The following is a 230,686-nucleotide window of genomic DNA, read 5'->3' as shown; positions in this document are numbered from 1 at the left end:
TGACGGCCGGGGCGCTGGCACGGCCCCGACGCACGGGACGACGGCGCTGGTCACGGTGGACGCCGGGGCGACCCGAGGTCCGCTCAACAACCCGGCCTTCTACCACAACCAGGCCGGTCCGTCCACGCTGCTGGGACCGGGGGACCTCCGGCTCGTGGAGGACCTGCGGCCGACCCTGACCCGGGTCTGGTCGGCACCCGCCGCCTACCACGACCCGGCCACCGACCGGTACGACTACGACCCGGTCGCCCCGCAGGGCGGCGGCGGCACCATGTACGGCTATCTGGACCAGGTGAGCGGCTACTCGGGTGTGATGATGCTGAACGTCGACCAGTGCCGGCAGGAGCTGATGACCACGGCCGAACCGCAGCGGTGCCGGGACGTGCTGAAGAACGGCATCCGGCACTACAAGCAGCGCTACCCGGGCCTGCGCTACGTGGAGATCTTCAACGAACCGGACCGCCCCTGGAAGACCCGGCCGGACGAGCCCCGGGCGATGCCGGCGGCCGAGTACTACGACTGGTACCGCCTCGGTTACCGGATCGTCAACGAGGTGAACGCCGAACTGCGGCCGGAGCACCCGCTGCGCGTCGGCGGGCCGGTCACGCACACGTTCAACGAGAAGTACCTCCGGGAGTTCCTCGACCTCTACCGGGACGACACCGACCCGACCAAGCGGCTCGACTTCATCTCGTACCACCAGTACCAACGGCGCGACGACGTGGCTGCCGTCGCCGGCGAGAAGGGCGCCGTCCAGCGCTGGCTACGTGAGCGGGGCCTGGACGAGAGGATCCCGACGTTCGTCACCGAGTACGGCGTCTTCCCGGGCGGCAACGCCGGCCCCTCGTTCGCCGAGGACCTGCTCACCCACGCGGCGGCCATGGCCGCCCTCGGCTACTTCTACGTCGAGGGCGGCACGGACATGCCGATGCACTGGGTGTTCGACCACAGCAGCAACGACCGGAAGTCGATGTTCGTCGACGGTACGGACGGCGCGGTGTACCCGTACTACAACCTGGTCCGGATGCAGCGGATGCTGAAGAAGGTCCGGGTTCCCGCCGGTTCGGACGCGCTCACCCCGGCCGGTCTCGGCGTCAACGCCCTGGCGACCCGGGACGCGTCCGGGGTGGCCGTGCTCGCCACCAACTACCAGTGGACGAACCGGGTCACGCACGGCGTCACCATCAACGTCGGCAACCTGCCGGCGGAGTTCGCCGACCGGCGCATCCGGGTCGAGCGGTACCTGGTGGACGCGGTGACCAGCAATTACACGCACGACCCGGCGACGTCGTCGCTCCAGAGAGTGGAGCGGTACACCCTGGACCCGGCCGACACGGTCGGTGTCACCTTCGACCTGACGCCGAACGCGATGTCCCTGCTCGTGCTCACCCCGGTGGACTGACCGCGTCGTTCCGTCCGGTCGGGCCGTTCGCCTACCGGCCCGCCGGGCGGTTGGCCCGCCGGACGACCAGCAGCACCACGACCAGCACCACCAGGGCCGCCACGACCAGCAGCCCGATCACGACCGGGACGAGCGGACCGAGGGCGACGCCGCCGGTCCCGTCCGCCTCCGCCTCCTCCGTCTCCTCGGTCGCCGGAACCGCGCCCAGCGGATTCGCGTCGACCGGGGGCACTTCGGCGGTCAGCGCCCGGACCAGGTCGAGCCGACCGAAGCCGTACCGGTCGTCCCGGCCGGGTGGTCCGGCGTCCCGGGCGGTGGAGACCAGCCGGTTGACCACGTCCGCCGCGCTCGCCTCGGGGTAGCGGGCCCGGATCAGCGCCGCCGCCCCGGCCACCAGCGGTGCCGCCGCGCTCGTGCCGTCCACCGTGACGTAGCCGCCCTCGGTCAGGTCCGACCACCGGCCGGCGGTGGTCGAGACGTCCACCCCGGGGGCGGTGACGGCGATCTGCTCGCCCCGGGTCCCGCCCGACCACGGCTCGCCGTCCCGGTCGGTCGCGCCCACCGCGATCACCCCGGGCAGTCGCGCCGGATAGAGCACCCCGGCGTCACCCTGCTCGGCGTTGCCCGCCGCGGCGACCACCACGACGTCCTTCGACTGCGCGTACCGCACCGCCTCGTCGAGGGCGGGGCTGGTCGTGGGGCCGCCGTTGGAGATGTTGACGACCTTCGCGCCGTGGTCGACCGCGTACCGGATGCCCTCCGGCAGGTTGCTGCCGGCGAAGGTGTTCGTCGCGACGGTCACCGGCAGGATCCTCGCCCCCGGGGCGATGCCCAGGGCGCGACCGCTGCCGCCGCCCCGGGCGGCGATCAGCCCGGCCACCCCGGTTCCGTGGTTGCGCTCGTCGACCTTGCCCCTGTCGTCCCGGCCGATCAGGCGCCGGCCGTCGAGGATCCGGCCGGCCAGGTCGGGGTGCTCCGCGTACACCCCGGTGTCGACCACCGCGACGATGACGCCCTCCCCGGTGGAGATCCGGTGCGCCTCGGTGACCCGCAGCGCCTCCAGGTGCCACTGCCGATCCAGCGGCGGCACCGCGGCCACGGCGGGCACGGGCGTCCCGACGGCGGTCAGCGCGAGCCCGGCCGCGACGGCCAGAACGCTCCGGCGCAGGGCCGGCAGCCGCGCACTCATTCGTCTCTCCCCACGGGTCGGCACGCCTGGTCGCCGGTGACCCTATCGGACGGTCGCCGGCGGGGCCCGTCCCGACGCGTACCCCGGCCGCCCGGCCGCCCGGACCGGGTGCCACCTCGGTAACCTGGGTCCCGTGCACGGACGTTCCGGGAACCGCCGCCCGCTCCGGGTGGGTGCCGCGCGACGACCGGCCCGGTGGCGGGCGGTGTTCTGCGGTGCCGTGGTCGCGCTGCTGGCGACCTTCGTCGTACCCCCGGCTCCGGGTCGTGCCGCGCCGCGGTGCGGGCCCTCCGGTGAGCCCGCGCCCACGGCGACGCCGTGGCCGCTGCGTCGGTTGGAGCCGTCGGCCGCCTGGCGGTTGACCCGTGGCGGCGGTGTCATCGTCGCCGTCATCGACTCGGGGGTCTCGGCCACCCATCCCGCCCTGGCGGGGCAGGTCCGCGCCGGACGCGACTTCAGCGGCCTGCCGCAGCGCGACGGGCAGTGCGACCTGGCCGGTCACGGGACCATGGTGGCGGGCATCATCGCCGGCCGGGCGGAGGCCGGGACGCCGTTCACCGGCATCGCGCCGGCCGCCCGGATCCTGCCGATCCGCGTGCTGCCGGACACCCGGCGCACCAACGACGAGAGCCTGCCCGGCCAGATCGCCCAGGCCATCCGGTACGCGGTCGACAACAACGCCAAGGTCATCAACCTCTCGTTGGAGACCCTGCCCCGGCCCGAGCTGGCTGCCGCCATCGAGTACGCCCTGGAGAACCGGGTCGTGGTGGTCGCCGCCGCCGGCAACCAGCAGCAGCAACGGGACCAGCCCGCCTATCCGGCCGGCTACCCCGGGGTGATCGCCGTCGCCGGCATCGACGAGCAGGGGGGCCACGTCGGCACCTCGATCAGCGGCGACTACGTCGACATCGCCGCGCCCGGACACCACATCGTCGCCCCGGCACCGGGCGGCGACGGTTGGCTCACCGAGCCCGAAGGGGGCACCAGCTTCGCGGCGGCGTACGTCTCCGGGGTGGCCGCGCTGATCTGCGCGATGTACCCCGAACTCAGCCCGGCGCAGGTCGCCAACCGGTTGACCCGCACCGCGGACGCCCCGCCCGAGGGACGCAACGAACAGGTCGGGTACGGAGTGGTCAACCCGTACCGGGCGGTCAGCACCCTGCTCGGCACGCGCAGCGACCCGCCGGCGGGGGCGATGGCCGAACCGGTGCCCGTGCCCGACCCGTGGAGCCGGGAACGGGTCGTGGCGATCTGGGCCGCTGCGATCGGCGTGCTTCTCGCCATCGTCCTGCTGGTGTCCCGGCCGGTCGTGCGCCGGGGGCGGCAGCGGGGTTGGCGGCCCGGCCGGCGGCGGCTCGACGCCCCGGACGACTCCGGCCCCGCGCCGACGACGGTCTGATCCCGCACCGGCCCCACGCCACCGGCCCACCCCGTGGCTTCCGGAGCGCGCCCCGCTCTGCCGCCCGCTGCTACCGCCGGGGTGTTTGCAGGGGACCCCTGCTCCGCAAAAAGCGGTAACAGGGGACCCCTGCTACCACCTCAGCGGAGGATGCCCGGCAGGCTGTCGCCGTCCGCGCCCCAGATGTCCTCGTCCTCGTCGAGCCAGGTGCTCCGGCTGGTCTCGTCCTCCCCGTAGCCGGCTCCGGCACCAGCGCCGACCAGGCCACCCCGGCCGCCGACCGCGCCCCGCGCCCCGGCAGCCGCCGCGCCGGCACCCCGGTTGCCACCGGCACCCCGGCCACCCGCGCCACCGGCTCCGCCGAGCATGCCGGGCGCCATGCCCGCTCCCAGGCGACCGCCCGCACCGAGCTTTCCGCCGCCCCGGCCGGCACCGGCGGCACCGCCACCCATCATCGGCGGCATCATCGTCGCGACGGGACGGCCGAGCGCACCGCCGCCGGGAACCGATCCCGAGCCGCCGAGACCACCGCCGCTGCCCAGTCCGGACGTGCTGGGCAGACCTCCGGTACCGGTTGTGGTCGTCGGGCCGGCACTGGCCAGCCCGGATCCGTACTGGTCGTCGTCGAGGCCGGGCGGGGTGTCGTCGAAGCCGGGCGTGGTGGTGTCGGGCAGGTCGGTGCCGGGATCCCGCCCGAGGTCCGGGTCGGGCGTGGACGGCAGGTCGGGGTTGGTCGTCGACGGGAGATCCGTCGTGCCGGGCAGCCCGCCGGTGCCGGGGCCGCCGGGCAGCGACGGCACCGAGCCCGCGCCGCCCCCGCTGCCGCCGGTCTCCAGGTTCGGGGTCTCCAGGTTGGGGTTCTGCTGTGTCGGCAGCGCGCTCGTCTCGCCCGGCATGGTGCTGGCCTGGCCCTGGTACTGGTTGTTGACCCGTTCGTAGACCTGGGCGGCCTCGTCGGTCCGGTCGTTGAGCCAGTCGGCCAGCCCGGCGATCGGGTCCAGCAGGCCGAGGAAGTCCGGGGCCACCTTCGCCTCGAAGAAGCCGACGCCGATGGTGAGGTGCCCGTTACGGGCCTCCAGCACGTCGTTGACGCACGAGGCCGGGATCGGGAAGTCGGCCTGCGCCGCGCTCAGCCGGTCCGCGGCGGCGTTCAGGGAGTGGACGATCCCGTCGCCCTCCTCGGCGTCGTCGATCAGTCGTCCGGTGGACTTGGCGATCTCGTCGACGTGCGTCTTGAACGCGTCGTACGCCGGTCCCTTCCAGACCGTCCCCAGATCCGTGGCGTTCTTCTCCAGGCTCTCCTTGACGCTGCGCAGGTTCTTCAGCAGTTCCGTCCACCCGAGGGCGGCACTGGCCACGTCGCCGGGCCGGCCGTCGATGACGACCTGCTGGCACATCTCTTCCCAACTGACACCCATCAGGCCGCTCCCGCCTAGCTCTCGCCGCCGGAGGCGGCGTCCGCGAAGATCTGTCTGATCTGCTCGGCGGTCATCTCGTTGGCCCGCTCCGCCGTCTGGTAGTTCTCCTTGACCTTCTGCAGCACCTCGACCGCGTCCTCCAGCCGGGTGGCCAGGTCGAGCACGCCCGACTCGGTGCCGGTGTAGAGGTTGGAGTGCTTCTGGGTCAGCCGGCCCGCCCAGGTGAAACCCCCCAGCGGGCTCTTCTGGACTCCGCTCACGCCCGAGGGCATGCCGGCGGTGGCGGCCGCCCCCGCGCCACCCATCAGGTCCTGGATGTCGGCCATGCCGTGATAGAGCCGGCGCAGGTAGGAGGCGTGCGCGCTGAGCCAGCTGATCGCGCCGTCCAGCGTGGACGCGTCCCACTCGGTCTTGACGCCGGCCTCGTTCGGACCGGCTACCAGGTCCGACGGCGTCTGGGCGCGATTGACGTTGTCCATGCCGAAACCGTTGATGCTGACCGGAAGGGTCGGCGACAGCGGGAGGCGCGGCGTCTCGACCTCGATCTGATCCGGCTGCGAAGTTCTGTCAGTCATCCGTGTCCTCCCCGTTGGCTGTGGTGTCGTCCCGCTCGGCGGCGGACCCTACCGGTCCGTGTCGGCGCGGGGTGGTGCGGCCGGGGCCGGTGGCACCGGACCGGCGCCCGGCTGGGCCGCTCCGGTCACCGGCGCGGCGCGCGGGTGGGTGGTGGGCGCCGGCGGGTGTCCCGGCCACTGGCCGGGTGGTGGCTGTGCCGGGTACTGGCCGGTCGGTGGGTGCCACGCCGGGCCGGGCGGCGGGGAACCGGCGGGCGGCCAACCGCCGGGAGGCGGGGGAGCGGGCGGACCGGCGGGTGGCCGACGTCGTGCGGACCGGCGGGCCAGCACGATGAGGACGATCACGCCGACGACCACCGCCAGGCAGAAGCCGACCTGGAGGGCCGCACCGGCCTTGTTCGTCACGCTGAACCCGTAGATGCCCTGCTCGGCCCGCTGGTCGGCGGGTTCCTCCGCCGGGTCGGCCGCCGACGCCTGGGCCACCAGCGGGTTGGCGCGCACCGTCGGCACCGTGCCGCTGAGCGCGGCCACCGGGTTCACCGCACCGAAGCCGTACTGGTCGTCCCGGCCCGACCGGCCCTCGTCGTCGGCGGTCCGGATCAGCCGGTTGACCACGTTGGCCGCGTCGAGGTCGGGGTAGCGGGACCGCACCAGCGCGGCCACCCCGGAGACGATCGCGGCGGAGTCGCTGGTACCGCTGGTCAGGCCGTAGCCGTTCTTCGACACCGCGTACGGGCGGGAGCTGATGATCCGTTCCTGCGGAGCGGCCAGCACGATCTCCGGGCCGCGCACCGAGCCGGCGAAGGAACCGCCCTTCTCGGCCAGCCCGGAGACCGCGACGACGCCGGGGATGTTGGCCGGTGACGTGACGGCCGTGTCGCCCTGCTCCCGGTTGCCGGCCGAGGCGACCACGACGACGTCCTTCTCCAGGGCGTACCGGATCGCGTCGAGTTCGGCGCGGTCGGGTCGACCGGGGGTGCCGAGCGACAGGTTGACGACGTCCGCCCCGTTGTCCACCGCCCAGCGGATCGCTGTGGTCAACTCGCCCGGGTCGAAGCGCGCTCCGACGGACACCGGCAGGATCTTCGCCGCCGGGGCGATGCCCAGGAGCCGGTCGGTTCCTCCGCCACGGCCGGCGATCAGACCCGCCATGCCCGTGCCGTGTCCGATCCGGTTGGCGTCCCGGCGACCGTCGGTGGCGGCGTCGCCGCCGATCCCGTGTCCCGGCAGGACCTGACCGCGCAGGTCCGGGTGGGAGGCGTCCACTCCGCCGTCGACCACCGCGACGGTGACGCCGCTGCCCTTGCTGAGCTTGTGCGCCTGGGGGATCCGCAGGGTGTCCAGATACCACTGGTATCCGCGGACGGTCTCGGCGCGGGCCGGTCCGGGAGTGCCCAGCAGGCCGGTGCCGGTGGCGACCAGTACGGCCAGCAGGGCCGCCGCGGACCGTCGGCCCGCGTGGAAGCCGTCTCTCCTACGCATCGTTCTCCCCGGACGCCGACCACTCGACACAGTGCGGCTCCGGCCGGTCAGACCGGACCGGAGCCGCGCTGGCGATCGTCTCAGTGCCACATCTTCGAGTTGCTCATCTCGGTGGTCACGTAGTTCTCGCGGGCGATGCCCACCGCCCCGCCGATGTCGTTCAGGATCTTGTTGATGTCCCGCACCGCGGTGTCCCACTGGGCCTGGTGCTGCTCGTACGCGGTCCGGTCCTCACCGTCCCACTGGAGCTTGCTGAGCATCTGCCGGAGCGTGTCCAGCTTCTCGTCGATGGTCCGCGAGATGGTCTGCATCTGCGCGTTGCTGGCCTCGAGGACCGCGTAGTCAACCTTGATCGTCACGATGTACCTCTCTGCGGTCGCCGGGTCACGGGTTCAGGGCAGCGTGGAACTTGTCCAGCATCTGCTGCTGCTCTTCGTCGTTCACCTGGTGCGTGGTGCCCGACTTGTCGAGCAGGTCGGCGATGCTGTCCATCGCCGTCAGCAGCTTGCTGGTGTCCTCGTTCCACCGCTGCATGAGCTGCTGGAAACCCGTGGACGCCCCGCCCTTCCAGGCGATGGCCAGGTCGTCGACAACGTTCCACAGCTTCTTCAGCTCACCGTCGACCTCGCTGCGCGTGGAGCGCACGTCACTCGCGGCGGTATGCAGGGTCGCAGCTTCGACCTCGAACGCCATGTCACACCCTTCCGTCTTCTGTGGCGGCTTGACGCGCCGCGCCTCCCCCCGCGGCAGAGCGGTCACACCCCACCGACGGACACTTCCGCCAGACCGTAACCCACGGAGTCCACCGGGTGTAGCCCGGAATGGGCTGTTCACGACGGGATGGGAGCCGGGTGGGTCGCTCGGTGACCGCGCCCGGACCGTCCGTGTCGATCCGGCTCGCGGGCCGGGGCCCGGCCACCGTGGGCAGGTCGCACGGGACGGCACCGACGAGCGTCTTTGCTACAGTTCGGCCCGTGTCGCCCGTAGGACGTCGACGAAGGAGCGATCCCGGATGACCAGCAAGCACATCTCGTCCGAAGCGATCGAGGCGATCCGGGAACACCTGCGGAGGAACGCCCTGTCCGGTCCGAACGGGATCGACGCGATCAAGGCGAAGCTCGCCGACACCGAGATCGGTTTCCCGTACTTCGGGGTGGTCGGCACTCCGCTCGCCGTGGCGTACGGCGACACCCGGGAGAAGGCCACCACGGCGCTCAACGAGATCCGCGAGACGATCGAGGACTACCTCGACGAGCTGGCCACGGCGCGGGACACCTGGATCAGGGCCGAGAACGCGAACACCGTGGTGACCAAGTAGCGAGACTGGAAGCGGGGACCGAACAATGGTGAGCCTCGGCAATGCCCTGATTTTCGCGGCCGTGAAGACGGTGGTCGAGGCGAACGCGAAGATCGCCAAAACCGCCCTGATCGCGGTGGCCGCGGTGGGGACGATGGCGGCGAACCCGCCGGACATGTCGGACGCGGCGACGGCCTGGAAAGAGATCGCCAACGATCTGGGCACCTTCGCCACGCACCTGGACAACGCGCTCGGTGCGGGCGACGACTGGTCCGCCGACGACAAGGACGCCTTCGCCGCCTCGTTCACCAACTTCAAGGGTGAGATCGAGCAGTTCCGCACGTCCGTCGGCGACATCGCCGGCACCCTCGAACTCGTCGCCAACGCGTACACGGTGGCGTTCGTGGCGTTGATCGCCTTCGCCGGGGCCACCCTGGTGATCCTGATCGGCCTGGTGGTGCTGCTGTTCATCCCGCACACGAGCGCGTTCGCCCGGGTCGCGATCGAGATGATCGGGGTGGCGCTGACCGCGATCTCCACCAAGGTCGCCCTCCTGCTCGGCGGCCTGGCCACGGCGGCCACCGCCCTGGTGGCCGCCGTGGTCTACGGCTGGGTCAACATGAACTCCCGGAGCGCGAGCATTCCCGCCGCCCCGGACATCGAGCAGATTCGCATCGACTACGAGGCCCCCCGCACCTTCGAGGTCAGCGGCGGCTGACCGCCCGGGTGACCTTCCGCCCGCGACGACGACACGGGAGAACCGAGAATGAACACCCCCAACGTGGAGGACCTCGAGCGCGTGCTGCGTGACAGCGAGCGCCGCATGCAGCAGCTCTCCGAGGTGGAGACGATGCTCGCCGAGGTCACCAGCCGGTACGACACCGAGGACGGGATGGTCTCCGTCGAGCTGGGCGCGGACGGCCTGCTCCGCCAGCTCGAGATCAACTCTCGGGCGATGCGGCTGGACTCCTTCACCCTCGCCGAGCTGATCACCGAGGCGTTCAACGGCGCGCAGCGGGGTGTGCAGGAGGCGGTCGCCAAGGCCATGTCCGAATCGCTCGGCACCGCCAACCTGGGTGACGTGCTCGGCGAGGCGCAGGACATCCGCAAGAACATGGACGGCATGCTGGAATCGGTGTCGCGTGCGGTCAACGACGCGATCGTGCAGACCAGCCGGTTCACCAACCGGCGCTGACCAGCGGGGAGGGCGGAGCGGTGGGCGACCTGCTGCTGATCGCGTTGTGGGTCATCGTCTGGCTGACGTTGATCGGGCTGGCGGTGGCCTGGTGGCGCCGAAAGCCGAAGTCGAAGGGGCCGGGGCGCGGGTAGCCCCGCACGGGACGACCTGACCCGGCGTCGGGTCGACCGGATCGACGCGTCGGGCGGGTCCACCGGTGACGGTGGGCCCGCCCGACGTCGTCACGGCTCGCACCAGGCGGTCTGGATCAGCTGCTGGCCGTCACGCCGGCGCACCAGCGTGCCCCGGCCCGGCGGCTGCGGGCTCGGGCGCAGCGTCCCGAAGACCGCGCCCTCCTCCCGGTTGCCGGACATCAGCAGGCCCGGCGAGTCCAGCTCCCGCAGGCGTTGCAGGACCGGCTCGTAGAGGGCCCGCGCGACACCGCCGGCCCGCCGGGTGACGATCAGGTGCAGGCCGATGTCGCGGGCCTGTGGCAGCAGCTCGTGCAGCGCGCTCAGCGGATTGTTGCCGCCGGAGGCGACCAGGTCGTAGTCGTCGACCAGGATGTAGAGGTCCGGTCCCTTCCACCAGCTCCGGTCGCGCAACTGGGCGGTGGTGACGTCGGCTCCGGGCAGCCGGTTCTGCAGGGCGCTGCGGATGGAGGCCAGCCCCTGGCTGAACACCTGGTTGGACGGGGCGAACTCGAGCAGGTGGTCGCCCTCGACGGCGCCGAGCAGACCCCGGCGGTAGTCGGCGATCACCAGCCGGGCCTCGGCCGGGGTGTACCGCTCGACGATGCCCCGGGCGATCAGCCGTAGCAGGTTCGTCTTGCCGCACTCGACGTCGCCGAAGACGGTCAGGTGCGGTTCGCCGGCCAGGTCCAGGTAGACCGGGGCCAGCGCCGACTCGTTGACGCCGATCGGCACGCCGGGCGCGGAGCGGTCCACGACCCGGGCCAGTTCGGTCATCGGCAGCTTGCGGGGGAGCAGACGGACCTTCGGCGCGGGCGCTCCCGGCCAGGCCGCCGCCACCTGCTCGGCCAGGGCGGCCGACGCCTCGGTCAGGTCCTCGATGGCGTTGTCACCGTCGATCCGGGACACCGCGGCGAGGAACTGGAGCTTGGTGGGGGTCAACCCACGGCCGGGGGACTTCGGCGGCACGTTGACCGCCGCCCGCCGGTCGATCTCGGACTCGGTCGGGTCACCGAGCCGCAGCTCCAGCTTGGTGCCGAGCAGGTCCCGCATGTTGATGCGGATCTCCGCCCAGCGGGCCGCGGTGAGCACCACGTGGACGCCGAACCCGAGGCCCCGGCCGGCGAGGTTGGTGATGGTCTGCTCCAGCTCCTCGTACTCCTGGCGCAGCGTGTGCCACCCGTCGACGACCAGGAAGACGTCGCCGAACGGGTCGTCGGCGAACTCGCCGGCCGCGCGGCGGCGCCGGTACCCGGCCACCGAGTCGATGCCGTGCTGGGCGAACCGGGCCTCGCGCTCGTCGATGACGGTGACCACCTCGGCGACCGTCCGGCGGACCGCCTCGGTGTCCCGGCGTCGCGCCACGCCCGCCATGTGCGGCAGCCGTTCCAGGCTGCGCAGCGCCCCGCCGCCGAAGTCGAGGCAGAAGAACTGCACCTCGCGCGGGGTGTGGCTGAGCGCCAGCGACGCCAGCATCGACCGCAGCATGGTGCTCTTGCCGCTCAGCGGCGCACCCACGATCACCACGTTGCCGCCCGAGCCGGCCAGCTCCACCATCATCGCGTCCCGGCGCTGCTCGTACGGCCGGTCGACGACACCCACCGGCACGGTGAGCTGCCCGCGTCCGGCCCATCCGGGCACCGTCAGGCCGAACCTCGGGTCGACGGTGAGCGTGCCGTACAGCTCGCCCAGGCTGGGCGGTGCTCCCAGCGGCGGCAGCCACACCTGGTGCGCCGGGGTGCCCTTCCCCCGGAGCTGCTCCGTGATCACGTCGAGCATCGTGGTCACCTTGCCGGACTCCGCCGGCTCCTCCGGCGCGGTGGCCTCCACCGGGGTCTCGACCCGCTGGACCGGCACGAAGTCCACCCCGTACGGCACGATGCTGCGCTGGAGGGCGGCCTGCGAGGTGGCGCTGCGGCGGCCCGGGGCGCGGTACGGGCCGGACACGTAGGCGGCCCGGAACCGCAGCATGGTGGCGGTGTCCGACTTCAGGTAACCGTGACCGGGCGCGCTGGGCAGCTCGTAGGCGTCGGGCACGCCGAGCACGATCCGGCTCTCCACCGCCGAGAAGGTCCGCAGACCGATCCGGTACGACAGGTGCGTGTCCAGGCCGCGCAGCTTCCCCTCCTCCAGCCGCTGGCTGGCCAGGAGCAGGTGGACGCCGAGCGAGCGGCCGAGCCGGCCGATCATCACGAACAGGTCGATGAAGTCCGGCTTGGCGGCGAGCAGTTCGCTGAACTCGTCGCAGATGATCATCAGGCTGGGCATCGGCTCCAGCGGTTCGCCGGCGGCGCGGGCCTTCTCGTACTCGTACCGGGAGATGTAGTTGCCGGCGGCGCGCAGCACCTCCTGCCGCCGGTTCATCTCACCGGCGAGCGCGTCGCGCATCCGGTCGACCAGCGTCAACTCGTCGGCCAGGTTGGTGATCACGGCGCTGGTGTGCGGCAGGACGTCCAGGGAGGCGAAGGTGGCGCCGCCCTTGAAGTCGACCAGGACGAAGTTGAGCTCCTCCGACGAGTGGGTGACCGCCAGGCCGGCGACCACCGTCCGCAGCAGCTCGCTCTTGCCGGAACCGGTCGCGCCGATGACCAGGCCGTGCGGGCCCATGCCCTCGTGCGCCGACTCCTTGAAGTCGATCTCCACCACGTTGCCCTCGGGGCCCACCCCGAGCGGGATGCGCAGCCGTTCGCGGTGGGCGCGGGGACGCCACGTCTCCCGGACGTCCACCGCGGCGGCGTCCCCGATCCCCAGCAGGTCGGGCAGCTCCATGCTGCGGGACAGGGGCTCCTCGCTGACCGTCTGCCGGGACAGCCGGTAGGGCGCGATCTGCCGGGCCAACCCCTCCGCGGCGACGGCACCGAGCTGGTCCGGGCGGCCCAGCCGCGAAGTGGACTTCCCCTGGAGCAGGTCCAACGCGGAACCGTCGGTGACGTCCAGGCAGATCAGCCAGCGGCCGACGTCCCGGGGCACCGCACCGGAGAGGTCGACGACGGTGGTGCCGAGCAGCCCCATCCCGATGAGCTGGCAGGTCGGCGGGACCTCGCCCCCGTCCAGGACGACCACGACGTGCGGCCCGTTGGTGAACGGCTTCGCCTCCCGGGTGTACCTCGGGCGGCTGGACAGCTCGTTGGTCAGGGCCTGCTCCGCCTCGGCGAGGCTGGTGAAGACCAGCCGGCGCGGGCCGGCCGCGTCGGCCCGGCCGGGGTGCTGTGCGTGCGGCAGCCACTTGACCCAGTCCCAGGTCGGGTGCCGGTCGGGCGCCGCGACCACGGCCAGGACCAGATCGTCGGGGGCGTGGAACGTCGCCAGCTGGCCCAGCACCGCCCGGGTCAGCCCGAGCACCGCCTCGCGCTCGCCGCGCAACGCCACCCGGCTGAACGACCGCACCGACAGTGCGGTGGGCAGGTCCGGCACGGTGGAGTGGGTACGGACGAACCGGCGCAGCGCGATCGCGCTCATCGGCTCCAGGTCCTCCACCGGCTTGGTCTCCGGCGGCACGATCTGTACCGCCAGCCGCTGCGGCCCGGTGGCGATCCGGGCCTCGCCGAAGTCGTCCTCGGTGACCCGGCGCTCCCACAGCCGGCGCGACGCCGCGATCGACCAGAGGGCGTCCGGCTCCGGGTGCCGCCACCGCATCGCGGACCGCTGCTGCTCCGCCGCGCGCCGGGTCTTCCGGCGCACCTGGGTGAGATACCGCATGTAGTCGCGCCGCTCGGCGTTCAACTCGGCCTTGTCGTTGCCGCCGTTGCTCATCGAGCCGAGGAACATGCCGAGCATCGAGACGCCGAACAGGCCACCGGCGATCCAGGTCATCGTGCCGCCGGAGCGGCCGGCGTAGAGGAACGCCATCGCGCCCACGCCGCAGAGCATCGGCAGGATCATCAGCAGCTGGCCCAACCCGCGGGGCATCTGCTCCGGCAGCTCCGGTGGGGACTCCAGGAGCACCTCACCGCGCGGCAGGGTCGGGCCGGCCTGTCGCGGAGGGCGTCGGAAGACCACCGTGCTCACGTCGTAACTCCCCCGATCGCGCATGACGTCCGGCTACCCGGGACGGGACACGTCAGGTGGCATCGTACGTGCCGGTCTTCGTAGGTAATCTCCCCTGGGCATGGTGCGGGCCGGCGGCGACGTCCGGTCACCGCCGGTGACGAGCGAGTGCGAGGAGGCCCTGGTGACGATGACGGGGACCGGCGAACTGAGCCGGGTCACCATCGTGGCGCCGAGAACCCGGATGGATCTCGCCCTACCGTCCGACGTACCCCTGGCCGATCTGCTGCCCACCCTGCTCCGGTACGCCGGGGAGGATCTCGCCGACCAGGGCGTGGCACACGGCGGCTGGACCCTGGCCCGGCTGGGCGGGCAACCGCTCGACGGCGGCCGGACGGCGGGTCAGCTCGGGGTGCGCGACGGGGAGGTGCTGTACTTCAACCCCCGCGACGCGGCGACCCCGGAGGTCGTCTTCGACGACGTGGTCGACGCGGTGGCGACCGCCACCAACCGGCGGCCGGGCGGCTGGCAGCTCGCCGCCACCCGGCGGTTCTCCGTGGTCTTCGCCTCGGTGGCGCTGCTCGGCGGCGCGGCCGTGGCGCTTTTCGCCGGGCCACCGCAGCTTCCCGGCGCGTTGGTCGCCCTGGTGGTCGCGATCGCCGCCCTGGTGACCGCGGCCGTGCTCTCCCGGGCGGTGGGGGACAGCTGGACGGGCTCGGCACTGGCCCTGGTGAGCCTGGTGTACGCCGCTGTCGGCGGGCTGCTGCTGCTCGGCGGTGACCGGGGGCTGACCGACCTCGGCCCTCCGCACGTGCTGCTGGCCGCCACCGCCCTGCTCGTCTTCGGTGCGGTGGCCGCGCTGGCGGTGGGGGACCGCGCGCCGCTGTTCCTCGGCGCGACGGTGGTCGGGGCCGCCCTCGGGCTCGCCGCTACGGTCTGTCTCGCCTTCGGGGTGGACGACGCCGCGTCCGCCGCGCTGGTGGCCACGCTCGCGTTCGCGGTGCTGCCCGCGTTGCCGATGACGGCCTACCGGCTGGCCCGGCTGCCCGTCCCGTCCATCCCGACCGGCCCGGAGGACCTCAAGTCCGACGACGAGACGTTCGACAGCCGCCAGCTGCTCTCGCTCAGCGACCGGGCGGACCAGTTCCTCACCGGTCTGCTGTGGACGGTGTCGATCGTGGTCCTGGGCGGCGAGGTGGTCCTCGCCGTCGACGGCCGGCTGCCGGCGATCCTGCTCTGCGCGGTGCTGGCCGTGCTCTCCCTGCTGCGCGCCCGGCCGCTCGCCAGTCGGGCGCAACGGATCCCGGTGCTGGTCGCCGGTTCCGTCGGCCTGGCGCTGGCGACGGCGGCGACCTTCACCGGGCTGTCGACGCTGCTGCGCCTCGGTGTGTTGCTCGGCGCTCTGGTGCTGGTGGCGGTGGTCAGCCTGGTCTACGGGCTGGCCGTGGCCGGCAAGCACATCTCCCCGGTGTGGGGGCGGGTACTCGACATCCTGGAGATCCTGCTGATCGTCGCGGTGGTGCCCCTGGCCGCGTGGGTCTGCGGCCTCTACGGCTGGATCGTCAACATCAACCCCTGACCAGCGCGGCGCTGCCGGTCGCGGTGTCTCCCACGGCGACCGGCGCGCACGCGTAGGCCGCCGGCCCGTGCCGGCCGTCGAGCCGACGGGGGACGAACGAGTGCCGCCGGGACACGTCCAGGACCACCTTCATCAGGTCGGCGGCGCGGCTGTCCGGGGCGGCGACGCGGAGCAGCGGGGCGGAGACCCGGCCACCCGGAGCGACCGTCACGGCCAGGGTGTGCGACATCACCGGGATGGCGGTCACCGCGTCGGCGAGCGCGCCGACCGGGGCCTCCGTCCGGCTGTGCAGCTCCAGGCACTGCTGCGTCCAGCCCCGGCCCGCCAGGCCCGTCCAGTTCTCCACCTGCGAATCGGGTGACACGTCGAGCCCGGCCGCGGTGAGCAGGGCCGCCGCCAGGTCGTCCGGGTCGAGCATCCGGTACGCCAGGCCCGCGCCGGTGAGCGCCTTGCCGAGCCGGCCGGCCGCCGCCGCCATGGTCCGGCGGACACCGTCGATGCCGCCACCCCGGTTGGCCGCCTCGGTGCGGGCGTCCGCGACCCGGAGGCGGGCGGCCACCCAGACGTCCCGACGGTAGGCGGCCTGTCCACCCGGGTTCGGATACCAGACCAGGCTGCGCGCGACGAGCTGGGTGGAGGAGGCCGGTCCGGTGGTTCCGGCCAGCACCCGCAGCACCCGGTCGATCGCCGCCCCGGACAGCGGGCCGGTCGACCCGTCGGGGAGGGTGACCGCGCAGGCGACGAACCAGCCCTGGTCGTCCTGTCCCAGACCCAGCCGGTTGCCCCGGTCCTCGAACCCGGTGACGGTCAGGTCCGGGGCCAGCGCGGACAGACGTGGGTCGGCCGTCGCCGGGGACAGCGCGGCCCGCCGGGCGGCCTGGCCACGTCGCCGGAGCCGACGGCGCAGGGTCAGGTCCTCGTACCACCAGCGGCCACCCCGCCGGGCGAAGGTCGCCAGCACCACGACGAGCACCAGCAGGGCGACGACACCGGTCACCCAGACCGGCCCGTCCGACACCGCGCCCACGGTCAGCACGCCGACCTCCAGGACGACGAGCTGGCCGACGGCCACCGGACCGAGCCGACCACGACCGGGCCGGTCGACCCGTGCGCCGGCCGGCGCGGCCACCTCGCGACGGCGGGCCGTCTCTACCTGGGTCATCGCTGTGTCTCCTCCTCTGGATCGCCGGTCGCCCCGACGTCCGCCGGCGGTCGGCGGACGGCGAATGCCGTCGTCGGTGGGGGGCCCTTATCGTAGAGACGCCCCGGAACGGCCGTCGGACCTGCTCGTCCGGGAGACCCCACCCCCGCCGGAGGTAGCGCATGCGGACCCGCCGTGACCAGGTTCAGGCGTACCGGTTCGTCACCCGCCGCATCGTCTCAGCCCTGCTGTCGGGCGATCCGGAGACGACCGACCTGCCGATGCGGCGGCTGGGCCTGGCGGTCTTCGGCAGCGCCATGGTCGCGGCGATCGTGCTCGCCGGCGCGGGCGTGTACGGCCTGCTCACCAAGGGTGGCGCCCCGCTCGAGCCGAACACCCTGGTGATCGAGAAGGAGACCGGGGCGACCTACGTCTTCGTCGACGGGCGGCTGTACCCGACGCTGAACTACGCGTCGGCCCGGCTGATCCTCGGCGAGGAGAGCCCGCAGGCCCGGTCGATGTCCCAGGCGTCCATCCGGGAACGGCCCCGGGGCCGGACGGTCGGCATCGTCGGTGCCCCCGACGACCTGCCGAACCGTTCGTCGCTGGTCGGCCTGCCCTGGTCGGTCTGCAACACGCCGGACCCGGCCGATCCGCGTCAGTCGACCACCCGGCTGGTCGTCAACCAGCAGCTCTCCGGCGGTGCACCCCTCGACGACCAGGCGATCCTGGTCTCCGTCGGTGGTCAGCGCTACCTGCTGTCCCGGAACACCCGGATGCAGATCCTCGGCGGCGACGCGGCGATCGCCGCGCTGAAGATGGCCTCGGTCCGGCCGATCGAGGTCGGCCAGCAGCTCATCAACGCGGTGCCGGCCGGGCCCCGGTTGAAGGAGCCGTTCATCGCCGGGGACAAGGAGCGCAGCGAGTTGCAGGTCGGCAACGGGCCGTCCTGGGTCGGCCAGATCTTCCGCGCCGCCGACCAGCACTACGTGCTGACCCGCGACGGCCTGGTGTCGATCGGCGAGATCACCGCGCTGCTGCTGCGCCGCGACGGGGGCGGGGTGAAGGACATCACCCCGGAACAGGCCGGCCGGGTGCTCAGCGACCAGCGCCTGGAGGACGAGGGCGTGCCGCAGAAGCTGCCCGAACTGCGGCAGGTGGGGCAGGGCCGGGCGTCCGTCTGCGCGACGTACCGCGCGGGTTCGGCGGGCGGGCCGCCCACCACGACGATCGAGGTGTTCGACCGTACGCCGCCCGAGCTGTCGCCGTCCGCGCCCGGCTCGATCGAGGTACGCCAGGGCGGGCGGGACGCCGTCCGGACGGCGGAGCGGGTGGTCGTGCCCGGTGGCAAGGGCGCCCTGGTGCAGGCGATGCCCGGGGCCGGCGAGGGCGGGCAGGGTGCAACGGCCTCCACCGTCTACCTGATCACCTCCCAGGGGATCCGCTACCCCCTCGGCACCCGCTCCGGCGACGCGGCGGCGGCCCTCGGCTACGGCGGGGTGACCCCGCTCGCCGTCCCGGCCTCGTTGCTGGCGCTGATTCCCACCGGGCCGACCCTGGAACGCGACGCGGCCCGCGACTACTTCGACCCCGGTAGGCCCTCGGCCAGCCGGTCCGGTCAGCCCACGCCGTCCGGATCCCCGTCGCCGCAGCGGACCGACGGGTCGACGGGGGACGACGGTCCGGGGGAGACCGGACCCAGCGGTTCCGCCGACACCACCACCGGCTCGTCCCCGTCTCCGGGCGGCGAGCCGGGCGACGGTTGACGCAGGCAGCCCGGCCGGACGGGCGGGTCGCCCGACTTGCCTTGGTCAACTACGCTGAGGCCCGCGACGAGTGCCACGACGACCACGGGGATGCCGCATGGGTACGAAGACCAGCGTCGACGTACTGTCTCTGGAGGATTTCCACCGGCGACTGGCCGGCCGGATCACCGAGGCTGACCAACTGCTCAGGAAGCTGAACACCGAACTGCAGTGCCGGCCGCCCGCGCTCGGCTCGTTCGCCGACGCGGTCAGCAGCACGCGGCAGTACACCGACCTGCACACCCGCTACGTCGACCGCGTCCAACGACTCCGGCGGTCCCTGTTGGCGACCCAGGAGGCGACCCAGAAGATCCTCGACAACTACCGCACGACCGAGGCGCGGAACAAGGCCAACGCCGCCGACATCGCCCGGGTCCTCGGTAGTGTCGACGACCCGCTCGGTCCGGAGGAGACTCCCCGTGTCTGACGAGTACGTACAGCGCTACCAGCCGGTCAGCCACGAGCAGCTCTACCAGGGCGTGCAGGCCGGTGACGCCGAGCAGATCGACACCCTCGCCACGGCGTGGAGTTCGATGAAGGACACGGTCGACGGGCTCGGCCGTGCTCTCCGGGAGGACCTCGACGCCCTCGACCGGACGTGGACCGGTGACGCCGGTGACGAGTTCCAGCGCCGGGTCGGCCTCGTGGTCCAGTACTCGACCAGCCTGGCCACCGGCATGGGTTCGGTCCACGAGGGGCTGTCGCTGATGTCGGGGCCGCTGCGGGCGGCCCAGCGGCAGGCCGAGAGCCCGGACGAGACCGACGACCACGACAAGACGGTCAGCGGTGCCGCGAAGGGCGCGCTCCTCGGGCCGGTCGGCGCGGTCATCGGCGGGATCGCCGGGCACCAGCAGGACCAGGAGGAGAAGGAGAAGGCACACCAGCGGATGGTGAAGGTGGTGGCCGAACTGGCCGCCAGCTACGACCTCTCCACCTTCGACCGCTGGAGCCCGCCGGCTCCGCCGCCGGTGGACACCCCCGGCGGGGTGGACGACACCTCGAACACTCCCCGCAGCGGGCCGGGCGCGACCACGCCGGCCAGTGCCCCGGGCACCGGCTCCCCCGGGCACACCGGCACCAGCCGGGCTGACAGCTCACGCCCGGTCGGGCACGCCGACTTCGACGACCGCGATCCGACGCGGGACCCGGACTCCGGCCTCGCCGCGCCGACCGGCCCGGGGTCGGGCACCTCGCTGGCCGGGGCCGGCCCCTCCCTCGGCACCGGAGCCCTGCTCACCGGCTGGGCCGCCGGAGCGGGTGGCATGGTGGCCAGCGCGGCGGGCGGCACCCGGACCTCCGGTGCGGGCACCGGTCCGTCGTGGGGCTCCTCGACCGCGCTGCCGGCCGGTGGCGTGCTCGGTACCGCAGCCCTGGCGGCCGGTGCCAGCGGCGCCGGCTCCGCCCCGATGCCCCGTCCTGCCGGTGGCACCGGACTGGAGAGCCGGGCCGCAGTCGGTGGGGGCGGTCGGCTGGGCGCGGCGGGCAACCGTCCCGGCGCGGTCGGGTCGATGCGTCCCGGTGTGCTCGGTGGCGCGCCCATGTCGGGCGGGGACGACGACGAGTCGGCCACCCGCAGCACCTGGTTGACCGAGGACGACATGGACTGGCACGCCGGGTCCGGCAACACCCCGCCGGTCCTCGGGCTGAACGGCAACTGAGACCGTAACGGCGGAGGCTCGACCACCGGCACGTCCGGCGGGTCGGTCTCCGCCGTGGCATGTCCGGCCGGGTCGAGCTCGCCGTGGTCCGTCCCGCCGACTGTCGATGCGGTGGGAACGGGCTGCTCCGCCGTCGCCCGGAAGCGCCGGTTGACCCTACTGTGCATCACACAGTAGTGTGCAGCGCGTGGACACCACCCAGCTCCTGAAGGGCGTTCTGGATCTCGCGGTCCTCGCCGTTCTCCGTGAGGAGGACGGCTACGGCTACGACATCCTGCGCCGGCTGCGTGCCGCCGGGCTGGAGGAGGTCGGGGACGCCTCGGTCTACGGCACGCTGCGGCGGCTCTTCGCCGCCGGCCTGCTGACCGCGTACGTCGTGCCGAGTGAGTCCGGTCCGCACCGGAAGTACTACTCGCTCAACGCGGCCGGGCGGGACCAGCTGCGCCGCTCCGGCAAGCTCTGGCGTTCGTTCGCCACCACCATGGACGCACTGCTCGACGATCGGGGGACGGCGGCATGACCGTCATGGAGCAGGAGATCACGGCGTATGTCGAACGGGTCCGGGCCGCGTTGGCCGACCTGCCCCCGGCCCAGCGGGACGAGTTGACCGAGGACCTGTCGGAGCACCTCGCCGAGGTGGCCGCCGAGAGTGGAGGTTCGCTGGTCGACCGGCTCGGTGAGCCCGAGGCGTACGCGGCGGAGCTTCGGGCCGCCGCCGGTGCCCCGGTGCGCACCGGACCGAACCTGGACCAGCGGGTCGCCGGCCTCGTGGTGGGGGTCCGCACCCGGCTGCGCACCCTCGACGTCCGGCTCGGCCCGCCGCTCGGGTACGCCACCGCCTCGGAGTACCTGCGGCTGCTCCGTCCCGCCTGGTGGCTGGTCCGGGCCTATCTCGCCGCGATGCTGGTGACCGCGGTGAGCACCGGTGGCACCTTCGGGGTGCTGCCCAGCCTCGGCGGTAGCCACCTGGCCGGCCTGGTTCTCCTGGCCGCCTGCGTGGTCGGCTCGCTCTGGCTCGGCCGCAACGCGGACCGGCTCGCCCGGTGGCCGCGCCGGCTCGTGCTCGTCGGGTCGCTGGGGCTGGCCTTCTTCGGGCTCGTCGGGGCCGCCACCGTCGACGGTCGGGCCCGATGGGGCGGCTACCAGGGCTACGACTCGGTGTCGGTGAACGACCAGTACTCCCACATCCGGGACGTCTTCGTCTACGACAGCGAGGGACGCCTGGTGCGGGACGTCCGCCTCTTCGACCAGGATGGCACCCCGATCCGACTCGGCTGGCCGGACTACTGCCGGACGCCGGGCCCCGAGCAGGTCGACGAGTCGATCCGCCGGACGTACCCGTACTGCCCGGAGCAGGCCCCGTTCCAGTTCCGTACGGATCCGACGTCGGCCCCGACGCCCGGTGGCCCGACCACGACGCCGGACGCCACGCCGTCCGACCCGACAGGGCCGGACGCCACGCCGAGCGAGCCGGCCAACAACGCCACGCCGAGCGGTACGGGCACACCGGACGCCCCGACGGGTCCCGGCGACGGGCCGGCCCCGGCTCCGACGGAGTCCGGTCCAGCCCGGTGATCCGCTAGGTCCGTGGAGCCGACCGGCCAACCGGTCGCCGGCTCCACGAGGGACGGAGGTCACGTTCCGGGGGACAGCGGGAGCGGTGCCACGTGGTTACCGTTCTTCCGCTGTCGATCTTCCTGGAAGGACCGCCCGTGACCGAGCAGGCCGTGCCCCCCGCGCCGACCGAGGACGAGAGCGCCGGAGGAGGGCCGACCGCCACCCCGGCCGGCGCCACCCCGGTCGACGGCGCTCATCCGGCCGACAACGCCACCCCGGTCGATGACGGGCCGGACCCGGCCGGCGACGAGCCCGAGCCCGGGACGGGTGACGACGACGCCGAGCCGGGTGGGCGGGGGTGGCACCCGCTGCTGCGGGTGCTGGTCACGCTCGGGGTGGTGGCCGTGCTGGTGGGCGCGCTCGTGGCGGCCGGGCTGCGGTACGACGTCGCGGGCCGCCTGCTCACCCCGGACCGGACCGCCGAAGCCCGGGTGGGGGACTGCCTGGCCCCGCTGCCCGACGTCGCCGAGAGCGGGCAGCGCCGGACCGCCGAGGCGCGGGTGGTCGCCTGCTCCTCCCCGGACGCCGCGTACGACGTGGTCGGGCGGGTCGACGGGCAGAACGAGGAACAGGTGCGCGACGGCCGCCAGTGCGAGCCGTTCGTCGCCGAGGGCGGCACCTACTACACCTACAGCAGCATCCCGCCCGGTGGCACCGGATACCTGCTCTGCCTGGTGCCCCGGGGCTGAGCCCCCGAACCCGTTGGAACGCGGTTGAACAGGAGGTGAATCCCACTCTGCTGGCGTCTTCCCCGGCCGGTCGGCGCGTGACACGCTACCCGCACGTAACCACGCGACCAGCCAACGATGACTGACCGCCAGGAGGATGCCCGATGGGCGAGATGGTGAGCTACCGCCACGACGGTACGACGCGCGAGGGGTATCTCGCGATACCCTCCGGCAGTGCGGGCAGCCCGGCGGTCATCGTCATCCAGGAGCGGTGGGGTCTCGTCCCGCACATCACCTCGGTCGCCGACCGGTTCGCCGAGGCCGGTTTCGTGGCGTTCGTGCCCGACCTCTACCACGGTGCCTCGACCGAGGACGCGGACGAGGCGAAGCGACTGATGACGGCGCTGCGGATGGACGACGCGGCAGCCGACATCGCCGCCGCCGCCGACCACCTCGCCGGTCGACCCGAGGTCACCGGTGGGATCGGCTGCGCCGGCTTCTGCGCCGGTGGCAGCCTGGCGCTCTGGTCGGCGACCATCTCCGACCGGATCGTCGCGACCGCCGGCTTCTACCCGATACTGCCCTGGGAGAAGATGCGCCCCGAGTGGTCCGACTACGCCGGCAAGGCGGCCGTCATCCACTGCGCCGAGGCGGACGGCACCTCCGCCGCCGAGGGGGTGCAGACCGCCCGCCGGGCGATCGAGTCCGCCGGTGGCACCTGTGTCCTCCACGACTACCCGGGCACCGCGCACTCGTTCTTCAACGACGACCGGCCGGAGGTCTTCGACCAGCGGGCCGCCGCCAGCGCCTGGGCCCGTACCCTCGAACTCTTCCGGAGCCGGCTTGGCTGAGCCCCGTACCGCCGACGAGGTGGCCGCCCGCGCCCGGCGGGCGGCCGACCTGCCCGACCTCGACGGAGCGGTCAGCGGGTGCTTCGCCTGCCCGCGCCTGGTCGCCTGGCGCGAGGAGGTGGCCCGGACGAAACGGGCGGCCTTCCGGCACCAGGAGTACTGGGGCCGTCCGGTGCCCGGCTTCGGGGTTCCCGACGCCCCCATCGCCATCCTCGGGCTCGCCCCCGCCGCGCACGGCGGCAACCGCACCGGGCGGATCTTCACCGGGGACCGCTCCGGGGACGTCCTCTTCGCCGCGCTGCACCGTGCCGGCTTGGCCAACCAGCCCACCAGCGTCGCCCGTGACGACGGGCTGACCCTGCGGGCGACCCGGATCTTCTCGGCGGTGCGGTGCGCGCCCCCGGACAACAAGCCCACCCCCGGTGAGCGGGACACCTGCGCGCCGTGGCTGCACCGCGAGCTCGAACTGATCCGCCCCACGCTGCGCGTCGTGGTGGCGCTGGGAGCGTTCGCCTGGGCCGCCTGGTGGCCGGCGCTACGCGCGGTGTACGGCGTCCGGCCGCCCAGCCCGCGACCGGTGTTCGGCCATGGGGCACACTGGTCCGGCACAGCCGTACCGGAAGTGCTGGGCTGCTACCACGTCAGCCAGCAGAACACCTTCACCGGACGGCTCACACCACGGATGCTGGACGAGGTGTTCATCCGGGCGAAGCAGGTGGCCGGGGTGGACTGACACTGCGCGGGGCGGTGAGGATGGACTTCAGCGTGCTGCGCAGATGGTGGCCGGTCCTGGCCGTGGCCGCCCTGCTCGCCGTCACCGCGATCGCCGCCACGCACTCCGCGCTCGGCGCGACCCGTATCCCACCGGCTGCGGAGAACGTCCCGTTCATCCCGGAGTACCCGGAGACACAGCCCTCCCCGTCGTTCCCGGTCGAGCCCCGGGAGGCGGCCCGCGAGACCGCCGCACGCATCCCCGGCTGGGTCACCACCACTGCGGTCGTGCTGCTGGGGCTGGCCGCCCTGCTCGCCCTCGGCTACGCGCTCTGGACGGTGGTCCGGGGCGCGCTGCGCCGGACCAACCGGCGTGGACTGCCCGCCACCCGGCCCCGCCCGTCGGCCGAGGGGACCGCCCGGGACGTGGTCGCCGCGCTCGACGCCGGCCTGATCGAGCTGGACGACCGGTCCAGCGACCCGCGCATTGTGGTGATCGCCTGCTGGGTGCGGCTGGAGGAGGCCGCCGCCACCGCCGGCGTGTCCCGGCGGGCCGGTGACACCCCGACCGACCTGGTCACCCGGCTGTTGCGCGGGGACACCGACAGCGGCGTCCCGGCGATCGTCAGCGCCGACGTGCTGGCCGAGTTCGCCCACGTCTACCGGGCCGCCCGGTACGCCACCAGCACGGTCGACGAGCGGATGCGCGACCAGGCCCGCGCGGCGCTGCGGCGGATCCGGGCCGAGTTGACCGTCTTCGCCGACGAGGTGCCGACGTGAGCGAGTCGCCCCCGCGCGGCGGCGCGAGCATCGACGACCTGCTCCGGTTCGAGGAGGAACCGGCCGGCCGGCCGGAGCGGCGCCGGGGCGGCTGGCTGCGCTGGCTGCTGCGTACCGTGCTGGTCACCGGTGCGGCCACGGCGGTGCTGGTCGCCGTGCTCAGAGCGATCGGCTTCACCGTCTCGCTGCCGGTGCTGGTGGCCGGGGTGCTCGCCCTCCTCGGCGTCCGGACGGTCACCGGCCGGCTCGCCCCGCCGCCGTCGTCGCGCCGGAACGCACCGGTGACCGGCGCGGACGAACCACCGCCCGCCGGGGACGCGCTGCGGGCCGCCGTCGACGGCTGGGCCCTGCCGCTGGAGTGGGCGACCAGCGAGCCGGAACGGTTCACCCGGGTCGTCCTGCCCCGGATCACCGAGCTGGTCGACGAACGACTGCGGCAACGACACGGCGTGACCCGCGACGCCGACCCGGTCCGCGCCCGTGCCCTGCTGGGCGAGCGGCTCTGGACGTTCCTCGCCGCGCCCGGCCGCCGCCCCCCGTCGCCGCGCGACCTCGCGGCGATCGTCGCCGAACTGGAGAAGATCTGATGAACGACGTGGACCGGAACGTCACTCCCGCCGAGGCCGGCCGGTTGGCCCGCGAGGTGCTCGACGCGGTGGGCTCGGTCGTGGTCGGCAAGCGCGACGCGTTGGAGCTGGTCCTCGCCGGGATCCTGGCCGGCGGGCACGTGCTGCTGGAGGACCTGCCGGGGTTGGGCAAGACGCTCACCGCGCGCTCCTTCGCGCAGGCCCTCGGCCTGGACTTCCGGCGGTTGCAGTTCACCCCCGACCTGCTGCCCGCCGACGTCACCGGCTCCTTCCTCTACGACCAGCGCAGCGGCGACTTCACCTTCCGGGCCGGTCCGCTCTTCACCAACCTGCTCCTCGCCGACGAGATCAACCGGACGCCGCCGAAGACCCAGTCGGCGCTGCTCGAGGCGATGCAGGAGAAGCAGGTCTCGGTGGAGGGCGTCACCTACCGGCTGGACGAGCCGTTCCACGTGCTCGCCACCGCCAACCCGATCGAGTACGAGGGCACCTACCCGCTGCCCGAGGCGCAGCTCGACCGGTTCCTGCTCCGGGTCTCCTTCGGCTACCCGGAGCGCGAGGAGGAGTGGGAGGTGCTGCGCCGGCGGATGGCCCGCCGCCGCGAGGAGGCGGAGATCAAGCCGGTCGTCGACGCGGCCACCCTGCGCGGCATGCAGGCCGCGCTGGAGGACGTGGCGGTCGAGGACTCCGTCGGCCGGTACATCGTCGAGCTGGCCGCGGCCACCCGGGACCACCCGTCCGTGCTGGTCGGCGCGTCGCCGCGCGGATCGCTGGCGTTGCTGCTGCTGGCTCGGGCCCGGGCCGCGTTCGGTGGCCGGGACTACGTGGTGCCGGAGGACGTCAAGGACGTCGCCGTGCCGGCGCTGGCGCACCGGATCACGCTGCGCCCGGAGATGTGGCTGCGCCGGGTCGACCCGGCGTTCGTGGTGGGCGAGGTCCTCGACGCCACCCCGGTGCCGGCCAGCGGCGCACTGCCCAGCTACGCCGCCGGTCGGGGCGGACGTTGACCGGTACGCCCGCCGGGTCGTCCCCGGATCCGCAGCCGTCCGCCTGGGTGCCCACCCGGGCGCTCGGCCGGGCCGTGCTGCTCACCGGGTTGCTGCTGGTGGCCGGGGTGGTGCTCGGCCGGGTCGACCTGGTGGTGCTGGCCGCCCCGTTCGCGCTCGGCACCGCGTACGCTCTGCGCCGCCGGCCGGCCGCCCCGCCGCAGGTGTGGCCGGGGGCGGCCGAGGGGCACCTCGTCGAGGGCGGCGACCTCGCCGCGACGGTGACCGTGGGCAATCCCGACCGGGTCGGCTACGACCTGGCGGTGGTTCGGACCCGGGTGTCGCCGTGGCTGCGTGTCGAGCGGGCCGGGTTCGACGCGGACGTGCCGCGCCAGGGGCCCGCCGACCGCCCGTTCGTCACCTTCGTTCCGGCCGGTGAGGCGGTCGACCTGACGCTCGCCGGCACCGCGCTGCGGTGGGGCCGGCACCCGGTCGGCCCGGCCGGCGCGCGGGCCGCCACCGCCGACGGGCTGCTGGTCTCCCGGGTGGTCGTCGCCGAACCGGCCCGGCTGACGGTGTACCCGAAGACCGAGCCGTTCGAGGCGGTCGAGGCGATGCCCCGGGCCGCCGGCCTGGTCGGCGCGCACCACTCCCGCCGCCCCGGCGAAGGTGGTGAGCTGGCCGGGGTGCGCGTCTTCACGCCCGGCGACCGGCTCCGCCGGATCGACTGGCGGGTCTCGCTCCGGGCGAAGCAGCTGCACGTCGCGGCGACCCTCTCCGACCGGGACGCCGAGGTGGTGCTCCTGCTCGACGTGCTCGCCGAGGCGGGACGCTCCGGCGGGATCAACGGCACCGCCTCGGTGCTGGACACCACGGTCCGGGCCGCCGCTGCGATCGGCGAGCACTACCTGCACCGGGGTGACCGGGTGTCGATGCTGGAGTTCGGCCCGACCGCCCGACGACTGCGTCCGGCCACCGGTCGCCGGCAGTACCTCACGGTGCTGGAGTGGCTGCTCGACGTGCGTGCCGAGGCCTGGCCGGACGAGGCGGACGACCAGGTCTTCGGCCCGCAACTGCTCTCCTCGGACGCGCTCGTGGTGGTGCTCACGCCGCTGTTGCAGGAGCGGTCCGCGCAGATGCTCGCCCAGCTCGCCCGCTCCGGTCGGTTCGTGGTGGCGGTGGACACCCTCCCCGCCGACCTGCCTCCGCCGTCCGGCGGGCGACGGGACTGGGCCGAGGTGGCGTTCCGACTCTGGCGACTGGACCGGGACGTGATGGTCGAGCAGTTGCGCGAGCACGGCGTACCGGTGGTGCGCTGGGCCGGTGCGGGCAGCCTGGACCAGGTGCTCCGGGACGTGGCCCGCCTCGCCACCGCCCCCCGGGCCGGTGCCCGGTGAGCGCGAGAAACGTAGCGGAGCGGAGTCCCGCAGTCGCGAGCGAAAGGCGGCTCCGGTGAGCGCGAGGAATGCAGCGGAGCGGAGTCCCGCAGTCGCGAGCGAAAGGCGGCTCCGGTGAGACAGGTCGTCGAACGGGTGCGTGGCGCGCGAAACGCGGCCCGCCGGGCCACCCTGGTGCCGTTCCTGGTCCGGGTCGGGGTGTTCCTCACCGTGCTGCTCGGCTTCACGGTGGCGTTTCCGGTCGACATATGGTTCGGCGACGCCCTGCCGGCGCTGCTGGTGACCGCGTTGCTGCCCGCGCTCGGGCCGCGCCGGTTCTGGCCGACCTTCGCCGCCCTGGTCACCGTCGCCGGCTGGCTCCACGGCACGTTCGACCAGGGGGAGCGGATCGCCCTGTGGCGGCTGTTGCTGCTGGCCGTCCTGCTCTACCTGGGGCACAACCTCTGCGCCCTGGCCGCGCTGCTGCCGTACGACGCGGTGGTCGACCCGGCGCTGGTGGTCCGCTGGCTGGCCCGGACGGCCGGGGTGCTCCTCGCCGCCGGGGTCGTCGGGGTGCTGCTGCTGACCGTCGCAGGTGCCGGCGGAGACCGGGGAATGCTGCCGGTGACGATCGGCGGACTCACCGTCGCGGTCGTGGTGACGGCGTTGCTGGGGTGGCTCCTGCGCCGCCGGTGAAACCTGCCGACACGAAGGTCATGCAGGTCACAGGGCGGGTGCTGCGTCACAGAGAAGGGGCGCGAACGGGATTACCCGGGCCGGTCGGGGAAAGATAGAAGACGTGAATCCGAAGCGGATCCTTGTGGTAGGCGCCGGCCACGTCGGGCTGTACGCGGCCCTGCGCCTCTCGAAGAAGCTCAGCTCCCGTGAGGCCGAGGTCATCGTCGTCGACCCCCAGCCGCACATGACCTACCAGCCCTTCCTTCCGGAAGCGGCGGCCGGCAACATCTCGCCCCGGCACAGTGTGGTGCCGCTGCGGCGGGAGTTGCGTAGGTGCACCGTCGTCGCGGGTGCGGTGACGCGGATCGAGCACTCCCGTAAGACCGCCACGGTCCAGCCGATCACCGGTCCGGTCCGGGAGATCCGGTACGACCACGTGGTCATCGCTCCCGGCTCGGTCTCCCGGACCCTGCCCATTCCCGGCCTGCACGAGCACGGGATCGGCTTCAAGACCATCGGTGAGGCCATCTACCTGCGTAACCACGTGCTCGACCGGTTGGACGTGGCGGCGGCCACCACCGATCCGGACGTGCGCCGTCGCGCGCTGACCTTCGTCTTCGTCGGCGGCGGCTACGCCGGCATCGAGGCGCTCGCCGAGATGGAGGACATGGCCCGGGACGCGCTGAAGTACTACCCGGAGCTGACCCCCGAGGACATGCGCTGGGTGCTGGTCGAGGCGACCCAGCGGGTGCTGCCCGAGGTCGACCGGGACATGGGCGCCTACACGGTGCAGCAGCTGCTCAAGCGGAACATGGACATCCGTCTGGACACCCGCCTGGAGTCCTGCGTCGACGGGGTGGTCACACTCTCCGACGGCGACAGCTTCCCCTCGGACACGATCGTCTGGACGGCCGGCGTGAAGCCGTCGCCGCTGCTGGATGCCACCGACTTCCCCCGCGACGAGCGGCGTCGGGTCACCTGCCTGCCCACCCTCCAGGTGGTCGACTCCGACCGGGTCGTCGACGGTGCCTGGTCGGCCGGTGACTGCTCGGCGGTGCCCGACCTGACCGGCCCGCCCGGGGCGTACTGCTCGCCGAGCGCCCAGCACGCGGTGCGGCAGGCCGCCCGGATGGCCGACAACATCGCCGCGGTGATCCGGGGTGGGGAACCGGTCAACTACCGGCACAAGCACGCGGGCAGCGTGGCCAGTCTCGGCCTGCACAAGGGCGTCGCCCAGGTGTACGGCATCAAGATGACCGGCTGGCCGGCGTGGTTCATGCACCGGACGTACCACATGAGCCGGATCCCCTCGTTCAACCGCAAGGTGCGCGTGGTGGTCGACTGGACGCTGGCGTTCTTCCTCCGCCGGGAGGTCGTCGCGCTCGGCCAGTTGCACGACCCGCGCGAGGAGTTCTCCGAGGCGTCCCAGCCCGTGGGCGCCCCCCGCGCCTGAGGTGGTAGCAGGGGTCCCCTGTTACCGCTTTTCGCCCTGCAGGGGGCCCTTGCTACCAACCAACCCGGCCAGCGCGGCGGCCGTGGGTGCGCTGACGACGACGCGACGCGGCGCAATGAGCGGTCAGGGACGCCAGATCCAGGCGTCGGCGACCCGGGTCGCCGGTCCGTAGAGCTGTTCCAGCGTGCCGCGCAGGCTCTCGGCGTGCCGCTCGTCGGCGGCGAGCACCACGCAGGACGCGTTCCAGAACTCGGCGTCCCGGGCCGCCTGCCGGCGCTGCCCCTCGCTGACCAGGGGCTGCTCGCCGTGTCGGGCCACCTCCGCCAGCAGCGCCGACGTGGGCTGCTTGTAGGTGCCCATCGCCGCCGTGCCGTCGCGTCCGTACGGCCCGATGAAAAAGCCCTCGGGCAGGGCGAACGCCGCGTCCGCCGCCACCGCCCAGCGCATCGGCCAGGGGTCCTTGGGCGTGGGCGCGGGCACCGGCACCAGCACTCCGCCCGGACGTACGCAGTCGCGCCAGTGCCCGGCGGTGATGAACTCCGGCACCGGCGGCCGGTCCTCGGTGGCCAGCGGGGCGGGTGCCGCCGGCAGCATCGCCGCCACGACGGCGGCCGGGACGACCACCCGCCACCGGCCCCCGCCGCGCCACGCCCGGTCGACGGCGAGCACGAGCACCGTGGCCAGCAGCGGGAGCACCGCCAGTGCGAAGCGCATCGGCAGCGCGCCGTCCACCACGGGCACGTCGAGCAGGAACCGGAAGGGCCCCGGGACATTGGTCCGCGCCCCGTCGACCACCACGTTCGGGCCGAGCGCCAGGGCACCCATCACCAGCGTGCCGACCACGCAGGCGACCACCAGCGGCTGGCGACGCAGCCAGACCGCGCCGGCCGCGCCGACCAGCAGCAGCGGCCAGCCGAGGAAGGTGTTGTACTCGGCGGGACCGGTGGTGAGCCGGGCCGCCGTGTCGTCGCCGGCCAGCGAGAGCGGCGAGAACGTCCACCAGCTCGTCAGGTCGGCCGAGAAGTAGTACGGGCTGAACATCCCGTCGGCCACGCCCTGCGGCCCGGCGAACTGGAACCAGAGCGGGTAGGCGAGCACGACCAGGGCGAGCCCGGTGGCGAGCAGCATGCCTGCCGCGAAGGCCGGGAACGCCCGCCGGGCGAGTCGCCGGTCGACGACGGCGTAGGCGACGGCCATCACCGCCAGGGTGAGCGCGGCGAGGAACAGCACCTCCTCACCGACGAAGACCTGGGCGGTCACCACGACGGCCAGTCCCACGGCTGAGGTGACCAGCCGCCGGTCCGCTCCGCGGCCACCGGCCCGCCCGGTCGGCGTTCGCCCGACGCGGCCGTCCCGGTCCCGCCCGGTCCTGTCGGCCCGGGAGGGACGGTCGGCGGCCCGTAGCATGCGGACCACCAGCCAGATGATCACCGGCACCAGCCACTGCGCGGTCATGTGCAGGTGGCTGTTGGTCTGTGACACGATGCCCGGCCCGAAGCCGCAGAGGCCGGCACCGAGCGCGGCGGCCAGCCGGCCGGCACCGAGCAGCCGGACGTAGAGCGCGTACCACGCGATCGCGGTGCCGGCCAGGTTGAGCGCGGCGAGCAGGGCGAACGTGGTCGGCGCGCCGAAGAGCAAAGTGACCGGGGCGAAGAGCACCCCGAGCGCGATGACCGTGGTGTTGGCCATCAGGTTGACCCCGTCGGGGGCGTTGAGCCGGTCGGTGAGCAGGCTGAAGTCACCGAGCAGCGCGCGCGAGTCGACGGCCAGGAACCACTCGTAGAGGGTCTGGTCCTCCGGATTGAGCGCCAGCACCCGACCGGACGGGTTCGGCCAGAGCCCGTGGGTGAGCACCCCGGCGAGGACCAGGAAGCCCAGACCGGCCAGCAGATCCACCCGGTTCCGGCGGGCCGCGGCGACGAGCCGGGCCCGCCGGGAGCCGGGCACCGCCGGGACGTCCGGGGTGGCGTCCCGGTCGGGCCCGGCGTCCTGATCGGCACAGGCTGCGCTGCTCACGGCCTCGACCATAGTGCCGAGGTGGTATCGGGGTACGCCGGGTTCGGCGAGACCGGTTACCGTGACACTGCACCGCCGCGTGTCGACGCGCCGGTGGTCACCCGCCCGGGTGGTGGAACGGCAGACACGGCCGCCTTAAAAGCGGCTGCCGCAAGGCGTGCGGGTTCGACCCCCGCCCCGGGCACCAGACTCTCAGCTTCCCTTCAGCTTGGTGATCACCAAGAGGTCGGCCCGGCGGTTTACCCTGGATAGGCACGTTCACCGTGCATCGACCCCCTGAGGGAGGCTGAAAGTGAAGACCTCGAACCCGGTGCTCGCCCGGCTCGGCCAGGCGGCTGAGCGGGAGCGGGCGGCCGGGTACGCCCCGACCGGGCCGCATGGGCAGCCCGGTTACCCCCAGCAGTACCCGGGTGCGGGCTACCCGGCGGCCCCCGGTTACCCGGCCGCACCGCCCACCGTGACGCCGATGTCGCTCGACGACGTCGTGGTCAAGACCGTCATGCTCCTCGGCATCCTCGCCGCCTCCGCTGCGGCGGCCTGGGTGCTCGTGCCCGACGCCCTGGTCGGTGTCGCCTGGATCGGCGCCGCCATCGTCGGCCTCGCGCTCGGCATGGTCATCTCGTTCTCCCGGATGGCCAACCCGGCGCTCGTCATCACCTACGCGGTCGTCGAGGGCGTCTTCGTCGGCATGGTGAGCAAGGCCTTCGAGTCGCTCTACGACGGCATCGTGCTCCAGGCCACCACCGCCACCTTCGGCGTGTTCTTCCTGATGGCCGTGCTCTACAAGGCGCGCGTCATCCGGGCCACGCCGAAGTTCGTGCGCGGCATGATCGCCGTGATGGTCGGCCTCTTCGCGGTGATGCTGATCAACCTGGTGCTGGCGCTGTTCGGCGTCAACACCGGCCTGCGGGACGGCAGCCCGCTGGCTATCGGCTTCAGCCTGGTCTGCATCGTGGTGGCGTCGCTCAGCTTCATCCTGAGCTTCCACGAGGTGGAGGAGGGCGTCCGGATGGGGCTGCCCCAGCGCTACTCCTGGGTGGCCGCCTTCGGCATCCTGGTCAGCCTGGTCTGGCTCTACATCGAGATCCTGCGCCTGCTGAGCTACTTCCAGGGCGACGACTGAGCAATCAGTCAGCAGTCGACCGACCGGTGCGCCCGCCCCCACCTCCGGGGGCGGGCGCCCGTCGTCGCGGGGCGCGGCCACCGTCCCCGGTCGCATCCGACCGGCCGGCCGAACCCGGAAGGGCCGACCGCGTCCGTGGCGTGTGACGCGACCGTAGACTCCCACCGGTGAGCAGCGTGCGGGCCGGGGCGTACCCGGCGGAACAGGCCGGTGTCCGGTGAACCCGGCGGCCGACGACCCGGCCTCCGCCAGCGAACTGGACCGGGCGGTGGAGCAGTTGGTCCGGCAGGTCGGGCACTGGCAGTCGCCGCGTTGGGCGGCGCTGGCCGACGGCAACGTCTCCCGTGCCGACCTGGTGCACCGGCTCGTGCAGGAGGTCGCCAACCTGGCGGCCGACGCGGAGGGCCAGCCGCGACGCACCGTTCCCCGGCTGGACAACGACCTGGCCCTGCCCGACCAGCTCCGGGTGGTCGCCGCCGACCTGGTCGCCGCAGCCCCTGCGCCCGAGGTGCTGGCCCGGGCCGCCGCCGAGGTGACGGCGACCCGAACCGCCCTCTGACCGATCCCTCAGCGGGCCGCCATCGCAGGCCAGGGCTGGTGCCACTGCCGGGCCTCGATGTCGTACAGGCGTCAGGAGAGACGTTCGAGGACCATCGCCATGCCCTGGCCGCCGCCGACGCACATGGTCTCCAAGCCGATCGACCGGTCGTGCCACTGGAGGGCGTTGAGCAGGGTGCCGGTGATCCGGGCCCCGGTCATGCCGAACGGGTGGCCGACGGCGATCGCGCCGCCCATCACGTTCAGCTTCTCCAGTGGGATGCCGAGCTGCCGGTACGAGGGGATCACCTGGGCGGCGAACGCCTCGTTGATCTCCACCAGGTCGACGTCGTCGATGGTCATGCCGGCCCGGTCGAGCGCCTGCCGGCTCGCCTCGACCGGGCCGAGGCCCATGATCTCCGGGGAGAGGGCGGTGACGCCGGTGGAGACGATCCGGGCCAGCGGGGTGATGCCCAGGTCCCGGGCCCGCTGGGCGCTCATGATCACCACGGCGGCGGCCCCGTCGTTGAGCGGGCAGCAGTTGCCGGCGGTGATCCGACCGTCCGGACGGAACACCGGCTTCAACCCGGCCACGCCCTCCAGGGTCACCCCGGGACGTGGGCCGTCGTCGGTGCTGACCACCGTGCCGTCCGGGGTGGTGACCGGGGTGATCTCCCGGGCCCAGAAGCCATCGGCGATCGCCTTCTCGGCGAGGTTCTGGCTGCGGACGCCGAACTCGTCCATGTCGGCGCGGCTCACGTCGTACGCCTGGGCCAGGTTCTCCGCGGTCTGCCCCATGGCGAGGTAGATGTCGGGCAGTTCGCCGGCCTCGCGCGGGTCGGTCCAGACCTCCGCGCCGCCGGCCGCCCGGCGGGCCGACCGCTCCTGGGCCGCCGCGAAGCGCGGGTTCTCCCAACCACCGCCGACCAGCGCCTGCGCCTCCGGCGGCAGGGCGTCGGAGCTACCCCGGGCGTACCGGGAGACGCACTCGACCCCGGCGGAGACGAACACGTCCCCCTCGCCGGCCCGGATCGCGTGCATCGCCATCCGGGTGGTCTGGAGCGACGAGGCGCAGTACCGGGTCAGCGTCGCGCCGGGCACGGTGTCCAGCCCGAGCAGCGTGGCCACCACCCGGGCCATGTTGAAGCCCTGCTCGCCCCCGGGCAGGCCGCAGCCCAGGTGAAGGTCGTCGATCTCGGTCGGGTCGAGCTGGGGGACCTTGTCCAGCGCGGCCCGGACGATGGTCGCCGCGAGGTCGTCCGGGCGGACGTCGCGGAGGGAACCCTTGTGCGCCCGGCCGATGGGGGAGCGGGCGGTGGCGACGATGACGGCGTCGCGGGACGACTCAGTCGGCATGAACCAACGTTAACCCGTCGGTAACTTGTGGTGGAAGTGGGCCGGCGTGACGGCGGTCGCCCGTACGTGCGGTCAGTGGCCCGGGGCGACGAGGTCACCCGGCCGTCCGGTCAGCGGGACGAGGCGACGGCCGCGGCGGCGGCCACCGCCGGGAGCAGCGCGTGCGCCCAGACCCGGTAGCCGTCGGCGGAGGGGTGGTACCCGTCGTGGCAGAGCGTCCCGGCGTCGGCCCGGAAGACCGCCCCGGTCTCGGTGGCGAGATCCACCACCGTGCCCCCGGCCTCCAGCACCGCCACGGTCTGCGCCCGCGCGGTGCGTCGTCCGGACCAGCCGATCACCTGGCGCAGCGGCGGGGCGACGGCCCGGACCGCGCCGAGGTCGGGGCAGGTGCCGACCACGACCTCCACCCCGGCGTCGCACAGCCGGCGGACCGCACCGCCGAGGTACGCCGCCGCGTCGGACGGCCGGCGCAGGGTCGTCGCGTCGTTCGCCCCGATCAGGATCACCGCCACGTCCGGGCGGCTCCCGAGCAGGGCCCGGGCCACCTGGGTGGCCAGGTCGGTGGAGCGGGACCCGGAGACCCCGACGCTGGACAGGTGCACGCGTCGGCCGGCCGGCCCCTCGGCGAGCAGGTGGCCCAGCTGGCCGCCGACCGTCTCGCCGAACTGCTGCACGCCGACCCCGAGGGCGGCCGAGTCACCGAGCAGGACCAGCCGCAGCGGGGGCGCGTCCGCCCGCCCGACCGTCGCCCGCAGGGCGAGACCGAGTTCCGGTTCGGCGTAACGGCGGGTGCGGGCGACGAAGGCCTCCCCGGCGAGGACCGCCGCGCCGCCGACCGTGCCGGCCAGCAGGGAGAGGGCCGCGACCCGGCCCATACGGGCCGCCAGTTCGGTGCGGGTGTTCCGCTCGCTCATGCTCGTCCCTCCACTGCTGTCTGCGTGCCCCCGGCCGGTCGGACCGCGTCGCCTGTCTCCGGCCTCCCCGCCGGTCGGGGCACGTCGCCGGTCTCCGGCCCGCCGGGCGCGGGGACCGCGTCGGTGGCGCGGTGCGGCACCGGCTCGCCCGCGTGCGCGGGAAGCGCACCGACCGCGACGAAGGCCCGCCGCCGCAGTTGCGCCCAACGCCCCGCCGGGCCCCGGTCGTGCCCGCTGACCTGGGTGCCGCTGACCTCGGTGCCCGGGTGCCGGGCGGCCTCCTGCGCCGCCTGCGGCAGCGACCGTACGCCCTCGCCCCGGGCCAGCGCCGGCCGACGCTCCGGACCCGTGCCGAGCGCCGAGAGGACCGTCGGCAGCAGCACGGACGCGGCGACCGCATACCCCTCGGCCGACGGGTGGAACCGGTCCCAGGCGAACATCCGGCCCGGCTCGGCTGCGAACCGGGGGCCGAGCAGGTCGCCGAGGGAGACCGTCCAGCCGCCGGCCTCGACCACCCCGACCGTCTGGGCGGCGGCGAGCTGCCGACCCCAGCGGCGGGCCAGCCAGCGCAGCGGTGGCTGGATCGGCTGGATCGCCCCGAGGTCGGGACAGGTGCCGACGACCACCTCCGCGCCGGCCGCGCGCAGGTCGCGGACCGCGTCGGTGAGGTAGCGCACGGCCACGGCCGGCGGGGTGCGGTTGGTGACGTCGTTGCCGCCGACCAGGATGACCGCGATGTCCGGCTGCTGCTCCAGGGCGGCCTCGACCTGCGGTCGCAGCCCCGCCGAGAGGCTGCCGACGACGGCGAACCGGTGCAACCGCACCGGCCGGTGCAGCCGGCGGGACAGGCCGGTGGCGAGCAGCGCGCCGAGGGTCTCCCGGCGCCGGTGCACGCCGTAGCCGGCGGCGGAGGAGTCGCCGAGGAGCACCATGGTCAACGGGGGACCGGACAGCTTGGGGCCGTAGACGCCGTCGCAGCGGGGTGGGGGCGCCTCGGCCATCGGGATCGTCCGGCGGGCCTGCTTGGCCTGGCCGAGGAGGACGCCGGTCGTGGTGGCGAAGGCCGCCGCCGTGGCACCCGCGCCGATCGCCGTGTAGCGGGCGACCTGCCGGGCGCGTCGCCAGCGTGCACCGGCCGACACGACGGATCCAGTCACCTCCTCCATGAGCCGACAGTACCGCGCGGGAGCGACACGTCGCTGTCCCCGCGATGGCGCTCCGGTGCCTGGCGGCGGGACATTCTGGGTACGTCATCCATCGATCGCCGGCCGTCCGGGTCGGCCGGCCGCGCGGCACCGGCGGCGGTTGCGCCGGCCCGGCACGCTGGTCGAGGAGAGAGGGGCACTGACATGGCGAGGACGTTGAAGCGGAGTGCGGCGTTCGCCGCGTTGGCCCGGGCACTGATGGCCGGGGCGCGGGGTGGTCCGTCCCTGGGCGCCCGGGTGGCGGCGCTGCCCCGGATGATCAAGGCCAGCGCGCGCGGCGAGTACGACGGCGGCCTCCGGCTGGCCCTGATGACGGCGGCGGCGGCGTACGTCGTCTCCCCGGTCGACCTGGTGCCGGAGATGTTCCTGGCCGTTCTCGGCCTGGTCGACGACGCGGTGATGGTCACCTGGCTGGCCGGCAGCGTGCTCGCCGAGACGGAGCGGTTCCTGGAGTGGGAGGCGCGTCGCGCGTCCGTCATCCCTGGGAGTGTCCTGTCCTGACGCCACGTACCCTGGGCGTCGACCAACCGTCGCCCGGCGCCGCTGCCGGCACCGGAGGAGAAGGGCACAACGAGGTGCAGTACTACGACAACGTCGTCGAGCTGATCGGCAACACCCCGCTGGTGAGGCTCCGCAACGTCACCGCCGGCATCCAGGCCACCGTGTTGGCGAAGGTGGAGTACCTCAACCCCGGCGGGTCGGTGAAGGACCGGATCGCGCTGCGGATGGTGGAGGACGCCGAGGCCGCCGGGATCCTGAAGCCGGGCGGCACCATCGTCGAGCCGACCAGCGGCAACACCGGCGTCGGACTGGCTCTGGTGGCGCAGCTCAAGGGCTACAAGTGCGTCTTCGTCTGCCCGGACAAGGTCAGCCAGGACAAGCAGGACGTGCTGCGGGCGTACGGGGCCGAGGTGGTGGTCTGTCCGACGGCGGTCGCCCCGGAGGACCCCCGCTCCTACTACAACGTCTCCGACCGGTTGGCCCGGGAGATCCCGGGCGCCTGGAAGCCCAACCAGTACAGCAACCCGGCGAACCCGCGCTCGCACTACGAGACCACCGGCCCGGAGCTCTGGGAGCAGACCGGCGGTGGGCTGACCCACTTCGTGGCCGGGGTGGGCACCGGCGGCACCATCTCCGGCATCGGGCGTTACCTCAAGGAGGCGTCCGACGGTCGGGTGAAGGTGATCGGCGCGGACCCGGAGGGCTCGGTCTACTCCGGCGGCACCGGCCGGCCGTACCTGGTCGAGGGGGTCGGCGAGGACTTCTGGCCGGAGACGTACGACAAGTCCGTGGCCGACCAGATCATCGAGGTCTCCGACAAGGCATCCTTCGAGATGACCCGGCGGCTGGCCCGGGAGGAGGGGCTGCTCGTCGGCGGCTCCTGCGGCATGGCCGTGGTGGCCGCTCTGGAGGTGGCCCGTGCCGCCGGTCCGGACGACGTGGTCGTGGTGCTCCTGCCGGACAGCGGCAAGGGCTACCTGTCGAAGATCTTCAACGACACCTGGATGGCCCGGTACGGCTTCCTGACGGCCGGCGGTGACGAGCCGACCGTGGCCGACGCGCTCGCCGCCAAGCCGGGCGGCCTGCCCGAGCTGGTGCACGTGCACCCCACCGAGACGGTCCGGGACGCGATCGACTACATGCGTGAGTACGGCGTCTCGCAGTTGCCGGTGCTCAAGGCCGAGCCGCCGGTGGTGACCGGAGAGGTGGCCGGCTCGATCGCCGAGCGGGATCTGCTCGACGCCCTCTTCACCGGCCAGGCCCACCTGCACGACACCATCGAGCGGCACATGGGCGAGCCGCTGCCGATGGTCGGCGGTGGGCAGCCGGTCAGCGAGGCGGTGGCCCTGCTGGAGAAGTCCGACGCCGCGCTGGTGCTGATCGACGGCAAGCCCAAGGGCGTGCTCACCCGGCAGGACCTGCTGGCCCACCTCGGCGGCCGCTGAGCAAGGCAATCGGCCTGTCCCGGGTCGGTGGCGAACCGACGCTTCGCCACCGACCCGGGACAGGAACAGCTTCAAGCCGCAGCATCTTCCGGCCCCGGCGTGGGCGCCGTCACCGATCGCTCACCACTGGCCGTCACCATGAGTGACATGCAGTCGGGGGCTTTCCATCTCCCGATGCGTCCTTTGCTCTGCACCCATCTACGCGACAGGCGCCCTCGGTGGGCGGCGGCACCAGCACTGAAAACCTCTTGCAATCCCTGCTCAGTGGGGTTGGTGCGGATTGGGGTGCGAAGCAAAGGGAAGGGTGCGGGTATAAGTTGCTCGGCATCTGGTCACTCGACGTGCAGGATGATCGTCATCCGGACCGTGAACACGTACCGTAATGATTGTTGGGTGGTGGACGTGGGAGTGCGGAGGTTCGGAGTCTTGGTATCGGCCGAGGCTGGTCAGCACTCGGCAGGCACCCTGGTTCCGCTCGACGGGGGCAGCGACCTGGCGAACCGAGGGATCGGGAGCCCCTGGAGTCCCTGCTCCGAGCCTGATGATGGTCAGAGGGGACGGGCGTAGCGGAGTTGACGGGTGACGACGGGGCCGAAGTGCTCATCGCGTTCCCGGCCCTCCGGAGCCCAGCCGCCGCGCTCGTAGAAGCGGCGGGCGTGGACGTTGCCGGCGAGCACCCAGAGGGTGGCCCGGGTCCGTCCCCACGACCGCATGGTGTGCAGCGCGTCGTCCATCAACGCCCGGCCGGTGCCCCGGCCCTGCTCGGCCGGGTCCAGGTGGATGGCGCGGAGCATCGCCGCGTGCGGGTCGACCACGCCGTCCAGCTCGTCCGGGCCGACGTAGGTGAAGCCGACCAGCCGGCCGTCCCGCTCGGCGACGGTCATCAGGTGGTCGTCGCGCTCGTACGACCAGCGCTCGACCCAGTACCGCCCCATTCCCTCGGGCGTCGGGGTGGCCAGCGCCTCCGGGGGCAGGAACGACGAGTAGGCGGCGACCCGGGAACGCTGGTGCAGGCTGCCGACCGCCATCAGGTCGTCGGCGACGGCGTGGCGGAGAGTGGGTGTCACCCGGGCGAGGGTACCCGCCGGGGCGGCACCGCGATCGTGGCCAGGTCCTCGGCGACCACGAGGTCACCGGTGAAGTGCTCGCGGGCCTCGGCGGCGAACCGGGCCGGGTCGGCGTACCGCTGGGAGAAGTGGGTGAGCACGAGCCGGCGTACCCCGGACTCGGCCGCGACCCGGGCGGCCTGGGCGGCGGTGAGGTGCCCGACCTCGGCGGCGAGCGCCGTCTCCGAGTCGAGGAAGGTCGACTCGATCACCAGCAGGTCGGCCCGCTCGGCGAGCGCGTACACCGCGTCGCAGAGCCCGGTGTCCATCACGAAGGCGAAGCGCTGCCCCGGCCGGGGCTCGCTCACCTCGTCGCGGCGCACGCGGCGTCCGCCGACGTCCAGGTGACCGACGCGGAGCAGCTCCCCGACGGCCGGGCCACCGATGCCGTACGCGGCCAGCCGCTCCGGGAGCATCCGGCAGCCGTCCGGTTCGACCAGTTGGTAGCCGTACGTCTCGATCGGGTGGCGCAGTCGGCGGGCGGTCAGGGTGTGGCCGCCGCGCAGGGCGATCCGCTGCCCGTCTGCGTCGACCGGCTCGGGTCGCAGCTCGGCGGTCTCGTGGAAGCTGGTGGCGTGCCGCAGCCGGGCGAAGTACTCCGCGCCGCCGGCCGGGAAGTGCACCGCCACCGGGTGCGGCACCCGGTCCAGGGAGAGGCGCTGGATGATGCCGGGAAGCCCGAGGCTGTGGTCGCCGTGGAAGTGGGTGACGCAGATCCGGGTCAGGTCGGTGGCGGTGACCGTGGTGTGCAGGAGCTGACGCTGGCTCCCCTCGCCCGGGTCGAAGAGGATCACCTCGTCGTCCCAGCGCAGCACGTACCCGTTGTGGTTGCGCTGCCGGGTCGGCGTCTGACTGGCGGTGCCGAGCACCGTCAGCTCACGCATCGACACGGCGTACACCCTCCGTACAGGGGTCGACCCCCGGGGCGTCCGCGCTGACGCACGGGCCGGCTGGACTGGGCCGGCACCCCGGGGGTCGGGTGGCTGTTCTGGATTCGCCGCACCGCTGCCACACGGTCTCGACGATCTTCTGTGCCCGCCCCGGAGGACGGACGGTCGACTGTCAAGGACAGCGGCTAGCGGACAGCCACCTCACGAGTCCGATAACTACACAAAGCTTCGGATCACCTCCCTTCACGTGTACCGCCACGCTATCCACTTCCCGACTCCGGCGGCAACGGTTTTACGTCACCTGCTGCCGGCGCAGGTCAGGACGGGTCCGAGGCGTGCCGGTCGGTGGGCTCGGCGATGCCGATCGGGCCTTCCCGTGGCCCCTCCTCGGACGCCGGCTGCACCGCCAGCGACGGGAAGTCGGCCAGGTCGCCCTCGGGCTCGGCGTCCCACTCGGGGAAGACCAGGTCGCTCTGGAGGTAGAGGCAGAGCAGTTGGGTCAGGTGGCGCAGCCCGTCCAGGTGGGTGCGCTCGTGACCGTGGGTGGCGTCCACCCCGAAGCCGAGCAGCGCCACCCGGGCGTGCGCGCCGGCCTCGACCGCCGCCGCCACGTCCGAGCGGTAGTAGTCGAAGACGTCCCGGACCAGGTCGACGTCGTGCTCGCCGGCGATCGAGGCGAGGTTGCGGGTCAGGTGGTAGTCGAACGGGCCCACCCCGTCCCCCATCGCCAGGGTCGCCGCGTTCTCGCGTGACTGCTGCCCCGGGGCGACCACCGCCGCGTCGACCGAGACGATCTCGGCCACGTCCGGGTCGAGGCCGTGGCTGGCCCCGTGCCCGATCTCCTCGGTGACGGTGACCAGCAGGTGCGCGGTGACCCGGGGCTGGACGCCCGCGTCGACGATCGCCTTGAACGCGGTCAGCACCGCCGCCACCCCGGCCTTGTCGTCCAGGTGGCGGGACTTGACGAAGCCGCTCGGGGTGATCGTCGGGTTGGGCAGGAACGCCACGAAGTCGCCCGCGTCGATGCCGAGCGCACGCAGCCCGGCGATGTCCTCCACCGGCTCGTCGACCCGGACCTCCACCTGCTCCCAGCCGACGCCCTGGAGGTCGACCCCCTCGTTGTAGCGGTGACCGCTGGCCTTCAACGGCAGCACCTGGCCGGTGATCACCCGGTCCAGGTCGTCGGTGAAGATCCGCACGTGCGCGCCCTCGGCGAAGCGGGCGCTGTGCGTGCCGATCGACTTCAGCTCCAGCCGGCCGTTCTCCTTCAGCCGCTTCACCATCCCGCCGATGGTGTCGGTGTGCACCACGATCGCCCGGTCCGCGCCGGTGGCCCGGGGGCCGGGCAGGTAGGCGCTCAGCGCCCCGCGCCGGGTCAGCGTGGAGGAGATGCCGAGGGCGGAGAGCCGCTCGCCCACGTACTGCTGCACGTGGTCGGTACGCCCCGACGGGCTGGGGATCTCCAGGAGTTCCAGCAGCACCTGCCGCAGGTAGTCCAGGTCGAGCGGAAGCGGGACGGGACGACGTTCGGTCATGCCGTCGAGGATGCCGTACCCGCCGGGGACCAGAGCCGGTGCGGTGCCCGGGTGCCCGGGAACAGCAGGTCCACGAAGCGCTCGGCGGTCGGCTGGGGCTCGTGGTTGGCCAGGCCGGGCCGCTCGTTCGCCTCGATGAAGACGTGCTCCGGCTGGTCCGGCGCGGTGACCAGCAGGTCCAGCCCGGTGACCGGGATGTCCAGCGCCCGGCTGGCCGCCACGCACGCCTCGGCGATCTCCGGGTGCAGCTCCCCGGTCACGTCGTGGATGGTGCCGCCGGTGTGCAGGTTGGCGGTGCGCCGGACGGCGAGCACGGTGCCCTCCGGGAGCACGTCGTGCATGCCGTACCCGGCCTCGGCGACCACCTCGCGGGTCATCTCGTCGATCGGGATGCGGGACTCGCCACCGGTGGCGGCGGCCCGGCGGCGGCTCTGCCGCTCGATCAGCTCGGTGACGTCGTGCACCCCGTCGCCGGTGATCGAGGCGGGCCGCCGGACGGCCGCCGCGACCACCTCGTGGTCGATCACGACCACCCGCAGGTCCTCGCCGGCGTGCAGCTCCTCGACCAGCACCTCCGGGCAGTACCGGCGGGCCAGCTCGACGGCGGTCCGCAGCGCCTCCGGGGTCCGTACCCCGACGGTGATGCCGTTGCCCTGCTCGCCCCGGGCCGGCTTGACCACCACCGCGCCGAGCTCTGCCAGGAACGCCTCGTCCGCGGCGTCGCCGGTGGCCGTCCGGCCGCGCGGCACGGCGAGCCCCGCCTCGGTGAGGATCCGCCGGGTCACCCGCTTGTCGTCGCACCGGCTCATCGCGACCGCCGAGGTCAGCTCGGAGAGCGACTCGCGGGTCAGGATGGTCCGCCCGCCGGTGGTCAGCCGCAGCTCACCCCAGGCCGGGTCGGTGACCTCCACCCGGATGCCCCGGCGCATCGCCTCGTCAGCGATGATCCGGGCGTACGGGTTCAGCTCGTCGTAGCCGGCCGGCAGGGCGGGCAGGAACAGCCGCTCGTTGATCGGGTTCTTCCGCTTCACGCAGAGCGTGGCGGTGCGGTAGAAGCCCAGCCGCTCGTACAGCCGGATCGCCCCGACGTTCTCCGCCAGCACGGACAGGTCGACGAAGGCGCGGCCCCGGTCGGTGAGCCGGGCGGCCAGCTCGGTCAGGAGCGCCTGACCGGTGCCGGGCGGGGCGTGGTTGAAGTCCACGGTCAGGCACCACAGGCTCGCGCCGTTGTCCGGGTCGTCGAAGACCTCGACGTGGTCCACTCCGGTGATGGTGCCGACGATCTCCCCGGTGGCCGACTCGGCGACCAGGTGCAGGAAGGACGGGGTTGCGGCGTTGGCCACCAGCACGTCCACCGGGGCGGTGACCATCCCGTTGCTGGCGTAGATCCGGTTCACCGCGTCGGCGTCCGCCGCGTCGCGGAGCTGACGGATACGCAGCCCCGGCAGGTCCGCGCCGGTGTCGCCGGACGCCTCGCCGCCGATCGGGCCCGGCCCGGGGGCCGCCTCCGGGCTCAACGGCAGCCGGTAGGTCAGCGACGGGTCGATGAACAGCTCGTCGTGCAGCCGGGACACCAGCACGTGCGGATCGCGCAGGTAGATGCAGATGTCCCGGGAGCCGGCGGCCTCCGAGCGGAGCACGTCGGCGACGGCGGCCGGGTCGCGGAACGTCTGGCCGAAGACCAGCCGACCCCAGCCGCAGTCGAGCAGCACGTCGGTCCGGCCGGCCCGGTTCGACGCCTCCGGGTCGGTCGACCGGCCGCCGGGCTCGCCGGGGGCGACCGGGTCGCCGCCCGGTCCGACCCGCTCCCGTTTCCGGGCCATCCGGGCCCGCTGCCCCTCGGTCAGGGCCGTCCCGGTCGCCAGGGTGTCGGTCACGGTCAGTCGATTCCGTGGCTCTGGAGCCACATTTCCAGAAGTCCGAGCTGCCACAGCTTGTTTCCGTTCAGCGGGGTGAGTTCGGCGTTCGGGTCGGTGAGGAGGGCGTCGACGTAGTCGGCGCGGAACAGGTCGCGACGGCGGGCCTCGGGGGCGTGCAGGGCGTCGCGTACCCGGTCGAGGACCTTGCCCTCCAGATGGGTGAGGCCGGGCACCGGGAAGTAGCCCTTCGGACGGTCGATGACCTCCCAGGGCAGTACCCGGCGGCCGATCTCCTTGAGCACGCCCTTGCCGCCCTGGGCGAGCTTCAGCTCCGGCGGGCAGGACGCGGCGAGTTCCACGAACTCGTGGTCGAGGAAGGGGACGCGGGCCTCCAGGCCGTGCGCCATCGTCATGTTGTCGACCCGCTTCACCGGGTCGTCGGTGAGCATGATCTGGGTGTCGATCCGCAGGCCCGCGTCGACCGCGGTCTCCGCGCCCGCCCGGCCCAGGTGCGCGGCCACGAACTCCCGTGCCGGGTCGCCGTCGGGCAGCCGGTCCGGGTTGAGCACGCGGGCCAGGCCGGCCGCGTCCCGGTCGAAGAACGCCTTGGCGTACGTGTCGACGGCGTGCGCCCGGTCGACGCCGGCCAGCGGCGGGTACCAGTGGTAGCCGCCGAGGATCTCGTCCGCGCCCTGCCCGGACTGGACCACCTTGACGTGCCGGGCGACCGTCTCGCTGAGCAGGTAGAACGCCACACAGTCGTGGCTGACCATCGGCTCGCTCATCGCCGCGACCGCCGATTCCAGCGGCGGGACGAGATCACCGGTGGCGACCCGGATCTGGTGGTGGTCGGTGTCGAAGGTCTTCGCCACCAGGTCGGAGTAGCGGAACTCGTCGCCCTCGCGACCGCCGACCGCCTCGAAGCCGATGGAGAAGGTGGCCAGGCCGCGCTGGCCCTGCTCGGCGAGGAGCGCCACCACCAGGCTGGAGTCCAGGCCACCGGAGAGGAGCACCCCCACCGGCACGTCGGCGACCATGCGCCGCCTGACGGCGGTGGTGAGCGACTCCCGCAGGGCGTCCTGCCAGTCCCGCTCGGACCAGTCGGCCCGGTCCGGGTGACGGGTGAACGACGGGTCCCAGTAGACCCGCTCAGTGACCCGGCCGTCCGGCTCGTACACCCGGACGGTGGCCGGGGGCAGCTTGGCCACGCCGCGCAGGATGGTCCGGGGCGGCGGCACGATGCTGTGGAAGCTCAGGTAGTGCGCGAGCGCGACCGGGTCGACCGTGGTGTCGATCCCGCCGCCGGCCAGCAGGGCGGGCAGGGTGCTGGCGAACCGCACCCGGTCGGGGGTCTCGGCCAGGTAGAGCGGCTTGATGCCGAGCCGGTCCCGGGCCAGCACCAGGCGGCCGGTGGCCCGCTCGGTGATCGCCACGGCGAACATGCCGACCAGGTGGTCGACGAAGTCGTCACCCCACTCGGCGTACGCCTTGAGCACCACCTCGGTGTCGCCGGAGGAGAAGAAGACGTGCCCCTTCGCCTGGAGTTCGGCGCGCAGCTCCCGATAGTTGTAGATGCAGCCGTTGAAGACGCCGGTGAGCCCGGCAGCCGGGTCGACCAGCGGCTGCCCGCTCGCGGCGGAGAGGTCGATGATTTTCAGACGCCGGTGACCCAGGGCGACCGGTCCCTGTGACCAGACGCCGCTGTCGTCGGGGCCCCGGTCGTGCATGGTCGCCGCCATCCGCTCCACCGCCGCGACGTCGGCTCGTGAACCGTCCCGACGGAGCTCCCCAGCCAGTCCGCACATGCCAACGAATGCTGCCAGAGGATGGTGCACTTCGCCTGTTGAGCTGATGGCTGGCAGGGTGGTGGGTTGCTATAATGCGCAACCTTTGGCGAGTTGAAGTGGATCATCGGCGCTTCCGTGTCCGTCAGGCGCGGAGTGACCCTTTTGCGAGTGCGGCTCGCTGTGAGGAACCTCCCAGCATCGGGCCGCCCCTTCGGCTGGCCCGGCCCGGCCGCGCGCCGTGGACGTCCCCGGGGGCAACCGGCCCGGGTGGTCGTAGGCGAGGGGCGACGTGGACTCCGCGACGTGGACTCCGCGACGTGGACTCCGCGACGTGGACTCCGCGACGTGGACCGCGCTGCGCCCTGTGGAGCTGCCCGCACCGACGGGGCAGCTCCACAGGTGGCCTACCTGGCGTTGCTCGGCGCGACCACCGCCGTCGTCCCGCCCGCGCTCAGCCGGCCGTACGGGCCACGCCGACCGGGCAGCTCATCCCGTTCGGGCCGTGGTTGCAGTAGCCGTTCGGGTTCTTGGTCGGGGCGAGGTACTGCTGGTGGTAGTCCTCGGCGAAGTAGTACTCGCCGAGCGGGGCGATCTCGGTGGTGATCTCGGCCCGGCGGGCCTGGGCCACGATCGGGGCGAAGGCGTCCCGCGACGACGTCGCGGCAGCGGCCTGCTCGTCGCTGGTGGTGTAGATGGTCGACCGGTACTGGGTGCCGACGTCGTTGCCCTGGCGCATGCCCTGGGTCGGGTCGTGGTTCTCCCAGAAGACCTTGAGCAGGTCCTCGTAGGCGATCGTCGACGGGTCGTAGACCACCTCGACCACCTCGGCGTGCCCGGTACGCCCGGAGCAGACCTCCTCGTACGTCGGGTTCGGGGTGTAGCCGCCCGCGTAGCCGACGGAGGTGGTGATCACGCCGGGGAGACCCCAGAACAGGCGCTCCGCGCCCCAGAAGCAGCCCATCCCGAAGACGGCCACCTGCGCGCCCGGCGGGAACGGGCCCTTCAGCGGGGTGCCGAGCACCTCGTGCCGGTCGCTGACCGGCATCGCGATCGGTCGGCCGGGCAGGGCCTGGTCGGGCGTGATCATTTCGGCCTTCATGCGGCGCAGGAACACGATGACTCCTCTCGTATCTGTCTATCCTGCAACGCCGGCGGGTCCCCCGTCCTTACCCGTCCACCCGAAGATCAGGCCCCCGGCCCCGGCCTTTCCACGTCGATTGTGGTGGGGTAGGGCCCCCTGGCGGGCCGATTGCTGCCAGGATCTCCTGCGATGGACATCAGGGAGATGAAACCGGGCAGGGACGAGACGGTGGCGCGGGCGCTGCTCCGGATACAGCGGGCCGCGTACGCGGTGGAGGCGGCGCTGATCGGCGACGACCGCATCCCCGTGCTCCACGAGAGCCTCGACGACCTGCGGGCCGCGTCGCTGCACTGGCTCGGGGCCGTCGTCGCCGAGGGCGAGCCGCCCGTCGTGCCAGCAGAGGCGGTTCCCGCCCGACCGTACGAGGCCGGTCGGCTGGTCGGCGCGCTGGCCTGGACCGAGGACGCGACGACGGTGGACATCGACCGGCTCGTGGTCGACCCGGTCGCGCACCGACGGGGCATCGGCCGGGCGCTGGTCGACGCGGTGCTGACCCGGGCCGGTGATCGTACGGTGCTCGTCGCCACCGGCCGGGCCAACCGGCCGGCGCGGGCGCTCTACGAGTCGTTCGGCTTCACCACGCTCGGCGACGCCGAGCCTGTCCCCGGCCTCTGGATCACCCGCTACACCCGCCCGGGGGCGGACGGGAGGGCGGCGGCCACCCGCCCGGCGTAGGAGCGCGCCTCGTCGTCGTCGGCGTAGCGCGTCCGTGGCCAGAAGAAGCCGCGCAGCCCGTCCCCCTTCGTCCGGGGCACCACGTGGGTGTGCAGGTGCGGCACCGACTGGGAGACCTTGTTGTTCATCGCCACGAAGCTGCCACCCGCGTCCAGCCCGGTCTCGACCGCCAGGGCGACCCGGCGGACCAGTCCGAAATAGCCGGCGAGGGACTCCGGCGGCAGGTCGGCCAGGGTGACCAGGTGGGTCCGGGGCACCACCAGCACGTGCCCCTTGAACACCGGTCGGGTGTCCAGGAACGCCATCCCGTCCGCCTCGTCGGTCACCCGGAACGAGGGCACTCCACCCGCCACGATCCCGCAGAACACACATGCCGCCACCGGCCCAAGGCTAGTTCGGCGTACGGGTGCACCCGTGGACGTGACCGGCTCGGTCGGGTCGTCCCGGTCGGTCCCGGTGGAGGGACTAGCGTCTGGGGAATGAGTCACGGCTTCGAGACGCTCGCGATCCACGCCGGCCAGGACCCGGAGGCCCGCACCGGCGCGGTGATCCCACCGATCTACCAGACCAGCACCTACGCCCAGGACGCCGTCGGCGCGCCCCGGCTGGGTTACGAGTACAGCCGGTCCGGCAACCCGACCCGGGACGCCCTCCAGGAGTGCCTCGCCGCGCTCGAGGGCGGTCCGGTCGGGCTCGCCTTCGCCAGCGGCCTGGCCGCCGAGGACACCCTGCTGCGTACCGTCTGCAAGCCGGGTGACCACGTGGTCATCCCGGACGACGCGTACGGCGGCACGTACCGGCTCTTCGCGAAGGTCGCCGAGCGCTGGGGGCTGGCGTACACCCCGGCGAAGGTCTCCGACCCGGACGCCGTGCGGGCGGCGATCCGCCCCGGCAGCACCCGGATCGTCTGGGTGGAGACGCCGACCAACCCGCTGCTCGGCATCGCCGACATCGCCGCCCTGGCCGGTGTCGCGCACGACGCCGGGGCGCTGCTGGTGGTCGACAACACCTTCGCCTCGCCGTACCTCCAGCAGCCGATCGCGCACGGCGCGGACGTGGTGGTGCACTCCACCACCAAGTACGTCGGCGGCCACTCCGACGTGGTCGGTGGCGCCCTCGTCGTCGCCGACCGGGAACTCGGCGAGCAGCTGCGCTACCACCAGAACGCGATGGGCGCGATCAACGGCCCGTTCGACGCCTGGCTGACCCTGCGCGGCATCAAGACCCTCGGCGTCCGGATGGACCGGCACTGCGACAACGCCGAGCGGATCGCCGCCTACCTGGACGGGCACGCCAAGGTGGCCGAGGTGATCTACCCCGGCCTGCCGTCGCACCCGGGACACGAGGTGGCTGCCAAGCAGATGCGCCGGTTCGGTGGGATGATCTCCTTCCGCGCCACCGGCGGTGAGGAGCACGCGGTCGAGATCTGCAACCGGGCCAAGCTGTTCGTGCTCGCCGAGTCCCTCGGCGGGGTGGAGTCCCTGATCGAGCACCCGGGTCGGATGACACACGCGAGCGCTGCCGGCTCGCCGCTTGAAGTTCCCGGCGATCTCGTGCGACTGTCTGTCGGCATCGAGACGGTCGACGACCTGCTCGCCGATCTGGAGCAGGCGCTGGGCTGACCGCTGGCTGGGGAGGGTGGCCGTGCAGGACATCATGCCGACCTGGGTCGGGGCGACCGCGAAGCAGATCGCCCGGGGCGTACGCCGGGGGGACGTCTCGGCGACCCAGGTGGTGGCCGACCACCTCGACCACGTCGCCCGCGCCGACGCCGACCTCGCCGCGTTCCGCACGGTACGCGGCGGGGAGGCGATCACCGAGGCGGAGAAGGTCGACGAGCAGGAGGACCTGGCCAACCTCCCGCTGGCCGGGGTGCCGGTCGCGGTGAAGGAGAACACCCCGGTCGCCGGCCTGCCCACCTGGCGCGGCTCGGCCGCCGTGCGTACCCCGGTGGCCGAGGGCGACCACGAGGTGGTCCGTCGGCTGCGCGGCGCGGGCGCGGTCATCCTCGGTGTCACCCGGATGCCGGAACTCGGGTTGTGGGCGGTGACCGACGACGAGACGGCGGTCACCCGCAACCCGTGGGACCCGGCCCGCACCCCGGGTGGATCGTCCGGGGGCGCCGCCGCGGCGGTGGCCGCGGGGCTGGTGCCGATCGCGCACGCCAACGACGGCCTCGGCTCGATCCGCATTCCGGCGGCCTGCTGCGGCCTGGTCGGGCTCAAGCCCGGCCGGGGCGTGGTGCCCTGGCAGCTCGGCGAGGAGGGCTGGTTCGGCCTGGCCGAGCACGGCATGCTGACCACCACGGTCGCGGACGCGGCGGTGGGTTTCCAGGTGCTCGCCGGACGTCCCCAGGAGAAGCTGGTGCCGCCGCAGCGGCTGCGGGTGGGTGTGTCGCTCCGCTCGCCGGTGCGCGGCATCGCCGCCGACGAGCCCAACCGGGACGCGGTGGCCGCCGCCGGCCGGCTGCTCGCCGCCGCCGGGCACGACACCGTGCCGGCCGACCCGGTGTATCCGACCGCACTCGGTCTCAAGGGCATCGCGACCTGGTTCGCCGCCGCCTCCGCCGATGTCCGCGCCGGCGGGGTGGAGCGCCGGCACCTCCAGCGGCGCAGCCGGCGGCACGTCGCCCTGGGGGAGTGGGCGCAGCGACGGGGCTACGTCCGCCAGGCCGACCGGGACGCCTGGCGCGAACGGTCGATCGGTTTCTTCGCCGACCACTCGGTCGACCTGCTGCTCACCCCGGCGCTGGCCAGCGCGCCACCGGCCGCGCAGAGCTGGTCGGGCCGGTCCTGGCGGTCGAACATGAGCACCAGCATCCGGTACGCCCCGTTCGCCGCGCCGTGGAACATCGCCGGACTGCCGGCGCTGGTGGTGCCGGTGGGTCGGCGTCCCGACGGGCTGCCGGTGGCGGTGCAACTGGTCGGCCCACCCGGGTCGGAGCTGCTGCTGCTCGGCGTGGCGGGCCAGTTCGAGATGCAGGCCCCGTGGGCGCGGCACGCCCCCGGGTACCCGCGCGTCGGAACAGGGTCGCCCGCCCCCGCATGATCGTCTAGTGTGGGCCGGCCCAGACACAACTGCACAGTGAGGACGACCGGCCATGCGGTGTGCGACCTGCGACGGCGAGACCTCGCCCCGGGCGAGTGACTGCTCGACCTGCGGTACGCCGGTCGGCGCCCCGCCGGTGAATCCCGAGGTGCCGATCCGGTCGGTACGCGGGATCGGCCTGGCCGCCTCGGTGGCGGTCGCCGCCACCACACTGTGCTACCTGCTGGTGTCCCTCACCACGCTGGTCGGCCGGTCGATGGCCGAGCGGGCCGCGCGCACCGAGGACCAGGACATGCTGCTGGTCGCCGGGTTCGTCGCGTTGGCCGCGAGCATCCCCTACCTGATCGCGTACCTGACCGCCGTGGTGCTGGTCATCGTCTGGACCTACCGGGTACGGATGAACCTGGACGCCTTCCCCGGCTCGGCGCCCGGCCTCGGCGCGGGCTGGGCGATCGGCGGTTGGCTGGTGCCGCTGGTCAACCTCGTCATGCCGTACCGGGTGGTCGCCGATGTCACCCGGGCCAGCGTGTGGCGTCCGGGCACCGGCCGACTGGTCGGCGTCTGGTGGGCGGCCTGGCTGGTCTTTCTGGTCTCCGAGTGGTGGACGGAGCGGGCCTCGGAGCGGGAGTTCGAGCAGCTGCCGGCGTACCCGACCATCCGGCGGGAGTTCCTCGACTACGCCGACCAGTACTCGGCGGCACTGAACCGGAGCATCCTGCCGATGGTGGCCTGTGCCGTCGCCGGAGCCACCCTGGTCGTGGTGATCCGGCGAGTCTCGGCCGCGCAGCAGGCCCGGATCGACCGGGGAGGCCCGGCCGGCCCGTTGGCCCCGGGGACGGTCGTGCCGTATCCGGTCACTCCCGGCACCACCGTGCCGTCCCCGATGACCTCACCAGGGGCAGATGGCACCATCAGGGCATGACGGAGCTGGTCGGCCTCGCCGACGTCCAGGCAGCGCGGGAACTGTTGGCCGGGATCACCCGGGCCACCCCGCTGGAGCCCTCCCGCCCGCTCACCGCCGCGCTGGGCGGGCCCATCTGGCTCAAGTGCGAGCACCTGCAACGCGCCGGGTCGTACAAGGTACGGGGGGCGTACGTGCGGATCGCCCGGCTCAGCGCGGCGGAGCGGGCCCGGGGCGTGGTCGCCGCCAGCGCCGGCAACCACGCGCAGGGCGTGGCCCTCGCCGCCGGCCTGCTCGGCACCACCGCCACCGTCTTCATGCCGGTGAACGCGCCACTGCCCAAGGTCGCGGCCACCAAGGGGTACGGCGCACAGGTGCAGCTCGTCGGCGCGACCGTGGACGAGTCCCTGGTGGCGGCGCAGACCTTCGCCGAACGGACCGGGGCGGTCTTCATCCACCCCTTCGACCACCCGGACGTGATCGCCGGGCAGGGCACGGTGGCGCTGGAGATCCTGGAGCAGTACCCGGAGGTGCGGACCATCGTCACCGGGGTCGGCGGGGGTGGCCTGGTCTCCGGGATCGCCGTGGTGGTCCGGGCGCTCCGCCCGGACGTGCGGGTGGTCGGGGTGCAGGCCGCCGAGGCGGCGGCCTTCCCGCCCTCGCTGGCGGCCGGCGAGCCGGTACGCCTGCCGGCGTACAGCACCATCGCCGACGGCATCGCGGTCGGCCGTCCCGGTGACCTCACCTTCACCCACGTGCACAAGCTCGTCGACGAGGTGGTCACGGTGGGCGAGGAGGACATCTCCCGGGCGCTGCTGATGCTGCTGGAGCGGAACAAGCAGGTGGTGGAGCCGGCCGGCGCGGTCGGGGTGGCGGCGCTGCTCGCCGGTGCCGTCGAGGTGGGCTCACCGACGGTGGCGGTGCTCTCCGGCGGGAACATCGACCCACTGCTGATGCTGCGGGTGATCGAGCACGGCCTCGCCGCCGCCGGGCGCTTCCTGCGGATCACCGTCCGGTGCGTGGACCGCCCCGGGCAGCTCGCGTCCCTGCTGACCGAGATCGCCGAGCACCGGGCCAACGTGGTGGACGTGGTGCACCAGCGGGTCCACCCGCACCTGCGCCTCGGTGAGGTGGAGGTGGCGCTCTCGGTGGAGACCCGGGGGCCCGAGCACTCCGACATGCTGATCAGCGCGCTCCGCGCCAGCGGTTACCAGGTCTTCGCCGCCCCGGAGGCGTGACGCGGGTCTTCGCCGCCCCCGGAGGCGTGACGCGCCGCCGGCACGGTGATCACCGGGGGCGACTGGCCGCTCGGGCCACCCGCCCCCGGTGCACGACGTGGGGAAGATCCGGGCCGGCTCAGCCGGTGAAGGGCTCGAAGGAGACGACAGTCACCTTGATGTCGGCGCCGCTGGGCGCGGTGTAGGTGACGGCCTGTCCGGCGCGCGCGCCCAGGATGGCCTGCCCGAGGGCGGACTCCGGGCTGTAGACGGTCAGGTCGGTGGTGGACGCGATCTCCCGCGAGCCGAGCAGGAAGGTCTCGCTGTCGTCGGCGTCGTCGTCGAAGTAGATCGTGACGACCATGCCGGGGGTCACCACGTCGGCGCTGGGTGCCTCACCGACCTGGGCGGTGCGCAGGAACTCCTGGAGGTAGCGGATGCGCCCCTCCTGCTTGCCCTGCTCCTCGCGGGCGGCATGGTAGCCACCGTTCTCCCGCAGGTCGCCCTCCTCGCGCCGGGCGTTGATCTCCGCAGCCATCGCCGGGCGGTTGGCGATCAGCTCGTCGAGTTCGGCCTTCAGGCGGTCGTACGCGTCCTGGGACAGCCAGGTGGCGGGCGCCTCGTTGCCAGTGGTGGACACAGGCGTTCTCCTCGATTGTGCGTGGCTGGCTGACAGGTGAACTACCAAGTTACCAGTGCCACACCCGGCTCCGGGACGGCGAATACCGCCGGTGACCGGCCAATGCCTCTGCGTGGAGGAGTTTTCGCAGCTCAGGCCGGCGGCCGGCAGCGGACGACCTCGCCGATGAACGGCTCGGCGGAGGTGGCCAGCCGGTGCCGGGTGGTGATGCTCCGCTCGTCGCCCGGGGCGGTCACCGTCACCTCCTCGCGGGACACCTCCGCGCCGGCGACGTCCCGGGCCCGCAGCAGGCACACCGCCGACCCGCCGGGCGGTACGGTGACCTGGAACTCCACCACCACCTGCGTGTCGGTGATGTCGGTGTAGGTGATCACCTGGGCGTCGTAGGTCGGGTCGCCGTACTGCTGGTAGAGGCGGAACGTGACCAGTCCGGAGAAGGCGAGCGCGACGGCCAGCAGCGCTCCGGTCAGCCACGGGCGACGCCGGCCGGGATCCCGGCGCCGGCCGTACCGACCGGGTGGGAATACCGGTGCACCCGGTGTAGTTGTGGCGTGCGTCTCGGTCACCGGCGGGTATCTCCTGGCGTCGTCGTCACAGGCTTCGGGAAGAATGGACCTGGTCCATCCTCTCAGCCCGTCCACGGTGTGATGTCGGCAGGTCAGCGCCCATACTGACAGGTCGGCAGCCGGTTCGCCGGGGCTGATGGAGATATCGGCAGCTCACCCGCCCGACCCGTGGGGTCCGGCCGGGTACAGACGAGGAGTGCGGCTTTGGCAGAGCAACTGCGTCTCATGGCCGTCCACGCCCATCCCGACGACGAGTCGAGCAAGGGCGCCGCGACCACGGCCAAGTACGTCGCCGAGGGGGTGGACGTACTGATCGTGACGTGTACCGGCGGGGAACGCGGCAGCGTGTTGAACCCCAAGCTGGACCGGCCGGAGGTCTGGAACAACATCGGCGAGATCCGGCGGGCCGAGATGGACGCCGCCCGGGCCATCCTCGGTGTCGAGCAGGCCTGGCTCGGTTTCGTCGACTCGGGGTTGCCCGAGGGCGACCCGTTGCCGCCGTTGCCGGAGGGGTGCTTCGCCCTCCAGGACGTCGAGGTGGCGGCCGGCGCGCTGGTCCGGCTGATGCGCGAGTTCAAGCCGCACGTGGTGACCACGTACGACGAGGACGGCGGGTATCCGCACCCCGACCACATCATGTGCCACAAGATCAGCGTCGCGGCCTTCGAGGCGGCCGGCGACCCGGAGCGCTACCCGGACCTCGGCGACCCGTGGCAGCCGTTGAAGCTCTACTACGACATGGGCTTCTCCAAGAGCAAGGTCACCGCCCTGCACGAGGCGATGATCTCCGCCGGCCTGGAGTCCCCGTACGCGCAGTGGCTGGAGCGTTGGGAGGACCGGGAGGACAAGGGCCCCCGGGTCACCACCCGGGTGGAGTGCGGGGAGTACTTCCCGGTCCGCGACGACGCCCTGCGCGCCCACGCCACCCAGGTCGACCCGGACGGCTTCTGGTTCCACGTGCCGATGGAGCTGCAACGGCGCGCCTGGCCGACCGAGGACTTCGAGCTGGCCCGCTCGCTGGTCGACAGCCCACTGCCCGAGTCGGACCTCTTCGCCGGGGTGCGGGAGAGGGCCCATGCCTGCTGACCACCCGTGGGGCTACCCTGGTCGTAGTCCGCAGACCGGAGGAAACCCATGCTGACCGCCGCGCAGGTGCTCGCCCAGAACAACTTCGGGGACACCCGTACCGGTGGCCTCGCCGGCCCGATGGGCCTGTTCCTCATCCTGGTCCTCGGCACGGCCACCGTGCTGCTGATCCGCAACATGAACGCCCGGCTGCGCCGCCTGCCGGACCGCTTCCCGAGCCAGGGCCCGTCGCCGGACGCCATGAAGAGCGAGCGCGTAGTCGTTGATCCGACAGATCGGTCGACGTCACCGTAAAAACCCGACGAACGCTCGGTCCGGGTGCCAGCAGCGCCGTAAGTCGTTCGTCCGGGCATGATCCGGGTCGAACCAGGGCGTCACCCCCTGTTGCGGTCCCCCGGTTTGGCTTAGCCTTCCGCCGGGGGACCATCCGCCCCCGAGCCGTGCGCGGAAGGGGGCGCCAGTGACCAGCACAGCACCGGCTGCCCGCCGACGGGCCGGACAACAGCCGCCCGGAGGCACGTCGTGACCTCCGATCCGGGCCACCGGGCACCGGACCGGCTCGGTCTCCGCGACGTCCCGATCCGGGCCCGCCTGCTCGTCGGTGGGCTCCTGCTGGCTGCGCTGAGCGCCGCCGTGGTCGGGTTCGCCGTCCCCGTCCGGCTCGCCCCGGACGATGCGCTGCCCCCGTGGGCCCGGTTCGGCATCGCCGTCGCGGTGTTCGGCACCGCCCAGCTGGCCCGGCTCCGGTTCCGCGCCGTCGCCGGGATGGTCAGCATCACCTGGGGCGAGGCAGCTCTGATCGTCTCCCTGTACCTGGCCCCGGCCGGATGGCTCCCGGCAGCCGCGCTGGTCGGCACAGCGCTCACCTGGGGGCTGCTGTCGCTGCTGGCCGACCGCCGATCCATCGTGGACCTGGTGCGGATAGTGGCCACGGCCACCACCGCGACCGCCGCCGCCGTGGTGGTCACCACCGCCCTCGGGGAGCCGTTCCTCGCCCCGCCCACCCCGGCCCTCGCTCTCGCCCTGCTCGCCGGTGCGGCCACCTACCTGCTGACCAGCGTCGCGTTCAGCATGCTCGCCCTCACGCTGCGGCACGGCACCACGGTCGCGCCGCCGCTGCTCGCGGCGCTCCGGGGCAAACTGCTGATGTTCGTCGGCAACGTCGTGGTCGGACTGCTGGTCATCGCGCTGATCCGTCTCGACCCGCGCTGGCTGCTGCTCCTGCCGCCGCCGTGCTGGCTGCTCCAGCAGACCTACCGGCACCGGCTGCGCGCCGAGGAGGAACGCCGTACCTGGCGGATGTTCGCCGAGACCACCGGGACGCTCAACCAGCTCGACGAGCGCGGCGTGGCCACTGCTGCGGTCACCGGTGCGCTCGCCCTCTTCCGGGCCGAGCTGGTCGACGTCCACGTGGCCCGCAGCGACGGCGGCTGGCGGCGGTACCGGGGCGACGTCGGCGGCCAGGTGACCGAGCGCGAGTGCGACCCGCCGGAGCCCGCCCCGGCCACCGGACACGAGCTGGCCCGCACCCTCGCCGTCGGCACGACCCGCGTCGGCGAGCTGCGGATCAGCTTCGCCGGCTCGACCGGCCCGAGCGACTCCGAACAGGACGCCTTCACCGCCTTCGCCGACGCGCTGGCCGCCGCGCTGCACGACGCGGCGACCCACCGGGAGTTGCGCCGGGTCACCGCGCGGTCGTCGTACGACGCGGTGCACGACCCGCTCACCGGACTGGTCAACCGGGCGGCCCTGCTCGCGCGGGGGGACGAGACGCTGCGGCAGCTCGCACACGGCCACCCGGTGGCGTTGCTGCTGCTGGACGTCAACCACTTCAAGGAGGTCAACGACACCCTCGGGCACGGCGCCGGCGACGACCTGCTGCGACTGACCGCGAACCGGCTGGGTGCCCTGGTCCGCCCCGGTGACCTGCTCGGCCGGCTCGGCGGCGACGAGTTCGCGCTGCTGACGACCGCCCTGCCGGTGGTCGACCACGGCAGCGCCCCGATGGCGTCCGCGCTGCGCCGGGCCCGGGACATCGTGGAGCGCCTCGCCGCGCCGGCCGAGGTGGCCGGGGTGCGGATGTCGACCGAGGTGTCGGTCGGGGTGGTGGTGGCCGGCGCCGGCACCGCCGACCTGGCCGAGCTGCTGCGCCGGGCCGACATCGCGATGTACCAGGCGAAGAAGGGCGGCGGCAGCGTCGCCCCGTACGACAGCTCCCGGGACGGGGCCAGCACCGACCAGCTGACCCTGCTGGCCGAACTGCGGGAGGCCCTGGCCGTCGACGACCAGCTCCAACTCGCCCTGCAACCGGCGGTCGACCTGGCCACCGGCGCGCCGACCGGGGTGGAGGCGCTGGTCCGCTGGCTGCACCCGCGCCGGGGCCTGCTCACCCCCGCCGACTTCATCGGCCCGGTCGAGCACAGCGAACAGCTCGGCGCCTTCACCCGGTACGTGCTGGACAAGGCCCTGGCCATCGCCGCCGGCTGGGCCCGGGACGGGCTGGACGTGCCGATCTCGGTGAACATCTCGGCGCGCAGCCTGCTCGACCCCCGCCTGCCGGCCGAGATCGCCGAGGCGCTGCGCCGGCACGACGTCCCGCCGCGCCGGCTCGTGCTGGAGATCACCGAGACGGTGGTGATGAGCGAGCTGGAGGTCGTCGACGAGGTCCTCGGCGCGCTCCGCGCGATGGGCGTGCAGATCGCCGTGGACGACTTCGGCACCGGTTTCTCCTCGCTGACCTTCCTGACCCGGGTGCCGGTGGACGAGGTGAAGGTCGACCGTTCCTTCGTGATCCGGATGGCCGACTCGCCGGAGGCGGCGGCGATCGTCCGGACCACCGTCGGTCTCGCCCACGAGTTGGGGCTGCGGGTCGTCGCCGAGGGGGTGGAGACCGCCGAGCAGCGGATCGCCCTGGCCGAGCTGGGCTGCACCGCCGCCCAGGGCTACCACTTCTTCAAGCCGATGTCCGCCGACAAGATCTCCGCGGTGCTCGGCTCGCTGCTGGACTCGGCCACCGCGAACGTCTTCCCGCTCCGCGCCGACGGGGCCTCCTGACCGCCGGGGCGTCCTGAGGGACGGGGAGTCGACGCCGCGTCCGACCCGTCGTCGCGTCAGCAGGCGCGGTCGCGGCCTGTCCGCCGGCTGACCCGACGACGAGCGCTCCGCTCGGTCTCGACGTCAGCCGCGGTCGAGGACGTCGTCGACCACCTCGGGGATGGCGGCCCAGTCGGCAGAGGTGACGCTGGCGTGCTCGGCGGCCAGCTCGGCCACCCGGGCGCGGGCGGCGACCGGGTCGGTGTCGCCCACGGCGGGCGGGACGTTCTGCGCGTCGGTCATGACCAACAGGTAGTGGTTGGTGTGGTACCAGGCGGTGTCGATCCCGCCGGTGACGTACGCGGTGGCGTCCCCGTCGAAGACGACGAACCAGGGGCGCAGGGCGGTGTCGGCGTACCGGGTGCGGGGGTCCCCGGCCTGGGCCTTGTGCACGGCGGGGAACGCCTGGGCGTTGGCCAGGGTGCCGGCGGCGGCCAGCGCGTTCAGGTGGCGGGCGTACTCGACGTCGGTCCAGAGGCTGTCGGTCGGGTTGCCCTGCTCCACCGTGCCGGGGATCAGGTGGACGATCACCCGGCCGGCGAGCTGCTGCCGCGTCGGCCAGGCATCGGCGCGGGCGGCGGCGTCGAGTGAGGCGTGCCCGCCGCGCAGCTCCGCCGGGCGGTAGACCCGGTTGCCCAGTCGGGCGGCCAGCACCGCGTCGAGCTGTGCCGGCCCCTGGCCGGTACGGGCGCTGAACCCCGTCTTCAGCTCCAGCTTGATGTGCAGCGGGCCGGCGTCCGGGTGGGCGGCCAGCCAGAGCCGGATGTTGTCCAGGCAGTGTTCGAGGTTCTTGTTCCGGGTGCCGGTGTAGAGCTGGTCGGCGCTGGTCGCGGCGACGCAGTTGTTGTCGTTGCCGAGCGGGTTGGAGTGGCTGACCCGCCACTGCTTCGTGATGATGTCCGGCCAGACGTCCAGCTCGATCATGCCGGGCCGGGCGTCGAGCGCCTGGGCGAGGTAGGTGTACGTGGCGCGCTCGTACGCGTTGTGCGTGCCGACCGTGGTGCTGGCCGAGATCCGGGTGGTCGGGCCGGCGGCGGTGGCGGGGGAGCCGGTGACGAGCAGGGCCACGACCAGGGCGGCCGAGGTGAGCACCGGCCAGGGACGGGATCCGCGCATGCGTGCCTCCTGGGGGAGAGAGCCGACGACGACCGCCGGGCATGCACTGATGAAAGTCGATGAATGTCGTCGAGGGAAGGCCCCCGGTGGGTCGGGGTGCGGTCTACTGTCGGCCGGTGCCCGGACGCAGCATCGCCGGATGGAGCATGGTCGCGTCGCCCCGCCGGTACAGCGCCGCCGGACGTCCCGTCGGCGGGTTCCGGCGCTTTCCGGTCGGCACCACGAAGCCGCTCACCCCGGTGACCTTGCGGTGGAAGTTGCGCGGGTCGAGGCGCACCTGCCAGACGGCCTCGTAGACGGCGCGCAACTCGCCGATGGTGAACGTCTCACCGCAGAAGGCGGTGGCGAGCGGGGAGTACTCCAGTTTGGCGCGGGCCCGTTCGAGGGCGTCCCGCAGGATGGTGTCGTGGTCGAAGGCGAGCCAGCCGTGACCCAGCCGGTCGAGGTCGACCGGCTCCCAGCGGGCCCGCGCCGCGTCGGTGCCCGCCACCGGCACCGGCAGGTCCGGGGCGATGGCGAGGTAGGCGACCGAGGCGACCGGGTAGCGCGGGTCCCGCCCCGGCGTGGCGTAGGTGCGGACCTGCTCCAGGTGGAGGCTGCGACCGTCCAGTCCGGTCTCCTCGGACAACTCCCGGACCGCGGTGTCGTCGAGGTCCTCACCGGCCCGGACGAACCCGCCGGGCAGCGCGGCGCGGCCCTCGAACGGCGCTTTTCCTCGCTCGATCAGCAGGACCGCCATCCGGCCGTCACGGATCGTGAGGATCGCCAGATCGACGGCGATGCGGAAGACGGTCGGCTGGTCGGACACATCGGAAGGGTATCGGGCGCGTCGTCTCCGACTCGGACCATCCCGATCAGGTGAGTTTCCGCTCATGGCGGGTCTGGCCGCCGGCCCAGATCCGGTCGAACTCCCGCACGAAGTGCCGGTGCCAGAGAGGATCCCGATCGGCACGTAGGGTGATCGTTGCTTCATGTCCGTCCGGGCGGTGCGAATAGATGTCGATGGCGATCTGGCCGGTCGGGTCCTCCGGGTCGACCAGCATCATGCCGAATGCGGGCACGAACCGGAGCAGCCGCACCTCCAGCCGCCCGGTGCCGGTGTTCTGGGCGGCCAGGTAGTCCAGCAGGTCGATGGTGGGCCGGATGCGGTTCCTGAAGATCTCGCCCCCGCCCGAGGTCTCCAGTCCGTTGCGGCGGGCAGCCTCGTCGGCGGCGGGGCCCACCGGGTCGATGAGCGCGACCCGCACCGTCGCGCCCATCGCCAACTGCTGCCGCAATTCGTCCAGGTGGTTACGGATCGTTCGGTTCAGGGTCACCCCGACGAGCCGGACGTCCCGGGCACCGGTCAGTCCGACCGCCGCGCCCGGGACGGCGACGGCGAGCAACCGGTCCACCGAGTCGGGTGCCTCCGCGCGCAGGCTGCCGACGACCGTCCGGAGGCTGGACTCGATGCGTCGCATCCGTCGGCGGGCGGTGAGCAGGTCGAACGTGATGACGCCGAGTACGGCAAGGGTGGCCGCGGCGACCACCTCCGGGCTGGTCACGTTGAGGAGATTGAGCGCGCCGACGACCAACGCCGCCCCGGAGACGAGGTAGGCCTCCAGGTGCCGGTCGGTCAGCGTGTGCAGCAGCGCCTGGCGGGGACGCCCCGTGGTCGTTCCGGTGCGGCGTCGGGCGTCGGCGTGGGTCACCGCTCGTCTTCGATCAGGCACAGGTGAGGCAGGAGTCGTTCCATGACCAGCGCGGCGTGCCGGGCCGCCAGTTCGTGGTCGGCGTGTCCCCTGTGCCGGTCGGCCCGGTCCGAGATGCCCCGCACGGTCATCCAGCCGCGCAGGCCGTTGTCCTCGTCGATCTCCTCGTAGAACGCCTGGGCCAACCCGGCCGCCTCGGTCTCCACGGCCAGGGTCTTCTCGTGCGTCTCCACCAGCCATGACCGGATGGCCGAGCCGGAGTCGGTCACCACCGCGTTGCCGGAGCCGATCGGCCCCCGGTGGATGCGGAACTCCCGCCCCGCCTCCGGGCGGACCACGGTGCCGTGCCGGACCAGGAAGTCGCTGACCCGGTGCCGCAGCACCGGCGCCGTGGCCTGGATCCGGCCCCGGCACCGGGGACCCTCGGCGGTCTCCCGCCGGTTGTCGTACCAGATCACCTCGTCGGAGAGGACCACGTCGCCGACCGCCAGGTCCGCGCGGACGCCACCGGCGATGCCGACCAGCAGGACGAGTGGTGGCCGGAAGTAGCGGCGCAGCTGTTGGTAGGCGAGCGCGGCGGAGTGCGTACCGGGTTCGAGGGTCTGGGTGGCCACGACGCGGACCGGTCCGCCCTCGGCGGCGAAGGTGGCCCGGTGTACGGCGGCGCCCCCGCGCATCCGCTCGGTCCGGTGGTCCGGGGCCCGTCGGAGCACCTCCACGACCGCGGCCATCTCTTCCCGCAGGACGGTGAGGATGCCGACGTCCGCCGACCGGCCGGCCTGGTCCCACGTCTCCCGACGGAACGGTCCGGTCCGTGTGGAGTCGCGCCCGTTGTGCTGGACGGCGGTCACGTTGCCGCCGACCGAGACGGTGCCCCCGCTCACCGTCATGCCCGTGTTGTACGACGGGTGCGCGTTCATCGGTGTCCTCCTCGTCGAACTGTCCGATGTTGGTCTGGGTGCTGGTCACGTCGCCCTGCACGATCAGCGACCCGCCGGAGACGACCGCCCCCGCGTTGAGCAGGGTCATCGCCTGCCGGTACTCGCTGGCGGGCCTGGAGGCAGTGCCAGAGCACCAGGGGCAGGTCGAAGCCGTGGGACGGAGCGACCAACCGCTGACGCTGGTGGTACACCTGGTTCAGGTATGCGCGCCGGAAGCCGTCATCGAGGTATGCGCCGGCGCAGAGGTGCCGCGTCGCGGTGGACGAGGGCCGTGGGCCGGACGGTGCGACCCGGGGAGGTGGCGCCGCACTCGGTGGTACGGGACTTCTCATGACATCCGTTCTCGCTGGTTCGGATCGGTCCACTGTGGACTGCTGTAAGAGGAGGCGTCGGCCGGGACCGTGATGTGACATCACCCCGTTTACGTCACTCTGACGATAACTGGACGATACAAAGCCCCGGCCATTTATGTCAATCAGACGACAAGTGGTGTGGTGGTTCCTGGAGGACCGGGATGTCGCCGTACCGGTGGCTGGTTATGGTCGTGCGGTGAACCGACTCGCCGAAGCCACCAGTCCGTACCTCCTCCAGCACGCCGACAACCCGGTCGACTGGTGGCCCTGGTGCGACGAGGCGTTCGCCGAGGCGAAACGGCGGGACGTGCCGGTGCTCGTCTCGGTCGGCTACTCGGCCTGCCACTGGTGCCACGTCATGGCGCACGAGTCCTTCGAGGACGAGGCCGTCGGCCGCCTGCTCAACGAGGGCTTCGTAGCGATCAAGGTGGATCGCGAGGAGCGCCCGGACGTCGACGCGGTCTACATGACCGCCACCCAGGCGATGACCGGGCAGGGTGGCTGGCCGATGACCGTCTTCACCACCCCGGACGGCACCCCGTTCTTCTGCGGCACCTACTTCCCCAAGCCCAACTTCCTCCGGCTGCTGGAGTCGGTCGGCACCGCCTGGCGGGAGCAGCGGGACGCCGTACTCCGGCAGGGGGCCGCGGTGGTCGAGGCGATCGGCGGCGCACAGGCCGTGGGTGGCCCCACCACCCCGCTCACCGCCGACCTGCTCGACGCCGCCGCCGACCAGCTCGCCGGGGAGTACGACGCGGTGAACGGCGGCTTCGGTGGCGCGCCGAAGTTCCCGCCGCACATGAACCTGCTCGCCCTGCTGCGGCACCACCAGCGCACCGGCACCCGGCAGTCGCTGGAGATCGTCCGGCACACCTGCGAGGCGATGGCCCGGGGCGGCATCTACGACCAGCTCGCTGGTGGATTCGCCCGGTACTCGGTGGACGGGCACTGGACGGTGCCGCACTTCGAGAAGATGCTCTACGACAACGCCCTGCTGCTGCGGGCGTACACCCAGCTCTGGCGACTCACCGACGACCCGCTGGCCGCCCGGGTGGCCCGGGACGTCGCCCGGTTCCTCGCCGACGAGCTGCACCGGCCCGGCGGAGGCTTCGCCTCCGCCCTCGACGCGGACACCGAGGGCGTCGAGGGGCTCACCTACGCCTGGACCCCGGCCCAGCTCGTCGAGGCACTCGGCGAGGAGGACGGCCGCTTCGCCGCCGACCTGTTCGGCGTCACCGAGTCCGGCACCTATGAACACGGGAAGAGCGTGCTGCGGCTGGCCCGGGACGTCGACGACGCCGACCCGGCGGTACGCGCCCGGTGGCAGGACGTCGTCCGCCGGCTGCTCGCCGCCCGGGACACCCGCCCCCAGCCGGCCCGCGACGACAAGGTGGTGGCCGCCTGGAACGGCCTGGCGATCACCGCGATCGCGGAGTTCGTCCGCCTGGTCGAGACCCGGGGCGCCACCGGCGAGGACGGGGCGGACAACCTGCTGGAGGGCGTCACCATCGTCGCCGACGGCGCGATGCGGGACGCGGCCGAGCACCTCGCCGGCGTGCACCTCGTCGACGGCCGGCTGCGCCGGGTCTCCCGCGACGGCGTGGTCGGCGAACCGGCCGGCGTGCTGGAGGACTACGGCTGTGTGGCCGAGGCGTTCTGCGCGATGCACCAGCTCACCGGTGAGGGACGCTGGTTGGCGCTGGCCGGGCAGCTGCTGGACACCGCGCTGGCCCGGTTCGCCGCGCCCGGCGCCGGCTTCTACGACACCGCCGACGACGCCGAGCGCCTGGTCACCCGACCGGCCGACCCGACCGACAACGCCACCCCGTCCGGCCGCTCGGCGATCGTCGCGGCGCTGGTCAGCTACGCGGCCCTGACCGGGCTGCCCCGCTACCGGGAGGCCGCCGAGGCCGCGCTCGCCACGGTCGCCCCGCTCGTCGGCCGGCACGCCCGGTTCACCGGGTACGCGGCCGCCGCCGGCGAGGCGTTGCTCTCCGGGCCGTACGAGATCGCCGTGGTCACCGACGACCCGGCCGGGGACCCGCTGGTCGCCGCCGCGTACCGGCACGCCCCGCCCGGCGCGGTGCTCGTCGCCGGCCGACCGGACCAGCCCGGCGTGCCGCTGCTCGCCGACCGGCCGATGGTCGACGGCCGCCCCACCGCGTACGTCTGCCGGGGTTTCGTCTGCCGACGTCCGGTAACCACCGTCGACGACCTCGTCGCCCAGCTCACCTGAAACTGCGCCGCCCCCGCCCCACTCGGTAGCTCCGCACCCGGCTGAGGTGGTAGCAGGGGACCCTTGTTACCGCTTTTTGCGTAGCAGGGGTCCCCTGCAAACTCCAGACCAGGCGGTGAGTGCCGGCATCTCCGGCGGCCCGGATAGGCTGGGCGCCGCTATGGACTCCCGTACCGGTCTCCCCGTTGTCGGCATGGTGGGCGGTGGCCAACTGGCCCGGATGACCCACCAGGCCGCGATCGCCCTCGGCCAGTCACTGCGTGTGCTCGCCCTCAGCCCCGACGACGGCGCGGCACTGGTCGCCGCCGACGTGCAGTACGGCGACCACACCGACCTGGCGGCGCTGCGCACCTTCGCCAAGGACTGCGACGTGGTCACCTTCGACCACGAGCACGTGCCGAGCGAGCACATCCGCACCCTGGCCGCCGAGGGAGTGAAGCTCTACCCACCGGCCGACGCGTTGGTCCACGCCCAGGACAAGCAGGTCATGCGGGAACGGCTCACCGCACTGGGCGCGCCGGTGCCCGCCTGGCAGCCGGTCACCGTCCCGGACGACCTGGTCGCCTTCGGTACGCGGACCGGCTGGCCGGTGGTCCTCAAGGCGGCCCGGGGCGGCTACGACGGCCGGGGCGTCTGGATGGTCGACGACCCGGACCAGGCCGCCGAGCTGGCCGGCACGCTGCTCGCCAGTGGCACCCCGCTGATCGTCGAGGAGCGGGTTCAGCTGCGCCGCGAGCTGGCCGTGCAGGTGGCCCGTTCGCCGTTCGGGCAGGTCGCGGTCTATCCCGTGGTCGAGACGGTGCAGCGCGACGGCATCTGCGTCGAGGTGCTGGCCCCCGCACCCGACCTGCCGGAGGAGGTGGCCCTCGCCGCCGGGCAGCTCGCGATCGACCTGGCCACCGCCCTGGGCGTGGTCGGTCTGCTCGCCGTGGAGCTGTTCGAGACCCCGGCCGGGCTGGTGGTCAACGAGCTGGCCATGCGGCCGCACAACTCCGGGCACTGGACCATCGAGGGGGCCCGGACCTCGCAGTTCGAGCAGCACCTGCGGGCGGTTCTCGACTACCCGATGGGGGACACCTCGCTCACCGCCCCGGTCGTGGTGATGGCGAACGTGCTCGGCGGCGAGCCCGGTGGCATGAGCATCGACGAGCGGCTGCACCACCTCTTCGCCGCCGAGCCCGGTGCGAAGGTGCACCTCTACGGCAAGCAGGTCCGACCGGGCCGGAAGATCGGGCACGTCACGGTGCTCGGTGACGACCTCGACGACGTACGGGCGCGGGCCGCACGGGCCGCCCGCTGGCTGCGCGAGGGCCACGCGTGACCGTGGACGTCGGTTCTGACAGCTGTGGACGAAGGGACGGTGCGGTGCGCACGGTTGGGCTGATCATGGGCAGTGACTCGGACTGGCCGACCATGCGGGCCGCCGCCGAGGCGCTCGACGAGTTCGACGTGGCGTACGAGGTGGGCGTGGTCTCCGCGCACCGGACCCCGGTCAAGATGATCGAGTACGCCCGCTCCGCCGCCGACCGCGGCCTGAAGGTGGTCATCGCGGGTGCCGGCGGTGCCGCCCACCTGCCCGGCATGGTCGCCTCCGCCACGCCGCTTCCGGTGATCGGGGTGCCGGTGCCGTTGAAGCACCTGGACGGCATGGACTCCCTGCTCTCCATCGTGCAGATGCCGGCCGGCGTGCCGGTGGCCACCGTGTCCATCGGCGGCGCACGCAACGCCGGCCTGCTCGCCGTCCGTATCCTCGCCGCCGCCGACCCGGCCCTGCGGGAGCGGATGACGGCGTACCAGGCGGGGCTGGAGCAGTTGGTCGCCGAGAAGGAAGCCGCACTCCGCGCCTCGCTGGCCTGAGCGCCCCCGGCCACGGCGCTGCCGAAACCCCTCCACCAACGCTGCCAGACGTGGTGGCAGGGGTCCCCTGTTGCTCAAAACGCGGTAACAGGGGTCCCCTGCTACCACCCAGGGCGGGGGCGGCGGGGTCAGCGCATGCCGCGGAGGGCGGTCTGGAGGCGGTCCTGGGCGCGGCGGCGTCGCTCGTTGCTCGCGCCCAGCACGAGCAGCACCAGGCCGACCAGGAGCAGCGCCAGCCAGGGCCCGAAACTGAACAGCGCGTGCAGCGCGGCGAACGTGGTGACCCCCGCCCCGACGATCACCGGGGCCTGCTGCTGGGTCATCGAACCCCAGACCAGCACGGCCACCGCGCCGAGCAGCAGGAGCACCTGCCGGAGCATGCTGGATTCGGTGGCCAGCACGATCGCCAGGGTGGGCACGAACGCGGCCACCAGCGCCGGCCCGTACGCCACCCAGCTGCTCAGATCCGGCCGCTCCCGTAGCTCCATCACGCCGACCAGCAGGGCGAGCGCCGCGAACGGCAGAGTGTAGGCCTCGGGGAGCGCCACGTCGGCGACCCGCATCAGGATCCACCAGGCGACGATCTCGCAGCCGACCACCGACCAGAACAGGATGCGTCGTTCGGTGGGGCGGCGACCCGGCCGGGTGGCGGCCACCCCGAGCACCGCACCCCAGCCGGCCAGCAGGGCGGCGATGTGCCGTGGCGAGTCGAAGGCCAGGGCCAGCGCGATCAGGGCGGCCGCGTACCCGCTCCACTCCACCGTGGCCGCCTCGCGATGCGCCTCCGGCCGGCGCAGCCGGGGCAGCCGGGCGGCGAACACCTGGAGCGCCGCGCCGACCGCCAGCACCCCGAACGCGGACCAGACCGGGGCGAGCCCGGCGACCAGGCCGATGGTGAGCACCAGCAACTGGGCCATCAGCGAGGCGAACAGCCAGCCGAGGATGCGGGCGCGTTCGGTCCTGCCGAACAGCGCCGCGATCGTACCGACCGCGACCGCCCCGGCGAGGGTGAAGACGGTGAGGTCCCTGGTGGCGAGGCTGCCGGCCAGTCCCGCCCCGCCCCCGGCGAGCCCGATGCCGAAGGTCAGGATCCGGGTCCAGCGCAGCGACCGGGCCCGCTCGACCCCGGGCGGCGGCGGGGTCAGCGCCAGCCCGAGCATCGCCAGGGTGAACACCGCCAGCGCGGCCAGGGTGGTCTGCGGCCAGCCCCGGCCGAGCGCGATCGGGGCGATGAGCACGGTGACCGCGAGTCCGGGCAGCACCACCGGGACCGCCCGGAAGTACTGCCCGCCGCTGAACGCGGTAGCGGCGAGCGCCGCGCAGATGGTGAGCAGCAGGGCGGTCAGCACGTGGGTCGGGTCGGCCGCCCCGACTGGTGGGGTGAACAGCTGGGGCGGTGGGCCTTCCCAGATCCGCGACAGCGTCGCGTACGGCTCGACCAACGCGACCACCAGGGCCGGCGCGATCGAGGCCACGGCGAGCGCGACCGGCAGCGCGGCGGCGGCGAGGGCGCCGGCGGCCGGGCTGACCCGCCACCGCCGGTCCGCGAGCCGGTCCGGCATCCGGCGCAGCGCCCCGTCGACCAGAACCGCCCAGCGGCCGACCGGCTGGGCCGAGGTGGCCGGGGGCACGGTGGCGGCCCGGACCAGCTCGGCGAGGACCCCGAGCAGGGCCGCCGCCGCCGCGAAGACCCCGACCGGCAGGCTGGTGGGGATCGCGGCGAGCGCGCTGACCGTGGCCCCGGCGGCGACGCCGAGGCTCGCGTACGGCAGGTACTGCGGGACCCGCCGCCGGAGGGCGGCGACCGCCGCCAGGCCGAGGCTGGACGCGGCGAGCGCGGCGGTGAGCAGCACCTCGGGGCCGTGCCCGGCCTCGGCGGCCAGTGCGGCCACCACGCCGGGGAGGGCGATCAGGGCCGCCGCCGTGCCGAGGCCACCCATGGTGACCAGGTGCGGCGGCATGCCGTCGATTTCGACCCGCTCGGTCTGCCGGGCGGCGAACATCCGGGCCAGCCCGGCGACCGTCGCTCCGACCAGCACCACGATGCTCAGCGCCAGCGCCGTGGTCCAGGGCCGGACCAGCCCCGCGCCGACTCCGTGCAGCGCCACCAGCGCGGCCACGGTGGCCCGGGAGAGCGCGGCCCGGGGGTCGGTCGCCGCGACGGCGGCCATCCCGAAGACGGTGGCGACCGTGCCGCCGACCAGCACCGGCGACCACCAGGGCAGGTCGAACGCGGCGGGCGCGCCGATGGTGGCCAGCACCGCCGCCGTGCCGGAGACGTCGTGCTTCCACGGATCGGGCAGGAGGATCGCGGCGGCGACGCCGAGCAGGATCAGCGCGACCGGGGCCTGCGCGGTGGTGCCGCCGGTGGGCGCGGCCGGCCAGCCGGTCAGGTCGCCCGCCCAGATCGGTCCGGGCACCGCGACCACCCCGAACCCGCCGCGCAGCGCCATCCAGCCGGCCAGCGCGCCGACGATCGCTCCGGCGACCGCCATGCCCAGCACCGGGCCCCGTCGCCACTCGTCGGGCAGCGTCCGGGCGGCGACCGCGACCAGCAGCACCAGCGCCGCCGCGACCACCAGTTGCGCACCGGGGGCGAGCACCGCCGCGATCCGCAGCAGGGTGGCGACGAGCGCGGCGGTGGCCGCCGCCGCGGCGAAGTCGGAGCCGTCGAGGGCGAAGTCGGCCCGACCCCGGGCGTCGATGGCGGGCGCGAGGAAGAGCAGCAGCGCGGCGACCAGCAGCAGTGCCGCGACCCACGCGTCGGCGGAGGTGGCACCGGGGGCGGCGAAGGCCGCCGCGGCGACGACCAGTGCCCCGAGGCCGGCCCCCATCGCCAACGGTGGGCTGATCTCCCGCTGTGACACCTGGACGATCGCCGAGTAGCCGAGCGTGACGCAGACAGCCAGGAAGCTGGAGGCGAGGATCGGGACGGTGAGCTCCCGCAGGGCGGCCGGGGTGAGCACCGGGCCGGTGGGGGTCAGCGCGGCGACGAAGGCGGCCACCGCTCCGGGCAGGGCGAACGCCGCGCCGCCGGCCGCCCAGGCGGTGAGGGTGTCCGCTGCCGCCGCCGAGGCGACCCGCACCCGGGGGGCGAGGGTCACCAACACCCCGCCCGCGAAGAGGGTGAGCAGCACGGCGGCGGTGAGCGCCGGCCGGGCCAGCGACGCGCCGGCACCGACCAGCCCGACCGCGGCGGCGGCGACGACGTGTGCCCGGGCGGCCCGGGTGGTGCGGGCGGAGAGCCCGACCAGACCGAGACCGATGGCGGTGAGCACCGGCGGCCACGGGGCGAGCATCCAGCTCAGCCCGAACGAGGCCGGCACGGCCAGCGCGGTCACCGCCGCGCCGGTCACCGCGAACTCCCGCCGGATCTCCGTCGGCAGCGCGAGCACCGCCGCGACGGTGAGCAGCAGCGCGCTGACCGCGAGCTGCCAGCCGGCCGGTCCGGCGGCTGCGGCGAGCATCGCCGGGTAGCGGTCGAGGTCGGCGGCCCAGGCGGGCAGCGCCGCGCGGACCGGGGCGATCCCGGCGTACAGCGCGCCGGACCCGACGAACAGGCCGGTGACGGTGAGCGCCACCGCCGAGGCGAGCTGCGGCCCGCGCCGGATCCGGTCCGGTACGGCCCGGACGGCGACGCTGGTCAGCGCGATCACGAGGGAGACCAGCAGCACCACCTGGCCGGGCAGGGCGACCGCCGCGACCCGGCCCAGCGCTCCGATCACGGCGAGGGTGGCGATCCCGGCCCCCAGGTCGGGCAGCGGCGGGCGGCGTACCGCCATCGTCCCGACCAGCGTCACCCCGGCGGCCAGCAGGAGCACGACCGCCGCGCCGAGGACGGCGGGCAGGGTGTCCGCGCGCAGCAGCGCGGTGACCGCGTACGCCAGGGCGAGGGCGAGCGCCACGGCGTGCAGCGCCCAGGCCAGCTCCGCCAGCCAGGGCACCGGTCGGGCCGGGGCCACCGACCGGACACCGCCCCGGTCGGGCCGGGTGGCCGTCGGGTCGCTGAAGACCTCGTCGGCCTCCTCCGGTGCGCCCTCCGGCCGGACCGCCCTCCGGTGGTCCCGGTCGGGAGCGGGCGGCGGGGTGACCGGACGTTCGGTGGTCAGCGGGGAACGGGCCAGCCAGAGGTCGATCGCGGCGACCACGGTGAAGACCAGCGCCCAGCCGGTGGCGCCCCGCACCAGACCGGACACGAGCAGCGGCAGCACCGGCTGCACGGCGAGCACGGCGGCGAACCGGGGCACCCGCAGTCCCGTCCAGCGGGCGTAGCCGTAGCCGACCCCGGCGGTGACCGCGAAGATCAGACCGGCGAAGACCGTGCCGGGGACCGCGCCCGAGTCGGACGGCCCCACGGCGTAGAGCGCGTATCCGTCCAGCGGCACCAGGATCAACCCGACCGCGGCGATCGTCTCGGCCGTGGACACCAGCCCCCGGCGCGCTACCACGGGCGCGGTGAACAGCATCAGCGCGGTCGCGGCGAGGAGGATGAGCAGCCGGGCCAGCGCGTCCATCGAGGACGTCGCCACCCCCGCGAAGACCACCGCGGCGACACCGATCAGCAGCGCGCCCAGGCCGAGCGGGATGTTCTGCACCTCCCGCGAGGAGGCCTCCGGCGGGTGCTCCGGGTCGTCCGCGTCGAGCCAGGTGGCGGTGGTCGTCGTCGGCGGCTCGTCCGGGGGACGGTTGCCCTGGCGGGGCACCCGGGGCGGGGCGTCGCCGGGGGCACCGGGCGGGGCGCCGGTGGCGGCGTTGGTGGAGGTGTCGGCCGGGGTGCCGGGGGGCCGGCGCGGGGCGCGGCGGCGCAGCAGCACCCGGCGGGTCTTGGTGGCCTGTTTCAGCTTCTCCTCGCCGGCGTGCGCGAGGATGTCCCGCTGGAAGAGCGCCGCCTGCATCTTCTGGGCGATCTGTCGCTGCTCGCGGGCGATCTCGGCGTCCCGCGCCTTCATCTCCGCGATGGACCGTTCGACCTCGGCGATGTGGGCGGCCCACTGTGGCTGCTCGGCCCCGCACACCGGACAGCGGCGCGCGGGCTTGATCTCCCGACCACACGACGAGCACTGGAAGCTAGCCACGAACAACTCCTCCGCCCGGTCGCCCCGCACTGTGGAATCCCACTGTGGCAGCATGCCCAAACCCGGCACGGATTTCGATAGTTGCCGCCGCGTCGTGGCGAGAAAAGTCGCGGACAGACGCGGAACCGGTCGCGGAGAGTGCTCCACGACCGGTTCCGGTCACGTGTGCGGCGGGGGTCCGCCCGGTCAGCCGGTCAGGGCCGACCCATGCCCCGGTACTCCCAGCCGGCCTGGACCCAGAGGGTCGAGTCCAGGCAGTTGCGGCCGTCGACCACCCGGCGCTGGGCGACGAGTTCGCCGAGGACGACCGGGTCGGCGTTGCGGAAGTCCGCCCACTCGGTGAGGACGCAGACCAGGTCGGCCCCGGTCACGGCGTCGTTGATGCTCGGCTCGTAGTTCAGCTCGGGCATCGCCCGCCGGGCGTTCTCCATGCCCTGCGGGTCGTAGACACGCACGTCCGCGCCGGCCTTGCCGAGCAGCGCGGCGACGGCGAGCGCCGGGGCGTCCCGGACGTCGTCGGTGTTGGGCTTGAAGGTGGCCCCGAGCACCGCGATCCGGGTGCCCATGAGGTCCGGACCGGCCGGACCGTACCGGCGGCCGAGCAGGTCGGCGGCGAGTTGCAGCACCCGGCTGCGGCGGCGCAGGTTGATCAGGTCGACCTCGTGCAGGAAGCGCAGCGCCTCGCCGGCCCCCAGCTCCTGGGCCCGCGCCTGGAAGGCGCGGATGTCCTTGGGCAGGCACGCGCCGCCGAAGCCGAGCCCGGCCTGGAGGAAGCGGTTGCCGATCCGGGGGTCGTACCCGATGGCCCGGGCGAGCTGGGTGACGTCGCCGCCGGCGACCTCGCAGACCTCGGCCATCGCGTTGATGAAGGAGATCTTGGTGGCGAGGAAGGCGTTCGCGGCGACCTTGACCAGCTCGGCGGTGGCGAAGTCGGTGACCACCAGCGGCACCTCGCGGTCCTCGGTGGCGGCCAGGTCGAAGACGCCCTTGTGGGCGGCGTAGAGCATGCCGTTGGCCCACTCGCTCTTCACCCCGACCACGATCCGGTTGGGACGCAGCACGTCGTCGACGGCGAAGCCCTCTTGGAGGAACTCGGGGCTCCACGCCACCTCGACGCCCAGGTCGGGGGAGCTGTGCTTGCCGACCAGCTGCTCGACCCACTCGGCCGTGCCGACCGGCACGGTCGACTTGCCGACGATCAGTGCCTTGCGGGTGAGGTGCTGGGCCAGGCTGCTGACCGACGCCTCGACGTAGGTGAGGTCGGCGCCGAGGCCGTCGGCGCGCTGCGGGGTGCCCACGCAGATGAAGTGCACGTCACCGAACTCGGCGGTCTCGGCGATGTCGGTGCTGAACCGCAGCCGCCCGGCGGCCAGGTTCCGCTTGAGCAGCTCGTCCAGGCCGGGCTCGTGGATCGGCACCTCGCCCGCGTTCAGCTTGGCGATCTTGTCCACGTCGACGTCGTAGCCGAGGACCTCGTAGCCGAGCTCGGCATAACAGATCGCGTACGTCGCACCGAGGTAGCCGGTGCCGAGAAAGGTGACCCGGGGCCGGGGCGCGCCGGAGGGGGGAGTCACCGCCGGGATGGCCGGCATCGGCTGGGTGTTCGGGTACGGGATCGTCACGCCTGTCTTCTCCGCTCGCGCTGGCGGCGCTTCGTCGCGTCGCAATCGGCTGCGGCGCCTGGCCGGGCACCGAGTGACAATTTTGTCGTCTTCATGGTCCGCTGGCTCTGTGGGGGCCGTCGAGGCAGGAGCCTACGCGCCGGTAGGCATGACCTGAACCCTGGTCGCTATCCTCAGTCTGCGTGGTCCGTGGCCCACGAAGCCACGGTCTGCGCATGATAGCGGCGAAGGGGAGAGGCCAACATGCCCGCAGAGCAGTCGTTCGACGTCTACCGGTTGCCCGAGGACCACGAGGCGGTCCGGGAGGCGGTCCGGGAGGTCTGTGCGGCGAAGGTCGCCCCGCACGCCGCGGAGGCCGACGAGACCGGCGAGTTCCCGAAGGCGTCCTACGACGCCCTGCGGGCCGCCGACTTCCACGCCCCGCACATTCCGACCGAGTACGGTGGCGCCGGCGCGGACGCGCTGGCCACGGCCATCGTGATCGAGGAGGTGGCCCGGGCCTGCGCCTCGTCCTCGCTGATCCCGGCGGTCAACAAGCTGGGCACGATGCCGCTGTTGCTGGCCGGCTCCGAGGAGCTCAAGCGCCGCTACCTGACCCCGGTCGCCGCCGGGGAGGCGATGTTCTCGTACTGCCTCTCCGAGCCGGAGGCGGGCAGCGACGCGGCCTCGATGACCACCCGCGCGGTACGTGACGGGGATCACTGGGTGCTCAACGGGGTCAAGCGGTGGATCACCAACGCGGGCGTCTCGGAGTACTACACGGTATTCGCCGTGACCGATCCCACAGCCCGGTCCAGGGGGATCTCCGCCTTCGTGGTGGAGAAGTCCGACCCCGGGGTCAGCTTCGGCGCCCCGGAGAAGAAGCTCGGCATCAAGGGCTCGCCCACCCGCGAGGTCTACTTCGACCAGGTGCGCATCCCGGCCGACCGGATGATCGGCGCGGAGGGCAGCGGCTTCGCGACGGCCATGCGGACCCTGGACCACACCCGGGTCACCATCGCCGCCCAGGCGCTCGGTATCGCGCAGGGCGCGCTCGACTACGCCAAGGGCTACGTCCGGGAGCGCAAGCAGTTCGGCAAGCCGGTGGCGGAGTTCCAGGGCATCCAGTTCATGGTCGCCGACATGGGCATGAAGCTGGAGGCCGCCCGGCAGCTCACCTACGCCGCGGCCGGCAAGTCCGAGCGCGGTGACGCCGACCTGACCTACTTCGGCGCGGCGGCGAAGTGCTTCGCCTCCGACGTCGCCATGGAGGTGACCACCGACGCGGTGCAGCTGCTCGGCGGCTACGGCTACACCCGGGACTACCCGGTCGAGCGGATGATGCGGGACGCCAAGATCACCCAGATCTACGAGGGCACCAACCAGGTGCAGCGCATCGTCATGGCCCGTCAGCTCCTACGCGACTGACCCGCCGCACCGGACCGGTCGCTGCGTGGACGACCGGTCCGGCCGCCGTGCGGGGGTAGCCGGTCCGGCCGCCGTGCGGGTCGACCGGGCGACCCGGCCGTCCCCGCCCGCTCCCGGGCCTGGGGCAGCACCGGTGGGGTCGCCGCCGTCCGGGGACGGTCGGTCGCCACCCGGTGCAGCTGTTCCACCAGCAGTCGGCCGTGCGGGGTGAGCCGGTCGCCGGCGAGCAGCAGCTCGGCGACCTCCCGGCAGGCGGCCCGGGTCCGGCGGAACTCCGTCCGTGCCCGGAGCAGCCCGTCCGGCCGCGACTCGTGGTGCTGCTGGCGACGCCAGAACCGGGCCACGCAGACGTGCGCGTACAGCCCCTGGAGCAGCGCCGGCAACGGACGCGGCCCGACCCGCCAGGGGACCGCGAGCCGGACGTCGTCGCCGGGCCGCAGGAGCGGGAAGAGGTTCTCCAGTGCGGCGAGCTTGTTGTGGGCCAGCTCGTGCACCAGGGTCGCCGCCGTGGTCGCGGCGTCCCCGCTGCCGGAGAGGGCGACGCAGCCCACCCCGGCCGGGAACGTCCCACTGATCAGTGCCGCCCCGACCTCCGCCGGCACGCCGGTGCCGGTCAGCTCGGCCGCCCCGGGCGACAGCGGCATGACCATGGAGATCGCGGCGGCCAGTTCGTCGGCGTACCCCCGGTGGCGGCTGGCGAGCAGCCGCCAGCCCGGGGCGAGCGCCGTCCGCCACCGGGACGCCTCGTCCGGGCGTACCGGGGTGGCCGGGCGGGAGAGCGACCAGAGGTCGTCCAGCCGCAGCTCCATGCGCCCACCGGCGTGAAGCCGGGGCACCGGCCACCAGCCCGCGCCGGGACGCGGCGGCACGCCGTCGACGGTCACGCCGTGCGCCGTGACGGTCAGCGTGACGCTCGCCGGGCCGTCCGGGTCGAGCCGGACGTGACCGGCCATGGGCAGTGGGAACGCCGACCCGGGCGGTGTCGGAAACCCGACGGTGGCCGGCAGTCCGGCGCACCGGGCCGCCGCCGCGGCCACCGGCGCGAGCATGGCCGGCCACGCGCCGGCCCGCAGATCGTCGACCGCGAGGCCCCCATGCCCCCGGTCCGTCCGCTCCAGCCGGGTGAGGGTCTCCGCCGCCCACACGCTCACACTCGGGTACGTCAGCACCCGCCGGACCGCGCCGGGGTCGGTCCGGCGGAGTTCGCCGAGCAGCCGCCAGGCCTGCCGGACGGCGTCGGTGTGCGGGTGGTCGAGATCGGCGCACCGCTCCACGACTTCACGCAGAGTCAACAGGTTCCGGCTGTACTGGGCGGCCAGCAGGGCCCGGACGGCGGACCGCCCGCCGCCGCCCCGGGCCAGCGCCAGGAACGTTCCGGGAGGCATCGCGTGCCGGTCGGCTCGCCCCGACGACCGTTCCGGGTCACGCACGGTTCCCCCGAGATGACTGCTGAATATCGATGAACGCTACGATAGGTTACTGGCGGAGCGCTGGCTGTGCTGCTTACGGTGCGGTTCTCAATAGATCGAAGGTGGGGCAAAGCATGCCGGAAAGGATGAGCAGTCATGACCGCCCCCTGATATCTGATCTTCTCAATGCTGAGGAACTGGACCCGTCGGATCTCGACGCGCTGCCCCGGGAACTCCTGCGGCAGTCGTTGCGGCGACTCATCGACGAGACCGGTGAGCCCCGTGGGCACTTCCTGTGGTTCCCCAACCAGACCAGCGACCCGGGCGTCGCGCCGGCCAGCGGGCGGAGGCGAGCGGAGGTCGACCGAATGGAGAGGGATGGACATGACGGGTGACCGCCGTCCAGACGGGCCGGAGCCGCGATGACCGGACCGGGGTCGTCCCGGTCGGACCGCGGTCCGACCGGCACCAGCGTGGTGGCCTTCCTGGCGCCGACCAGCCGGACCGGGCGTACCAACCTGGTCAGCAACCTGGCCTGGATCCTGGCGCGGGCCGGACGCCGGGTGCTCGTCGTCGACGCCGGTCGGGGCACCGTACGGGTGCACGAGCACCTGCGCATGTTCCACACCGACGAGTGGCCGGTCGCCGACCAGCTTCCGCCGGAACTCGCCCGGTCGCTCTTCCCCGCCTCGGTGGGGGTCGCCCGGCAGTTCGCCGAACAGCCCGTCCTGCGCCGGTACGCTGCCCCGCCCGGCCGGCTCGACGTGGTCCGGATGCCCGACTCCGCCCCGTGGCCGCCCCCCGAGGAACTCGGCGACACCTCCTTCACCGAGCTGCGCCGGCAACTGCGCCGCACCGAGTACGACGTCGTCCTCCTCGACCCGGTCGACACCGATCCGACGGTGGACCGCTGGGCGGCGGTGCTCTGCGAGACGGTGGTGATCTGCTTCCCGTACCGCTATCCCCGGCTGCCCGAGGTGGCGGCGCTGGCCCGGCGGGTGCACCGGGCCGCGCCCGCCGGGGTCCGGTTGGTCGGTGTGGCGACCGCCGTGGACGAGCCCGACCCGACCCGTGCCGCGCAGCGGCGGGACGCCATCCGGCGGGGTCTGGGCACCGTGCTCGACGAGCCGTCCGGATCGCTCGAGATGCCCCTGGTGGAGGTGCCCGGGAGCCCGACCGGGCAGACGCTCGCCCCGCTGCTGGAGGAGTCACCCCACCGGGACCGGGTGCTCGCCGCCCACGGCGACCTGCTGCGGCTGGTCACCGACGGTGCGGTCGGCACCGCCCGCCCCGAGCCGGAGTCGTTGCGCACCCGCTACCGGTACGGCCTGGGCCGGCAGGCCGCCGACGACCAGAGCGAGGTCCACCTGGCTTATCCGGCGCGCCAGCGGCCCTGGGCGGACTGGCTCCGCGCCGAACTGGCGGCGGTGGGCGTCCGGGCCCGGCCGTGGCCGCCGGACGACGAGAGTCGGCGTCCCACCGCCCGGACGACCGTGCTGACGGTGGTCCCGGCGGACGACTCGGAGGAACAGTGGCTCGCCGGTGTGCTCGGCGCGGTCCGCGCCGAGCCGGAGGCCGAACTGCTGGTCGCCCGGACCGGCCCGGCCGCCGACGACGCCCTGCCGCACGACGACGTCCGGGTGGTCGACCTGACCGGGTGCACCGAGGAGCTGGCCCGCGAACGGCTGCGCGGCACGCTCGGGCTCGCCGGGATCCGTCCGGTGCCGGTCGAAGGGTCCTGGCGGCCGGGCTTCCCCGGCGACCGGGAGGAACCGCCCCGGGAGTTCCAGCTGCCGTCCCGGCCCCGACTCTTCGTCGGCCGTGACCGGGACCTGGCCGAGCTGCGCGACCTGCTGCTGGCCGGCCCTCCCGGGCGGCCGGTCGTGGTGACCGGACCGGCCGCCGTGGGCAAGACCAGCCTCGTCGGCGAGTACGCCCACCGCTTCCGTTGGGACTACGACCTGATCGTCTGGATCACCGCGGGCGGGGTGCACGACGTCCGGGCCGCGCTGACCGAGCTCGCCGCCGAACTGGGCGTCGAGCCCCGGGGCAACCCGGTCCAGGAGGTGCTGCACGAGCTGGGCCGGCGCAGCGGGCAGTGGCTGGTCGTCTACGACGGGGCGGGGGACGAGGAACTGTCCGACCTGCTGCCGAGCGGCTCCGGCCACGTCGTGGTGACCCGCCGGTCCGACGCCGCCCTGCCGCCGGGCGCGGTGACCGTCACCGTGGGTGACCTCGTCGAGGCCGACGCCGTACGTCTGCTCACCGCGCGGGTGCGCGGGCTCTCCCGGGTGCCGGCGACGGCGGTGGTGGAGGCCGTCGGAGCGTCTCCGCTCGACCTGCGGCTCGCCTCGGGCCTGCTCGGGCAGGCCGGCATCCTGCTCAGCTCGGCACACGCGGTCGCCGACTCCCGTGGCGCCGACACCGCGGTGCCCGCCTTCTGCGCGGCGGTCGCCGAACCGGCCGGGGAACCCGCCGCCGCCCGGATCGTTCGCGTCGCGACGGCCCTGATGCGGGAGGACTTCAGTGGCCGGGTCGCGGTGGTGGTGGCGCAGATGTGCGCCTTCGCCTCCCCGCTGGGGCTCTCCCTGTCGATCCTCGGGTCGCGGTCGATGCGGGCGCAGGTCGCGCGCGGGCTCTCCGAGGCCGACGGGGCGATGCTGTGCGCCGACGGCTGGGAGATGGACCGGGCGTTGGCGGCGGGAGTCCGGTTCCGGCTGCTGGAGGTCGCGTGGGGGCGGGGCGGTGTGGTGCGGATGCATCCGGCCGTGCAGGCCATCGTCCTGGCCGGCATGTCCGACCGGGAGCGCGAGACACGGCGCGGGCAGTTCCTGCGCGGCCTGGCCGAGGCGGCGCCCCGGACGATCGCCGCCGACTCACCGGTGCGCCGCGAACTGCACCGGCACCTGATCAGCTCCGGCGCGCTCGACGTGGACGGTCCCGACGAGGTGCGGCGGTGGCTGGTCGAACAGCTCGAACACCTCATCGCCCGGGGCGGCGGCGAGGCCCCGGACGCGCTGCGCCGGTGGCGTCCGGCGCTGGACCGGTGGCTGGCCCGGCACGGCTGGCGCGACCGGTTCACCCTCCGCCTGGCCACCCGGCTGGCCGACGTCACCCGGTCGCTCGGTCGCGGCGGGGAGGCGCTGGAACTGAGCCGGACGGCACTGCGCGAGGGGACGGCCCTGTTCGGCCCCGACCACCCCTGGGTCCTGGTGACCCGCCGGGGTCTCGCCGGTGACCTGCGCGGCCTGGGGCAGTTCCGGGCCGCTCTGGTCGAGGACCAGGCCACCTGGCGCGGTTTCCGGGACCAGTTCGGCAACGACCACCCGGAGACGCTGATCGCGGCGCACAACCTGGCCAACTCGTTCCACCTCGCCGGGCGGACCGACGAGGCGCTGCGGGTCGCGGAACGGGCCCGGGAGCGCCGGTCGCGGCTCTTCGGCGGGCACAACGCCGACACCCTGTGGCTGGTCAGCGACATCGGCAGCTTCCGACGCGAGCTGGGCGACCTGGAGGAGGCCCGCCGCCTGCTCGCCGAGGCGTACCGGCGGCGGGGCGGCCGTGGTCGCGGCGACGAGGACACCCTCCTGCTGCGGATCCTGCGCAACCTCGCGGTCACCGAGCGGCGGCGCGGCCAGCCCGACAGGGCCAGGGAGCTCAACGGCCGGGCGTACCTCGCGCTGCGGCGGCTGGTCGGGGAGCAGAATCCGCTGACCCGGTCCTGCCGGCTCAGCCTCGCCGTCGACTACCACCTGGCCGGGGACGGCGAGTACGCGACACGGCTGGTCGAGGAGAGCCTCGCCGGGTACGAACACGACCTCGGCCCCGAGCACCCGTTCGCGCACATCTGCCGCAGCCTGCGCGCGGTCGTGCTGCACGCTCGGGGACGGCTCGACGAGGCGGTCGCCGACGCGGAGAAGGCGGCGGCCGGGCTCACCGCCACGCTCGGCGAACCGCACCCGTGGGCGATCGGCGCGCTGGTCAACCAGGCCGTCGTGGTCGCCGCGGCCGGTCGGGCCACGGCGGCCGAGGAGCTGCTGCGGACCGCCGTCGAGCAGGGGCGGGACTTCCTCGGACCGGACCACCCGTGCCTGCGTACCGCCCGCCGGGCGCTGGCGGCGGTGGTCAGCGCCGACGGAGTCACCGACCAGGGCCGCGAGGGTCGGGTGTCCTTCGACTTCGTCGACATGGAGGTTCCGGAGACATGAGCGGGCAGACGCCGGCCGACGCGACGGCCACCGGAACCACCCCACCGGCGGATCGTCCGGCCCCGTCGGGGGCGGCACCTGACGCCCCCGGCCGGGACGCGCCCCGGCGGCGGGTCAGCGTCACGCTCGGCACCCACCTCGGTGACCGGCGACCGCCGGCCCTCGGGTGGTGCGAGGAGCTGATCGACGAGGTGGGCAGCATCTCCCACCTGGCCCGCTACCGCACCGGCACCTGCGACTTCGCCCTCGACGCGTGGGAGCCGGCCGGTCCGCACGGCCCGCTCGGCCTGACCGCCGACGAGCGGCAGCTCATCGGCCGGGACGTGGTGCACGTGATGACCGACCTGGACGACCAGCTCCGACCGGCGTGCAGCGGTGACCTCGTCCGGCTGCTGCTGCACACCGACCGGGGTGCCCTGTTCAGCCTCTCGGTGCTGCGGGAGCAGTTCCTGGTGGCGCTGGGCTGGTCCAGCGGCACGCCCGACCAGCTGCCGCCGCAGGACCCGGCCGTCCGGGCCGCCGACATCGAACTGGCCGGGCTGGCCAACCGGCTGCGTGAGGCGGTCAGCCAGCAACCCACCGACTACGGCGGCTGGCTCGGGCTGAACGAGCGGGCGCTCAGCTCCGGCATCCGGGACATCCGGCCGAGTTCCGGCCCGCCCGCGACGCCGGTGACCCCGGCCCCGACGGAGACGCCGCCGGATCCCCGGCCGCCAGGCTTCGCACGACCGGCACCCCGGCTCGGGGCGGGCCGGTCCACGTCGTCGTCCGCCGCGACCTGCCGCCGCCACCTGAGCGTCGAGGATCTGCACTACGTGGCCGTCTGCCGGGCCGGCCGGGTGGAGACCACCGAGGACATCCTGGACGACCCCCGGCTGACCCGCTTCTTCGACGACGTCACCCCGCGCGGGCGCCGGCACTTCTACGCCCTGCTCGGGCAGCGCATCGACGTCCACCTGCGCACCCTGGTCCGGGCCACCCACCTGGCCCTCGGTTCCCGGGTCCGGCGGCTGGTGCTCGACGTCGAGCAGGGCGCCCTGTTCTGTTACCCGGTCGGACTGGACCGTTACCTGCTCGCGGTCACCCTGGACCAGCACCTGGTCTGGGCGGCCGACGACAAGGCCGCCCAACTCGCTCGCCAACTCGGCGGGTGAGGAGAGTGCCGCTGCGGCAGGCCGGGCCGCCCCGGGAAACGCGCCCGGGGCGGCGGTTCGCCAGGTCGCGGTTCCGGCGTCGGTGGCAACCGCCCCGACCCGCCGCCGACCGGCCCGGACGCGGGGCCGGGCTGCGCGAGGCCGTCCTGCCGTCGCTGTCGCGGACCGGCACGTTCGTCCTGGTGGCGGCGCTCGGCTGGCTGCTCGCCGAGAACCGGGACTGGGTCGGGACGTACCGCTCGGACACGTACCTCACGCTCGCCGGGACGCTGCTCGCCGTCGGCCTCTACGCCAGCACGTACGGCATCGACCTGGGTGCCGCCCGCCGGAACGTCCGGCTGGTCGTGCTCGCCATCAGCGGCGGCGTGGTGGTCAAGGCCGCACTGATCTCGGCGGTGATGTACCTCGCCTTCCGGGAGCCGGCGTACCTCGTGCTCGGCGTCGCGGTGGCCCAGATCGACCCCGTCTCGTTCGCCGCCGCCCGGCTCCAGTCCCGGATGTCCGCGCAGGCCAAGACGATCCTCTCCGCGTGGGCGTCGTTCGACGACCCGATCACCGTCCTGCTGACCGTGTACGCCGCCGCCTGGGTCTGGCCGCTGGTGCCCGCCGATCCGGCGGCGGCCTCCGCGCCCCCGCACACCGGGTTCGAGTCGTTCGGGCTCTCCCTGGCGCAGAACCTGGCCCTGGCGGCGGTGGCCGCGCTCGCCTGGTGGGGCACCGAGCGGCTGCGCCGGTGGGTACCGGGCCGGCTGGTGACCGCCCTCCAGATCGTGGTGTTGGCCGGACTCGCCGTCGTCGCGGTCGGGCAGTTCCTGATGCTGGCCCTCGCCGTGGCCGGGCTGTTCTACCGGCCGCCCCTCGGGGTCGTGCTGGACCGGCTCACCCAGGGGGCGTTCCTGGCCGCCAGCTTCGCGCTGGGGTTGGTCCTGGTCGGCGGGATCAGCCCGCTGGCCGGTGTGGTGCTGGGTCTCGCGGCGGTCGGCGCGCACGCCGTGGTGGCCCTGGCGATCGGCTGGCGGCTGCCCCGTTCCGACCGCGTCGACGTGCTGCTCGGCCAGCAGAACGGGATCACCGCGATCATCCTCGCGCTGGTGCTGGAGCGGCAGTTCGTCGGCACGGTGGCGGCGGTCGCCCCGGCCATCCTCACCATCAACGTGCTGCACGCCCTCACCAACGGGCTGCGTGAGGCGTACCGGAGACCGGGGCCGGCGGTCGACCTGGCGGCACCGCCGCTCAGCCCTCGACGGGGGTGAGCGCGACCAGCAGCTCCGACCGGACCCGGGAGCTGAAGTCGCCGAGGAGGTCCTCCGCCTCCTGCTGCTGGCGGCCGGGCACGGTGTAACCCACCATCCCCTGGAGGCTGCGCAGCTGGTAGAGGGGGAGATACTCGTAGACGACGTCGAAGATCCGACAGATCGTGTCGAGCCGCTCCCGGTGCCGCGCGGTCAGTCCGCTGCCCGCGGGCTGGTCGATTGAGCTGTGCCACTCGACCACGGCGTGCCCGAACGCCTCGATCAGCGAGGTCAGCAGGGCGGTGACCCCGGTGGCGGCGTGCACCTCCGAAGTCCGCATCCGGGCCCGTACCGACTGCCGTGCCCCGCGCCCGCCCTCGTCCTCCTGGAAGGCCCGGCGCAGCAGTTCCCGGGCCGGGGTGAGCAGGTCGACCGCGGAGAAGGCGGCGTCGAAGAGGGTGACCACCGGCGCGGGCAGGGTGGCGACGACGGCGACGTGCCCGCGCCGTTCGCCACCGGCGGTGGAGAGCCCACGCTGGATGTCGTGCAGCTCCCGGTAGATCGCGGCGAGCTGCTGGTCGTTGCGTCCCCGCAGCTCCTCCAACGAGCCGGTCAGCACGGTCAGCAGATGCTGGGTGGCCGACTGCCGCCGGTCGAGTCGGGTCAGGTGCGGCGCGACCGCCGCGAGCGGACCGTCCTGGGGATACCGCTCCTCCAGCCGGGTCGTCATCGCCTTGAACTCCAGCGCGAACTGGTCGGTGAAGGACCGGGGATGGTAGGTCAACGGTTCCCGGCCGACCGCCTCCCGCAGCCGCTGGCGGTACCGGGCCGGGGGCGGCTCCAGCGCGACCAGCAGCAGCTCGCAGTCGCGGTGCGCGCGGATCGACCGGCACCGGCGTTCGACCGCGGCGATGTCGGTGTCGTCGAGCAGCGGTTCGGAGAGCAGGATCGCGCAGCCCACGTCGTTCGAGGTGACCGGCACCCAGTAGTCCACCCGACTGTCCGCGCCGCTGTCCAGGAAATGGTCGGGGACGTACGTGTCGTACCCGGCGCCGACCAGGACCTGGCGGATCTCGGCGCGGACGTTCTGCGCGTTGCCGGCGTCGTAGATCTCCCGTGCGGTCTGCCGGACCATCGGGGGCGTGACCAGCGCCCGCTGGTCGTGGGCCCGCCGCCAGAGCCGGTGGCAGAGGGAGATCACCTGCCGTGGCACCCCGTTGGTCAGGTCGACGACCTGCGCGATCGTCTGCTCGGTGAACGGCTCCAGCCGGCCGCCCTGTCGGGTCAGGACGTAGTCCTGCACCTCGGCAGCGGTCAACGCGGACATCGTGATGTGCTCGGTGATCCGGTCGCGCACGTCCCGCCGCAGGGAGCCGAGCAGGTCGGGCAGCCCGGCCAGGATCAGGAAGGTGTTGGAGGCGGCGAAGACCCGCAGCATCTCCTTGAACGCGTCGATCGCCTCGTCGGCCCGCAGGCCGGCGGCGGTGAGCAGCTGGTCCAGCTCGTCGATCACCACCACGAACGGGTGGTCGCCGTGCCCGATCAGCAGGGCGAAGACGCCCATCGCCTGGAGCGCGGTGGTCTCGCTGCTGGTGATCGCCTCGGTGATGCCCCGCTCGCGGAGCACGTCCGAGGGGGACGCGCCGCCGAACCACTCCCAGACCGCGTCCTCGAAACCACCCCGCAGCAGCAGGGTGAGCGCCTGGCTGAACTCGGCGTTGTCGGTGACCTCCCGGAGCCGTTCCCGCAGCTGTCGCAGGAACGCGCTCTCCATCAGCCCGAACATCTCCACCAGCGCGACCGGGTCGATCGCCCCGGCGCGCAGCTGATCGGCCACCGGCGCGGTCGCCGAGGAGACGCGCAGCTCGTCGGCGAGGATCTCGGCGTACAGGCTGCGGACCCGTTCGTGGACCAGCTCCCGCCGTCCGGCCAGCTTGTCGGCGAAGGCCCGGTAGAGCGAGACGAACGTGTCCGGCGGGGCGTTCAGGTGCACCGACTGCACCGCCCCGCCGAGGCTGGTGGCGGCGTGCCGGATCAGGTACGCCGCGAGGTGCGTCTTGCCGGTGCCGTAGTCGCCGACGATCGCCAGCACCTGCCCCGACGGGGTCTGCGGACGGGCCCGGACGGCGGTGAGGTAGGAGTCCATCGCGTTGACGGCCCGCCGGACGGCGACTGTCGGGATGGTGACCGAGGTCGATCCTGCGTCCGCGATCTGGGCGACGGCGCTCGACGGGTAAGGATTCACCTCACCGCTCAGGTCCAGGTGGTCGAAGGCGTCCATCAGCGCGGATTCTCCAGGAGACTCACGGCGATACTCAGAAAATGTTGACTGATGTGCTGGTAGGTCACCTCGTCCGGTCGGTCAGCTTGTACGCGTAGTTTCTCGTACATGCCGTAGAGTAGCCGCTGCACCTCACCGATGGACACATGTCGACGGAACGTCGTGTAGTCGTCGAGGGCTTTCGGGGCCACCCGGGGCAGCTCCCCCTCGGGCACCGCGCCGAGACGTTGTTCGGCGAAGCGGGCCGCGTCGTGTTCCCGCAGCCCACCCACCTCCAGGAAGACCGGCGGGGCGTGGCCGGCCTGGTCGAGCCGCTGGCGGCGCTCGTCCGGCAGTTGGTACGACGTCTCGCCGAAGAACACGATCCGCGCCCGGGCGTCGGTGGCGTAGGTGACCAGCTCCTCGGTCAGGTCCGCCGAACGGGGCAGCAGCACGATCAGCACCAGGTCCATCGGAAGGCAGCTGGCCAGGTTGAAGTACGCGTCGTCCGGTTGCTCACGCATCTGGTGGGCCAGTTCGGAGGTGAACAGCTGCCGCTGGAACACCGTGTCCACCAGGGCCTTGCACACCTTGGCGCGCCGCTCGGCCATCGGCTCGTTCTCCCGGGCCTGCCGGGTCACGTCCACGACCTCGCCCCGCAGACCGACGGTGGACAACTGCTCCCGCAGCCAGTGCGCGCAACGGTTGATCAGGGCGGTCTTGCCGCATCCCCGGTCGCCGGTCACCACCACGAGGCGCCCGGTGTCGACCAGGTACGACGGGTCGTGGAACTCCTCCCGGCAGTGCGTGAAGGCCGCCTCGGTGTTGTCCACCGGCACGTAGAGCGAGAGGTGCCCGTCGTTGCGGACCGGGTTGAGCGGGTCCACGTCCCGCATCAGTCCCGGCACCGCGAACGGGTTGGTCGGCACCTTCTCGGTCGGCTCGTGCCGGGAGCTGATCACCCCGGTCATCGCCGGCCCGCCGAGGTCCGCGTCCGGAACAGGCCCGGCTCCTGCATCGCCTCTGCCACCTGTGCCACCTCCGCCTCCAGCCGGCCCAGGGCCACCCGCGTCTCGGCGACCCAGCCGGGCCGTTCCTGCGGGGGCCGGGCGTTCCACCGGGCCGCCATTCCCGCGCCGAGCGGCTCCCGGTCCAGCGTCTCGCCCAGTACGCGCGGCAGCGACCAGTCACGGTACGCCGCCGCCACCGCCCGGAGCCGGGTCGCCAACTCCAGATGCCGGTCCTGCACCTCGCCGTCGTCCGGCGCCATCCCGGGGCGTCGCTGTTCCAGCTCGCGCACCAGGCGCTCGACCGCCGCCCGGTAGGCGCGGGCCGCGGTCCGCAACGCCTCCGCCTCGACCCGCCGGGCGTCCGCCACGGCCGACCGCCGGCTGAACCAGGCGGCCAGCGCGGCGCTGACCACGGCGAGCAGCAGCCCGGGGGCGAAGCCGGACCACGGGGACGAACCACCGCCCGACGGCCGCTGCTCCGCGCCGATCAGCGCCCGGCAGGTCCGGGCGAAGTCCGCCGGGCGCTCGCCGCGCCACCGCTCCGCGCCGCCACTTCCGCCCGACCAGGCCAGCCGCTCGACGGTCGACTCCGGGCGGACCACCCCGAGCGCGTGAGCGGCCTGGACCAGGGCGGGACGCCGGTCGGCGGCCAGACACCAGACGGCGGCGGCATCGTCGACGGTGCCGGCCCGGTGCCGCCGGTACGCCCAGACACCGGCGACCACCACGGCGACCAGGGCGAAGGCCACCGCGACGGCCACGGCGCGTCGACCGATGACGGATGGCACTCGCATAGCGGCTGACTGTAGTGAATTGTGGCCGGTCGGGGTACTGCCCGCCCGGCCGGAGATCCGGCCACGCCGCCGCCCAGCGGTTCAGCCGTCCGTCCACCAGGGACGGTCAGCCGGACCGGTCCGGCTGACGTCGTCCCCGATGTGGCGGCGGCGTCGGTCAGGTCGTCCCGCTGTCGTCCCGCCTCAGTCGGCGTCGTCCCGCTGGGCCGCCCGCGGTGGCTGGGACCACGGGGACGCGCCGGCGGTACGCCGGGGCAGCGGCTCGGTGGGCGTCTCGTCCGGGTAGCCGAGGCTGAGCGGGGCGGTGTCCCGGTCGTCCGAGCGGGTCGGGTTGCCGAAGTCGGTCAACGCGAAGGTCGGCTCCTCCGTCCCCGGTCCGGTCGCCGGGACGGGGGTGGGGGCGGGCCTCGGCCAGCGCCGCCAACGCTGCCCGCTGAACACGGCCACCAGCAGTGCGACGCCGATCAGGAAGAGCGTGCCGTTGCGCACCGGCAGCAGCAGCGGCAGCGGGTCGCCGAACACCTTCCAACCGTCCGGAAGTCGGTCGCGTACGTCGAACGGCGCGACGAGCATGCCCACGTACGGGGCGACCAGCAGCAGGCCGGCGACGAGTGGCCCGAGCGGCGAGACGCGCAGCATGCCGACCAGCCCGAACAGGAGGCCGGCGACACCGAGGTACACCGCCGGCTCGATCAGGTTCGCCGTGTTGAACGTACCCAACTCCACCCAGCGGTCGATCGTGCGGCCTGACCCGTCCTGACCGAGGGCGACCAGCACCCAGGTGACCGGTGCCACCACCAGACCGGCGAGGAAGCTCCAGAGATGTCGCATCCGCGCACCGTACCGTCTTCGTCATGACCGAGCACCCCACCGCCGCGCCCCCGGGCAAGGCGACCTCGTACTCCCGGGTCACCCTGAGCCGCATCATGACCGCCGTGGACGTCAACCTCTACGGCACCGTCCACGGCGGTGTCCTGATGAAGTTCGTCGACGACGTGGCCGGGGCGGCGGCGGCCCGGCACAGCGGCGGCACGGCGGTCACCGCCGCGATCGACGAGATCGTCTTCGCCGAACCGGTCCGGGTGGGCGACCTGGTGCACGCCCATGCCCAGGTCAACTGGACCGGACACAGCTCGATGGAGGTGGGCGTCCGGGTCGTCGCCGAACGGTGGGACTCGGCGGAGGACGAGCCGGTCCCCGTCGCCACCGCCTACCTGGTCTTCGTCGCGGTCGACGTGGGTGGCGCGCCGCGTCCGGTCCGCCCGGTGCTGCCCGAGACCCCGGAGGACGAACGCCGGTTCCGGGAGGCGGAGATCCGCCGGGCGCACCGGCTGGCCCGCCGCCGCGCCATCCAGGCCCACCGGGCCGGCTGACCACCGGCTGGCCCGTCGCCGCGCCATCCAGGCCCATCGGGCCGGCTGACCACCGCCGAGGGCTGTGGGAGCGTCCGGCTCGCGCGGGACCTGGCCGGGGCGAACACCGTCCGGGATCCCGCGCGGCGGCCCCTCAGCCCCGGTTCGGTTCGAGTCGCCCGCCCGACCCGAGCCGCGCGCCGCTCTCCGGGACGTGTGCGGGAGACCACGGTTGGTTCGCCGGTCCGCTGTCGGCCCAGGTGGCGGGCGACGACGGACCGCGGTGGGCGGGGACGCCGGCCGGGTCGGCTCCGGGTCGGTCCGCGCCGGTGGTCGGAGCGGCCGTCATCCGGGCCAGCAGCACCGGTAGCCCGATCACCGGCACCAGCCAGAGCGCGACGTACAACCGGTCGCCCTGCGAGGAGACGGGGTGGGCGGCCTGGGTGGCCAGGCCGGTGGCGGCCACCCCGAGGGTCACCCAGGCCATCGCCCGGTCCCGGCGGAACAGCGCCCAGGCACCCAGGGCCAGCCCGAGCAGGAGCCACGGGGTACGCAACTCCGTCTGGAACCAGCGCGGCCAGAAGGCCAGGTTGAGGTCGATCAGCCGATGCCAGGGGTCGGGGACGTCCGGCCGGGTGAAATGGTCGGTGAAGGTGTCCTGGAGGGTCTCGTTCGCGCCGGACAGGCGCAGGACCTTGGCCATGACCATGATGCCGGCGGCCGCGAGGGCACCGATCCCCACCAGCGCCCAGGTGCCGGCGTGCCGGACCGACCGGACGGTGACCAGGGCGAGCAGCCCGGCGGCGGCGAGACTCGCCGCGATCAGAAGGAAGGTGGAGAAACGGATCGCGATACCGGCCGCCAGTGCGGCGGTCAGCAGCGCCGCACCGGCCACCAACCGTCGGCGTAACAGCCAGTTGGCCCCGAGCAGCGTCGCCATGGTGAAGGCCAGCACCGCTCCCTCGGTGAGCGGGTACGAGCCCCACCAGCCGATCGGCGAGCCGTAGTAGAGCACCTGACCGGCGATCGCCAGCCCGGGCGGGACCCCCAGCTCGCGCAGCAGGCGGACGGTGATCAGCCCGCCCAGCGCGGTGAAGAGCACGGAGGTGGTGGCCAGTCCGAGATTCACCCCGAACAGCGCCACCAGCGGAGCGACGAGCGCCGCGTACCCCTTCCGGTCGGCGAAGATCGCCTCGTACCGGGGGGTGTTCGGGGTCAGGCCGTCCGGGTACTTCCCGACGCACTCGCGGGTCGCCTCGGCGATCCGGGGCGGGTCGTTCATGGTCATCGGGTCGACCGCCGCCCGGCGTGCGTTCCAGCGGGCCTGCTCGCCACAGAACGCGGTGAGCGCCTTGCGCTGTGCCTCCGCCGGTGAGTCACCGAGGAGGATCAGGCTGGCCTGGGCGTACCGATAGGAGTCGTTGACCGGGTTGACCGCGGGCTTGAAGACCATCCAGAGGCCGAGGAACGCCAGGGCGACGAGAACCGGCACCAGCCAGCCGCGCCGTTCCCCGATGCGGCCCCGACTCGACTCCGATGCCATACGGACTCCCTCCTGCGCCGGTGTCGTCCGGCGTTCGTGACCCGGCGGATCGTACCGGCCGGGTGACGGCCCGCCGTCCACCTGGGACGCTCGGACGCCGTCAGCCCACATGTCGGACAGCCGGGAAGTATGGACCGGCCACGCCCCGTCCGCGACACTCGGTACGGACAATGACGTCGCGGGGTAGGGCAAGATGGCGTCAGGGCCCATGTCACGGTGTCGTGCGGGCGGCAGGGAGGTTGCGCAGTGGGTGACGTGCTCTGGACGCCGCCGGCGGACGTGCTCGAGCGGTCGCGGATCGGTGACTACCTGCGCTGGCTGCGGGCGCACCGGGGGTTGGAGTTCACCGACTACGCCGAGCTGTGGCAGTGGTCGGTCACCGACCTGTCGGCGTTCTGGGGCTCGGTCTGGGACTACTTCCAGGTGATCGCCCACGCTCCGGCCACCGATGTGTTGGCCGACGCCACCATGCCGGGGGCACGGTGGTTCCCCGGCGCCACCCTCAACTACGCCGAGCACGTGCTGCGGATGCCCGGCCTGGCCGACGACGACCCGGTCGTGATCGCGCACGGGCAGACCCGCGCCCCGGAGACGCTGACCGCCGCCGACCTGCGCGAGCAGGTCCGCCGGGTGGCGGCCGGGCTGCGCCGGCTCGGCGTCGGCACCGGCGACCGGGTGGCCGCGTACGCCCCGAACATCCCCGAGACGTTCGTGCTGATGCTCGCCACCACCAGCCTCGGCGCGGTCTTCTCCTCCTGCGCGCCCGAGTTCGGCACCCGCAGCGTCACCGACCGCTGGCAGCAGATCGAGCCGACGGTGCTGGTCGCCGTGGACGGCTACCGGTACGGCGACAAGCCGGTCGACCGGCGGGGTGAGGTGGCCGCCATCCGGGCCGCCCTGCCGTCGCTGCGGCACACCGTCGCGATCCCGTACCTCGACCCGGCCGGTCCGCCACCGGAGGGGGCGATCGGCTGGGCCGAGCTGGCCGCCGACACCGACGAGCCGCTGACCTTCACCCCGGTGGCCTTCGACCATCCGCTGTACGTGCTCTACTCCTCCGGCACCACCGGTCTGCCCAAACCGATCGTGCACGGCCACGGCGGCATCCTGCTGGAACACCTCAAGATGCTCGCCCTGCACCACGACCTCGGTCCGGGCGACCGGTTCTTCTGGTTCACCACCACCGGCTGGATGATGTGGAACTTCCTCGTCTCCGGTCCGGCGGTCGGCGCGACGATCGTGCTCTTCGACGGCAACCCGGGTCACCCGGATCTCGGCGCGCTGTGGCGGCTGGCCGCCGAGACCGGCATGACGTACCTCGGCACCTCGCCGCCGTTCCTGCTGGCCTGCCGCAAGGCCGGTCTGGTGCCGAAGGAGATCGCCGACCTCTCCGCGCTGCGCGGGCTCGGCTCCACCGGCGCGCCGCTGCCCCCCGAGGGCTTCACCTGGGTGTACGAGGCCGTCGGCGACACCTTCCAACTCCAGTCGCTCTCCGGCGGCACGGACGTCTGCACCGGCTTCGTCGGTGGCGTGCCGCTGCTGCCGGTGCACGCGGGGGAGATCGCCTGCCGCGCGCTGGGCACGAAGGTCGAGGCACGGTCGGCCGACGGCACCCCGGTCATCGGCGAGCTGGGCGAGCTGGTCATCACCGCGCCGATGCCGAGCATGCCGGTCGGGTTCTGGAACGACCCGGACGGCCGGCGCTACCGGGAGGCGTACTTCGACTTCTACCCGGGCGTGTGGCGGCACGGCGACTGGATCACCGTCAACTCCCGGGGCGGTTGTGTGATCACCGGCCGCTCGGACGCCACCCTCAACCGGGGCGGGGTCCGGCTCGGCACCGCCGAGTTCTACTCCGTGGTCGAGGGGCTGGACGAGGTCGTCGACTCGGTGGTGGTGCACCTGGAGGACGCCGACGGCGGCCCCGGCGAGCTGCTGCTCTTCGTGGTGCTCGCCGAGGGGCTGGAGCTGGACGACACCCTGCGCAAGAAGGTCGCCCGCGAGCTGCGGACCGCGCTCTCGCCCCGGCACGTGCCCGACGAGATCCACCAGGTGCGGGCGGTGCCGCGCACCCTGTCGGCCAAGAAGCTGGAGGTGCCGGTCAAGAAGATCCTCACCGGTACGCCGGTGGACTCCGCCGCCGCCAAGGGGGCCCTGGCGAACCCGGAGTCGCTGACCGCGTTCGCCGCGTTCGCCCAGCGCCGCGCGAGCGACGAGGACGCGGCCGTCGGCTGAGTCAGCCCGACGCGCTGTTGGACCGTTCCGCCGATAACCCGGTGTCCCGCTGAGCCGACACCGCGAGATCGCCAAACTCGCCGCCGCTGATACTTGTCGCTGCGGTCAGGCCTGGGTCAGGCCGATGGTGGTGGCGAGGCGGGTGACGTCGGCCGGGGTGGGGCCGGCACGCAGGACAGCGGTGAGCGCGGTGTGGGCAGCGGGTCGGAGTCGGATCTCGGCGGGGGCGCGCTCGACCTTGTCGATCCAGCTCTTGGATCGGCCGATCCGGTCGGCGAGGACCTGTTGGCTCATGCCCCGGCGTACCCGCAACTGTGCTACCCGCCGCCCGATCGGCAGCTCCCGGTGACCGTCCTGGCGGCCCTGCGCGCTCACCGCCGGACCGCCCGGCGCAGAACCTCTGTGGAGTGCCCGCAGCGCGGGCACCACCGGGACTTGACCCGGAACGTGAAGAGTCCGATCAGGAACCCCAGCACCAACGCGCCGAGCACCATCAACGAGACCCCGAGCACGTGCTTCGGGCCAGATCCGGGAAGCGAGTGTCACCTGTGGCAGTTGCGAGGTTCGGCGTGCGGTCGCTGTCGGGTGCGACCTGCGAGAGAGACGCATAGCGCACTCGGGCGTGGATGTCGGGTTGCGGGCGCGCGGCAGTACTCTGCTGCATGGGGCCACTCCTGCATGAAGTTGGTTCCGTGGGCCCTCGCGCTGACCTGCTCTCGCCAAAGAATCCGGTCGGCGCGGGGGCTTTTCCTTGCAGGACTAACCATGATGGATTGTCTGCAGACAATCAAGCACTCTGCTGTCACTTCTTCTTTGGGTTGTCTTCCTTCCCGGCCGGCAGGACGTACACCAGCTCGTACGCCTCGGCGTCGAGCACCATCACCGACACCTCGACACAGCGGTCGCCCGCATAGGTGTACCTCGTGATCTCGAAGATCAAGCTGCCTTCCCGGCGGAGACCCAGCCCTTCCTGGCCCTCCACCCCGTCGATCTCCTCGGGCGTGGGCGCGCGGCTGATGACCCGCTCCACGAACTGCGTCGGCCCGAAACCCTGCTCGGCAAGTCGGGCGAACGTGCCGCCGGGTCCGGTGTCCGTGTGCTCGATGCGCGTGCCACGGGTCAGGTCTGTCGGAAGATAAGCGGTGGCGAGCTGGACCGAGCGTCGATTCCGTACGTACCGCCGATACCTTGACAACACCACCTCGCCAGGCCGCACCCCGAGAGCGTCGGCTACCTGCGGCGGCGGCACGACATCGCCCACCGTGACATCTACCACCTGTGGTGGATTCTCGGTGTCGTGCGCCTGGATCGACAGCCCACGCCCCCACTGCTCCTGCGACAACCGGCCTGGCGAGGTTCGAGGGATGCGGCCCGCCCGCACGTAGCTGCCGGAGCCCCGGCGCGACTCGATCAGTCCTTCGGCGCGCAGGCGGTCGATCGCCTTCTCCGCGACACCGCGTGCCACGCCCTCTTCGCTGGCGGCGAACTCCCGAAGCGTGGGCAGTTTCGCGCCGGCCCCGTAGCCTTCGACGCCCTCCCTGATCCTGCGCCTGAGTTCGGCGGCGAAGGTTTCGGCGCTGTGCTTCGTCTTCGGGTCGCTCGCGTCGTCCATCGGATCTCCAACTGTCGCCTGACGGAAGGCTACTTGCGGCCTGGTCGCGACACCGTCGCCCACGGCGGGAACCGTGAATGGCCGACCTGTGGCCCGAAAGCGTCCCGGCGTCAGGCCAGGGAGCGGGTGACCTTCTCCGACGCCGCGCGGGAGTCGAGGCGGGTCGGGTCGAGGTTGCCGCAGAGCACCACGCTCGCCCCCACGCTCAGCGGGGCGAGCAGCCAGTCCACCGGGTCCGGGTGCCGGGCCGCGTCGACCAGCACGCGGTCACCGGGGGCGAGGCCGAGTTCGCCGGCGCGTTTCGCCGCGCGGGCCACCAGGTCGGCACCTCCGCCCGGGTACGGGGAGAAGTGGTCCCCATGGACGCGGACCTCGACCACGTAGTCGGCGAAGCCGGCCGGCACCTCGCGCAGCGGGAGGGCGAACGGGGCGAGCGCCAGCGCGTAGCGTTCCCCGGCCGACCAGGCGTCCGCCTCGGGCACCCGGTCGGCGGCGGCGAACAGCACGTCCACCGGCCCCGGCCCCTCGGCCACCGTCAATCCGGCCGACCAGCAGCCGAGCAGCACGGCGGCGGTCTGCCAGTGCGGGGGGAGCAACACGCCGGCGGCGCTTCCGGGACCGGCGGCCACGTCGTCGACGAGCAGGTTGGCGGTCTTCGCCACCCAGTTCGCCAATGTCGCGCCGGAGAGTTCGGTGCGCTCACCGGTGGCGTCGTCGTACCAGGTCAGCAGGGGGCGGGTCGGGTCGGCCGCGATCGCGTCGGCGAAGACCCGGGGAATGTCGTCGGCCACGGGCGAACGATACGCCGAGCGTCGTGCCCACTCGATGCCAACTCGAGACAGGTCGAGGGTCGGGTCGCCGTCACCGCACCAGGCGGCGGGCGGCGTAGGCTTGCACCGAGTGTTGTTTGCCACAGAAGCGCCAAGTGTTCTTCCCCACAAAGGAGTTGCCCCGTGACCGCCGGTCGCCCGCCCCGCGTGCTTATCGACGCCACGAGTGTCCCCGCTGATCGTGGGGGCGTCGGAAGATACGTCGATGGCCTGCTCGGCGCCCTCGGCAAGGTCACCGGCTCGGGTGTCGACCTGGCCGTGGTGAGCCTCCGCACCGACCAGGAGCGTTACGCCCGGATGCTGCCCGGTGCCGAGGTCATCCCCGCCCCGGCCGCCGTGGCCCACCGGCCGGCCCGGCTCGCCTGGGAGCAGACCGGCCTGCCGCTGCTGGCCCAGCAGGTCGGCGCGCAGGTGCTGCACTCGCCCTTCTACACCTGCCCGCTGCGGGCCGGCTGCCCGGTCACGGTGACCCTGCACGACGCCACGTTCTTCACCGAGCCGGAGCACTACGACAAGTCCCGGCGCACCTTCTTCCGCAGCGCGATCAAGACGTCGCTGCGGCGCGCCAGCCGGGTGATCGTGCCGAGCAAGGCGACCCGCGACGAGCTGATCCGCCTCCTCGACGCCGACCCGACCCGGATCGACGTGGCGTACCACGGTGTCGACCACTCGGCCTTCCACGCCCCGAGCGACGAGGAGAAGGCCCGCGTCCGCGCCCGGCTCGGCCTCGGCTCCAGCAGCTACGTCGCCTTCCTCGGGGCCAAGGAGCCGCGCAAGAACGTCCCCAACCTGATCCGGGGCTGGGTCCGCGCGGTAGCCGACCGGACCGACCCGCCGGCCCTGGTGGTGGCCGGCGGCCAGGGACACGACGACGACATCGACCGCGCGGTGGCCGAGGCCCCGGCGCACCTGCGCCTGCTCCGCCCCGGCTATCTGCGCTACGCCGACCTGCCCGGCTTCCTCGGCGGGGCGCTGGTCGCCGCCTACCCGTCGTACGGCGAGGGGTTCGGTCTGCCGATCCTGGAGGCGATGGCCTGCGCCGCCCCGGTGCTGACCACGCCCCGGCTCTCCCTGCCCGAGGTGGGCGGCGACGCGGTCGCCTACACCAGCGAGGACCCGGACCAGATCGCCACCGACCTGGCCGCCCTGCTCGACGACGAGTCCCGCCGGCTGGCGTTGGCGAAGGCCGGTTTCGACCGCGCCAAGGAGTTCACCTGGGAGTCCAGCGCCGAGGTGCACATCGCGGCGTGGAGCCGGGCCCGGTCCTGACCGGTCCGTCCGGCCCAGTGACGCGTCCGCGCGGGTGCGTCCGGTGGAACGGACCGGTGAGCCCGGGACGGGAGGCCGCCGGTGCGGCAGGCGTCCGTCCCGTGCTGGTTCGGGCATGATGTGCTGATGCTCTACGCCGTCATTCCGGCGGGAGGCAGCGGCACGAGGTTGTGGCCGCTGTCCCGTGCCGGGCATCCCAAGTTTCTCCACCCGCTCACCGGCTCCACCCGGTCGCTGCTCCAGGCCACCGTGGACCGTCTCGCGCCGCTCACCACACCCGAGCGGACCCTCGTGGTCACCGGGGCGGCGCACGTCGCGGCGGTGGCCCGGCAGCTCACCGGCCTGCCGGAGGAGAACATCCTGGTGGAGCCCTCGCCCCGGGACTCGTGCGCGGCCATCGCGCTCGCCGCCGCCGTGATCGCGGAACGCGACCCGGACGCGGTGATGGGATCGTTCGCGGCGGACCACCTGATCGGGCAGCCGGACCGCTGGGCGGACACGGTCCGCGAGGCGGTCCGTGGCGCGGAGCGGGGCCTGCTCATGACGGTCGGGATCACCCCCACCCGGGCGGAGACCGGCTACGGCTACCTGGAGACCGGCGACCCGGTCGACGGCGGGCCGCTGCGCCCGGTCGCCGAGTTCAAGGAGAAGCCGGAGGCCACGGTCGCCGAGGCGTACCTCCGTTCCGGCCGGCACCTGTGGAACGCGAGCATGTTCGTCTGGCGGGTGGACGTCTTCCTCGCCGAGCTGGCCCGGCAGCAGCCCGCGCTGCACGCCGGGATCACCGCCATCGCCGCCGCCTGGGGCACCCCCGAGCAGGACGACGTGCTCGGCACGGTCTGGCCGACCCTGCCGAAGATCTCCGTCGACTACGCGGTGATGGAGGGCGCGGCCACCGCTGGACGGGTCGCCACCGTTCCCGGCGACTTCGGCTGGAACGACGTCGGCGACTTCCACACCCTCGGCGAGGTGCTTCCGGCCGACGGTCGTGGCAACGTGGTGCTCGGCGGCGAGACCAAGCCCGGAGTGCTGTTGCACGACACCGATGACCTGGTGGTGGTCGCCCAGTCCGGTCGGCTGGTCGCCGCGCTCGGCGTCCGGGACCTGATCGTGGTGGACACCCACGACGCGGTGCTGGTCTGCCCCCGCGACCGGGCCCAGGACGTCAAGAAGCTCGTCGACGAACTCAAGGAGCGGGGCGAAGAAGGCCACGTCTGAGTACGGCCAGCCCCGGTTCGAGCAGCTGGTCGACCCCGCTGAGCCGGGGGGTGGGCAACCGGTCCGGCGGGAACCAGCCCAGCGCCTCGGACTCGTCGCTGACCTGCTCCACCGCGCCGGGCGGGGCGACGACCGCGAACCGGACGTCGTGGTGGAACGAGCCGCCCTGGCAGGGCACCGGGTGGATGTCCACGTCGATCGGGACGGGGTCGATCCGCAGGCCGGCGATGCCGGACTCCTCGGTCGCCTCGCGCAGGGCGGCACCGGCCAGCGTCCGGTCGGTCGGCTCGCAGTGGCCGCCGAGCTGTACCCACTGCTTGAACTTGCCGTGCAGGCAGAACAGCAGCCGCTCGCCGGTGGCGTCGACGATCAGCACGCTCGCGGTGACGTGGCCGGGGCGGTGCGCCCGGGTCACCGCCACCGGCCCGGCGGCGAGCAGCGCCAGCGTACGGTCGCGGGCCTCGGCGGCGGCGGGGCTGGTCGGTTCCCAGCGGGTCAGCACGGCGACGGCGTCGGCGTGCAGGGCGGCGGTGTCGGCAGGGGCGTCGGACATCCGGACACTCTACGAGCACCCGGTCTCTACCCTGGCCGGGTGACACTTGAGCTGCTGGAATTCGTCGTCGCCGGCAACGAGGCGAGCGATCTGCTGCCCGTCCGCTCCGCCGCGCTGCTGCGCCGGTACGGGGCGCGCCGAGGCTTCTGGACCGTGCTGGACGAGGGGCCGGTGGAGGAGTGCCTGGCCCTGCTGCTCGAACGGGAGGACGGCGAGTGGACCGCCGAGCACGTGCGCGCCGACGCCGGGGTGGAGAACCGCCGCACCGAGGGCGGTGAGGCCCTGGCCCACCACGACGGCTGGGTCTACGTCTTCGGCTCGCACTTCGGCTCCAAGGGCGGACCGCTGCGTCCCCGCCGGGCCTTCGTCGCCCGGTTCCGCGAGGACGACGCGGCGGCCGACGGCCCGGTGCCGGTGCGGGTGGTCCGCAACTCGTTCCGGCTGCACCGGGTGCTCAACGACGCGCTCGCCGTCGCCGACCTGGCGACCCTTCCGCCGGGGGAGCAGGTCCGAAACCGTTTCATCGTGGAGACCCTGGCCCGGGGCACCTCCCGGGAGAAGCGTTGGGTGAGCCGGCTGGCCGAGGGGGACCTGCCGCTCAACGTCGAGGGCGCCGCCTTCACCCCGACCGGCTCCGTCCTGCTCGGCCTGCGCTTCCCGGTCACCAGCGACGGCGAACCGATCCTGGTCGAGGTGACCGGGGTGGCGGAGATGTTCGCCGAGCCCCGGGCCTGGCCCCGGGCCGTGCGGGCGTACGCGCTGACCGGGGTGACCCCGCCCGGGGTGCTCACCGGCTTCCGGGCCGTCGCCCCGACCGACGACGGCGGCTACACGGCGATCATCGGCTCCATCGACGCGCTCGGCAAGGGCTCCGTGCTGCTCGACGAACACCCGCACGGCGGTGAGGTGACCTCCCGGCACGTCCGGTTCCGGCTGCCGGTGGAGCCGACCCACCTGGTGCCCGGCGAACTCGTCGCCGACCTCGCCCCGTTCCACCACGTGGAGGGGATCGCCGAGACGGACGGCCGGTGCTTCTACGTCACCGACGAGGACCATCGGGTGGCGCTCTGGCTGCGTGGGTGAACCGCCGGACCCGACCGATCGCGCTGCCCGATGTGCCCGGCCTGGCCGACCGGTGGGGACGGGACGATGATCGGGACGACGGCGGGGCGGCTGCCCGACGGCGTCGCGGCGCGGGGCGTTCCGCCGGTGGTGGCTGCCCGACCGCGCCACGCGGTTGAAGGGCCGGGCGACGTTTCTGCGGACGCGATCGGCCGCAGACCCTCGTGCCGTCGCCCGGCCAGCCACCAGCATGCCGAAGCGGCCACCGGACGTCGATGCCTTTCAGCTCACACTTAAAAGCCGAGATCACGGCCGGTACAGTGCAGACGGTCGCCGGTCGGCAAGCGCTGTCCGGCGCCCACGGGAGCGCTCCGATGCTGACAATCCACTTCTCCCGCGAGGACGTCCTCCGCACCCGGGTGGCACCCTCGGCGGACCCGCTGTGGGAACTGGTCCTCAGCCTGCACCTGTTGCAGCAGCGCCAGGCCGACCCGCTGGTCAACGGCTGGCGACGCGCCGTCGCCGCGCGGCTGCGCCAGGAACAGGACGTCGACCGGCTGCGCCTGCTGCTCACCCTCAACCCGCCGAAGGGCTACTTCCCCGACTTCCTCACCCCGTACCAGAGCGTGGACGGTTTCGAGGCCGGGCTGGACGCGGTCCGGGCCACCTCGCCGGAACTGCTCCGGCGGGACCTCGCCACGCTGGCCGGCGGACGGGAGCTGCCCGCCCGGGCCGCCGCCCTGGCCCGGGGCGAGCCGGAGGCGCTGCACCACCTCGCCGACTCGTTGCAGCGGTACCGGTCGGTGGCGCTGCGCCCGTACTGGAGTCGGATCCAGGCCGCCGTGGAGGCGGACCGTACGCGGCGGGCCCGGGCCATGCTCGACGGCGGCGCGGAGGGGCTGCTGGAGAGCCTGCGGCCGACGATGCGCTGGGAGTCCGGGATTCTGGAGATCCCCGACTACCCGGTGAGCCGAGAGCTGCACCTCGACGGGCGCGGGCTGCTGCTCGTGCCCTCCTTCTTCTGCGCCCGGACCCCGGTGGCCCTGCTCGACCCGACCCGGCCGCCGGTGCTGGTCTACCCGGTGGACCGGCTCGGCGCGCTCGTCCCGGCCGCCGGGCCGGCCGGCGGCGACGACCGGACGGCGCTCGCCGCGCTGCTCGGTCGGACCCGGGCGGCAGTGCTGGAGGCCAGCGAGGACGGGCTCACCACCAGTGAGGTGGCCCGCCGGCTGGACATCTCGCCGGCGGCGGTCAGTCAGCACACCACCGTGCTGCGCAACGCCGGCCTGCTGGTCAGCCACCGGGACCGCAACACCGTCCTGCACACGCTGACGCCGCTCGGCCGCGCCGTCCTCGACGGCTGATCCGCAGAGCCGGGTTGTTGGGGTAGCAGGGGCGGGCGGGCGGCGGCTGCTACCGCCGCTGCGGGAGGGCTCAGATCGCCAGGGCGGCGCTGGCGGTGCTGCCCGCCGGGGGCGGCAACAGCAGCGACGGCACCCCGTGGGCGGCCAGCGCGGCCCGCAGCCGCTGCGTGTCGGCGCCGAACCGCACCAGTTCCGGCTGGCTGACCGGCGTGGGGGCCTCGCCGAGGACCAGTCCGGTCGCCGTCGCCGGCCAGCCGGGGACGGCCGCCGTCAGCACCGCGCGGGACTCCTCGTCGGTGACCAGGGTGAAGACCGTGCCGGACGCGACCGTGCCGGCCACCGCGTCGATCGCCCGGCCCACCGCGGCCGGGTCGGCCGGCTCCGGGCCGGGGCCGCCGTCGTCGAGCGTGGCGGCGGCGAGCATCCCGGCGACCTTCGCCTCGGCGGTACCGAGCGCGAAGAGGTCCTGCTCCGCGTCCCGGACCAGCACCCGCGCGCCCGGCCCGTCCGCCGCGCCGCCGCCGGTGAGGTAGCCGCGTACCACCGCCACCGGCACCTGGTCGCACTTGCCCTTGATCAGCTCACCCGCACCGGCCAGCTCGTCCACGACCGCCATCTGGGTGACGTGCAGTTCGTTGCCGTACGGGTCGATCTCGCCCCGGTGGTCGCGGATGGCGGGCAGCCCGGCGACACCGAGCGCCACGTCGGTCAGGCCGTTGCGCCAGGGTCGGCCCATGGTGTCGCTGACGATCACCGCGACGTCCACGTCGTACCGCTCCCGCAGGGCCGCGCGCAGCGCCCGGGCCGAGGCGTCCGGATCCTCGGGAAGCAGCACCAGCCGGGTCTTCTCCACGTTGGACGCGTCGATCCCCGCCGAGGCCATCACGAAACCGTGGTGCGTCTGCACGATCCGGGTGGTGCCCCGGGTCGCCACCACCCGGGCGGTCTCGGCGGCGAGCACCTCGTCCCGGGCGGCGAGCCGTTCCGGCCCGTCCGCCGGCACGTCCACCAGCCGCCCCTCCGCCTTCGACACGATCTTGCTGGTCACCACCAGTACGTCACCGTCGCGCAGCCACGGGGCGGCGGTCGCGATCAGGGCGGCCAGGTCGTCGCCGCGGGCCACGTCGCCGATACCGAGCACCGGCAGGATCTCCAACCTCATGACAGCTCCACCGCGGCCCGGACCATGCCGGCTGTCGCCGCCTCGTCGGTCATCCACAACGGCACCGCCCGGACGGTCACCTCCGGCACGGCCGCCCCCTCGTCCTCCGGGGCCACCAGCCAGCCGTCGAGCAGCCCGCCCGCCCCCCGCCCGCCGTAGAGGCGGCCCACCCCGGCGGCGCTGCACTCCACGTCGAGCACGGCCAGGCACCGGTCGGCCATCCCGCGCACCGGTGCGCCACCGATGATCGGGGAGACCCCGACCACCCGGCCGGGAGCGTCGGCGACCGCCTCCCGCAACCCCGGCACGGCGAGGATCGGCGCGATGCTCACCACCGGGTTGCTCGGCGCGACCAGCACCACGTCGGCCGCGCCGAGCGCGTCGAGGACACCGGGTGCCGGCTTGGCGCTCTCCGCGCCGACGAAGACGAACCGGTGGGTGGGCACCTCGGCGCGGTGGCGAACCCACCACTCCTGGAAGTGGATCGCCCGTTGGCCGCCGTCGAGGTCGACCACCGCGTGGGTCTCCAGGCGGTCGTCGGTCGCCGGCAGCAGGCGTACGCCCGGCTGCCAGCGGGTGGCCAGTGCCGTGGTGACGGCGGAGAGCGGGTACCCGCCATTGATCATGTTGGTGCGGACCAGGTGGGTGGCGATGTCCCGGTCACCCAGGCCGAACCAGGTCGGCTCCGCCCCGTACGCGGCGAGTTCCGTCTTCACCGTCCAGGTCTCGTCGGCCCGCCCCCAGCCGCGCTGGGCGTCCGCGCCCCCGCCGAGCGTGTAGAGCACGCTGTCCAGATCCGGGCAGATCTTGAGTCCGTGCAGGTAGAGGTCGTCGCCGACGTTGACCACGGCGGTCACCTCGGCGCCCACCTCACGGGCGTACGCCCGGACGCCGAGCAGGAATCGGGCACCCCCGATGCCACCGGCCAGAACCACGATGCGCATGTCGACCATCCTCGCGCACGTGGCGTCCCCGTTCGGGCATGGTCCGGAGAGACTAGGCTCACGTCGCACCTGTCCGACATCGCCCGAAGAGGGGGAGCCCCTTGACCAGCCCCGCCGAGCCCGCGTCGACTCCCGACGCGCCGCAGGCCGCCCAGCACACCAAACCACTCCGGGAGCTCGTCGCTCTCGTGCTCCTCGGCGCCAACGCGGTGCTGCTCTTCGTCGGGTTGATCCGGCTGCTGGTGCCGATGTCCGAGTACAGCACCCTGACCGGCCGGGCGGTGAGCGTCGTCCACACCTTCCTCGGTGTCGAGGCGATCGTCCTGCCGGTGCTGGCGTTCCTGCTCGCCACGCACGTCCAGCCGGCGGTGCCGAAGGCCAAGCAGATCACCCAGATCGCCCTGGTCGAGTACGCGGTGAGCGCCGTGCTCGGCGTGCTGGCCTTCCTGATCGGCGTGATCGGCCAGCTCGCCGAGGGCGAGGTCGGCAACGCCTTCCTGCTCCTGCTGACCTCGGTCGCACTCCTGGCCGTCCTCGCGGTCGCCGCGGTCGTGGTGCACAAGGTGTGGCGGGCGCAGTACCACGTTCCCAAGCCGAAGCCGCAGCCGGGCGTGTACGGGCAGCCCCAGCCGGGCTGGCCGCAGCAACAGCAGCAGCAGGGCTACCCGGGCTACCCGGCCCAGCCCGGCCAGTACGGCGCGCAGCCCGGCTACCCGGCCCCGCCGTACGGCCAGCCGAACCCGCAGTCCGCTCCGCCGTACGCCGGCGCACCGCAGTCGGCTCCGCCGTTCGGCGCGCCGCCGCAGTCCGCGCCGCCGTTCGGTGCCCCGCCGCAGTCGGCGCCGCCGTTCGGTCAGCCGGGTACCCCGTCGCCCTTCGGCACGGCGGCCCCGTCCACCCCGTCGTACGGTGCCCCGGCGGGCGGCACGCCGTCCGCGCCCCCCTTCGGGCAGCCGCCGTCGGCCGACCCGACGCAGGCGATCCCGCGCCAGTTCACCGAGTCCACCCCGACCCCGGCCAGCGGTGACGGCAGCGACCGTACCCAGGTCGTCTCGTCGGACGCCGACGGCGACCGTACCCAGGTCGTCTCGTCGGACGCCGACGGCGACCGTACCCAGGTCGTCTCGTCGGACGCCGACGGCGACCGCACCCAGGCCGTTCCGCGCGACCCCGGTTCCGAGGCGCGCTGACCTCCGGTCCATCCCGTACCCCAGCCGCCGTTCCGGCTCTGTCCGGGGCCGGTCGACGTCCCACCGGACCTCGACCGGCCCCGGACTCGTCTCTCCGGTGTTCCGTCCGCCTGCCGGATCGACCGGTGTGACCTGGCGGGGAGGACGGCGCGGCCGGGGGAGCGGGCCGAATAGGGTTGTGGGATGCGGGAGAACACCGAGGCGGGGGCGACTGTCGGGGCGGACACGGCGGACGCGGTGACCGGGGCGGGCGTGCACCGTGCCCTGCGCCGTGCGGCAACCGGCCGGGCGCTGGACACCGACGAGGCCGTCGCGCTGCTGACCGCCCGGGGCGACGCACTGACGGAGCTGTTCGCCGTCGCCGCCGGGATCCGCGACGCCGGGCTGCGCGAGGCCGGCCGTCCCGGTGTGATCACCTTCTCCAAGAAGGTCTTCGTCCCGCTGACCCGGCTCTGTCGGGACCGCTGCCACTACTGCACCTTCGCCACCGTGCCGCACCGCCTCCCGGCGGCCTTCCTCGACCGGGACGAGGTGCTGGCGATCGCCCGCGAGGGTGCGGCACAGGGCTGCAAGGAGGCCCTGTTCACCCTCGGTGACCGCCCCGAGGAGCGGTGGCCGGCGGCCCGACGGTGGCTGGACGAACGCGGCTACGACTCCACCCTGGACTACCTGCGCGCCTGCGCGGTCGCGGTGCTGGAGGAGACCGGGCTGCTGCCGCACCTCAACCCGGGTGTGCTCACCTGGTCGGAGCTGCAACGGCTCAAGCCGGTCGCGCCCAGCATGGGCATGATGCTGGAGACCACCGCCACCCGGCTCTGGTCCGAGCCCGGTGGCCCGCACTTCGGGTCACCGGACAAGGAACCGGCGGTGCGGCTGCGGGTGCTCGACGACGCCGGGCGGGTCGGGGTCCCGTTCACCACCGGCATCCTGATCGGCATCGGCGAGACCCTCGCCGAGCGGGTGGACGCGCTCTTCGCGATCCGCCGGGCGCAGCGCGAGTACGGCCACCTCCAGGAGGTGATCGTGCAGAACTTCCGCGCCAAGCCGGACACCGCGATGCGGGGCATGCCCGACGCGGAGCTGCACGACCTCGCCGCCACGGTGGCGGTGGCCCGGGTGCTGCTCGGCCCGAAGGCCCGGATCCAGGCCCCGCCGAACCTCATCGCCGGCGAGTACGGCCTGCTGCTGCGCGCCGGCATCGACGACTGGGGCGGGGTCTCCCCGGTGACCCCGGACCACGTCAACCCGGAGCGCCCCTGGCCGCAGCTCGACGAGTTGGCCAAGCACACCGCCGCCGCCGGGTTCACGCTGCGCGAGCGGCTGACGGTCTACCCGGAGTACGTCCGGGCCGGTGACCCGTGGCTGGACCCCCGTCTGACGCCGCACGTCACCGCCCTCGCCGACCCGGAGACCGGGCTCGCCGTCGAGGCGGCCCGTCCGGTGGGTCGGCCGTGGCAGGAACCGGAGGAGGCGAACGGCGGACGGATCGACCTGCACGCCACCATCGACACCACCGGCCGGACCGCCGACCGGCGGGGCGACTTCGACAGCGTCTACGGCGACTGGGAGCAGGTCGCCACCCGGGTCACCGCAGCGGCCACCGCCGGGGGCGGGGACGCGGATCTGCGTACCGGACTGCGGTTGGCCGCCGACGACCCGGCGGCGCTGCTCGATCCCCGGCACGCCGACGCGGCGCTCGCGCTCTTCTCCGCCGACGGCGCGGCCCTGGACGCGCTCTGCCGGCTCGCCGACGACGTGCGCCGCGACACCGTCGGCGACGACGTCACCTACGTGGTCAACCGCAACATCAACTTCAGCAACGTCTGCTACGTGGGCTGCCGGTTCTGCGCCTTCGCCCAGCGCGAGCGGGACGCCGACGCGTACCGCCTCTCCGTCGAGCAGGTGGCCGACCGGGCCGAACAGGCGTGGGCGGCCGGCGCGACCGAGGTCTGCATGCAGGGCGGCATCGACCCGAAGCTGCCGGTGACCGCGTACGCGGACCTGGTCCGGGCGATCAAGCGGCGGGTGCCCGGGATGCACGTGCACGCCTTCTCCCCGATGGAGGTCGTCACCGCCTCGGCGAAGGCCGGCGTGTCCATCCGGGAGTGGTTGGGACAGTTGCGCGAGGCCGGCCTGGACACCATTCCGGGCACCGCCGCCGAGATCCTCGACGACGAGGTGCGCTGGGTGCTCACCAAGGGCAAGCTGCCCACCGCCGCCTGGGTCGAGGTGGTGACCACCGCCCACGAGCTGGGCATCCGGTCCAGCTCCACGATGATGTACGGCCACGTCGACCACCCGGCGCACTGGCTGGCCCACTTCCGGGTGCTGGCCGGGGTGCAGGACCGCACCGGCGGGTTCACCGAGTTCGTGGCGCTGCCGTTCGTGCACACCAACGCGCCGATCTACCTGGCCGGCATCGCCCGTCCCGGGCCGACCCGGCGGGAGAACCGGGTGGTGCACGCGATGGCCCGGTTGCTGTTGCACGGTCGGATCGACAACATTCAGTGCTCCTGGGTGAAGCTCGGTGACGAGGGCACGGTGGCGATGTTGCGGGGCGGCTGCAACGACCTGGGCGGCACGTTGATGGAGGAGACCATCTCCCGGATGGCCGGGTCCGGCAACGGGTCGGCGCGTACCGAGGAACAGTTGCGCGCCATCGCCGCCGGGGCGGGTCGTCCGGCCCGGCGGCGGACCACGGCCTACGGCCAGCCGTCCTGACTGGTGAACCGCTCCTGGCCAGTGACGGTTACGCCGTCGGCGGGGCGGGTAGGACGGGTGGGTGACTCGTCGTCCCCGTTCCCCGGCGGCGGTCCGTACCGTTTGGTGGGACGAAATGGAGCGATCGGTCAGGTTTTCCCGGCCGCCATCGATATCGATCCAGCTACCATGAGCAGGGAAAGTTCGCTTTCGCGTGCAGTCCGACGGGCGGTGGCCGGCACCTCCTGTCCACATGGTGGACGGAGCCTTGGTGCTGCCCGGGGCTCGACGGGCGGTGCCGGGGAAGTCGCGTTAACCTGTGCCCCACCAAGATCGCTGATCTTGGCGAGGGCTCTCCGGCCGTCCCCGACGGCGGCCTGGTCCGGGTCGGACGGTGGAGCGCCACGGGAGAAATCTCGACCAACTCGCCGGAGAGGGCGTTACTCCTCAGGGGTCTGAATCGATAGGGCAGGTTGCGGGGTCGGGCGGCCCGGATGGCCGTCCGGAGCGTGTCGGGAGGACGACTCCATTATCAAGTCCGGCTTGACGGCGCACGTATTACACGCGTGTAATTTGAATGGGGTTGTCTACACGGAACGCAGCAAATCGGTACCGGAGGGACAAACGCGCCTTTCCGCGTGGGGGTTGCAGCGGCGATGACGCCGGTGCGCGACAAGGAGGCATCTGATGGACGGCCAGCTTGAGGTGGCCGACCTGCTCGGAAACGCGCCGGAGTGGCAGGAGCGGGCGCTCTGCTCGCAGACCGATCCGGAGGCGTTCTTCCCCGAGAAGGGCGGCTCGACCCGCGAGGCGAAGCGGATCTGTTCCCGATGCGAGGTCAAGACAGAGTGCCTGGAGTACGCACTCGGTCACGACGAGCGGTTCGGGATCTGGGGTGGCCTCTCCGAGCGGGAGCGCCGCAAGCTCAAGCGGCGGGTGGCCTGACGTTCCCGGTGCCGGGCGGTGGGGGCCGCCCGGTCCGGGCCCCCGACGGGGCCTCGGGCCGGGCCACTCAGGCCAACTCGTCGGGATCGACCCCGAGCAGATTCGCGACCTGCTCGATGATGACATCGTGGACCAGGTCGGCGAGATCCTCCCGGTCCATCGCGCGGAACTCCAGTGGGCGCCGGTAGAGCACGATCCGCGGCGGGATCTCCTGCCGGCCCGGACGTCCCGGTAACAGCCGGGCGAGGGGCACCTCCCCGTCCTCCAGCACGTCCGAGTCGTAGACGTTGAGATCCGGGGGCACGTCCTCGACGGCGAACTCGACCCCGGCCAGTTCCTTGGCGAACCGGCGCTCCAACGTCTCCACGGTGTCCAGCACCAGGTCGTCGAAGACCTCCGCCTTCGTCCGGGCCAGCGGCACGGTCGCCGGCACCAGCCGCCCGCGCAGACCCCGGCCGTGCCGGTCGCGGTGCACCCGCCGGCCGGAGCCGGGGCGGCGGTGTTCCGGACTGGTCATGGGGCAAGGGTAGTCCCCATCCCCGCTGGCCTGCCGCTCCGGCACTCCCGGGAGCGCCGGCCCGGGTGTGTCGCGCCCGTTCTGCGATGAACTCTCCCGCCGTCGGTGCCGCCGGCGGCCGAATTGTGATCTCGGTGACGGGCGTGTCGCACCGTGAACCAGTGCGGCGAACCCGGTAATGGAGATACCCTGCCGCACGTGAGGTCATCACGGCGCTGCTCCAGAAACGGCTGCCCCCGGCAAGCGGTCGCCACATTGACCTATGTCTACAACGAGTCGACCGCCGTCGTCGGTCCGCTCGCGGCCTTTGCCGAGCCGCACACGTACGACCTCTGCGAACCGCACGCGCGGAACCTCACCGCGCCCCGGGGCTGGGACGTCGTCCGGCACGAGGGCGAGTTCGAGCCGCCCCCGCCCACCACCGACGACCTGGTGGCCCTTGCCGAGGCGGTCCGCGAGGCCGCGCGCCCCGCGCCCCGCCCACCGCAGGAGCACTCGCACCAGGACCAGCCCCAGACGCCCCAGACCGGTCGCCGGGGCCACCTGCGCGTCATCCCTCCCACCCACTGATCCACCCCCGCTCTCTCTTCCACCGGCGCGGTCCGAGGGGGCCCGGGCGCGGGCGGCCGGAGGTGCTCACCGTCCCCTCGCCTTTCGTCGAGGCGGTCTTGCGGCGACCGTCCCGGCGGGGGCGGCTACCTGGGGTTCGGATCCTTTGGAGCTGCCCCGTCTGTGCTACCACGCCCGTCTGCCCTACCACGCGGATGACGGGCTGGTCGGGTGACGGGCTGGCGGGTGGTGCCGAGTGCGACGGGCCGGCGCATGGTCCGGGAGTCGGTAGCGCAGACGGGGCAGCTCCAAAGGGCCCGCACGAGGTGGTGTCGCCGGGTGTGTCCACCGCTCGTCGAGGAGTGGGTGGGGCCAGAGCGAGGGCAGAGGGACACCGTCCGGCGGGGCGTGTCACGCGCTCAGGCCGGTCGGCGACGCGCTCCAGGCTGCCGGCGCACCCGCTGGCGTACCCCGAGGGTTTTGCATGCCATTATCGTTCGACCCATCGCCCGGCCCCTCCGCCGGCGCGCCCCTCGCCCCTCGCCGACGACGACCCCCAGGAGCCGTCACATGCGTAGTCACCCCCGGACGGTCTCCCGGCGTGGCCTGCTCTCCGGTGCGCTCGGCTCGGCCGCACTGCTCGTCGGGGGCGGTGCCCTCGCCGGCTGCGGCACCGAGGCGGCCCAGCAGACCGAGGAGGGCTGTGCCAGCGAGGACCGCTCCGCCAGCGAGAAGAAGCTGAGCTTCTCCAACTGGCCGCAGTACCTGGACGTCGACTCCGCCGACGAGTCGAAGCGGCCGACCCTGGACGCGTTCCAGGCCGAGACCGGGATCCAGGTCACCTACACCGAGGACATCAACGACAACAACGAGTTCTTCGGCAAGGTGCGCAACCAGCTCGCCGGCTGCCAGAGCATCGACCGGGACCTCATCGTGCTGACCGACTGGATGGCCGCCCGGATGATCCGGCTCGGCTGGATCCAGAAGCTCGACCCGGCGCGGCTGCCCAACGTCCAGGCGAACCTGCTGCCGTCGCTGAAGGGGCGTTCGTTCGACCCGGAGAACCGGATCGCCGTGCCGTGGCAGACCGGCCTCGCCGGTCTGGCGTACAACGGCAGCGTCACCGGGGAGATCCGCACCGTCGACGAGCTGCTGACCCGCCCCGACCTCAAGGGCAGGGTCACCGCGCTCAGCGAGATGCGCGACACGATCGGACTGCTGCTCCAGGCCAAGGGGCACGACCCGGCCGACTTCACCGAGGCGCAGTTCGACGACGCCCTCGCCACGCTCAAGCGCGCGGTGGAGAGCGGGCAGATCCGCCGTTTCACCGGCAACGACTACGCCCCGGAACTGGCCCGGGGCGACATCGCCGCCTGCATCGGCTGGTCCGGCGACATCATCCAGCTCGGCTTCGAGAACGAGAAGATCAAGTTCGTGGTGCCGGACTCCGGCGCCATCCTCTACTCCGACGACCTGCTGGTGCCGAACCGGGCCACCCACCGGGCCAACGCCGAAGCACTGATCGACTACTACTACCAGCCGGCAATCGCCGCGAAGCTCGCCGCGCACGTCAACTACATCTGTCCGGTGCAGGGCGCGCAGGCCGAGATGGAGAAGATCGATCCGGAACTGGCCGCCAACCCGCTGATCTTCCCGGACGACGCGATGCTCGCGAAGTCCACGGTCTTCATGGCGCTCAGCGAGGAGCAGGAGAGGACGTACGAGTCGAAGTTCCAGCAGGTCATCGGGGCGTGATGGCCACCCAGACACCCGCCGGTGACCTGAGGCTGGTCGACCTGACCAAGCGGTTTGGTGCCGTCACCGCCGTCGACGGCCTCACCCTCACCGTCCCGCAGGGCTCCTTCTTCGCCCTGCTCGGGGCGTCCGGTTCCGGCAAGACCACCACCCTGCGCATGGTCGCCGGGCTGGAGGAGCCGACCGCCGGACAGGTCCTCCTCGGCGAGGAGGACATCACCCGGCTGCGACCGTACCGCCGGCCGGTCAACACCGTCTTCCAGAGCTACGCCCTCTTCCCGCACCTCGACGTCGCCGAGAACGTCGCCTTCGGCCTGCGCCGACGGGGCATCCGCCAGGTCCGCCCCCAGGTCGAGCGGATGCTCGCCCTGGTGCAGCTCGCCGGGTACGAGCGACGTCGCCCCGCGGAACTCTCCGGCGGGCAGCAGCAACGGGTCGCGCTGGCCCGCGCCCTGGTCAACCAACCCCAGGTGCTCCTGCTCGACGAGCCCCTCGGCGCGCTCGACCTGAAGCTGCGCCGGCAGATGCAGAGCGAACTGAAGCGGATCCAGACCGAGGTCGGCACCACCTTCGTCCACGTCACCCACGACCAGGAGGAGGCCATGACGATGGCCGACACGGTCGCGGTGATGGACGCCGGGCGGATCGAACAGATCGGTGCCCCCGCCGACCTCTACGAGTTCCCCGCCACCGTGTTCGTGGCGAACTTCCTCGGCCAGTCCAACCTGCTCGCCGCCGAGGCCGCCGGGCCCACCCGGGGCGAGGTCGCGGTCACCGCGTACGGCACGCGCCTCACCGTGCCCGTCGCCCGCGCCCGCGTCGACCGGGGGCCGGTCCACCTCGGGGTACGCCCGGAGAAACTGCGCCTCGCCCCCGCCGTCGAGCAGGTCCCCGCCGGGCACCAGCACCTCGCCGGGGTGGTCGGCGACGCCGCCTACGTCGGGGTGAGCACCCAGTACCTGGTCCGCACCGGTGCGGGAGTCGACCTGTCGGTGTTCTCGGCCAACAACGGCACCGACGGGCGGTACCCCGTCGGCGCGTCCGTGGTGGCGTACTGGCGACCGGAGCACGCCTTCCTGCTGCCCCGCACCACCGGTCGGGCCGACCGGTGCAGCCCGTCGCTCGACGAGCCGGTGACGGTGGCCCCGTGACCGGATCACCCCACCGGACCGGAACCCGCCGGGTCCTGGCGTGACCGCGTTCGTCCACCTGCCGGGCAGGGGCGGACCGGCCACCGGGACCACCTCGGCCCGTCCGACCCGCCCCGGGCGGCACCGGCTGCTGCCGTACCTGCTCCTGCTGCCGGGGGCGGCCTGGCTGACCGTCTTCTTCGTCGTGCCGCTGGGCCAGCTCGCCGCCGCCAGCCTCTACGACCCCACCGGCTCGCTCGCCACCGGGTACGCGATGACCTGGGCGTTCGGCAACTATCCGGACGCGGTAATGGCGTACTGGCCGCAGTTCGGGCGCTCGTTCCTCTACGCCGGTGCCGCCCTGGTGCTGGCGCTGCTGCTCGGCTACCCGCTGGCCTACGCGATCGCCCGGAAGGCGGGACGCTGGCGCAACGTCCTGCTGGTGTGCGTGGTCGCCCCGATGTTCACCAGCTTCCTGGTCCGTACGCTGGCCTGGAAGACCATCCTGTCGGACAACGGTGCCCTGGTCGGCCTGCTGCGCGACGTCGGTCTCCTCGGCGCCGACGGGCGGCTGCTGGCCACGCCGTTCGCGGTGGTGCTCGGGCTGACGTACAACTTCCTGCCCTTCCTGGTGCTGCCGCTGTACGCCAGCCTGGAGCGGCTCGACCCGCGGCTGCTGGAGGCGGCGGGCGACCTGTACGCCGGCCCGGTGCAGACGTTCCGCCGGGTCGTGCTGCCGCTGTCCCTGCCCGGCCTGACCGCCGGGACGCTGCTCTTCTTCATCCCGGCCAGCGGCGACTACATCAACGCCGAGCTGCTCGGCACGCCGAACGAATACATGATCGGCAACGTGATCGACTCGGCGTTCCTGGTCCGGCTGGACTACCCGCAGGGTGCCGCGCTGTCCTTCCTGCTGATGGCGGCCGTCCTCGCGGTGGTCTTCGGCTACCTGCGCCGGGACGGGGAAACATGGTGAGTCGGGTGCTGCGGTGGCTGGCCGACCGCTGGGTGGTCGGGGTGGCCCTGCTCGTCCTCGGCTACCTGCTCCTGCCGGTCGCCGTGGTGGCCGCGCTGTCGTTCAACCGGCCGGCGAGCCGCCTCTCCTACGACTTCCAGGAGTTCACCCTCGACAACTGGCGCAACCCGTGCGCGAGCGTCGAGATGTGCGACGCGGTGGTCCGCAGCGTGCAGATCGGTTTCCTCGCCACGGTGGCCGCCACCGCCCTCGGCACGCTGATGGCGTTCGCCCTGGCCCGGCACCAGTTCCGGGGCCGGGCCACGGTCGACGTGCTGATCTTCCTGCCGATGGCCACGCCCGAGCTGGTCATGGGCACGTCGCTGCTGGCTCTCTTCGTCTCCGCCGGGGTGCCCCAGGGCTTCTGGACCGTCGTCGTCGCCCACGTCATGTTCTGTCTGTCGTTCGTGGTGGTGACGGTCAAGGCGCGGCTGGCCGGCATGGACCGGCGGCTGGAGGAGGCCGCGATGGACCTCTACGCCAGCGAGTGGCAGACCTTCCGGCGGGTCACCCTGCCGTTGGCGCTGCCCGGGATCGTCGCCGCCGCGCTGCTGGCCTTCTCCCTCTCCTTCGACGACTTCATCGTCACCAACTTCAACGCCGGCACCACGGTCACCTTCCCGATGTACGTCTGGGGTGCCGCCCAGCGGGGCATCCCGCCGCAGGTCAACGTGGTCGGTACCGCCATGTTCGCGATCGCTCTGCTCCTCGTGCTGTCCACCACCGTCCGCTCGTCCCGATCCGTAGGCCGCCCGCTCTCCGGCTAGTCGCCGGTTGGTAGCAGGGGTCCCCTGCCGGTTGGCCATTGCCACCGCGTGCGATGCGATCGAAACTTCCTTCATGACGTCTTCTCGGTCGTCCCGTCGCGAGGGCGCCGACCGGCCGCGTCCGGCCGGCGGCGGCTCCGGTGGCCGGACCACGGTGGCGCTCCTCGCCGGGATGCTCACCTTCGTGCTCGCCTGCGGCGCGGAGCTGACGGTGGTCGGCGCACTGCTCGGCATCCGTCCCGGCGGGTCACCGGCGGCACAGGGACCGCACGCGGAGTGGGCCGACCCGGACACGCTGCCGGCCGCGCCGGCCACCGGGAGCCCGTCCCCGCCCGGGAATGTGGAGACGAAGCAGGTCACCGAGACGGCGCGCGTCCCCTACCCGGTGCAGATCGTGGACGATCCGGCCCTGCCCGAGGGGCAGCAGCGGGTCCGCATCCGGGGGGTCGCCGGGGTGAAGACCCTGACCTACGAGGTGATCCACGTCGACGGCAAGCCGACCGACAAGCGGCTGCTCCGCTCGGCGGTCACCCGGGCCCCGGTCACCCAGGTCGTGGCGGTCGGGACGGCCACCACGGCGGCGTGCGACCCGAACTACAGCGGCTGCGTGCCGGTCGCCGAGGACGTCGACTGCGCCGGGCGGGGTGACGGCCCGGCGTGGATCGCCGGCACCGTCAAGGTGACCGGTTCCGACGTCTACCGCCTCGACCGCAACCACAACGGCGTCGGCTGCGACGAGAAGAACTGACGCGCCCGAGGAGCGTCAGGCGGCCAGGTCGGAGCGGATGAGGAAGCGGACGCCCTCCGGGGCCTCCAGCGAGAATCCACTGCCCCGGCCGGGCACCACGTCCACGGTCAACGTGGTGTGCCGCCACAGCTCCCACTGGCTCACCGACATCCAGAACTCGACCGGCTCCGGGACCCCCTCGACCTCCAGTGCCGCGAGCCGGACGTCCGACGCCCCGGTCCGGAACTCGCCGGCCGGGAAGCACATCGGCGCGCTGCCGTCGCAGCAGCCGCCGGACTGGTGGAACATCAGCGGCCCGTGTTGCCCCCGCAGCGACCGGATCAGCTCGGCCGCGGCGGGGGTCAGGGAGACGGGTGCCGCGGTGGTGCCCGGCGGGCCGGGCACCACCGGGTCGGGAGCACCGGGCATCAGAAGAAACCGAGCTTCTTGGTGGAGTAGCTGACCAGCAGGTTCTTGGTCTGCTGGTAGTGCTCCAGCATCATCTTGTGGTTCTCCCGGCCGATGCCGGACTGCTTGTACCCGCCGAACGCGGCGTGCGCCGGGTACGCGTGGTAGCAGTTCGTCCAGACCCGACCGGCCTGGATGGCCCGGCCCGCCCGGTACGCGGTGTTCATGTCCCGGGTCCAGACGCCGGCGCCCAGCCCGTACAGGGTGTCGTTGGCGATCTTCACCGCGTCGGCCAGGTCGGCGAAGGAGGCCACCGAGACCACCGGGCCGAAGATCTCCTCCTGGAAGATCCGCATCGAGTTGTCGCCCTCGAAGACGGTCGGCTGCACGTAGTACCCGCCGGACAGCTCGCCGCCCAGATCGGCGCGCTCACCGCCGGTGAGCACCTTCGCGCCCTCCTTCCGGCCGATGTCCAGGTACGACAGGATCTTCTCCAACTGGTCGTTGGACGCCTGCGCCCCGATCATCGTCTCGGTGTCCAACGGGTGCCCCTGCCGGACGGCCTTCGTCCGCTCCACGGCGGCGGGCAGGAAGTCGGCGTAGTGTCCCTGCTGGATCAGCGCCCGCGACGGGCAGGTGCACACCTCGCCCTGGTTCAGGGCGAACATGGTGAACCCTTCCAGCGCCTTGTCGAAGAAGTCGTCGTTCGCCGCGCTGACGTCGTCGAAGAAGATGTTCGGGCTCTTGCCGCCCAGCTCCAGGGTGACCGGCTTGATGTTCTCGCTGGCGTACTGCATGATCAGCCGCCCGGTGGTGGTCTCCCCGGTGAACGCCACCTTCGCCACCCGGGGCGAGGACGCCAGCGGCTTGCCCGCCTCCACGCCGAAGCCGTTGACGATGTTCACCACGCCGGGCGGCAGCAGGTCGGCCACCAGCGAGAGCCAGTAGTGGATCGACGCGGGCGTCTGCTCGGCCGGCTTGAGCACCACCGCGTTCCCGGCGGCCAGCGCCGGGGCGAGCTTCCAGGTCGCCATGAGCAGCGGGAAGTTCCACGGGATGATCTGCCCGACCACGCCGAGCGGCTCGTGGAAGTGGTATGCCACCGTGTCGTCGTCCAGTTCGCCGAGCGAACCCTCCTGCGCCCGGATCGCCCCGGCGAAGTACCGGAAGTGGTCGATCGCGAGCGGGATGTCCGCGGCCAGGGTCTCGCGTACCGGCTTGCCGTTCTCCCAGGTCTCGGCGACCGCCAGGTCCTCCAGGTGCTCCTGCATCCGGTCGGCGATCCGGTTCAGCAGCAGGGCCCGCTCGGCCACCGGGGTGCGCCCCCAGGCGTCGGCCGCGCCGTGTGCCGCGTCGAGCGCCTTCTCGACGTCCTCGGCGGTGCCCCGTGCCACCTCGCAGAACGTCTGCCCGGTCACCGGCGTCGGGTTCTCGAAGTACCGGCCGCCGTGCGGCTTGACGTACTCGCCACCGATGAAGTGGTCGTACCGGGACTGCCAGTGCGTCGGCGCGTCGTAGCGCGTCATGGATACCTCCGCCGTCCGAGGATGTGACGGCGGCCACGCTAGTTGCCGGGACGTTGCAACGACGTTGCGCGCGTGAGTCCGTACTCCCGCATGAGCTGGTGGATCCGGGCCGCCGCGAGCGGCCGGCGGGGCGCGCCCGGCGGCAACGCCCGCGCCAGCGCCTGCCAGGCGGCCAGGTCGTCGGTGCCGGCGGGTGTCGCGGTCCAGGCCGCGAGCAGCGCCGGGTCGCCGCCGGCCAGCACCGCCGCCCGCACCTGACCGTCGACCAGCCGGCGCAGTCGCACCACCCCCGGCGCGTCCGAGCCGGGCAGCAGACTTCCCGGGTACGCGTCGAGCGCGCCCGCCACCTCACCGCGTTCGAGCAGCTCCGCGACGGTACGGAAGTCCGCCCGAACGGTCCCGCGCAGGCGGTACGGGCGGGAGTCGAGCAGCTCCGGGCCGAGGATGCGGCGCAGCCGGGACAACTCGGCGCGCAGGGTGACCGGGTGCAGCCGGTCGTCGCCGTAGAGGTCCAGACCGAGCTGCTCCCCGGTCCGCCCCTCAGGATGCTGGAGCAGCAGCACGAGCAGTTCACTGTGCCGGCGACCGAGCCGGATCCGTCGCCCGGCGACCCGCAGTTCCGCCTCGTCCCGGCCGAGCGCGGTTACCGTGACCGCGTCCGGCTCGACCGGCCCAGCCTGCCCCAGCGGCCCGGCCAGCCACGCCTCGGCCGCCCGCGCGGTGGCCCGGACCAGCGCCAGACTCTGCGGGTTCGCCAGGTGGTCGCCGCCGGTGATGTCGACCGCGCCGAGCAGCCGCCCGGTCGCCGGGTCGTGGATCGGCGCGGCGGCGCAGGTCCAGGGCTGCACCGGCCGGCTGAAGTGTTCGGTGGCGAAGATCTGCACGCTGTGGTCGACCGCGAGGGCGGTGCCCGGGGCGTTGGTGCCGGCGTGCGTCTCGTCCCACCGCGCGCCGGGCACGAAGTTCATCCGTTCCGCCCGCCGCAGCACCCCCGGATGCCCCTCCACCCAGAGCAGCCGCCCGTACGCGTCGCAGACCGCCATCAGGTGCGCTCCGTCGGTGGCGATCCCGCCCAGCAGGTCCCGGAAGAGCGGCAGCACCCGGGCCAGCGGGTGGGCCGCCCGATAGCTCTCCAGGTCGCCGCCGGTCAGCTCGACCGGCGGGGTGCCCTCCGGGTCGAGCAGCGCGTGCGCCGAGCGCCGCCACGAACTCGCCACCACGTCGCGCACACCGCTCACGACGTCCCGGGCGCCGCTGCGCCCGGCGTCGGTGGACCCGGTCAGGAACGCCTCGTGGGCGGCACCGACCTGTGCGATCCGTTCGTCCGGATCGACACCGAATTCCAGGGCGAGCCACGGGTCAGCCACGGCGACCTCCTTGCCCCCATCGTGACCCAGCTCACCGCCGGTCGCCAAGGGTGGCGGCTCCGGTTCCGGGGGCGGGCCGGTGGGACGGCCGGCGGTCCGGTGGCCGGATCACGCGAACCGGGGACGAGCTGGGGCGTCCGGGGGCGTCCGGGACCGTCCGGGGCGACCTCGCCTGGCGGACGCTGTGGAGCTGCCCCATCCATAGGACCACGTTTCCGGGTCTCCCCCGGTAGCCATTGTGGACGAACGGCCGGGCGGCGTCGGCGGCCGGCTGGTCGGGTACGGCGTCCGGTGATCGCCAGCCCGGCGAGCCGCGTCGGGCCCGGCCTGATCGGCGTCGACGGCCGACAGCACGGCGGTTACCCGGTGCGCCGTCGCCGACGACACTCGTCGCTGTGACGCAGCAACCCCCGCCCCCACCGCATCAACCGCCACCCGGGTATGGACCGCCGCCGCCCCGCCACACCTTCCCACCCGGCATGGTTCCGGCGATCGCCGCCGGTCCGAGCTGGTTCAACCGACTCACCGCACGGCAGCGCACCGGACTGCTCGTCAGTGGCGGGGCGCTGACGCTCGTCCTGCTCTGCTGTGGCGGTCTCACGGTCATCGGCGCGACGGCCGAGCCGCCGCCGCAGGAGTCCCGGCCCGCCGCAGCCGCCGGTGCCGAGGAACCGTCGGCCCACGCGGAGCCCACGGTGGCGTCCCCGCCGGCCACGCCGTCGCTCTCGCCGTCAGCCACCCCGTCGCTTCCGCCGTCCCCCTCGCCGTCGCCCTCCCCGATGGTCGAGGTGCGGACGGACACCGCGGCGGAGAAGATTCCGCACGGTACGCGGACGGTGAAGGACCCCTCCCTCGCCAAGGGGAAGCGGTTGGTCCGTACCCGGGGAGTCGACGGGGTGCGGACCCTGACCTACCAGGTCACCGTCACCGACGGGGTGCAGACCGGGCGGAAGCTTGTGCGGTCGGCGGTGACCCGGAAGCCGGTCACCGAGGTCGTCGTGGTCGGCACGAAGTCTGCCCGGCGGTGCGACCCCAACTACAGCGGCTGCGTGCCGATCGCCAGCGACGTCGACTGCGCGGGCGGCAGCGGCAACGGCCCGGCCTACGTGAGCGGCCCGGTCCGCGTCATCGGCAGCGACATCTACGACCTGGACCGCGACAACGACGGCTACGGCTGCGACGACTGAGGTGGTAGGAGGGGACCCCTGCAGGTGATTTCTGCCCTGCAGGGGCCCTTCCTACCACCCGACGGGAGGTGCGGGGCGGGCTAGAGGTTCAGGGTCCAGCTGTTCAGGTAGCCGACGTCCCCGCTGGCGGCGTCCTGGACCCGCAGGGTCCAGGTGCCGTTACGGGTCTCCGAGGACAGGTTGACGGTGTAGATCTGGTTGATGTTGTCGGCGGAGCCACCGCTGCGGTTGTGCAGGGTGTACGTGCTGCCGTCCGGGGCGACCAGCCGGACCACCAGGTCACCGATGTAGGTGTGCACGATGTTGACCGCTACCGTGCTGGTCGCCGAGGCGGTGCCGGTGCAACCGGAGACCGCGACGGTGCTGGACACGGTGGTGTGGTCGCGGATGGTCACGTCGGTGCTGTTGGTCCGCGAGCAGCCGGTGGGCGGCGGGGTGGTGCCACCGTCACCGACGTAGAGCAGCTTGTTCGGCGAGCCGGTGCCCGGGCTGGTCACCACGTTGCTGGTGGCGTCGTTGACCAGCTTGTCGCGGACCTGCTGCGGGGTGAAGGTCGGGTTGGCGGCGAGTACGAGCGCGGCGGCGCCGACCACGTGCGGGGTCGCCATCGAGGTGCCGCTGATGCTGTTCGTGGCGGTGTTGCTGGTGTGCCAGGCCGACGTGATCGAGCTGCCCGGGGCGAAGATGTCCAGGCAGGTGCCGATGTTGGAGTAGCTCGCGCGGGCGTCGTTGGACTGGGTCGCGCCCACGGTGATACCGGCGGGGGTGCTGGCCGGCGAGCTGTTGCAGGCGTTCGCGCCGTAGTCGTTGCCGGCGGCGAGGCCGTAGGTGACGCCGTCGGCGATCGAGCGGGCCACCGCGTCGTTGGTGGCCTGGTCGAAGCCGCCGCCGAGGCTCATGTTGGCGACCGCCTTCTCACCGGCGGCGTGGTTGCCGGTGACCCAGTCGACACCTGCGATGACCCCGGCGTTGGTGCCGCTGCCCTGGCAGTCCAGCACCCGGACGCCGACCAGGGTGACGCCCTTGGCCACGCCGTACGCGGTGCCGCCGACCGTACCGGCGACGTGCGTGCCGTGGCCGTTGCAGTCGTCGGCGGTGCCGCCGTCGACCGAGTCGAACCCGGAGACCGCCCGGCCGCCGAAGTCGCTGTGCGAGAACCGGATGCCGGTGTCGATGATGTACGCCTTCACGCCCGCGCCGTTGTTCGCGTACGTGAACGAGTTGTTGAGCGGAAGGGCACGCTGGTCGACCCGGTCCAGGCCCCAGGAGGGGGTGGGGGTCTGCGTGGCGGAGATCCGTACGGTGTGGTTCTGCTGGACGTAGCTGACCGACGGGTCGGCGGCGAGCCGCTTGGCCGCCGTCTCCGACATCCGGGCCTCGAAGCCGCGCAGCGCGTTGGAGTACGTCCGGCCGACCGCGCCGCCGTGCTTGCCGGCCAGGCCGCGGGCCCGGGTACCGACCTCCGGCCGCCCGACCGCCGTGTCCTTGAACACCACGATGTACGAGTTGTCGACGGCGGTCGCGCCGCCGGCGAGCAGGATCTGCCCCTCGGCGGGAGCTGCGGTCGCCGGGGTGCCGACCGATACGGCGGCGGTGGCGGCGGCTGCGGCCACGGCGAGACGCCAGCGGCGTCCTGTGGCAGGGGAGTCTGTCATCCCTCTGTTGTCCTTCCGTTCAACCGCGTGCCGGGACACGCAGATCGATCAAGGCTGATCAAGTGACGGGGATCGTATGGCATCGATGGCCCTATAGAGAGATGTGTTGATCTATTCGTGATCATGCGAGGGCGGTTTGCTGTCGCAATCCGGGGTAGATCAGACTCCTCGTCACCAGCCGTCAGTGGGCGGATACGCGCCGGTGGTGGGGCGTGGTCGCAGCCCCGGCCGCTCGTCGTGCTCTACGCTCGCGGCGTGGAGCCACGTGCCTTCTTCGTCGCCGGTCGTCCCGTCCACGGCGAGGGCGAGCTGACCGTCCACCACCCGTACGACGGACGGCCGGTGGGGCGTACCACGCACGCCACGCCGGAGCAGGTCGAAACGGCCGTCGCGGCAGCCGCCAGGATCGCCGCGGAGGCCGCGGCCCTGCCCGCGCACGTACGCGCGGCGGCCCTCGACCACGTCTCGCGCCGACTCGCCGAACGGGCCGAGGAGATCGCCCGCCTGATCACCGCCGAGAACGGCAAGCCGGTCAAGTGGGCCCGCGCCGAGGTCAGCCGGGCCGTCTCCACCTTCCGCTGGGCCGCCGAGGAGGCGCGACGCTTCAGCGGGGAACTGCAACGCCTCGACACCGACCCGGCCGCCGCCGGGCGGATCGCGCTGGTCCGACGGGTGCCCCGTGGCCCCGTGCTGGGGATCACGCCGTTCAACTTCCCGCTCAACCTGGTCGCCCACAAGGTCGCTCCGGCACTCGCCGTCGGTGCGCCGATCGTGGTCAAGCCGGCCCCCGCCACGCCCCTGTCCGCGCTGCTGCTCGGCGAGATCCTCGCCGAGACGAAACTGCCCGAGGGGATGTTCTCGGTGCTGCCGCTGCCCAACGAGCGCGCCGTCGACCTGGTCGCCGACCCTCGGCTGCCGGTGGTGTCGTTCACCGGCTCCGGGCCGGTCGGTGCGACGATCCGACGGGCCGTCCCGGAGAAGCACGTCACCCTGGAACTGGGCGGCAACGCGGCGGCGGTGATCTGCGAGGACTGGAACACCGACGAGGACCTCACCTTCGCCGCGCACCGGATCGCCACCTTCGCCAACTACCAGGCCGGCCAGTCCTGCATCGCCGTGCAGCGGGTCTACGTGCACGAATGGCTCTACGACGCGTTCCTGCCCCGACTGGTCGCCGCCGTCGAGGAACTACGGACGGGAGACCCCGCCGACGACCACACCGACGTCGGCCCGCTGATCTCGTCCGACGCGGCGGCCCGGGTCGAGGCGTGGGTGGACGAGGCGGTCGTCGCCGGGGCCACCATCGAGGTCGGCGGCCGGCGGGACGGCGCCAACTACCCGCCCACCGTGCTGACCGGGGTACGGGCCGACGCGCGGGTCAGCACCGAGGAGGTGTTCGGGCCGGTGCTGGTGGTCGCCCGCGTCGAGCACGACCGGGCCGCGTTCGCCGCCGTCAACGACTCCGCGTACGGGCTCCAGGCCGGCGTCTTCACCCACCGCCTCGACGTCGCCTTCGCCGCACACCGGGCCCTCGAGGTCGGCGGCGTGATCGTCGGCGACGTGCCGGCGTACCGGGCCGACCAGATGCCGTACGGCGGGGTGAAGGGCAGCGGCGTGGGACGCGAGGGCGTCCGCAGCGCCATGGACGACTACACCGAATCTCGGGTGCTGGTGCTCACCGGGGTGCAGCTCTGAGCTGCTGAGGTGCTCGCTCGGTCAGGTGAGGTGGTGGCGGGTTAGGTGGTAGCAGGGGACCCTTGTTACCGCTTTATGAGTAGGAGGGGGCCCCTGCTACCACTTCAGGGCGTTCACCAGGTGCCGTCGTCGCGTACCCGGGCGGGGGCACGGCCGAGCAGGAGGGTGGTCAGGGCGGCGTCGATGTCCGCGCCGAGGAACCACTGGCCGGCCTGGTCGAGAGCGAAGATCCGCCCGAGTTCGTCGACGGCGAGGATGCTCTCCGGTGGGCGTTCCGCGCCGATCGGAAAGAGCCGCATGCCCAGCACCGATCCGAAATCCGCCAAGGTGGCAGCACTGTGCGCCCCGCGTAGCGGATTCGTGCTGAAGTGACTGATCCACACCTGTTCGCCGGGGCCTCTTCTCTTCGACAGCAGGGCCGGAAAGGCAGTCAACGTCGCCTCAGCGGCCGGGAAGACCGTGTGCCTGTGCCCCACTCCGGTGACGTCGAGCGTTTCCCTGATCGCGCCCGCTGCCAGCGCCTCGTTGACCGTCGAATTGTCCCTCCAGCCCGCACTGGCCAGGGCGCTGCCTACCTCGGGCGGGAACCGGTAGGGGTCGGGGACGGGTTGGGGCTCGGGCCGCCACTCGCTGACTCCCCAGACCGTGTCGTACCAGGGAAGCAGCCGCATCCGGGACAGGGCGGTGGCGCACGAGTCGCAGACCTCGTCCGCCGGCCCGCCGGCCGGGTCGCCTGGTTCGCGTACCCGGAAGACCTCCAGGCGGGCGCTGTTGAGCAGTGCCAGGTACTCCGGGAAATCCAGGGGGTCCAGTCCTTCGGTCTCCCGCCGGTGGTCCTGGTCGTGCAGGGCGTCGGAGATGACGATCAGCTCGGCGTGACGGTCGACGCCGCGCACGAGTCGTCCGGTGGGGACGCTGTCCAGGTAGCCCTGGACCAGGGGGTGATGGTTCAGGACGAGGTCGCCCTTCGCTCCCCGGGCGAAGTAGGTGCGGCCACCGACGGTGAGGTGCGCCGTGGTCCCGGGGGTGGACGACCGGTGTAGTTCGCGTAGCAGTTGGGCGGCGGGGTCGACGGTGCGTGGTGCGGTCCGGTCGGGTCGACGCTGCCGGTACGTCTGCGCGATGACGTCCGCCGGAACTCGCGGCCAGTGGGAGACCTCCCCGGTCTCCCGGTCGATGACGGTGTTCGGCAGGTCACCCGGGCGCATCGGCAGGTCACGCGGCACCGAGTACCAGATCACGTATCCGAGGTCGAACTCCTCGACCAGCGGGGTGCATTCGTGCCCGAGGCGCTGTGACTCCCGGTCTGCCCAGATGCTGGCGAGTTGCTCGGCCTGTTGACGGTCGATCACGCAGTGAAGTTACCCGACCCCACGGATCGGTGACGGACCGGTATGGTCTGGCCTACCCAAGGTGACGGGAGGCGGCATTGGCGGGAAACGCGGACCGGGACGCCAACCGTGCGTTGCGAGCGCGGTTCGACGAGGTACACGGCCAGTACCAGCAGTTGCGGTCCGGGTTGGACGAACTCCAGGTTCGGCTGGCGGAACTACGGATCACGGAACGCTCCGACGACGGCCAGGTGACAGCCACCGTCGACGCCCGCGGGCAACTGCTCTCAGTGGAACTGCACCCGTCGGTCTACCAGGCCCGTGACGCCCAGGCGCTCGGCCGGAAGATCACCGCTACGGTCCAGAAGGCCACCGCCGCCGCGACCGCGTCGACGCAGGAACTGGTCGCCGGCTACCTACCCGCCGGCTCCGGGGCACCGGACTTCCTCCGCTCGGGCGACTTCGGCTCTCTGCTCCGGCGGGCAGACGCGGTCATGAACCACGACGGTGACCGACGTGGCTGACGGGCGACTCTGGCTCGACCCGGAGCGTGCCCGGCGCGGCGGCACGGATCTCTCACTCGCCGGCCGGGCGGTCCGCGCGAAACGTGACGACCTCGGCGCGCGGATCGCGGCGGGAAGCGCGCAGCGGCCCTGGGGCCGGGACGACATCGGCACCGCATTCGAGAAGACCTACCGGGGGTTGGAGGCGACCATCCTGCGAGCCTGGGACGGACTCGGCCGGCACGTCGAGGGAGTCGGCGCGGACGTGGTCCGCTCGGTCGACGCCAACGTCGAGACCGACACCGGCAACGCCGGCCGCCTGAACCGGGTACGCAACCAGCCCCGGCCCGATGTTCCCTGATCGGTCAGGAGCGTCGGTGTGACCGTACTGCCGAGTCCGATCCCGCACCCTCTCGACTTCTGTCCCTGGCAGCTGCCGGGCTGGGTCTACGAGGCGCTCGACTGGGTGGTCGGCGTCGAGTGGCCGGAGGGCAGCGAGCGGGCGGTCTGGGACCTCGCCGACGAGTGGTACGCCGTAGCCGCCGTGCTGGCTGGCCCGCGCGACGACGCCGTCACCGCTGCCGGGGAGGTGCTCAGCGGATACGGGGCGGTGGGAGCGGTCGCGAATGCCTTCGACACCGCCTGGCGGAAGGTGGCCGAGGGGGACGAAGCGCCCCTACCGTTGCTGCTCGCGGTCAGCACCGACCTCGGGCGCCTCGTCGAGGAGTGCGGCTGTGACATCGAGGGTGCCAAGCTCGAGGTCTGGATCGAGCTGGGCATCCTGGTGGTCGAACTGCTCGCCATGACGGTGGCGGTCGTCCTCACCGCCGGTGCCGCCTCGCCGGCCGCAGCCGCCGCGATCACCGCAACCCGGTTCGTGGTGCAGCAGATCTTCCGGAAACTGATCGCGCAACTCGCCCGGAAGACTCTCAAGAAGGGGATGCAGGAGGCCACCGAACGGGCCGCGAAGCAGGTCTCCAGGGACGGTCTACGCGGGCTGGGGCGCGACGCGTTGCGGGGCGGCCTGCTGGAAGCCGCCCAGGAGGGTGGCGTCAACCTCGCCATCCAGGGCTACCAGAACTCCACCGGCCGGCGGGATGGCGTAAACCTGGCCGACCTCGGAACATCCGCCCTCGGCGGACTCGCCGGCGGTGCCGCCGCCCCGCTGGCCGGGCTGGGTAGGCACGCCAGCAGCCGAGGTGGGCAGTTCGCCGAGCACCTTGGCCGTGAGATGGGTGGCGAGATCATCGCCGAGCAGGCGGCCAGCCTGGCGACCGGAGGTGGCTTCACCAGCCTGGAAGACGCCGCCCGCGCTGCTGCGTCCGGGGCCACCGGTTCGGTGGTCAGCCAGGGCGACGCGGCGCTCCAGGCGCGACTTGACGCCCGTACGGCCACACTGACCGGTACGTCCCTTTCCGTGCTCGACGACAGCACACCGGCCGTGCTGCCCCTCCCCGCAGCCGACTCGGTTCCGTCGCCGGTTCCCACCCAACGGACGGCCGCCGAACTTGGCGACACCGCGACGAGCGCGCCCTCACCCAGGACATCCGACCCGGATCCGGTGCAGCCACCGGCAGATGACATGAGTGGTTCCGCCGAGGTGGGTGGTTCTGCGAATGCACGTGGCTCGGCCGAGGCGAGCGGTTCCGGCGGGGCGGACGGACAATCCGGCCGCCGGGCCGAGGCTGTCTTTCCGGTGGATCCCGCACCGGTAACCGCCGCTACGAATCCGCTGTCGACCGCCGTCCCGCCCCTGGCACCTGTCCCGGTCGCCGCGACGCCGAGTCTGTCGTCCGTCCCGGTGGATCCGGTGCTGGCTGCGTCCTCGGTCACTGCGCCCGCGATCGACCTGGCGGCCACGACAACCTTGGCCGCAACGACGGGGCCGACCGTCACCAGCGCACCGCCACCGACCGTGGCCAACGCGGGCTCGGTCGGCATGCACAACGGTGCCCCCACCGTCGTGGTGTCCGGCCCCGCACCTGTGGTCACGCCGGCCCTGGTAGCGACCGCCGAAGTCGCCCCGCCCGTCGCCACCATGACCAGACCGGCCACGGCGTCGATGCCCGGTTCTGGAATGTCGACAACCACGCCGAACCCGTCCGTGACCACCGGGCCGGCATCAACCGTGCCGGCCGGGAAACGGGAACGGCAGGAACCTCCCGTGCTCGACCTCTCCCTGCTGGAGGCGCTGGCTCCGGAGACGTCCCAGCCCAAACCGCCAGATCCGCCCACTCCCGCCCCGGAGCCCACGCCCCAGCAGACGACGGAGCCTGCCTTCAGGAGCCGCCAGTGGTACGAGATGAGGTGGGCGGCGGATCGGGAGGCACTCGAACGGCGTCGCTACCGCGGCTACTACGAAGCCCAACGCGCCTGGTTCGAGGACCGGCGACGGGAAAGGGTGGTGGTCGGCCTCCGTGCTGACGGAGAGCACCATCTGGACGCCGCGCGATGGCTGATCGAGCAATCTCGTGAGCTGGACAGGTCCGGGAAGCGCCAGGCCGCAGATGGACTGCTGGTAGAGGCGAGAGAGCGGGAACGTCTCAGCTACCAGAAGCAGGATCTTGCTGAGGAGGTGCGGGAAGGCTTGGTTCTGCCGGAAGTCACCTTCGTCGACGACGACACGGACTTCTGGCGGATCAACGACGACGTGGCGCAGTTGGCGACCGGCGGGGTCGAGACGGGTGAGCGGTCGGTACTCACCGGAAGCGATGACCCGCCGCCGACCGACCAGACCCGGCCGTACGGGGAACGCGGCGGACTGCGTCCGCCGCTGGCGCTACACCAGACGGACCTGGAACGGCAGATGCCGCGCGATGCCGGCGGAAGCGTGACCCGGACGGCCGATCCTCGACGGGGTCGATGGTTCTCGCTGGTCAACGACGGCGGGCCGAGCGCCGATGCGACCCGGGGCATCAACTGCCTCGACTGCACGCTGTCCCTGTACGAGACGTGGGTGCACGGCCGCCCACGGGTCTCCGCGCCGCGTACGTTCGACGGCTACTTCGAGGGTGACGTCAACCGGCCGATCGACGGCGAGTGGGGCGGACCGGGACGGGTGGAGCAGGCCACCGGCGGTGTCTACCAGCGGGTGACCCCGTCGACCGAGGGCCTGTCGCCGGCCGCTGCCCGGCAGCAGGTGATGCAGGGATATGCCGACCTGCACGGGCAACTACTTTCGGGTGGCCACGGCAGCTTCGCCTTTCTCGTGAACACCTGGGAGGGCGGCGGCGCGCACGCGTGGGTCGCCCTGAACCAGAACGGCACGGTGCTGTACCTCGACCCGCAGATCGGCACCGTGTCGGACCGTCCGCCGTACTTTCACCGTGGTGTGGCGCATCCGGGGAACGTTGCCGGACTCGACGCACTGGTGGTCGGGCCGGATGGCAGACCGATGCCCCTGCACGGTCGCGAGGTGGGCGACTTCAGCGAGCAGCGGCCACTGTCTGTCAGGACCGACCAGAACACCACGGAAGCCCCCGCACCGCACCTGGCGCGGACGCCGTTCACCGCAGCTCCAGGGCAGTTGCCGGTCGCGCCCGATGGTTCTGGCGCAAACGTCGATCCCCTGAAGCCGGAGCCGGAGCCGGAGCCGGAGCCAGAGCCAGAGCCAGAGGCGGTGCGTGCGGCACATGACCGCGCGCGTGAGGAACGGATCCTTGCTGGCATCCCTGCGTCCACGGTCATCGCATCGGCCAAGGATCTCGACGCGGTGTTCACGGCCGGGGTCAGCCCTGCGGAACTGGCCGTCGCGGCAGATGCGGCCGCCCTTGGGAGACTCCTCCCACGCCTTGACGAGCAGGCCGCCCAGGAGCTGACGAGGCTCCTGGCCGAACCCCGCGTGCAGCGGATGCTCCAGGACGCGTGGCGGACCCCACCGAAGGGCGAGCCGCTGTTGGCCGAGACGCTGGTCCGGCAACTGGCACAGCGGCCGGATCTCGTCAGCATGATTCTCGCGACACCGGAGCTGATGGCTTCGCTCACGGCCCGTCCGGTAACCCTGCACCACCTCGCCAGCTATCAGCAGGCCATCGACGTGCTCGGTTCCGTGCTCGACGACATCGCGGATCGAGGTGCGACGGCCGTAGCTTCCGCTCAGGTTTCGGCGCCGCAGGCGACACCACTGACCGCCGAACAACTGGAGACCAGTACCTCGATCAAGACTCCGGAAGGGGAGGTTCGACAGCCTGGATTCGACACGCGCAGACAAGGCGAAGTCGACTATCGGAAGCAGTATCTGGATGACTTGTACGCAGCTGCGGAGCAAGCTCAGCAGGACGTGGCTGCGTTGGCTCTCCGGCTTGCCGGCGAAGGGACGAAAAGAGCGGGGAGAGCCGGCTGGCGCAAGCGGCCCAAGGACCGTCGGCGGGCAGAGGACAAGGTCGCGAAGTATGGCGGGGAAGCGTCGAGATTGCTGGACCTCGCCGCAGCAAAGGTGGAATTCGATTCACTTGACCAGATCTATGTTGCTCTGCGGCGATTGCGTTACGAGTCTGACATCCGGATTGTTGATTTCGTCGACCGGTTCCGGGATCCTCAGGATAGTGGATACCGGGACATTCAACTCCGGTTGCGTATGCCCAACGGTCACATCGCGGAGTTTCGACTCCACCTTGCGGCGTTGGACGCGGTTGCTGAATGGGAACATTCGCTCTTTGAGGTGCGAAGAGACCTCGATGCGCTAGCAGGGGAGGAGGCGCGAGAGCTGTCGACCGTGGAGAAGGCAATCCGGGACAGTATCCTGCGGCGGGAGCAGCAGCTATTCTGGGGGGCGCTTTTGGAGGCTGTGAAGGGAAGTGAGATGTGAACGTCGCGCCAGGGTTGGTCCTGCCGGGCTACTACCGCTATTACGGTACCCCTGTCAAGATGGTCGAGACGCCTGGTGGCGGCATGTGTGCTTGGCGGCTATCCAATGGTCACGGGGGGTGGATAAGGGCTAACGATATCATTGATGAGATTTTGTTCGCCCGTGCGGGGGAGATTAGCAAGCTCTCATCCGAAGATTTCGTTCAGGCGGTTGAGCGCTACCGGGCTCACTATTTATCCGGGCGAGGGCCCATTTTCGCTCTGTATGAAACCGTCAAGGCGATCACCGAAGTTGAGGAGCGAGAGAATCGCTATCTGAATGACCGCGAGCGGGCTCTGGTCAGGGGGATCCGCCGAAAGACCTTTGTTATGTTCGAGGAGCAACTTCAACAGCAGGGTGACCCGGGTGCTGACCCGGGCATTGGGAAGCCGTGAACCGATCTGGCCGATCGTCACGCTGACCCCGCCCCTGCGCTGTGGGTGAGTGACGACCACTACACGATGGCGTGTCCATAGCCGCTCGCCAACGAACTGAGATCTGGTTCGCCGAACTGCTCCATCAGATCTGCGAAGCGATCCACCTTGTCCCTGCCGAACTGTCGAACGCCGGACACGTAGGTGGCGGCGGAGATGAATGTCGGCGGGGTCGTCTTGCTGTGGAACTTGTCGGCGTACATCACCAGCCGCTCCTCGTCGGACTCGGCCAGGTAGTCGTTGACCGGAAGTGGAAGCCGTTGCCGGACCACGTCTTCGCGGCTCAACCCCATGCCGGTATGGCAGGAGCAGAACCGGCATAAGCTCTCCTGAAATCCGAGATCCCGCAGGAGTTCGTGTCCCAACAATCCGTGTCGGACGTAGTCTCTCTGCTCAAGCTTGCCGGACGAGTCATACAGGCGATAGACGCCGATGTCGTGGACCAGGCTCCCGGCGCGGACGAGCTCGACGTCGAGGTCGTGCTTCCGGCTGGCAAGCAGTTGCTCGGCCAACTCGCAAACAATCCGGCAATGGGTGTAGACGAGGTCGAAAGCGTCGAGGGTGGGTGCGAACCGTTTGTGTAGGGCGCGGATCTGTCTGTCGGTGGGAATCCGCATACCAGATCCGATGATGCCGATCCTCATCGGAGTGAGGTTATCCCCGGGCACCGCGCCGTCGCCAGTCCCGGGCGATCGGTCGCGCCGACCTGCGCGCCGCGTACTCGGACGTGGGGCGATTTCCGGCCAGACCGCTCGTGCCCTCTTCGAACAGTCCCGATACGGTGGGACGGTGGGATGATCACGGGTTCGCCGGGAACGGGTACGGACCCGACAGCGGGAAGCCGGCGGGGCCGGACAGGGCCGAAGACCCGGACACCAGGTGGCCGGCGACGGTGGCGGAGGCGCTGCGCGTACAGGATCGGTTGCGACCGTTGGTCGATCTGGTCGGACCGGGTCCCGCCGCGCCCGCGACGGTGGCCGGCCTGGACGTCGCCTACGCCGAGGGTGGTGACCGGCTCGCGGCGGCCGTCACGGTGTTGGACTCGCGGACGCTGCGGGTCGTCGACTCTGCGGTGGCCGTCGGCCGGCCGGCGTTCGACTACGTGCCCGGCCTGTTCGCCTTCCGGGAGTTGCCGGCCCTGCTGGACGCGCTGGACCGGCTCACGAACCGACCGGATCTGCTGGTCTGCGACGGGCACGGGTTGGCGCACCCACGTCGGTTCGGACTCGCCTGCCACCTCGGCGTGCTCACCGGCCTGCCGGCGATCGGGGTGGGGAAGACCCCGCTGGTGGGCACGTGGGAGCCACCCGCCGAACGCCGGGGTGCATGGTCGCCGCTGGTGGACGGTACGGAGGTCGTGGGCCGGGTGCTGCGTACCCAGGACGGGGTGAAGCCGGTCTTCGTCTCCGTCGGACACCGGATGGGGCTGGAGAACGCCTGCGCCCGGGTGCTCGCACTCGCCCCGCGCTACCGCCTGCCGGAGACCACCCGCACGGCGGACCAGCTCTGCCGTTCGGCGCTCGCCGGTCGGAGCTGACCATCCCCTGAGGCGGGACGAAGGAACCGACGCCAGGAGGAAGGAACCGACGCCAGGACGAAGGAACCGACGCCAGGACGATGAACCGAGCCCAGGACGAAGAACCGAGGCCGGGAGCGGAACCGACGCCGGGAAACGGAGCCGGGGCGGGACGAAGGAACCGGAGGTGGTCGATGCCGTGGGCGGATCGGCCGCCGGTAGTAGCCTGACGGCCGGACCCCAACCGGGGAGGAACGGCGAGGTGATCATGACGGTACGTCGGAGAGCGGCGCGCCTGGCGGTGGTCTGCGCGCTGCTGGGTGGCGTGGTGGCCGTCGGTGCGACGCCCGCGCTGGCCGACGACGACTCGGTCCGGGCGCGTGTCTCCAGCAGCTTCACCGCCGGTGGTTCGGCCGGATCGGTCTCGGTCGAGGTGCGTAAGCGCAGCGGGGGATGCGTCCTGCTCCGTACCGGGCTGCGCCTGAGGTTGGAGGGGGTGCGGGCCGACCAGGTCGAGGTGCACGTCTCCGCCGGCGGCCAGTGGTGGCCGGTCCCGGTCTCGGGAGGCGGCCTGCTGGTTACCGAGCGGACGTCGCCGGTCAACCCGACTCTCTGCAAGGGCAAGAGCATCACGGTGCGGTACCGGGTGGCCTTCCTGCCCGGCGCGCCTGCCGGCAAGCTCACCGTGGCGGGGGAGGCGACCACCGCGGGCGGCCAGATGATCGGCCGTGGGGCCGACACCTCCCAGGTCCGGGCGGGCCGGAACGCCACCCCGAGCCCGAAGCCGACGAAGAGCCCGACCCCGAGCCCGACCCCGAGCCCGGTGGAGACCGGACCGCCGACCGAGGATCCGACGGCGGAGTCGACGCTCGCCGCGGTGAGCGGGGGCGGCGGCCGGGCCGCCGACGAGAGCGGATCGGGCGGCGGGTTCTCCCCGGTGATGGTCCTGGGCGGGGCCCTGGTGGCGGTCGGGCTCGGTCTGATCTTCCTACTGTTCCGCCGGTCCCGCGCGGACCGACGGGACGTGGGCGGATCGGCGTCCACGCCGCTGCCGGGCAACCCGGGCGGCACCACCTACCGTTCCGGCGGCCAGCCCGGCCCGGCGACGGCGGCCGGCGCCGGCTACTTCGGCGGTCCGCCAACCGCCACCGGCTATCCCGGCGGGGCGGCCCACCTCGACGACCCGACCGGCTATCCGGTCCCGCCGGCCGGCCCGACGCGGGGCACGGTCTACCCGGCGTCGCCCCGGGGCACCGAACAGCCACCGTCGGGCACGGTCTACCCGGCGTCGCCCCGGGGCACCGAACAGCCACCGTCGGGCACGGTCTACCCGGCGTCGCCGCCGGGACAGTGGTACGGGCCGGCCGGCCCGGTGTACCCGGCACCGAGATCCGGACAGCCGGGCACGTCACCACCCCCGGAGTCCACCGGTGGTGGTGACTCGACGGCCATCATGCCTCGCCTACCCGAGTAGCCGCCGCACCCTCCGATACGCTCAGTGGCGTTGACGAGCCGTGGCAAGGGAGCGAATCCGGTGTCTGATCTGTCCCAGATCGTGAAGGCGTACGACGTCCGAGGGACGGTGCCGGACCAGTGGGACGAACGGGCCGCCGAAGCCCTCGGCGCCGCCTTCACGCACCTGCTGAACACCACCGGGGAGCCCGGGGACCAGGTGGTGGTGGGGCACGACATGCGGGCCACCTCGCCCGCTCTGGCCGCCGCCTTCGCCGCCGGCGTGCGCGCCGAGGGCCGCTCGGTGGTCGAGATCGGCCTCGCCTCCACCGACATGCTCTACTACGCCTCCGGTGCGCTCGGGCTGCCCGGGGCGATGTTCACCGCCAGTCACAACCCGGCGCAGTACAACGGCATCAAGATGTGCCGGGCCGGCGCGCGGCCGATCGGTCAGGACACCGGCCTGGCCGAGATCCGCGACCACGCCCAGGCCCTGCTGGACAAGGGTGAGTCCGCCCCGGCGGGGCAGCCGACCGCCCCGGCCGCGCAGCGCGACCTGCGTCCGGAGTACGCCGCCCACCTGCGCGGCCTGGTCGACCTCTCCGGGATCCGGCCGCTGAAGGTGGTGGTCGACAGCGGCAACGGGATGGGCGGCCACACGGTGCCCAGCGTGCTCGGCGACGCCGTCCTGCCGGCCCTGCCGCTGGAGATCGTCCCGCTCTACTTCGAGCTGGACGGCAGCTTCCCCAACCACGAGGCGAACCCGCTGGACCCGGCGAACCTGGTCGACCTCCAGCGCGCGGTCGTCGCGCACGGCGCGGACGTCGGGCTGGCCTTCGACGGCGACGCGGACCGCTGCTTCGCGGTGGACGAGCGGGGCGCGCCGGTCTCCCCGTCCGCGATCACCGCCTTGGTGGCCGCCCGTGAGCTGGCCAAGCACCCCGGCTCGACGATCATCCACGGCCTGATCACCTCCCGCGCGGTGCCCGAGATCGTCCGGGAGCACGGCGGCAATCCGGTGGTGGCCCGGGTCGGCCACTCCTTCATCAAGGCGGAGATGGCCCGCACCAACGCGGTCTTCGGCGGCGAGCACTCCGCCCATTACTACTTCCGGGACTTCTGGTTCGCCGACACCGGCATGCTCGCCGCCATGCACCTGCTGGCCGCGCTCGGCGAGCAGGAGCGTCCCCTCTCCGAGCTGGCCGCCGGGTACGAGCGCTACGTCGCCTCCGGCGAGATCAACTCGACCGTCGCCGACCAGGCCGCGAAGGTCGCCGAGGTGCGGGCCGCCTACCCGGAGGCGGAGGTGGACACGATGGACGGGCTCACCCTGCGCTTCCCCGACGGGTCCTGGTTCAACCTGCGCGCCTCGAACACCGAGCCGCTGCTGCGGCTCAACGTCGAGGCAGCCACCCGGGATCGGATGGCCGCACTCCGTGACGAGGTGCTCGACCGGGTTCGCCGATAGGATCGCGTGCGCCGGTCGGCGAGACCGACCGGTGAGACCACACACGTGGAAGGAGCCGCACCGTGGCCCTGGATCCGCAGTTGCTGGAGATCCTCGCCTGTCCGGACACGCATCACGCCCCACTCGACTACGACCCGCAGGCGCAGACACTGACCTGCACCGAGTGCCACCGGATCTTCGAGGTGCGGGACGACGTGCCCGTGCTGCTGCTGGACGAGGCCCGCCCGGGGCGGCAGTCGTGATCGAGGGTACGGCCGGAGTCAGCGGCCACCGCGTGGCCGACGAGGCGCTGCTGGACAACCCGGACGCGCTCGCCGAAAAGGACCCGGGCGGGATGCTCCGGCACATCGCCTCCGCCGGGGCCCAGGTGCGGGAGACGGCAGCCCTGGCCGCCGAGGCCAACCTCCAGCTGCTCGCCGACGAGGGACGACCGCGGGCGGTGGTGATCGCGGGCATCGGCACCGCCGGGCGTACCGGGGACGTGCTGGCCACGGTGGCCGGGCCGCGCTGCCCGGTGCCGGTGATCCCGCACCGCAGCGCCGGGGTGCCCGGCTGGGTCGGCGCGGCGGACGTGGTGATCGCGGTCAGCGCCTCGGGTCGCAGCCCGGAGGCGCTCGGCGCGGCCGAGGCCGCCCACCGCCGGGGTGCCCGGCTGGTCGCCGTCGGCGCACCGGACTCCCAGCTCCAGTCGGTGGCCGAACGCGCCCGGGCCCCGTTCATCCCGGTGCCGCGCCGGGCTCCGGCCCGGGCCAGCCTCTGGGCGCTCACCGTGCCGGTCCTGCTCGCCGCCCGTACGCTCGGCCTGGTGAAGGTGAACGAGGCCGACCTGGCCGAGACGGCCGCCCGGCTCGACGCCGACGCGGACCGGTGCCGCCCCACCGCCGAGTCCTTCGTCAACCCGGCGAAGTCGCTGGCGCTCGGGCTGGCCGGTTCGATCCCGATCGTCTGGGGTTCGTCGCCGCTGGCCACCGTGGCGGCCCGCCGCTTCGGTGACACGCTCTCGGCGAACGCCCGCTACCCGGTGGTGGCCGGGGCGCTCGGTGAGGCGGGCCGGGGCCGGGTGGGTCTGCTCGACGGGGTCTTCGGTGGGCTGGTCGAGTCGGCGCGGGACATCTTCGCCGACTCGGACGACACCGCCGACGGCACCCGGCTGCGGGTGGTGCTGCTGCGCGACGGCGGGCTCAACGCCGACGACGACTCCGACGAGCCGCTCGCGGTCGAGGAGCGCCGGGCCGACGCGGTGCAGACCCTCGCCGAGCGGCGCGGCGTGCGCTGCGACGTGGTGACCGCCGAGGGTGGGTCCGCGTTGGAGCGGCTCGCCTCCCTGGTCGCCGTGCCGGACTTCGCCTCGATCTATCTCGCGCTGGCGCACGGTCTGGACCCGATGGCGGTTCCCGCCGTTTCCGAGATGAAGGAGCTGGCCAACCCGTGAGCGAGGCGACCCCCCGGCTCGGCACACCCGTGCCGCATCCCCCGACACCGGACGGAGCGGTGGCGTGAGCGCCGGCGGCAGCACCCGGGCCATCGTGGCCGCGCTGCTGGCCAACGTCGGCATCGCCGTCACCAAGTTCGTCGCGTTCCTGCTGACCGGCTCGTCGTCGATGCTGGCCGAGTCGATCCACTCGGTCGCCGACTCCGGCAACCAGGGGCTGCTGCTGCTCGGCGGTCGCCGGGCCAGGCGGCAGGCCACCCCGCAACACCCCTTCGGCTACGGCCGGGAGCGCTACGTCTACGCGTTCATCGTGTCGATCGTGCTGTTCAGCGTCGGTGGCCTCTTCGCGCTCTACGAGGCGTACCACAAGTGGCACGACCCGCACGGGATCGAAAGCTGGCAGTGGGTGCCGGTGACCGTGCTGGTGGCGGCGATCATCATGGAGTCCTTCTCCTTCCGCACCGCGATCGTGGAGTCCAACCACGTCCGGGGCAAGGCCTCCTGGGTGCAGTTTGTCCGCCGGGCGAAGGCCCCGGAGTTGCCGGTGGTGCTCCTGGAGGACCTCGGCGCGCTGGTCGGCCTGGTCCTCGCGCTGATCGGGGTCAGCATGACCCTGATCACCGGCAACGGCGAGTGGGACGCCGCCGGGACCGCGGCGATCGGCGTCCTGCTGGTGGCCATCGCGGTGGTGCTGGCGATCGAGACCAAGAGCCTGCTGCTCGGTGAGGGCGCCGAGGCCGACGACGTGGCCCGGATCGAGCGGGCCATCACCGACGGGCCCGAGGTGGAGCGGATCATCCACATGAAGACCCTCTACCTCGGCCCGGAGGAGCTGCTGGTGGCGGCGAAGATCGGCGTACCGGCCTGGGAGACCGCCGCCGAACTGGCTGACGGCATCAACGCCGTGGAGGCCCGGATCCGCGCGGCGCTGCCCGTCGCCCGGGTGATCTACCTCGAGCCGGACATCTACTCGGCCGCCCGGGCGCGGGCCGGCGGCAACGGTGCGGCGGAAACCGCCGTGACGGCTGGCGACGGCGCTGCGACGCCCGGCACGGGGGCGGCCGACGGACAGTCCGGGCACTGACGATGGAGCAGTTGTACGGACCGATCCGGGACTACGCGTGGGGGTCCCGGTCGGCCATCGCCGAACTCCAGGGGCGTCCGGTGCCCAGCGACGGGCCGGAGGCGGAACTGTGGCTGGGCGCCCACCCGGGCGCTCCGGCGACCGTGGACCGGGACGGCGCGCGGGTGAGCCTGCTCGACCTGCTCGCCGCCGATCCCTCCCGCTGGCTCGGCGGGGAGGTGCTGGACCGGTTCGGTCCCCGGCTGCCCTTCCTGCTCAAGGTGCTGGCGGCCGAGGCGCCGCTGAGCCTCCAGGTCCATCCGGACGCCGAGCAGGCGCAAACCGGGTACGCCGCCGACTGCGCCCGCGTCGACGGGCACCGTAACTACGTCGACCCGTACCACAAGCCGGAGCTGCTGGTGGCGCTCACGCCGTTCGAGGCGCTCTGCGGCTTCCGCGACCCGGCCGTCTCGGCGGCGGCGCTCGCCGGGTTCGGCGTGCCCGCGTTGGCGCCGGTGGTGGCCGCCCTGGACGACGGCGCGTCGGGGCTGCGGGAGGCGGTCCGGCTGCTGCTCGACTGGCCGGTGGCCCAGCGGGCCAAGCTGGTCGGCGCGGTGGTGGCGGCACCGGTCGGCGGCCCGGACGCAGCGCTGGTCCGCGAGCTGGCCGCCCGGTACCCGGACGATCCCGGCGTGCTGGTGGCGCTGCTGCTGCACCGCGTGCGCCTGGCGCCGGGCGAGGCCATCTGGATGCCGGCCGGCAACCTCCACGCCTACCTGCGGGGCACCGGCGTGGAGTTGATGGCGGCCAGCGACAACGTGCTGCGCTGCGGGCTCACCCCGAAGCACGTCGATCCGGTGGAGTTGCTGCGGATCCTCCGGTTCGACGTCCTCGACGATCCGGTGGTGGCCGCCCGGCCGGTCGTACCGGGTGTGGTGACCTGGCCGGTACCGGTCGACGACTTCGTGCTCTACCGGATCGCCGGGACGGCGGGGTCCACGGCGGTGCCGCTGCCGGTGCCCGGTCCCCGGGTGGTCCTCTGCGTGGCGGGGACGGTCACCGTGGGCGACGACGCGGGTAGCGTCACGTTGCGGTGCGGCGAGGCGGCGATCGGCGCTGCCGGTGCCGGTCCGCTGGTCGTCGGGGGGCCTGGCGATGCGTTCGTCGCCGCCGCTGGCCTGCGCTGACGTTGCTCCGAGGAGCCGATCGGGGACAGATGGCGAACAGGGTCGAACAGGGCGCAACACGCATGCCGGATATTCCGGAAATGCTTGACGTGCCGGGCTGGTGATGTGAACCTGTGAGTACGCACCGTTATCGCGACGCAGGTCTGAGAAGCGGGCGGGGAACCAAACCGGGGGGATGCGCGGGGCGGCCGATGCTGGACGGATTCTCTGTCTGTGCTCGACCGCCCCGCGCGCTGTCTCGCGTAAGGTGGATAGCCGCCCAAGAATCTCGTTCCGACAGGAGCTCTCATGACCAGCACCCTCCCGGCGTCCAGCAGTGCGCCGTCCGAGGCCCGGCCGCGCACCGTTGCCGAGGGCGACTTCAAGGTGGCGGATCTGTCGCTCGCCGAGTTCGGGCGTAAGGAGATCCGGCTCGCCGAGCACGAGATGCCCGGCCTGATGGCGATCCGTCGCGAGTTCGCCGAGGCGCAGCCGCTGCGCGGCGCGCGGATCACCGGCTCGCTGCATATGACCATCCAGACGGCGGTGCTGATCGAGACCCTGGTCGCGCTGGGCGCGGAGGTGCGCTGGGCGTCGTGCAACATCTTCTCCACCCAGGACCACGCCGCGGCGGCCATCGTCGTCGGCCCCGAGGGCACCCCGGAGGCCCCGGCCGGCGTTCCGGTGTACGCCTGGAAGGGCGAGACCCTGGAGGAGTACTGGTGGTGCACCGAGCAGGTGCTCGCCTGGCCCGACGGCCAGGGGCCGAACATGATCCTCGACGACGGCGGTGACGCCACGCTGCTCGTCCACAAGGGTGCCGAGTTCGAGAAGGCCGGCGTGGTGCCGCCGGTGGAGTCCGCCGACTCCGAGGAGTTCGCGGTCATCCTGGGCGTGCTGCACCGCTCGCTCGCCGAGGACGGCCAGCGCTGGACCCGGATCGCCGCCGGCATCAAGGGCGTGACCGAGGAGACCACCACCGGCGTGCACCGCCTCTACGAGATGCACCGGGACGGCAAGCTCCTCTTCCCGGCCATCAACGTCAACGACTCGGTGACCAAGAGCAAGTTCGACAACAAGTACGGCTGCCGGCACTCGCTCATCGACGGCATCAACCGGGCCACCGACGTGCTGATCGGCGGCAAGATGGCGGTCGTGCTCGGCTACGGCGACGTGGGCAAGGGCTGCGCCGAGTCGCTGCGCGGCCAGGGCGCCCGGGTCGTGGTGACCGAGGTCGACCCGATCTGCGCCCTTCAGGCGGCGATGGACGGCTACCAGGTCGCCACCCTCGAGGACGTGGTGGAGCAGGCGGACATCTTCATCACCGCCACCGGCTGCTTCGACGTGATCACCAACGAGCACATGGCCCGGATGAAGCACCAGGCCATCGTCGGCAACATCGGTCACTTCGACAACGAGATCGACATGGCCGGCCTGGCCCGGCGCTCGGACGTCACCCGGGAGAACATCAAGCCGCAGGTCGACGTCTGGCGGTTCGACGACGGCCACGCGATCATCGTGCTCTCCGAGGGCCGGCTGCTGAACCTGGGCAACGCCACCGGGCACCCGAGTTTCGTCATGTCGAACTCGTTCGCCAACCAGACCATCGCGCAGATCGAGCTCTACACCAAGACCGAGCAGTACCCGGTCGGCGTCTACGTCCTGCCGAAGCACCTCGACGAGAAGGTCGCCCGGCTGCACCTGGACGCGCTCGGCGCGAAGCTGAGCACCCTCACCAAGGAGCAGGCCGCGTACCTCGGCATCTCCCCGGAGGGCCCGTTCAAGCCGGAGCACTACCGCTACTGAGCACCGACGCGACCGGGCCGGCTGTGCCTAGCCGGCCCGGTCCGGCGTATCCGCCCGACGGCCCCGGGCCGTGCCCGGCGGCGGCTGAGCCGGCCCGGCTGCCGCCGGCTCAGCTTCCGTCGCGCCGCACCGCCGCCCGGATCCAGGTCCAGACGCACCACACCAGCCAGCCCACCGAGACGGCCGCTGCGAGCGCGCGCAACCGCAGCGCGCTGAGCAGCAGGACGACGGCCAGCACGGCCAGCCACGGGCCGAAGACACGCATGCCGGTCCCTCCTGTCGCACCGGCCCTGCCGGTGGTGGATCCCGGCACCGACTTCTAGGGGTGGCGGGCCCTGCTGATCGCGGGTGTTCTGTGGCAAGCTTGCCGGCGCGGACCTCGCGCCGGTGACACCGATCCCACGATGACGAACGGGGATGGAATATTAATCCCATGAGAGCACGGGTACTGGTGGTCGACGACGACCCTGCGCTGGCCGAGATGCTCGGCATCGTGCTGCGCAACGAGGGGTTCCAGCCCTCCTTCGTCGCCGACGGGGAGCGCGCACTGGCCGCCTTCCGGGAGAACCGGCCCGACATCGTCCTGCTCGACCTGATGTTGCCCGGGATGAGCGGCATCGACGTGGCCCGTGCGATCCGGGGTGAGTCGGGCGTGCCGATCGTCATGCTGACCGCCAAGAGCGACACGGTCGACGTCGTGCTCGGGCTGGAGTCCGGGGCGGACGACTACGTGGTCAAGCCGTTCAAGCCCAAGGAGCTGGTGGCCCGGATGCGGGCCCGGCTGCGTCGGGGCGAGGACGCCGCGCCGGAGATGCTGACCATCGGACCGCCGGACAACCAGATCACCATCGACGTGCCGGCGCACACGGTCAGCCGCAACGGCGACGAGGTCAAGCTCACCCCGCTGGAGTTCGACCTGCTGGTCGCGCTGGCCCGCAAGCCGCGCCAGGTGTTCACCCGCGAGGTCCTGTTGGAGCAGGTCTGGGGATATCGGCACGCGGCCGACACGCGGCTGGTGAACGTACACGTGCAGCGGCTGCGCGCCAAGATCGAGCCGGACCCGGAGCGGCCGGAAATCATCCTGACCGTGCGGGGCGTGGGCTACAAGGCGGGTACGGGATAACCTGGGGACCACTGTGCGTGACTCCCCGACCTTCGTCGATCCGGCTTCCCGGGCCCACCGGTTCTCTGCCGCGTGGGCCTTCTGGCACGCCCTGCTCGGCTGGTCCGGCCGGCTCACCGCCGGGGTACGGCAGACCTGGCGGCGCTCCCTCCAGGTGCGTGTGGTGACCATCACACTGGTCGCCTCCAGCCTGCTGGTCGGTGGGTTCGCGTACCTGATCGCCGACAAGATCACCGGCATCCTGCTGGAGAACGCGCAGACCGACGTGCTGCTGCGGCTCACGAGCGGGCGGGAGTACTCCGAGAAGCAGTTCCGGGTGTTCAGCCAGCCGCAGGAGGCGAAGCTCCAGGAGACCCTGGACGGCACGGTCAACTACCTGGCCGGCGGGGGCGACCCGGCGCAGACCGGCGGGGTGGTGGTCGCCATCACCGCCGACCAGTACTCCGGCGTGCTGAAGTCGCGCACCTCGCTGGACGTGGACGTCCGGCCCCTGGTCAGCGCGGAGCTGCGGGCCGCGGTCGCGGACGGCCAGGTCGCCCACCAGATCCGCACCGGGCAGCTCACCGGCGAACGGACCACCTACCTGGTGTACGGCTCACCCGTGCCGACCCGCTTCGGCCAGGTCGAGCTGTACTACTTCGTACCGCTGACCCGGCAGGCCGAGACGGCCGGTGACGCGCGGGCCACCGTGGTCGCCACCGGGATGGCGCTGGTGCTCCTGCTCGGGCTGCTGGCCGCCCTGGTGACCCGGCTGGTGGTCAGCCCGGTCCGGGCGGCGGCCCGGACCGCCCAGCGTCTCTCCGCCGGCCTGCTCGACCAGCGGATGACCGTCAACGGCGAGGACGACCTCGCCCTGCTCGCCGCCTCGTTCAACCAGATGGCGACCAACCTCCAGCGGCAGATCCTGCGGCTGGAGGAGATGTCCCGTATCCAGCGCCGGTTCACCTCCGACGTCTCGCACGAGCTGCGGACCCCGTTGACCACGGTCCGGATGGCCGCCGACCTGATCTTCGCGGAGCGGGACGACTTCGACCCGGCGGTGGCCCGCAGCGCCGAGCTGCTCCAGGCCGAGCTGGACCGGTTCGAGGAACTCCTCACCGACCTGCTGGAGATCAGCCGATTCGACGCCGGGTTCGCGATGCTCGACGCCGAGCCGACCGACCTGGTGCCGGTGGTGCAGCGGGTGGCCGACCGGCTCGGCAGCCTCGCCGAGCGGGTCGGGGTGCCGCTGGAGCTGGACGTCCCGGCCAGTCCGGTGATCGCCGAGGTGGATCCGCGTCGGGTCGAGCGGGTGCTGCGCAACCTGGTCGGCAACGCGGTCGAGCACGGCGAGGGACGGCCGGTCCGGATCACCCTCGGCGTGGACGAGACCGCCGTGGCGGTGACCGTGCGCGACCACGGGGTGGGGCTGAAGCCGGGGGAGGAGAAGCTGGTGTTCAACCGGTTCTGGCGGGCCGACCCGTCCCGCGCCCGGCAGACCGGGGGGACCGGCCTCGGTCTCTCCATCAGCCTGGAGGACGCCCGGCTGCACGGCGGCTGGCTGGAGGCGTGGGGGGCACCGGGGCAGGGGGCCCAGTTCCGGCTCACCCTGCCCGCCCGCGCGGGGGACCGGTTGACCACCTCGCCGCTGCGACTGGTGCCCGCCGACGCCACGCTGCCCTTCGGTGGCCCGCGCGACGGGGAACTACTGGCGATCGGTCCCGGGCCCGGCGGGGCACTGGCCATCGGCCCGGCGGGAGACGGCGAGCGGGCCGAGGTCGGCCCGTGAACCGGCGGGTGGCGGCGGCACTGCTCACCGCCGCGCTGGTGGTCGTCGGGCCGACCGGCTGCGGCATCCCCCGGTTCTCCGAGGTGCGGGTGGACGGCCCGGGCCCGGTCGGGGAGGCCGGATCGGTCAACGGCCGCAACCGCGAGCCACCGCCGCGCGGTGCCAGCGGCAGCGACTCCGCCGCGTTCATCCGGAACCTCCTCGCCGCCCCGGCCGGTGAGCCGAACCGGGCGTACGACCGGGTGTTGCAGTTCATCGCGCCGGAGGACCGGAACCGGCTCCAGGCGAAGCAGGGCAGCGACTTCGCGGTGAACGTGGTCCGGCTGCTCGACGACCCGGTGACCACGGTGAACCCGCAGGGCACCACCGGCGAGGAGGCCACCTTCTCGGTCCGGGTCACCGTGCAGCAGGTCGGGCTGCTGCGGGCCAACGGCACGCTCGCGCCGCCGGTGGCGACCGAGTCGCAGTACCAGTTCGACCTGCGGGCCGCCGCGCCGGCCGGTTCCGGCGACGAGGACGCCGGCTACTACGTCGTGGACCCGCCGAGCACGCTGCTCCTCAGCGACGAGGCGCTCCGTGAGTACTACCGGCCCTCGACGATCTACTTTTGGAACTCCGACCAGACCCGGCTCGTCCCGGACCAGCGGTACCTCCCCCTCGCGGTGCCCCGGGAGCGCCGGGTCACCGAGGCGGTCGGCTGGCTCACCGACGGCCCGTCGGAGTGGCTGACCCCCACCGTGACCCGGCTGCCCGACGGCGCCCAACTGATCAACAACGCCACCGAGACCGACGGTCGGTGGGAGATCGACATCGCCATGTCGGGCGAGGACGGGACCAAGCTCGACCGGCTCGTCACCCAGCTCGCCTGGTCGCTACCGGACGTCGACGGCCCGCTGGAGTTGAAGGTGCGCAACCAGACCCGCCGGCAGATCCCCAGCGCCGCCGAGCATCGGCTCACCCACCCGGTGTACCAGGTCCGGCAGGACCCGCAGCGGTTCTGCGTGTACGAGGGGGAGGTGCGTCCGCTGGCGTTCCTCGGCGAGGTCAGCAGCACCGACCCGATTGCCCCGGCGGACAACCGCAACGTCGTCTCCGCCGGGCTCAGCCGGGCCGGGGAGCAGATCCTCGCCGCGCTCGTGGTGACCGACGGCCGACGTCAGCGGCTCGCGGTGGGCGGCGGGACGGCTCCGGTAGGGGTCACCGCCCGCAGCGCCGCGACGTACGCCTCGATCGGTCGGCCGGTGTGGCTGAAGACCCCGGACGTCCGGGCCGCGCACGGGCTGGTGGTCGCCGACGGCAGACTGCACCGCTTCGACACCAACGCCCAGCTCACCCCGGTGCCGCTGATCGTGCCCGGTCCGGTCACCGCGGTCGCCGCCGCGCTGGACGGGCACCGGATCGCCCTGGTCGTCGACGGCCGGCTGTACGTGGCGGCGGTGAGTGTGGACGGCGGCGGGGTCACCGTCGGACCGACCCGGCAGGTGCCCACCTCGCTGACCGCGCTCACCGCGGTGGACTGGGCCAGGGAGTCCCGGCTGGTCCTGGCCGGTGCGCAGGGCCAGCCGGCGGTCTTCGAGATCGGCGTTGACGGGGCCGGCGCCGAGGTCGCGCTCCGGACCGACCTGGGCGCGAAGGTGACCCACCTGGTGGCCTACCCGGACAACCGGGTCGCCCCGTTCACCCGTAGCCCGGTGATGTACGAGGCGAACCGGGTCACCTGGGCCGGGCCGCCGCTCACCCAGGTGCTGCGGGAACAGGTCCAGGTGGCCGGCCCGGCCGGGGCCGACGCCCGGCCGGGCAGCCCGACCGCCCCGTTCTTCCTCTACTGATCCGCATGCCGGACGGCCTCTGGGCGGATCTCGCCGACCTGGTGCTGCCGGTGGAGTGTGCGGGCTGCCGGACCCGGCGGACCCCGTTGCGGCACGGCTTCTGCGCCGACTGCGTCGCCACGCTGGGCGCGCTGCGGCCCGCTCCGGTACGCCCCGATCCCGTCCCCGCCGGCCTGCCACCCTGCGTCGCCCTCGGCCCGTACGACGGGGTGCTGCGGGAGGCGCTGCTGGCGTACAAGGAACGGGGTCGGCACGGCCTCGCCCGGCCGCTGGGCGGGTTGTTGGCCGAGGTGGTGGCGGCGGCGGTCGGCGAGGTCCGGCCGGTGCTGCTGGTGCCGGTGCCGGACACGGCCGCGGCGGCGCGTGCCCGCTACGGCGACCACCTCGGACGGCTGGCCCGGCACGCCGCGGCCCGGCTGCGGGCGGCGGGCTGGCCGGTGCGGGTGCGGCGGCCGGTGCGGGCCCTGCCCCGACCGGACTCGGTGGGGCTGGACAGCGCCGGCCGGGCGGCGGCAGCGGCCTCGGCGTTTCGGCTGAGGGCGTGGCCACCGGTCGGTCCGGTCGGGTCGGGCGGCACGGTGGTGGTGCTCGACGACATCCTCACCACCGGGGCCACCCTGGCGGCGGTGGGCCGGACGCTCGGTGCGGCCGGACTGCCGCCGGCGGTCGCGGCGGTCCTCGCGGCCACCCGGAAACGCCGATCGTAGTCACTCTCCGTCGTTCCGTTTCACCCCTTGGTGACCGAGCTGTGAAATTCTCTGGTCCGCCATGACAACCGGGGGTGACTGGTTCGCGAGGAGGAGTTAGCGTTTCGGTGTCGGGGGTAGGAGGGGTCCCATCCACCGCTCCCGGCGTGGAAGGAGGCGTAGCCGTACCAACCGGTCGACGCCGCAGGGATGCCCCCAGGGTCGGCCGGATCCAGATCGAAGACCATCCGATCAAGGGAGGTCACGTGGACATCGTGGTCAAGGGCCGTAACGTCGAAGTGCCGGACCATTACCGGGTGCACGTAGCAGAGAAACTTACCAAGATCGAGCGTTACGACCACAAGCTCATCCGGGTCGACGTTGAGTTGTTCCACGAGCGCAACCCGCGCCAGGCGGACCACTGCCAGCGCGTCGAGATCACCTGCGTGTCGCGCGGGCCGGTGATGCGGGCGGAAGCCTGCACCGACGACTTCTACAGCGCGCTCGACGCCGCCATCGCCAAGTTGGACACCCGGCTCCGTCGGGCGGCCGACCGCCGCCGTGTCCACCGGGGACGGCACGCACCGATCTCCGTCGCCGCCGCCACGGCCGGCCTGCCGGTCGCGGACCTCGGTGAGCCCACGTTCTCCACCGGCGCGTCCGGCACAGCCACCGCGGTCGCCGAACGGGACGAGGAGCCCGACGACCAGCCCTGGCACATCGCACGGGAGAAGGTGCACCCCGCCCAGCCGATGACCGTCGACGACGCCCTGTTCCAGATGGAACTCGTCGGCCACGACTTCTACCTGTTCCACAACAAGGAGTCCGGCCGGCCCTGCGTGGTCTACCGCCGTCACGCCTACGACTACGGTCTCATCTCCCTGGACATCTGAGTCCACACCCGCGGGGTGGGGGTCGCCCACCGGCGACCCCCACCCCGCCCCCTCTCCGCGTCGACCACGAGGCCGGCGGCGATCGTCGATCCGCCGTCACGGTCGACGGAGGGAGGGGCGGGGCGGGATCAGGAGAGGTCGCCGGGGAGGAGCGCGTAGATCACGGAGTCGACGCGGGTGCCGTCGGGGCCGGGGAGCCGACCACGCTGGATGCCCTCCCGACGGAACCCGGCCTTCTCCAGCACCCGTTGCGGCGCCACGTTCTCCGGCCGGCAGCCGGCCCACAGCCGGGCGACGCCCACCGTGCCGAACGCCCAGTCGACCAGCAGCCGTACCCCCCGGGTGAGCAGGCCACGACCCCGCCACTCGGGCAGCATGCTCGCGCCGAGCATGGCCTGACCGGTGCGCGGTTCGTCGTACCGCAGGGCGAGGCCGCCGCCCGCCTCCCCGCTGGCCACGTCGACCACGACCAGGTCCGCTACGGTGCCGACCAGCCAGTTGCTCGCCGCCACCCGGCAGCGCCGGTCGACCTCCCAGCGGGGCGGGGGTTCCGGCGGCACCCGGTTGGCGACCACCTCGGGCCGGGTGTGCAACCGGTACATCAGGTCCACGTCGTCCGGGCCGGTCGGGCGCAGCGCGACCACGCCGTCGGTCAGCCCGCCGGGCGGCAGGTCCGGCAGGAGCCGGGGCGTCGGGCCGGGCGGGTCGTCGGCGAGGCGCACCCAGGCGATCAGGTCGGACCGGCCGCCGCCGCGCTGCGCGGCGGCGGCCCGGCGTACCCCCTCGTGCCGGTAGCCGGCGGCCAGCGCGACCCGCTGGCTCGCGGCGTTCTCCTCCTCGGTGAGCAGTTCCAGCCGGACCAGGCCGGTGGCGAAGGCGTGCCCGGTCAGCGCCCGGGTCGCGGCGGTGGCCACGCCCCGGCCCCGGGCCCACGGCGCCACCCAGTACCCGATCTCCCCCTGCCGGCGCATCGGCACCAGCCGGTCGACGCCCACCGCGCCGAGGAGCCGGTCGGAGTCCGGATCGGTGACGGCGTACGCCGTCCCACCGCCGGCTGCGGCGGCCGGGGCGCTCTCGGTGATCCAGCGGCGGGCGTCCGCCTCGGTGTACGGGCTGGGCAGCCCGCCGAGGAAGCGCCGGATGAGCGGATCGTTGCAGGCGGCCACCAGGTCGGCTACGTCGGTGTCCCGGTACGGCCGCAGCCGCACCCCGTCGCCCTCGATCACCCGTGGTTCCATCTCGTCTCCCGTTCGGTCTCGGATCGGGGCCGCTGTCCGGCCCGGCCCCGGCGGGCGGTGGGGCCGGCGACGTGCCCGGCGGCGCGCCTCACCGTCCGGCCTGGTCGTCGGCGAGCAGCGCGCCCAGCCAGGCGTCGGCGCGCGTGCCGCGGTACGCGATCCCCGCCCGGGAGGTGCCCTCCATCCGGAAGCCGGCCTTCTCGGCGGCCCGGCGTGAGGCGGTGTTGCCGACGTTGGCCCGCCACTCGACCCGGGCCAGCCCGAGGGTGGCGAACCCCCAGGTGGACACCGCCGCCAGGGCGGCCGGCAGGTAGCCCCGGCCGCGCGCGTGCGGCGCGGTCAGGAAGCCGACGTCGGCCAGCCCCGGATCCACCGGGGAGATGCGCAGGTCGACGTTGGCCACGTACGCGTCGTCGGGGTCCGCGACGGTGAAGCAGGCGGCCCGCCCGTCGGCCCAGGTCGACCGGTGGTAGGCGAGGTACGCCTCGGCGTCCGAGCGCTGGTACGGGTCGGGCACGCTGGTCCAGCGGACGGTCTCCGGGTCCCGGCAGGTGGTGACGAGGGCGTCCAGGTCCCGCTCGTCCATCGCGCGCAGCCGCAGCTCGACCGCGCCGACGGTGGCGAACAGCTCGGGGTGCGGCCGGCCGAAGACCGCCGCGTGGCGGGCCGCCAGGGTGCCCGGCCCGGCCGGTCCGGAGGCGCCGGGCTCGGGCACCTCGCCGGGCAGCAGCGAGCCGATCCAGCCGTCCTCGGGGCCCTCGGGCGGTGGCGCGGCCAGCCGGAGCCGACCCTCGATGCGGAAGCCGGCGCGCAGTGCGGCGAGTCGGGAGGCGTGGTTGCCCAGCCCGGCCTGCCAGACGATCCGGCGCAGTTCCAGCCGGTCGAAGGCCCACCGGGCCACCGCCCGGGTCGCCCGCGCGGCGAGGTTGCGCCCCCGGGCCCACGGGGCGGTCCAGTAGCCGATCTCACCGGATCGCAGCCCGCGGTCGATGCTGACCAGGCCGCAGGAGCCGAGCAGCTCGCCGCTGCCGGCGTCGCAGACGGCGAAGGTCGCCGAGGTGCCGTCGGCCCAGCCCCGGGGGGCGAGGTCGGTCACGAAACCCGTGGCGTGCTCCGGCAGGTACGGTCGGGGTACCGTGGTCCAGCGCTGGATGTCCGGGTCCTGGCAGGCCCGGTGCACGTCGTCGGCGTCGGCGGGCCGCCATGGGCGTAGCAGCAGGCCGTCCTCGATGATCTCCACAGGCTCCACGGAGCCATCGTGCCCGACCGTTCGCGCTGGGCGTAACCGCATATCCCCGTGCCACGGTCGTGACGCGCGTCTTATGTCGGTTTCCGTGGACCTCACGTACGCCACCAGTGACCATTGGGCCGATGGAGCGCCTACGATGGTTCGAGACTGTCTAGGGGAGCGTTGATCCGTGTCGATTCTGGAAAAGGTCCTTCGCGCCGGCGAGGGTCGCATGGTGCGCCGGTTGAAGGCCATCGCCGCCGCCGTCAGCTCGATCGAGGACGAGTACGTCAACCTCACCGACGACGAGCTGCGCGGCATGACCGACCACTTCAAGGAGCGGATCGCCGACGGGGAGTCCCTCGACGACCTGTTGCCCGAGGCGTTCGCCGTGTGTCGGGAGGCGGCGGCCCGGGTGCTCGGTCAGCGGCCGTACGACGTCCAGGTCATGGGTGGGGCGGCGCTGCACTTCGGCAACATCGCCGAGATGAAGACCGGTGAGGGCAAGACCCTGACCTCGGTCATGCCGGTCTACCTCAACGCCCTGTCCGGCAAGGGCGTGCACGTGGTCACCGTCAACGACTACCTGGCCCAGCGCGACGCCGAGTGGATGGGGCGGGTACACGAGTTCCTCGGCCTCACCGTCGGCGTGGTCCTGCCGAACCGGCCGGCGTCCGAGCACCGGGCCGCGTACGAGTGCGACATCACCTACGGCACCAACAACGAGTTCGGCTTCGACTACCTGCGCGACAACATGGCCTGGTCCCGCGACGACCTGGTCCAGCGCGGCCACAACTTCGCGGTGGTCGACGAGGTCGACTCGATCCTGATCGACGAGGCCCGGACCCCGCTGATCATCTCGGGTCCGGCCGAGCACTCCGCCCGGTGGTACCAGGAGTTCGCCACGGTGGTGGCCCGCCTCCAGGCCGGCAAGGACGGCGAGGGCGACTACGAGGTCGACTACGCCAAGCGCACCATCGCGGTCACCGAGCGTGGCGTGGCCAAGGTCGAGGACCGGCTCGGCATCGACAACCTGTACGAGTCGGTGAACACCCCGCTGGTCGGCTACCTCAACAACGCGATCAAGGCCAAGGAGCTCTACAAGCGCGACAAGGACTACATCGTCAACGACGGTGAGGTCATGATCGTCGACGAGTTCACCGGCCGTATCCTGCACGGCCGCCGGTACAACGAGGGCATGCACCAGGCGATCGAGGCCAAGGAGGGGGTGGAGATCAAGCAGGAGAACCAGACCCTGGCCACCATCACCCTCCAGAACTACTTCCGCCTCTACAACCGGCTCTCCGGCATGACCGGTACGGCGCAGACCGAGGCGGGCGAGTTCAACAAGGTCTACAAGGTCGGCGTCGTGAGCATCCCGACGCACCGGCCGATGGTCCGCCAGGACCGCCCCGACGTGATCTACAAGACCGAGAAGGCCAAGTTCAACGCGGTGGTGGAGGACATCGCCGAGCGGCACGTGGCCGGTCAGCCGGTGCTGGTCGGCACGGTCTCGGTGGAGAACTCGGAGATCCTCTCCACGCTGCTGCGGCGGCGCGGCATCCCGCACGCGGTGCTGAACGCGAAGTTCCACGCCCGGGAGGCGGAGATCGTCGCCCAGGCCGGCCGGAAGGGCGCGGTCACCGTCGCCACCAACATGGCCGGCCGTGGCACGGACATCCTGCTCGGCGGCAACCCCGAGTTCCTCGCCGCCTCCGAGCTGCGTCAGCGTGGCCTCGACCCGGCCGAGGAGCCGGAGGAGTACGCCAAGGCGCTGGAGGAGATCCTGCCCAAGTGGAAGCAGGCCTGCGAGGCGGAGGCCGAGGAGGTCGGCGCCGCCGGTGGCCTGTACGTGCTGGGCACCGAGCGGCACGAGTCCCGCCGGATCGACGACCAGCTGCGCGGCCGGTCCGGCCGGCAGGGCGACCCGGGTGAGTCGCGCTTCTACCTCTCGCTCCAGGACGAGCTGATGAAGCGGTTCCGGGCCGGTGCGGTCGAGGCGGTGATGGAGCGCTTCAACATCCCCGAGGACGTGCCCATCGAGTCGAAGATGGTCACCCGCCAGATCAAGAGCGCCCAGGCGCAGATCGAGGGCCAGAACGCCGAGATCCGCAAGAACGTCCTCAAGTACGACGAGGTCATGAACAAGCAGCGGCAGGTGGTCTACGCCGAGCGGCTGCGCGTGCTCAACGGGGAGGACCTCTCCGACCAGGTGCGCAACATGATCGACGACGTCGTCGGGGCGTACGTCGTGGGGGCCACCAGCGACGGGTACGCCGAGGACTGGGACCTCGAACAGCTCTGGACGAACCTCAAGCAGCTCTACCCGGTCGGCGTGACCATCGAGGAGCTGGAGGAGGAGGTCGGCGGCTCGCGGGCCAGCATCGACCAGGACTTCCTGGTCAGCCGGCTCAAGGAGGACGCGAACGCCGCGTACGACCGCCGTGAGGAGTCCCTCGGCGAGGAGGCGGTACGCCAGCTGGAGCGGATGGTCCTGCTCCAGGTGATCGACCGCAAGTGGCGTGAGCACCTCTACGAGATGGACTACCTCCAGGAGGGCATCAGCCTGCGGGCGTACGCCCAGCGCGACCCGGTGGTGGAGTACCAGCGCGAGGGCTTCGACATGTTCGCCACCATGATGGACGGCATCAAGGAGGAGACGGTCGGCTTCCTCTACAACCTGGATGTCCAGGTCGAGGAGCCCACGCCGGAGCCGGAGCAGGTCCAGCTGCTGGAGAAGCCGGTCGAGATCCGGGCCAAGGGTCTCAACCGGGCCCCGCAGCAGCAGGGCCTCCAGTACTCCGCGCCGACCATCGACGGGGAGGCCGGCGCGGGTGCGGTCGCCGTGGAACGGCCGGAGGAGCAGCCCGCCGAGCCGCCGCGCCAGTCCGCCCCGGCGCTCGGCGTCGGTGGATCCGCTCCCCAGCGGCCCACGCCGTCCCGTCCGTCGGCCGGCCTGCGTGGCCCCGCAGCCCCGACCCCGAGTGCCCGGCGGGCGCCCACCGGCCAGGCCGAGGGGGGCAACGGCCCGTCCCGGAACGCGCCCTGCCCGTGCGGCTCCGGCCGGAAGTACAAGCGCTGCCACGGCGCGCCCAACGGCGGCAACTGACCGACGAACACGACCGACGAGGGGCGTCCACCGTACGCGGTGGGCGCCCCTCGCGGCGTTCTCCGGGGTTGGACCGGGGCTGGACTGCGGTGCACACTCCGCGCCGGTTGCGGCTTACGCATCGGGCCGGCTGCGGTGCACACTCCGCGCCGGTTGCGGCTCACGCTCCCGGGTGCGGACCGGGGGAGCGGGGACGACTCAGAGGATCTGGAGGACGACGCAGATCCAGCCCGGCCCACGACGCTCCAGGCGTAACGCCATCGCCCAGCTCCGTCCGTTCGGGGCGGCGAGCACCGCGGCGGCCTCGATCGCGGCCGGCTGCGGCTGGCACACCCGGAGGCGGCGTAGCCGCACCATGGGGCGGGTGGCGCGTCGCCGCACCGGCCCGAGCCGGGAGGTAGCCAGGGCGAGCTGTTCCAGCACGGCGGCCGTGCGCAGCGGGTCGGTGAGTGGTCGGAGTTGGCCGGGCGGCCGGTAGCCGTTGACGACCTCCAGGCAGGTGCCGACGAACCGGTGCGCCGCCCGGGTGGCCTCCGGGGTGGCGGTGGCGGGCGGCCCGACGGCGGGAGCGGCCGGTCGGGGCGGGCGCGGCGCGGTGGGACGGCGGGTGGCTCGCCCGACGGGCCGCCCCCGGCCGGGGCGGCCGGCGTCGACCAGGTCGAGGGCGAGCTGGGCGGCGGACGGACGGGGCCAGAGATCGGCGAGCTGATCGTCGGCGAACGGCGGGTCGAGGGGCGGCGCGGGTCGCAACCGGACCGGGGGACGTGGTGGCACCGGACTGCGGGAGTCGACCATCAGATCCCCTTCATTCCTTCGTTTGCCTACGTTTGCCTCCGACAGCCTCCATCTTCAGACATGGAACGGCTCCGGTCAATGTCCGTCGGTGATCGGACGGCTACTCGGTGGCGTCGCGTTCGGTGAGCGGATTGGCCCGTACCCACTCGGCGGTCTCGGCGTACTTGCGCTGGATGTACTCCTCCAGCCCGGCGCGTTCCACCCGCCACTGCCCCCGCCCGCCGATCTTGATAGCGGGCAGCTCGCCGCTGCGGACCATGTGGTAGACCTGCGAGTCGGTGACGTTGAGCTCGGCCGCCACGTCGGACAGCAGCAGGAACCTCGGTTCCATGTCAGACCCCTCGCGTTGCCGGCGTTTGCCTCAGTTTGCCACCGGTGGGCCCCAGGGCGCACCGGGCCGGGCGGGGATGCCTTTCCGCCGGTCGTGCCGGGTGTACTACGGTCACGGCGTCCGGCACGGCCGGCGTCCCGGCCGGAGGACCGGCCGGCCTCGAGCGGGGAGACCAGCGTGACCGACGACCTTGTCCGGGCGTACGTGCCGGCGACCGTACCGATGCTGACCCGGCTGCGCGACGAGGGCCTGCCGGCCGGTGCGGTGCACGCGGTCACGCCCGGCCTGCGCGAGTGGTACGCCGAGGGTGACGAGGAGGAGCTGGAGTACGTCGCCTTCACCCGGGCCGCCCAGGACGCGCTGCGACTGCTGCACGACGACCCGTCCGCGCCCCGTCGACGCGCGGTGGTCTCGGTGGACGTGCCGGCCGGGGCGCTGGGTCGGCCCGACGGCGAACTCGGCTCCAGTGTCGTCCACCTGTCCCGGCCGGTCCCGTTGGAGGCGGTCGCCGCCCTGCACGTCGACGGTGCGGAGGCGACCGCGGACGTGACCGCCGCCGTGGCGGTCGTCGACCGGGCACTCGCCGGTGACGAGGACGCCCAGTTCACGGTCGACGGGGTGGAGGACCACGAACTGGAGTGGTACGACCCCTCCGAGCTGGACCTGCTGCTCCGTACCGTCTCCTGAGCGCGGGGCGGTCCTCGGGCCGTCGGCGGTCGCTCAGCCGTCGGCCGGCTCGTCCTCGTCCTCGTCGTTGGCGGGGGTCGGGCCGAGCGTGCGGCCGAAGGCGATCATCGCGGTGAGCGCACCGACGAAGAGCACCCAGATGCCGTTGTCGAGCCGGGAGGTGCCCAGGGTGGTCTGGGCCACCGCGTCCGCCTCGCTGAGCGCCGCGGCCAGGTCGAGCAGTGAGCGCCCGCCGATCCGGAGGACCACCTCGGTGAGCAGCAGCAGCAGACCCGGCCCGGCCCCGGCCACCAGGTACGCCGGCCACCGGTCGGCCGGCGCTTCCGGGTCCCGCCGCAGTGCCCGGCGCCGGGCCAGGTGGAGGTAGCCGAAGGCGACCACACCGGCCACCAGTCCGGCGAGCAGGGACTCGGTGCGGGAGACCCACCGGGCCGCCCCGACCATGGCCTCCTGGGTGCCGCCACCGCCGTAGAGCTCGAACAGCGGATCGCGGACCCGGCTGAACGCGACCACGAAGACCAGGACCGTGAGGGTGGCGGCGACCATGGCCCCGACCACCCGGGCGTTGCGGGCGCCGGCCAGCGCGCCACCGACGACGGCGGCTGCGGCGGTGGTGCCGGCGATCACGTTCGTGGTCGCGTTGTCGGCGTAGAAGAGGTTGATCGTCACGGCGGTGAGCAGCCCGACGAGCAGGCCGACCCCGGTGGCCGTGACGAAGCGGAGGGTGGCCCGGTCGACACCCCGGCGGGCCAGCAGGTTGGTCCCCGCGAGCGCCATCCCACCGCCGGCGACCAGGGCCGCCGAGATCACCCCGGGCAGCGCGTACGCGGAGAGGCTGACCGCCGTGACACCGGCCTGCGCGGACGTGATCGCGGCCCGGGTGGACCACAGCATGGCGGCCAGCCAGCCGAGTGCGAGCAGCGCGAGGAGGGCAGCCGCCGGCGAACCCGCTGGGACGGTGGTCTCCCCGGCCGACGGGCCGTCGACCGGCTGGTCCGGGTCCGCGGCCGTCGAGCTGCCGGGCTGCTGGGTCATCGTCTCCCCTTCGACGCGAACGCGCGCCAGCGACCCACCTCCGACGGGTACGGGCACGGTCTCCGACGGGTACGGGAAGGTGGCGAGCGGGTCACCGGCTCCCCAGGGTACGCGCCCGCCCGCCCGGCCGGCCCGGGTGTGAGCAGGGGTCCCCTGTTACCGCTTTTTGCCGAGCAGGGGACCCCTGCACCCACCTCATCCGGGTGGGACGTGGCCGGCTAGGTGGGTGGGGTCGGTCGTGGGAGAATCGCGGCAGGTCCCGTCGCCGCGATCCGGTGAAGCGTCACGCCCGGTGGCCGGCCGTCCGGTCGGTGGCTGCGGGTCCGGTTTCGCCACCGCCGTCGAGATCGCCAGGAGCTGTGATGGACGCCGTGTTCTCCGTACCCGAACCGCGTAACGAGCCGGTACGCGCCTACGAGCCGGGCAGTGCCGATCGGGAGCGGCTCCAGCGGCGTCTCGCCGAACTGGCCGCCGAGCGGCTTGACCTGACCATGACCGTCGCCGGTGAGCAGCGGATGGCCGGCGGCGAGCGGATCGACGTGGTGCAGCCGCACCGGCACGCGCACGTGCTCGGGGTCACCGCGCACGCCGACCACGCGGACGCGCGGGCGGCGGTCAAGGCGGCCCTGGACGCGGCTCCGATGTGGCGGGCGCTGCCGTTCGAGGAGCGGGCGGCGATCTTCCTGCGCGCGGCCGAGCTGCTCGCCGGCCCGTGGCGGGACACGCTCAACGCCGCCACCATGCTCGGCCAGTCGAAGACGGTGGTCCAGGCCGAGATCGACTCGGCCTGCGAGTTCGTGGACTTCCTCAGGTTCAACGTGCACTTCGCGCGGAGGTTGCTGGCGGAGCAGCCGATGTCGTCGCCCGGGGTGTGGAACCGGTTCGACCACCGCCCGCTGGAGGGCTTCGTCTACGCGATCACTCCGTTCAACTTCACCGCGATCGCCGGCAACCTGCCCTCGGCCCCGGCGCTGCTCGGCAACACCGTGGTCTGGAAGCCCGCGCCGACCCAGCAGTTCGCGGCGCACTTCACCATGCGCCTGTTCGAGGCGGCCGGGCTGCCGCCCGGTGTGATCAACATGGTCACCGGTCGGGGCGAGGAGGTCTCCGAGGTGGTCCTCGCCGACCCCGACCTGGCCGGCATCCACTTCACCGGCTCGACCAAGGTGTTCCAGCACCTCTGGCGGACCGTCGGGGACAACATCGCCCGGTACCGGGGCTACCCCCGGCTGGTCGGCGAGACCGGCGGCAAGGACTTCGTGGTGGCGCATCCCAGCGCCGACGGGGACGCGCTGCACACCGCCCTGATCCGGGGCGCCTACGAGTACCAGGGGCAGAAGTGCTCGGCGGCGTCGCGGGCGTACGTTCCCCGGTCCATCTGGGAGGGCGGACTGCGGGACCGGCTGGCCGCCACCGCCGAGTCGCTGACCTACGGCGACGTGACCGACCTCGCCAACTTCGGTGGTGCGGTGATCGACGCGAAGGCGTTCGACCGGCACGCCGCCGCGTTGGAGCTGATCTCCTCTGACGACAGTTGCCGGGTGCTGGCCGGCGGCACCGCCGACGACTCGGAGGGTTGGTTCGTCCGGCCGACCCTGTTCGAGTGCACCGACGGCACGCACGAGACGTTCACCACCGAGTACTTCGGGCCGATCCTCGGCGTGCACGTCTTCGACGACGCCCGCTTCGACGACGTGGTCGCCCAGGCCGAGTCGGTGGCCCCGTACGCGCTGACCGGGTCCATCTTCGCGACGGACCGCCGGGTGGTGGAGGCGGTCGCGGAGCGGATGCGGTACGCGGCCGGCAACTTCTACGTCAACGACAAGCCGACCGGCGCGGTGGTCGGGCAGCAGCCGTTCGGAGGTGCCCGGGCCAGCGGCACCAACGACAAGGCCGGCTCCTGGCACAACCTGGTCCGCTGGATGTCACCACGCACCATCAAGGAGACCTTCGTCCCACCGACGGATCACACCTACCCGCACATGGGCTGAGGTCGTCCGGGCGCCTCGCGTCCGATCGTGTCGTCCCGACGGGCCCCGTTCCGCCGTCCATCGGCGGGGCGGGGCCCGTCGGCATGCCGTCGGACTGACCCGCCGTGGTGGAATCTAGACGAAAACGGACATGGGGTCAGGCGTTTCATGTACCCTGCGTAATCAAATGATCATATAGGTAGGCGTCCTCCAGGCTCCCCAATGTATCGATCATCCTCAATGGACTGTCGTCCTCCGACAGTGCACATAGGAAGTCACGGGGTGTGCTGATTGCGCCAAATCCTGGACGCCGGGTCAGCAAAGTGGCAGCGTAATGGGCATGGCGGATTCCGGAATCAATCCCACAGCGGCGGCCCTGCTCGGGCTGCTCCATGAGGGTCCCATGACAGGCGGTCAACTGATGGCCGCCGCCGAGCGCCGGCTGGCGCCCTACTGGTCGATGACCCGCAGTCAGGTCTACCGAGAGTTGCCGGTCCTGGCCGAGCGCGGACTCGTACGGATGGGTAAGCCCGGTCCACGCTCCAGCCAGCCGTACGCGATCACCCCGTCCGGGAAGCGGACGTTCTCCCGCTGGCTGGCGGAGGGGCCGGGCAAGGACACCATCCGCAACCCGGTCGCGTTGCGGATCGCCTTCGGCGAACTGCACTCGGCGACCCAGCTGCGCAACCTCTACACCTCGGCGAACGAATACCACACCGAGGCGCTGGCGCACGTCCGTGAGCAGGTGCGCAACGCCAAGAAGGAGGGCGCCTCCTTCGACGCGAGCGCCCTGGAGTTCGCGGTCGCCTACCACAAGGCCGCCCTGACCTGGCTGAAGAACGCCCCGGTCCCCGGCTGAGCGCCGATCCGCCGCCGGGCCCGCCCGCGGACCGTGGAGTCGTACCAGCCCGCTGACCACCCGCACGACGCCACCAGGCACCCCGGACCGGGGGCCGGCGACGCCCGCCGGGCCCCTCGCCCGGAAGCTTTCCGCTCCGACGGCGGGCCTCGCCGGCCCGCCGCCCGCTTCCGCCGGTACGCTTGGCTGTCGTGACCGCTGCCGATTACGCCGAACAGCTCAAGGAACTCGACGCGACCCTGCGCAACATCGAGGCCGTCCTCAACCTCGACCGGCTGCACGAGGACAAGGCCCGGCTCGAGCAGGCGGCCTCCGCGCCGGACCTGTGGGACGACCAGGCCCGCGCCCAGCAGGTGACCTCGCAGCTGTCGTACGTCAACGGCGAGATCAGCAAGCTGGGCAGCCTGCGGTCCCGGCTCGACGACGCCCGCGTCCTGCTGGAGCTGGCCGAGGCCGAGTCGGACTCCAGCGTGCTCACCGAGGTGGAGACCGAGATCGCCGGGCTGGGCAAGGCCATCCAGGAGATGGAGGTGCGCACCCTGCTCTCCGGGGAGTACGACTCCCGGGAGGCGCTGGTGGCGATCCGGGCCGGGGCCGGCGGCGTGGACGCGGCGGACTTCGCCGAGATGCTGCTGCGGATGTATCTGCGCTGGGCCGAGCGGCACGGCTACCCGACCGAGGTCTACGAGACCTCGTACGCCGAGGAGGCCGGGTTGAAGTCGGCGACCTTCGCGGTGAAGGTCCCGTACGCGTTCGGCACCCTCAGCGTCGAGTCCGGCACCCACCGGCTGGTCCGGATCAGCCCCTTCGACAACCAGGGGCGGCGGCAGACCAGCTTCGCCGGGGTCGAGGTGCTGCCGGTGGTGGAGCAGACCGACCACATCGACATCCCCGAGAACGAGATGCGCATCGACGTCTACCGGTCCTCCGGGCCGGGCGGCCAGAGCGTCAACACCACCGACTCGGCGGTCCGGATCACCCACATCCCGACCGGCATCGTGGTCACCTGCCAGAACGAGAAGTCCCAGCTCCAGAACAAGGCGTCCGCGATGCGGGTGCTCCAGGCCCGGCTGTTGGAGCGCAAGCGTCAGGAAGAGCAGGCCAAGATGGAGGGGCTCAAGACCGACGCGGCCGGCTCGTGGGGTGACCAGATGCGCTCGTACGTCCTGCACCCGTACCAGATGGTGAAGGATCTGCGTACCGAGCACGAGACGGGCAACCCGACCTCGGTCTTCGACGGTGAGCTGGACGCCTTCATCGAGGCGGGGGTCCGGTGGCGGAAGCAGCAGCAGCTCGCCGCTGACGGTGCGTGATCGACTCCGGGCGCAGCGCGTTGATCGATTGTCGCGTAACCTACTAAATCGATGACTCCACACGCGTCGGCGGGGCGTGGGGGACGCCCCGCCCGTCACACGGCGTAGACTCCCTCTCCGTGATTCAGCTTGAGCAAGTGACGAAGACGTACCCGAAGGCGTCCCGCCCGTCGCTCGACAACGTGTCGGTCTCGATCGAGAAGGGCGAGTTCGTCTTCTTCATCGGCCCTTCCGGCTCCGGCAAGTCCACCATCATCAAGCTCCTGCTGCACGAGGTCAGCCCGAACAAGGGGCGGGTCATCGTGAACAGCAAGGACGTCACGTCGATGCGGTCCTGGAAGCGTCCCCAGTTCCGGCGCTCCATCGGCTGCGTGTTCCAGGACTTCCGGCTGCTGCCCAACCGCACCGCGTACGAGAACGTGGCGTTCGCCCTCGAGGTGATCGGCAAGACCAAGGCGGTCGCCCGCCGGGTCGTGCCCGAGGTGCTGGAACTCGTCGGCCTCGGTGGCAAGGAGCACCGGTACCCGCACGAGCTCTCCGGTGGTGAGCAGCAGCGGGTGGCGGTGGCCCGGGCGTTCGTGAACCGGCCGCTGATCCTGCTGGCGGACGAGCCGACCGGAAACCTCGACCCGGACACCTCCATCGAGATCATGCGCCTGCTGGACCGGATCAACCGCACCGGCACCACGGTCGTGATGGTCACGCACGACTCCAACATCGTCAACCAGATGCGTCGCCGGGTCGTCGAGATCGAGAGCGGACGCATCGTGCGGGACCAGGCCCGCGGCGTCTACGGCTGAGCCTGCCCGGCCCGCCGCCCCCGCGGCGGGCCTGCGGCTCGCCGCCCCCGGAACGGGGCCCTGCGGCCCGATCTGACGACGAACACTTGCCGGAGACCCGGAGGAATGCCCGATGCGCGTTAAATACGTCCTGTCCGAGGTGCTGGTCGGACTGTGGCGCAACGTGACCATGACCATCGCCATGATCATCACGATGGCGGTGTCCCTGACCATGCTCGGTGCCAGCGGTCTGATGTACCGCCAGGTCTCCGACATGAAGGAGCTCTACTACGAGAACATCGAGGTGTCGATCTTCCTCAAGACCGACGTCCCCGCCGAGGCGCGGGACTCGCTGCGCGTCAAGCTGGACGGCGACCCGCTGGTCGAGGAGGTCGTCTACGTCAACAAGGACGAGGCGTACCAGCGCTTCCAGCAGATGTTCCAGGACGCGCCGGACCTGGTCGGGGCCGTCCAGGCGGACGTGCTGCCCGAGTCGTTCCGGCTCAAGCTGACCAATCCGCAGGAGTACCGGTCGATCTACGACCAGTACAAGGACGACGCGGCGGTCGACGAGATCGTCGACCAGAGTGCGCTGCTCGACAAGATCTTCAACATCCTGACCGCGATCCAGAACATCGCGCTCGCCGCCGCCGCCGTGATGGCGATCGCGGCCCTCCTCCTGGTGGCCAACACCATCCAGGTCGCCGCGTACAGCAAGCGGCGTGAGGTCGCGGTCATGAAACTGGTCGGTGCCTCCAACTGGTTCATCCAGGCGCCGTTCGTGCTGGAGGCCGTGGTCGCCGGTCTGATCGGTTCACTGCTCGGCCTGCTCGCCCTGGTCGGCGCCAAACAGTTCCTGTTCGACGGGTCGTTGCAGTCCCTCCAGGGCCTGCTCTCCCCGGTCAGCTGGGGCGACATCCTGATCATGTTCCCGCTGATGGCGGGCGTGGGCGGTCTGGTCAGCGCGGTCACCGCCTGGGTCACGCTCCGCTTCTACCTGCGGGTCTAGTTACCTCTGCGGGTCATCTCCGGGCGATGAGGACCCTCCGGCACCGGGAACAAATGGTGCCGGGGGGTCCTTTCCGTTCAGGTAGCATGGGCGGGCTGTCCGCCGGGTCGATCACGAAAGGGGTGTGGCCGATGCCACGGGAGAAGGGGCGGAAGGTCGTCGCCTCCAACCGCCGGGCGCGGCACGACTACAGCATCCTCGACACCTACGAGGCGGGCATGGCGCTGACCGGCACGGAGGTGAAGTCGCTGCGCGCGGGGCGGGCGTCCCTGGTGGACGCGTTCGCTCAGGAGCGTGACGGGGAGCTCTTCCTGCACGGCATGCACATCCCGGAGTACGTCCAGGGCACGTGGACCAACCACGAGCCCCGGCGGACCCGGAAGCTGCTGCTCAAGCGCCTGGAGATCGACCGGCTGATCGGCAAGAGCCGGGAGGGCGGGCTGACCATGGTGCCGTTGCAGGTCTACTTCTCCGACGGCTGGGCCAAGGTCGAGATCGGGCTGGCCAAGGGTAAGAAGGCCTACGACAAGCGCCAGGACCTGGCCAAGCGGGACGCGGACCGGGAGATCAACCGGGCGATGGGTCGGCGAGGTAAGGGAATGGCTGAGTGATTCGTCCCGTTTGTCCGCCATGGTCGGCTGCAGCCGGTCGCGGGGTGGGGCTCGGGATGAAACCCGTTGCGGGAGGCGTTAGGCTTGGTGGAGCTGCCGACAGGGGCAGCCACTCGAGGGGGTGACTGGTTTCGACTTCGTGCGTGGCGTCAGGGGAAGCGAGCCGAGGAAGCCGACGTCGTCTCGTGAATCGGTCGTCGGAAACCAATAAGCGCCAAGAACAATCGCGCTGACTTCGCTCTCGCCGCCTGAGGCGAGTAGTGAGTCTGTCGGCCTGGGAGCGCCTTCGACCCAGTTAGCCGGCATCAGCTAGGAGGCTGGCCAATCGGACCCGGTCGCGGGGTCCGTGCGGCGAGATTAATCAGCGACTGGGCCCGTCACACCGACTCGCTCGCGTGATCGGAGGGGCCGAGTAGAGGCACAGCGAGCTGCGCTCGGAGAAGCCCTGACAAGGCGGCGAAGGACCCGGGTTCGATTCCCGGCACCTCCACCGACACCGTGATGCGCCCCGGTCCCACCAGTGGACCGGGGCGCATCGCCGTCTGCGGGGAGTCGTCGGCACATCGCGGTCGGTGGGAACCGGAGACGCGTCGGCGTACGTCGAACCGGCATGCGTCGACGAGTGACTCTGCTGCTGGGCCTGCCGATCATGCTGGCCCTGACCGGCTGCGCCCAGAACGGGGCCACGCCGGCCGAACCGGAGGACCGCTGGGAGTCGTTCCAGCGGCGGGCCGCCGAGGTGGCCGAGGCGTGGCAGCCCGGCCCCGCCTGGACGACCAGCTACATCCCGTTGGAGAGCCCCACCGTCCTCGCCGGTGATCCGAAGTTCTCCCCGGAGACCGAGCAGGCCTTCCAGGCCGGCTGGTACCGGGAGCAGGTCGCGATTCCCACGACCCGCCCGGCGGAGGGCACCGTCCGGTTCCCGGACGGCACGCTCGACGTGCCACTGCTCAGCGCCGCCGAGGCGTACCGGCAGATCGACCTGGGGGACCCGCCGCCGTGCGAGGGCCGACCGAAGGTTCCCGGACCGACGGTCGAGCCGGGCCCGGACGGGCCGGTCGCCGGCACCTCCACGGTGGTGTCCTGCGCGCCGCTGACCGTCACCGGGGTCAAGCTCGGCACCGCCGAGCTGCGCACCAGCCGGGGCGAGGCCACCGTGCCGGCCTGGCTGTTCACCGTCGAGGAACTTGCCGTACCGGTCGCCCGGGTGGCCGTGGCGCCCAGCGCGATCACCGCCGTGCCGGCGGGCGCCGGTCCGAGCGGACCGCCGGCCCCCGAACTGGCCGCCGCCCAGAACGTCGTCTCCGTCGAGGGTGCCGAGCTGACCTGGCGGGTCGGCGTGGGCGCCTGCGACACCGGCATCGAGCCGCTGGTCGCCGAGTTCGACGACGTGGTGGTGGTCGGGGCCGGAGTGGTCCGGAGCACCGGGGTCTGCACGGACCAGTTAAAGCTGGAGCCGGTCAGCGCGACGCTCAAGGCGCCGCTGGGCACCCGCACGGTGCTGGACGTGGTGGGTGGGGCGCCGGTGTCGTTGCTCGGCGGGTGACTGCCCGTCCCCCGGCGGGGCGGCGGCGACGGGAACCGGCGCGGGCCGCCCCTCGGGAGGGGACGTTCAGAGCAGCGGCGGCACCTCGGTGTCGATCGGCACCGGGACGACCGTGGGCCGGTCTGCGCGCAGCCCGGCGGCGAGGGCCGCGGCGATCTCGTCCGGGGTGCCGGCCACCGCCGTGGCGCAGCCGTAGCCGCCCGCGATCGCGGTGACGTCCAGCCCGGGCAGTTCCAGTCCGGGCACGCCGGGGGTCCGCTTGTGCTCGGCGAACGCCTTGAGGATGGCGTACTGCCGGTTGACCGGGACCAGTACGACCAGCGGCAGGCCCAGCTGGGCGGCGGTCCACAGGGCCTGCACCGAGTAGTGGAACGAGCCGTCCCCGATCACCGCCACCACCGGCCGGCCGCGTCCGGTGTCCCGTTCGGCCAGCGCGATGCCCACCGCGGCGGGCAACCCGAAGCCCAACCCGCCACTGGCCATGGTGAAGTACGACGCCGGGCGGCGGATCCGCAGGTGCCGGCGCAGCGCGGCCAGGTTGGACGGTGACTCCTGCACGAGCACCCCGTCGGCGGGCCAGAGACCGCCCAGCGTGGCGAAGAACGCATCCGCGCTCAGCGGTATCCCGGTCTCCGGGGACGGCGGATCCGGGCGGGGCGGTGGCGGCGTCCGTGGCGCCGGGGGCAGCAGGTCGTGCAGCGCCTCGGCGGTGAGCCGGGCGTCGCCGAGCAGGCTGTCCCCGACCGGGGCGCGGGCCGCCTCCCCGGGATCGTCGGTGACGTGCAGCAGCCGGGCTCCCGGCGGTAGGTGGTCGCCCGGGACGTGCGGGTAGTAACGGAACACCGGCGCACCGACGACCAGCACCGTGTCGTGACCGCGCAGCCGTTCGGCGAGCGGGCCGATGGCGAACGGGAGGACTCCCCGGAACTGGGGGTGGTCCTCGGGGAAGACGGCCCGTTCCGGGGCCGGGGCGGACCAGACCGGGCAGCCGAGCCGCTCGGCCAGGGCGACCGCCGCCGGCCAGCCGTCCGCGCGGTCCACGGCCGCGCCGAGCACCAGCACCGGATCGCGGCTGCCGGCCAGGATCCCGGCGAACTCCCGTAGCCGGTCGGGGTCGGGGGCGAAGCGGGTCGCCACCGTACGCACCTGCGGTGGCGGGTCCGCCGGCTGGTGCCAGTCGTCCAGCGGCAGGGAGAGGTAGACCGGTCCGGCCGGCGGCTGCACCGCCGTGGCGTACGCCCGCATCAGCGCCGCCGGGATGTCCTGCGGGCGGGCCGGTTCGTGACTCCACTTGACGTACGGGTGGGGTAGTTCGGAGGCCCGGGGGCTGGCCAGGCGCGGCTCGGTCAGCAGCATCTGGCGGGTCTGCTGGCCGGCGGTGACGACCAGCGGGGTGCGGTTGTGCCAGGCGGTGACCAGGTTGCCCATGCCGTTGCCGGTGCCCGGCGCGGTGTGCAGGTTGACGTGCGCGGGCCGGCGGGTGGCCTGGGCGTACCCGTCGGCCATCGCCACCGCCGAGGCCTCCTGGAGGGCGTGCACGTACCGGAAGTCCGCCGGGAAGTCCTGGAGGAAGGGTTGCTCGGTGGAGCCGGGGTTGCCGAAGACGGTGGTCATGCCGAGGGCGCGGAGCAGTTCGTAGCTGGTGTCGCGGACCGTCGCCATCGGTCGGCCTCCGTGCCCTCGTCCGGTGGTCGGGGCAGCCTGCGGGCTGCCCCGACCGAACGAATCTAACCAGCACGGGAGGGGATGATTCCGACAATCCGTCAACGACCCCCTGGGGGGCGACCCGCGTCAGGGCAGCGGGAAGGGCAGCTTGATGCCGTCCAGCGCGGAGGCGCAGGTGCACTCCCGCTCGGCGGGGAGGGCGGCGACCGCGTCCAGCAGGATGTCCCGCAGCCGGTCGGTGTTCTCGCCGAAGACCCGGAACACCTCCTCGTGGGTCACCGCATGGCCGCCCTCCACCCCGGCGTCCAGGTCGGTGACCAGGGCGATGGAGGTGTAGCAGAGCGCCAGCTCGCGGGCGAGGACGGCCTCCGGGTGCCCGGTCATGTTGACCACCGAGCCACCGATCGCGGTGAACCAGCGGGACTCGGCGCGGGTGGAGAAGCGCGGCCCCTCGACCACCACCACCGTGCCGCCGTCGACCGCCGACACCCCCCGCCCAGCCGCCGCGTCCAGCAGCGTGCGGCGGCCGGCGGGGCAGTACGGGTCGGCGAAGGAGACGTGCACCGCGCCCCGGTCGTAGTAGGTCTGCGTCCGGCCGCTGGTCCGGTCGATCAGCTGGTCCGGCACCACGAAGGTGCCCGGACCCAGCTCCGGGCGCAGCCCGCCGACCGCGCAGGGCGCCAGCACCCGGCGTACCCCCAGGGAACGCAACGCCCACAGGTTGGCCCGGTAGGGGATCAGGTGCGGCGGATGCCGGTGGTCACGTCCGTGCCGGGGCAGGAAGGCCACCGGCCGACCGGCCACCTCGGCGACGGTGATCGCGTCCGACGGCGGCCCGTACGGGGTCTCCACCCGGTGTTCCACTGCGTTGTCGAGGAGGGCGTAGAGGCCCGATCCGCCGATGACCGCAATCTCCGCCGTAGGATCCATCGATTCTCCCCAAACTCGTTCCACTACCGGCCGGTCAGACCTTAGCCACCGTGCAAGGTGCAGGCTATGGTGCCAGGCATGGCGTTGAGAACACGGACGCTCCCGGTGCACCGGGTCGACCCGGTGCACTCGGCGACGTCCTGGCAGGAGGTTCCGCAGGTGGCGTGACCGCGTCGCGGCATGGTTAGGGGATGGGCGGTATGCAGGGAGAGGGACAGGCGATCGGCGGTCGTTCGATGGCGTCGATGACCGGGCAGTTGCTGGTCGCGACCCCGGCTCTGAAGGATCCCAACTTCGACCGCACCGTCGTGCTGCTGGTCGCGCACGAGCCCGGCGGGGCGCTGGGTGTGGTGCTCAACCGGGCCACCGAGGTGCCCGTCTCCGACGTGCTCGGCGACTGGAGCGGGTTGGCCCGGGATCCGGCGGTGCTCTTCGAGGGCGGCCCGGTGCAACCCGACTCGGCGATCTGCCTGGCCCGGATGCGCCACCCGGTCCGCCGGCTCAAGGGTTTCCACCAGGTGCTCGGCGCGGTGGGCACGATCGACCTCTCCGTCGACCCGGAGCGGATGCGGGAGAACGTCTCCGGCATCCGCGTCTTCGCCGGCTACTCGGGGTGGGGTGCCGGGCAGTTGGAGCAGGAGATCGAGGAGGGCTCCTGGCTCGTCCTGGACGCCCTGCCCGGCGACGCCTTCGTCGACCGTCCCGACGACCTGTGGCCGATGGTGCTGCGCCGGCAGGGCGGGATGATGGCGGCCGTAGCCCACTTCCCGCCGGACGTGTCGCTCAACTGACCTTCTGGGTGACCCCCCGCGAGATGACCATGCGCGCCGGTGTGTGTATAGTTTCGTCCGTGCCCGGGCGACCGGGGACACCGGCAAGGGGCCGTGGCGCAGCTGGTAGCGCACCACACTGGCAGTGTGGGGGTCAGGGGTTCGAGTCCCCTCGGCTCCACCCTTGTGAAACGCCCTGGTACGGGACCGAATCCCGAACCAGGGCGTTCGTTGCGTCTGGCCTGCTAACGCTGCGTTGTGCCAGATCCGTGCCAGATCAAGCGTTGATCGTGTCTCTTGCCTCCTCGATCAGAGCGTCAAGGGCAGCGGCGATGGCGTGATCCCGGTCACGGGTCGCGTGTTGGTAGATCATCGCGGCGCGGGTGCTCGAATGCCCGATCCTCGCCATCAGCTCTTTGAGCGTCGCGCCACTCTGCGCGGACCATGTGCTGCCGGTATGGCGCAGCAGTGTCGACGTGGCATTAGGCGGTAGCAGTGGAGATGATTTCCGCACGAGGGCGGGGCGTCGACACGGCAGATCTTCCAGCCACCGTCGATGCCCCGCTCTTTTGTTGCCTGGAAGCGCCATTCGTGCTTACTTCCCTTAATGAAGGTTACGCGACCTGTAGACGGGTCGACCTGCGTAAACCGGAAGGAAATGAGCGCAGATACTTCGCCGTCTGACCCGAGCGACTTCCAATCGGCAGATTCAAGTTTGATGTCCGTGTCCACTCTGGCAAGTTCGGCGCGTAGAGCGCGTGCCTCCGTTAAAAGTTCCGTCCGCGACCGCAGACGGCGACCCCCATCGGGACGGGGCGATGCGACGGTGGTCGGGAATGGCCGTGACGTACAATCGCGGTGAGGGCGAAGCGCTAGGCCGAGATTCCGGCACCGGTGTGAGGGAGGGGGCAGGATGTTCGGTTTCAAGAAGAAGCTCGACGATCTGATGGCGCAGCTCAGGCCCGACCTGAGTCGGGAATCGCTCGGCGTCGGGCCCGACTTCCCGGGCGTCGCCCCGAACCCGCTCCTGAGCAGTGATGCACGGAAGCGCAATGCGGAATTGCGTACGGGGGCGCTTGCGCTCGGCGTTCTCGTCGACTGGCGGGAGGTCAGCAGCGACGGCAGTCCACGCGTGGTCCTGATGTTCGACGTGGAGACCGCCGACGGCATCTCGTTCCGCGGTATCGCAGACGAAGACCTCACGATCACCGAGCTCTCCCGACTCGCCCCAGGACAGACGTTGCCCGTGCGCTACCGGCCGGCTGTCATGGACCACTACGTCGCCCTTGCCCGGGACGCGGACCCCGCCCATGTGCAGCAGCTCTCTGACGAGATCGCGAGCCGCAAGCGGACCTGACCCGAAGCCATTGGCCGGATCCCTAGCTCGTCAGCGCCGTCAAACACGGCCAGGGGGTACGCGTTCGCGGCAGCAACCGGCGTGGCCTCTCCCTGGTCCGCTGCGACGGTCTTGACGGCGGCCCATCCGACGGGCACGGCGAGGCAGCCCGTACCGCCCACCCCCTGGACCGCCGTGCCCCAGGCGATCGGTGACCTTCCGGCGGACCCGTCCTTCGTCACCTCCACCAGCCACGGCATCGTGGTGTGGGCCGACGGCCGGCCGAGGATGCTCTCGCCGGGGCGGCACTTCGGCCTGACCCTGCGCGGCGGGCGGCTCTACGCGTTCCAGATCACCGGCCGGCACGGCCGGATCGTCTCCCTGCCCCTCGGCCCCGACCACGTTCACCCTCCTCGGCCGGGTGGTCTTCCCCCGTTCCTCGATCCGGGACATCCGGCTCCTGGCAGGTGACCGGGGGCTGAGCAACCACGGCCGGTCTTGAGGCGGTACTCGATGAGTGCGTCGTGCGGGGGCCGGGAGGACACGGTTCCGGAGGGTGTTCACGCACGACCCGGTGACGCCGGTCTGGCCGCCGCACGTCGGGCCGTCGGGCTCCTGCCCGCCGCACCACGTCCGACGACATCGGGACGCCCTTTCCCTGGTCGGCCGTTTAGGTTAGCCTTGCCTAACGGAGGTGGATCATGGGATTCGCGGCGGAACTGCGGGAGCGCACCAGGCCGGACCATCGGGTGGCGCAGCATCTCGGGTACTTCGACGCCCTGCTCGGCGGCCAGCTGGACCGGGGCGGCTACGCGGCCCTGCCCGAACAGCTCTTCTTCGTCTACCAGACGCTGGAGGAGGCTGCGGAGGTCATGCGGACCGACGCGGTCGCCGGCCCCTTCGTCGTCGACGAACTGCACCGGGTCCCGGCGCTCGCGGCCGACCTGGAGTTCCTGCACGGCCCGGACTGGGCCGCGCGGATCACCCCGGGAGCGGCGACCCTGGAGTACCAGGCCCGGCTGCGGGAGATCGCCTTCACCTGGCCGGCGGGCTACGTCGCGCACCACTACACCCGGTACCTCGGTGACCTCTCCGGCGGGCAGGTCATGCTGCGCGCGGTGCAGCGGTCGTTCGGGCTCGCCGAGGACGGCGTCCGGTTCTTCCTCTTCCCCGGCATCGAGGCGCGGGCCTTCAAGGAGCGCTACCGGAACCTGCTCGACGAGGTGCCCTGGGACGAGGTGGAGCGGCAGCGCTTCCTGGACGAGGTCTCGCTGGCCTACCGGCTGAACACCGCGATGCTGACCGAGCTGGGCCGGTCCGTGCTGCCGGGGGCCGTCGCGTGACGACCTTCGGGCCGGAGGTGGTCGCCGCCGTGGCCCGGCACATGAACGACGACCACGCCGACGACTGCCGGCTGATCTGTCAGGGCCTCGGCGACCAGCCCCGGGCCACCGAAGCGCGGATGTCCGGGATGGACGACGAGGCGATGGAGTTCGTCGCCACGGTCGACGGCGCGCCGGTGCCGGTCCGGATCCCGTTCCGTACCCGGCTCACCGAACGGCGCCAGATCCGCGCCGAGGCGGCCCGGATGTACCGGGAGGCGTGCGAGAAGCTGGGGATCACGCCCCGCGCCGACGCCTCCTGAGGCCACCGCCCCGCCCCGCCACCGCACCGAACACCGCCAGACCGGCCCGTCTACGGCGGGGCGTGCCGTCGAGCTTCTCGGTCGGGTTCCCTCGCCGTCGTGGCGCGATCAGGACGGACGGGGCGCCGGCTCGTCGGCCGGACGCTTCGGCAGCACCAGCGGCGTACCGGTGCGCGGGTGCGGCAGGACCTCGATCTCGTGCCGGTACACCGTGCTGAGCGACTCCGGGACGAGCACCTCGGCCGGCGGCCCGTCGGCGACCAGTCGACCCCCGGCGAGCAACGCGATCCGGTCCGCGTACGCGGCGGCGAGCCCCAGGTCGTGCAGCACGACCACCACCGTGTCGCCGCTGCGGGCCCGGTCCCTGGCCAGCGTGAGGACCAGTTCCTGGTGGTGCAGGTCGAGCGCGGCGGTCGGCTCGTCGAGCAGGAGCATCGGGGTCCGCTGGGCGAGCACCCGGGCCAGCGCCACCCGGGCCTGCTCGCCGCCGGAGAGAGCCGAGAAGACCCGCCCCGGGAAGGACTCCACCCCGGTCAGCCGCATCGCCTCCGCGACGGCCTCGTCGTCCTCCCCGGCGCGTGGCGTACCGGTCCACGGTGCGCGGCCCATCGCCACCATCTCGGCGACCGTGAACGGGAACGACAGGGTGGACCGCTGCGGCAGCATCGCCCGGCGGCGCGCCAGCTCGATCGGTGTCCAGGCGGGCAGCGGCGCGCCGTCGAACTCGATCGCGCCGGCGCTGACCGGCAGGTCTCCGCAGATCGCGCCGAGCAGGGTGCTCTTGCCGGCGCCGTTCGGCCCGACCAGCGCGAGCAGTTCGCCTGCGCGGATGTCGATGTCCACGCCGGAGAGGACGTCCCTCGCCCCGCGCCGCACGTCCAGGCCACGCACCCGCATGTGGACGCCACCGCGCTCGGGCCGCGCCGGGGGACGGAAGCGCCGGCTCATCCCCAGCCTCCCGCCCTGGCCCGGGTGCGGCGCAGCAGCCAGAAGAAGCACGGCCCGCCGACCACGGCGGTGAGCACCCCGAGCGGCAGTTCCTGGTAGTCGACCAGGGTCCGGGCGGCGAGGTCACTGGCCACCACGACGATCGCGCCGCCGAGCGCGCTGGCCGGCAGCAGCACCCGGTGCCCCGGGCCGGCGACCATCCGTACCAGGTGCGGCACCACCAGGCCGACGAAGGAGATGACGCCGGTGAAGGCGACGGCCGCCGCGCCGAGCAGGGCGGTGACCCCGATCATGCCCACCCGCAGCCGTTCGACGTCGACGCCGAGGTGCCGGGCCGGCCGGTCACCGAGGGCGAGCAGGTCCAGCCGGCGGGCGGTGGCGACGGCGATCGCGATGCCGACGGCGGCACACGGTGCGGTGATTCCCACGTTCGCCCAGTTGGCCTGGGCCAGGCTGCCGAGCTGCCAGAAGGCGATCGCCCGGACGGCGTCCGCGTCGCCGAAGAACATCAGCAGACCGATCAGCGCCCCGGCCACGGCGTTGACCGCGATGCCGGTCAGCACCAGGGTGACCACCTCGGTCCGTCCGTCGGTCCGGGACATCGCGTACACCAGCGCGGTGGCGGCGAGGCCGCCGAGGAACGCCGCCCCGGCGACGGTCCACCCGCCGAGAACGGAGAGCCCGGTGACGATGGCGGTGGCCGCGCCGACGGCCGCGCCGGAGGAGACGCCGATGACGCCCGGCTCGGCGAGCGGGTTGCAGAACACGCCCTGCATCAGCGCACCCGCGCAGCCGAGCGACGCCCCGACGATCACGGCGAGCACCACGCGGGGGAACCGGACGACCCAGAGCGCGTCCTCGCCGTGGGCGACGCTGGGCAGCGGGCCGACGTCGAGGCCGATGCGGTGCAGGATCGAGCCGAGCACCTCGGCCGGGGGCACCCGGACCTGTCCGGTGCCGGCGGCGACGAGGCAGAGCAGGACGAGCGTGCCGCCGAGTCCGACGAGCAGGGCCGCACGCCTCATCGGCACGGTCCGTGGACGGCCGCGGCCAGTGCCTGGATGGCCCGACCGGTGCGGGCCCCGAAGGTGAGCAGCAGCCCGTCGTCCATGTCCACGATCCGGCGGTTCTTGCCGGCCGGTGTCTGCCCGATCCCGGGCAGGGCGAGCAGCCCGTCCACGCCCTTGACCGACGCCAGCCCCTCGGACATCACCAGGACCACGTCCGGGGCCGCGTTGATCAGTCCCTCGCTGGTCAGCGGACGGAACTTGGTGAGTCCGATCTCGGTGCCGGCGTCGACCGCGCCGATGGCCCTGATCATCTCGTCCGATCCGGCGCCCCGGCCGCCCATCAGGTACACGCCGGCGGTGCCGCGCACGTACAGGAAGGCGATCCGCAGCGGGTCGGCGGTCTCCGGGGCTGCGCGCCGGGCGGCGACGATCTCCGCGTCGACCCGGGCGACCAGACGTTCGCCGGACTCCGGCACGCCGAGGGCCGCCGCGACCGCCCGGATGTGCGCCGGTACGGCGGCGAGGGTCTGCTCGTCGTCGACCAGCACCACCGCGATGCCGGAGCGGCGAAGCTGCTTGAGCGCCTCGGGCGGGCCGATGCTCTCGTCGGCCAGCACGAGGGTGGGGGCCAGCCGGAGGATCGCCTCGGTGGAGAGGTCGTGCCCGGTGGGGGTGACCACCGGCAGGTGGGCGGCGGCGGGGAAGGTGGTCGAGGTGTCCCGGCCCACCACCCGGTCACCGAGGCCGAGGCTGAACACGATCTCGGCGATCGAGCCGTAGAGGTTCACCGGCAGGATCCGGCTGGCATTGGTGACGGTGACCCTGGTCCCGTCGGCCGATTCGACGGTGACCGGCAGGGCGCTGCCCGGGTCGGGGCCGACCGGGTCGACGTCGGTGTCGGTGACCACGGCGGTGGTGGGGCCGCAGCTGGCGGCCGGTGTGGCGGTCGGGGTGCCGCCCGGACCGCAGGCGGTCACCGTGCCACCGAGCAGGACCAGGGCGGCGAGCAGGAGGACCGGTCGTCTCACGACCGCTCCCGGCGACGGTTGCGGACGCGCACCGCAGCGAGCGCGACGAGCAGGACGGCGAGACCGGCCGTCACGACGGTCCACCACCGGCCGGTGCCGGCGCTCTCGGTGACCTGGGTGGCGGCCGGGTCCGTTCCGCCGGCGGTCGCGCCGGGGCCGCCGGCCCCGCCGCCGTCGGCCGGCGCGGCGGCCCCGGCGGAGGCGGTCACCCCGGCGGTGCCGCCGGTCGGCTGGGCCGTGGCGGGTACGCCCCCGGTCGGCCGGGCGGCGGGTGCGCCGCCGGTGGGGGCGGGGGCAGCCGGGGGTGCGGCGGTGGTCCTCGTCGGGGCGGCCGCGGCGCCGGCGAAGGTGACCGGTATCCGGACGTCCTGGCTGCGGTCGGAACCCCGGGTGTGGTCGTTGCGGGTGGACACCACGCACCGGCGGACGGTGCAGTCCACGTCGCCGATCTTCGGGGAGACGCGGAGCTGGACCCGGAAGGTGCCGCCCGATCCGTACGGGACGGCGAGTCCCTCGCCGTAGGAGGGCGGGTTGGAGGAGATCCAGTGCGACAGGCCGGAGGTGCCGCCCATGTCGGCGCCCCCGCCGCAGGGCGAGGGGGCCGTGCCACTGCCGTTGTCGACGCAGAACGCGACGTAGATGCCCTTGGTGCTGTCGTACCCCGAACCGGAGATGGTCACGGTGGTGCCACCCCGGGGCAGGTCGGCGGTGCGGCTGACGGACAGTCGCTGACCGTTCGGTCCGTTGCCGACCGTGTCGGCGTGGGCCGGAGCGGCGGTGAACACACCCGTCGCGACCACGGCGGTGCCGACCAGTGCCGTCACCAGGCGGGCAGTCATCGTGACCTCCTCTTATTTAGGTTAGGCTAACCTAAGAAGATCTTGCGGTCGGCGCAAGAGGGTGTTCAGTGGATTCTCCGATCAGTTAGGTGAGGCTAACCTAAGTCGACCCTCCCCTGAAAGAGAGGAACACCCGATGCCCGTACTCCGGACCGGCGGCCCGTTCCGCCGGTCGATTCCCTGGGCGGCGGCGGCCGTGCTCGGCGCCGCCGCGTCGCTGAGCGTCGTCGGCACCGCCGTGGCGGCACCCGTCGACGTCAGCGGGGGAAGCCTCGACTGGGGCTTCAAGAGTTCGTTCCGCAGCTACGTCTCGACCGGCAACGGCAACCCGCCGATCGCCGTCGAGGACGGGGCCACCCGCAACACCGACGGCACGTTCCGGTTCGCCGCCACCGGCGGGACGTACGACGCCGCGAGCGGCGCGACCACCGTCCGCTACGGCGGGACGGTCGTCTTCTCGTACCCGGCGCACTTCTTCACCATCACGCTGGCCAACCCCACGGTGCAGGTGGACGCGGCCGGCGGCTCCCTGCGCGCCGACGTCGACCTGGAGGTCAGCGGGGGCGGCTTCGAGCCGGTCAGCCTGGACCAGGCCGAGATCGCCACCCTCGGCACCTCCGGTGTCGCCCCGGTCGTCTCCGGCGACACGGTGAACTGGAGCAACCTGACCACCACGATGACCGCCACCGGCGCGACCGCCTTCAACGGCTTCTTCGCCGCCGGCACGGTCCTCGATCCGCTGTCGTTCGGCTTCGGCACCGGCAGCGGCGGTGGACCGGCCACCCCCTCGGTCACCGTGACCCCGTCGGCGGCGGTCGATCCGGCCGGCGCGACGCTGACCGTGACCGGCTCGGGCTTCGACGCCGACGCCAACGGCGGTGTCGGCTTCTACGTCGCCTTCGGACCGAAGAACGCCGAGTTCTGGACGAACGCCCGCCCCTACAAGCCGGTCAAGTGGGTGCACAAGGCGGCGTCCTCCTCCGGCGGGCAGGCCAAACTGAACGCTGACGGCACCTTCAGCACCACGCTGGACGTGCTGCCGACGTACACCGACGGGAACGGGGACGCGGTCGACTGCACGGCGACCCAGTGCTACGTGCTGACCTTCGCCGCGCACGGCTCCGCCGACCGGAGCCAGGACACCGCCACCCCGATCACCTTCGCGGGCTCCGGCGGGCCGGGCGGCGGCGGTGCGGACCAGGAGATCACCACGCAGGTGCTCCAGACCGGGCCGCTGACCCTGACCTCGGCCGGTGCGTCGGTGGCGCTCTCCGCCGCCGCCCCGGGCGCGGTGGCCGGCGGTGCGCTCAACGCCGTCACGGTCAGCGACCTGCGGGGCAGCAACGCCGGCTGGAACGTCGTCGGGCAGGTGGAGGACTTCACCGGCACCCCCGGCGGGGTCATCGCCGCCGACAACCTCGGCTGGACGCCGAGCGCGTCGGTGGTCACCGACGGCCTGGTCGGTGCGGCCGGAACGGTCACCCCGGGCGGCCGCGCGGTGCCGGGCGCCGGCACCGGGCTGGGCGGCGCGCGCACGCTCTGCGGCGCGGCGGCCGGAGCCAGCGCGGGCACCTTCCAGTGCGGCGCGGCGCTCGACCTCGGCGTGCCGGCATCCACCGCGCCCGGTGACTACACCGCCACCCTCACCCTGACCCTGTCCTGACGAGCGGAAGGGCACCTTGTTGTGCGACCGACGATGACGAGGTGCCCTCACCCGCACCTGACGACCACCGGCCGCCGTGCCGGTGCCGTACCCAACGTGGTCGCGGCGCTCGCCGCGATCGTCACCGTGCTGGCCGGTGGACCGGCCGCCGCCGTCGCCGCCCCACCCCGGGCGGCCCTGCACGCGGCCCCGGCTCCCGCCACGCCGGTCCCGGCCGCCCCGTCCGGCGCCGCCGACGGCTTCACCTGGGCGGTCCAGCCGTCCAGCGCGTCCGGCCCCACCGGACGCGCCTACTTCGTGTACGACGCCGCGCCCGGCCGACGGATCGAGGACCGGGTCGCGATCACCAACCTGAGCCGCACCCCGATGACGTTCGCGGTCTACGGGGCCGACGCGTTCACCACCGGCGACGGTGGCTTCGCCCTGCAACCCGCCAGCCGGCCGGCGACCGACGTCGGCTCGTGGGTGACCATCGCCGAACGGACCTACCGGATACCCGCCGGGAAACGCGTGGTCGTGCCGTTCCAGGTGACCGTGCCGGCCAACGCCAGTCCCGGGGACCACGCCGGCGGCATCGTCGTCTCGGCCGCCGGAGTGCGGGCCGACGCCGCCGGCCGGACCGTCACCGTCGACCGCCGGGTGGCCGCCCGGATCTACCTCCGGGTGGCCGGTGCGGTCCGTCCCGCGCTGGAGGTCGAGGCCCTTCGGATCGCGTACGACAACCCGGTCAACCCGTTCGGCACCGGCCCGGTCGTGGTCAGCTACCGGCTGCGGAACACCGGCAACGTCCGGCTCACCGGCAGCGGGCAGGTGCACGTCGCCGCCCCGTTCGGCTGGCGGCTCGCCGGGACCGAGCCGGTCGCCGTGCCCGAACTGCTGCCCGGGGCCGCCTTCGTGGTGACCGAGCAGATCAACGGCATCGTCCCGACCGGCCGGCTGAGCGTCCGGGTCGCCGTGGATCCGGCCACCGTGGACGGTCCGCTGCCGACGCTGAGCCGTACCGCCTCGACCTGGGCGATGCCCTGGGTCTGGGTGGCGGTGCTGCTGGCCGGGGTGGCGTGGCTGATCGTCACGCGGCTACGCACCCGTCGGCGTGCCCGCGCGGCCGGCGCCGGGACCGCACCTGCCGAGGCCGGGCCCACGCCTGCCGCCGCCGCGACCACGTCGGCCGGATGAGGCTCCCGCGCCGAACCGCCGCCCTGGCCGTCGGGATGTTCATGGCCGTGGCGCCGGCCGGCGGGGCGGTCCCGAACCCGGTCGCGGCAGCCGTGTGGGTCGTCGCGGCGGCCCCCGCCCCGGCGGCCACCCCGGCGGCGCCGACGGTGACGCTGGACCGGGCCGAGGTACGACCGGGCGGCCGGGTGCTCGTCCGGCTCACGGGCTGGCCGGCCGGCACCGTGGTGATCGAGGTGTGCGGCACCGTGCCGACCGGGTGCGCGGTCGACTCGTCGGTGCAGACCCACCTCTCCGGCACCGGCCTCGGCGGTGCCGCGTTGACCGCCGCCGTACCGCCCGGTGGTTGCCCCTGCCAGGTGCGGGTGACCACGCTGGACCGCCGGCTCACCGCCGCCGCGCCGCTGGCGCTGACCGGTGCCCCGGGTGCCCGGCCCGCTCCCGCCGGGGAGCACCGGGCCACCACCCCGCCGGTGGTCACCGCCGTGGCGATCGAGCGTGATCCGGGCTGGTGGAGCCGGCTCGGCGGGCCGGCCCGGATCACGCTGGTGGTGCGGCTGCGCAACGACGGCACCGCGCCCGCCGCCGTCACCCTGTCGGTGACCGTGGGGCGGGGCGACGACCCGAGCGGCTTCGTCCCACCCCCGACCGTGCCCGATCTCGCGGTGGGGGAGGAGCGTGCGGTACGCGTCCCGGTGTCCCTGCCGGCCCTGGCCCTCGGGACCTGGACCATCGAGGGCCGGGTGGTCACCGCCGGGGTGGCGGCCCCGTTCCGGGCCTCCGTCGAGAGCCGGCCGTGGGGACCGACCGCGCTGCTCGGCGTCGCCGTCGTCGTTCTGCTGGCGGTGGAGTTGCGCCGACGTCGTCCCCGGACCGGCCCCGCTCGGCGGCCGGCTCCGGGGCAGCGGGACCGGCCACCGCGATGAGGGCCAGGGACCGACGGAGCCCACCGCGACGTTGCCGCGCGGGTGTTGCCCGGTGAGGCAGTCCGGACTGCCCGGAAGACCGCCAACCGTGCGTGTCGGCGTGGGCACCCGTGCGCCAGGGTGAGCGCGTCGACTGTCGCCGAGTGAGAAGAGCGGTCATGACCTGGCGAGAGACCTACTGGCACGACGCTGCCTCCGACCCCGCGTACTTCGCCGCCGTGGAGTTCGCCACCGTCCTCGACGGTGACTACGGCACGCGGATGTTCGGCAGGTGGGTCGACGAGCGGCACCCGGCGGACTCCCGGGAGTTCATCCGGGCCGTGGAGTACCTGCTGGTGACCAACCACCACGGCGACAACGTCACGGAGACGATGGAGACCTTCCACCGGCGGGTCGCCCGGCCGTGGGAGGACCGCGCGATGCTCACCGCGCTGGAGCGCACCTCCGCCCAGTTCGGGAACGTGCCCGTCCAGGTCCGCGACGACAGCGAGGTGGCGGTGCTGGCCGACGCGCTGACGGCCGACCCGGACACCTTCCGGAAGTGGCGGGAGGAACTCCAGGAGTCGTCGGTCGCGGTGCTGCGCGACGGCGGGGTGCTGGACGCCTTCCTCGACGACTGCCTGCACCTCGCCCACGAGGCGAAGACGTACCAGGCGGAGCAGGAGCAGGGCAAGGGCAAGGAACGGGTGGACGACGACCCGGACTTCCCGGGGGGCGGGACGGACGAGTCCTCGTACGACGAGTACCCGGACGAGCCGGACGACTCCTCGGCGGACGAGGAGGGCATGGTCACCGTCGTCCGCAGGCGCGGCGTGCAGTTCAGCGAGCCGGACGAGGTCGCCGGGCAGCGCTACCCCTGGCTGTCCCACTCGTTCCGGCTCGGGGTCGCCTTCACCATCAATCCCGAGGCCAACGCGTTCCTGCCCGGGCAGATGAGCTGGGACGAGGCGCAGGCACACCTGGGCAGCTGGGGGGTGGACCTGGGTGAGTTCGTCGAGCACATGGACGAGGCGATGGCGTCCCGTCCGGTGAAGGCCTACCGGGACGAGCGGATCACGATCAACGTGATGGGTACGTCCGTGCACGTGGAGGTCACCATCGACTCGGCGCTGAACGCGCACAACACCGGGATCATCGCCACCCTCGACACCGACGGCGCGTACACCCACTACGTCCAGTACAAGGACCTGGTGATGTTCTACGTCGACGAGAACGACATGAACACCCCGATCTACAACGTGCTGAAGACCTTCGGCGACCTGTGGGTCGGTGGCGACGCGGAGAGCTACGTGGTGCGGCACGGCAAGGGTCGCAAGGCGCACTTCACCGTCACTCCGGTCAAGGCGAGCCACCAGGGCAGCCTGGTGGCCGTGGTCCGTCGGTGCTCGGACGGCATGACGGTGCGGGTGTTGGACTGACCCCGACGCGGGGCCGGTCGACGCGGGACCCGGGTGCGGTCGGTGCTGCCCGCAGGGGCAGGGAGGACTGCACCAAGGTCTGTCCGGCCATCCGCTGCGCGGCACCGGCCGGACGGACTTTACTGCCCGGCATGGCCACTTTCGCCTCCCGTCCGCTGCGGACCGCGTCGGCGTTGGCCGTCGTGGGCCTCCTGGTGGCCAGCGCCGCCCCACCGGCCGGGTACGCCGCGCTGCTGGCGGCACCGACCAGCGGCGGCGGCGCGGAGTTCCGGATCAGCGTCGCCGACGCCCCTGTCCCGCCGACCACCCCCCTCCCGCCGACCGGCGGGACGGACGGCACGACGATCGGGCTGACCCCGGGCGGCGCGGCGACGCTCACCCGTACGGTGACCACCACCACCGTGCCGCCCCGTCCGGACGTGGTGCTGCTCGCCGACACCACCGGCAGCATGGGCCTGGCGCTGGCGGACGTGAAGGCCAACGCCCGCCGGATCGTCGGGGACATCAGCGCCGTGCAGCCGGACGCCCGGTTCGCGGTCACCGAGTACCGGGACGCGACCGACGAGTACGCCTTCCGGGTCAACCAAGACCTCACCGGCGACCCGGCCGCCGTGCAGGAGGCGGTGAACACCTGGACCGCGGCCGGCGGCGGGGACACCCCGGAGGCGAACCTCCACGCGTTGTCCCGGATCGCCAGCGGCGCGGTCGGCTTCCGCGCCGAGAGCAGCCCGATCGTGGTGATCTTCGGGGACGCCCCGTCACACGACCCGGTTCTCGGCGACGACCTCGCCGGGACGGTAGCCGCGCTGACCGCCCGGGGCGTCCGGGTGGTGGCGGTCGACGTCACCGCCTCCCCGCTGTCCAGCCTCGACCAGACGGGGCAGTTCACCGAGATCACCGCCCGCACCGGCGGGGTACTGCTGAAGGCGGCCAGCGCCGGCGAGGTCTCCACCGCGATCCTCACCGGCATCCGGGCCATCCAGGCCACCGTCGCCGCCCGGATCTCCGACTGCGACCCGCAGCTCACCGCCGACGTGACACCCGCCGAACGGACCGTCGACAGCGGCGACAGCGTCGACTTCGTCCTCGCCGTCCGGGTCGACCCGAAGGCCCGCAACGGCGAGTACGCCTGCCGGGCCGAGTTCACCGTGGACGGCATCCTCCAGGAGGGACCGGACCGGCTGGTGGTGCAGGTCACCGGGGCCGCCCCGGACGTGCCCGTGCTGCACTCCGACACCACCCTGCTCGACCTGGGCGAGGCGTCCCTCGGTGTCGCCACGCCGACCCGTCGGGTGACCCTCAGCAACACCGGCGACTACCCGCTCCGCGTGGCCGCCACGCTCGCGCCGGCTGCGTCGGGGACGGCTTCGTTGCTGGTCGCGTCCGCCACGCTGCCGGACGTCTTCACCGTCGCCGCGAACACCTGCAACCCGGTGCTCGCCGTCGGCGAGTCCTGCACCCTGGACGTCGGCGCGACGCCCCGGACCGTCGGGGTCGCCAAGGCGGTGCTCACCCTGGCCAGCTCGACCGACACCGGCGGGCAGGCGACGCAGGCGCTTACCGTCCAGGTCGCCGGCCGTAGCCCGAGTTTCCAGTTCAACCCGGGCGTGGGGCGACCCGGCCAGGTCGTCACCGGTCTCGGGCGGGACTTCCCGCCGGGCCAGCCGGTGACGGTGACCTGGGCCGGCGGCACCGGCGCGGTGACCGTGGTCGCCGACGCGGCCGGCCGGTTCGCCGTACCGATGGTGGTCTTCGCCGACGCGCCGGCCGGCCCTCGGACGGCGGTCGCGTCGGTGCCGGCGGTCGGTACGGTGACCAGCGGGGCGTTCCTGGTGCAGTCCCCGACGGCCCAGCCGGGCGTCTTCACCCGCCGCCGCTGACGACACGGTTGATGGCCGTGTCGTCGCAGGTAGAGTGCGCGGCATGCGAGAACCTCAGCCGGACGGGGAAACCTGGCGCCTCTTTCTGGGCCGAGAACTCGTGGGCGAGATTCGGGGGTGCGGGTTCTACGACATGTTCTGGACGGACGGCGAATTCCATCCGTTCGGCTCGTTCGAGCATGAACTGCGTGACTTCTTCATCGACGCTGTCGACGGCTTGAGAACCGGGGATTTCGAACGCGCGGCTCTTGCATCGAAACACATCCTGGAAAGCGTGACCCTGACAGATCCTCACGGAACGCCGGTGCAACTGTTCAATCTCATCATCGAGGGGAACCGAGCGCGCTTCCGACTCAGGGAATGAGCGGCCGACCCCGGACGGGCCGAACGAGTCCGCCGTCACGCCGGCACCTGGCCACCCGGCGTCGACCAACGTCACGGTGGCGCCCGCCCGGGCGGTGTGATAGGCCACCGACGCGCCGACAATGCCAGCTCCGACGACGACTACGTGCCTACCCGCCGGTCCGCTCAACACGTTGACGACCTTACTGTCCGCAGCGGCTCCGGCCGTGCGGATGGGTCGACGCCCGCTGACCGACGACTGCCGTAAACGGGATTAAGACGAGGAACGCTAGCTCGATCTCAGCCCGAGCGCGCTGTGTTCGATGAGGCCTGCAGGAACGTCGGTGCGCCCGGTCTTCTGCATCGTCAGCTCGACCATCTCGGCGCGCAGGTCCACGGCAGGCTCACCGAGCACGATCGCGCTGAGCACAAGCTCGACCATCACCCGGTCATATCGATCGGAGCTGCGACGGTAACGCGACGGGTCAGACTCCACCGTCCCCGCCGAGATACACCAACCACCGCCGTCGACAGGCGAAAACGATGCTTCGAAGATCCCGTTGCCGGTCCAGCTGCGATGCAGGAACGCGACCTGGCCCTCAACGAACACCATCCACTTCTCGTCCATGTCCCAAGCCTCGTAGCCGAGCTTGATCCGTTCCCACTGCTCGTCGGACCACGTGCGAGTCGGCAGTTCGGCCATCGGCACCGGTGCCACGATCGGCATGACGTGCCGCAACGACGCCCGGGTTGCCAGCGACGGTTCGATCATCAGCAGATCCTACGGGCGCGACGGCTGACCTCGGCTGTCTACGTTGGATGCCATGAGCGACAGGGACAAGGCCGTGGGGCTTTGGAATGAGCGCCTGGCAGGTCTGACACCGGGATGGCCCACGCCGCTGGGTGGGTGGCCATCGTGGGTCTGGGATGCGCCCTACGACGGCACCTGCCATCCACCGTCCCGCCCGGTTTCCCCGGTGAGTGCGGGTGCGAATTGCCAGCGGTATGCCTACTCGGTCCTGGCGTTGTTCGATCTATACGTGCCGCCGTTGCGTTCCAGTGAACTCTGGTCGGCCGTCGAACCGGAGCCTGTCACCCCGGACTCGATCAGGCCCCTCGACCTGGTCCTCTTCAACTCTACTCAGGACCCGTATGGCGCTCATGTGGGAGTGGCTATGTCGCAGGACGAGATATTGCACCTCTATAAAGAGGTCGGGCGCCCTGCGATCTGGCCCTTGTCTTCGTTCGAGCGTAGGGAGCGTTACAAGACCTTTCTCGGCGGTCGGCGGGTAAGCGTCCGGCCGGAGTAGGTATGAGATTTGGTCTACCCACTGCGGCTGCCTACCGGGGAGGCTGGAGGTGCGGCAGTCTGCTGGGGCGCAGATGGGGTACAAGACACCGTCAGACGTCGACAAGTCGCTGGTAGCGGTGAGAGGCAGCAGCGCCGCCTGGGCGGGCGACCCGGCTGCCGAGCAGGTCGCCCGAATCGCTTTGGCCGAGTTGGATCCGCGCGGTGACGGTGGCGACCGGCCACGACGGTCCGCGTCCGCTCGCCTCAGGTAGTTGGGCGGGTGCTGGCCGTCACTCTCGGATAGCTTTCGGGTACGGTCCGAAGTGGCGGCCTGTCGGAGTAGCGGCCGGCGGTGCTGCCGACCGCATCTTCACCTGGGAGCATCCGTCGTGTCTGCCTCTTCGCGGTTTGCCGTACGTCTGCGCGCGCTGCTCAAGGAACGAGGTATCACGTACCGGGCACTCGCCGCCCGCACCTACTACGGCAAGAGCTACCTCCACGACCTGGCGCACGGACGCAAGCCACCCACGGCGGATGCTGCCCAGGCGCTGGACGCGGCTCTGGACGCCGGAGGTGAACTGGCCGCTCTCGCGTGTATCCATGACGACGGGCGATGGATGCTCGACTGCGGCACGCGCTGGCGGCACCGCGACGCCGAGCACCTTGCCGACCTGCTCGTCACCACGGTCCCGACTCCGGACAACGCTGCCGAGTTGGCGCATCAGTGGCTGATCGCGGAACCTCCGCAGCGTTACGAGCTGAGCGCCGGCCGGCGGGTGGGAGCCGAGACGGTGGATCGCGTCGAGCGTCGGGTGCGGCAGCTCCGTCGTCTGGATGATCACGTCGGCGGCGCCGAGACGTATGCGATGGTCGCGGTCGAGCTGGACGCGTCCGCCGGCCTGCTCCGTGAGGGCACGCATTCCGAGGTGGTCGGCCGTCGACTGCTGGCCGTAGTCGCGGACCTGTGTCAGCTTGCCGGATTCGTCGCAGAGGATGCTGGCCAGGCTGGGGACGCGCGCCGGTACTACCTGGTTGGCATGCGGGCCGCGCATGCGGCCGGAGACGCGGCCAGCGCGGCCAACTGCCTCAGCACGCTGAGCTATCTCGAGGCGAGTATCGGAGACCGACGCGAGGCGGTCACCCTGGCTCGGTCTGCGTACGCGGGTGGCCGGCAGGCCGCCGAGGCCACCGGGCGGGCGTTGCTGCTGGAACGGGTCGCGTGGGCGCATGCCCGGGTCGGCGAGGCGGACCTGGCCGAGCGGGCATTGGGCGTGGTGGAGAAGGTGTACCCGACCCGTGACCCGGACGCTGTTCCACCGTGGGCGTACTGGCTGACTCCCGACGAGGTGGAAATCATGACGGGCCGGGTGTGGACGGAGTTGCGCCGGCCGCTGTGGTCGGTGCCGATCCTGGAACGGGTGACCGCCCGCTACGGCCACGAGGTGCCCCGGGAGACGTCGCTGTATCTCACGTGGCTCGCCGAAGGTCTGGTTCAGGCAGGGGAGGTCGAGCAGGCGGCCGGGGCGGCTGGGCGAGCACTGGAGATGGCTCGGCGGGCGCAGTCGCACCGAGCGGTCCGGCGAGTGGCTGAGCTGGGTCGGATCCTGTCCGAGGCTGCTCCGGACGTGGCGGCAGTGAACGAGTTCCTGGACCGGGCCGCTGACCTGTCCGCCGTCGGTCGCGGGCGGCTCGGCGGACAGTAGCGGACGGCGTCCGCCTGGATCACTTAGCCGAGTCGTCACAGGCTGTGTTCGGGGCGCGACACGTACGGACCATCCGGTACCGCTACGGCTGCAACTTGCGCGCCCCGGTTGGGGCGTGGCGGCATCGGCCTTTGCAGGAGCAGGGTCGCCGCGCCCCTTCCCAAGGGAGGCGGGAATGAGCGACGACGCTCCGAACCACAGCAGAGGCGAACGGATCCAGCAGGCGGAACGGGAAGCGGCAAAGCAGCGGCTTCTCGCGCAGACCGAGACGGATCGAATACCGGTGGAGGAGATCACCCGGGCGGTGCCGGATCGGCGGTGGCGTCGTGGACAGGACTGAGCTGTTGCCGGTCGGTCGGCGGGTGGCGTACTGGCGGGGGCGGCGGAAGCTGTCGCAGCAGGTGTTCGCCGATCGGCTGGGCAAGTCGAAGAGCTGGGTGGACAAGGTCGAGCGCGGTGTCCGTTCGCTCGACAAGGTGTCGACCCTTCAGGACATCGCCGCCGTCCTGCGCATCGACACGGCAGTGTTGCTGGGCCGGGACGCCCAGCCCGCAGAGGGGACCGAGCGGACCGCAGATGTCGAGCGCATCCGGACGGCGTTGTCCCGGTACGAGATCGCGCTCGCGCGGCCGGCGGGTCGCCGTCCGGTGCTGCCGGTCGACCGGCTGACCCGCGAGGTCGAACACGCCTGGACGACCTTCCAGCACGCCCGCTATCCGAAGGTGACCGACCTGCTGCCGGACCTGTTGACCGATGCGCAACGCACCCATGCCCGCGATCCGGGGGCAGGCCGGGTGCCGCTGGTCGAGGCGTACCGGATTACCGCGTCGCTGCTGGCCAAGCTCGGTGACGCCGAGCTGGCGTGGCTGGCCGTCGACCGGGCCATGGCCGCCGCGACCGGTGACCGGGTCCTGGTCGCCGCCGCAGCCGTGCAGCTCGGGCAGGTGCTCCGCGCCTCCGGGCGGGTACGGGTGGCGAAGTCGGCGATGCTGGCCGCCGCGTACCGGATCGCCCCACCCGTGATCGAGTACGGCAGCCCGGCCGAGCTGTCCCTGTGCGGCACGTTGCTCGTCCAAGCTGCCCTGGCAACAGCCACTCACGGGGACGACGTTGCCGCCGCTGAACTGCTCGGCGACGCTGCCGACATGGCCGAACGGGTCGGCGACGGGCATGACCACCACCGAACCGGGTTCGGACCCACCGCCGTGGCCCTGGCCCGTGCCGCCGTAGCCGTGGAGCTGGGCGACGCCCGCGATGCGGTGGCGTGGCACGAGAAGGCCATCCAGCGGGAGGACTGGCGCTGGCTGGCCGTGGAGCATCGTGCCGCGCACCTGCTCGACGCTGCCCGCGCGTACCTCGAGGTGGGTGACCCGGTCGCCGCCGGGCGGGTGCTGGTCGACGTCGAGCGGATCGCGCCGGCCGAGATCCGGCACCGGCCGGTGGGCCGGGACGTGCTCGCCCAGGTCGCCCGCGACCCGGACGCCCCGGCCACGCTCACCCAGCTCGCCGACGCCCTCGGGGTGGGCTGAACGGTGACCGGCCCGCACCTGTCTCTGGCGCAGATCCGCAACCGACTGATCCTCACCGCCCGCGCCGTTCTCCGCCAGCATCGAGCCGGACCCGACGGACGCTGCCCGGTCTGCCGTACCCCGGGCTGCCTGGTGGCGACCGCCGCCCGCGACGTCCTCCGCGCAGCCGAGGAACCACGGCAGCGGAGTGCGGGAACCGAGCCGGAGGACCCTCGGCGGGACGGATGACACTCGATCCGACCACCCTCAGCCGACGAGCACCTGGCCGGTGGCGACGATGGTGCCGTTCGGCAGGGGCGCGGGGTCGTTGCAGGTGTTGACCTTGTCGCCGTGCCGGGCGGCCGGCTTGCCGTTGATCAGCACCGTCGGGCTGCCGGCGAGGACCGTGCCCTGGTTGGTCGGCGGCACCTGGAACGGGCCGCCGGTCGGCACGTGCGGTGGCGCGTTCTGTGCCCCGCTGCCCACCACGGCGGCCGGCTTCCCCTCGATCAGCACGTCGGTGCTGCACCCGGTGGCGATGGTGCCGGAGAACGGCATCGGGGTCGGAGTCGGCACTGGCCCGCCCGGGGACGGGACCATGATGATGTGGGTGTCGGTGCCGACCACCTTGTCGCCGAGCTTCGCCGCGGGTACGCCCACGCCTGGCGCTCCTTTCGTAGGCCGGTTCGGCCGTTCAGATCAGGCCCTCGCGGATGGCGTGCGCGACCGCCTGGGTCCGGTTGCGGACGCCGAGCTGGACGGTGATCTCGTGCACGATGTTCTTGATGCTGCGCTCCGAGTAGGACAGGTCCCGGGCGATCGTCGCGGTGTCCGCCCCGGCGGCGATCATGCGCAGCACGGCGAGCTGCCGGGGCGACAGGGGCAGGATGGTCAGGCCCCGGGGGGCCAGCACCTGCCGCTGCGCGCGTCCCACCCGCGTCAGCAGGGAGCTGAGCAGGTCGGTGGGAAGCCGTGCCTCGCCCCGGGCGGCGGCCCGCACCACCTCGCGCAGCAGCGGCGCGGTGCTCTCCGTACGCCGGACCATGCTCAGCCCGCCCGCCTCGATGGCCTGGAGCCCGGCCGTGTCGTCGAGCTGCCCCACCACCAGCACCGGTCGGGGTGCCCCGCCGGGTGCGGCGGCCAGCGCGTCGAGCTGGGCCAGCAGCCACTCGTCCACGGTGTCCCCGACGATCACCAGCACGTCCGCCGTGGCGTCGTCGGCGGTCACCACCACCGGGCGGACCCCGGCGGGATCTCGGTCGCTCGGATCGGCACCGAGCTGGGCGACCACCCCGGCCTGGGAGATCGGGTCGCGGGCGCGGACCGCGGTGCGCACCGGGGCGACGTCGGACTCCGGCCGGCCGCTCATCGGGCGGCGCCGGGGCTGGTGGACGGGCTGGCCTCCGGCGCGACCGGCACCAGTTGGCCGGCGAAGTACGCCGCCGGGGTGCACGGCGTGCTGCCCGGGTTGGTGCACTTCACGGCCACGGTGACCGGCTGATCGGCGGAGAACTTCAGCGGCTGCACGAAGTGGTAGTCCAGGTCGCGGAAGTTGTTCAGGCCGGTCTCCAGCAGCACGGTGTCCCCCCGCCGGATCTGGAGCACACCTGCGTCGCCGTGCGGGTTCTGGAGCACGATGTCGGTCACCCAGAGCACCTTCTTCGCCGCCGGCCGGTACGTGGACAGGGCGAACTCGTTCGAGGTCGGGGAGGCGCTGGTGGCCACCCGGAAGTCGGCGGCGGTCTCCGGATCGGCGTTCTCCAGCGTTCCGCCCGGGCCGCCCCGGCCGCTCCCCGCGCCGTCCGTCGGGCTCGCCGGTGCGCTCGGCTTCGGCGAGGCGGAGCCTCCAGTCACCGCCTGCTCGGCCTTCTCGGCGGTCTGCGCCGCCTCGCTGGCCTGCGTCTTGACCTCGGCGACCTCCTCGCTCAACTCCTGGTTGAGCTGCTGGGTCTCGACCTGCGCCGCCTGCTTCGCGGTGGACTGCACGGTCGGTTTGAGCACCGCGAACCAGAGCGCGACCAGGGCCACCGTCACCGCGACGGCGACCAGCGCCACCCGGGGCGACCAGGCGGGCAGCAGCGCCCGTTGCACCAGCATCCCGTCCGAGGTGATCGGCTCGGTGTCGGGACGGGTGACGGCCACCTGGAACGGCAGGTTGCGGTCCGGGCCGAGCAGGAACCGCTTCTTCGGGCGTACCCGCAGCTTCACGAAGGTGGCGGTGCCCGGCCGCAGCACGGGCGCGGCCGGCCGGACCCGGAAGTCCAGCAGCCGGTCCGGATCGGTGGGCAGCACCTCGACGGTGGTCTCGGTGTTGCCGGTGTTGTCGACGACCAGCTGGTGGGCGCCGGACCGGCGGGCGTGGGAGGTCCGGGGCACCAGCTCGGTGGCGAGCTCCACGAAAGGCCCGACGGTGACCCGACCCTCCTCGACCACCGAGCCGTCCGGGTCCTCCCGGCCCCGGACCCGTACCCCGAAGTCGACGTCGCCGGCCGGGACGGCGGCCGAGCGGGGCGGCCGGAAGGTGACCCGTGCCTCCTCCTCGGTGCCGGGTAGCAGGTTCATCGTCGCCGGCTCGACCTCGGCCCAGTCCCCGGCGTCGCCGACCACGTCGAGGGTGAACTGGTCGACGACGGAGGCGGTGTTGCGCACCCGTACGGTGCAGCTGACCTCGCCACCCGGCGCGACGGTCAGCTCGGTCTCGGCAAGTCCCACTGCGACGCTCATGCCGCGCAGTCTCGCCGGGCGGCGGGGGCCGGCAGTACCGCGATCGAGGAACACCAACGGGCAACCGTCGGTACCTCATTGGGCAACCGGGGGCCCGCAGGTCCGGCCCGCGCCGGGTCCGGTGGGGCACATCCCGGTCCGCTCGGCGCTCAGCCGGGTTCGCTGATCCGGCCCGGACGGCGGGTGGCGCGGGAAGCGGCGGCGCCGCCGGACCGGCCGGCGCTGTTGACGCTCACCTCGCGTGGCGCCGCTGCCAGGTCGGCCGTCGCCTCCGGGACGAACGGGACGAGCAGTTGCAGGTGCAGGCCGGTCCGGGCCGCCCCGCCCTGCGCCACCCACGCCGAGCCGGTGTCCCCCTCGCGGCGGGGGGCGCTGCGCACCACCACCGACTGGTTCGCCCGCGCCAGGGCCCCGGCGAGGAAACGGGCGGGCAGCGCCGTGCACCCCGCGCAGCCGACCAGCAGGTCACCGAGGAGACGGTGTTCCCGTTCGGTGTCCGGTCCCCAGGCCGTCAGCAGGTAGCTGAACCGGTAACGCCGCCCCGGCGGGCGGCGTCCGGTCACCTGGCCGTTGGCGTCCCGCAGGTCGTCCCAGGTGGCGGAGACGCCGTTGGAGTCCTCCTCGACGTCCAGCAGGAAGGCCGAGACCCGCTCGCCGTCAAGGTGCGCGCAGCGGTCCGGCGGGTCGAAGACCACGGGCACCCCCGGCGGCAGGTAACTGCCCAGCCAGGCCCGGACCGACAGGTCGACATCCCAGATCACCCGGTCACCCTGCCGGTCACCGGGGCGGTCCCGCGCTCGGCGGGCGGGCAGGCCGGTGGGGCGGATCCGGTGCCCTTCGGGGCAGTACGGCCTACCCCCGTGGCGGTCCGGCGGGCAACGGATCCGACCGCGCACCGTTGGCATGCTCGCCGCAACACACCGTCGTACAGGAGGTTCGATGCCGACGTATCTGTCGCCGGGCGTCTACGTGGAGGAGGTGTCCTCCGGGTCGAGGCCGATCGAAGCGGTCGGGACGGCCGTCGCCGCGTTCGTCGGCTTCGCCGAGAAGGGGCCGGTCAACGAGCCGACCCTGGTCACCAACTGGTCGCAGTACACCCGCGTCTTCGGCGGGTTCGTGGCCGGTGCGTTCCTGCCCCTGTCGGTCTACGGGTACTTCCTCAACGGCGGCGGTTCCGCGTACGTCGTCCGGGTGGGAACCACCGGCGGCGACGCCGGGCCGGCGGGCGGCGACGGGGCGTACGCCACCGCGGCGGTGCCGGCCGGCGGGGACAACGGGAAGCTCTCCTTCACCGTCCGCGCCGCCCTGCCCGGTCCGGCCGGGCAGGACCTCTCGGTCGAGGTCACCGATGCCTCCGAGGGCGGCGACGACACGTTCAAGCTGGTCGTGAAGCAGGCCGGCAAGCCGGTCGAGACGCTGGACAACCTGACCACCCGCCGGGGTTCCGGCAACGTGGTCACCGCCGTCAAGCAGCAGTCGAAGCTGATCCAGATCGAGGAGGTCAAGGGCGCGACGCTCGCCCCGCCCCGGCGCGGTGCCGAGGTCGCCCTCGCCACCGCCGGGCTGCCGGCCACCACCGGTGCCGACGGCGACCTGCGGGTGCGCGCCGAGGACTACGTCGGGGACGTCAGCGACCGGACCGGTTTCGCCGGGCTGGAGGCGATCGAGGACGTCACCATGCTCAGCGTGCCCGACCTGGCCGCCGCCTACCAGCGGGGGCTCATCGACGACGAGGCGTTCAAGGCCGTCCAGCTCGCGATGATCGCGCACTGCGAGCTGATGGGCGACCGGGTGGCCATCCTCGACCCGCCGCCCGGGCTGCACCCGCAACGCCTCAAGGAGTGGCGGCAGGACGTCGCCGGCTACGACTCCAAGTACGCCACCCTCTACTGGCCGTGGATCAAGATCATGGACCCGGCGCAGGGGCGGGCGGTGTTCATGCCGCCGAGCGGCCACGTCGCCGGGGTGTGGGCCCGCAACGACGACACCCGGGGCGTGCACAAGGCACCGGCCAACGAGATCATCCGGGGCGCGCTCGCCCTGGAGAGCGGCCTGACCAAGGGCGAACACGACCAGCTCAACCCGACCGGGGTGAACTGCATCCGGGCCTTCCCCGGCCAGGGCATCCGGATCTGGGGCGCCCGAACGCTCTCCAGCGACGCCGAGTGGCGCTACCTGAACGTCCGGCGGCTGTTCAACTGGATCGAGAAGTCCATCCTGCTCGGCACCAACTGGGTGGTCTTCGAGCCGAACGACCCCCGGCTCTGGGACGCGGTGCGCCGGGTCATCACGATGTTCCTCCGCCGGGTGTGGCGCAGCGGCGCCCTGATGGGCGACACCTGGTCCGAGGCGTTCTTCGTCAAGTGCGACGCGGAGAACAACCCGCCGGAGAACCTCGACGCCGGGATCCTCACCGTCGACATCGGCATCGCGCCCGTCAAGCCGGCCGAGTTCGTGGTGTTCCGCCTCTCCCAGCTCTCGCACGGCGCGGGCGACGACTGATCCGCCCCCGACGTAACCAGGAAGGACGACCATGGCAGGTCAGGGTACCCAGGACCCCCGCCAGAACACCGAGATCATCAGTGCCGCCGTCTTCCGGCTGGAGGTGCCGGGCATGACGGCGATCAACTTCGCCGAGCTGGTCGGCATCAGCAGCGAGGTGGAGAACGCGGAGTACATGGCCGCCGGTCCCACCGGGCCGATCTTCTCCCGGCACTTCGGACGGACGAAGCCGCCGACGGTCACCCTCAAGCGGGGGCTCGACCTCAACGGCGACCTCTGGCTCTGGCACCAGAAGGTGCGCAACCTGATGTACGACGCGTACCGGGACTGCGCGCTGAAGCTCTACGGCCCCGGTGACGACCTCAACGGCGACGCCCGGCTGACGTACATCATGACCAACGCCTGGCCGGCGAAGGTGGAGGTCAGCGGGGTCAAGGCCGGCTCCACCGACATCGTCTACCAGACGGTCACGCTGATGTGCGACGACCTGTTCGACTTCAATGCGCGGATCTGACCTCGCCGAGCCCGCCGTCGGACCGGCGGCGGGCCTGCGCACCGAGTACCCGTTCGTGCTGCCCCGTGGCCTGGTCGACGACCGGGGCGGGGTGCACCGGGAGGGCGTGATGCGGCTGGCCACCGCCCGCGACGAGATCAACCCCCAGGGCGATCCCCGGGTACGGCAGAACCCGGCGTTCCTCACCGTGCTGCTGCTGGCCCAGACGGTGACCCGGATCGGCGCGGTACGGGCCGTGGACACGGCGGTGATCGAACGCCTCTTCGCCTCCGACCTGGCCTTCCTCCAGGACCTCTACCGGCGGATCAACCAGCAGGGCCACACCGAGGCCGAGGTCGCCTGCCCGCACTGCGGGGGCGAGTTCGCGGTGGACGTGGCGGGGGCCGCGCCGGGGGGATCCTGACGTACGCGACAGATCAGCTCTGGGAGGAAGTCGCGTACGTCGCCCACCACCTCCACTGGTCCCTCGACAGCATCCTCGACCTCGAACACCCCGACCGGGTGCGGCTGCTCGCCGAGATCCGCAAGCTCGACCGCCCCGCCGTACCGCGACACCCGTTTCCGACCTGACCGAGGAGGTGCGTCATGGCCTGGCCGTTCCGGCTCCGCCGACCGTTCCGGTCGCGCCGCGACTCACCGGTCGGATCGCCCGCCGCCGGATCGACCGGACCGGGGGACGGGACCGCGCCGGTCGACGGAACCCTCGGGTCGGCACCCGCGCGCCGCGACTGGACCCGGCTGGCGGCCCTCCCGCTGACCGTCGCCCCGGGGCCGGCCATGGTCACCGTCACCGTGCCCCGGGTGGCGGCGAGCGAGCCGCTGCTGGCGGCACCGGCCACACCCGACCCCGGATCGGTGCCCCGGGGCCAGGTCACCGGCCTCGCCGCCGCCCGCCCGGTCACCGGCCATCACAATCCCCACCCGGCCGGCGGCCATCACAGCCCCCACCCGGCCGATCGCGCCGACGAGGGACGCCATCCGGCCGCCCGGGTCGCGCCACCGGTCACCGCCCCCGACCCGCTGGGTGCGCCCCGCACCCTGCCGGTGGTCGTCGCCCCGGTCTCCGTCCGGGCCCCGCTGACCGTGGCCGACGGGGATGCCGTCGGTCCGCCCCGCGCGCCGGAGCACACCGCCCGGGACGCCGGCCCGGTCGGGGTGATCGCGCCGCCCGCCGGGCCGACCGGGGAGGTGCCCCCGGCCGACGAACCCGACGAGGCGGCCCGTACCGCTGCCCGGTTCGCCGCCGCCGGCCTGCCCGCCGTCGAGGTCTGGCCCCCGCCCGGCTTCGAGGACGTCTACCGCGCGGCGGAGGTCACCCGGGCGGCGGAGGCGGCCCGCGCGGCGGGTGGACCCGTACCGGGTGCCGCCGCCCGGCGGGAGAATCCGCTGCCGCGCCCCGCCGACCGGGTGCCGGAGGCCGGCACCGTTCCCGGCGAACCGTCGGGCCTGCCCGGCGGCACCACGCCGCGTCCGGTCGAGGTGGTGTCCCGGTCCCGCTCCGCCCGCGCCGTCGTGCCCCGACCGGCCCCGGCAGCGGAGGGTACGCCGGACGCTCCCGGACCGGACGGACCACCGGGTGCCGCCGCCCAGCCGGAGGTGCCGGTCGCCCCGGCCGGTGGACACCTCGGCGACACCGCTCTGACCGGTGGACGCTCCGGCGAGGACGCCCCGACCGGTGGCCGCCCCGGCTACGCCTTCCCGAATGAGGTCGTCGGTGTCGGGCGGCAGCCGGCACCGCCCCACCCGACCGGTGACCCAACCGGATTCCCGGCGGCTGCCGGTCGGCCGGGCACGCCCCGATCCGGTGCCGTTCCGACCGTGCCCGAGGCGGCTCCCGGGCGTCCGGCCGGTGGGGACCGGTCCCCGGCGTTGTCGCCGGCCCGGTTCCTGACCCGGCGGGCGGACGCCCCACCACCGGCCCGGCCGGTGTCGCCCGACCAGCCCGACGCCACCGCCGCCACGCCGTCCGGCTTCCGCACGCCGGGTGTCCGGCCCGACGTCGGGCCTCGGGCGGCCTTGCTCGGCCGGCCCGACGTGCCCCGTCCGACGGTTCCGTCCGTCCGGCCTGACGTGTCACGCCCGGGGGTCCTGTCCGGCCCGCCCGACGTGCCCCGTTCGACGCCGCCCGGCCCGGCGGACGTGCGGTATCCCGTGGCCGCGTCGGACAACGACACGGCGGCGGCCGACCCGCCCGCGTCACCACCGGTCAACCCGGCTGGTCTCCCGCCGTTGCCGCCGCCGTTCCCCGGCCCGTCGGCCGGTGACATGGCGGAGGCGGCACCCACCGATCCGTGGTCCCCGCCCCGGCCCGCCGCCTCGGTGGCAACCCGGGCCGTCGAGCCGCCGGCCCTCGGGCTCGTGGCGCCGGCCGGATTCGGGACGGGACCGACCGACGAACCCACCCCGCCCGCGCGGCGCCCGGCACCCCCGGCCGGGCCCGCCACCGGTACACCGGTGGTCGCGGACCCGTGGCCGGTGTCGGCCTCCGCTGCCGGACCGGCACCGGCCACGGACGGCCAGGGCCTCGCCGCACCACGACCGTCGGTGTCCGACAGTTCCCCCGACCCCCGGCCGGCGGCGGAGGGCGGCACGTCGCCGTACCCGTCCGTACCGGTCCGGACCGACCAGGGGTCGCCCGGCGTACCGGTGGCCGGGCCCGGTGTGCACCCGGCAGGACCGCCACCGGTCGGCCGGTCGGAGCGTCCGGCGGTGCCGCTGCGGCACCGGGCGGTCCTGCCCGACCTGCCGGCGCGGGTGCCGCCGCCGCCCGCGCCGGTCGCGCCGCTCGGCGTCGAGCCGCTGACCCCGGTGCCCGCCACGCTGGTGGACGGCTTCCGCCAGCGGTACGGCGTCGACGTCTCGGACGTGCCGGTGCGCCGGGGGCCGGCGGCCACCGCCCTGGTACGGCAGGCAGGGGCGCGGGCCGCGACCCGGGGCGGTGAGGTCCTGCTGCCGGCGGAGGTCGGCCCGCTCGACGCGCCGCCGGTCCGGGCCCTGCTCGCCCACGAACTGGCCCACGTCGTGCAGCAGCGGGTGCTCGGGGCGACGCCCCCGGCCGAGTCGACCGGGGCCGGACGGGATCTGGAGGCGCGGGCCCTGGCGGCCGAGTACGCCTTCGGCGACGGGGCGCCGCCGGCCGGTGTCGGCGCGACGGTGCCGCCGCTGCCGCTGGTCGGCCCCGGACCGTCCACCGGGGCGTTCGCGCCGGTCGGCGTTGCCGGCAGCCCGGTCTCCGAGGGCGCTGCCGGACCGGTCGGCACCTGGGGGACCACCGCCGGGGGTGGCCTGACCTGGCGGGCCGACCCGGGTGGGTCGCCCGGCAGCGGCCCGCCGCTCCAGCGGGCCCCGGTCGGCGGTTCCGCCGACGCCCTGGCCGACCTGCGTGACCTGGTGCGGGCCGAGGTGGCCCGGCAGGAGGACGCGATCGGAGGCGAGGGGCCCGAACCGACCCCGGACGGCGCTGCCGCCCTGGCCGCGCTGCGCGCCGAGGTGGCCGCCGCGACCAGCCCACCCGCGCTCGACCGGAGCAGCGGTCGGCTCGCCGAGGTGAGCGCGGCGGTGGAACAGCTCCGGGGCGAGCTGCGGGCCGTGACCGGCCGGGAGAAGGCACTGGCGGCCCGTCCCGACCGGGACGATGCCGGCCTGCGGCCCGACCGGTCTCCGGCCCGCGCGGTCGACCTGGACAACCCCGACGACCTGGAGGAACTGGCCGGTCGCCTCTACGGGCGGCTGCGCGGCCGGCTCCGCCAGGAACTGCTGGTCGACCGGGAACGCAGCGGGCGACTGACCCGGTTCCCGTGAACCCGACGACGACGAGGAGGACGCGACGATGGCGGGTGGTCTCTCCACCGGAGCCCGGTTCCTGGGCGGCTTCTTCGAGGTCACCGGGGTCAACCACCGCTACCTGGTGGTCATCGACGACGAGCGCTACAACCTCGGCTCCTGGTCCCGGGTCTCCGGGCTCGGGGTGACCTGGCAGGTCTGCGAGTACCGCGCGGGGGACAGCAACGACCTCTTCACCTACGTGGGGACCCCGAACTACAGCCGGATCCGGCTCAGCCGGGCGGTCTGCTTCGACTCCCAGGTGGTGCAGGAGTGGCTCTGCCAGCAGGCCAAGCGGTACCGGCCGCTCAGCGGCAGCATCCAGCTCGTCGACAGTCTCGGTCTCAAGATCGTCGGCTGGGAGCTGAAGCACTTCTTCCCGGTCGGCTGGTCGGTGTCCGAGCTGGACCCGAGCCGGTCCGGGGTGGCCGTGGAGACCCTCGAACTGGCCCACACCGGGTTCCTCGACGACGACGTCGCCTTCTCCCTCTGACCCGCATCTCTCGAACCCGAAGGACGGACACCGATGGCGCTCTCCGCAGGGCAGCTCGGCGGGATGCTGGGCGACCCGAGCCAGACGGCGCAGGGCCTGACCTCCGGCGGCCTGATGCAGCTGTTCCGCAGCGGGCCGGGAGTCCGGCGGACCGACAAGCTCGGCCTGGCGATGCGGTTCCAGGTGACCATCGGCGACGTGCAGCTCGGGCTCTGGCGGTCCTGCCGGGGGCTGCGGGCCGACTTCCGGCCCGAGGTGGTCCGGGTGACCGGGGACTACGTCGCCCAATACCACCTCCCGGGTGAGGTCAGCTACCCGCCGGTCGTGCTGGAACGGGCCGTGCACCGGGAACACTCCGCGCAGTTGCAGCAGTGGCTGGTCGGGGTGCTGCGCTCCTGGCAGGACGGCACCGGCGACGACACCCGGACCACCGCCCGGATCACCCTCCTCGACGCCGACGGCGAGCCGGTCAACAGCTGGCTGCTCTACGGCGTACGGCCGGCCTCCTGGGCCGGCCCGGACCTCTCCGCCGACACCAACCAGGTGGCGCTGGAACGCCTGGAACTGGTGCACGAGGGCTTCTTCCCCGACCTCCAGGCCCGGGCGGAGACGGCCGAGCTATCGTCGCCGACGCTGGGCACGGTCGCGTTCTCCTACAACCCGGCGAAGATGACCATCACCCGCTCCTCCCGGCCCAGCCAGGTGATCGGGCAGGGCAAGGGACTGGTGCTCGCCTCCGACGACGCGCTGCGGGTGATGGCGGGAGAGGTGCTGCTGGTCGGGGCCGGCGTGGCCCAGGACGTGCAGAAGCTGATCGCGTTCTCCGGCCAGACCAAGACCGACGATGGCCAGGGCCGCAGCCAGTCCGTGCTGCCCAAGCTCACCTTCCGCTGGGGAAAGCTCTCCATGACGGTCAACCTGAGCACGCTGAACGTCAACCTCACCCGGTTCGACGGCGAGGGGCAGCCGATCCGGGCCCAGGCCACCCTCGACCTGGTGGTGACCGAGGGGGAGGTCTTCCCGCAGCGGGGCGGCGCGCCGCTGCCGGCCCGGGCGGTACGCACCGACCCGGCCCAGTGGCGGCAGCGGGCCGCGGCCAGCGGCATCGACGACCCGATGCGGGCCCAGGCCCGGGGCGCGGCCGTCGGAGCCCGTCGGTGAGCGGGGCGGCCGGCATCGGCCGGCACCAGCTCATCTGGGGTACGGCCACCCTGCGCCCCCGGGTCACCACCGGCGCCGCCGACCGGGACCTGCCGGCGGCGGTCGCCGAGCAGCTCGTCCGGGTGGTGGTGGACACCCAGCTGGCGCTGCCGGACATGTTCGAGCTGACCTTCGTCGACCTGGCCGGTGACCTGCTCACCCGGGCCGGTCTCCAACTGGGCACGGTGGTGCGGGTGTTCGGCCCGACCCAGGACGGCTCGACCGAACAGCGGCTGATCAGCGGCGAGGTGACCGCCCTGGAGGGCCGCTTCGTCGACCTCGCCGCGTACGTGGTGGTGCGCGGCTACACCCACGACCACCGGCTGCACCGGGTCCGCCGGACCCGGACCTTCCTCAACCAGTCCGACTCGGACATCGCCCGCCAGGTGGCCACCGCCGCCAAGCTGACCGTCGGCACCATCGACGCCACTGGCGGCACGATGGCCCACCTCTCCCAGGTCGACCAGACCGACTGGGAGTTCCTCGCCGGCCGGGCCCGGGAGATCGGCTACGAGGTCGGCGCCGACGGCGACCGGTTCCACTTCCGCCGGGCCGCCACCGTGCGCGGGGCCGGCAGCCCGCTGCCGCTGACCTTCCGGGGCAACCTCCGCCGGTTCCTGCCCCGGGTCACCGCCGGCAACCTCGCCCCGGAGGTCGAGGTGCGGACCTGGGACCCGGTCGCCGCGACCGTGGTGGCCGGCCGGACCGGGACCACCGCCGCCGGGGTCAGCCTGGGCGGGGGCCGGACCCCGACCGCCGCCGCCGACCCCTTCGTGCCCCGGGCCACCCCGACGCCCCCACGCGCCGGCAACAGCGCCGTCGGCGACGTCGGGCCGGCCCCGGGCCCCCGGGCACACGTCCTGGTCGGTCGCGGCCTGCCGGTCCCCAACGGTTCCGACGGCGCGGCACGCCAGGTGGCGGCGAGCCTCGCGGCCACCGTCGGCGGCTCGTTCGCCGAGGCCGAGGGGGAGGCGCTGGGCGACGCCCGACTGGTCGCCGGCCGGGCGGTCCGGGTGGACGGGGTGCCGGCCCCGTTCGCCGGCACGTGGACGCTCAGCGCCGCCCGGCACGTCTTCGACGACACCGAGGAGGGGTACCGCACCGAGTTCACCGTCGGCGGCACCCAGGACCGCTCGCTGCTCGGGCTGGCGGCCGACGGGACGGATGGCCCGGCCCGGATCGACGGGGTGGTCTGCGGGGTGGTCAGCAACGTCAAGGACCCGCAGAACCTGGGCCGGGTGAAACTCGCCCTGCCCTGGCTGACGCCGGACCACGAGACCGACTGGGCCCCGGTGGGGCAGCTCTTCGCCGGCCCGGCCGGCGGGGCGTTCTTCGTCCCCGAGCCGGGTGACCAGGTCCTGGTGGCGTTCGAGTTCGGCGACGTCCGCCGGCCGTACGTGCTGGGCAGCCTGCCCAGCCGGCACACCGGGTACGGCCTGGACGGCGCGCAGACCTCCTCGACGAAACCCGGCGCGAGCGGCGTCAAGTCGGTCGGCCAGACCAGCTCGGTGATCCGGCGGGGCCTGCTCTCGCCGTCCGGCAACCGGCTGGTCTTCCACGACGAGGTGCCGCCCGGCGGCAAGGGCCAACCCACCGCCGCCAACGTGGTGCTGGGTACGAAGGGCGACAAGCTCTCCCTCGCCATGGACGCGGTGGCCGGCGAGGTCACCCTGCGCTGTGCCCCTGACAAGCCCGGGAAGCTGGTCATCGAGTGCACCGGACAGACCGCCGTGGAGATCAAGGCGGGCCCCGGCGGGAGCATGACCCTCGACGGCGGCACCAGCCTGAAGCTCAAGGCCGAGACGGTCGACATCGACGGTACGCAGATCACCATCAGCGGCACCGCGGCGACCGCCATCAAGGGCAAACCCATCCAGCTCAACTGAGGAGTGCCATGCAGGCCGACGTCATCGGCACCGGGTGTGCCTTCCCCCTGCGCGTCCAACCCCACGGCGGGCTCGCCACGGTCAGCGGAACCGCCCTGCTCGAGCAGGCGATGTGCGTGATCCTGGCGACCTACCCGGGGGAACGTCCGATGCGGCCGGAGTTCGGCTCCCGGCTGCGCGACTTCGTCTTCGAGCCGACCACGGCGCAGACCCGGCGGGCGGTCGCGGCGGAGGTCCGTACCGCGCTCGATCGCTGGGAACCCCGGGCCGAGATCGACGAGGTCGCGGTGACCGACGACCCGTCGGCCGGCGGCGGGCTGCTGCACATCGAGGTCCGCTACCGGGTACGCGGCACCGACGAACCGCACAGCCTCCACCTGGACCTGCGGACCCTGCCCGGGGACGACGTCCCGGCCGGGGCGGAGGTGCTCGGCTGATGGCGCTGCCCGCTCCCGCGCTCGACGACCGCGGCTACGACGACCTGGTCGGTGACGCCCGACAGCTGATCGCCGACCGCTGCCCCGAGTGGACCGACCTGCACCCGGCCGACCCCGGGGTGACCCTGATCGAGACGTTCGCGTCCCTGACCGACCAGCTCATCTACCGGCTCAACCGGGTGCCCGACCGGCTCTACGTGAAGTTCCTGGAACTGGTCGGGGTGCGCCTGGTGCCGCCCACCGCAGCCCGGACCACGCTGACGTTCTGGCTCTCCACGCCGGCCCGGGCCACCCAGGTCGTCCCGGCCGGCACCCAGGCGGTCACCGCCGCCGACGGCGACGAACCGCTGGTCTTCACCACCCTGGACGACCTGACCGTGCCGCCCTGCGCCCTGACCCACCTGCGGGTGCGCACCGCCGACGGGATCAGCGACCAGACCGCCGCGCTGGAGGTGGGCGGACCGGTGGTCGCGTTCTCCGCCGTCCCGGAGCCCGGCGACGAACTGCTGGTCGGCCTGGACCGGGCGGTCGGCGGCTGCGCGGTGCGACTGGAGTTCGAGGGTCGGGTCGACGGTGTCGGCGTGAACCCGCTGCACCCGCCGCTGCGCTGGGAGGCACGCGGCGCCGACGGCTGGCACGGGTGCGAGGTCAGCCTGGACGAAACCGGCGCGCTCAACCGGCCCGGGGCGATCCTGCTGCACGTGCCCGAGGGGCACCAGGCCACCCTGGTCGACGGCACCCTCGCCGGCTGGCTGCGGGCCCGGGTCGTGTCGCCCGAGGAGGGACAGCCCGGCTACAGCGCCTCGCCGGTGATCCTCGGGCTGGCCGCCAACACGGTGGGCGGCACCACCGACGCCGTCCACGCCGACCTGGTGGACGACGAGGAGATCGGCGACTCGGAGGGGGTGCCCGGCCAACGGTTCCCGCTGTCCCGCCGGCCGGTGCTGGTCGGGCTCGGCGCCCCGGTGCTGGAGGTCAGCTCCGACGACGGCTGGCAGTCCTGGACCCTGGTCGACCACTTCGCGGCCAGCGGCCCGGACGACGCGCACTTCCTGCTCGACGGGATGACCGGCGAGGTGGTGTTCGGTCCGGCGGTCCGCCAGAGCGACGGCACGCTACGCCGGCACGGCGCGGTACCGCCCCGGGGCAGCCGGCTGCGGCTGCGCCGCTACGCCGTGGGAGGTGGCAGCCGGGGCAACGTCGGCGCGGGCGCGGTCCGCGCGCTGCGCACCAGCATCCCGTACGTCGCCGGGGTGGAGAACCGCCACCCGGCCGGCGGCGGCGTGGACGGGGAGACCCTGGACGAGGCGCGTCGCCGGGGCCCGTTGACGCTGCGCAGCCGGGACCGGGCGGTGACCGCCGAGGACCACGAGGTGCTGGCCCGCGAGGCCGCTCCCGAACTGGCCCGGGTGCGCTGCGTGCCCAGCGGCGGCGACGGCCCGCCGGTGGCCCGGATCCTGGTCGTGCCGGCGGCCCCCGCCGAACGGGGCCGGCTGCGGCTGGAGGACCTGATTCCGGCCGAGGCGAGCCTGGCCCGGGTGGCCGGGCGGCTGGACGAGACCCGGCTGATCGGCACCCGGGTGGTCGTCGAGCCGCCCCGGTACCGGGGGGTGACCGTGGTGGCCCGGGTGGTCGCCCGGCCCCGGGTCCGGGTGGACCGGGTCCGCGAGGAGGGGCTCGCCGCCCTGTACGGCTTCCTCAGCCCGCTGGCCGGGGGCGGCCCGGACGGGCGGGGTTGGCCCTTCGGGCGTCCGGTGCAGGCCGGTGAACTCTTCGCGGTGCTGCAACGGGTGCGGGGCGTGGAGCTGGTGGAGGACCTGCGGCTGTTCGGGGCCAACCCGGTGACCGGGGAACGGGGTGCCGAGGCGGGCCGGATCGACCTGGAGCCGGACAGCCTGGTCTTCTCCTTCGAACACCAGCTGCGGGTGGAGGAGCACTGATGCGCGGCCTGGCCGACGTGCGGATGCCGTACCCGATCGCCGGGTTCCTGCCGGCCCTGTTGCAGGAGGACGACCTGCTGGTGCGCTGGACCGAGGGCCTCGACGAGGTGCTCGCCCCGGTGGTGTCCACCCTGGACTGCCTCGACGCGTACCTCGACCCGTGGCTGACGCCGCCGGACTTCCTGCTCTGGCTCGGCGAGTGGGTCGGCGCGCACCTCGACGAGAACTGGCCGCTGGACCGGCAGCGCGCGATGGTCGCCGCCGCCGTGGCCACGCACCGGCTGCGCGGCACCGTGGCCGGCCTCCGCATGCTGCTGGAACTGGCCACCGGCGGCGAGGTGGAGCTGGTGGACTCGGCCGGGGTCTCCTGGTCGACCCGCCCGCAGCCGCCCACCGGAGCGGTGCCGCCGGCCGGGCTGCACGTCCGCGTCCGGACGGCCGAGCCCGACCGGGTGCCGCGGCACGCCCTGGCGGAGCTGATCCGCGCCGCCGTGCCGGCCCATGTCGCGACGACCCTGGAGGTGTTCGGGCCGTGATCATCTGTCGTGAGTGCGGCAACCACAACGGGGACGCCGACACGTTCTGCGGCTCCTGCGGGAGCTTCCTGGAGTGGACCGGCGAGAAGACCACGCCGAAGATCGACGTCGAGGCGGTCGAGGAGGCGGAGCAGGAGATCCGGCACCGGCCGACGCTGTTGCAGCGCATCGCCGGGGTGATCGCACCACCCCCGGGCGGGACCGCCGTCGACACCGGGGTGATCCGGGTATCGGACGGCTCGGCCCGGGGCCCGGGGGCCCGACCCGGCCTGGGCCCCGGTCCGGGTGGCCCGAGGCTCGGCCCGCCCGGCACCGGCGGTCCCGCCGCCCCACCCGGCCCACGTCCCGGCCCGCCCGGCACCGGACGTCCGTTGCCGCCCGGTGTCGCAGGTCCGCCCGGTGGACGTCCGTTGCCGCCCGGTGTCGGCCGTCCGCCCGGCAGTGGACCCCAGCCCCCGCCCGGCGTCGGCCGTCCGTCCCCGCCCGGCACCGCGCGTCCGCTGCCGCCCGGCGTCGGACCCGGGCCGGCCGTGCCCCGTACCGGTCCGCCAGGAACGGGTGGTCCGCCCGGAACCCGGCCCGGTCCCCGGTCGGCCCCGCCCGGGACGGAAGCTGCGCCGGCCCGGCCCGCGCCGTCCGGCACCCGCCCGGGGCCGCCGGGGTCGGCCGGTGCGCCGGGGATCCGGACCGGACCGCCCGGGACGGCCGGTCCGGCCGGGACCCGTCCGGGCCCACCAGGGGTGGGTGCACCGGGGGTGGGGCCGACTGCGCCGGTGCGCCGGTTGCCGCCGCCACCACCCGGCGTCGCCAACGCGCGGCTGCCCACCGTGGCGGAACGCCCGTCCGGTCTCCGTCCCGGCCCGCTGGGCGCCGTGCCACCGGGACGGTCCACGACGCCCCACGCCACACCTGTCGATCCGGAGTCGACCACTCCGGCCGAGGACGGTACGCCCGAGGACGAGCCGACCGCGTCGGAGCAGACGCGCGCTGCGGTCGACGTCGTCGACCCGGCGGAGGACGTGGACCCCGCGTCGTCCCCGCCGTCCCGCCACCGGGAGGCGCTCGCCGCGCCGCACACCCGTGCGCTGGTCGCCACGGACGCCGCGTCCGTCGACCCGGCGGACCGGACGACCAAGGGCCGGACGTCCGGCCGGTCCCGGGCCGGTGGCCCGGTCGACTCCGAGCCGGAGGAGGTGACGCCGCAGCCGGTCCGGCCCCGTACCGCCACCACCGGCCGGCGCGCGCCCACCCGTCGCCTGCAAGCGGGCGACCTGGTCTGTGGCGAGTGCGGCGAGGGCAACCCGCCGACCCGCCGGTTCTGTAGCCGCTGCGGCGACTCGCTGCGTACCGCCGAGGTGGTCCGCCGTCGCTGGTGGCAGCGGCTGCTGCCGCGACGCGGGCCGAAGGTCACCGAGGCGGGCGTGCGTCCGGGCACCCCGGGCGGGGGCGGTTCGGGCGGGGCCGGCGGCGTGCTCCAGACCATCTACCAGCGGGTCAACGGCATCGCTGCGGTGGTGCTCTTCGCCCTCGGCATCGCGTACCTGGTCTACCCGCCGCTGCGGGAGCGGGTCAACGCGGTGGTGGTGCCGCCGGTGCGCGACGCCCGCGCCTGGGTGGACCGGAAGCTCAACCCCCGGTTCGTGGCGGCCCGACCGGTGGAGGTGACCGGCAGCGAGTCGGTCCGTGACCAGGGCCCGGATCTCACCGTCGACCAGTACCGCAACACGCACTGGCAGGTGCGCTGGAACGCCGAACGGCCGCCCACGGTGACCCTGCGTTTCGGCGAGAAGGTCGACCTGGAAAGGCTCATCGTCATCGCCGGCACGGCGGAGAACTACACCGCCTCGCACCGGCCGGCGAAGCTGCACCTGGTCTGGTCCACCAACCGCTCCGACACGCTGACCGTGCAGGACACCGGCGAACCGCAGACCCTCACGCTGACCGCCGCCAAGGGCGTGACCAGCGTGCAGATCCAGGTCACCGACGTCTACCGGGCCGAGAAGGGCACCGACGTGGCCGTCAGCGAACTCGAGTTCTTCGCCCGGGAGTGACACCGCTCCCCGGCGGCGCGGCCCGCCGCGCCACGACCACCACCGCCGGTCACCCGTCCGGCGGTCCACCTGAGACGGAGGGATTTCCGTGGCAGAAGTAGCCCTCGCCCTGAACACCGCCGCCGGCCTGACCGGGTTCATCACCGGCCAGGCGAGGGGACTGACCGAAGGTCTGTTCCAGGTCACCGGCTTCAACGACGCCCGCTTCGAGAAGGAGATGCCGCTGGAGATGCTGGCCTCGCCGAACCCGCTCGGGGACAGACAGGTCGTGATGGTGCGGGGCAGCCAGTCCGTGGACCACGTCTACTGGCTGCGCTACCTGCGCCGGGGCATCGGCGTGACGGACAAGAAGCGGGTCTGCGTGGAACTGCTGGTGCGGTTCACCACCTTCGACTACGTACCCAAGGCCGGTCAGGACCTGCGGACCCGCCACCTGAACCTCCTCGCCGACTATCCGATGTGGGGCATTTCGGGGTTGGGCATCTCGCTGATGGCCACCGGTCGGGGGCGGAACCCGTTCAACAAGTTCAACGAGGTCGGCAGTCTCGTCTTCGACACCACGCCGGTCACCACCGGGCTGCCGCACTTCCGGCTCAACTACCGCGTGCAGCACCAGGCCAAGACCGTCATGGGCGCGACCCTCGCGCTGAACCACAACGACGTCGGTTCGTTCCTGGTGCACAGCAACGGCCTGTTGGAGTACGCGCCCGGCGAGGGCCGGACCGAGAAGCACTTCCGGATCACGCCGCTCAGCGGACGGGTACACAACCGGCCGAGCCGGATCGGCGCGGCCAACGCCCCGGCCGGCAAGGTGTCCCTGCTCACCGCCACCCAGATCGTCCGGGGTGCCGGGCAGGACGCGAACGCGCTCGCCGCCCACGCGCACGACAGCCTGCGGGTGTTCGGGTTCGACCAGCTCAACGGTCCGGACACGCTCACCGTCGACAGCGCCGCCGCCAACGGCGTGGTGGCCCGCGCGGATCCCAACGGCCGGCAGGGCGCGATGCGGCTGGAGTACGTCCGCAACGGCGGTGTGATGGGCAGTCAGGTCCGCACCAAGATCAGGGTGCTGCTGCTGCTCCGCTACACCCTGGTCTCCTACTTCACCGACCCGGACCAGGCCGGCAACCGGCAGGTGGTCCAGCAGAACGGGGTGCGGTACAGCAGCTTCCGGGACGTGTCGATCACCGTGCTGGACACCGTCGCGGGTGATCCGCTCGTGGTCGGCGACGACGGGACCAAGTACGACATCAAGGCGATCAAGAACCGTTTCCACGAGACGTCGACGCTGCGCTTCGGTGCCCGGATCGAGGAGGTCAACGGGCAGGTCGGGGCCCAGGTGAGGATCAACTGGCGGGCCCAGCACGCGGGTGCGGTGGGCAAGTCCCAGTCGCACGACAACCACGGCGACTTCCGGCTCGGCGTCGACCAGTCCGGCAACCCGGTGCTGCGCCTGCTCGACCAGGACAGCAACAAGTACTTCACCGTGACGAGTTGACAGGGGAGCCGAGATGAGCAACTACCCGGAGACCTTCGACCCCACCGGCCCGGCGAGCCTGGCGGACGCGTACCCCTACCTGAACTGGACGGCGGTCAGTGTCGGCGGAATCCTCGCCGAGCAGCCGGAGACGAGCTGGGAGATGCTGCCCGGCCTGCTCGGCGAGCGCTGGGGCGACCCGAACTGGTACCAGAACAACGAGTGGCTGGCCGACTTCTACAACACCGTCTACCAGTACGCCAGCTCGGTGCCGCCGGCCGAGATCTTCGCAGTCGACGAGATGGGCGAACCGGCGGCGGAGATGGCGCGCGTGATCGACTCGGTGGTGCAGACCTGGACCACCGCCGCCTACCAGGACCCGGAGGCCGGCGACCAGGCGTACGACGAGCAGGCGTACCACGAGCAGGCGTACGACGAGCAGGACCAGTGGGCGTCGCACGACCAGTGGACCGGCCAGGACGGGTGGACCGGATCCGACCAGTGGACCGGCCAGGAGCAGTGGACGGAGCAGGACAACGGCACCGGGCACGACCCGTCCGTCGGGCACCATCCGACGGCGGCGGAGTACGACCCGGTCACCGGGTCCGACCCGGGGACCGTGACCGCCGACGAGCCGGACATCGCGCACCAGGAACCGCTCAGCCACATCGACCCGGACGTCGCCCGCCAGGTCCTCGCCAAGGTGCTCGACGACGAGGCGGACGACCTCTCGGAGGAGGACGAGAAGATCCTCGCGACCGTGCTCACCGTCGAGAGGTTCCAGTACCTGGCCCGCGAGTTCGAGCTGGTCTGACCGGAGGCGGCGGTCCGCGAGGCCCGCCGCCACCCGGACCCACCGGACCGGTTCCGCGCCGGCCGCCCCACGTCACCCGATGCCGGGGGCGTCTCGCGTCGTTCCGCCGCCGGGGCCGCTCGCGTCGTCCCGATGCCGGCCGCTCCGCGTCACCCGACGCCGGGCGGCCGGCCGGCGTCGCGCCACCGGCCGAACCCGTCGAGCCGGTCGGCCTCCTGCCGGTACGCGGTCTGCTCGGCCACGGTCAGCCCGGCGGCCGGACCGAGCCGGACGAGCAGCCGCAGGCTGCGCAACCGGCCGAGGAGGTGGCCGGTGTCCTGGTGCGTCGCCAGCGCCGCCTGGGCGGTGCGCGCGGCCGTCGCCGGATCCCGGTCGCACTGCGCCTCGGCCCGGGCGACCAGGGCGTGCCCCTCCCAGACCCGGTACCCGGCGGTCCGGGCCACCTCCCACGCCTGCCCGGCCAGGGTCAGCGCCTGGTCCGGGTCGGTGCGCCGGTGCACCTCGGCCAGCCCGATCAACGCCTCGGCCCGCTCGCCGTGGCTGCCGCTGGCCCGGGCCAACGCCAGGGCCCGCCGGTGCTCGCTCTCCGCCGCGTCGCCGTCGCCGCGCCGCAGGTGCACCGCACCCAGCACGTTGCGGGCCGCGGCCTGCTGCGACGGGTCGCCGACCAGCTCGGCCAGGGCCAACGCCGCGTCGGCCAGCTCGGCCGCCCGGGTCAGGTCGCCCGCGTACACGTGCAGGGCGGCCAGTCGCCGCAGGCTCTCCACCTCGGTGGGGCGGTAGCCGCTCTCCCGGCTGACCTCCAGCGCCTCCCCGAGGTGGGCCAGGGCCCGGTCGTACCGGCCGAGGGCGTGCTCCACGTCGCCGAGGTTGCTCAGGCTGATGCCGGTGTTCATCCGGGTGCCGGTCCGCCGGGTCAGCGCCAGCCCCTGACGGAACACCTCCTCGGCGGCGCGTAGCCGCCCCATGTCCCGGTAGATCACCCCGAGGTTGCCGAGACTGGTGCTCAGCCGCTCCGCTCCACCGAGCCGCTCGTGGATCTCCACCGCCCGTCGGGTCAGCTCGGCCGCCTGGGCCAGCCGTCCGGCGCGCAGGTGCATCAACCCGCAGGTGCCGTACGCCGCCGCCAGCCCCTCGGGCCACCCCGCCCGGGTCGCCGCGTCGATCATCGCCGTGGCGTGCTCCAACCCCACCCGGTACTCGCTGCGCCGCAGGTGCAGGCTGGCCAGCCCGAGCCGGCTCGCCGCCTCGCCCGCCTCGTCCCCGGCGGCCTGCGCGGCGCGCAGCGCGTGCGACGCGGCCAGGAACCCGTCGTTGTGCGGACGGAACTGGTAGTACCCGCGCAGCGCGTCGGGGATCCGCCACGCGGCCGGCTCGGCGCCCTGGTCGGCGGCGTGCGCGACGACCCGGACCAGGTTGGTCCGTTCCGCCTCCAGCCAGGCCATCGCCGCCTCCGAGGAGGGGAAGACGGTCGCCTCCCTGTCGTTCCCGTCCGGTGGTAGGCGCACCATCTGCGGGTAGATCGCCGCCGCGGCGGCCTCGGCCCGCTGCCGGCACCAGGCGTAGAGCCGGCTGTGCGCGGCGGCCCGCTCCGGCACCGGATCCTCGGCGACGGACCGCTCGACGGCGTAGATCCGCAGCAGGTCGTGGAAGGTGTACCGGCCGGGCCGGGGCAGCTGCACCAGGTGTGCGGCGGCGAGCCGGTCCAGTTCCCGTGCGGCGGTGACCTCGTCCAGCGCGGCGAGGGCGGCGGCGGCCGGCACCGTCACGTCCGCCCCGGGCGCCGGCCCGAGCAGCCGGAAGAGCCGGCGGGCCGAGGCGGGCAGCGCCGCGTACGACAGGTCGAAGGCCGCCCGGACGGCGGCCTGGTCGTCCCCCTCGACCCGCAGGCCGGCGAGCTGGTTGCCGGTGCTGAGCTGGGCGGTGTGCGCGCTGATCGGCCGACCCGGATGGTCGATCAGGTCGGCGGCGGCGATCCGCAGCGCCAGGGGCAACCGGGCACACACCTCCGCCAGCTCGGCGATCTCGGCCGGGGCGGCGGCCACCTGCTCGGCCGGGATGATCCGGGTGAGCAGGGCGCTGGCCTCGGCCCCGGTGAGCACGTCCAGGGCGATGCGGCGGGCCCCGTCGACCGCGACCAGCCCGCTGAGCCGGTCCCGGCTGGTGACCAGCGCCATGCAGCCGGGGGTGCCGGGCAGCAGGGGACGGACCTGGTCGGCGCTGGCCGCGTTGTCCAGCACCAGCAGCATCCGGCGGCCGTCCAGCAGGGTCCGCAGCAGGGCGGCGGCCTGCCCGGAGTCGACCGGGATCTGCTCGGCCGCCACGCCCAGCGCGTGCAGGAACCCGGCGAGCGCCTCGCCCTCGCGGACCGGACTGGCCGTCGAGTAGCCCCGCAGGTTGACGTAGAGCTGGCCGTCCGGGAAGTGCGGCCGGACCCGGTGTGCCCAGTGCACGGCCAGGGCGGTCTTGCCCACCCCGGCCATCCCGGTGATCGTCGCGACGACGACCGGTCCGCTGCCGCCGGTCGACGCTTTTAGCAGGGCGTCGAGCGCGGCCATCTGGCTGCTCCGACCGGTGAAGTGGGCGACGTCGGCCGGCAGCTGGGCCGGCGGTCGGTGACCGGGCAGCCCGGGTGGGGCCGGCTCGGCCGGACGGGGTGGCGTCGGCGGGCGTGCCCCGATCGCCGGCAGGTCCTGCCGGAGGATGCGCAACTGTGCCTCGCGCAGCTCCGGTCCGGGCTCCACCCCGAGTTGGTCGGCGAGGCGGTCCCGCAGCTTCCGGTGCAGGGCCAACGCTCGGGCCTGCTGACCGCAGGCGGCGAGGGCGAGCATCAGCCGGGCGTGCACCTGCTCGTGCAGCGGCTCGTGACCGGCCACCGCGCTCAGCTCGCGGACCGCCCGGTCCGGCAGGCCCAGCTCGACGGCGAGCGTGGCGTAGGTGACCGCGGTGGCGATCCGGCGGCGGTTCAGGGCGGCGGCGGTGGGGTGCTGGGCCACGCCGGGCCCGAGGTCGACCAGCACCGGCCCGCGCCACAGGGCCAGCGCCTCGGCCAGCCGGTCCAGGCTCTGCAGGTCACCGGCGACGCTGCCCTCGGCCCGGCCGATCAGGGTGGTGAACCGGGTCAGGTCGAGCTGGCCGGGCCCGACGCGTAACTGGTAGCCGCCGCCGGAATGGACGATCGTCGTACCGCCACCGGCCGCCGCGCCGCCGCCCGTCCCGCCACCGGGTCGGGCGAGTGCCCGGCGGAGCCGCGCCACGTAGGTGTGCACCAGGTTCAGGCAGCTGTCCGGCGGGTCGTGTCCCCAGAGGACGTCGACGATCTCCTGCCGGGAGACGGTGGTGTCCGGGTGCAGGGCGAGCAGGCCGAGCAGCATCCGCTGCCGTCCCGAGCCCAGGGCGACCGGCTGTGTGCCGGTCCGGATGCTCAACGGACCGAGTACCCCGATGTGCGGGCCCGCCGTCCGCCCGGGTGGTTCCCCGGCGGCCGGCGGCGGACCGTCGGGCAGCCCGATGGCCTCGGCGATCCGGCGCAGCGACTCCGGCCGGGGAGCGCGCACCCGACCCTGCTCGATGTCCCGTACCGCGCGGACGCTGATCCCCGCCCGGCGGGCCAACTCCTCCTGGGTCAGCCCGGCACGCAACCGCCGGAGCCTCAGCTCGGCGCCGTTGTCCGCCATCATCCCGGTTCCCCGTCCGACCCCGCGACCTACCGGTTGTCGGCACCGGCACGTGATCATGCCGGACCGGTAACCATGATCCCTCCTGTCAGGGACGGACGACAGTGGATCGTTGACCGATCAGGCCCGCCGTATCCGGCCCGGACGGGCAGCGGTTCTGCCGGTATCTGCCGGTGCCCCTCCGGCGTGTCGTTGCCCCAACAGGCAACCGGGCAGCTTGAGCCCGGTCGGACCGGGCAGCGCCGTCGATGGGGGAGCGTCCAGTGCGGTGCCAGCGGCCGGACACCGGCCCTGTCTACCGTTTGGAGCCGGGCCGGACCGCAGACGGCCCGACCGCCCGAGGCAAGGAACTGTCATGACCGGACGCACCCAGGCCCACATCCGTACCCCCGACCCGATCTCGACCGCCGGCATCACCGCCGCCCTCCGGGGTCGGATGGAGATCGAGGTCGTCCCCGAGGCACGGATCACCGCCGACACCGTCGGGGTGGTCGCCGCCGACGCCCTCGACCAGGACGCGCTGGACCTGCTCCGCGCCGTCCGTCGGCTGGGTTGCCGGCGCTTCGTGCTGGTCGCCTCGGTCGAGTCCGACACGGCCCTGATCCCCGCCGTCGAGCTGGGGGTACGGGCGCTCGCCTCGCGCGCCGAGGCGACCAGCCACCGGCTCGCGCAGCTCGTCGTCAGCACCGCCTCCGGCGGGGCGGCGATGCCGCCGGAGGTCCTCGGCCGGCTGGTCAAGCAGGTGACCCGGCTGCAGCAGACGGTGCTCGCCCCGCGTGGCATCGACGTCAACGGGCTGACCCACCGGGAGAGCCAGGTGCTGCGCCTGGTCGCCGACGGGATGGACACCCGGGAGGTGGCGACCCGGCTCAGCTACTCGGAGCGCACCGTCAAGAACGTGCTGCACGACATCACCACCCGGTTCCAGCTCCGCAACCGCACCCACGCGGTGGCGTACGCGGTCCGCGAGGGCCTGATCTGACCCACGCGGAACCTCCGCTCCGGGACCCTCGGTGCCCGCCAGGACCGGCGCGGAAGGAGAGGTCGCCGGCCCGGTTGCGGAAACCCGGTATGTGCTCCCCGGGCCCGGAGGGCTGATCCGGCCGCTTGCCGACAGTGTCGGGACATCGAAGAGGTTGTGTCGTTGATTGCGTTTCCACGTGTGCGTCCGGCACCGATCGCCCGACCACCCGTCCGCGCGGCCGGCGCGGCCGTCGACCGTCCCATCTGGACGAACGTGGCACCGCTTCGGCCGGAACAGTCGCGCCGGTCGACCGGTTTCCGCTCGGACCATCGGTCACCTGAACTCGCCCGGGCGGGCACGCCGGCCCACCGGCCCTTAGGGACGGGTTAAGTTGTCCTTCGGACCTGGTCAAATTCGGGCCGCATCGTTAGCGTGCAACTACTTTTGGTCATCGAGTAATCGGTGCCCGACCTGTCACCGGGGAGTCTGATGCTACGACGAGGCTCAGCGATCGCGCTGGTGGCCGCAGGGACGACGGTGATGCTGGCCGTGTCCGTGCTGCCGCTCTTCGCCGACGAGAACACGTCGGTCACCATGGGCGCGGTCGCGGACACCACCGCGACGCAGGTGGTCCAGGACGGCGACAACAGCGTCAAGACGACGTTGGCGAGCTGCCCCCGGCTGTGCGACCGGAACCCGAACGGCCGCCGTGACGCGTTGTTGCAGTTCGACGTGACCGCGATTCCGGTCGGTGCCCGGGACATCCGGGCGACCCTGCGGGTGCACGCCTGGGATCCGTTCCAGGCCAGGGTCTTCGCCCACTTCGCCGCCGGGTCGGCCACCTTCCCCGGTGACTGGGACGGGCGACCCTCCCTCGGGCCGGCGCTGGATGGCGTCAACGAGGTCGACCGGGGGCACAACGAGTGGGACGTCAGCCCGGCGGTCACCGGCAACGGCTCCTACACCTTCGCGTTGACCCAGCAGAGCCGCAACACCCGGATCTACTGGGCCTCCCGCGACAATTCCCGCGCCCAGGTCCGTCCCGAGCTGGTGGTGACCTACAAGGGCGGCGGGAACCGGCCGGCTCCGACGCCCTCCCGGACGACGCCCGCGCCGAAGCCGTCCCCGAGCCGGACGCCGGTCAAGCCCACGCCAACCCCGACGACGGCGAAGCCCACCCCCTCGGCCACCCCGAGCCGCCCCTCACCGACCCCGACGCAGGCCCCGCCCGGCCAGGTGCCCGGCTGGCGGATGGTCTGGAACGACGAGTTCGACGGCAACTCGGTGAACCGCGCCAAGTGGAACCTGCGGACCGGTGAGGCGCGGGACATCGACAAGGGCTGCAACGTCGACAGCCCGGAGAACACCTTCGTCTCCGGCGGCGTGCTGACCCTGCGCGCGAAGCGTCAGACCGCGCAGTGCAGCTCGCAGACCCGGCAGTACACCCAGAGCTACCTGGACACCATCGGCCGCCACTCGTGGACGTACGGGCGGTTCGAGATGCGGGCCGAGTCGCCCAACGGTCCGTACGACTCGCGGGGCCTCTGGCCGGCGTTCTGGCTGCGCCCGGAGGACGGCGGCCGGGGCGAGATCGACGTGGTCGAGCTGCCCGGCGGCAACCAGTACTACCGGGCCGCCACCCAGGCCATCTTCTACGACTACACCCCGGTCAAGCAGGACCAGCGGTGGACCTTCCCGAACGGCGGGTACCCCGGCGACGGGTTCCACACGTACACCACCGAGTGGGAGCCGGACGCGATCCGCTGGTACATCGACGGCCGCAAGGTGTACGAGCGCAACCGCGCCACCACGCCCTGGTTCGACGAGGTGTTCCACAAGCCGTACAACCTCCGGCTGAACTTCCAGGTCGGTGGCTGGCTCGGCGACCCGGACGGGAACACGGTGTTCCCGGCCGACTTCCGGGTCGACTACATCCGCGTCTGGCAGCGCTAGCCATCCCCTTCCGCCGCACGGCGGCAGCCGGCTCCGCGGGCTCTTCCACGGTGGTTGCAGGGGACCCCTCCTCATCAGAAAGCGGTAACCGGGGACCCCTGCTACCACCCGACACCATCCCGACCCGACGCGACGACGGCCCGGCCCGGCGCTCGGGTGGACGCGCGGTGCGGGTCGGGTGGGGCGTCACCTATCGTGTTCGCGCGGGCGTCCGGGTGCGGGCGCGGACAGGGGGCGGCACGGTGGTGGCGGAGCGGCGGGACGGCGACCCCAGGGAGCGGCAGGACGGCATCGGCTGGGTCACCCGGGCGGTCTTCCCGGATCCCCGGCTGCGGTTGTCGGTCTCCCGCGAGCAGCCCGCCGCCACCCGGCGGGACGCGGCCGGGGCGGTGACCGTGCGGTACGCGGTCGTGCCGTCGGTGGAGCGGGCCCGGTTCCTCCTGCCGCTCGCCTCGCGACGGGTCGGGGCGGCCTCGACCTGGGCGTACAACGCCCTGCGTCCGCCCCGGGTGCGGCTCAACCGGCTCGCGGTCGGCCTGCTGGCCGGAGTGGGGGCCACCGGGGCGGCGGGTATGCCGGTGCTGACCGTCTCCGTGCCGGCCGGGGTGGACCCGGCCGAGGTGCTCCTGGTCGACCATCTGGCGACCGTGCTCGGTGGCCGGCTGCACGCCGCCATCGGTATCCGTCCGCCCGATCCGCACCACAAGCCGACCCTCCAGCTCTTCGACGACCGGGGACGCCCCCGGGGGTACGCGAAGATCGGCTGGAACGACGCGACCCGGACCATGGTCCGGGCCGAGGCGGCGGCCCTGCGCGGCCTGCCGCGCGACGGCGGTGACCTGCCCGACGCGCCCCGGCTGCTGGGCGAGGTGGGCTGGGGCGACCTCGCGGTGACCGTGGTCGAACCGATGCCCGCCGGGGTGCGTGGCCTGCGCCGCCCGGAGGAGCCCCGGATCGCCGCGATGCTGGCGGTGGCCCGGCGCGGTGGCGCGCCCGGCCCGGCCCGCCCGCTGCGCGGCTCACCGTTCCTGGCCGACCTGACCACCCGGGCGGAGGCGGCGGGTGGCCCGGTCCGGGACGCCGTGACCGCGCTGGCGAACCGGGACGGCGAGGTGACCCTCGAGTTCGGCGACTGGCACGGCGACTGGGTGCCGTGGAACCTCGGCACCCACCGGGGTCGCCTGATCGCCTGGGACTGGGAGAACGGCGGCACCGACCGGCCGGTCGGCTTCGACCTCGCGCACCAGGGTTTCCAGACCGCGTTGTCGCTGGGCGGGCGGCCCGCCGCCGAGGCGGCGGAGCAGATGCGGATCCTGCTCGACCGGCAGGGGCCGGCGCTCGGACTGGACGACGTCCGCCGCCGGTTGGTGGGTGATGCTTATCTCATCGAGCTGTGGCTGCGGACGGCAGAACTGGCCGCGGGTGGCGGGGGCTGGAGTCCGAAGCTGCACCCGGCCCTGCTGGACCTGCTGGCCGGGCGGCTGCGGTAGGGCCGCTGCCGTCGGGGCGTCGTCGGCCGGACGAACCTCCACAATGCGCGCAATCGTCTGATCGTCCCTACCGGGAGCGCGAGTATTCCTCTACTGTTTCACCGCTTGGTCGCGGTTCGCCGTGCCCTCCTGCGGTGACCGGAACGTCGGGACACCGGGGCGCGGCCGGGACCGGAGCATCACCGGCTGCCGGCCGGGCTCGACACGCGGATCCGCACGGCGGACGCCGGGCGAGCGCGCCGGTGGTCGTGCCGTCGCTCCACGTCCCGACCACCCGGACCGGCCGAGAAGTCCGTACCGTCCAGGAAGGACGCCCGTGGCGTTGGCCCACTTCCGCACCGTCCGCGCGGTGCCCGTACCGGTGCTGCCGGTCGGGCCGGCGGTGACCGGTCGGGGTGGGTGTCCGTGACCACGCTCCTCGTCGCCTCCACCGGCGGCCACCTCGCCGAGCTGCACGACCTCGTGCCCCGGCTCGGCGTGCAGGACGACTGCGTCTGGGTGACCTTCGACTCCCCGCAGAGCCGTTCGTTGCTCGACGGGGCGGAGGTCATTCACGTCCCGCCGGCCACCAGCCGGGACGTGGTCGGCGCGGTACGGGACCTGGTGGCTGCGCGGCGGGTGCTGCGCGGCGGCCGGTTCAGCCGGGTGATCAGCACGGGGGCCAGCGTCGCGGCGTCGTTCTTCCTGCCCGCCCTGCGGTCCGGAGTGGCCTGCCACTACATCGAGAGCGCCACCCGCACGACGGGACCGTCGCTCACCGGCCGGATGGTCGCCCGGCTGCCGGGTACCGGGCTCTACACCCAGTATCCCTCGTGGGCGGACGGCCGCTGGCGGTACGGCGGCTCGATCTTCGACGCGTACGTTCCCCGGGAGTCGTCCGCCACCCGACCGGTCTCCCGGGTCGTCGTCACCCTCGGCACCCAGAAGTACGGCTTTCCCCGGCTGCTGGAACGGCTGACGCGGATCATCCCCCCGTCGGCCGAGGTGCTGTGGCAGGTCGGGTCGACGCGGATCCCCCGGATGCCCGCCGACGCCCGCCCGCAGGTGCCCTTCGCGGAGATGCAGCAGGCGATGCGGGAGGCGGACGTGGTGGTCACCCACGCCGGGGTCGGCTCCGCGCTGACCGCGTTGCGGGCCGGCCAGCGCGCCATCTACGTGCCCCGTCGCCGACGCCACGGCGAACACGTCGACGACCACCAGGTCGAGATGGCCCGGGAGCTGGACCGCCGGGGCCTGGTCCTGGCCCGGGAGGCGGACGAGGTCACCGAGACCGACCTCCGCCTGGCGACCCGGTGGACGGTCTCCGCCCGGAAGGAGGTCGAGCCGTTCCGATGGACGAACCCGACCTGATCCCCGAACGGTCCGCGACGGCCGAGTTACGGCACGTCCGAACCGGTCGGGTGATGCGCGCCGGTCACCGGCGCAGCAAGCTACGCCTGTATCACTTCATCCTTGGGGGCCGCCCAGTGTCACTCAGAACGTCAAACCGACCGGGCCGGAGATCGGTCGCGGTCCGCTGGCTTGCCGCGCTCTCCGTGCCGGCACTGGTCGCCACACTGGGGGTGGCGACCCCCGTCGGGGCCGCCGACTTCACCCCGGTGGCCAGCACGCTCACCTCGGCGAACCCGGTCGACACCACCCCGCACGCCCAGAACGGCGACGTCAAGGCGTTCGCCGAGATCGGTGACACGGTCTACGCGGGCGGCAGCTTCACCTCGGTCAAGAGCCCCGGCGCGGCGAGCTGGACGACCCGCAACTACCTCTTCGCGTACGACCGGGCGACCGGCGCGTTGAAGACCTCGTTCACGCCGGTGCTGGACGGCGCGGTGCACGCGCTCGCGGTCAACCCGGACGGCAAGCTGATCGTCGGCGGGAACTTCAAGAACGTCAACGGGGTGTCCCGGAAGAACCTGGTCGCCCTGGACCCGGCCACCGGCGCCACGGTGGGCTCCTGGGTCGGTCGCAGTGACGGCGGTCAGGTGCGGCGCACCATCGTCCGGGGCAACCACCTGTACATCGCCGGTGCCTTCCACTGGATCAACGGCACGGAGCACTCGCTGCTGGCCCGGCTGAACGCCACGACCGGCGCGATCGACCCGACCTTCCAGATCGACGCGTCGGTGGCCCGCACCAGCACCGAGCTGGTCTGGGGGCTCGACGTCTCGCCGGACGGCGACACGCTGGTCGCGGTCGGCAACTTCACCCTGGTCAACGGGCTGTCCCGGAACCAGGTGGTGATGGTCGAGCTGGACGGCACCCCGACCGTCGCCGACTGGAGCACCCAGCGGTACGTGCACCCCTGCTCCAGCGCGAGCTTCCCGTTCTACGCCCGGGACGTCGACTTCTCCGACGACAGCAGCTACTTCGTGATCATCGCCGACGGCGGCCGGGCGAGCGGGGCGTACTGCGACACCATCGCCCGCTTCGAGACCGAGACCCGGGGCAGCGCGATCGACGGCACCTGGGTGAACCACACCGGCCACGACTCGGTGACCTCGGTCGAGGTGGCCGACAACGTGGTCTACGTCGGCGGGCACTTCCGCTGGCTGAACAACACCAACGGCAACGACGCGGCCGGTCCGGGCGCGATCAACCGGTACGGCTACGGCGCGCTCGACCCGATCAACGGCATGCCGTTGGTCTGGAACCCGCAGCGCACCGGCGCACCGGCGGGCACCACCAACTGGGGTCCGATCGTCTGGGAGTTGTGGCGCGGCAGCACCGGCATCCACGCCGGCTTCGACAACGACGGCGCGGGCGGCGAGTACCACGGCCGGATGGCCCTCTTCCCGCTGGCCGGCGGCCGGGTCACCCCGGCGGTCAACGCGCCGCAGACCACCCCCGGGTTCCTCTACGTCGGCGGCACCGAGGGCAAGCTCACCCGGGTGGCCTTCGACGGTGACGAGACGCTCGGCACGCCGACCGTCGTCGACCAGCCGAACCTGACCGCGGCGGGCGCGGCGTTCGTCGTGCACAACAAGCTCTACTGGTCGAAGACGGACGCGACCGCCCCGGGTGGCAGCTACCTCGGGATCTCGATGTTCACCGGCGGCACCGTGGGCGCTCCCTGGGTCGGCAGCGGCTACAACGACTGGTTCAACCCGGCCATCATGAGCGGCGCGTTCTACCTCGACGGCCGGATGTACTACACCAAGGCCGGCCAGAACTCGCTGTACTACCGCTACCTGGAGCCGGACGGCTACACCGTCGGCGCCTCCGAGTTCACCGTCCCCAGCCAGGGCCTGACCTGGGGCACGGTGCGGGGTCTGACCTGGGTGGACGGCCGGATCGTGTACGGCACCGCGCTCGGCGGCCTGTGGGCCGTGCCGTTCGACGGGGCCGCTGTGGACGGTGCCGCCGCCACCAAGCTCGACGGCGGGCTGCTCGGCACGAACTGGTCCAGCAGGACGCTGTTCTACGCCACGTCCTGACCCACCGCCGGTGCGCCCGCGGGCGGCACCGGTCGGACGATAGACCGGCACCCGGACGGCCACCCTCGCGGTGGACCGTCCGGGTGGCCGTAGGAGATCCGACTGACTTCCGGGTGACCGGGGGGAGGACCTGGGCTCAACCGTCGACGACAATAGGAGGAACGACCGTCCGCGAGTGCGGGTCGACCACCGGCACTCCGTACGTCCCCGCCGCACCCCAAGAGGACCTGTTTGATGGACGCGACCGATGTCGCCCGACCACGCCCTGTCGGGCTGGCAGATCTCGCGCGGATCCCCCTGCGCCGCTGGCGCACCGTGCTCGCCGCGGTGGGGCTGCTGCTGCTCCTGGTCGTCGCCTACCTCGTCTTCGTCCCGGCCGTCTACACCGCGACGACCGTGGTCGTGGTCCGTCCGGTGGTGACCGACCCGTTCTCGCTGCCCGCCGGAGGCGCCGACCGGGCGGTCAACATGACCGCCGAGACGGGCATCGCCACCAGTAACGACGTCATCGACAAGGTCGCCCAGATCACCGGCCGGGACGTCGAGGAGGTGGCCAACGCGCTGAAGGTGGAGACTCCGGTCGGGGGTCAGCTTCTGCGGTTCACCTACGCCGGGCAGAGCGAGCAGGGGGCGGTCGCGGGCGCCAACGGCGCGGCCGAGACATACCTCACCCTGCGTAAGGGGATGTACGAGGACCAGCGCGCCGCCGTGCTCAAGTCGTACGACGACACCATCTCGCTGGTGACCACGCAGCGGGCCACCACCCAGCGGCAGCTGCCGGACGAGGGGTCGAACACCGGCCCCCGGACGAGCGCCCTGCTCGACCAGATCCGGGCCCTGAACGACCAGCTGGCCCAGCTCGCCGAGCAGCGTTCCAAGATCGCGTCGGCGGACCTGAGCCCCGGTTCGGTCACCAGTGCCGCCCGCGCGCCGGTCCCCTCGAACCGGGACTCGGCCCTGCTCTTCGTCCTGGCCGGACTGCTCGGCGGTGTGCTGGTCGGCACGCTGCTGGCCTTCGTCCGAGAGGCGATGGACCGTCGGGTGCGCTCGGCCAACGAGGCGTCCGAGATCATCGGCGCCCCGCTGCTCGGCACGGTGCGGCGGAGCAAGGGCGACGCCGCCACGTCCGAGATGCGCTACCTCGTCCTGGCGCTGAACCAGTGGGTCGAACGGCCGAATCCGGTTCCGCTGGTGGTGCTCTCCAGCGACGAGGACGAGGGCCGGGCCCAGGTGAGCGCGGGAGTCGCCGCCGCACTGGCCGAGTCCGGACACGAGGTGCGGCTGGGCAGCTCCCCGGAGAGCCTGGAGCAGATCCGGCCGGTCCTGCTCGCCGCCCAGCGGCGCGTCCCGCCGGCGGTGGCGGCCACCCGGCCCCAGCTCGCGAGTCCCGTTGCCACGCCGGTGGCGAAGCCCGCCGTCGAGCTCATCCCGAAGCCACGTGTCGCCGAGGGCGTCAGCCCGCCCCGGTCGATGGACGACACCGTGCAGATCACGGCGGTGCGCTCGCCCCGACCGGCCACCGCGGCCGGCGCCGCCAGCGGACCCGGCACCAGCGGACCCGGCACCGCCAGCGGACCCGACGACACCGTGCAGATCACGCCGGTGCGCTCGCCCCGACCGGCGGCCGGTGCTCCGGCAGGTGGCAGCCCCGACGACACGATGGTGATCTCCCCGGTCCGCAAGCCCCGGCCCAGCCCGGGGCCGGAGGCCAAGAACGGTGCCGTGTACCGGTCCGGCACCTCGAACGAGCCGCCGAAGCCGCCCACGCCGGCGGCATCCGCCTCGGCCAGCGTCCCGGTCACCCCCGTCACCCCGGCCGCCGACGACGACCGGACGATCCGCATCGGCACCGGCCTCGTCCGGCTCATCCGTGACCTCGACTCCGGTGACGACCGGGGACTGGTGCTGCTCGACGCTCCGGCCGCCACCCGCGACGACCGTGGGGTGCGGATCGCCCGGGCCGGCTTCGCGGTGCTGGTCACCGCCCGGGACCGGACTCGGACGGCCCACCTCGGCCGGGTGGTCGAGCGGCTCCGCGCCGCCGGGGTGAACCCGGTCGGCTTCGTGTTGACGAGGGATGGACGTGACTGAGCTGGCACCGACCGACCAGACGTACCCGCGGGTGACCGCGGTGATCGCCACCCGGGACCGTCCCGGCCTGCTGGAGCGGGCCGTCCAGGCGGTGCTGGACCAGGACTACCCGGGCGAGATCGAGTGCGTGGTGGTCTACGACCACTGCGACATCCGGCCGCTGGAGGTCCGGGTGCCGGAGCACGGGCGGACGTTGGGCTACGTCAACAACACGCACCGGCAGGGACTGCCCGGCGGGCGCAACACCGGCGCGGACGTGGCCACCGGTGAGCTGATCGCCTTCTGCGACGACGACGACCTCTGGCTCCCCGCCCGGCTGAGCCGCCAGGTCGAGCTGCTGCGGACGCGGCCCGACGCGGCGGCGGCGAGCTGCGGCATCCGGTTGCAGGGTCCGGGCATCGCCAAGGAACGCCAGCTCGACCGGAGCGAGGTCACCCTGGACGACTTCCTCGCCGACCGGGTGATGGAGGTGCACTCCAGCACGATGCTGGTCCGGCGGTCCACCTGGGACGCGATCGGCCCGGTGGACGAGGAGATCCCCGGCGGCTACGGCGAGGACTACGAGTGGCTGCTGCGGGTCGCCGCCCACGGGCCGGTGGTGATCGCCCCCGAGGTGCTGGTGGTGGTCGACTGGCACGGCGGGTCGTTCTTCTTCGGACGCTGGGCGGTCATCGTCGAGGCGTCCCGCTACCTGCTCGCCAAGCACCCCGAGCTGGCCCGCAGCCGGACCGGCCTGGCCCGGATCCACGGCCAGATCGCCTTCGCGCTGGCCTCCGGACACCGCCGGGGCGAGGCGTTACGTGAGCTGGTCCGGGTGGTCCGGCTCAACCCGGCCGAGAAGCGGGTCCTGGTGACCCTGCCGGTGGCGTTGGGCCTGGTCTCCGGGGAGCGGGTGCTGAGCCTGGCGCAGCGGCGGGGGCGGGGTGTCTGACCGTACCGACCGGGCCGCCGCCGGGTCAGAGGTCCGGCGCGGCACCCGCAACGGGGCGGTCGGGCTGGCCGGAGCAGCCGTCAACGGGCTGCTCGGCTTCGTGTTGACCCTGGTGATCGTTCGGGGGTTCGGCCCGACCGGTTCCGGGGCGATCTTCACCGCGATCGGCGTCGTCACGATCGTGGGCGTGCTCTGCTGCGCGGGCGCGGACACCGCCCTGGTCTGGGCCCTGCCCCGACGGCGGCTGGGCCGCCAGGGCGACGCCGCCCGGCTGCTTCCGGTGGCGCTGGTGCCCACCCTGCTCGGGTCGACCGTGGTCGCCGTGGTCGGGCTGGCCCTGGTCGGACCGCTCGCCCCGGTGCTGTTCGACCGCCCCGGCGGCGACGGGCCGGCGCTGCTGCGGCTGGCGTTCGCCACCCTGCCGCTGACCGTGGCGATGACCATGCTGGTCGCGGCGGTCCGCGCGGTCCGTCCGGTGACCGCCGTGGTGGCCGTCCAGTACGTTCTGGTGCCGTTGGCCCGGCCGCTGCTGGTGGTGGCGGCGGTGGTCGGCGGTGCCGGGGTGGTGCTGGCCTTCGGCGGCTGGCTCCTTCCGGCCGCCCTGGCCGTGCTGGCCTGCGCGCTGATGCTGGTCGGCCCGCTCGGGCTGACCTCGGGGGCCGTGCTGCGTCCGGAGCGCGCCGACTGGCGGTCGTTCTGGGGCTTCGCGCTGCCCCGCGCCGCGTCGGCGGCGATCGACGCGAGCAGCATGTGGCTCAGCGTGCTGCTCACCTCGGCGCTGGCCGGCCAGGCGGCCGCCGGTGTGCTCGGCGGGGTCGGCCGGTACGTACTGGCCGGGCTGCTGGTCATGCAGGGGCTGCGGGTGGCGGTCGCGCCACAGTTGTCCCGCCTGCTGGGGCAGGGCCGGACGGTCGAGGCGGCCGAGGTCTACCGCCGGACCACCATGATGATCATCGTGCTCTCCTGGCCGGCGTACCTCGTGCTCGGCTTCTTCGCCCCCGGCTTCCTGAGCCTGTTCGGGCCGGAGTTCGGCGCGGGCGCGACCGCGATGACCGTGCTGGCCGGCGCGATGATGGTCAACTCCGGGGTCGGCATCGTGCAGACCATGCTGCTGATGAGCGGCAACAGCGGCCGGCACCTGATGGCCGCGGCCACCGGCCTGGTGCTCAACGTCGGTCTCGCCCTGGTCCTGGTGCCCCGGCACGGCGTGCTGGGCGCGGCGGTCGCCTGGACGGTCGGGATCGTGGTGGAGAACCTGCTCGCGGCCCGCGCCGCCCGGTCCGCGATCGGCCAGCCGCTGCTCACCGGTGCGCTGCTGAAGGCCGGCGCGTTGGCCGGTGCGGGCACGCTGGTGCTCGCCACCCTCGGCGCGACGGTGGCCGGCCGGGGTGTCGCCGGGCTGACGCTGACCGTGCTGCTGCTGGTGGCCGGGTGCGCCCTGCTGCTGCTCGACCGGCGGGTCCGGCGGGTGGTCCGGGCGGCTGCGGCGACGCTGCGGCCGACGCCCCGCGACCGGCAGGACGAGGGTTCACCCGACCGGACGGCGGTGGCCGGGTCCGGCGGAACGAGAGGGATGCGATGACGATCCGGGACCGGGCCAAGAGCGTGCTGCCCACGGGGGTGCGGACGCGGGTACGCGGCTCGCTGGTGCGCTACGGCGAGTGGACCAGCGACCAGCGTCCGCTGCCGGACTTCCTGATCACCGGGACGAAGCGGGGCGGGACCACCTCGCTCTGGCGGTACCTGCTGGAGCATCCGCTGGTGCCCCGGCTCTTCCCGGCGTGGAACACCAAGACCTCGCACTACTTCGAGGAGAACTGGGGTCGGGGCGAGACGTGGTACCGCTCGCACTTCCCGACCGGGCGGCAGCGCCGGGCCCTGGAACGTAAGCACGGCGGGCCGACCCGGGTGGGCGAGGCCGCGCCGCTGTACATGTTCCACCCGCTCGCCCCGCAGCGGGTCGCCGACCTGCTGCCCTCGGTGCGGCTGATCTTCCTGCTCCGTGATCCGGTGGAGCGGGCGTACTCGCACTGGAAGGAGCGGCGGACCGAGGGCAGGGAGCCGCTGGACTTCGCCGAGGCACTGGCCCGGGAGGAGGAACGGACGGCCGGCGAGCGGGAGCGGCTCGTCGCGGACCCGACGTACTTCAGCGAGGCGTACGACTGGTACACGTACCGGGCCCGGGGCCGTTACCTGGAGCACCTGGAACCCTGGCTGTCCCGTTTCGACCGGGAGCAGATGCTCTTCCTGCCCAGCGAGACGCTCTACCGGGAGCCGGCCGCCACGTACGCCCGGGTGCTGGACTTCCTCGGCCTGCCGCCGCACCAGCTCGCCCGGTTCGAGGTGTTCAACGACCGGCGCAGCAGTGCGATGGACGCAGGCCTGCGGGCGGAGCTGGCCGCGTACTTCGCGCCGTACAACGACGCGCTCGCCGCGCGGCTCGGCATGGAGTTCGACTGGTCGCGTCCGTGACGGCGGCGGGGTAGCGGCGCGTCGTAGCCGAAAAACGGACATAGCCCTCTAAATTGGGCGAATGTCTCGTCGTTTGGTTGTGGTCGTCACCGTCGTGCTGACCATGGTGCTCCCCGTCGTCCTTCCCCACCCGGCACGATCCGCGCCGGTCGGGGCCGGTCCGTCCACACCGGCCGGCCCCGACCGGCCCGCCGTCCGCGCTGCCGGCCCGTCCTGGTCCGGGGTGCTCCGGTGAACGACTTCGCGCTCGCCGCCACGCCCGGGTCGGTGACCGTCACCGCCGGCCATCCGGCCCGGTTCACCGTCGCCACCACGGTCACCGCCGGCTCGTCCCAGCCGGTCACCCTCCGGGTCACCGACCTGCCCGCCGGGACCACCGCCGAGTCCACCCCGCCCGTCGTCACCGCCGGCACGCCGGCCGAGCTGACCCTGCACACCTCGATCTCCACCCGGCCCGGCACCTTCACCCTGACCGTCGAGGGTCGGGGCGCCTCGGTGACCCGCCAGGTCGAGGTGCGGCTGGTCGTCCGCGCCGCGCCGGTCGTCCGGGCCGCCTTCTACTACCCGTGGTTCCCGGAGGCGTGGAAGCAGCAGGGGCTGGACCCGTTCACCAACTACCAGCCCGCCCGGGGGTTCTACCCGGTCGACGAGGCCACGGTCCGGGAGCAGGTCGCCGAGATGCGCCAGGGTTGGATCACCCTCGGGATCGCCTCCTGGTTCGGTCGGGGCACCACCACCGACCGGCACTGGCCGGCGATGATGGCCGGCGCGCGGAACACCGGCTTCGCCTGGGCCCCCTACTACGAGCCGGAGGGCGTCACCGAGGTCACCGTCGAGCGGATCGTCGAGGACCTGCACTACCTGCGGATCACCTACGGCGGCGCGCGGTCCCCGCTGGCCGTCCTGCCCGGCCGGGGCATGGTCGTCTTCGTCTACAACGCCAACGACCTCACCACCGCGCGGGGCTGCGCCACCGTGGAGCGCTGGAACCAGGTCCGGGACCTGCTGGCCCAGCGGTACGGCGAGAGCGTCTACGTCAACCTGAAGGTGTTCCCCGGGTTCCGCACCTGCCCCGGCGCCCCCCGGATCGACGGCTGGCACCAGTACGGCCCGGCGCGTGCCGAGAGCGACTTCAGCGCCGCCCCCGGCGAGGGCACGTACACCGTCTCGCCCGGCTTCTGGAAGGCCGGCCTGGCGTACGGGCAGGAGCCCTTCCTCGCCCGCGACCGGGCGCGCTGGCGGGCCGGCCTGGCCCGGATGAACGCCTCCGGGGCGCGGTGGCAGTTGGTGACCACCTGGAACGAGTGGGGTGAGGGCACCGCGATCGAGGCGTCCGTCGGGTGCCGCGCTCCGGCTCCGGCGGGAACCTGGTGCGACTGGCGCGGCGACGGGGTCTCCGACCTCGTCGCGGACCTGCGCGACCTGCCTCCCCCCGGCGCGCCCGCCGCGCCACCCGCGGCCGTGCCCCCGTCGGCCCGTCGCCCCGCCGACCCGCCACCGGAGTCGGTCCGCCCGCCCGCCGGTCCCGCCGATCCGCCGTCAGCCGATCCGCCGGCCCGGTGACCCGGCCGTGACGCGGGTCGTGCTCGACTGGCCGTCGCCGACCGCCGACCGGACGCGTTTTCCCGGCCGATCCGGCGGTGTCCGGCAATCGGTAGAACGGTCGAACAGCCTCCTGTGAAGAGAATGGAACTCGCATCTGGAAATTCCATCACAATGCCACGCCGGCCCTGGTGAAGAATTGTTTCCTTCGGTCGCGACAATCTGATCTTCATAGCGCTTGAGCTGGAGAAACGATCAGATGAACGTGAACGCGTCGCGACGGAAAACGCCTGCCCACATGTCGCGTTGTCGACTGTTCCGACAATGGACGCGCCCGGTTCACCGCTCGTACGCTTCCGCTGCCCGGGCCATCAACCGGCGGATGTGGCGCAGTCGCGTCGGCGGTGACGATTTTCTCGAAAGAGAATTCCTCACGTGTTGCCCGCCGGTCGAACGAATGGCTCGATCACCGTTCGGTTCGACCGTGAGGGGTTGGCATGACCAGAGCCGTACTCGGCCCGGCCACCAGTCAGACGCCGGACAGTTCCGCGGCGGTGCCGCAGGACCTCGGGACGCCGGTGGGTGACCGGCCACCCCGGCTCAGCGTCGTGGTGCCCACCCGCGACGAGGCGGAGAACGTGCCACTGCTGATCGACCGGCTCGTCCCGCTGGTCGCCCCGCTCGGCGCGGAGATCCTGGTGGTCGACGACAGCGACGACGACACCCCCGCCGTGCTCGCCCGTGCCGCGCTCGACGCCCCGCTGCCGGTACGCCTGCTGCACCGCCCCGCGCACGGGCGGACCGGTGGCCTCAGCGGGGCGGTGCTGCTCGGGGCCGAGCACGCCCGGGGCGACTGGATCCTGGTCATGGACGCCGACCTCCAGCACCCGCCGACGACCGCCGCGATGCTCGCCGCCGTGGCCATGCGCCACGACGTGGACGTGGTGATCGGCACCCGGTACGCCGGCAACGGCTCCCGGGAGGGGCTGGACGGCCCGGCGCGGGAGGTTACCTCGTCCTGGGCGACCCGGCTGGTCAAGAGCCTCTTCCCGCGCCGGCTGGCCACCGTCAGCGACCCGATGAGCGGCCTGTTCGCCGTCCGCCGCGACGCGATCCGGCTGGACCGGATGAACCCGGTCGGCTTCAAGGTCCTCCTGGAACTGCTGGTCCGCCACCCGGCCGCGCGGGTCGCCGAGGTCGCCTACGAGATGGCGGCCCGGCACGCCGGCCGGTCCAAGGCCTCGCTGCGGGAGGGGCTGACGTTCCTGCGTCACCTGTTCCGGCTGCGCGGGCAGCGGCTGATCGGCCAGATGCGTACCGGCCCCCGTGCCCTGCGGGAGCGCCTGCGTGAACTGGGCCGGCTGGTCGCCTTCGGCCTGGTCGGCCTCTCCGGCATGGTGGTCAACACCGCCGTGCTCTGGTTCTGCTACGAACCCGCCCAGCTGCACCACCTGCTCGGCGCGGCGGTCGCCACCCAGGTCTCCACCTCGTGGAACTTCCTGCTGGTCGACAACCTGATCTACCGGCGGAACCGCCGGTCCGGGCTGCCCGCCCGGGCCACCCGTTTCTTCCTGCTCAACAACGTCCTGCTGCTGCTGCGCCTGCCGGTGCTCCAGGCGCTGGTCTGGGCGGGGGTCGGGGTGCTCGCCGCCAACGCGGTCACCCTGGGCGCACTCTTCCTGCTCCGGTTCCTGGTCAACGACCGGGTCATCTACACCGCCGACGAACGGGGGCGTCGCGACCCGGTACGGATGCTGGTCGCCGTCGACGGCACGGAGACGCTGGCCGCGCCGTCGCGCCGCCGCTACCAGTACCTCAAGTACCGCTACGACGTCGCCGGGGTGGTCACCATCGGCTCCCAGATCCGCCTGCCGGAGCTGGAATTCTTCCGCGCGCAGTGGGTCGCCGGGGCCGACGTGGACATCGCCGTCCGGGTCGCCGACGTGGGCGGACGTGGCCCACAGCGCCGCGCGGCGATGACCCAGTACGCCGAACAGTCGGTGCTGCGCTACGAGGAGCAGCTCGGCCGGCTCGGGGCGAACTTCCGCATCCAGCTCGGATCGCCGATCGACATCCACGTCGGCCCGCTGCTGGCCCGCTCCCCGCACGTGGTCTACACCAACGTCATCGAGGCGCTGCTCCGCTTCGTGATGGTGTCCCGGGGACACATGCTGCTGCACTCCGCCTGCGTCACCCTCGACGGCGTCGGGGTGATGCTCTCGGCGCTCACCGACACCGGCAAGACCGCCACCGTGCTGCGGCTGCTCCGCGACCACGGTGGACTCTTCCTCTCCGACGACATGACGATCGTCCGGCCGGACGGCGTCGCGCTCTGCTTCCCCAAACCGCTGACCATCAGCGCGCACACGCTCCGCGCGGTGCAGGCGCAGGACCTCACCCCACAGGAGTGGCGGCGGCTCCAGATCCAGAGCCGCCTGCACTCCCGGGGCGGCCGGTCCCTGGCGCTGGCCCTGGCCCGCTTCAACCTGCCGATCATGGGCATCAACGCGCTCACCCAACTGCTCATCCCGCCGCCCAAGTACAGCGTGGACCGCCTGGTGCCGTGCCGGATGGGCACCAGCACCCGGGTGGAGGAGCTCTTCGTCATCGAGCGCGGCGCGCCCGGGATCAGCGATCTCGACCCCACGGAGACCCTGGAACGAATGATCGACAACACCGACGACGCGTACGGCTTCCCGCCGTTCCGCTACCTCGCCCCCTCCATCACGATCGACGGGCAGGGCTACACCCAGCTCCGGCAACGGGAACGGGAGATCCTCGCCGCCTTCCTCTCCACCGTGCGCGGCCGGGTCGTCTCCTCGGACTGTTTCGGCTGGGCCGACGAGATCCCCCGCCTGCTCCGCGAGGAGCGGGGCGAGGCCCACCGCGCCGCCGTACCGTCGCCGGTGTGGCCCCGGTGGGACGCCCACCTGGCCGGGGCCGGGGGCGCCGTGTGAGCGCCACCGGCACCTCTCCGACGACCCCACCCGGGCAGCGGGTCGGGACGCTGCCCGCACCGCGCACCGGCACCGACCCGGCCGGCGCGGACCGACCGGCCACCCGGCACCGCGCGGCCGTGCTCGGCGTGCTCACCGCGATCGCCGCGATCGCCGCCGTCGTCCGGGCCTGGCAGCTCGACGCGCTCGGCTTCAACAGCGACGAGGCCGTGTACGCCGGGCAGGCCGCCTCGCTGGCCGGCAATCCCCGGTACGCCGACCTCTTCCCCGTCTTCCGCGCCCACCCGATGCTCTTCCAGGCGCTGCTGTCGCCGTTCTTCCGGGCCGGCGAGGCGGACGTCGCCGGCCGGGTGGTGGTGGTCGTCCTCGGCGTCGCCACCGTGCTCGCGGTCTACCCGCTCGGCGCCCGCCTCTACAACCGGCGGGTGGGGCTGGTCGCCGCGCTCCTGCTGGCGGTCATGCCGTACCACGTGGTGGTCACCCGCCAGGTCCTCCTCGACGGGCCGATGGTCCTCTTCGCGACGCTGACCCTCTACTGCCTGGTCCGGTTCGTCCAGGCGCAGCGGCTGGCCTGGTACCTCGCGACCGCCGCGATGCTCGGCCTGACCATGCTGACCAAGGAGACCAGCGTCGTCCTCGCCGGCGGCGTCTACGCCTTCCTCGCGTTGACCCCGATGGTGCGCCGGCCGGTCCGGGCCACGCTGGTCGCGCTGCCGGTGCTCGCCGCGATCTTCGCGGTGCACCCGCTCTCCCAGGCCCTCGCCGGCCGCAGCAGCACCGGCCGCAACTACCTGGTCTGGCAGCTCTTCCGCCGCCCGAACCATCCCATGGACTTCTATCTGGACAACGTCCCGACGGCGGTCGGGCCACTCGTGCTGGCGGCGGCGCTCGGCGGTCTCTGGTGGGCGCGCCGACGCCGGTCCTGGCGGGAGACCCTGCTGCTGTCCTGGATCGCGGTACCCGTGGTGTTCTTCCAGCTCTGGCCGGTCAAGGGCTTCCAGTACCTGCTCCCCGTCGCGGTGCCGGTGGTGCTGCTCGCCGCCCGCGCCCTGGTGACCCTGCCGGTGCCGGCCCGGCTGGCCCGGCGGGCCTGGCCCCGACGCGCCCGCCCGGCGACCCCGGCCGAGGAGCCGGCCGCCGGTGTCGCCCGACTGGTCCCGACGGTCCGGCTGGCGGCCGTCGCGGTGGTCGCGGTCAGCCTCCTCTGGCCCTCCTGGAACGCGGTCAACCACGCCGGGCGGACCACCTTCCTCGCCGGCTCCGGCGGGGTGCCCGGTGGCCGGGAGGCCGGCCGCTGGCTGGCGGCCAACACCCCGGAGGGCTCGGTCATCCTGACCGTCGGCCCGTCGATGGCGAACATCGTCCGCTACTACGGCAGCCGGCAGAGCTACGGGTTGTCGGTGAGCCCGAACCCGTTGCACCGCAACCCGTCCTACACGCCGTTGCAGAACCCGGACGCGTCGATGCGCGCCAACGACCTGCACTACGTCGTCTGGGACTCGTTCTCCGCCCGGCGCTCGACGTACTTCTCCGAGCGACTGCTGACCCTGGTCCGCCGGTACCACGGCCGGGTGGTGCACACCGAGTACGTCGACGGCTCCGACCGGACCCCGGTTCCCGTGATCATCATCTACGAGGTGCGCCCATGACCGACCCCATCCGTCCCCGGGCCCGCCGTGGCTGTCTCCGCCGTCCCCTCGGCGCGGCACTCGCGCTCCTGCTCGCCGCCGCCGCGCCGATCGCCGCCGCACCGGCCGGGGCTTCCGCTGCCGGCGGGGCCGCGCCGGCCCGGCCGGCGGTCGCCGCCCCGCCCGGACCCGCGACCAGCACGCCGATCCGGCACTTCGTCTACCTCATGCAGGAGAACCACACCTTCGACAACTACTTCGGCACCCGGCCCGGGGTGGACGGCATCCCGGAGGGCGTCTGCATGCCGGTCAAGCGCGGCCAGCCCGAGCCCTGCGTCAAGCCGTTCCACATCGGTGACCGGGGCGCGATCGACCTGGACCACTCGGCCGAGGCGTTCCGCACCCAGTACAACGGCGGGAAGATGGACGGCTTCGTCGAGGGGGTGAGCAAGCAGGGCAAGGACGGCACCATGGCGATGGCCTACTACGACGACCGGGAGATGCCCTACTACTGGAACGTCGCCGACGAGTACGTCATCTTCGACCGCTTCTTCAGCTCGTCGAACTCGGGCAGCATTCGCAACCACATGTTCCGGGTCACCGGCGGACCCGGCGCGTACGGCGAGGCGGAGACCATCCCGGCGACCGGCTGGGGGGACATCCCCACCATCTTCGACCGGCTGGAGGCGGCCGGGATCTCCTGGAAGTTCTACGTGCAGAACTACGACCCGACGATCACCTTCCGGACCCGCACCGCCGAGGAGGAGATCGACCGGGGCGCGCAGGTGATCTGGGTGCCGTTGTTGGCGTACGCCCGCTACATCGACGACCCGAAGCTGTCCAGCAAGATCGTCGACCTGGACGAGTACTACGAGGACGCCGCGACGGGCGACCTGCCGGCGGTGGCGTTCGTCGCCCCGGCCGGCAACAGCGAACACCCGCCGGGCAACATCCGGGCCGGGCAGACGCTGGTCCGTTCGCTGCTGACCCAGCTCATGCGCTCCCCGGCCTGGGACTCCTCGGCGTTCTTCTGGTCCTACGACGACTGGGGCGGCTGGTACGACCACGTCACCCCGCCCCAGGTCGACAAGTACGGCTACGGCTTCCGGGTGCCGGCCCTGCTGGTCAGCCCGTACGCCCGCCGGGGTCACGTCGAGTCCACCACCCTCGACTTCGCGTCGGTGCTCAAGTTCATCCAGGCCAACTGGGGGCTGGCGCCCCTGGCCGACCGGGACCGGAAGGCGGCGAACTTCCTCGGCGCGTTCGACTTCGAGTCGCCACCCCGCCCGGCGGTGCTGCTCGACGCGGAACGGAATCCGCCGACGGTCCACCGGCCCCGCCCGGAACCGGTCTACACCTCGTACGCCGTCGCGGTGGCCCTGGTCGGGGCGCTGATCGCCACGGCGGCGCTGCGGGGACGGAGGTCGCGGTGACCCGGCCGCTGCGTCGCCTGCTCCTGCCGTTGGTCCTGGTGGCGACCCTGCTGACGGTCACCCCGGTCGCCGCCGTGGCCGACGGTCCCGCCTCGCGCCGGCCAGGCGTGCTGCGCATGCAGACCGTGCCGCCGCTGGCCGGCGTCCAGGTCACCGTCGACGGCACCACCGTGCGCTCCGACACCCACGGGCGGATCGCCGTCCGGGTGCGGAACTTCCTCGGTCTCGCCGACCGGATCGTCGTCGCCTCGGCGGCGGTCAGCCCCGACCGGCGGGTGGTCTTCGACCGCTTCCGGGGCAGCCCGGACGCCGGGGTGCGCCGGGTCGTCGAGGTCGGGCTGCGCACCGTCCGCCGGGTCTCGTGGAGCTTCGTCGAACGGCTGGGCACCCCGGTCCCGGTAGAGCGGATCACCACGATGCGGCTGCGCAGCAGCACCGGGGAGATCCACGAGCTGAGCGGGGCGGACCTGAGCCGACCCCGCTGGGTCGCCGAGAGCCGCACCCAGCAGGGCCCGCTCGGGCTGGCGTCGAAGCAGCTCTACTACGTGGTGGACAGCGTCGTGGTGGACGGCACCTCGGTGGTCAACCGGGCCGCGCAGCGGTTCGTGCCGTGGGACCGGCAGGAGTGGGTCATCGAGCTGCTGTTCTTCAAGGTCACGTTCAGCGCGACGGACATGATCTTCAGCCGGCAGGCCGGGGGCGGCGTGGTGCTGACCCGCGCGGACGGCCGGGTCGAGCGCCTCGGGTTCGCCGCCGACGGCACGGTACTCGTCCCCGACCTGCCCCGGGGCACGTACGAGGTGAAGGTCGCCGGTGGCGGCGTCTCCTTCGGACGCCCGGTCAGCATCAGCCGTGACCAGCAGGTGGTGCTCAGCCTGATCAGTCCCCTCGACCTGAGCCTGGTGGTCCTCGGCGTGCTGACCGTGGCGCTCGGCCTGATCCTGGTCGGCCGACCGCACCTGTGCCGGACGCTCGTCCGGCCGCGTCGCCCGTCCTGGCTCCGGCTACCCCGTCGCCGACGCACGGCAGCCATCGGAGCGGGCGCACCCGACCAGCCGGTCCCGGCCGCGACGGCACCGGCAGCCCGTCCGCCGGTGGCGAACGGTGCGGCAGCCGGGGCACCGGCGGGTGGGGTCCGCCGGACCGACGGCCGTCGCGGTGCCGCCGTCGCGGTCGCGGCGCTGCTGACGCTGCTGGCCCCGCTGCCGGTCGCCGACCGACCGGCCTCCGCCGGCACCCCGACGCGAACGGCTCCCGCCGGCCCGCCGGACACCACGCTCCCGTGGGCCGCCGTCCCGCCGGACACCGCGACCCCGTGGGTCGCCGTTCCGCCGCCGGTGGCCGCCGCCGCGCCGACCCCCTCGGGGGCGTCCGCCCCGGTGCCGGTGCTCGCCTACTACTACATCTGGTTCAACCCGACCTCGTGGAACCGGGCCAAGACCGACTATCCGCTGCTCGGGCGGTACTCCAGCGACGACACCGAGATCCTGCGCCGGCACGTCCGGATGGCCAAGGCCGCCGGCATCGACGGGTTCCTGGTCTCCTGGAAGCACACCCCGCAGCTCGACGCCCGGCTCGCCGCGCTGGTCGACGTCGCCCGCCGGGAGAACTTCAAGCTCGGCATCGTCTACCAGGGGCTCGACTTCGCCCGAGACCCGCTGCCGCTGGCGACGGTCCGGGCGGACCTGGGGCACTTCGCCGACCGGTACGCCACCGAGCCGGTGTTCGACATCTTCGACCGGCCGGTCGTGGTCTGGACGGGCAGCGAGAAGTTCACCGCCGAGCAGATCGACGACACCGTGGGGGAGGCCCGCCGCCGCCTGCTCGTGCTCGGCAACGCCAAGAACGTCGACACGGTGGCCGACACCCGGGGCGTGCTGGACGGTCAGGCGTACTACTGGTCCTCCGCCGACCCGGTCGAGGAGAAGACCGACCGGAAGCTGGCCGCAATGTCGGAGGCGGTCAAGCGCACCGGCGGGCTCTGGATCGCCCCGGTCGCGCCCGGCTTCGACGCCCGCATGATCGGCGGCCGGCGGGACGTGGACCGGCGCGACGGCGACACGCTGCGCGCCTCGTTCGCCGCCGCCCGTCGCTCCGCGCCGGACGCCCTCGGGGTGATCAGCTGGAACGAGTTCAGCGAGAACACCCACGTCGAGCCGAGTGAACGGCACGGCGAGACGTACCTGGGCGTCCTCGCCGACCTGCTCGGCCGCGCCGTCGACCACGACGTGCTGGTGGAGAGCCACGCCACCTCCGACGAGAAGCCGTGGGGGCTGCCCGCCTGGGCGGCGCTGCTCTCCACCGTCGCCGTGGCGGCCGTACCGCCCCTCTGGCTGGTGTACCGCCGACGCCGGGCCCGGTCCGCGGTCACCCCACCGACCCAGCGGGGCGCCGCCCCGCAGGTGGATCCAGTGGACCTCTGAGGCCTCGTCGCGGGGGGGGGGGCCCCCCCCCCCCCCCCGGGCCCCCGGGGGGGGGGGGGGGGGCACGGAAGATGGGGGCGGCACCGGGGCCGGGGGGGCGGGCGCCC

188 protein-coding genes, 2 tRNA genes, 1 other RNA gene and 4 pseudogenes (1 of these 195 cut by a window edge) are annotated in these 230,686 nt (G+C 73.0%); 129 read left to right on the top strand and 66 right to left on the bottom strand.

The window, feature by feature from the left end:
- Positions 1-1,402, top strand: partial view of a hypothetical protein gene (locus tag ACIBJE_RS12635; RefSeq protein WP_396747228.1) — the 3' portion only. The gene continues 107 nt to the left of window position 1, outside the view; 1,402 of the gene's 1,509 nt are visible here — the last part of the coding sequence; its start codon lies beyond the left edge, outside the window; its stop codon occupies positions 1,400-1,402.
- 31 nt (positions 1,403-1,433) lie between these two features.
- Here ACIBJE_RS12635 and mycP (ACIBJE_RS12630) read toward each other — a convergent pair whose 3' ends face one another.
- The gene (mycP, locus tag ACIBJE_RS12630) at positions 1,434-2,591 is read right to left on the bottom strand and encodes a type VII secretion-associated serine protease mycosin (RefSeq protein WP_396747225.1); all 1,158 of its coding nucleotides are present in this window, start codon (positions 2,589-2,591) and stop codon (positions 1,434-1,436) included.
- Between the two features lie 133 nt (positions 2,592-2,724).
- Here mycP (ACIBJE_RS12630) and mycP (ACIBJE_RS12625) point away from each other — a divergent pair, with 133 nt between their 5' ends.
- The gene (gene mycP / locus ACIBJE_RS12625) at positions 2,725-3,990 is read left to right on the top strand and encodes a type VII secretion-associated serine protease mycosin (protein WP_396747222.1); all 1,266 of its coding nucleotides are present in this window, start codon (positions 2,725-2,727) and stop codon (positions 3,988-3,990) included.
- 140 nt (positions 3,991-4,130) lie between these two features.
- Here mycP (ACIBJE_RS12625) and ACIBJE_RS12620 read toward each other — a convergent pair whose 3' ends face one another.
- The 5 genes from ACIBJE_RS12620 to ACIBJE_RS12600 all read right to left on the bottom strand — a co-directional run bounded on the left by ACIBJE_RS12620 (position 4,131) and on the right by ACIBJE_RS12600 (position 8,158).
- Positions 4,131-5,408: a WXG100 family type VII secretion target gene (locus ACIBJE_RS12620; RefSeq protein WP_396747219.1), complete on the bottom strand. Its 1,278-nt coding sequence runs from the start codon at positions 5,406-5,408 to the stop codon at positions 4,131-4,133.
- A gap of 14 nt (positions 5,409-5,422) precedes the next feature.
- Positions 5,423-5,983 (bottom strand): hypothetical protein, encoded by a 561-nt coding sequence (locus ACIBJE_RS12615; protein ID WP_396747216.1) that lies wholly within the window; start codon positions 5,981-5,983, stop codon positions 5,423-5,425.
- A 48-nt stretch (positions 5,984-6,031) separates the two neighbouring features.
- The gene (mycP, locus tag ACIBJE_RS12610) at positions 6,032-7,465 is read right to left on the bottom strand and encodes a type VII secretion-associated serine protease mycosin (RefSeq protein WP_396747213.1); all 1,434 of its coding nucleotides are present in this window, start codon (positions 7,463-7,465) and stop codon (positions 6,032-6,034) included.
- A gap of 80 nt (positions 7,466-7,545) precedes the next feature.
- Complete coding sequence (locus ACIBJE_RS12605) at positions 7,546-7,824, bottom strand: WXG100 family type VII secretion target (RefSeq protein ID WP_396747210.1); 279 nt, start codon at positions 7,822-7,824, stop codon at positions 7,546-7,548.
- A gap of 25 nt (positions 7,825-7,849) precedes the next feature.
- On the bottom strand, positions 7,850-8,158 hold the full coding sequence (locus ACIBJE_RS12600) for a WXG100 family type VII secretion target (protein WP_396747207.1): 309 nt from the start codon (positions 8,156-8,158) through the stop codon (positions 7,850-7,852).
- A gap of 319 nt (positions 8,159-8,477) precedes the next feature.
- Between ACIBJE_RS12600 and ACIBJE_RS12595 the strand changes: the two genes are divergently transcribed.
- From ACIBJE_RS12595 to ACIBJE_RS12585, 3 genes are all read left to right on the top strand, one after another.
- The gene (locus ACIBJE_RS12595) at positions 8,478-8,783 is read left to right on the top strand and encodes a hypothetical protein (protein ID WP_396747204.1); all 306 of its coding nucleotides are present in this window, start codon (positions 8,478-8,480) and stop codon (positions 8,781-8,783) included.
- A 61-nt stretch (positions 8,784-8,844) separates the two neighbouring features.
- Positions 8,845-9,480: a WXG100 family type VII secretion target gene (locus tag ACIBJE_RS12590; RefSeq protein ID WP_396747202.1), complete on the top strand. Its 636-nt coding sequence runs from the start codon at positions 8,845-8,847 to the stop codon at positions 9,478-9,480.
- Between the two features lie 48 nt (positions 9,481-9,528).
- Positions 9,529-9,957, top strand: coding sequence for a YbaB/EbfC family nucleoid-associated protein (locus tag ACIBJE_RS12585; RefSeq protein WP_396747199.1), 429 nt, complete (start codon positions 9,529-9,531; stop codon positions 9,955-9,957).
- A 224-nt stretch (positions 9,958-10,181) separates the two neighbouring features.
- Here ACIBJE_RS12585 and eccCa read toward each other — a convergent pair whose 3' ends face one another.
- Complete coding sequence (gene eccCa / locus ACIBJE_RS12580) at positions 10,182-14,138, bottom strand: type VII secretion protein EccCa (protein ID WP_396747196.1); 3,957 nt, start codon at positions 14,136-14,138, stop codon at positions 10,182-10,184.
- A gap of 169 nt (positions 14,139-14,307) precedes the next feature.
- On the opposite strand from eccCa, the gene eccD reads away from it, so the two are divergent.
- Positions 14,308-15,696: a type VII secretion integral membrane protein EccD gene (gene eccD, locus ACIBJE_RS12575; RefSeq protein WP_396747639.1), complete on the top strand. Its 1,389-nt coding sequence runs from the start codon at positions 14,308-14,310 to the stop codon at positions 15,694-15,696.
- On the opposite strand, the gene ACIBJE_RS12570 is transcribed toward eccD, so the two are convergent.
- Positions 15,686-16,858 carry a type VII secretion protein EccE gene (locus tag ACIBJE_RS12570; RefSeq protein ID WP_396747193.1) on the bottom strand — a complete coding sequence of 391 codons (1,173 nt, stop codon included), beginning with the start codon at positions 16,856-16,858 and terminating at the stop codon, positions 15,686-15,688. The genes eccD and ACIBJE_RS12570 overlap by 11 nt on opposite strands.
- 161 nt (positions 16,859-17,019) lie before the next feature.
- Here ACIBJE_RS12570 and eccB point away from each other — a divergent pair, with 161 nt between their 5' ends.
- The 14 genes from eccB (at position 17,020) to ACIBJE_RS12500 (ending at position 30,007) form a co-directional block, all read left to right on the top strand.
- Positions 17,020-18,603, top strand: a complete 1,584-nt coding sequence (gene eccB / locus ACIBJE_RS12565; RefSeq protein ID WP_396747190.1) for a type VII secretion protein EccB — start codon at positions 17,020-17,022, stop codon at positions 18,601-18,603.
- Between the two features lie 97 nt (positions 18,604-18,700).
- On the top strand, positions 18,701-19,069 hold the full coding sequence (locus ACIBJE_RS12560) for a hypothetical protein (RefSeq protein WP_396747187.1): 369 nt from the start codon (positions 18,701-18,703) through the stop codon (positions 19,067-19,069).
- Positions 19,062-20,300 carry a WXG100 family type VII secretion target gene (locus tag ACIBJE_RS12555; protein ID WP_396747184.1) on the top strand — a complete coding sequence of 413 codons (1,239 nt, stop codon included), beginning with the start codon at positions 19,062-19,064 and terminating at the stop codon, positions 20,298-20,300. The genes ACIBJE_RS12560 and ACIBJE_RS12555 overlap by 8 nt, the downstream gene beginning before the upstream one ends.
- 187 nt (positions 20,301-20,487) lie before the next feature.
- Entirely contained in the window at positions 20,488-20,820 is a 333-nt protein-coding gene (locus ACIBJE_RS12550) for a PadR family transcriptional regulator (protein ID WP_091457254.1), read from the top strand.
- Entirely contained in the window at positions 20,817-21,875 is a 1,059-nt protein-coding gene (locus tag ACIBJE_RS12545; protein ID WP_396747180.1) for an HAAS signaling domain-containing protein, read from the top strand. Before ACIBJE_RS12550 ends, ACIBJE_RS12545 begins: the two co-directional genes overlap by 4 nt.
- Positions 21,876-22,012: 137 nt before the next feature.
- The gene (locus ACIBJE_RS12540) at positions 22,013-22,606 is read left to right on the top strand and encodes a hypothetical protein (protein WP_396747177.1); all 594 of its coding nucleotides are present in this window, start codon (positions 22,013-22,015) and stop codon (positions 22,604-22,606) included.
- A 143-nt stretch (positions 22,607-22,749) separates the two neighbouring features.
- Positions 22,750-23,436, top strand: coding sequence for a dienelactone hydrolase family protein (locus tag ACIBJE_RS12535; protein ID WP_396747174.1), 687 nt, complete (start codon positions 22,750-22,752; stop codon positions 23,434-23,436).
- A gap of 19 nt (positions 23,437-23,455) precedes the next feature.
- Positions 23,456-24,169 (top strand): uracil-DNA glycosylase, encoded by a 714-nt coding sequence (locus ACIBJE_RS12530; protein WP_396747636.1) that lies wholly within the window; start codon positions 23,456-23,458, stop codon positions 24,167-24,169.
- A gap of 20 nt (positions 24,170-24,189) precedes the next feature.
- Entirely contained in the window at positions 24,190-24,927 is a 738-nt protein-coding gene (locus tag ACIBJE_RS12525; RefSeq protein WP_396747633.1) for a DUF4129 domain-containing protein, read from the top strand.
- The gene (locus ACIBJE_RS12520) at positions 24,924-25,514 is read left to right on the top strand and encodes a hypothetical protein (protein WP_396747171.1); all 591 of its coding nucleotides are present in this window, start codon (positions 24,924-24,926) and stop codon (positions 25,512-25,514) included. Before ACIBJE_RS12525 ends, ACIBJE_RS12520 begins: the two co-directional genes overlap by 4 nt.
- Positions 25,514-26,521: an AAA family ATPase gene (locus ACIBJE_RS12515; protein ID WP_396747168.1), complete on the top strand. Its 1,008-nt coding sequence runs from the start codon at positions 25,514-25,516 to the stop codon at positions 26,519-26,521. Before ACIBJE_RS12520 ends, ACIBJE_RS12515 begins: the two co-directional genes overlap by 1 nt.
- Entirely contained in the window at positions 26,518-27,897 is a 1,380-nt protein-coding gene (locus ACIBJE_RS12510) for a DUF58 domain-containing protein (protein ID WP_396747165.1), read from the top strand. The genes ACIBJE_RS12515 and ACIBJE_RS12510 overlap by 4 nt, the downstream gene beginning before the upstream one ends.
- A 114-nt stretch (positions 27,898-28,011) precedes the next feature.
- The gene (locus tag ACIBJE_RS12505) at positions 28,012-28,572 is read left to right on the top strand and encodes a hypothetical protein (RefSeq protein ID WP_396747162.1); all 561 of its coding nucleotides are present in this window, start codon (positions 28,012-28,014) and stop codon (positions 28,570-28,572) included.
- A 103-nt stretch (positions 28,573-28,675) separates the two neighbouring features.
- Complete coding sequence (locus ACIBJE_RS12500; protein WP_396747160.1) at positions 28,676-30,007, top strand: NAD(P)/FAD-dependent oxidoreductase; 1,332 nt, start codon at positions 28,676-28,678, stop codon at positions 30,005-30,007.
- A gap of 123 nt (positions 30,008-30,130) precedes the next feature.
- On the opposite strand, the gene ACIBJE_RS12495 is transcribed toward ACIBJE_RS12500, so the two are convergent.
- Positions 30,131-32,023 carry a hypothetical protein gene (locus tag ACIBJE_RS12495; protein WP_396747158.1) on the bottom strand — a complete coding sequence of 631 codons (1,893 nt, stop codon included), beginning with the start codon at positions 32,021-32,023 and terminating at the stop codon, positions 30,131-30,133.
- Between the two features lie 103 nt (positions 32,024-32,126).
- On the opposite strand from ACIBJE_RS12495, the gene ACIBJE_RS12490 reads away from it, so the two are divergent.
- From ACIBJE_RS12490 to ACIBJE_RS12480, 3 genes are all read left to right on the top strand, one after another.
- A tRNA-Leu gene (locus ACIBJE_RS12490) sits at positions 32,127-32,210 on the top strand.
- A 105-nt stretch (positions 32,211-32,315) separates the two neighbouring features.
- Positions 32,316-33,146 (top strand): Bax inhibitor-1/YccA family protein, encoded by an 831-nt coding sequence (locus ACIBJE_RS12485; protein WP_396747155.1) that lies wholly within the window; start codon positions 32,316-32,318, stop codon positions 33,144-33,146.
- A 217-nt stretch (positions 33,147-33,363) separates the two neighbouring features.
- Positions 33,364-33,705: a hypothetical protein gene (locus tag ACIBJE_RS12480; protein WP_396747152.1), complete on the top strand. Its 342-nt coding sequence runs from the start codon at positions 33,364-33,366 to the stop codon at positions 33,703-33,705.
- A 71-nt stretch (positions 33,706-33,776) separates the two neighbouring features.
- Here ACIBJE_RS12480 and ACIBJE_RS12475 read toward each other — a convergent pair whose 3' ends face one another.
- The 3 genes and pseudogenes from ACIBJE_RS12475 to ACIBJE_RS12465 all read right to left on the bottom strand — a co-directional run.
- The gene (locus ACIBJE_RS12475; protein ID WP_396747149.1) at positions 33,777-35,039 is read right to left on the bottom strand and encodes an acetyl-CoA C-acetyltransferase; all 1,263 of its coding nucleotides are present in this window, start codon (positions 35,037-35,039) and stop codon (positions 33,777-33,779) included.
- Positions 35,040-35,149: 110 nt separating this feature from the next.
- A complete protein-coding gene (locus ACIBJE_RS12470; RefSeq protein WP_396747146.1) occupies positions 35,150-35,953 on the bottom strand; it encodes an SGNH/GDSL hydrolase family protein in 804 nt (267 codons plus the stop codon).
- Between the two features lie 119 nt (positions 35,954-36,072).
- Positions 36,073-37,119, bottom strand: a pseudogene (locus tag ACIBJE_RS12465) (SGNH/GDSL hydrolase family protein); the annotation flags it as partial.
- A 183-nt stretch (positions 37,120-37,302) separates the two neighbouring features.
- On the opposite strand from ACIBJE_RS12465, the gene ACIBJE_RS12460 reads away from it, so the two are divergent.
- Both ACIBJE_RS12460 and ACIBJE_RS12455 read left to right on the top strand, forming a co-directional pair.
- Positions 37,303-37,659 carry a YkvA family protein gene (locus tag ACIBJE_RS12460; protein ID WP_396747145.1) on the top strand — a complete coding sequence of 119 codons (357 nt, stop codon included), beginning with the start codon at positions 37,303-37,305 and terminating at the stop codon, positions 37,657-37,659.
- A gap of 74 nt (positions 37,660-37,733) precedes the next feature.
- Complete coding sequence (locus ACIBJE_RS12455) at positions 37,734-39,104, top strand: cystathionine beta-synthase (protein WP_396747142.1); 1,371 nt, start codon at positions 37,734-37,736, stop codon at positions 39,102-39,104.
- Positions 39,105-39,503: 399 nt separating this feature from the next.
- Here the strand turns inward: ACIBJE_RS12455 and ACIBJE_RS12450 are convergent.
- The 7 genes and pseudogenes from ACIBJE_RS12450 to msrA all read right to left on the bottom strand — a co-directional run.
- A pseudogene (locus tag ACIBJE_RS12450) lies at positions 39,504-39,605 on the bottom strand (HIT family hydrolase); the annotation flags it as partial.
- Between the two features lie 47 nt (positions 39,606-39,652).
- Positions 39,653-40,171, bottom strand: coding sequence for a GNAT family N-acetyltransferase (locus ACIBJE_RS12445; protein WP_396747139.1), 519 nt, complete (start codon positions 40,169-40,171; stop codon positions 39,653-39,655).
- Entirely contained in the window at positions 40,168-41,100 is a 933-nt protein-coding gene (locus tag ACIBJE_RS12440; protein ID WP_396747136.1) for a ribonuclease Z, read from the bottom strand. The genes ACIBJE_RS12445 and ACIBJE_RS12440 overlap by 4 nt, the downstream gene beginning before the upstream one ends.
- A 317-nt stretch (positions 41,101-41,417) precedes the next feature.
- Positions 41,418-42,635, bottom strand: coding sequence for an osmoprotectant NAGGN system M42 family peptidase (locus ACIBJE_RS12435; protein ID WP_396747133.1), 1,218 nt, complete (start codon positions 42,633-42,635; stop codon positions 41,418-41,420).
- The gene (ngg, locus tag ACIBJE_RS12430) at positions 42,632-44,512 is read right to left on the bottom strand and encodes an N-acetylglutaminylglutamine synthetase (RefSeq protein WP_396747130.1); all 1,881 of its coding nucleotides are present in this window, start codon (positions 44,510-44,512) and stop codon (positions 42,632-42,634) included. Before ngg ends, ACIBJE_RS12435 begins: the two co-directional genes overlap by 4 nt.
- A gap of 2 nt (positions 44,513-44,514) precedes the next feature.
- Positions 44,515-46,299 (bottom strand): N-acetylglutaminylglutamine amidotransferase, encoded by a 1,785-nt coding sequence (locus tag ACIBJE_RS12425; protein WP_396747127.1) that lies wholly within the window; start codon positions 46,297-46,299, stop codon positions 44,515-44,517.
- 433 nt (positions 46,300-46,732) lie between these two features.
- Positions 46,733-47,395 (bottom strand): peptide-methionine (S)-S-oxide reductase MsrA, encoded by a 663-nt coding sequence (gene msrA / locus ACIBJE_RS12420; RefSeq protein WP_088980611.1) that lies wholly within the window; start codon positions 47,393-47,395, stop codon positions 46,733-46,735.
- 156 nt (positions 47,396-47,551) lie between these two features.
- Between msrA and ACIBJE_RS12415 the strand changes: the two genes are divergently transcribed.
- Positions 47,552-48,097, top strand: a complete 546-nt coding sequence (locus ACIBJE_RS12415; protein WP_396747123.1) for a GNAT family N-acetyltransferase — start codon at positions 47,552-47,554, stop codon at positions 48,095-48,097.
- Here ACIBJE_RS12415 and ACIBJE_RS12410 read toward each other — a convergent pair.
- Entirely contained in the window at positions 48,046-48,477 is a 432-nt protein-coding gene (locus tag ACIBJE_RS12410; RefSeq protein WP_396747121.1) for an HIT family protein, read from the bottom strand. The two genes, ACIBJE_RS12415 and ACIBJE_RS12410, sit on opposite strands and share 52 nt — an antisense overlap.
- A gap of 99 nt (positions 48,478-48,576) precedes the next feature.
- Here ACIBJE_RS12410 and ACIBJE_RS12405 point away from each other — a divergent pair, with 99 nt between their 5' ends.
- The 4 genes from ACIBJE_RS12405 to ilvA are packed head-to-tail and all read left to right on the top strand — an operon-like array spanning position 48,577 to position 53,284.
- Entirely contained in the window at positions 48,577-49,719 is a 1,143-nt protein-coding gene (locus ACIBJE_RS12405; protein ID WP_358047939.1) for a cystathionine gamma-synthase, read from the top strand.
- Positions 49,720-49,735: 16 nt separating this feature from the next.
- The gene (locus tag ACIBJE_RS12400; protein ID WP_088980607.1) at positions 49,736-51,145 is read left to right on the top strand and encodes an amidase; all 1,410 of its coding nucleotides are present in this window, start codon (positions 49,736-49,738) and stop codon (positions 51,143-51,145) included.
- Between the two features lie 52 nt (positions 51,146-51,197).
- Positions 51,198-52,067 carry a DUF4328 domain-containing protein gene (locus tag ACIBJE_RS12395; RefSeq protein ID WP_396747117.1) on the top strand — a complete coding sequence of 290 codons (870 nt, stop codon included), beginning with the start codon at positions 51,198-51,200 and terminating at the stop codon, positions 52,065-52,067.
- Positions 52,064-53,284, top strand: a complete 1,221-nt coding sequence (gene ilvA, locus ACIBJE_RS12390) for a threonine ammonia-lyase (RefSeq protein WP_396747114.1) — start codon at positions 52,064-52,066, stop codon at positions 53,282-53,284. Before ACIBJE_RS12395 ends, ilvA begins: the two co-directional genes overlap by 4 nt.
- 118 nt (positions 53,285-53,402) lie before the next feature.
- On the opposite strand, the gene greA is transcribed toward ilvA, so the two are convergent.
- Positions 53,403-53,903 (bottom strand): transcription elongation factor GreA, encoded by a 501-nt coding sequence (greA, locus tag ACIBJE_RS12385; RefSeq protein WP_088980604.1) that lies wholly within the window; start codon positions 53,901-53,903, stop codon positions 53,403-53,405.
- Positions 53,904-54,034: 131 nt separating this feature from the next.
- The gene (locus tag ACIBJE_RS12380; protein WP_088980603.1) at positions 54,035-54,469 is read right to left on the bottom strand and encodes a DUF4307 domain-containing protein; all 435 of its coding nucleotides are present in this window, start codon (positions 54,467-54,469) and stop codon (positions 54,035-54,037) included.
- Between the two features lie 204 nt (positions 54,470-54,673).
- Between ACIBJE_RS12380 and mca the strand changes: the two genes are divergently transcribed.
- The 3 genes from mca (at position 54,674) to ACIBJE_RS12365 (ending at position 58,609) form a co-directional block, all read left to right on the top strand.
- A complete protein-coding gene (gene mca, locus ACIBJE_RS12375) occupies positions 54,674-55,555 on the top strand; it encodes a mycothiol conjugate amidase Mca (RefSeq protein WP_358047936.1) in 882 nt (293 codons plus the stop codon).
- A gap of 48 nt (positions 55,556-55,603) precedes the next feature.
- Positions 55,604-55,849, top strand: a complete 246-nt coding sequence (locus tag ACIBJE_RS12370) for a hypothetical protein (RefSeq protein ID WP_088980601.1) — start codon at positions 55,604-55,606, stop codon at positions 55,847-55,849.
- Between the two features lie 228 nt (positions 55,850-56,077).
- The gene (locus ACIBJE_RS12365; RefSeq protein WP_396747110.1) at positions 56,078-58,609 is read left to right on the top strand and encodes a putative bifunctional diguanylate cyclase/phosphodiesterase; all 2,532 of its coding nucleotides are present in this window, start codon (positions 56,078-56,080) and stop codon (positions 58,607-58,609) included.
- Positions 58,610-58,732: 123 nt separating this feature from the next.
- On the opposite strand, the gene ACIBJE_RS12360 is transcribed toward ACIBJE_RS12365, so the two are convergent.
- From ACIBJE_RS12360 to ACIBJE_RS12345, 4 genes are all read right to left on the bottom strand, one after another.
- Complete coding sequence (locus ACIBJE_RS12360; RefSeq protein WP_396747107.1) at positions 58,733-59,764, bottom strand: phosphatidylinositol-specific phospholipase C domain-containing protein; 1,032 nt, start codon at positions 59,762-59,764, stop codon at positions 58,733-58,735.
- Positions 59,765-59,867: 103 nt separating this feature from the next.
- On the bottom strand, positions 59,868-60,572 hold the full coding sequence (locus tag ACIBJE_RS12355) for an NUDIX hydrolase (RefSeq protein WP_396747104.1): 705 nt from the start codon (positions 60,570-60,572) through the stop codon (positions 59,868-59,870).
- A 46-nt stretch (positions 60,573-60,618) separates the two neighbouring features.
- On the bottom strand, positions 60,619-61,455 hold the full coding sequence (locus ACIBJE_RS12350; protein WP_396747101.1) for a hypothetical protein: 837 nt from the start codon (positions 61,453-61,455) through the stop codon (positions 60,619-60,621).
- Positions 61,452-62,375 carry a hypothetical protein gene (locus ACIBJE_RS12345; RefSeq protein ID WP_396747098.1) on the bottom strand — a complete coding sequence of 308 codons (924 nt, stop codon included), beginning with the start codon at positions 62,373-62,375 and terminating at the stop codon, positions 61,452-61,454. Before ACIBJE_RS12345 ends, ACIBJE_RS12350 begins: the two co-directional genes overlap by 4 nt.
- A gap of 570 nt (positions 62,376-62,945) precedes the next feature.
- On the opposite strand from ACIBJE_RS12345, the gene ACIBJE_RS12340 reads away from it, so the two are divergent.
- The 3 genes from ACIBJE_RS12340 (at position 62,946) to purE (ending at position 66,842) form a co-directional block, all read left to right on the top strand.
- Entirely contained in the window at positions 62,946-64,985 is a 2,040-nt protein-coding gene (locus ACIBJE_RS12340) for a thioredoxin domain-containing protein (protein WP_396747095.1), read from the top strand.
- 160 nt (positions 64,986-65,145) lie between these two features.
- A complete protein-coding gene (locus tag ACIBJE_RS12335) occupies positions 65,146-66,306 on the top strand; it encodes a 5-(carboxyamino)imidazole ribonucleotide synthase (protein WP_396747092.1) in 1,161 nt (386 codons plus the stop codon).
- Between the two features lie 44 nt (positions 66,307-66,350).
- Entirely contained in the window at positions 66,351-66,842 is a 492-nt protein-coding gene (gene purE / locus ACIBJE_RS12330; protein ID WP_396747089.1) for a 5-(carboxyamino)imidazole ribonucleotide mutase, read from the top strand.
- A 128-nt stretch (positions 66,843-66,970) separates the two neighbouring features.
- Here the strand turns inward: purE and ACIBJE_RS12325 are convergent, their stop codons facing one another.
- Together ACIBJE_RS12325 and ACIBJE_RS12320 are read right to left on the bottom strand one after the other, a co-directional pair.
- The gene (locus tag ACIBJE_RS12325) at positions 66,971-71,917 is read right to left on the bottom strand and encodes an SCO7613 C-terminal domain-containing membrane protein (RefSeq protein WP_396747086.1); all 4,947 of its coding nucleotides are present in this window, start codon (positions 71,915-71,917) and stop codon (positions 66,971-66,973) included.
- A gap of 194 nt (positions 71,918-72,111) precedes the next feature.
- Positions 72,112-73,539 (bottom strand): UDP-glucose dehydrogenase family protein, encoded by a 1,428-nt coding sequence (locus ACIBJE_RS12320; protein ID WP_396747083.1) that lies wholly within the window; start codon positions 73,537-73,539, stop codon positions 72,112-72,114.
- Between the two features lie 243 nt (positions 73,540-73,782).
- Between ACIBJE_RS12320 and ACIBJE_RS12315 the strand changes: the two genes are divergently transcribed.
- Complete coding sequence (locus tag ACIBJE_RS12315) at positions 73,783-74,946, top strand: acyl-CoA dehydrogenase family protein (RefSeq protein ID WP_396747080.1); 1,164 nt, start codon at positions 73,783-73,785, stop codon at positions 74,944-74,946.
- Here ACIBJE_RS12315 and ACIBJE_RS12310 read toward each other — a convergent pair.
- Entirely contained in the window at positions 74,928-76,331 is a 1,404-nt protein-coding gene (locus ACIBJE_RS12310; protein ID WP_396747077.1) for an aKG-HExxH-type peptide beta-hydroxylase, read from the bottom strand. The genes ACIBJE_RS12315 and ACIBJE_RS12310 overlap by 19 nt on opposite strands.
- A 170-nt stretch (positions 76,332-76,501) precedes the next feature.
- Between ACIBJE_RS12310 and ACIBJE_RS12305 the strand changes: the two genes are divergently transcribed.
- From ACIBJE_RS12305 to ACIBJE_RS12290, 4 genes are read left to right on the top strand one after another with little or no spacing between them, the layout of a single operon-like run.
- Entirely contained in the window at positions 76,502-76,750 is a 249-nt protein-coding gene (locus ACIBJE_RS12305) for a hypothetical protein (RefSeq protein WP_396747074.1), read from the top strand.
- Positions 76,751-76,777: 27 nt separating this feature from the next.
- Positions 76,778-80,563, top strand: a complete 3,786-nt coding sequence (fxsT, locus tag ACIBJE_RS12300) for an FxSxx-COOH system tetratricopeptide repeat protein (RefSeq protein WP_396747071.1) — start codon at positions 76,778-76,780, stop codon at positions 80,561-80,563.
- Positions 80,560-81,717, top strand: a complete 1,158-nt coding sequence (locus tag ACIBJE_RS12295) for a hypothetical protein (RefSeq protein WP_396747068.1) — start codon at positions 80,560-80,562, stop codon at positions 81,715-81,717. The genes fxsT and ACIBJE_RS12295 overlap by 4 nt, the downstream gene beginning before the upstream one ends.
- A complete protein-coding gene (locus ACIBJE_RS12290; RefSeq protein WP_396747065.1) occupies positions 81,714-82,970 on the top strand; it encodes a hypothetical protein in 1,257 nt (418 codons plus the stop codon). Before ACIBJE_RS12295 ends, ACIBJE_RS12290 begins: the two co-directional genes overlap by 4 nt.
- Here the strand turns inward: ACIBJE_RS12290 and ACIBJE_RS12285 are convergent.
- The 4 genes from ACIBJE_RS12285 to ACIBJE_RS12270 all read right to left on the bottom strand — a co-directional run bounded on the left by ACIBJE_RS12285 (position 82,951) and on the right by ACIBJE_RS12270 (position 87,844).
- Complete coding sequence (locus tag ACIBJE_RS12285; protein ID WP_396747062.1) at positions 82,951-85,230, bottom strand: hypothetical protein; 2,280 nt, start codon at positions 85,228-85,230, stop codon at positions 82,951-82,953. The genes ACIBJE_RS12290 and ACIBJE_RS12285 overlap by 20 nt on opposite strands.
- Entirely contained in the window at positions 85,230-86,180 is a 951-nt protein-coding gene (locus ACIBJE_RS12280; protein ID WP_396747059.1) for a hypothetical protein, read from the bottom strand. The genes ACIBJE_RS12285 and ACIBJE_RS12280 overlap by 1 nt, the downstream gene beginning before the upstream one ends.
- Positions 86,177-87,013: a hypothetical protein gene (locus tag ACIBJE_RS12275; protein WP_396747056.1), complete on the bottom strand. Its 837-nt coding sequence runs from the start codon at positions 87,011-87,013 to the stop codon at positions 86,177-86,179. Before ACIBJE_RS12275 ends, ACIBJE_RS12280 begins: the two co-directional genes overlap by 4 nt.
- Before the next feature lie 183 nt (positions 87,014-87,196).
- On the bottom strand, positions 87,197-87,844 hold the full coding sequence (locus tag ACIBJE_RS12270) for a hypothetical protein (RefSeq protein ID WP_396747053.1): 648 nt from the start codon (positions 87,842-87,844) through the stop codon (positions 87,197-87,199).
- A 23-nt stretch (positions 87,845-87,867) separates the two neighbouring features.
- Between ACIBJE_RS12270 and ACIBJE_RS12265 the strand changes: the two genes are divergently transcribed.
- Entirely contained in the window at positions 87,868-88,386 is a 519-nt protein-coding gene (locus ACIBJE_RS12265; RefSeq protein ID WP_396747050.1) for an acyl-CoA thioesterase, read from the top strand.
- 133 nt (positions 88,387-88,519) lie between these two features.
- Here the strand turns inward: ACIBJE_RS12265 and ACIBJE_RS12260 are convergent, their stop codons facing one another.
- Positions 88,520-89,908: a hypothetical protein gene (locus ACIBJE_RS12260; protein WP_396747047.1), complete on the bottom strand. Its 1,389-nt coding sequence runs from the start codon at positions 89,906-89,908 to the stop codon at positions 88,520-88,522.
- A 246-nt stretch (positions 89,909-90,154) separates the two neighbouring features.
- On the opposite strand from ACIBJE_RS12260, the gene ACIBJE_RS12255 reads away from it, so the two are divergent.
- Positions 90,155-92,143, top strand: a complete 1,989-nt coding sequence (locus ACIBJE_RS12255; protein WP_396747044.1) for an acetoacetate--CoA ligase — start codon at positions 90,155-90,157, stop codon at positions 92,141-92,143.
- Between the two features lie 168 nt (positions 92,144-92,311).
- On the opposite strand, the pseudogene ACIBJE_RS12250 reads toward ACIBJE_RS12255, so the two are convergent.
- The 3 genes and pseudogenes from ACIBJE_RS12250 to ACIBJE_RS12240 all read right to left on the bottom strand — a co-directional run.
- Positions 92,312-92,518, bottom strand: a pseudogene (locus ACIBJE_RS12250) (helix-turn-helix domain-containing protein); the annotation flags it as partial.
- 427 nt (positions 92,519-92,945) lie between these two features.
- A complete protein-coding gene (locus ACIBJE_RS12245) occupies positions 92,946-93,755 on the bottom strand; it encodes a GntR family transcriptional regulator (protein ID WP_396747041.1) in 810 nt (269 codons plus the stop codon).
- 110 nt (positions 93,756-93,865) lie between these two features.
- Complete coding sequence (locus ACIBJE_RS12240; protein ID WP_396747038.1) at positions 93,866-94,546, bottom strand: TIGR03089 family protein; 681 nt, start codon at positions 94,544-94,546, stop codon at positions 93,866-93,868.
- Between the two features lie 162 nt (positions 94,547-94,708).
- Here ACIBJE_RS12240 and ACIBJE_RS12235 point away from each other — a divergent pair, with 162 nt between their 5' ends.
- Both ACIBJE_RS12235 and ACIBJE_RS12230 read left to right on the top strand, forming a co-directional pair.
- On the top strand, positions 94,709-95,854 hold the full coding sequence (locus ACIBJE_RS12235; protein WP_396747035.1) for a glycosyltransferase family 4 protein: 1,146 nt from the start codon (positions 94,709-94,711) through the stop codon (positions 95,852-95,854).
- 126 nt (positions 95,855-95,980) lie between these two features.
- Complete coding sequence (locus tag ACIBJE_RS12230) at positions 95,981-97,072, top strand: mannose-1-phosphate guanylyltransferase (RefSeq protein ID WP_396747032.1); 1,092 nt, start codon at positions 95,981-95,983, stop codon at positions 97,070-97,072.
- Here the strand turns inward: ACIBJE_RS12230 and ACIBJE_RS12225 are convergent.
- On the bottom strand, positions 97,041-97,625 hold the full coding sequence (locus tag ACIBJE_RS12225; protein WP_396747029.1) for an NUDIX hydrolase: 585 nt from the start codon (positions 97,623-97,625) through the stop codon (positions 97,041-97,043). The genes ACIBJE_RS12230 and ACIBJE_RS12225 overlap by 32 nt on opposite strands.
- Positions 97,626-97,664: 39 nt before the next feature.
- Between ACIBJE_RS12225 and ACIBJE_RS12220 the strand changes: the two genes are divergently transcribed.
- Both ACIBJE_RS12220 and ACIBJE_RS12215 read left to right on the top strand, forming a co-directional pair.
- Positions 97,665-98,708, top strand: a complete 1,044-nt coding sequence (locus ACIBJE_RS12220) for a hypothetical protein (protein WP_396747026.1) — start codon at positions 97,665-97,667, stop codon at positions 98,706-98,708.
- 353 nt (positions 98,709-99,061) lie between these two features.
- Complete coding sequence (locus ACIBJE_RS12215) at positions 99,062-100,051, top strand: ArsR/SmtB family transcription factor (protein ID WP_396747023.1); 990 nt, start codon at positions 99,062-99,064, stop codon at positions 100,049-100,051.
- Positions 100,052-100,121: 70 nt separating this feature from the next.
- On the opposite strand, the gene ACIBJE_RS12210 is transcribed toward ACIBJE_RS12215, so the two are convergent.
- A complete protein-coding gene (locus ACIBJE_RS12210) occupies positions 100,122-101,213 on the bottom strand; it encodes a coenzyme F420-0:L-glutamate ligase (RefSeq protein WP_396747020.1) in 1,092 nt (363 codons plus the stop codon).
- Positions 101,210-102,157: a 2-phospho-L-lactate transferase gene (cofD, locus tag ACIBJE_RS12205; protein WP_396747017.1), complete on the bottom strand. Its 948-nt coding sequence runs from the start codon at positions 102,155-102,157 to the stop codon at positions 101,210-101,212. The genes ACIBJE_RS12210 and cofD overlap by 4 nt, the downstream gene beginning before the upstream one ends.
- Before the next feature lie 101 nt (positions 102,158-102,258).
- On the opposite strand from cofD, the gene ACIBJE_RS12200 reads away from it, so the two are divergent.
- The 3 genes from ACIBJE_RS12200 to ACIBJE_RS12190 all read left to right on the top strand — a co-directional run bounded on the left by ACIBJE_RS12200 (position 102,259) and on the right by ACIBJE_RS12190 (position 106,992).
- A complete protein-coding gene (locus tag ACIBJE_RS12200; RefSeq protein ID WP_396747014.1) occupies positions 102,259-103,347 on the top strand; it encodes a hypothetical protein in 1,089 nt (362 codons plus the stop codon).
- Between the two features lie 183 nt (positions 103,348-103,530).
- Entirely contained in the window at positions 103,531-106,068 is a 2,538-nt protein-coding gene (locus tag ACIBJE_RS12195; RefSeq protein WP_396747011.1) for a bifunctional FO biosynthesis protein CofGH, read from the top strand.
- 666 nt (positions 106,069-106,734) lie between these two features.
- The gene (locus tag ACIBJE_RS12190; RefSeq protein WP_088980572.1) at positions 106,735-106,992 is read left to right on the top strand and encodes a WhiB family transcriptional regulator; all 258 of its coding nucleotides are present in this window, start codon (positions 106,735-106,737) and stop codon (positions 106,990-106,992) included.
- A 67-nt stretch (positions 106,993-107,059) separates the two neighbouring features.
- Here ACIBJE_RS12190 and ACIBJE_RS12185 read toward each other — a convergent pair whose 3' ends face one another.
- On the bottom strand, positions 107,060-107,509 hold the full coding sequence (locus ACIBJE_RS12185; protein WP_088980571.1) for a metallopeptidase family protein: 450 nt from the start codon (positions 107,507-107,509) through the stop codon (positions 107,060-107,062).
- A gap of 198 nt (positions 107,510-107,707) precedes the next feature.
- Here ACIBJE_RS12185 and ACIBJE_RS12180 point away from each other — a divergent pair, with 198 nt between their 5' ends.
- From ACIBJE_RS12180 to ACIBJE_RS12155, 6 genes are all read left to right on the top strand, one after another.
- Entirely contained in the window at positions 107,708-108,079 is a 372-nt protein-coding gene (locus ACIBJE_RS12180) for a DUF3499 domain-containing protein (protein ID WP_396747007.1), read from the top strand.
- 549 nt (positions 108,080-108,628) lie between these two features.
- Positions 108,629-109,813, top strand: coding sequence for an extracellular solute-binding protein (locus tag ACIBJE_RS12175; protein WP_396747004.1), 1,185 nt, complete (start codon positions 108,629-108,631; stop codon positions 109,811-109,813).
- Entirely contained in the window at positions 109,813-110,964 is a 1,152-nt protein-coding gene (locus ACIBJE_RS12170; protein WP_396747001.1) for an ABC transporter ATP-binding protein, read from the top strand. Before ACIBJE_RS12175 ends, ACIBJE_RS12170 begins: the two co-directional genes overlap by 1 nt.
- A 58-nt stretch (positions 110,965-111,022) precedes the next feature.
- Entirely contained in the window at positions 111,023-111,919 is an 897-nt protein-coding gene (locus tag ACIBJE_RS12165) for an ABC transporter permease (protein ID WP_396747630.1), read from the top strand.
- On the top strand, positions 111,913-112,725 hold the full coding sequence (locus ACIBJE_RS12160; protein WP_396746998.1) for an ABC transporter permease: 813 nt from the start codon (positions 111,913-111,915) through the stop codon (positions 112,723-112,725). The genes ACIBJE_RS12165 and ACIBJE_RS12160 overlap by 7 nt, the downstream gene beginning before the upstream one ends.
- A 73-nt stretch (positions 112,726-112,798) precedes the next feature.
- Positions 112,799-113,473: a G5 domain-containing protein gene (locus ACIBJE_RS12155; protein WP_396746995.1), complete on the top strand. Its 675-nt coding sequence runs from the start codon at positions 112,799-112,801 to the stop codon at positions 113,471-113,473.
- A gap of 15 nt (positions 113,474-113,488) precedes the next feature.
- On the opposite strand, the gene ACIBJE_RS12150 is transcribed toward ACIBJE_RS12155, so the two are convergent.
- The 3 genes from ACIBJE_RS12150 to ACIBJE_RS12140 are packed head-to-tail and all read right to left on the bottom strand — an operon-like array spanning position 113,489 to position 116,753.
- Positions 113,489-113,881 (bottom strand): DUF779 domain-containing protein, encoded by a 393-nt coding sequence (locus tag ACIBJE_RS12150; protein WP_396746992.1) that lies wholly within the window; start codon positions 113,879-113,881, stop codon positions 113,489-113,491.
- A complete protein-coding gene (gene adh / locus ACIBJE_RS12145) occupies positions 113,881-115,386 on the bottom strand; it encodes an aldehyde dehydrogenase (protein ID WP_396746989.1) in 1,506 nt (501 codons plus the stop codon). The genes ACIBJE_RS12150 and adh overlap by 1 nt, the downstream gene beginning before the upstream one ends.
- 38 nt (positions 115,387-115,424) lie before the next feature.
- Positions 115,425-116,753 (bottom strand): transcriptional regulator, encoded by a 1,329-nt coding sequence (locus ACIBJE_RS12140; RefSeq protein ID WP_396746986.1) that lies wholly within the window; start codon positions 116,751-116,753, stop codon positions 115,425-115,427.
- 479 nt (positions 116,754-117,232) lie between these two features.
- On the opposite strand from ACIBJE_RS12140, the gene ACIBJE_RS12135 reads away from it, so the two are divergent.
- Positions 117,233-117,940, top strand: coding sequence for a G5 domain-containing protein (locus ACIBJE_RS12135; protein ID WP_396746983.1), 708 nt, complete (start codon positions 117,233-117,235; stop codon positions 117,938-117,940).
- 80 nt (positions 117,941-118,020) lie between these two features.
- Here the strand turns inward: ACIBJE_RS12135 and ACIBJE_RS12130 are convergent, their stop codons facing one another.
- A complete protein-coding gene (locus tag ACIBJE_RS12130; protein ID WP_396746980.1) occupies positions 118,021-119,595 on the bottom strand; it encodes a S8 family peptidase in 1,575 nt (524 codons plus the stop codon).
- A 255-nt stretch (positions 119,596-119,850) separates the two neighbouring features.
- Between ACIBJE_RS12130 and ACIBJE_RS12125 the strand changes: the two genes are divergently transcribed.
- Entirely contained in the window at positions 119,851-121,290 is a 1,440-nt protein-coding gene (locus tag ACIBJE_RS12125) for an aldehyde dehydrogenase family protein (RefSeq protein ID WP_396746977.1), read from the top strand.
- Positions 121,291-121,403: 113 nt separating this feature from the next.
- Here ACIBJE_RS12125 and ACIBJE_RS12120 read toward each other — a convergent pair whose 3' ends face one another.
- The gene (locus tag ACIBJE_RS12120; RefSeq protein WP_396746974.1) at positions 121,404-122,642 is read right to left on the bottom strand and encodes an SUKH-3 domain-containing protein; all 1,239 of its coding nucleotides are present in this window, start codon (positions 122,640-122,642) and stop codon (positions 121,404-121,406) included.
- A 77-nt stretch (positions 122,643-122,719) separates the two neighbouring features.
- Here ACIBJE_RS12120 and ACIBJE_RS12115 point away from each other — a divergent pair, with 77 nt between their 5' ends.
- From ACIBJE_RS12115 to ACIBJE_RS12100, 4 genes are read left to right on the top strand one after another with little or no spacing between them, the layout of a single operon-like run.
- Positions 122,720-123,145, top strand: a complete 426-nt coding sequence (locus ACIBJE_RS12115; RefSeq protein WP_396746971.1) for a YbaB/EbfC family nucleoid-associated protein — start codon at positions 122,720-122,722, stop codon at positions 123,143-123,145.
- Entirely contained in the window at positions 123,138-123,485 is a 348-nt protein-coding gene (locus ACIBJE_RS12110; protein WP_396746968.1) for a hypothetical protein, read from the top strand. Before ACIBJE_RS12115 ends, ACIBJE_RS12110 begins: the two co-directional genes overlap by 8 nt.
- A gap of 18 nt (positions 123,486-123,503) precedes the next feature.
- Positions 123,504-127,931, top strand: a complete 4,428-nt coding sequence (locus ACIBJE_RS12105) for a toxin glutamine deamidase domain-containing protein (protein WP_396746965.1) — start codon at positions 123,504-123,506, stop codon at positions 127,929-127,931.
- Positions 127,928-128,365, top strand: coding sequence for a hypothetical protein (locus ACIBJE_RS12100; RefSeq protein ID WP_396746962.1), 438 nt, complete (start codon positions 127,928-127,930; stop codon positions 128,363-128,365). Before ACIBJE_RS12105 ends, ACIBJE_RS12100 begins: the two co-directional genes overlap by 4 nt.
- Before the next feature lie 59 nt (positions 128,366-128,424).
- Here the strand turns inward: ACIBJE_RS12100 and ACIBJE_RS12095 are convergent, their stop codons facing one another.
- Positions 128,425-129,048 carry an HD domain-containing protein gene (locus tag ACIBJE_RS12095; RefSeq protein ID WP_396746959.1) on the bottom strand — a complete coding sequence of 208 codons (624 nt, stop codon included), beginning with the start codon at positions 129,046-129,048 and terminating at the stop codon, positions 128,425-128,427.
- A 248-nt stretch (positions 129,049-129,296) separates the two neighbouring features.
- Here ACIBJE_RS12095 and nfi point away from each other — a divergent pair, with 248 nt between their 5' ends.
- The 8 genes from nfi to ahcY all read left to right on the top strand — a co-directional run bounded on the left by nfi (position 129,297) and on the right by ahcY (position 138,307).
- Positions 129,297-129,941 (top strand): deoxyribonuclease V, encoded by a 645-nt coding sequence (nfi, locus tag ACIBJE_RS12090; RefSeq protein WP_396746956.1) that lies wholly within the window; start codon positions 129,297-129,299, stop codon positions 129,939-129,941.
- A 247-nt stretch (positions 129,942-130,188) separates the two neighbouring features.
- Positions 130,189-131,394 (top strand): hypothetical protein, encoded by a 1,206-nt coding sequence (locus ACIBJE_RS12085; protein WP_396746953.1) that lies wholly within the window; start codon positions 130,189-130,191, stop codon positions 131,392-131,394.
- Between the two features lie 60 nt (positions 131,395-131,454).
- Positions 131,455-132,840, top strand: coding sequence for a phosphomannomutase/phosphoglucomutase (locus ACIBJE_RS12080; protein ID WP_396746950.1), 1,386 nt, complete (start codon positions 131,455-131,457; stop codon positions 132,838-132,840).
- A 62-nt stretch (positions 132,841-132,902) separates the two neighbouring features.
- Positions 132,903-133,082 carry a Trm112 family protein gene (locus tag ACIBJE_RS12075; protein ID WP_088980537.1) on the top strand — a complete coding sequence of 60 codons (180 nt, stop codon included), beginning with the start codon at positions 132,903-132,905 and terminating at the stop codon, positions 133,080-133,082.
- A complete protein-coding gene (locus tag ACIBJE_RS12070) occupies positions 133,079-134,272 on the top strand; it encodes an SIS domain-containing protein (protein WP_396746946.1) in 1,194 nt (397 codons plus the stop codon). Before ACIBJE_RS12075 ends, ACIBJE_RS12070 begins: the two co-directional genes overlap by 4 nt.
- Positions 134,273-134,336: 64 nt before the next feature.
- Positions 134,337-135,356 (top strand): cation diffusion facilitator family transporter, encoded by a 1,020-nt coding sequence (locus ACIBJE_RS12065; RefSeq protein ID WP_396746943.1) that lies wholly within the window; start codon positions 134,337-134,339, stop codon positions 135,354-135,356.
- Positions 135,357-135,358: 2 nt separating this feature from the next.
- Positions 135,359-136,522: a mannose-6-phosphate isomerase, class I gene (gene manA, locus ACIBJE_RS12060; RefSeq protein WP_396746940.1), complete on the top strand. Its 1,164-nt coding sequence runs from the start codon at positions 135,359-135,361 to the stop codon at positions 136,520-136,522.
- 288 nt (positions 136,523-136,810) lie between these two features.
- Entirely contained in the window at positions 136,811-138,307 is a 1,497-nt protein-coding gene (ahcY, locus tag ACIBJE_RS12055; protein WP_396746937.1) for an adenosylhomocysteinase, read from the top strand.
- 109 nt (positions 138,308-138,416) lie between these two features.
- Here the strand turns inward: ahcY and ACIBJE_RS12050 are convergent, their stop codons facing one another.
- Positions 138,417-138,572 (bottom strand): hypothetical protein, encoded by a 156-nt coding sequence (locus ACIBJE_RS12050; protein WP_396746935.1) that lies wholly within the window; start codon positions 138,570-138,572, stop codon positions 138,417-138,419.
- A 168-nt stretch (positions 138,573-138,740) separates the two neighbouring features.
- Between ACIBJE_RS12050 and mtrA the strand changes: the two genes are divergently transcribed.
- From mtrA to hpf, 5 genes are all read left to right on the top strand, one after another.
- Positions 138,741-139,430 (top strand): MtrAB system response regulator MtrA, encoded by a 690-nt coding sequence (gene mtrA, locus ACIBJE_RS12045; RefSeq protein WP_145834018.1) that lies wholly within the window; start codon positions 138,741-138,743, stop codon positions 139,428-139,430.
- 91 nt (positions 139,431-139,521) lie between these two features.
- Positions 139,522-141,198 (top strand): MtrAB system histidine kinase MtrB, encoded by a 1,677-nt coding sequence (gene mtrB, locus ACIBJE_RS12040; RefSeq protein WP_396747627.1) that lies wholly within the window; start codon positions 139,522-139,524, stop codon positions 141,196-141,198.
- Positions 141,195-143,027, top strand: coding sequence for an LpqB family beta-propeller domain-containing protein (locus ACIBJE_RS12035; protein ID WP_396746931.1), 1,833 nt, complete (start codon positions 141,195-141,197; stop codon positions 143,025-143,027). The genes mtrB and ACIBJE_RS12035 overlap by 4 nt, the downstream gene beginning before the upstream one ends.
- 5 nt (positions 143,028-143,032) lie before the next feature.
- On the top strand, positions 143,033-143,734 hold the full coding sequence (locus tag ACIBJE_RS12030) for a ComF family protein (RefSeq protein ID WP_396746928.1): 702 nt from the start codon (positions 143,033-143,035) through the stop codon (positions 143,732-143,734).
- Positions 143,735-143,979: 245 nt separating this feature from the next.
- The gene (gene hpf / locus ACIBJE_RS12025) at positions 143,980-144,606 is read left to right on the top strand and encodes a ribosome hibernation-promoting factor, HPF/YfiA family (protein WP_396746925.1); all 627 of its coding nucleotides are present in this window, start codon (positions 143,980-143,982) and stop codon (positions 144,604-144,606) included.
- A 128-nt stretch (positions 144,607-144,734) separates the two neighbouring features.
- Here the strand turns inward: hpf and ACIBJE_RS12020 are convergent, their stop codons facing one another.
- Together ACIBJE_RS12020 and ACIBJE_RS12015 are read right to left on the bottom strand one after the other, a co-directional pair.
- On the bottom strand, positions 144,735-145,844 hold the full coding sequence (locus tag ACIBJE_RS12020; protein ID WP_396746922.1) for a GNAT family N-acetyltransferase: 1,110 nt from the start codon (positions 145,842-145,844) through the stop codon (positions 144,735-144,737).
- Between the two features lie 88 nt (positions 145,845-145,932).
- The gene (locus ACIBJE_RS12015) at positions 145,933-147,093 is read right to left on the bottom strand and encodes a GNAT family N-acetyltransferase (RefSeq protein WP_396746919.1); all 1,161 of its coding nucleotides are present in this window, start codon (positions 147,091-147,093) and stop codon (positions 145,933-145,935) included.
- 169 nt (positions 147,094-147,262) lie between these two features.
- Here ACIBJE_RS12015 and secA point away from each other — a divergent pair, with 169 nt between their 5' ends.
- Positions 147,263-150,181 (top strand): preprotein translocase subunit SecA, encoded by a 2,919-nt coding sequence (gene secA / locus ACIBJE_RS12010; protein ID WP_396746916.1) that lies wholly within the window; start codon positions 147,263-147,265, stop codon positions 150,179-150,181.
- Positions 150,182-150,379: 198 nt separating this feature from the next.
- On the opposite strand, the gene ACIBJE_RS12005 is transcribed toward secA, so the two are convergent.
- Together ACIBJE_RS12005 and ACIBJE_RS12000 are read right to left on the bottom strand one after the other, a co-directional pair.
- Complete coding sequence (locus ACIBJE_RS12005) at positions 150,380-150,976, bottom strand: Rv3235 family protein (protein ID WP_396746913.1); 597 nt, start codon at positions 150,974-150,976, stop codon at positions 150,380-150,382.
- A 100-nt stretch (positions 150,977-151,076) separates the two neighbouring features.
- The gene (locus tag ACIBJE_RS12000) at positions 151,077-151,307 is read right to left on the bottom strand and encodes a helix-turn-helix domain-containing protein (RefSeq protein WP_396746910.1); all 231 of its coding nucleotides are present in this window, start codon (positions 151,305-151,307) and stop codon (positions 151,077-151,079) included.
- 177 nt (positions 151,308-151,484) lie between these two features.
- Here ACIBJE_RS12000 and ACIBJE_RS11995 point away from each other — a divergent pair, with 177 nt between their 5' ends.
- Entirely contained in the window at positions 151,485-151,994 is a 510-nt protein-coding gene (locus ACIBJE_RS11995) for a DUF6912 family protein (RefSeq protein ID WP_396746908.1), read from the top strand.
- 33 nt (positions 151,995-152,027) lie between these two features.
- Here ACIBJE_RS11995 and ACIBJE_RS11990 read toward each other — a convergent pair whose 3' ends face one another.
- The gene (locus ACIBJE_RS11990) at positions 152,028-153,029 is read right to left on the bottom strand and encodes a hypothetical protein (protein ID WP_396746905.1); all 1,002 of its coding nucleotides are present in this window, start codon (positions 153,027-153,029) and stop codon (positions 152,028-152,030) included.
- 362 nt (positions 153,030-153,391) lie between these two features.
- On the opposite strand from ACIBJE_RS11990, the gene pruA reads away from it, so the two are divergent.
- The 8 genes from pruA (at position 153,392) to ACIBJE_RS11950 (ending at position 161,116) form a co-directional block, all read left to right on the top strand.
- On the top strand, positions 153,392-155,020 hold the full coding sequence (pruA, locus tag ACIBJE_RS11985; protein ID WP_396746902.1) for an L-glutamate gamma-semialdehyde dehydrogenase: 1,629 nt from the start codon (positions 153,392-153,394) through the stop codon (positions 155,018-155,020).
- Between the two features lie 319 nt (positions 155,021-155,339).
- Complete coding sequence (locus tag ACIBJE_RS11980) at positions 155,340-155,858, top strand: PadR family transcriptional regulator (RefSeq protein ID WP_396746899.1); 519 nt, start codon at positions 155,340-155,342, stop codon at positions 155,856-155,858.
- A gap of 191 nt (positions 155,859-156,049) precedes the next feature.
- Positions 156,050-157,171 (top strand): peptide chain release factor 2, encoded by a 1,122-nt coding sequence (gene prfB / locus ACIBJE_RS11975; protein ID WP_396746896.1) that lies wholly within the window; start codon positions 156,050-156,052, stop codon positions 157,169-157,171.
- A gap of 119 nt (positions 157,172-157,290) precedes the next feature.
- Positions 157,291-157,971 carry a cell division ATP-binding protein FtsE gene (gene ftsE / locus ACIBJE_RS11970; protein ID WP_088980521.1) on the top strand — a complete coding sequence of 227 codons (681 nt, stop codon included), beginning with the start codon at positions 157,291-157,293 and terminating at the stop codon, positions 157,969-157,971.
- Between the two features lie 112 nt (positions 157,972-158,083).
- On the top strand, positions 158,084-158,959 hold the full coding sequence (gene ftsX / locus ACIBJE_RS11965) for a permease-like cell division protein FtsX (RefSeq protein ID WP_396746892.1): 876 nt from the start codon (positions 158,084-158,086) through the stop codon (positions 158,957-158,959).
- A 131-nt stretch (positions 158,960-159,090) separates the two neighbouring features.
- Positions 159,091-159,570, top strand: coding sequence for an SsrA-binding protein SmpB (gene smpB, locus ACIBJE_RS11960; RefSeq protein WP_396746889.1), 480 nt, complete (start codon positions 159,091-159,093; stop codon positions 159,568-159,570).
- 117 nt (positions 159,571-159,687) lie between these two features.
- Positions 159,688-160,063: a transfer-messenger RNA gene (ssrA, locus tag ACIBJE_RS11955) on the top strand.
- A gap of 117 nt (positions 160,064-160,180) precedes the next feature.
- Complete coding sequence (locus tag ACIBJE_RS11950) at positions 160,181-161,116, top strand: hypothetical protein (protein ID WP_396746886.1); 936 nt, start codon at positions 160,181-160,183, stop codon at positions 161,114-161,116.
- Positions 161,117-161,182: 66 nt separating this feature from the next.
- On the opposite strand, the gene mdlC is transcribed toward ACIBJE_RS11950, so the two are convergent.
- Positions 161,183-162,778 carry a benzoylformate decarboxylase gene (gene mdlC / locus ACIBJE_RS11945; protein WP_396746883.1) on the bottom strand — a complete coding sequence of 532 codons (1,596 nt, stop codon included), beginning with the start codon at positions 162,776-162,778 and terminating at the stop codon, positions 161,183-161,185.
- Positions 162,779-162,907: 129 nt separating this feature from the next.
- Entirely contained in the window at positions 162,908-163,711 is an 804-nt protein-coding gene (locus ACIBJE_RS11940) for an S-methyl-5'-thioadenosine phosphorylase (RefSeq protein ID WP_396746880.1), read from the bottom strand.
- A 200-nt stretch (positions 163,712-163,911) separates the two neighbouring features.
- Here ACIBJE_RS11940 and ACIBJE_RS11935 point away from each other — a divergent pair, with 200 nt between their 5' ends.
- From ACIBJE_RS11935 to ACIBJE_RS11910, 6 genes are all read left to right on the top strand, one after another.
- Positions 163,912-164,502, top strand: coding sequence for a YqgE/AlgH family protein (locus tag ACIBJE_RS11935; protein WP_396747624.1), 591 nt, complete (start codon positions 163,912-163,914; stop codon positions 164,500-164,502).
- An 87-nt stretch (positions 164,503-164,589) separates the two neighbouring features.
- Positions 164,590-164,662, top strand: a tRNA-Ala gene (locus tag ACIBJE_RS11930).
- 732 nt (positions 164,663-165,394) lie between these two features.
- Positions 165,395-165,838: a hypothetical protein gene (locus ACIBJE_RS11925; protein ID WP_396746877.1), complete on the top strand. Its 444-nt coding sequence runs from the start codon at positions 165,395-165,397 to the stop codon at positions 165,836-165,838.
- 174 nt (positions 165,839-166,012) lie between these two features.
- A complete protein-coding gene (locus ACIBJE_RS11920) occupies positions 166,013-166,288 on the top strand; it encodes a hypothetical protein (RefSeq protein WP_396746874.1) in 276 nt (91 codons plus the stop codon).
- Positions 166,289-166,518: 230 nt separating this feature from the next.
- Positions 166,519-167,160, top strand: a complete 642-nt coding sequence (locus ACIBJE_RS11915; protein ID WP_396746871.1) for a heme oxygenase (biliverdin-producing) — start codon at positions 166,519-166,521, stop codon at positions 167,158-167,160.
- On the top strand, positions 167,157-167,462 hold the full coding sequence (locus tag ACIBJE_RS11910; RefSeq protein WP_396746868.1) for a DUF2470 domain-containing protein: 306 nt from the start codon (positions 167,157-167,159) through the stop codon (positions 167,460-167,462). Before ACIBJE_RS11915 ends, ACIBJE_RS11910 begins: the two co-directional genes overlap by 4 nt.
- 108 nt (positions 167,463-167,570) lie before the next feature.
- Here the strand turns inward: ACIBJE_RS11910 and ACIBJE_RS11905 are convergent, their stop codons facing one another.
- Genes ACIBJE_RS11905 through ACIBJE_RS11890 form a run of 4 tightly spaced genes read right to left on the bottom strand, consistent with a single transcriptional unit; the run spans position 167,571 to position 171,287 of the window.
- Positions 167,571-168,410 (bottom strand): heme ABC transporter ATP-binding protein, encoded by an 840-nt coding sequence (locus tag ACIBJE_RS11905; protein WP_396746865.1) that lies wholly within the window; start codon positions 168,408-168,410, stop codon positions 167,571-167,573.
- Positions 168,407-169,435 carry a FecCD family ABC transporter permease gene (locus ACIBJE_RS11900; RefSeq protein WP_396746862.1) on the bottom strand — a complete coding sequence of 343 codons (1,029 nt, stop codon included), beginning with the start codon at positions 169,433-169,435 and terminating at the stop codon, positions 168,407-168,409. The genes ACIBJE_RS11905 and ACIBJE_RS11900 overlap by 4 nt, the downstream gene beginning before the upstream one ends.
- The gene (locus ACIBJE_RS11895; RefSeq protein WP_396746859.1) at positions 169,432-170,448 is read right to left on the bottom strand and encodes a hemin ABC transporter substrate-binding protein; all 1,017 of its coding nucleotides are present in this window, start codon (positions 170,446-170,448) and stop codon (positions 169,432-169,434) included. Before ACIBJE_RS11895 ends, ACIBJE_RS11900 begins: the two co-directional genes overlap by 4 nt.
- On the bottom strand, positions 170,445-171,287 hold the full coding sequence (locus ACIBJE_RS11890; RefSeq protein ID WP_396746856.1) for a hypothetical protein: 843 nt from the start codon (positions 171,285-171,287) through the stop codon (positions 170,445-170,447). The genes ACIBJE_RS11895 and ACIBJE_RS11890 overlap by 4 nt, the downstream gene beginning before the upstream one ends.
- 136 nt (positions 171,288-171,423) lie before the next feature.
- Here ACIBJE_RS11890 and ACIBJE_RS11885 point away from each other — a divergent pair, with 136 nt between their 5' ends.
- The 5 genes from ACIBJE_RS11885 (at position 171,424) to ACIBJE_RS11865 (ending at position 178,347) form a co-directional block, all read left to right on the top strand.
- Positions 171,424-172,950 (top strand): HtaA domain-containing protein, encoded by a 1,527-nt coding sequence (locus ACIBJE_RS11885; RefSeq protein WP_396746853.1) that lies wholly within the window; start codon positions 171,424-171,426, stop codon positions 172,948-172,950.
- A gap of 33 nt (positions 172,951-172,983) precedes the next feature.
- Positions 172,984-174,126: a WxL protein peptidoglycan domain-containing protein gene (locus ACIBJE_RS11880; RefSeq protein WP_396746851.1), complete on the top strand. Its 1,143-nt coding sequence runs from the start codon at positions 172,984-172,986 to the stop codon at positions 174,124-174,126.
- The gene (locus tag ACIBJE_RS11875) at positions 174,123-175,049 is read left to right on the top strand and encodes a hypothetical protein (RefSeq protein WP_396746848.1); all 927 of its coding nucleotides are present in this window, start codon (positions 174,123-174,125) and stop codon (positions 175,047-175,049) included. The genes ACIBJE_RS11880 and ACIBJE_RS11875 overlap by 4 nt, the downstream gene beginning before the upstream one ends.
- 158 nt (positions 175,050-175,207) lie before the next feature.
- Positions 175,208-176,467 carry a hypothetical protein gene (locus ACIBJE_RS11870; RefSeq protein WP_396746845.1) on the top strand — a complete coding sequence of 420 codons (1,260 nt, stop codon included), beginning with the start codon at positions 175,208-175,210 and terminating at the stop codon, positions 176,465-176,467.
- Positions 176,468-176,598: 131 nt separating this feature from the next.
- Complete coding sequence (locus ACIBJE_RS11865) at positions 176,599-178,347, top strand: choice-of-anchor D domain-containing protein (protein ID WP_396746842.1); 1,749 nt, start codon at positions 176,599-176,601, stop codon at positions 178,345-178,347.
- Here the strand turns inward: ACIBJE_RS11865 and ACIBJE_RS11860 are convergent.
- Positions 178,331-178,882, bottom strand: a complete 552-nt coding sequence (locus ACIBJE_RS11860; RefSeq protein WP_396746839.1) for an FAD-dependent oxidoreductase — start codon at positions 178,880-178,882, stop codon at positions 178,331-178,333. The genes ACIBJE_RS11865 and ACIBJE_RS11860 overlap by 17 nt on opposite strands.
- Before the next feature lie 96 nt (positions 178,883-178,978).
- Positions 178,979-179,461, bottom strand: coding sequence for a hypothetical protein (locus ACIBJE_RS11855; protein ID WP_396746836.1), 483 nt, complete (start codon positions 179,459-179,461; stop codon positions 178,979-178,981).
- Between the two features lie 671 nt (positions 179,462-180,132).
- Between ACIBJE_RS11855 and ACIBJE_RS11850 the strand changes: the two are divergent.
- The 4 genes and pseudogenes from ACIBJE_RS11850 to ACIBJE_RS11835 all read left to right on the top strand — a co-directional run.
- A pseudogene (locus tag ACIBJE_RS11850) lies at positions 180,133-180,246 on the top strand (transcriptional regulator); the annotation flags it as partial.
- Positions 180,247-180,369: 123 nt separating this feature from the next.
- The gene (locus ACIBJE_RS11845) at positions 180,370-181,683 is read left to right on the top strand and encodes a helix-turn-helix domain-containing protein (protein ID WP_396746835.1); all 1,314 of its coding nucleotides are present in this window, start codon (positions 180,370-180,372) and stop codon (positions 181,681-181,683) included.
- Between the two features lie 175 nt (positions 181,684-181,858).
- Positions 181,859-182,023, top strand: a complete 165-nt coding sequence (locus tag ACIBJE_RS11840; protein WP_396746832.1) for a hypothetical protein — start codon at positions 181,859-181,861, stop codon at positions 182,021-182,023.
- Positions 182,010-183,212, top strand: a complete 1,203-nt coding sequence (locus ACIBJE_RS11835; protein WP_396746829.1) for a helix-turn-helix domain-containing protein — start codon at positions 182,010-182,012, stop codon at positions 183,210-183,212. The genes ACIBJE_RS11840 and ACIBJE_RS11835 overlap by 14 nt, the downstream gene beginning before the upstream one ends.
- 246 nt (positions 183,213-183,458) lie before the next feature.
- On the opposite strand, the gene ACIBJE_RS11830 is transcribed toward ACIBJE_RS11835, so the two are convergent.
- The 4 genes from ACIBJE_RS11830 to ACIBJE_RS11815 form a co-directional block, all read right to left on the bottom strand.
- The gene (locus tag ACIBJE_RS11830) at positions 183,459-183,851 is read right to left on the bottom strand and encodes a PAAR domain-containing protein (protein WP_396746826.1); all 393 of its coding nucleotides are present in this window, start codon (positions 183,849-183,851) and stop codon (positions 183,459-183,461) included.
- A 34-nt stretch (positions 183,852-183,885) separates the two neighbouring features.
- Positions 183,886-184,560, bottom strand: a complete 675-nt coding sequence (locus ACIBJE_RS11825) for a LuxR C-terminal-related transcriptional regulator (RefSeq protein ID WP_396746823.1) — start codon at positions 184,558-184,560, stop codon at positions 183,886-183,888.
- Positions 184,557-185,915: a hypothetical protein gene (locus tag ACIBJE_RS11820; protein ID WP_396746820.1), complete on the bottom strand. Its 1,359-nt coding sequence runs from the start codon at positions 185,913-185,915 to the stop codon at positions 184,557-184,559. The genes ACIBJE_RS11825 and ACIBJE_RS11820 overlap by 4 nt, the downstream gene beginning before the upstream one ends.
- 149 nt (positions 185,916-186,064) lie before the next feature.
- The gene (locus ACIBJE_RS11815; RefSeq protein ID WP_396746817.1) at positions 186,065-186,676 is read right to left on the bottom strand and encodes a Pvc16 family protein; all 612 of its coding nucleotides are present in this window, start codon (positions 186,674-186,676) and stop codon (positions 186,065-186,067) included.
- A 178-nt stretch (positions 186,677-186,854) separates the two neighbouring features.
- On the opposite strand from ACIBJE_RS11815, the gene ACIBJE_RS11810 reads away from it, so the two are divergent.
- From ACIBJE_RS11810 to ACIBJE_RS11745, 14 genes are all read left to right on the top strand, one after another.
- Positions 186,855-188,417, top strand: coding sequence for a phage tail sheath family protein (locus ACIBJE_RS11810; protein ID WP_396746814.1), 1,563 nt, complete (start codon positions 186,855-186,857; stop codon positions 188,415-188,417).
- Positions 188,418-188,448: 31 nt separating this feature from the next.
- Positions 188,449-188,931 carry a phage tail protein gene (locus ACIBJE_RS11805; protein WP_088980495.1) on the top strand — a complete coding sequence of 161 codons (483 nt, stop codon included), beginning with the start codon at positions 188,449-188,451 and terminating at the stop codon, positions 188,929-188,931.
- Entirely contained in the window at positions 188,918-189,334 is a 417-nt protein-coding gene (locus ACIBJE_RS11800) for a hypothetical protein (protein WP_396746811.1), read from the top strand. The genes ACIBJE_RS11805 and ACIBJE_RS11800 overlap by 14 nt, the downstream gene beginning before the upstream one ends.
- Positions 189,271-189,501, top strand: coding sequence for a DUF6760 family protein (locus tag ACIBJE_RS11795; protein ID WP_396747621.1), 231 nt, complete (start codon positions 189,271-189,273; stop codon positions 189,499-189,501). The genes ACIBJE_RS11800 and ACIBJE_RS11795 overlap by 64 nt, the downstream gene beginning before the upstream one ends.
- 15 nt (positions 189,502-189,516) lie before the next feature.
- Positions 189,517-192,732, top strand: a complete 3,216-nt coding sequence (locus ACIBJE_RS11790) for a DUF4157 domain-containing protein (RefSeq protein WP_396746808.1) — start codon at positions 189,517-189,519, stop codon at positions 192,730-192,732.
- 28 nt (positions 192,733-192,760) lie between these two features.
- A complete protein-coding gene (locus ACIBJE_RS11785) occupies positions 192,761-193,246 on the top strand; it encodes a phage tail protein (RefSeq protein ID WP_088980492.1) in 486 nt (161 codons plus the stop codon).
- A gap of 33 nt (positions 193,247-193,279) precedes the next feature.
- Positions 193,280-194,407, top strand: a complete 1,128-nt coding sequence (locus ACIBJE_RS11780; RefSeq protein ID WP_396746803.1) for a phage tail protein — start codon at positions 193,280-193,282, stop codon at positions 194,405-194,407.
- Positions 194,404-196,332, top strand: a complete 1,929-nt coding sequence (locus tag ACIBJE_RS11775) for a phage baseplate assembly protein V (RefSeq protein ID WP_396746800.1) — start codon at positions 194,404-194,406, stop codon at positions 196,330-196,332. Before ACIBJE_RS11780 ends, ACIBJE_RS11775 begins: the two co-directional genes overlap by 4 nt.
- A gap of 8 nt (positions 196,333-196,340) precedes the next feature.
- The gene (locus ACIBJE_RS11770; protein ID WP_396746797.1) at positions 196,341-196,769 is read left to right on the top strand and encodes a GPW/gp25 family protein; all 429 of its coding nucleotides are present in this window, start codon (positions 196,341-196,343) and stop codon (positions 196,767-196,769) included.
- A complete protein-coding gene (locus tag ACIBJE_RS11765; protein ID WP_396746794.1) occupies positions 196,769-198,709 on the top strand; it encodes a putative baseplate assembly protein in 1,941 nt (646 codons plus the stop codon). Before ACIBJE_RS11770 ends, ACIBJE_RS11765 begins: the two co-directional genes overlap by 1 nt.
- Complete coding sequence (locus ACIBJE_RS11760) at positions 198,709-199,245, top strand: phage tail protein (protein ID WP_396746791.1); 537 nt, start codon at positions 198,709-198,711, stop codon at positions 199,243-199,245. Before ACIBJE_RS11765 ends, ACIBJE_RS11760 begins: the two co-directional genes overlap by 1 nt.
- Entirely contained in the window at positions 199,242-201,296 is a 2,055-nt protein-coding gene (locus ACIBJE_RS11755; RefSeq protein ID WP_396746789.1) for an NADase-type glycan-binding domain-containing protein, read from the top strand. The genes ACIBJE_RS11760 and ACIBJE_RS11755 overlap by 4 nt, the downstream gene beginning before the upstream one ends.
- Before the next feature lie 88 nt (positions 201,297-201,384).
- On the top strand, positions 201,385-202,794 hold the full coding sequence (locus ACIBJE_RS11750) for a hypothetical protein (RefSeq protein WP_396746786.1): 1,410 nt from the start codon (positions 201,385-201,387) through the stop codon (positions 202,792-202,794).
- A 13-nt stretch (positions 202,795-202,807) separates the two neighbouring features.
- Positions 202,808-203,587 carry a hypothetical protein gene (locus ACIBJE_RS11745; RefSeq protein ID WP_396746783.1) on the top strand — a complete coding sequence of 260 codons (780 nt, stop codon included), beginning with the start codon at positions 202,808-202,810 and terminating at the stop codon, positions 203,585-203,587.
- 149 nt (positions 203,588-203,736) lie between these two features.
- On the opposite strand, the gene ACIBJE_RS11740 is transcribed toward ACIBJE_RS11745, so the two are convergent.
- Positions 203,737-207,267, bottom strand: a complete 3,531-nt coding sequence (locus ACIBJE_RS11740; protein WP_396746780.1) for a BTAD domain-containing putative transcriptional regulator — start codon at positions 207,265-207,267, stop codon at positions 203,737-203,739.
- A gap of 352 nt (positions 207,268-207,619) precedes the next feature.
- Here ACIBJE_RS11740 and ACIBJE_RS11735 point away from each other — a divergent pair, with 352 nt between their 5' ends.
- From ACIBJE_RS11735 to ACIBJE_RS11665, 15 genes are all read left to right on the top strand, one after another.
- Positions 207,620-208,246: a LuxR C-terminal-related transcriptional regulator gene (locus tag ACIBJE_RS11735; protein ID WP_396746777.1), complete on the top strand. Its 627-nt coding sequence runs from the start codon at positions 207,620-207,622 to the stop codon at positions 208,244-208,246.
- Between the two features lie 522 nt (positions 208,247-208,768).
- A complete protein-coding gene (locus ACIBJE_RS11730) occupies positions 208,769-210,181 on the top strand; it encodes a family 16 glycosylhydrolase (RefSeq protein ID WP_396746774.1) in 1,413 nt (470 codons plus the stop codon).
- Between the two features lie 215 nt (positions 210,182-210,396).
- Positions 210,397-211,671 carry a hypothetical protein gene (locus ACIBJE_RS11725; RefSeq protein WP_396746771.1) on the top strand — a complete coding sequence of 425 codons (1,275 nt, stop codon included), beginning with the start codon at positions 210,397-210,399 and terminating at the stop codon, positions 211,669-211,671.
- 405 nt (positions 211,672-212,076) lie between these two features.
- The gene (locus tag ACIBJE_RS11720; protein WP_396746768.1) at positions 212,077-213,021 is read left to right on the top strand and encodes a glycosyltransferase; all 945 of its coding nucleotides are present in this window, start codon (positions 212,077-212,079) and stop codon (positions 213,019-213,021) included.
- Between the two features lie 185 nt (positions 213,022-213,206).
- Positions 213,207-215,102 (top strand): delta-60 repeat domain-containing protein, encoded by a 1,896-nt coding sequence (locus ACIBJE_RS11715; protein ID WP_396746766.1) that lies wholly within the window; start codon positions 213,207-213,209, stop codon positions 215,100-215,102.
- A gap of 234 nt (positions 215,103-215,336) precedes the next feature.
- The gene (locus ACIBJE_RS11710) at positions 215,337-217,193 is read left to right on the top strand and encodes a hypothetical protein (protein ID WP_396746763.1); all 1,857 of its coding nucleotides are present in this window, start codon (positions 215,337-215,339) and stop codon (positions 217,191-217,193) included.
- The gene (locus ACIBJE_RS11705) at positions 217,186-218,124 is read left to right on the top strand and encodes a glycosyltransferase family 2 protein (RefSeq protein WP_396746760.1); all 939 of its coding nucleotides are present in this window, start codon (positions 217,186-217,188) and stop codon (positions 218,122-218,124) included. The genes ACIBJE_RS11710 and ACIBJE_RS11705 overlap by 8 nt, the downstream gene beginning before the upstream one ends.
- Positions 218,117-219,706, top strand: a complete 1,590-nt coding sequence (locus ACIBJE_RS11700) for a lipopolysaccharide biosynthesis protein (RefSeq protein WP_396746757.1) — start codon at positions 218,117-218,119, stop codon at positions 219,704-219,706. The genes ACIBJE_RS11705 and ACIBJE_RS11700 overlap by 8 nt, the downstream gene beginning before the upstream one ends.
- Positions 219,703-220,596, top strand: coding sequence for a sulfotransferase domain-containing protein (locus ACIBJE_RS11695; RefSeq protein ID WP_396746755.1), 894 nt, complete (start codon positions 219,703-219,705; stop codon positions 220,594-220,596). The genes ACIBJE_RS11700 and ACIBJE_RS11695 overlap by 4 nt, the downstream gene beginning before the upstream one ends.
- A gap of 61 nt (positions 220,597-220,657) precedes the next feature.
- Positions 220,658-220,831, top strand: coding sequence for a hypothetical protein (locus ACIBJE_RS11690; RefSeq protein WP_396746752.1), 174 nt, complete (start codon positions 220,658-220,660; stop codon positions 220,829-220,831).
- Complete coding sequence (locus ACIBJE_RS11685) at positions 220,828-222,159, top strand: hypothetical protein (protein WP_396746749.1); 1,332 nt, start codon at positions 220,828-220,830, stop codon at positions 222,157-222,159. The genes ACIBJE_RS11690 and ACIBJE_RS11685 overlap by 4 nt, the downstream gene beginning before the upstream one ends.
- 476 nt (positions 222,160-222,635) lie before the next feature.
- Positions 222,636-225,095 (top strand): glycosyltransferase, encoded by a 2,460-nt coding sequence (locus tag ACIBJE_RS11680; protein ID WP_396746747.1) that lies wholly within the window; start codon positions 222,636-222,638, stop codon positions 225,093-225,095.
- A complete protein-coding gene (locus ACIBJE_RS11675; protein ID WP_396746744.1) occupies positions 225,092-226,744 on the top strand; it encodes a glycosyltransferase family 39 protein in 1,653 nt (550 codons plus the stop codon). The genes ACIBJE_RS11680 and ACIBJE_RS11675 overlap by 4 nt, the downstream gene beginning before the upstream one ends.
- Positions 226,741-228,156: an alkaline phosphatase family protein gene (locus tag ACIBJE_RS11670; RefSeq protein ID WP_396746741.1), complete on the top strand. Its 1,416-nt coding sequence runs from the start codon at positions 226,741-226,743 to the stop codon at positions 228,154-228,156. Before ACIBJE_RS11675 ends, ACIBJE_RS11670 begins: the two co-directional genes overlap by 4 nt.
- Positions 228,153-230,579, top strand: coding sequence for an endo-1,3-alpha-glucanase family glycosylhydrolase (locus ACIBJE_RS11665; RefSeq protein ID WP_396746738.1), 2,427 nt, complete (start codon positions 228,153-228,155; stop codon positions 230,577-230,579). Before ACIBJE_RS11670 ends, ACIBJE_RS11665 begins: the two co-directional genes overlap by 4 nt.
- The last annotated feature ends 107 nt before the right edge of the window (positions 230,580-230,686 follow it).

This window comes from Micromonospora sp. NPDC050187 (assembly GCF_044459745.1).
GTDB lineage: Bacteria > Actinomycetota > Actinomycetes > Mycobacteriales > Micromonosporaceae > Micromonospora.
This window is presented reverse-complemented; position numbering and strand designations above follow the sequence as displayed.

What these genes read in the sequence shown, in the direction of transcription:
- mycP (WP_396747225.1), bottom strand. Translation starts at nt 2,591, where the DNA reads ATGAGTGCGCGGCTGCCGGCCCTGCGCCGGAGCGTTCTGGCCGTCGCG.
- ACIBJE_RS12620 (WP_396747219.1), bottom strand. Translation starts at nt 5,408, where the DNA reads ATGGGTGTCAGTTGGGAAGAGATGTGCCAGCAGGTCGTCATCGACGGC.
- ACIBJE_RS12615 (WP_396747216.1), bottom strand. Translation starts at nt 5,983, where the DNA reads ATGACTGACAGAACTTCGCAGCCGGATCAGATCGAGGTCGAGACGCCG.
- mycP (WP_396747213.1), bottom strand. Translation starts at nt 7,465, where the DNA reads ATGCGTAGGAGAGACGGCTTCCACGCGGGCCGACGGTCCGCGGCGGCC.
- ACIBJE_RS12600 (WP_396747207.1), bottom strand. Translation starts at nt 8,158, where the DNA reads ATGGCGTTCGAGGTCGAAGCTGCGACCCTGCATACCGCCGCGAGTGAC.
- ACIBJE_RS12595 (WP_396747204.1), top strand. Translation starts at nt 8,478, where the DNA reads ATGACCAGCAAGCACATCTCGTCCGAAGCGATCGAGGCGATCCGGGAA.
- ACIBJE_RS12585 (WP_396747199.1), top strand. Translation starts at nt 9,529, where the DNA reads ATGAACACCCCCAACGTGGAGGACCTCGAGCGCGTGCTGCGTGACAGC.
- eccD (WP_396747639.1), top strand. Translation starts at nt 14,308, where the DNA reads ATGACGGGGACCGGCGAACTGAGCCGGGTCACCATCGTGGCGCCGAGA.
- ACIBJE_RS12570 (WP_396747193.1), bottom strand. Translation starts at nt 16,858, where the DNA reads ATGACCCAGGTAGAGACGGCCCGCCGTCGCGAGGTGGCCGCGCCGGCC.
- eccB (WP_396747190.1), top strand. Translation starts at nt 17,020, where the DNA reads ATGCGGACCCGCCGTGACCAGGTTCAGGCGTACCGGTTCGTCACCCGC.
- ACIBJE_RS12560 (WP_396747187.1), top strand. Translation starts at nt 18,701, where the DNA reads ATGGGTACGAAGACCAGCGTCGACGTACTGTCTCTGGAGGATTTCCAC.
- ACIBJE_RS12545 (WP_396747180.1), top strand. Translation starts at nt 20,817, where the DNA reads ATGACCGTCATGGAGCAGGAGATCACGGCGTATGTCGAACGGGTCCGG.
- ACIBJE_RS12535 (WP_396747174.1), top strand. Translation starts at nt 22,750, where the DNA reads ATGGGCGAGATGGTGAGCTACCGCCACGACGGTACGACGCGCGAGGGG.
- ACIBJE_RS12525 (WP_396747633.1), top strand. Translation starts at nt 24,190, where the DNA reads ATGGACTTCAGCGTGCTGCGCAGATGGTGGCCGGTCCTGGCCGTGGCC.
- ACIBJE_RS12515 (WP_396747168.1), top strand. Translation starts at nt 25,514, where the DNA reads ATGAACGACGTGGACCGGAACGTCACTCCCGCCGAGGCCGGCCGGTTG.
- ACIBJE_RS12475 (WP_396747149.1), bottom strand. Translation starts at nt 35,039, where the DNA reads ATGCCGACTGAGTCGTCCCGCGACGCCGTCATCGTCGCCACCGCCCGC.
- ACIBJE_RS12470 (WP_396747146.1), bottom strand. Translation starts at nt 35,953, where the DNA reads ATGAGCGAGCGGAACACCCGCACCGAACTGGCGGCCCGTATGGGCCGG.
- ACIBJE_RS12460 (WP_396747145.1), top strand. Translation starts at nt 37,303, where the DNA reads ATGGCGAGGACGTTGAAGCGGAGTGCGGCGTTCGCCGCGTTGGCCCGG.
- ACIBJE_RS12435 (WP_396747133.1), bottom strand. Translation starts at nt 42,635, where the DNA reads ATGACCGAACGTCGTCCCGTCCCGCTTCCGCTCGACCTGGACTACCTG.
- ACIBJE_RS12425 (WP_396747127.1), bottom strand. Translation starts at nt 46,299, where the DNA reads ATGTGCGGACTGGCTGGGGAGCTCCGTCGGGACGGTTCACGAGCCGAC.
- ACIBJE_RS12415 (WP_396747123.1), top strand. Translation starts at nt 47,552, where the DNA reads ATGGACATCAGGGAGATGAAACCGGGCAGGGACGAGACGGTGGCGCGG.
- ACIBJE_RS12405 (WP_358047939.1), top strand. Translation starts at nt 48,577, where the DNA reads ATGAGTCACGGCTTCGAGACGCTCGCGATCCACGCCGGCCAGGACCCG.
- ACIBJE_RS12395 (WP_396747117.1), top strand. Translation starts at nt 51,198, where the DNA reads ATGCGGTGTGCGACCTGCGACGGCGAGACCTCGCCCCGGGCGAGTGAC.
- ilvA (WP_396747114.1), top strand. Translation starts at nt 52,064, where the DNA reads ATGACGGAGCTGGTCGGCCTCGCCGACGTCCAGGCAGCGCGGGAACTG.
- ACIBJE_RS12370 (WP_088980601.1), top strand. Translation starts at nt 55,604, where the DNA reads ATGCTGACCGCCGCGCAGGTGCTCGCCCAGAACAACTTCGGGGACACC.
- ACIBJE_RS12360 (WP_396747107.1), bottom strand. Translation starts at nt 59,764, where the DNA reads ATGCGCGGATCCCGTCCCTGGCCGGTGCTCACCTCGGCCGCCCTGGTC.
- ACIBJE_RS12345 (WP_396747098.1), bottom strand. Translation starts at nt 62,375, where the DNA reads ATGAACGCGCACCCGTCGTACAACACGGGCATGACGGTGAGCGGGGGC.
- ACIBJE_RS12335 (WP_396747092.1), top strand. Translation starts at nt 65,146, where the DNA reads ATGGACTCCCGTACCGGTCTCCCCGTTGTCGGCATGGTGGGCGGTGGC.
- ACIBJE_RS12315 (WP_396747080.1), top strand. Translation starts at nt 73,783, where the DNA reads ATGCCCGCAGAGCAGTCGTTCGACGTCTACCGGTTGCCCGAGGACCAC.
- ACIBJE_RS12310 (WP_396747077.1), bottom strand. Translation starts at nt 76,331, where the DNA reads ATGCCTCCCGGAACGTTCCTGGCGCTGGCCCGGGGCGGCGGCGGGCGG.
- ACIBJE_RS12305 (WP_396747074.1), top strand. Translation starts at nt 76,502, where the DNA reads ATGAGCAGTCATGACCGCCCCCTGATATCTGATCTTCTCAATGCTGAG.
- fxsT (WP_396747071.1), top strand. Translation starts at nt 76,778, where the DNA reads ATGACCGGACCGGGGTCGTCCCGGTCGGACCGCGGTCCGACCGGCACC.
- ACIBJE_RS12295 (WP_396747068.1), top strand. Translation starts at nt 80,560, where the DNA reads ATGAGCGGGCAGACGCCGGCCGACGCGACGGCCACCGGAACCACCCCA.
- ACIBJE_RS12285 (WP_396747062.1), bottom strand. Translation starts at nt 85,230, where the DNA reads ATGGACGCCTTCGACCACCTGGACCTGAGCGGTGAGGTGAATCCTTAC.
- ACIBJE_RS12280 (WP_396747059.1), bottom strand. Translation starts at nt 86,180, where the DNA reads ATGACCGGGGTGATCAGCTCCCGGCACGAGCCGACCGAGAAGGTGCCG.
- ACIBJE_RS12275 (WP_396747056.1), bottom strand. Translation starts at nt 87,013, where the DNA reads ATGCGAGTGCCATCCGTCATCGGTCGACGCGCCGTGGCCGTCGCGGTG.
- ACIBJE_RS12270 (WP_396747053.1), bottom strand. Translation starts at nt 87,844, where the DNA reads ATGCGACATCTCTGGAGCTTCCTCGCCGGTCTGGTGGTGGCACCGGTC.
- ACIBJE_RS12265 (WP_396747050.1), top strand. Translation starts at nt 87,868, where the DNA reads ATGACCGAGCACCCCACCGCCGCGCCCCCGGGCAAGGCGACCTCGTAC.
- ACIBJE_RS12260 (WP_396747047.1), bottom strand. Translation starts at nt 89,908, where the DNA reads ATGGCATCGGAGTCGAGTCGGGGCCGCATCGGGGAACGGCGCGGCTGG.
- ACIBJE_RS12245 (WP_396747041.1), bottom strand. Translation starts at nt 93,755, where the DNA reads ATGGACGACGCGAGCGACCCGAAGACGAAGCACAGCGCCGAAACCTTC.
- ACIBJE_RS12230 (WP_396747032.1), top strand. Translation starts at nt 95,981, where the DNA reads ATGCTCTACGCCGTCATTCCGGCGGGAGGCAGCGGCACGAGGTTGTGG.
- ACIBJE_RS12225 (WP_396747029.1), bottom strand. Translation starts at nt 97,625, where the DNA reads ATGTCCGACGCCCCTGCCGACACCGCCGCCCTGCACGCCGACGCCGTC.
- ACIBJE_RS12215 (WP_396747023.1), top strand. Translation starts at nt 99,062, where the DNA reads ATGCTGACAATCCACTTCTCCCGCGAGGACGTCCTCCGCACCCGGGTG.
- ACIBJE_RS12210 (WP_396747020.1), bottom strand. Translation starts at nt 101,213, where the DNA reads ATGAGGTTGGAGATCCTGCCGGTGCTCGGTATCGGCGACGTGGCCCGC.
- cofD (WP_396747017.1), bottom strand. Translation starts at nt 102,157, where the DNA reads ATGCGCATCGTGGTTCTGGCCGGTGGCATCGGGGGTGCCCGATTCCTG.
- ACIBJE_RS12195 (WP_396747011.1), top strand. Translation starts at nt 103,531, where the DNA reads ATGCGGGAGAACACCGAGGCGGGGGCGACTGTCGGGGCGGACACGGCG.
- ACIBJE_RS12190 (WP_088980572.1), top strand. Translation starts at nt 106,735, where the DNA reads ATGGACGGCCAGCTTGAGGTGGCCGACCTGCTCGGAAACGCGCCGGAG.
- ACIBJE_RS12185 (WP_088980571.1), bottom strand. Translation starts at nt 107,509, where the DNA reads ATGACCAGTCCGGAACACCGCCGCCCCGGCTCCGGCCGGCGGGTGCAC.
- ACIBJE_RS12175 (WP_396747004.1), top strand. Translation starts at nt 108,629, where the DNA reads ATGCGTAGTCACCCCCGGACGGTCTCCCGGCGTGGCCTGCTCTCCGGT.
- ACIBJE_RS12170 (WP_396747001.1), top strand. Translation starts at nt 109,813, where the DNA reads ATGGCCACCCAGACACCCGCCGGTGACCTGAGGCTGGTCGACCTGACC.
- ACIBJE_RS12160 (WP_396746998.1), top strand. Translation starts at nt 111,913, where the DNA reads ATGGTGAGTCGGGTGCTGCGGTGGCTGGCCGACCGCTGGGTGGTCGGG.
- ACIBJE_RS12155 (WP_396746995.1), top strand. Translation starts at nt 112,799, where the DNA reads ATGACGTCTTCTCGGTCGTCCCGTCGCGAGGGCGCCGACCGGCCGCGT.
- ACIBJE_RS12150 (WP_396746992.1), bottom strand. Translation starts at nt 113,881, where the DNA reads ATGCCCGGTGCTCCCGACCCGGTGGTGCCCGGCCCGCCGGGCACCACC.
- adh (WP_396746989.1), bottom strand. Translation starts at nt 115,386, where the DNA reads ATGACGCGCTACGACGCGCCGACGCACTGGCAGTCCCGGTACGACCAC.
- ACIBJE_RS12135 (WP_396746983.1), top strand. Translation starts at nt 117,233, where the DNA reads ATGGTTCCGGCGATCGCCGCCGGTCCGAGCTGGTTCAACCGACTCACC.
- ACIBJE_RS12130 (WP_396746980.1), bottom strand. Translation starts at nt 119,595, where the DNA reads ATGACAGACTCCCCTGCCACAGGACGCCGCTGGCGTCTCGCCGTGGCC.
- ACIBJE_RS12095 (WP_396746959.1), bottom strand. Translation starts at nt 129,048, where the DNA reads ATGAGGATCGGCATCATCGGATCTGGTATGCGGATTCCCACCGACAGA.
- ACIBJE_RS12085 (WP_396746953.1), top strand. Translation starts at nt 130,189, where the DNA reads ATGACGGTACGTCGGAGAGCGGCGCGCCTGGCGGTGGTCTGCGCGCTG.
- manA (WP_396746940.1), top strand. Translation starts at nt 135,359, where the DNA reads ATGGAGCAGTTGTACGGACCGATCCGGGACTACGCGTGGGGGTCCCGG.
- ahcY (WP_396746937.1), top strand. Translation starts at nt 136,811, where the DNA reads ATGACCAGCACCCTCCCGGCGTCCAGCAGTGCGCCGTCCGAGGCCCGG.
- ACIBJE_RS12050 (WP_396746935.1), bottom strand. Translation starts at nt 138,572, where the DNA reads ATGCGTGTCTTCGGCCCGTGGCTGGCCGTGCTGGCCGTCGTCCTGCTG.
- mtrA (WP_145834018.1), top strand. Translation starts at nt 138,741, where the DNA reads ATGAGAGCACGGGTACTGGTGGTCGACGACGACCCTGCGCTGGCCGAG.
- ACIBJE_RS12030 (WP_396746928.1), top strand. Translation starts at nt 143,033, where the DNA reads ATGCCGGACGGCCTCTGGGCGGATCTCGCCGACCTGGTGCTGCCGGTG.
- ACIBJE_RS12020 (WP_396746922.1), bottom strand. Translation starts at nt 145,844, where the DNA reads ATGGAACCACGGGTGATCGAGGGCGACGGGGTGCGGCTGCGGCCGTAC.
- ACIBJE_RS12005 (WP_396746913.1), bottom strand. Translation starts at nt 150,976, where the DNA reads ATGGTCGACTCCCGCAGTCCGGTGCCACCACGTCCCCCGGTCCGGTTG.
- ACIBJE_RS12000 (WP_396746910.1), bottom strand. Translation starts at nt 151,307, where the DNA reads ATGGAACCGAGGTTCCTGCTGCTGTCCGACGTGGCGGCCGAGCTCAAC.
- ACIBJE_RS11990 (WP_396746905.1), bottom strand. Translation starts at nt 153,029, where the DNA reads ATGACCCAGCAGCCCGGCAGCTCGACGGCCGCGGACCCGGACCAGCCG.
- pruA (WP_396746902.1), top strand. Translation starts at nt 153,392, where the DNA reads ATGGACGCCGTGTTCTCCGTACCCGAACCGCGTAACGAGCCGGTACGC.
- ACIBJE_RS11980 (WP_396746899.1), top strand. Translation starts at nt 155,340, where the DNA reads ATGGCGGATTCCGGAATCAATCCCACAGCGGCGGCCCTGCTCGGGCTG.
- ftsX (WP_396746892.1), top strand. Translation starts at nt 158,084, where the DNA reads ATGCGCGTTAAATACGTCCTGTCCGAGGTGCTGGTCGGACTGTGGCGC.
- smpB (WP_396746889.1), top strand. Translation starts at nt 159,091, where the DNA reads ATGCCACGGGAGAAGGGGCGGAAGGTCGTCGCCTCCAACCGCCGGGCG.
- ACIBJE_RS11950 (WP_396746886.1), top strand. Translation starts at nt 160,181, where the DNA reads ATGCGTCGACGAGTGACTCTGCTGCTGGGCCTGCCGATCATGCTGGCC.
- mdlC (WP_396746883.1), bottom strand. Translation starts at nt 162,778, where the DNA reads ATGGCGACGGTCCGCGACACCAGCTACGAACTGCTCCGCGCCCTCGGC.
- ACIBJE_RS11940 (WP_396746880.1), bottom strand. Translation starts at nt 163,711, where the DNA reads ATGGATCCTACGGCGGAGATTGCGGTCATCGGCGGATCGGGCCTCTAC.
- ACIBJE_RS11935 (WP_396747624.1), top strand. Translation starts at nt 163,912, where the DNA reads ATGCAGGGAGAGGGACAGGCGATCGGCGGTCGTTCGATGGCGTCGATG.
- ACIBJE_RS11925 (WP_396746877.1), top strand. Translation starts at nt 165,395, where the DNA reads ATGTTCGGTTTCAAGAAGAAGCTCGACGATCTGATGGCGCAGCTCAGG.
- ACIBJE_RS11915 (WP_396746871.1), top strand. Translation starts at nt 166,519, where the DNA reads ATGGGATTCGCGGCGGAACTGCGGGAGCGCACCAGGCCGGACCATCGG.
- ACIBJE_RS11905 (WP_396746865.1), bottom strand. Translation starts at nt 168,410, where the DNA reads ATGAGCCGGCGCTTCCGTCCCCCGGCGCGGCCCGAGCGCGGTGGCGTC.
- ACIBJE_RS11900 (WP_396746862.1), bottom strand. Translation starts at nt 169,435, where the DNA reads ATGAGGCGTGCGGCCCTGCTCGTCGGACTCGGCGGCACGCTCGTCCTG.
- ACIBJE_RS11890 (WP_396746856.1), bottom strand. Translation starts at nt 171,287, where the DNA reads ATGACTGCCCGCCTGGTGACGGCACTGGTCGGCACCGCCGTGGTCGCG.
- ACIBJE_RS11885 (WP_396746853.1), top strand. Translation starts at nt 171,424, where the DNA reads ATGCCCGTACTCCGGACCGGCGGCCCGTTCCGCCGGTCGATTCCCTGG.
- ACIBJE_RS11880 (WP_396746851.1), top strand. Translation starts at nt 172,984, where the DNA reads ATGACGAGGTGCCCTCACCCGCACCTGACGACCACCGGCCGCCGTGCC.
- ACIBJE_RS11875 (WP_396746848.1), top strand. Translation starts at nt 174,123, where the DNA reads ATGAGGCTCCCGCGCCGAACCGCCGCCCTGGCCGTCGGGATGTTCATG.
- ACIBJE_RS11870 (WP_396746845.1), top strand. Translation starts at nt 175,208, where the DNA reads ATGACCTGGCGAGAGACCTACTGGCACGACGCTGCCTCCGACCCCGCG.
- ACIBJE_RS11865 (WP_396746842.1), top strand. Translation starts at nt 176,599, where the DNA reads ATGGCCACTTTCGCCTCCCGTCCGCTGCGGACCGCGTCGGCGTTGGCC.
- ACIBJE_RS11855 (WP_396746836.1), bottom strand. Translation starts at nt 179,461, where the DNA reads ATGATCGAACCGTCGCTGGCAACCCGGGCGTCGTTGCGGCACGTCATG.
- ACIBJE_RS11840 (WP_396746832.1), top strand. Translation starts at nt 181,859, where the DNA reads ATGAGCGACGACGCTCCGAACCACAGCAGAGGCGAACGGATCCAGCAG.
- ACIBJE_RS11825 (WP_396746823.1), bottom strand. Translation starts at nt 184,560, where the DNA reads ATGAGCGGCCGGCCGGAGTCCGACGTCGCCCCGGTGCGCACCGCGGTC.
- ACIBJE_RS11820 (WP_396746820.1), bottom strand. Translation starts at nt 185,915, where the DNA reads ATGAGCGTCGCAGTGGGACTTGCCGAGACCGAGCTGACCGTCGCGCCG.
- ACIBJE_RS11810 (WP_396746814.1), top strand. Translation starts at nt 186,855, where the DNA reads ATGCCGACGTATCTGTCGCCGGGCGTCTACGTGGAGGAGGTGTCCTCC.
- ACIBJE_RS11805 (WP_088980495.1), top strand. Translation starts at nt 188,449, where the DNA reads ATGGCAGGTCAGGGTACCCAGGACCCCCGCCAGAACACCGAGATCATC.
- ACIBJE_RS11800 (WP_396746811.1), top strand. Translation starts at nt 188,918, where the DNA reads ATGCGCGGATCTGACCTCGCCGAGCCCGCCGTCGGACCGGCGGCGGGC.
- ACIBJE_RS11790 (WP_396746808.1), top strand. Translation starts at nt 189,517, where the DNA reads ATGGCCTGGCCGTTCCGGCTCCGCCGACCGTTCCGGTCGCGCCGCGAC.
- ACIBJE_RS11785 (WP_088980492.1), top strand. Translation starts at nt 192,761, where the DNA reads ATGGCGGGTGGTCTCTCCACCGGAGCCCGGTTCCTGGGCGGCTTCTTC.
- ACIBJE_RS11780 (WP_396746803.1), top strand. Translation starts at nt 193,280, where the DNA reads ATGGCGCTCTCCGCAGGGCAGCTCGGCGGGATGCTGGGCGACCCGAGC.
- ACIBJE_RS11770 (WP_396746797.1), top strand. Translation starts at nt 196,341, where the DNA reads ATGCAGGCCGACGTCATCGGCACCGGGTGTGCCTTCCCCCTGCGCGTC.
- ACIBJE_RS11765 (WP_396746794.1), top strand. Translation starts at nt 196,769, where the DNA reads ATGGCGCTGCCCGCTCCCGCGCTCGACGACCGCGGCTACGACGACCTG.
- ACIBJE_RS11760 (WP_396746791.1), top strand. Translation starts at nt 198,709, where the DNA reads ATGCGCGGCCTGGCCGACGTGCGGATGCCGTACCCGATCGCCGGGTTC.
- ACIBJE_RS11745 (WP_396746783.1), top strand. Translation starts at nt 202,808, where the DNA reads ATGAGCAACTACCCGGAGACCTTCGACCCCACCGGCCCGGCGAGCCTG.
- ACIBJE_RS11740 (WP_396746780.1), bottom strand. Translation starts at nt 207,267, where the DNA reads ATGATGGCGGACAACGGCGCCGAGCTGAGGCTCCGGCGGTTGCGTGCC.
- ACIBJE_RS11735 (WP_396746777.1), top strand. Translation starts at nt 207,620, where the DNA reads ATGACCGGACGCACCCAGGCCCACATCCGTACCCCCGACCCGATCTCG.
- ACIBJE_RS11730 (WP_396746774.1), top strand. Translation starts at nt 208,769, where the DNA reads ATGCTGGCCGTGTCCGTGCTGCCGCTCTTCGCCGACGAGAACACGTCG.
- ACIBJE_RS11710 (WP_396746763.1), top strand. Translation starts at nt 215,337, where the DNA reads ATGGACGCGACCGATGTCGCCCGACCACGCCCTGTCGGGCTGGCAGAT.
- ACIBJE_RS11695 (WP_396746755.1), top strand. Translation starts at nt 219,703, where the DNA reads ATGACGATCCGGGACCGGGCCAAGAGCGTGCTGCCCACGGGGGTGCGG.
- ACIBJE_RS11690 (WP_396746752.1), top strand. Translation starts at nt 220,658, where the DNA reads ATGTCTCGTCGTTTGGTTGTGGTCGTCACCGTCGTGCTGACCATGGTG.
- ACIBJE_RS11680 (WP_396746747.1), top strand. Translation starts at nt 222,636, where the DNA reads ATGACCAGAGCCGTACTCGGCCCGGCCACCAGTCAGACGCCGGACAGT.
- ACIBJE_RS11670 (WP_396746741.1), top strand. Translation starts at nt 226,741, where the DNA reads ATGACCGACCCCATCCGTCCCCGGGCCCGCCGTGGCTGTCTCCGCCGT.